Annotated in this window: 197 protein-coding genes, 5 tRNA genes, 3 pseudogenes and 1 riboswitch (1 of these 206 running past the window's edge); of the genes and pseudogenes, 181 read left to right on the top strand and 24 right to left on the bottom strand. The window is 40.7% G+C overall.

What is annotated here, in order from left to right; genetic code table 11:
* The 6 genes from rpsD to DWV68_RS05830 all read left to right on the top strand — a co-directional run.
* Positions 1-378, top strand: the 3' portion of a protein-coding gene (gene rpsD, locus DWV68_RS05855) for a 30S ribosomal protein S4 (protein ID WP_022242764.1). 216 nt of this gene lie to the left of the window's left edge; 378 of the gene's 594 nt are visible here — the last part of the coding sequence; the start codon falls outside the window, past its left edge; it ends in the stop codon at positions 376-378.
* A 59-nt stretch (positions 379-437) separates the two neighbouring features.
* Positions 438-1400, top strand: coding sequence for a DNA-directed RNA polymerase subunit alpha (locus tag DWV68_RS05850; protein WP_022242763.1), 963 nt, complete (start codon positions 438-440; stop codon positions 1398-1400).
* Between the two features lie 131 nt (positions 1401-1531).
* Positions 1532-2068, top strand: coding sequence for a bL17 family ribosomal protein (locus tag DWV68_RS05845; RefSeq protein ID WP_022242762.1), 537 nt, complete (start codon positions 1532-1534; stop codon positions 2066-2068).
* A gap of 168 nt (positions 2069-2236) precedes the next feature.
* Positions 2237-3670, top strand: a complete 1434-nt coding sequence (locus DWV68_RS05840) for a helix-turn-helix transcriptional regulator (RefSeq protein ID WP_158567209.1) — start codon at positions 2237-2239, stop codon at positions 3668-3670.
* Between the two features lie 226 nt (positions 3671-3896).
* Positions 3897-5732, top strand: coding sequence for a hypothetical protein (locus tag DWV68_RS05835; RefSeq protein ID WP_118665275.1), 1836 nt, complete (start codon positions 3897-3899; stop codon positions 5730-5732).
* A gap of 86 nt (positions 5733-5818) precedes the next feature.
* Positions 5819-6496, top strand: coding sequence for a TIGR00266 family protein (locus DWV68_RS05830; protein ID WP_118665273.1), 678 nt, complete (start codon positions 5819-5821; stop codon positions 6494-6496).
* 214 nt (positions 6497-6710) lie between these two features.
* Here the strand turns inward: DWV68_RS05830 and DWV68_RS05825 are convergent, their stop codons facing one another.
* Genes DWV68_RS05825 through DWV68_RS05815 form a run of 3 tightly spaced genes read right to left on the bottom strand, consistent with a single transcriptional unit; the run spans position 6711 to position 11250 of the window.
* The gene (locus tag DWV68_RS05825; RefSeq protein ID WP_118665271.1) at positions 6711-8132 is read right to left on the bottom strand and encodes a HAMP domain-containing sensor histidine kinase; all 1422 of its coding nucleotides are present in this window, start codon (positions 8130-8132) and stop codon (positions 6711-6713) included.
* Positions 8129-8830 (bottom strand): response regulator transcription factor, encoded by a 702-nt coding sequence (locus DWV68_RS05820; protein ID WP_117698358.1) that lies wholly within the window; start codon positions 8828-8830, stop codon positions 8129-8131. Before DWV68_RS05820 ends, DWV68_RS05825 begins: the two co-directional genes overlap by 4 nt.
* 41 nt (positions 8831-8871) lie before the next feature.
* Positions 8872-11250 (bottom strand): endonuclease MutS2, encoded by a 2379-nt coding sequence (locus tag DWV68_RS05815; protein WP_118056983.1) that lies wholly within the window; start codon positions 11248-11250, stop codon positions 8872-8874.
* Between the two features lie 214 nt (positions 11251-11464).
* On the opposite strand from DWV68_RS05815, the gene DWV68_RS05810 reads away from it, so the two are divergent.
* The 35 genes and pseudogenes from DWV68_RS05810 to DWV68_RS14680 all read left to right on the top strand — a co-directional run bounded on the left by DWV68_RS05810 (position 11465) and on the right by DWV68_RS14680 (position 43173).
* The gene (locus DWV68_RS05810; protein ID WP_118665269.1) at positions 11465-12739 is read left to right on the top strand and encodes a S1C family serine protease; all 1275 of its coding nucleotides are present in this window, start codon (positions 11465-11467) and stop codon (positions 12737-12739) included.
* A gap of 13 nt (positions 12740-12752) precedes the next feature.
* Positions 12753-13700, top strand: a complete 948-nt coding sequence (locus tag DWV68_RS05805) for a 3'-5' exoribonuclease YhaM family protein (protein WP_022242746.1) — start codon at positions 12753-12755, stop codon at positions 13698-13700.
* Between the two features lie 5 nt (positions 13701-13705).
* Positions 13706-15343: a 23S rRNA (uracil(1939)-C(5))-methyltransferase RlmD gene (rlmD, locus tag DWV68_RS05800; RefSeq protein WP_118665267.1), complete on the top strand. Its 1638-nt coding sequence runs from the start codon at positions 13706-13708 to the stop codon at positions 15341-15343.
* A gap of 34 nt (positions 15344-15377) precedes the next feature.
* Positions 15378-16631, top strand: coding sequence for a hypothetical protein (locus DWV68_RS05795; protein ID WP_118665265.1), 1254 nt, complete (start codon positions 15378-15380; stop codon positions 16629-16631).
* 6 nt (positions 16632-16637) lie between these two features.
* A complete protein-coding gene (locus DWV68_RS05790) occupies positions 16638-17234 on the top strand; it encodes a phosphoribosyltransferase family protein (RefSeq protein WP_015534236.1) in 597 nt (198 codons plus the stop codon).
* Between the two features lie 161 nt (positions 17235-17395).
* A pseudogene (locus tag DWV68_RS05785) lies at positions 17396-17575 on the top strand (DUF6017 domain-containing protein); the annotation flags it as partial.
* Positions 17556-17891, top strand: a complete 336-nt coding sequence (locus DWV68_RS05780; RefSeq protein WP_118665261.1) for a DUF6050 family protein — start codon at positions 17556-17558, stop codon at positions 17889-17891. The pseudogene DWV68_RS05785 and the gene DWV68_RS05780, both read left to right, overlap by 20 nt.
* An 82-nt stretch (positions 17892-17973) precedes the next feature.
* Entirely contained in the window at positions 17974-18129 is a 156-nt protein-coding gene (locus DWV68_RS14975; protein WP_330419934.1) for a hypothetical protein, read from the top strand.
* Positions 18130-18180: 51 nt separating this feature from the next.
* Positions 18181-18621: a hypothetical protein gene (locus DWV68_RS05775; protein WP_330419933.1), complete on the top strand. Its 441-nt coding sequence runs from the start codon at positions 18181-18183 to the stop codon at positions 18619-18621.
* A 61-nt stretch (positions 18622-18682) separates the two neighbouring features.
* On the top strand, positions 18683-20383 hold the full coding sequence (locus DWV68_RS05770; RefSeq protein ID WP_147404530.1) for an AAA family ATPase: 1701 nt from the start codon (positions 18683-18685) through the stop codon (positions 20381-20383).
* A gap of 80 nt (positions 20384-20463) precedes the next feature.
* Entirely contained in the window at positions 20464-20670 is a 207-nt protein-coding gene (locus DWV68_RS05765) for a hypothetical protein (RefSeq protein ID WP_118665257.1), read from the top strand.
* On the top strand, positions 20667-21569 hold the full coding sequence (locus DWV68_RS05760; protein WP_118665255.1) for a hypothetical protein: 903 nt from the start codon (positions 20667-20669) through the stop codon (positions 21567-21569). Before DWV68_RS05765 ends, DWV68_RS05760 begins: the two co-directional genes overlap by 4 nt.
* 287 nt (positions 21570-21856) lie before the next feature.
* Positions 21857-22144, top strand: a complete 288-nt coding sequence (locus DWV68_RS05750) for a recombinase family protein (RefSeq protein ID WP_118665313.1) — start codon at positions 21857-21859, stop codon at positions 22142-22144.
* A pseudogene (locus DWV68_RS14970) lies at positions 22129-22353 on the top strand (DNA topoisomerase); the annotation flags it as partial. The gene DWV68_RS05750 and the pseudogene DWV68_RS14970, both read left to right, overlap by 16 nt.
* 317 nt (positions 22354-22670) lie before the next feature.
* Complete coding sequence (locus DWV68_RS05740) at positions 22671-22919, top strand: plasmid mobilization protein (RefSeq protein ID WP_330419932.1); 249 nt, start codon at positions 22671-22673, stop codon at positions 22917-22919.
* 98 nt (positions 22920-23017) lie between these two features.
* Positions 23018-23512 carry a relaxase/mobilization nuclease domain-containing protein gene (locus tag DWV68_RS15150; protein ID WP_330419931.1) on the top strand — a complete coding sequence of 165 codons (495 nt, stop codon included), beginning with the start codon at positions 23018-23020 and terminating at the stop codon, positions 23510-23512.
* Positions 23499-24050, top strand: a complete 552-nt coding sequence (locus DWV68_RS15145; protein ID WP_330419930.1) for a relaxase/mobilization nuclease domain-containing protein — start codon at positions 23499-23501, stop codon at positions 24048-24050. Before DWV68_RS15150 ends, DWV68_RS15145 begins: the two co-directional genes overlap by 14 nt.
* Positions 24051-24921: 871 nt before the next feature.
* The gene (locus DWV68_RS05730; protein ID WP_013281303.1) at positions 24922-25113 is read left to right on the top strand and encodes a helix-turn-helix domain-containing protein; all 192 of its coding nucleotides are present in this window, start codon (positions 24922-24924) and stop codon (positions 25111-25113) included.
* A gap of 7 nt (positions 25114-25120) precedes the next feature.
* Positions 25121-26860 (top strand): DNA cytosine methyltransferase, encoded by a 1740-nt coding sequence (locus DWV68_RS05725; protein WP_118665251.1) that lies wholly within the window; start codon positions 25121-25123, stop codon positions 26858-26860.
* A 26-nt stretch (positions 26861-26886) separates the two neighbouring features.
* Positions 26887-29064, top strand: coding sequence for an McrB family protein (locus DWV68_RS05720; RefSeq protein ID WP_243089460.1), 2178 nt, complete (start codon positions 26887-26889; stop codon positions 29062-29064).
* A 12-nt stretch (positions 29065-29076) separates the two neighbouring features.
* Positions 29077-31527, top strand: a complete 2451-nt coding sequence (locus tag DWV68_RS05715; protein ID WP_118665247.1) for a DUF2357 domain-containing protein — start codon at positions 29077-29079, stop codon at positions 31525-31527.
* Between the two features lie 16 nt (positions 31528-31543).
* Positions 31544-31981 carry a very short patch repair endonuclease gene (locus DWV68_RS05710; RefSeq protein ID WP_118665245.1) on the top strand — a complete coding sequence of 146 codons (438 nt, stop codon included), beginning with the start codon at positions 31544-31546 and terminating at the stop codon, positions 31979-31981.
* Positions 31982-33523, top strand: coding sequence for an ABC-three component system protein (locus DWV68_RS05705; RefSeq protein WP_118665243.1), 1542 nt, complete (start codon positions 31982-31984; stop codon positions 33521-33523). It begins immediately after the preceding gene.
* Complete coding sequence (locus DWV68_RS05700) at positions 33523-34314, top strand: ABC-three component system middle component 1 (protein ID WP_118665241.1); 792 nt, start codon at positions 33523-33525, stop codon at positions 34312-34314. Before DWV68_RS05705 ends, DWV68_RS05700 begins: the two co-directional genes overlap by 1 nt.
* Before the next feature lies 1 nt (position 34315).
* Positions 34316-36721: an AAA family ATPase gene (locus DWV68_RS05695; RefSeq protein ID WP_118665239.1), complete on the top strand. Its 2406-nt coding sequence runs from the start codon at positions 34316-34318 to the stop codon at positions 36719-36721.
* 137 nt (positions 36722-36858) lie between these two features.
* Complete coding sequence (locus DWV68_RS05690; protein ID WP_147404529.1) at positions 36859-37275, top strand: hypothetical protein; 417 nt, start codon at positions 36859-36861, stop codon at positions 37273-37275.
* A 150-nt stretch (positions 37276-37425) separates the two neighbouring features.
* Entirely contained in the window at positions 37426-37623 is a 198-nt protein-coding gene (locus DWV68_RS05685; protein ID WP_118665235.1) for a hypothetical protein, read from the top strand.
* Positions 37607-37822, top strand: coding sequence for a hypothetical protein (locus tag DWV68_RS05680; RefSeq protein WP_118665233.1), 216 nt, complete (start codon positions 37607-37609; stop codon positions 37820-37822). The genes DWV68_RS05685 and DWV68_RS05680 overlap by 17 nt, the downstream gene beginning before the upstream one ends.
* Before the next feature lie 271 nt (positions 37823-38093).
* Positions 38094-38252 carry a hypothetical protein gene (locus tag DWV68_RS14365; protein ID WP_156454670.1) on the top strand — a complete coding sequence of 53 codons (159 nt, stop codon included), beginning with the start codon at positions 38094-38096 and terminating at the stop codon, positions 38250-38252.
* Positions 38253-38286: 34 nt separating this feature from the next.
* Positions 38287-39321: a hypothetical protein gene (locus DWV68_RS05675; protein WP_118665231.1), complete on the top strand. Its 1035-nt coding sequence runs from the start codon at positions 38287-38289 to the stop codon at positions 39319-39321.
* A gap of 256 nt (positions 39322-39577) precedes the next feature.
* Positions 39578-40027 carry a LexA family protein gene (locus DWV68_RS05670; RefSeq protein WP_243089458.1) on the top strand — a complete coding sequence of 150 codons (450 nt, stop codon included), beginning with the start codon at positions 39578-39580 and terminating at the stop codon, positions 40025-40027.
* A complete protein-coding gene (locus DWV68_RS05665) occupies positions 40014-40391 on the top strand; it encodes a helix-turn-helix domain-containing protein (protein WP_197420819.1) in 378 nt (125 codons plus the stop codon). The genes DWV68_RS05670 and DWV68_RS05665 overlap by 14 nt, the downstream gene beginning before the upstream one ends.
* Positions 40392-40530: 139 nt before the next feature.
* Positions 40531-41109 (top strand): hypothetical protein, encoded by a 579-nt coding sequence (locus tag DWV68_RS05660; RefSeq protein ID WP_118665228.1) that lies wholly within the window; start codon positions 40531-40533, stop codon positions 41107-41109.
* Positions 41110-41315: 206 nt separating this feature from the next.
* Positions 41316-42320 (top strand): recombinase family protein, encoded by a 1005-nt coding sequence (locus DWV68_RS14685; protein ID WP_243089456.1) that lies wholly within the window; start codon positions 41316-41318, stop codon positions 42318-42320.
* A 148-nt stretch (positions 42321-42468) separates the two neighbouring features.
* On the top strand, positions 42469-43173 hold the full coding sequence (locus DWV68_RS14680; RefSeq protein ID WP_243089454.1) for a hypothetical protein: 705 nt from the start codon (positions 42469-42471) through the stop codon (positions 43171-43173).
* A 310-nt stretch (positions 43174-43483) separates the two neighbouring features.
* On the opposite strand, the gene DWV68_RS05645 is transcribed toward DWV68_RS14680, so the two are convergent.
* On the bottom strand, positions 43484-44326 hold the full coding sequence (locus DWV68_RS05645) for an AraC family transcriptional regulator (RefSeq protein WP_118665226.1): 843 nt from the start codon (positions 44324-44326) through the stop codon (positions 43484-43486).
* 169 nt (positions 44327-44495) lie between these two features.
* On the opposite strand from DWV68_RS05645, the gene DWV68_RS05640 reads away from it, so the two are divergent.
* Genes DWV68_RS05640 through gtfA form a run of 5 tightly spaced genes read left to right on the top strand, consistent with a single transcriptional unit; the run spans position 44496 to position 51805 of the window.
* On the top strand, positions 44496-45797 hold the full coding sequence (locus DWV68_RS05640) for an ABC transporter substrate-binding protein (RefSeq protein WP_118665224.1): 1302 nt from the start codon (positions 44496-44498) through the stop codon (positions 45795-45797).
* Positions 45794-46669, top strand: coding sequence for a carbohydrate ABC transporter permease (locus DWV68_RS05635; protein WP_118057002.1), 876 nt, complete (start codon positions 45794-45796; stop codon positions 46667-46669). The genes DWV68_RS05640 and DWV68_RS05635 overlap by 4 nt, the downstream gene beginning before the upstream one ends.
* Entirely contained in the window at positions 46666-47508 is an 843-nt protein-coding gene (locus tag DWV68_RS05630) for a carbohydrate ABC transporter permease (protein WP_330419929.1), read from the top strand. Before DWV68_RS05635 ends, DWV68_RS05630 begins: the two co-directional genes overlap by 4 nt.
* A gap of 21 nt (positions 47509-47529) precedes the next feature.
* Positions 47530-50337 carry an alpha-galactosidase gene (locus tag DWV68_RS05625; protein ID WP_118665222.1) on the top strand — a complete coding sequence of 936 codons (2808 nt, stop codon included), beginning with the start codon at positions 47530-47532 and terminating at the stop codon, positions 50335-50337.
* Positions 50327-51805 (top strand): sucrose phosphorylase, encoded by a 1479-nt coding sequence (gtfA, locus tag DWV68_RS05620; protein ID WP_118665220.1) that lies wholly within the window; start codon positions 50327-50329, stop codon positions 51803-51805. The genes DWV68_RS05625 and gtfA overlap by 11 nt, the downstream gene beginning before the upstream one ends.
* A gap of 174 nt (positions 51806-51979) precedes the next feature.
* Here the strand turns inward: gtfA and DWV68_RS14310 are convergent, their stop codons facing one another.
* Complete coding sequence (locus DWV68_RS14310) at positions 51980-52150, bottom strand: helix-turn-helix domain-containing protein (RefSeq protein ID WP_147404528.1); 171 nt, start codon at positions 52148-52150, stop codon at positions 51980-51982.
* A gap of 197 nt (positions 52151-52347) precedes the next feature.
* Here DWV68_RS14310 and DWV68_RS05615 point away from each other — a divergent pair, with 197 nt between their 5' ends.
* The 23 genes from DWV68_RS05615 (at position 52348) to atpC (ending at position 80767) form a co-directional block, all read left to right on the top strand.
* Positions 52348-52815: a hypothetical protein gene (locus tag DWV68_RS05615; RefSeq protein ID WP_117947204.1), complete on the top strand. Its 468-nt coding sequence runs from the start codon at positions 52348-52350 to the stop codon at positions 52813-52815.
* A 168-nt stretch (positions 52816-52983) separates the two neighbouring features.
* On the top strand, positions 52984-54261 hold the full coding sequence (locus DWV68_RS05610; RefSeq protein WP_118639471.1) for a substrate-binding domain-containing protein: 1278 nt from the start codon (positions 52984-52986) through the stop codon (positions 54259-54261).
* An 88-nt stretch (positions 54262-54349) separates the two neighbouring features.
* Positions 54350-55858, top strand: coding sequence for a sugar ABC transporter ATP-binding protein (locus tag DWV68_RS05605; RefSeq protein ID WP_117698237.1), 1509 nt, complete (start codon positions 54350-54352; stop codon positions 55856-55858).
* A 19-nt stretch (positions 55859-55877) separates the two neighbouring features.
* Entirely contained in the window at positions 55878-57530 is a 1653-nt protein-coding gene (locus DWV68_RS05600; protein ID WP_118173430.1) for a galactose/methyl galactoside ABC transporter permease MglC, read from the top strand.
* 167 nt (positions 57531-57697) lie between these two features.
* Entirely contained in the window at positions 57698-59296 is a 1599-nt protein-coding gene (locus DWV68_RS05595) for a response regulator (protein ID WP_117698265.1), read from the top strand.
* Positions 59297-59310: 14 nt separating this feature from the next.
* The gene (locus DWV68_RS05590) at positions 59311-61191 is read left to right on the top strand and encodes a cache domain-containing sensor histidine kinase (protein WP_330408306.1); all 1881 of its coding nucleotides are present in this window, start codon (positions 59311-59313) and stop codon (positions 61189-61191) included.
* Complete coding sequence (locus tag DWV68_RS05585) at positions 61178-62143, top strand: substrate-binding domain-containing protein (RefSeq protein ID WP_117698236.1); 966 nt, start codon at positions 61178-61180, stop codon at positions 62141-62143. The genes DWV68_RS05590 and DWV68_RS05585 overlap by 14 nt, the downstream gene beginning before the upstream one ends.
* A 16-nt stretch (positions 62144-62159) precedes the next feature.
* Positions 62160-63173, top strand: coding sequence for a galactose ABC transporter substrate-binding protein (locus DWV68_RS05580; protein WP_304466322.1), 1014 nt, complete (start codon positions 62160-62162; stop codon positions 63171-63173).
* Positions 63174-63191: 18 nt separating this feature from the next.
* Positions 63192-63767: a DUF6553 family protein gene (locus DWV68_RS05575; protein WP_117698234.1), complete on the top strand. Its 576-nt coding sequence runs from the start codon at positions 63192-63194 to the stop codon at positions 63765-63767.
* A gap of 216 nt (positions 63768-63983) precedes the next feature.
* On the top strand, positions 63984-65915 hold the full coding sequence (locus tag DWV68_RS05570; RefSeq protein ID WP_117698233.1) for a [Fe-Fe] hydrogenase large subunit C-terminal domain-containing protein: 1932 nt from the start codon (positions 63984-63986) through the stop codon (positions 65913-65915).
* Positions 65916-66042: 127 nt separating this feature from the next.
* The gene (locus DWV68_RS05565) at positions 66043-66585 is read left to right on the top strand and encodes an ECF transporter S component (RefSeq protein WP_118665218.1); all 543 of its coding nucleotides are present in this window, start codon (positions 66043-66045) and stop codon (positions 66583-66585) included.
* Between the two features lie 309 nt (positions 66586-66894).
* Positions 66895-68796 (top strand): hypothetical protein, encoded by a 1902-nt coding sequence (locus tag DWV68_RS05560; protein WP_118665216.1) that lies wholly within the window; start codon positions 66895-66897, stop codon positions 68794-68796.
* Between the two features lie 174 nt (positions 68797-68970).
* Positions 68971-71091 carry a SulP family inorganic anion transporter gene (locus DWV68_RS05555; RefSeq protein WP_118665214.1) on the top strand — a complete coding sequence of 707 codons (2121 nt, stop codon included), beginning with the start codon at positions 68971-68973 and terminating at the stop codon, positions 71089-71091.
* Between the two features lie 84 nt (positions 71092-71175).
* On the top strand, positions 71176-73842 hold the full coding sequence (locus DWV68_RS05550; protein ID WP_118665212.1) for a hybrid sensor histidine kinase/response regulator: 2667 nt from the start codon (positions 71176-71178) through the stop codon (positions 73840-73842).
* 23 nt (positions 73843-73865) lie between these two features.
* Positions 73866-74186 (top strand): rhodanese-like domain-containing protein, encoded by a 321-nt coding sequence (locus DWV68_RS05545; protein ID WP_022243517.1) that lies wholly within the window; start codon positions 73866-73868, stop codon positions 74184-74186.
* A 309-nt stretch (positions 74187-74495) separates the two neighbouring features.
* Entirely contained in the window at positions 74496-75182 is a 687-nt protein-coding gene (locus tag DWV68_RS05540; RefSeq protein ID WP_118087879.1) for a F0F1 ATP synthase subunit A, read from the top strand.
* 55 nt (positions 75183-75237) lie between these two features.
* On the top strand, positions 75238-75468 hold the full coding sequence (atpE, locus tag DWV68_RS05535; RefSeq protein ID WP_012743658.1) for an ATP synthase F0 subunit C: 231 nt from the start codon (positions 75238-75240) through the stop codon (positions 75466-75468).
* A 33-nt stretch (positions 75469-75501) separates the two neighbouring features.
* Entirely contained in the window at positions 75502-75954 is a 453-nt protein-coding gene (gene atpF, locus DWV68_RS05530; RefSeq protein ID WP_117841553.1) for a F0F1 ATP synthase subunit B, read from the top strand.
* A complete protein-coding gene (gene atpH / locus DWV68_RS05525; protein ID WP_117699300.1) occupies positions 75932-76450 on the top strand; it encodes an ATP synthase F1 subunit delta in 519 nt (172 codons plus the stop codon). Before atpF ends, atpH begins: the two co-directional genes overlap by 23 nt.
* Before the next feature lie 5 nt (positions 76451-76455).
* Positions 76456-77967 (top strand): F0F1 ATP synthase subunit alpha, encoded by a 1512-nt coding sequence (gene atpA, locus DWV68_RS05520; RefSeq protein ID WP_118665210.1) that lies wholly within the window; start codon positions 76456-76458, stop codon positions 77965-77967.
* Between the two features lie 18 nt (positions 77968-77985).
* The gene (gene atpG, locus DWV68_RS05515; RefSeq protein WP_118665208.1) at positions 77986-78879 is read left to right on the top strand and encodes an ATP synthase F1 subunit gamma; all 894 of its coding nucleotides are present in this window, start codon (positions 77986-77988) and stop codon (positions 78877-78879) included.
* 15 nt (positions 78880-78894) lie between these two features.
* A complete protein-coding gene (gene atpD, locus DWV68_RS05510; RefSeq protein ID WP_022243511.1) occupies positions 78895-80295 on the top strand; it encodes a F0F1 ATP synthase subunit beta in 1401 nt (466 codons plus the stop codon).
* A gap of 55 nt (positions 80296-80350) precedes the next feature.
* Positions 80351-80767 (top strand): ATP synthase F1 subunit epsilon, encoded by a 417-nt coding sequence (gene atpC, locus DWV68_RS05505; RefSeq protein ID WP_117699298.1) that lies wholly within the window; start codon positions 80351-80353, stop codon positions 80765-80767.
* Between the two features lie 107 nt (positions 80768-80874).
* On the opposite strand, the gene DWV68_RS05500 is transcribed toward atpC, so the two are convergent.
* Both DWV68_RS05500 and DWV68_RS05495 read right to left on the bottom strand, forming a co-directional pair.
* Positions 80875-81804, bottom strand: a complete 930-nt coding sequence (locus DWV68_RS05500; RefSeq protein ID WP_118665206.1) for a hypothetical protein — start codon at positions 81802-81804, stop codon at positions 80875-80877.
* Between the two features lie 281 nt (positions 81805-82085).
* Positions 82086-82685 (bottom strand): HD domain-containing protein, encoded by a 600-nt coding sequence (locus DWV68_RS05495; RefSeq protein ID WP_118173394.1) that lies wholly within the window; start codon positions 82683-82685, stop codon positions 82086-82088.
* 94 nt (positions 82686-82779) lie between these two features.
* Here DWV68_RS05495 and DWV68_RS05490 point away from each other — a divergent pair, with 94 nt between their 5' ends.
* The 8 genes and pseudogenes from DWV68_RS05490 to DWV68_RS05465 all read left to right on the top strand — a co-directional run bounded on the left by DWV68_RS05490 (position 82780) and on the right by DWV68_RS05465 (position 87737).
* Complete coding sequence (locus DWV68_RS05490) at positions 82780-83397, top strand: glycoside hydrolase family 3 protein (RefSeq protein ID WP_197420818.1); 618 nt, start codon at positions 82780-82782, stop codon at positions 83395-83397.
* Positions 83394-83537, top strand: a complete 144-nt coding sequence (locus DWV68_RS14305; protein WP_197420817.1) for a hypothetical protein — start codon at positions 83394-83396, stop codon at positions 83535-83537. The genes DWV68_RS05490 and DWV68_RS14305 overlap by 4 nt, the downstream gene beginning before the upstream one ends.
* A 61-nt stretch (positions 83538-83598) precedes the next feature.
* Positions 83599-83682: pseudogene (locus DWV68_RS14540) on the top strand (beta-glucosidase); the annotation flags it as partial.
* 139 nt (positions 83683-83821) lie between these two features.
* Positions 83822-84424 carry an AAA family ATPase gene (locus tag DWV68_RS05485; protein ID WP_117697827.1) on the top strand — a complete coding sequence of 201 codons (603 nt, stop codon included), beginning with the start codon at positions 83822-83824 and terminating at the stop codon, positions 84422-84424.
* A gap of 225 nt (positions 84425-84649) precedes the next feature.
* Positions 84650-85366 (top strand): 4'-phosphopantetheinyl transferase family protein, encoded by a 717-nt coding sequence (locus tag DWV68_RS05480; protein WP_118665202.1) that lies wholly within the window; start codon positions 84650-84652, stop codon positions 85364-85366.
* 76 nt (positions 85367-85442) lie between these two features.
* Positions 85443-86105 (top strand): HAD family hydrolase, encoded by a 663-nt coding sequence (locus DWV68_RS05475; RefSeq protein WP_118665200.1) that lies wholly within the window; start codon positions 85443-85445, stop codon positions 86103-86105.
* Positions 86106-86120: 15 nt separating this feature from the next.
* The gene (locus DWV68_RS05470) at positions 86121-87005 is read left to right on the top strand and encodes a MurR/RpiR family transcriptional regulator (protein WP_022243503.1); all 885 of its coding nucleotides are present in this window, start codon (positions 86121-86123) and stop codon (positions 87003-87005) included.
* Positions 87006-87410: 405 nt separating this feature from the next.
* Positions 87411-87737, top strand: a complete 327-nt coding sequence (locus DWV68_RS05465; protein ID WP_117697819.1) for a putative quinol monooxygenase — start codon at positions 87411-87413, stop codon at positions 87735-87737.
* 126 nt (positions 87738-87863) lie between these two features.
* Here DWV68_RS05465 and DWV68_RS05460 read toward each other — a convergent pair whose 3' ends face one another.
* Together DWV68_RS05460 and DWV68_RS05455 are read right to left on the bottom strand one after the other, a co-directional pair.
* The gene (locus DWV68_RS05460) at positions 87864-89738 is read right to left on the bottom strand and encodes an ABC transporter ATP-binding protein (RefSeq protein WP_117841562.1); all 1875 of its coding nucleotides are present in this window, start codon (positions 89736-89738) and stop codon (positions 87864-87866) included.
* A complete protein-coding gene (locus DWV68_RS05455) occupies positions 89738-91489 on the bottom strand; it encodes an ABC transporter ATP-binding protein (protein ID WP_118665198.1) in 1752 nt (583 codons plus the stop codon). Before DWV68_RS05455 ends, DWV68_RS05460 begins: the two co-directional genes overlap by 1 nt.
* A gap of 128 nt (positions 91490-91617) precedes the next feature.
* Here DWV68_RS05455 and DWV68_RS05450 point away from each other — a divergent pair, with 128 nt between their 5' ends.
* From DWV68_RS05450 to DWV68_RS05430, 5 genes are all read left to right on the top strand, one after another.
* Positions 91618-92058 (top strand): MarR family winged helix-turn-helix transcriptional regulator, encoded by a 441-nt coding sequence (locus tag DWV68_RS05450; RefSeq protein ID WP_118665196.1) that lies wholly within the window; start codon positions 91618-91620, stop codon positions 92056-92058.
* Positions 92059-92157: 99 nt separating this feature from the next.
* Positions 92158-92583: an NfeD family protein gene (locus DWV68_RS05445; protein WP_118665194.1), complete on the top strand. Its 426-nt coding sequence runs from the start codon at positions 92158-92160 to the stop codon at positions 92581-92583.
* A 30-nt stretch (positions 92584-92613) separates the two neighbouring features.
* Positions 92614-93465 carry a patatin-like phospholipase family protein gene (locus tag DWV68_RS05440; RefSeq protein WP_117947180.1) on the top strand — a complete coding sequence of 284 codons (852 nt, stop codon included), beginning with the start codon at positions 92614-92616 and terminating at the stop codon, positions 93463-93465.
* A gap of 12 nt (positions 93466-93477) precedes the next feature.
* Positions 93478-94935, top strand: a complete 1458-nt coding sequence (locus tag DWV68_RS05435; RefSeq protein WP_117697808.1) for an MFS transporter — start codon at positions 93478-93480, stop codon at positions 94933-94935.
* Positions 94932-95882, top strand: a complete 951-nt coding sequence (locus DWV68_RS05430; protein WP_118665192.1) for a D-2-hydroxyacid dehydrogenase — start codon at positions 94932-94934, stop codon at positions 95880-95882. Before DWV68_RS05435 ends, DWV68_RS05430 begins: the two co-directional genes overlap by 4 nt.
* Here DWV68_RS05430 and DWV68_RS05425 read toward each other — a convergent pair.
* A complete protein-coding gene (locus DWV68_RS05425; protein WP_117841568.1) occupies positions 95846-96811 on the bottom strand; it encodes a zinc dependent phospholipase C family protein in 966 nt (321 codons plus the stop codon). The genes DWV68_RS05430 and DWV68_RS05425 overlap by 37 nt on opposite strands.
* A 706-nt stretch (positions 96812-97517) precedes the next feature.
* Between DWV68_RS05425 and DWV68_RS05415 the strand changes: the two genes are divergently transcribed.
* The 8 genes from DWV68_RS05415 to DWV68_RS05380 all read left to right on the top strand — a co-directional run bounded on the left by DWV68_RS05415 (position 97518) and on the right by DWV68_RS05380 (position 106948).
* Positions 97518-98540, top strand: coding sequence for a lysylphosphatidylglycerol synthase transmembrane domain-containing protein (locus DWV68_RS05415; protein WP_330408254.1), 1023 nt, complete (start codon positions 97518-97520; stop codon positions 98538-98540).
* 20 nt (positions 98541-98560) lie between these two features.
* Positions 98561-99325, top strand: coding sequence for a TraX family protein (locus DWV68_RS05410; protein ID WP_117841569.1), 765 nt, complete (start codon positions 98561-98563; stop codon positions 99323-99325).
* A gap of 106 nt (positions 99326-99431) precedes the next feature.
* Entirely contained in the window at positions 99432-101435 is a 2004-nt protein-coding gene (locus DWV68_RS05405; protein WP_118665188.1) for an LTA synthase family protein, read from the top strand.
* 58 nt (positions 101436-101493) lie between these two features.
* A complete protein-coding gene (locus DWV68_RS05400; RefSeq protein WP_118639782.1) occupies positions 101494-102165 on the top strand; it encodes a response regulator transcription factor in 672 nt (223 codons plus the stop codon).
* On the top strand, positions 102162-103145 hold the full coding sequence (locus DWV68_RS05395) for a sensor histidine kinase (protein WP_118665186.1): 984 nt from the start codon (positions 102162-102164) through the stop codon (positions 103143-103145). The genes DWV68_RS05400 and DWV68_RS05395 overlap by 4 nt, the downstream gene beginning before the upstream one ends.
* 159 nt (positions 103146-103304) lie before the next feature.
* On the top strand, positions 103305-103910 hold the full coding sequence (locus tag DWV68_RS05390) for a helix-turn-helix domain-containing protein (protein ID WP_118540814.1): 606 nt from the start codon (positions 103305-103307) through the stop codon (positions 103908-103910).
* Between the two features lie 256 nt (positions 103911-104166).
* Positions 104167-104934, top strand: a complete 768-nt coding sequence (locus DWV68_RS05385; protein ID WP_118057036.1) for an ABC transporter ATP-binding protein — start codon at positions 104167-104169, stop codon at positions 104932-104934.
* Complete coding sequence (locus DWV68_RS05380; RefSeq protein WP_118540816.1) at positions 104927-106948, top strand: FtsX-like permease family protein; 2022 nt, start codon at positions 104927-104929, stop codon at positions 106946-106948. Before DWV68_RS05385 ends, DWV68_RS05380 begins: the two co-directional genes overlap by 8 nt.
* A gap of 96 nt (positions 106949-107044) precedes the next feature.
* Here DWV68_RS05380 and DWV68_RS05375 read toward each other — a convergent pair whose 3' ends face one another.
* Positions 107045-109237, bottom strand: a complete 2193-nt coding sequence (locus DWV68_RS05375) for an ATP-binding protein (protein ID WP_118540818.1) — start codon at positions 109235-109237, stop codon at positions 107045-107047.
* A complete protein-coding gene (locus DWV68_RS05370; protein ID WP_118544470.1) occupies positions 109224-110054 on the bottom strand; it encodes a substrate-binding periplasmic protein in 831 nt (276 codons plus the stop codon). Before DWV68_RS05370 ends, DWV68_RS05375 begins: the two co-directional genes overlap by 14 nt.
* Before the next feature lie 216 nt (positions 110055-110270).
* On the opposite strand from DWV68_RS05370, the gene DWV68_RS05365 reads away from it, so the two are divergent.
* Positions 110271-110567: a hypothetical protein gene (locus DWV68_RS05365; RefSeq protein ID WP_117697786.1), complete on the top strand. Its 297-nt coding sequence runs from the start codon at positions 110271-110273 to the stop codon at positions 110565-110567.
* Between the two features lie 118 nt (positions 110568-110685).
* Here DWV68_RS05365 and DWV68_RS05360 read toward each other — a convergent pair whose 3' ends face one another.
* The 3 genes from DWV68_RS05360 to DWV68_RS05350 all read right to left on the bottom strand — a co-directional run bounded on the left by DWV68_RS05360 (position 110686) and on the right by DWV68_RS05350 (position 114169).
* Positions 110686-111546, bottom strand: a complete 861-nt coding sequence (locus DWV68_RS05360) for a class I SAM-dependent methyltransferase (RefSeq protein WP_118665184.1) — start codon at positions 111544-111546, stop codon at positions 110686-110688.
* Positions 111547-111634: 88 nt separating this feature from the next.
* Positions 111635-112798, bottom strand: a complete 1164-nt coding sequence (locus DWV68_RS05355; protein WP_118665182.1) for an SLC13 family permease — start codon at positions 112796-112798, stop codon at positions 111635-111637.
* 537 nt (positions 112799-113335) lie between these two features.
* Positions 113336-114169 carry an AraC family transcriptional regulator gene (locus DWV68_RS05350; protein ID WP_118665180.1) on the bottom strand — a complete coding sequence of 278 codons (834 nt, stop codon included), beginning with the start codon at positions 114167-114169 and terminating at the stop codon, positions 113336-113338.
* Between the two features lie 207 nt (positions 114170-114376).
* Between DWV68_RS05350 and DWV68_RS05345 the strand changes: the two genes are divergently transcribed.
* The 5 genes from DWV68_RS05345 to nrdD all read left to right on the top strand — a co-directional run bounded on the left by DWV68_RS05345 (position 114377) and on the right by nrdD (position 122395).
* The gene (locus tag DWV68_RS05345) at positions 114377-115561 is read left to right on the top strand and encodes a trans-sulfuration enzyme family protein (protein ID WP_118665178.1); all 1185 of its coding nucleotides are present in this window, start codon (positions 114377-114379) and stop codon (positions 115559-115561) included.
* Between the two features lie 36 nt (positions 115562-115597).
* Positions 115598-116458, top strand: coding sequence for a diaminopimelate epimerase (gene dapF, locus DWV68_RS05340; RefSeq protein WP_117841586.1), 861 nt, complete (start codon positions 115598-115600; stop codon positions 116456-116458).
* 17 nt (positions 116459-116475) lie between these two features.
* On the top strand, positions 116476-117945 hold the full coding sequence (locus DWV68_RS05335; RefSeq protein ID WP_118665176.1) for a UDP-N-acetylmuramoyl-L-alanyl-D-glutamate--2,6-diaminopimelate ligase: 1470 nt from the start codon (positions 116476-116478) through the stop codon (positions 117943-117945).
* 88 nt (positions 117946-118033) lie between these two features.
* Positions 118034-118109, top strand: a riboswitch (cyclic di-GMP riboswitch).
* Between the two features lie 106 nt (positions 118110-118215).
* Positions 118216-120138: a type I pullulanase gene (pulA, locus tag DWV68_RS05330; RefSeq protein ID WP_118665174.1), complete on the top strand. Its 1923-nt coding sequence runs from the start codon at positions 118216-118218 to the stop codon at positions 120136-120138.
* Positions 120139-120232: 94 nt separating this feature from the next.
* Positions 120233-122395 carry an anaerobic ribonucleoside-triphosphate reductase gene (nrdD, locus tag DWV68_RS05325; protein ID WP_117841589.1) on the top strand — a complete coding sequence of 721 codons (2163 nt, stop codon included), beginning with the start codon at positions 120233-120235 and terminating at the stop codon, positions 122393-122395.
* Positions 122396-122500: 105 nt separating this feature from the next.
* On the opposite strand, the gene DWV68_RS05320 is transcribed toward nrdD, so the two are convergent.
* Positions 122501-123859 (bottom strand): MATE family efflux transporter, encoded by a 1359-nt coding sequence (locus DWV68_RS05320; protein WP_242988745.1) that lies wholly within the window; start codon positions 123857-123859, stop codon positions 122501-122503.
* A 711-nt stretch (positions 123860-124570) separates the two neighbouring features.
* On the opposite strand from DWV68_RS05320, the gene DWV68_RS05310 reads away from it, so the two are divergent.
* From DWV68_RS05310 to DWV68_RS05295, 4 genes are read left to right on the top strand one after another with little or no spacing between them, the layout of a single operon-like run.
* Positions 124571-125074, top strand: coding sequence for an RNA polymerase sigma factor (locus DWV68_RS05310; RefSeq protein ID WP_117697773.1), 504 nt, complete (start codon positions 124571-124573; stop codon positions 125072-125074).
* A gap of 1 nt (position 125075) precedes the next feature.
* The gene (locus DWV68_RS05305) at positions 125076-125534 is read left to right on the top strand and encodes a hypothetical protein (RefSeq protein WP_117697771.1); all 459 of its coding nucleotides are present in this window, start codon (positions 125076-125078) and stop codon (positions 125532-125534) included.
* A 1-nt stretch (position 125535) separates the two neighbouring features.
* Positions 125536-126072 (top strand): hypothetical protein, encoded by a 537-nt coding sequence (locus tag DWV68_RS05300; protein WP_117841592.1) that lies wholly within the window; start codon positions 125536-125538, stop codon positions 126070-126072.
* 5 nt (positions 126073-126077) lie between these two features.
* Positions 126078-126395 (top strand): LiaF transmembrane domain-containing protein, encoded by a 318-nt coding sequence (locus DWV68_RS05295; protein WP_117697767.1) that lies wholly within the window; start codon positions 126078-126080, stop codon positions 126393-126395.
* A 24-nt stretch (positions 126396-126419) separates the two neighbouring features.
* Here the strand turns inward: DWV68_RS05295 and DWV68_RS05290 are convergent, their stop codons facing one another.
* Positions 126420-127316, bottom strand: a complete 897-nt coding sequence (locus tag DWV68_RS05290) for an AraC family transcriptional regulator (RefSeq protein ID WP_118087847.1) — start codon at positions 127314-127316, stop codon at positions 126420-126422.
* 153 nt (positions 127317-127469) lie between these two features.
* Here DWV68_RS05290 and DWV68_RS05285 point away from each other — a divergent pair, with 153 nt between their 5' ends.
* The 13 genes from DWV68_RS05285 to DWV68_RS05225 all read left to right on the top strand — a co-directional run bounded on the left by DWV68_RS05285 (position 127470) and on the right by DWV68_RS05225 (position 143496).
* Positions 127470-128405: a glycoside hydrolase family 113 gene (locus DWV68_RS05285; protein ID WP_117841594.1), complete on the top strand. Its 936-nt coding sequence runs from the start codon at positions 127470-127472 to the stop codon at positions 128403-128405.
* A 196-nt stretch (positions 128406-128601) separates the two neighbouring features.
* The gene (locus DWV68_RS05280) at positions 128602-128847 is read left to right on the top strand and encodes a hypothetical protein (protein WP_118665172.1); all 246 of its coding nucleotides are present in this window, start codon (positions 128602-128604) and stop codon (positions 128845-128847) included.
* Positions 128848-128914: 67 nt separating this feature from the next.
* Positions 128915-130510 carry a GH1 family beta-glucosidase gene (locus tag DWV68_RS05275; protein ID WP_118057050.1) on the top strand — a complete coding sequence of 532 codons (1596 nt, stop codon included), beginning with the start codon at positions 128915-128917 and terminating at the stop codon, positions 130508-130510.
* 300 nt (positions 130511-130810) lie between these two features.
* A complete protein-coding gene (locus DWV68_RS05270) occupies positions 130811-131470 on the top strand; it encodes a response regulator transcription factor (RefSeq protein ID WP_022243011.1) in 660 nt (219 codons plus the stop codon).
* Entirely contained in the window at positions 131467-132894 is a 1428-nt protein-coding gene (locus DWV68_RS05265) for a sensor histidine kinase (RefSeq protein WP_118639280.1), read from the top strand. The genes DWV68_RS05270 and DWV68_RS05265 overlap by 4 nt, the downstream gene beginning before the upstream one ends.
* Complete coding sequence (locus DWV68_RS05260; RefSeq protein WP_117841598.1) at positions 132870-133682, top strand: hypothetical protein; 813 nt, start codon at positions 132870-132872, stop codon at positions 133680-133682. Before DWV68_RS05265 ends, DWV68_RS05260 begins: the two co-directional genes overlap by 25 nt.
* Before the next feature lie 78 nt (positions 133683-133760).
* Positions 133761-134198 carry an EAL domain-containing protein gene (locus DWV68_RS05255; protein WP_158561824.1) on the top strand — a complete coding sequence of 146 codons (438 nt, stop codon included), beginning with the start codon at positions 133761-133763 and terminating at the stop codon, positions 134196-134198.
* 200 nt (positions 134199-134398) lie between these two features.
* Entirely contained in the window at positions 134399-135853 is a 1455-nt protein-coding gene (locus DWV68_RS05250; RefSeq protein ID WP_118639281.1) for a DUF6034 family protein, read from the top strand.
* A 9-nt stretch (positions 135854-135862) separates the two neighbouring features.
* Positions 135863-136849, top strand: a complete 987-nt coding sequence (locus DWV68_RS05245) for an efflux RND transporter periplasmic adaptor subunit (protein WP_118639282.1) — start codon at positions 135863-135865, stop codon at positions 136847-136849.
* Positions 136846-139068, top strand: a complete 2223-nt coding sequence (locus DWV68_RS05240; protein WP_118665170.1) for a biotin/lipoyl-binding protein — start codon at positions 136846-136848, stop codon at positions 139066-139068. The genes DWV68_RS05245 and DWV68_RS05240 overlap by 4 nt, the downstream gene beginning before the upstream one ends.
* A gap of 11 nt (positions 139069-139079) precedes the next feature.
* The gene (locus DWV68_RS05235) at positions 139080-141911 is read left to right on the top strand and encodes an ABC transporter permease (RefSeq protein WP_118665168.1); all 2832 of its coding nucleotides are present in this window, start codon (positions 139080-139082) and stop codon (positions 141909-141911) included.
* Positions 141911-142630, top strand: a complete 720-nt coding sequence (locus DWV68_RS05230; RefSeq protein WP_118665166.1) for an ABC transporter ATP-binding protein — start codon at positions 141911-141913, stop codon at positions 142628-142630. Before DWV68_RS05235 ends, DWV68_RS05230 begins: the two co-directional genes overlap by 1 nt.
* A complete protein-coding gene (locus DWV68_RS05225) occupies positions 142627-143496 on the top strand; it encodes an ABC transporter ATP-binding protein (protein ID WP_117697743.1) in 870 nt (289 codons plus the stop codon). The genes DWV68_RS05230 and DWV68_RS05225 overlap by 4 nt, the downstream gene beginning before the upstream one ends.
* A gap of 25 nt (positions 143497-143521) precedes the next feature.
* On the opposite strand, the gene DWV68_RS05220 is transcribed toward DWV68_RS05225, so the two are convergent.
* Together DWV68_RS05220 and DWV68_RS05215 are read right to left on the bottom strand one after the other, a co-directional pair.
* Positions 143522-144100 (bottom strand): alpha/beta hydrolase, encoded by a 579-nt coding sequence (locus DWV68_RS05220; RefSeq protein ID WP_118087984.1) that lies wholly within the window; start codon positions 144098-144100, stop codon positions 143522-143524.
* Between the two features lie 194 nt (positions 144101-144294).
* The gene (locus tag DWV68_RS05215; RefSeq protein WP_117697741.1) at positions 144295-145005 is read right to left on the bottom strand and encodes a GntR family transcriptional regulator; all 711 of its coding nucleotides are present in this window, start codon (positions 145003-145005) and stop codon (positions 144295-144297) included.
* A gap of 164 nt (positions 145006-145169) precedes the next feature.
* Here DWV68_RS05215 and DWV68_RS05210 point away from each other — a divergent pair, with 164 nt between their 5' ends.
* From DWV68_RS05210 to DWV68_RS05075, 27 genes are all read left to right on the top strand, one after another.
* Entirely contained in the window at positions 145170-146180 is a 1011-nt protein-coding gene (locus tag DWV68_RS05210) for an SIS domain-containing protein (protein ID WP_117697739.1), read from the top strand.
* The gene (locus DWV68_RS05205) at positions 146180-146809 is read left to right on the top strand and encodes an HAD family hydrolase (protein ID WP_118057058.1); all 630 of its coding nucleotides are present in this window, start codon (positions 146180-146182) and stop codon (positions 146807-146809) included. Before DWV68_RS05210 ends, DWV68_RS05205 begins: the two co-directional genes overlap by 1 nt.
* A 296-nt stretch (positions 146810-147105) precedes the next feature.
* The gene (locus DWV68_RS05200) at positions 147106-148419 is read left to right on the top strand and encodes an anaerobic C4-dicarboxylate transporter family protein (RefSeq protein WP_117697735.1); all 1314 of its coding nucleotides are present in this window, start codon (positions 147106-147108) and stop codon (positions 148417-148419) included.
* Between the two features lie 234 nt (positions 148420-148653).
* Positions 148654-149559, top strand: coding sequence for a fructoselysine 6-kinase (locus tag DWV68_RS05195; RefSeq protein WP_118665164.1), 906 nt, complete (start codon positions 148654-148656; stop codon positions 149557-149559).
* Positions 149560-149581: 22 nt separating this feature from the next.
* Positions 149582-150001 carry a hypothetical protein gene (locus DWV68_RS05190; protein ID WP_022242350.1) on the top strand — a complete coding sequence of 140 codons (420 nt, stop codon included), beginning with the start codon at positions 149582-149584 and terminating at the stop codon, positions 149999-150001.
* Positions 150002-150043: 42 nt separating this feature from the next.
* Positions 150044-151027, top strand: coding sequence for an SIS domain-containing protein (locus DWV68_RS05185; RefSeq protein WP_117697731.1), 984 nt, complete (start codon positions 150044-150046; stop codon positions 151025-151027).
* Between the two features lie 142 nt (positions 151028-151169).
* A complete protein-coding gene (locus tag DWV68_RS05180) occupies positions 151170-151871 on the top strand; it encodes an aspartate/glutamate racemase family protein (RefSeq protein ID WP_117947143.1) in 702 nt (233 codons plus the stop codon).
* A 234-nt stretch (positions 151872-152105) separates the two neighbouring features.
* The gene (locus DWV68_RS05175) at positions 152106-155435 is read left to right on the top strand and encodes a tetratricopeptide repeat-containing diguanylate cyclase (RefSeq protein WP_118665162.1); all 3330 of its coding nucleotides are present in this window, start codon (positions 152106-152108) and stop codon (positions 155433-155435) included.
* A gap of 22 nt (positions 155436-155457) precedes the next feature.
* Positions 155458-156792: a CCA tRNA nucleotidyltransferase gene (locus DWV68_RS05170; protein WP_118544480.1), complete on the top strand. Its 1335-nt coding sequence runs from the start codon at positions 155458-155460 to the stop codon at positions 156790-156792.
* 50 nt (positions 156793-156842) lie between these two features.
* The gene (locus DWV68_RS05165) at positions 156843-157850 is read left to right on the top strand and encodes a phosphotransferase (RefSeq protein ID WP_197420815.1); all 1008 of its coding nucleotides are present in this window, start codon (positions 156843-156845) and stop codon (positions 157848-157850) included.
* Positions 157851-157916: 66 nt separating this feature from the next.
* The gene (locus tag DWV68_RS05155; protein ID WP_147326024.1) at positions 157917-159179 is read left to right on the top strand and encodes a hypothetical protein; all 1263 of its coding nucleotides are present in this window, start codon (positions 157917-157919) and stop codon (positions 159177-159179) included.
* Positions 159180-159273: 94 nt separating this feature from the next.
* Positions 159274-161010, top strand: coding sequence for a phospho-sugar mutase (locus DWV68_RS05150; RefSeq protein WP_117697716.1), 1737 nt, complete (start codon positions 159274-159276; stop codon positions 161008-161010).
* A 134-nt stretch (positions 161011-161144) separates the two neighbouring features.
* Complete coding sequence (locus DWV68_RS05145) at positions 161145-161420, top strand: HU family DNA-binding protein (protein WP_022242343.1); 276 nt, start codon at positions 161145-161147, stop codon at positions 161418-161420.
* Between the two features lie 608 nt (positions 161421-162028).
* Complete coding sequence (locus DWV68_RS05140; protein ID WP_022242342.1) at positions 162029-162268, top strand: RNA-binding S4 domain-containing protein; 240 nt, start codon at positions 162029-162031, stop codon at positions 162266-162268.
* Positions 162269-162350: 82 nt separating this feature from the next.
* Positions 162351-162638: a sporulation protein YabP gene (gene yabP / locus DWV68_RS05135; RefSeq protein ID WP_022242341.1), complete on the top strand. Its 288-nt coding sequence runs from the start codon at positions 162351-162353 to the stop codon at positions 162636-162638.
* Positions 162635-163111 (top strand): spore cortex biosynthesis protein YabQ, encoded by a 477-nt coding sequence (gene yabQ / locus DWV68_RS05130; RefSeq protein WP_117697715.1) that lies wholly within the window; start codon positions 162635-162637, stop codon positions 163109-163111. Before yabP ends, yabQ begins: the two co-directional genes overlap by 4 nt.
* A gap of 14 nt (positions 163112-163125) precedes the next feature.
* Positions 163126-163428, top strand: coding sequence for a septum formation initiator family protein (locus DWV68_RS05125; protein ID WP_022242339.1), 303 nt, complete (start codon positions 163126-163128; stop codon positions 163426-163428).
* Positions 163429-163598: 170 nt separating this feature from the next.
* Complete coding sequence (locus DWV68_RS05120; RefSeq protein WP_242997796.1) at positions 163599-165434, top strand: SpoIIE family protein phosphatase; 1836 nt, start codon at positions 163599-163601, stop codon at positions 165432-165434.
* 1 nt (position 165435) lies between these two features.
* Positions 165436-166896, top strand: a complete 1461-nt coding sequence (tilS, locus tag DWV68_RS05115) for a tRNA lysidine(34) synthetase TilS (RefSeq protein ID WP_118665158.1) — start codon at positions 165436-165438, stop codon at positions 166894-166896.
* On the top strand, positions 166889-167413 hold the full coding sequence (gene hpt, locus DWV68_RS05110; RefSeq protein WP_022242336.1) for a hypoxanthine phosphoribosyltransferase: 525 nt from the start codon (positions 166889-166891) through the stop codon (positions 167411-167413). The genes tilS and hpt overlap by 8 nt, the downstream gene beginning before the upstream one ends.
* Before the next feature lie 12 nt (positions 167414-167425).
* Positions 167426-169276, top strand: coding sequence for an ATP-dependent zinc metalloprotease FtsH (gene ftsH / locus DWV68_RS05105; RefSeq protein ID WP_022242335.1), 1851 nt, complete (start codon positions 167426-167428; stop codon positions 169274-169276).
* Between the two features lie 883 nt (positions 169277-170159).
* Positions 170160-170894, top strand: a complete 735-nt coding sequence (locus tag DWV68_RS05100) for a LytR/AlgR family response regulator transcription factor (protein WP_118665156.1) — start codon at positions 170160-170162, stop codon at positions 170892-170894.
* Positions 170891-172201, top strand: a complete 1311-nt coding sequence (locus tag DWV68_RS05095) for a sensor histidine kinase (protein WP_243089451.1) — start codon at positions 170891-170893, stop codon at positions 172199-172201. Before DWV68_RS05100 ends, DWV68_RS05095 begins: the two co-directional genes overlap by 4 nt.
* Before the next feature lie 85 nt (positions 172202-172286).
* Positions 172287-172616 (top strand): LptM family lipoprotein, encoded by a 330-nt coding sequence (locus tag DWV68_RS05090; protein WP_117697705.1) that lies wholly within the window; start codon positions 172287-172289, stop codon positions 172614-172616.
* Positions 172617-172757: 141 nt separating this feature from the next.
* Positions 172758-174869, top strand: coding sequence for an alpha-glycosidase (locus tag DWV68_RS05085; RefSeq protein WP_117947238.1), 2112 nt, complete (start codon positions 172758-172760; stop codon positions 174867-174869).
* A 106-nt stretch (positions 174870-174975) separates the two neighbouring features.
* Positions 174976-175057, top strand: a tRNA-Tyr gene (locus tag DWV68_RS05080).
* A 55-nt stretch (positions 175058-175112) separates the two neighbouring features.
* Positions 175113-175196: transfer RNA gene (locus tag DWV68_RS05075), tRNA-Leu, on the top strand.
* An 89-nt stretch (positions 175197-175285) separates the two neighbouring features.
* Here DWV68_RS05075 and DWV68_RS05070 read toward each other — a convergent pair.
* Positions 175286-176305 carry a LacI family DNA-binding transcriptional regulator gene (locus DWV68_RS05070; protein ID WP_117841617.1) on the bottom strand — a complete coding sequence of 340 codons (1020 nt, stop codon included), beginning with the start codon at positions 176303-176305 and terminating at the stop codon, positions 175286-175288.
* Between the two features lie 336 nt (positions 176306-176641).
* On the opposite strand from DWV68_RS05070, the gene malQ reads away from it, so the two are divergent.
* From malQ to DWV68_RS05025, 9 genes are all read left to right on the top strand, one after another.
* On the top strand, positions 176642-178093 hold the full coding sequence (malQ, locus tag DWV68_RS05065; RefSeq protein ID WP_197420814.1) for a 4-alpha-glucanotransferase: 1452 nt from the start codon (positions 176642-176644) through the stop codon (positions 178091-178093).
* Between the two features lie 75 nt (positions 178094-178168).
* A complete protein-coding gene (locus DWV68_RS05060) occupies positions 178169-179452 on the top strand; it encodes an extracellular solute-binding protein (RefSeq protein ID WP_117697701.1) in 1284 nt (427 codons plus the stop codon).
* A gap of 130 nt (positions 179453-179582) precedes the next feature.
* A complete protein-coding gene (locus DWV68_RS05055) occupies positions 179583-180965 on the top strand; it encodes a carbohydrate ABC transporter permease (RefSeq protein WP_118665154.1) in 1383 nt (460 codons plus the stop codon).
* Complete coding sequence (locus DWV68_RS05050) at positions 180965-181843, top strand: sugar ABC transporter permease (RefSeq protein WP_117697699.1); 879 nt, start codon at positions 180965-180967, stop codon at positions 181841-181843. Before DWV68_RS05055 ends, DWV68_RS05050 begins: the two co-directional genes overlap by 1 nt.
* 609 nt (positions 181844-182452) lie before the next feature.
* Positions 182453-184165, top strand: coding sequence for an alpha-amylase family glycosyl hydrolase (locus DWV68_RS05045; protein ID WP_118665152.1), 1713 nt, complete (start codon positions 182453-182455; stop codon positions 184163-184165).
* Between the two features lie 140 nt (positions 184166-184305).
* A tRNA-Phe gene (locus DWV68_RS05040) sits at positions 184306-184378 on the top strand.
* Positions 184379-184398: 20 nt separating this feature from the next.
* Positions 184399-184469, top strand: a tRNA-Gly gene (locus DWV68_RS05035).
* 21 nt (positions 184470-184490) lie between these two features.
* Positions 184491-184563 (top strand) — tRNA-Gly (locus DWV68_RS05030).
* A 228-nt stretch (positions 184564-184791) separates the two neighbouring features.
* On the top strand, positions 184792-186024 hold the full coding sequence (locus DWV68_RS05025) for a DUF4317 domain-containing protein (protein ID WP_022242942.1): 1233 nt from the start codon (positions 184792-184794) through the stop codon (positions 186022-186024).
* A gap of 95 nt (positions 186025-186119) precedes the next feature.
* Here the strand turns inward: DWV68_RS05025 and DWV68_RS05020 are convergent, their stop codons facing one another.
* Positions 186120-186653, bottom strand: coding sequence for a restriction endonuclease (locus tag DWV68_RS05020; RefSeq protein WP_118057067.1), 534 nt, complete (start codon positions 186651-186653; stop codon positions 186120-186122).
* An 80-nt stretch (positions 186654-186733) separates the two neighbouring features.
* Between DWV68_RS05020 and DWV68_RS05015 the strand changes: the two genes are divergently transcribed.
* Positions 186734-188521 carry an aminopeptidase P family protein gene (locus DWV68_RS05015; protein ID WP_334294525.1) on the top strand — a complete coding sequence of 596 codons (1788 nt, stop codon included), beginning with the start codon at positions 186734-186736 and terminating at the stop codon, positions 188519-188521.
* Positions 188494-188691 carry a hypothetical protein gene (locus DWV68_RS05010; protein ID WP_118665150.1) on the top strand — a complete coding sequence of 66 codons (198 nt, stop codon included), beginning with the start codon at positions 188494-188496 and terminating at the stop codon, positions 188689-188691. The genes DWV68_RS05015 and DWV68_RS05010 overlap by 28 nt, the downstream gene beginning before the upstream one ends.
* 43 nt (positions 188692-188734) lie before the next feature.
* Here the strand turns inward: DWV68_RS05010 and DWV68_RS05005 are convergent, their stop codons facing one another.
* Entirely contained in the window at positions 188735-190735 is a 2001-nt protein-coding gene (locus DWV68_RS05005) for an amylo-alpha-1,6-glucosidase (RefSeq protein ID WP_243089450.1), read from the bottom strand.
* Positions 190736-191448: 713 nt separating this feature from the next.
* Here DWV68_RS05005 and DWV68_RS05000 point away from each other — a divergent pair.
* Both DWV68_RS05000 and DWV68_RS04995 read left to right on the top strand, forming a co-directional pair.
* Entirely contained in the window at positions 191449-191952 is a 504-nt protein-coding gene (locus DWV68_RS05000) for a hypothetical protein (RefSeq protein ID WP_117841622.1), read from the top strand.
* Between the two features lie 13 nt (positions 191953-191965).
* Positions 191966-192148, top strand: coding sequence for a DUF6472 family protein (locus tag DWV68_RS04995; protein WP_117697689.1), 183 nt, complete (start codon positions 191966-191968; stop codon positions 192146-192148).
* Positions 192149-192151: 3 nt separating this feature from the next.
* Here DWV68_RS04995 and DWV68_RS04990 read toward each other — a convergent pair whose 3' ends face one another.
* Together DWV68_RS04990 and DWV68_RS04985 are read right to left on the bottom strand one after the other, a co-directional pair.
* The gene (locus DWV68_RS04990; protein WP_022242954.1) at positions 192152-192436 is read right to left on the bottom strand and encodes a hypothetical protein; all 285 of its coding nucleotides are present in this window, start codon (positions 192434-192436) and stop codon (positions 192152-192154) included.
* 67 nt (positions 192437-192503) lie between these two features.
* On the bottom strand, positions 192504-193553 hold the full coding sequence (locus DWV68_RS04985; protein ID WP_118057068.1) for an AraC family transcriptional regulator: 1050 nt from the start codon (positions 193551-193553) through the stop codon (positions 192504-192506).
* Between the two features lie 193 nt (positions 193554-193746).
* Here DWV68_RS04985 and DWV68_RS04980 point away from each other — a divergent pair, with 193 nt between their 5' ends.
* From DWV68_RS04980 to DWV68_RS04845, 28 genes are all read left to right on the top strand, one after another.
* The gene (locus DWV68_RS04980; RefSeq protein WP_118665148.1) at positions 193747-195264 is read left to right on the top strand and encodes a sugar ABC transporter ATP-binding protein; all 1518 of its coding nucleotides are present in this window, start codon (positions 193747-193749) and stop codon (positions 195262-195264) included.
* A gap of 12 nt (positions 195265-195276) precedes the next feature.
* A complete protein-coding gene (locus DWV68_RS04975) occupies positions 195277-196236 on the top strand; it encodes an ABC transporter permease (RefSeq protein ID WP_242988749.1) in 960 nt (319 codons plus the stop codon).
* 66 nt (positions 196237-196302) lie between these two features.
* On the top strand, positions 196303-197556 hold the full coding sequence (locus tag DWV68_RS04970; protein WP_022242958.1) for a sugar ABC transporter substrate-binding protein: 1254 nt from the start codon (positions 196303-196305) through the stop codon (positions 197554-197556).
* A 78-nt stretch (positions 197557-197634) separates the two neighbouring features.
* Positions 197635-198642, top strand: a complete 1008-nt coding sequence (locus DWV68_RS04965) for an ABC transporter permease (protein ID WP_118057071.1) — start codon at positions 197635-197637, stop codon at positions 198640-198642.
* Complete coding sequence (pgmB, locus tag DWV68_RS04960; protein WP_117697681.1) at positions 198643-199278, top strand: beta-phosphoglucomutase; 636 nt, start codon at positions 198643-198645, stop codon at positions 199276-199278.
* A gap of 54 nt (positions 199279-199332) precedes the next feature.
* A complete protein-coding gene (locus tag DWV68_RS04955) occupies positions 199333-201015 on the top strand; it encodes a glycoside hydrolase family 3 protein (protein ID WP_022242961.1) in 1683 nt (560 codons plus the stop codon).
* A gap of 33 nt (positions 201016-201048) precedes the next feature.
* Positions 201049-203589, top strand: a complete 2541-nt coding sequence (locus DWV68_RS04950) for an alpha-L-rhamnosidase (protein ID WP_118087825.1) — start codon at positions 201049-201051, stop codon at positions 203587-203589.
* A gap of 13 nt (positions 203590-203602) precedes the next feature.
* Positions 203603-205342 carry a methyl-accepting chemotaxis protein gene (locus tag DWV68_RS04945; protein WP_022242963.1) on the top strand — a complete coding sequence of 580 codons (1740 nt, stop codon included), beginning with the start codon at positions 203603-203605 and terminating at the stop codon, positions 205340-205342.
* A gap of 35 nt (positions 205343-205377) precedes the next feature.
* Positions 205378-208197, top strand: a complete 2820-nt coding sequence (locus DWV68_RS04940) for a prealbumin-like fold domain-containing protein (protein ID WP_118665146.1) — start codon at positions 205378-205380, stop codon at positions 208195-208197.
* A gap of 149 nt (positions 208198-208346) precedes the next feature.
* Complete coding sequence (locus DWV68_RS04935) at positions 208347-210005, top strand: isopeptide-forming domain-containing fimbrial protein (RefSeq protein WP_118057074.1); 1659 nt, start codon at positions 208347-208349, stop codon at positions 210003-210005.
* A gap of 20 nt (positions 210006-210025) precedes the next feature.
* Positions 210026-211729: a class C sortase gene (locus tag DWV68_RS04930; RefSeq protein WP_118665144.1), complete on the top strand. Its 1704-nt coding sequence runs from the start codon at positions 210026-210028 to the stop codon at positions 211727-211729.
* Positions 211671-212654: an AraC family transcriptional regulator gene (locus DWV68_RS04925; protein WP_117841630.1), complete on the top strand. Its 984-nt coding sequence runs from the start codon at positions 211671-211673 to the stop codon at positions 212652-212654. Before DWV68_RS04930 ends, DWV68_RS04925 begins: the two co-directional genes overlap by 59 nt.
* 102 nt (positions 212655-212756) lie before the next feature.
* A complete protein-coding gene (gene rhaB / locus DWV68_RS04920; RefSeq protein WP_117841631.1) occupies positions 212757-214160 on the top strand; it encodes a rhamnulokinase in 1404 nt (467 codons plus the stop codon).
* Positions 214161-214178: 18 nt separating this feature from the next.
* A complete protein-coding gene (locus DWV68_RS04915; RefSeq protein ID WP_117841632.1) occupies positions 214179-215429 on the top strand; it encodes an L-rhamnose isomerase in 1251 nt (416 codons plus the stop codon).
* Between the two features lie 68 nt (positions 215430-215497).
* Complete coding sequence (gene rhaD / locus DWV68_RS04910; RefSeq protein WP_117841633.1) at positions 215498-216319, top strand: rhamnulose-1-phosphate aldolase; 822 nt, start codon at positions 215498-215500, stop codon at positions 216317-216319.
* A 136-nt stretch (positions 216320-216455) separates the two neighbouring features.
* A complete protein-coding gene (locus DWV68_RS04905; protein WP_022242971.1) occupies positions 216456-216680 on the top strand; it encodes a hypothetical protein in 225 nt (74 codons plus the stop codon).
* Positions 216681-216767: 87 nt separating this feature from the next.
* Positions 216768-217544, top strand: a complete 777-nt coding sequence (gene murI / locus DWV68_RS04900) for a glutamate racemase (RefSeq protein ID WP_118665142.1) — start codon at positions 216768-216770, stop codon at positions 217542-217544.
* A 419-nt stretch (positions 217545-217963) separates the two neighbouring features.
* The gene (locus tag DWV68_RS04895; protein ID WP_117841635.1) at positions 217964-219160 is read left to right on the top strand and encodes a cation:proton antiporter; all 1197 of its coding nucleotides are present in this window, start codon (positions 217964-217966) and stop codon (positions 219158-219160) included.
* Positions 219161-219599: 439 nt separating this feature from the next.
* The gene (locus DWV68_RS04890; RefSeq protein WP_118665140.1) at positions 219600-220925 is read left to right on the top strand and encodes an MATE family efflux transporter; all 1326 of its coding nucleotides are present in this window, start codon (positions 219600-219602) and stop codon (positions 220923-220925) included.
* Between the two features lie 39 nt (positions 220926-220964).
* Positions 220965-222125: an ATP-binding protein gene (locus DWV68_RS04885; protein ID WP_117696573.1), complete on the top strand. Its 1161-nt coding sequence runs from the start codon at positions 220965-220967 to the stop codon at positions 222123-222125.
* Between the two features lie 33 nt (positions 222126-222158).
* Positions 222159-222638 carry a Cys-tRNA(Pro) deacylase gene (ybaK, locus tag DWV68_RS04880; protein ID WP_117841638.1) on the top strand — a complete coding sequence of 160 codons (480 nt, stop codon included), beginning with the start codon at positions 222159-222161 and terminating at the stop codon, positions 222636-222638.
* 46 nt (positions 222639-222684) lie between these two features.
* Positions 222685-223281, top strand: a complete 597-nt coding sequence (locus tag DWV68_RS04875) for an HdeD family acid-resistance protein (protein WP_118665138.1) — start codon at positions 222685-222687, stop codon at positions 223279-223281.
* Between the two features lie 31 nt (positions 223282-223312).
* Positions 223313-223543, top strand: a complete 231-nt coding sequence (locus tag DWV68_RS04870; protein WP_118665136.1) for a hypothetical protein — start codon at positions 223313-223315, stop codon at positions 223541-223543.
* A 74-nt stretch (positions 223544-223617) separates the two neighbouring features.
* Complete coding sequence (locus tag DWV68_RS04865; protein ID WP_118665134.1) at positions 223618-224670, top strand: HD-GYP domain-containing protein; 1053 nt, start codon at positions 223618-223620, stop codon at positions 224668-224670.
* 32 nt (positions 224671-224702) lie between these two features.
* Positions 224703-225269, top strand: coding sequence for a TetR/AcrR family transcriptional regulator C-terminal domain-containing protein (locus DWV68_RS04860; RefSeq protein ID WP_118057084.1), 567 nt, complete (start codon positions 224703-224705; stop codon positions 225267-225269).
* Positions 225270-225424: 155 nt separating this feature from the next.
* Positions 225425-227509, top strand: coding sequence for an efflux RND transporter permease subunit (locus DWV68_RS04855; protein WP_118057122.1), 2085 nt, complete (start codon positions 225425-225427; stop codon positions 227507-227509).
* A 21-nt stretch (positions 227510-227530) separates the two neighbouring features.
* Positions 227531-229741, top strand: coding sequence for a hypothetical protein (locus DWV68_RS04850; RefSeq protein ID WP_118057085.1), 2211 nt, complete (start codon positions 227531-227533; stop codon positions 229739-229741).
* A 33-nt stretch (positions 229742-229774) separates the two neighbouring features.
* On the top strand, positions 229775-230350 hold the full coding sequence (locus DWV68_RS04845) for a manganese efflux pump (RefSeq protein ID WP_022242983.1): 576 nt from the start codon (positions 229775-229777) through the stop codon (positions 230348-230350).
* Positions 230351-230686 lie beyond the last annotated feature (336 nt).

The raw sequence follows: 230686 nt of genomic DNA, 5'->3' as shown, positions 1-230686 counted from the left end.
ATGAAAGGTATGACAGGTACAAACCTGATGACTATCTTAGAGAGCCGTCTTGATAATGTTATCTTCCGTCTTGGATTTGCAAGAACCAGAAGAGAAGCAAGACAGATCGTTGACCACAAATTCGTTACAGTTAACGGAAAGTTAGTTAACATTCCTTCTTACCTGGTAAAAGCTGGCGATGTAATCGAAATCAAAGAGAGCCGTAAAAATTCCCAGAGAATGAAAGATGTCGTAGAAGTAGCTGGCGGCAGATTAGTTCCGGAATGGCTTGATGTTGATGCAGAGAAAATGCAGGGAACCGTAAAAGAGTTACCTTCCAGAGAAATGATTGATGTACCAGTAGACGAGATGCTTATCGTCGAGTTGTATTCTAAATAATCATAAACTAGCGGGCTGAAAGAAGAAACAAATTACCCGAAAGAAGGAGGGGCTTTGTAGTGTTCGATTTTCAAAAACCAACAATTGAAATTGCTGAAATTTCTGAAGACAAAAGATATGGAAGATTCGTATGCGAACCTTTGGAAAGAGGATATGGTACAACACTTGGTAATTCTTTAAGAAGAATCATGTTGTCATCCCTGCCAGGTGCAGCAGTAAGTCAGGTTAAAATCGATGGTGTACTTCATGAGTTCAGTTCTATTCCTGGCGTAAAGGAAGATGTTACTGAAATCATTATGAACATCAAAGAGCTTGCAATCCGTAATAACAGCGCTGATGATGAGCCTAAGGTAGCTTACATTGAGTTCAGTGGTGAAGGCGTTGTTACAGCAGCAGATATTCAGGTAGATCAGGATATTCAGATTATGAATCCGGATTTAGTAATTGCACACTTAAACGGCGGTGCTGATTCCAAATTATACATGGAATTAACCATTACCAAAGGTAGAGGTTATGTCAGCGCAGATAAGAACAAAGATGCAGATTTACCAATTGGTGTAATCGCAGTAGATTCTATCTATACACCGGTAGAGCGTGTGAACTTATCCATTCAGAATACCCGTGTGGGTCAGATTACCGATTACGATAAACTGACACTTGACGTATATACCAATGGAACACTTGCTCCAGATGAAGCAGTCAGCTTAGCTGCAAAGGTATTAAGCGAGCACTTAAGTCTTTTCATTGACCTTTCCGAGAATGCTAAGACAGCAGAAGTCATGATTGAGAAAGAAGACAATGCGAAGGAAAAAGTTCTTGAGATGAACATTGACGAACTGGAGTTATCCGTACGTTCTTACAACTGCTTGAAGAGAGCAGGTATCAATACTGTTGAAGAACTTACAAACCGTACACCGGAAGATATGATGAAAGTTCGTAACCTTGGACGTAAGTCTTTGGAAGAAGTATTAGCAAAATTAAAAGAATTAGGCCTTCAGCTCAATCAGGGCGACGAGGTTTAAGATAACTCAGTGCAGCAGCACCAGTAAGTCCGACGAGCGTGGTGATGTTGGTTCATGAGTGGCACAAAACAAGCATTCGGTAAGTAAGTCCGATGAGCATGGCCGGATGTACCACAAATGGAGGAATAAAAATGGCAAAGTATAGAAAATTAGGAAGAACATCTTCCCAGAGAAAAGCATTACTGAGAAATCAGGTAACAGCATTATTAAACAATGGTAAAATTGTTACCACAGAAGCAAAAGCAAAAGAAATCCGTAAAATTGCAGAAGGCCTTATTGCAATGGCAGTTCGTGAGAAAGATAACTTCGAAGAAGTTACTGTAAAAGCTAAAGTTGCAAGAAAAGACAAAGACGGCAAGAGAGTAAAAGAAGTTGTAGATGGTAAGAAAGTTACTGTATATGACGAAGTTGAAAAAACAATCAAGAAGGATAATCCTTCCCGTCTTCATGCAAGAAGAGAGATGTTAAAAGTTCTTTATCCTGTAACTGAAGTTCCTACAGAAGCAGCAGGAAAGAAGAAAAATACAAAGAAAGTTGATTTAGTTGCAAAATTATTCGACGAAATCGCACCTAAGTATGCAGACCGTAACGGTGGTTACACAAGAATCGTAAAGATTGGTCAGCGTAAAGGTGACGGAGCTTTAGAAGTTCTTATCGAGTTAGTATAATTAACATCGTTTTATATGAATCAAAAAAGAGTCAGGACATTCGTGTCCTGGCTTTTTTTTGCTTGTTTCCAGGAAATGAGACATTTGTCAACTTGATGGAAAGAGACAATTGTATATAATGAAATTAAGACAAAAGAATGGAGCAGGGAACAGACAATGAGACAATTTATGAAACCAGAAAGAATTCGAATCATAGCAGTGCTGGCTATTTTCAATTATATATTTTTAGGCTCGGAGTATCTGTTTGACAATATGATACGCTATGCAACAGATTCCGCAGGAGTAGTAAGGGCACAGAACTATGTGCTGGGAATCAGCGTAATAGGATTCCTGTTATTCCCATGCATTAACCGTTATTTTAACCAGAAGATGCGGGAGATAGGTTTATATTTATTGCCGATAGCAGGAATCATCTGCATTTTCGTAATTCAGGAGCATTTGTCCTATCGAAGTATGCTTTTATCCGGATTCCTGCTTTATATTTTATATGGCATGATTGGAAGTGCTGTACATTATTATGCTGTGGTAAGCCTTTCGACAGAAAAAGGACTTGCACAAACCGTTGGATTTGGATATGCATTTGGATTACTGCTTCAGTTTATCAGCAATAATCTGATACATAACAGCACTGTAGAGTCTGTTGCACTTTCCGTTTTTCTGGCGGCAATGGTATTGCTGGTTCGCAGACTGAGTCTGGAATGCAGCCGGGGGGTAGTAGGAGCAGAGGATTCAGGGTCAGATTCAGATACTGATATCCGGAAGAATAACAGGCGAAGCCTCCGGCATCCGATGCTTGCGGCATTGCTTTTGATTTCGATAGTGGTTCTGATGACATGCATTTTTTCCAGTCTGGACAATGCAGTAACTTTAGTACATGCAGGTGGAAGTGTAGATATTGGTCAGTGGCCGAGATTATTGCTTGCGGTAAGCGGACTGTTGGCAGGAGTACTTTTTGATATAAAAGAGCATAGATTTATGCAGATTATGATGTACTGTGTGACACTGCTTTCAACAATGTGTGTAGTGATAATAGTCTGGGGCGGACCATTTATGGCAGGTCTTATTGTGTTCTATTTGTCCGCAGGCTTCTTTGTGGTATATTTTACCACCAGTTTTATGGACCTTTCCTATTATATGAAAGTACCGGAGTTATGGGCTGGACTTGGAAGGGCAACAAATAATATCTGTGTCGGGATTACAGGAACTATTTCCCTGATGCTGATAGAGACCGGGGATGGAATGCGCATCAGCATCATAGCATTGATTTTATTTGCAGTTATCAGTATGCTGGTATATTTGTATATGGTACAGTTTCGTATGGATATACAGGAAGAAAATATGGCGAAAATGTTGGAAAAAGAACGTGAAAAATTTTTGGAGGATAAATTTCAGGCGTTTGTGAAGAATTATGCACTTACAAACAGGGAGCAGGATGTGTTAAGGTTATTGCTTTCTTCTGATGAAAGTGCGCAGGTAATAGCAGAGCAGCTATATATTTCAAGAGCAGCATTGTACCGTTATATGGCCTCTTTAAATGAAAAGACAGAGACGAAGTCGAGAATTGGGCTTCTTCAGTTTTATTATAGCTGGAAACAGCCATAAATTGTGGAAAATCCCTAACATGAGACAAATGTAAACTTATCAAAACAGGTGGGAAAAGCGTATATTCATATAGTAAAAGGACAGAAAAGGAAGGAGGAAAAACGTGAGAAAAAAATCCATTAGAGGATTGCTTTGTCTGCTTATGCTGGTGGTACTGGGAGGCAGCGGAGCCTGCAATGTGTGCGGTGGAAGTGGCAGTTTATAGAAGAAAGTAAAGGAGAAAAAAATGAAGATGCGAAAGAAAATTTCCTGGTTGTTAAGCTTTTTTATGGTATTTTCATTATTTATGGGAAGTGCCGGCATGATTGTAAAAGCTGATGGACAGAAAGCAGTGGTCAGAATTGCAAGACAGGACAGCACAGCGACCGGAACCGTGTATTATAAATGGGATACGGCGGCTGAATGGACAGAAGTAAACCAGACTGCATATAATGATACACCAATAGAAATAAACAGACCGGATGACAGTCTTGATCATACGGTACATTTTAAAGTAGTATGTGGAACGGATACAATAATCAATCACTGTCAGGTGAATAAAAATGGTGCACAGGATGCAAGCCTTGACAAGAATATACTTACATCAGAGGGAGGACAGGCATTTTCTGTAAGTGCCTCAGAGCAGGTGGAACTGATTCTGGAATTTCGTACTGCAGCATCCGGAGGCGGTGGTTCCACAACGGGTCCGGCATCCGGAGAAACAATTGCAGTTACAGCAACTGCAGTGGGAGGAGCAATTGGAGACTTACAGATAGATGGCATGAGGATTGGTTCCGGAATGGGAACGAATATATCGGGCAGCTTTGCTGGAGATAAGACGCAGCAGCACAGAGTGGCAATTGCAGCAGATTTTGGTTATGCATTTGCATCCATTATGGTAAATGGAACAGCAATTCCATTAGGTGGAACGACAGACAATCTGGAATTTGAAGTGGCTCCGGCAGATTCCTATCAGATTGAAGTAGCACTGACTACGAACAGCAGCCGTAGTTATAATATTATATGGGCACCATCCCTTACAGTAGCAGAACAGCATGGATTTGGAAATGACTGCGTTATTGAACATGGAAGCGTGGAAATAATCAGTGCACAGTTAGGGGATGGAACTGTGGTAAATGCAGCAGAACTGGCAGGTGGAAATATAGCAGATGCATCCACAAGACTGGATGGAGACTTTGGCTATGCCGAATTTAAAGCAGGCACCAAAGTAACCATTAAGTTTACACCGGATTATGGTTATCAGTTATTAAGCGCATCTTTAAATGGTGGAAAGCTGACAGCAGTAGATTCACAGGTAGGTACCTTTGTATTGGATATGCCTGCAACAGATTTACATCTGAGTGCATTATTTACAAAGTCAGAGGATAAAGTAAATACGGCAAGTACAAAAGTAGACGGTGCAACCCTTGGAAATGCAGAAAACATTATTGGTTCCGGAAATCTTCAGTTAAATATTGCAGATATCAGTGGAACAGAACTGAATCAGATACAGGGTGGCATGCAGGCACAGGCAGGAAATGGAGAGATTCAAAGCTATCTTTCCATGGATTTATTCCAGGTCGTAAACAAAGGAAATTCCAACGATGCATGGGAAACGCAGTTGACCGATTTAAATGCGAAATTAAATGTAACCCTTCAGGTAAAAGATGAGATGAAGAACCAGCAGGGAACTTATTATGTGATTCGAGAGCATGATGGTGCCTATGAAAAACTTCCTGCAACGTATGATGCAGCAAGTGGAACCATAACCTTTGCAACTGATAAATTTTCGGCATATGCACTGGTATTTGAAGCCGGAACTTCATCAGGTACAACAACGCCGGGAAGCGGAACAACAGGAAATGGTGCGGCAGGAAGCAGCACAGCAGGAAACGGCAACGGCACAACAGGAAGCGGTACTGCAGGAAATAGTACAACAGGAAATACCACCGCAGGAAACACATCACAGACCGCAACCGTGAAAACAGGAGACATGACTCCGGTTGGCATCTGGTTTTTACTGGCACTGTGCAGTGGCATAGGAGCTATTTATTTTGGATGCAGAAAACGGATAAAAAATTAATAGAATATATTGGCAGACCACTCCGATATTGTTATAATGAAGAAGGTTCATGAAAATGTTATGCAAATCAGCAGGAGGGTTTAGAAATGAGATTTAATATTGAAGGCGAACCGATGCCGGTTGTAGTCTGTGAATTAGAGTCAGGCGAAATGATGATTACCGAAAAGGGAGCAATGTCCTGGATGTCTCCGAATATGCAGATGAATACTGTTGGCGGCGGAATTGGAAAAATGTTTGGAAGAATGGTTAGTGGAGAGAGTATGTTTGTAAATACATACACTGCAATGAATGGTCAGGGAACCATTGCATTTGCATCCAGTTTCCCAGGATGTATCCGGGCATTTGAGATTCAGCCAGGGGCAGATATTGTATGTCAGAAGACAGCGTTTTTGGCATCTACTTCAGGAGTAGAATTGTCCGTATTTTTTCAGAAGAGAGCAGGAGCAGGTTTCTTTGGCGGAGAAGGATTTATTATGCAGAGACTTTCAGGACAGGGAATGGCATTTGTTGAATTTGATGGCTATATCAAAGAGTATATGCTTCAGCCTGGCCAGTCAATTATCGTAGACACAGGATATCTTGCAGCAATGGATTCTTCCTGTTCTATCGACATACAGACCGTACCTGGCCTTAAGAATATCATGTTTGGTGGAGAGGGAGTATTCAATACCGTAGTAACCGGACCGGGCCGTGTATTCTTACAGTCCATGCCAATCTCACAGATGGCAGGATGTCTGCGCCCATATCTTCCGAGCGGAAAATAAATCTCCGAGGGAAAAATGAAGCACCAACTGGAAAGTAAATCATAGAAGTATGCAGAGAAAAACAGCAGCCTATGAACAGGATAAAGTTCATGAGCTGCTGTTTTCAATTTGCATGAGTAGCGTGAAACTCACAAAGGGTGTTTTTCGTAGTTGCCAAGCGATTATTATTTGTAAGAAGCTGCCGGTGGCGGGCTCTGTAGGTTATAAACTGGCGTTATAACTCTTCCCGCTGGGCTGCCGGCAGGGTGAAGATAAATTCGGTGCCGACTCCTTCGGTACTGATGACGTTGATATTTTCATCATGTGCCTGAATAATTTCTTTTACGATAGAGAGTCCAAGACCGGAACCCTTCTTGTCCTTTCCACGGGACAGGTCGGTTTTGTAGAAACGCTCAAAAATTTTGTTCTGGCTGTCTTTTGGAATTCCGATGCCGGTATCCTTGACAGAAACAAATACTTTTTCGCTTTTCTTGGTGGTCTCAATGGTGATTTCAGAATCATGGTGGCTGAACTTGATGGCATTGTCAATCAGATTATAAACCACCTGCTGAATCTTGCTCATATCCGCTTTTACATAAAGTGTTTTACCGGCAAGAATCAGGTGGAAGGAAATCCGTTTGGCTTTGCAGGTTCCCTCAAAGGTAAGACAGGTCATTTTAATTAACTGGTTAATGTCAAATTCGCTGACGTCTAACATTGTGCCGTGGCTGCCGTATTTATTTAACTCTAAGAGGCTCTGGGTGAGCTTGGACAAACGGTCTGTCTCGAAAACAATGATATTTAAATATTTTTCCTGCATCTCCGGTGGGATCGTTCCGTCTAACATGGCTTCCACATAACCTTTGATGGAAGTAAGCGGAGAACGGAAATCATGGGAGACATTGGAAATAAATTTACGCTGGTCATCCTCCAGGGTATTCAGCTCGTTTGCCATATAATTTAGAGAAGCGGCAAGATAGCCGATTTCATCATTTTTATGTACCGGAATTTTATAACTGAAATTGCCCTCGGCAAAAGCATCAGCACCCTTAATCATTTTGCGGATTGGGATGTAGATCTCGAAGCCAATGATAATCAGTAACAGGGTTGCACAGATAAAAATCAGAAGCAGAGTCAGGTACATAATATTCAGTAAATGTGCATGATGGTGCGTGATTACGGAAAGCGGCTGGTGAATCAGCACATATCCCCGCACCTTGTAATTAATTGTAATCGGCGAAAATACCGTAAGATGCGTATCGTCATAATAATTATAAAAAGAACCGGTGGTGTAATATTTGCTGCCAAAATCTGCCACATTAAATCCGTCAATGTGTATCAGGTGGTCCATGTCCACAGATGCATTGGAGTTAATCAGAATATCACCATCTGTATTCATGACCCATATTTCTGAAGAAAGATAAGTGCTAAGGGTGGCAAGACTGTCATGCAAGTCATCTACCGTAATATCTTCATTGAAATAGTTTGAAGCATAGGTAGATGCAATCATATTGGCTTCCTTGTAAAGCCGGTCAACTTCGGTATCTTCAATATATTCATAAGTATAGTGGGAGCTGAAGGTGGATACGAGAATAAAGCCGAGAATGCCAAAAATCACATATCCAATCAGCAGCTTCAGATAAAGTCGTTTCTTCATTCTTTAACCTCGAATTTGTATCCGATGCCCCAGACCGTAGAAATGCTCCAGGCGGTATGATCGTTAATTTTCTCACGAAGTCTTTTTACATGAACGTCAACGGTTCTGGTATCGCCTACGTATTCATAGCCCCAGATATGGTCTAAAAGCTGTTCTCTGGTAAATACCTGATTCGGTGAGGATGCAAGAAAATAAAGAAGCTCTAACTCCTTTGGCGGCATATCAATTGTTTTGCCGTAATATTCTACGGAATAGTTGGAAAGATTGACCACCAGATCCGGATAAGTAACACATTTTAAATCCGGCTGTACAGGCTCCTGCTTCACCGGCTGGTAACGGCGGAGCACTGCCTTGACTCTGGCAACCAGTTCTTTGGAATCGAAGGGCTTCATGATATAGTCGTCTGCACCCAGCTCCAGTCCGAGAACCTTGTCAAAGATTTCACCTTTGGCAGATAACATGATAATCGGAACATTTGCTTTTGCCCGGATTTCACGGCATACCTGATAACCATCAATGCCCGGAAGCATCAAATCAAGAAGAATCAGATTTGGTGCATAGGTTTCAAATTCTTTCAAAGCAGATTCCCCATCATGAACCATCTTTGTATCAAAGCATTCCTTCGTGAGATACAGGGAAATCAGTTCTGCGATATTAACATCATCATCTACAATTAAAATTTTCTGTTTTGCAGCCATAGGAAACTTCCTTTCTGTTTTACGTAGTTCATATACTTGATTTATTTAAATTCTGCAATGGTAACACCGGCATCACCTTCACCAAATTCTCCTAAGTGGAAGGATTTGATATAGGACTGCCGCTTCAGATGACTCTGTACGGCACTGCGCAGGGCACCGGTTCCTTTTCCGTGGACAATGCGCACGGAAGGAAGATGGGCAAGATAGGCATCATCCAAGTATTTGTCCAAAAGAGCAATAGCTTCATCCACTGTTTTTCCAATCAGATTGATTTCCGTGGAAACAGAGGCAGATTTACTCATCTTAAGTTTTCCGGCACCGGTCTTGGCATATTTCTTGCTGCCCGGAGCAGCATCTTCAATCAGTACTAAATCCTTGATGTTTACCTGCGAGCGGAGAATTCCCATCTGTACAAAGAGGTCACCCTTTGCATTCGGCAGGGAGTGTACCGTTCCGGTTAAATTCATGCTTAAAACTTTTACACTGTCACCGATACGAAGCTTCTTTGGAACCTTTGGATTGTAGATGGCAGTGTCTTTTTTCTTTGAACTCTTTTTCTCATTGGCAGCCATTTTCTCGCGGATATTGGTACGCTGTTTTTCCATTTCCTGAATGGAAGGTCTGGTGGTTCCATATTTATTGAAATTACGGATTGCCTCATCTGCAGTATCTTTGGCTTCCTGCAGAATCTGGTTTGCTTCTTCTTTTGCTTTACGAAGAATGGCATCCCGGCTTTCATCTAATTTTTCCTGCTTGTTCTTTAACTGCTGTTTTAATGTAGCAATTTCTGATTTGTAACGGTTGATTTCTGCCTGTTCTTTCTCTATGGTGATGCGGCTTGCTTCCAGGTCAGAAAGTAAATCTTCAAAATTCTGTTCATTACTGCTGATACGGGTTCTGGCATCCTCAATTAAAGTATCGGAAAGACCGAGTTTTTTGGAAATTGCAAAGGCATTACTTTTTCCCGGAATACCGATGAGAAGACGGTAAGTCGGACTTAAGGTCTCTACATCAAATTCGCAGCAGGCATTTTCAATGCCACTGGTAGTTAAGGCATAAATCTTAATCTCACTGTAGTGGGTGGTCGCCATGGTACGGATGCCTCGACTGTGAAAATAAGATAAGATAGAAACCGCCAGGGCAGCGCCCTCCGTAGGGTCAGTTCCGGCACATAACTCATCAAAGAGAACCAGGGAATGTTCATTGGCTTCTTTTAAAATGTGGATAATGTTGGTCATATGGGAAGAAAATGTGCTTAAGTTCTGCTCAATACTCTGTTCATCTCCAATATCTGCAAAAATATCGTCAAAAACAGCAAGCTCACTGCGGTCTCCGGAAGGAATCGGAAGTCCCGCCTGTCCCATCAGAGTGAGAAGTCCCACAGTTTTTAAGGAAACGGTTTTACCACCGGTATTCGGTCCGGTAATGACAAGCTGGTCAAAATCGCTGCCTAAGGAAATGTCGATAGGAACTACTTTTTTTGCGTCCAGCAGAGGGTGTCTGCCCTTTAAAATACGAATTTTCCGTTCCGTATTAAAATGCGGTGTAATTCCATTGTATTCCAAGGCATAAGCGGCTTTTGCAAATATAAAATCAAGCTCTGTTAAAATCTGATAATCGGTTTCAATGGCAGGAATATATTCCCCTGCTTTTGCCGATAAAGTGGCAAGAATAACGGCAATTTCGTCCTGCTCTTTGATGGATAATTCTTTTAATTCGTTGTTCAGATTTACCACAGCCATTGGCTCAATGAAAAGAGTAGAACCGCTGGAGGACTGGTCATGCACCATACCGGTAATCTGGGATTTGGCTTCAGCTTTTACCGGAAGACAGTAGCGGCCGTTACGCATGGTAATGACAAAATCCTGCAGGCAGCTTCTGACATTCTGGTTATTTAACATCTGGTTTAACTGCGCATGGACGCGGTCACCGGTTGAGCGGATGGAACGGCGGATGGATTTTAAATTACTGCTGGCATCATCACTGATTTCATCCGCAGAAATGATGCAGCGGCAGATTTCATCACAAAGCGGACTAAGAGGCTCCAAACCATCAAAGAGTTCATTCAGGGAATCAGATGGAATATCTTCCCGTTCCTTTCTGCCATAGGCTTTGACCCGGCGGGCAGTCTCTAATAATTTACAGAGGCCGAGAAGCTCTTCGATATTCATGGTTCCGCCGATTTCCACACGCCGGATGGCGGAAGAAAGCGGTTTGATACCGGAGCAGTCAAGCCGTCCCTTTTTCAGGCTGCGGTTCATGGCATCCTTAGTCTGCTGCTGTGCATTGGTAATCTCTGAGAGGCTGGTGGAAGGAAGCAGGGAAAGACAGCGTTCCTTGGTATCCGCACCGAAAGCATACTCTGCGAGCCGCTCTACAATTTTATTATATTCTAATGTTCTTAAAACCTTTTGATTCATAAATATTCTCCGTAAAATGTACTAAAAATCACTGCTTCTATTATACCCCAAACCGATTGTGGTGAAAAGGGCGGTTGAAAATAAGTTTCCGGATAAATGACGAAATTGGCACGTTTTTTACATTCCGGCATCTTTTTTAAAAAATGTTGCAACATAGGCAGATAGAAAGTATAATTAAAATTGGTTGTATTTACAGTAGAAAAGAGGATTCCCTATGTCAGAAAATGAAAAAGAGGAATTTGCATTTATCAAAGAGAAAATCAAGAACAAGCCGTTAAATAAGAGACGTATTATTTTAAAAACGGCATTTACGGTTGTGCTTGCGGTTGTCTTTGGACTTGTATCCTGTTTTGTATTTACATGGATGCGCCCGGTGATGGAAGAGTGGCTGAATAAGCCGGAGGATACCAGGGTGAGCATCCCGAAAGATGAAGAGGTACAGCCGGATACGGAAGAAGAGACAAATTCCACGGAGACAGGTGTAGACGAGCCGGATGCAGAAGAAGGCTTAAAAGAGCTTACACCGGAGGAATATCAGAAATTACAGAGTAAGCTTTATGCGATTGGAAGCGAAGCAAATAAGTCCATTGTTACGGTGACAGGTGTGACCAGTAATGTGGACTGGTTTAACACGCCTTATGAGAGACAGGGACAGGCAAGTGGGGTCATTATTGCGGATACCGGTCAGGAGCTTCTGATTATGACAGAGCGCAAGGTCATAAGCGGAGCAAAATCCATTCATGTGACCTTCCTTGATAACAGCACCGTAGAAGCGGAGCTTAAAAACTATGACGGAAATACCGGAATTGCGATTTTAAATGTAAAACGTTCCGACATCGAAGAAAGCACTCTGGGCAGAATTAAAGTGGCAGTACTTGGAAATTCACTTCAGACCACACAGGGCAGCGTTGTGCTGGCACTGGGCAGTCCGCTGGGAACGAATTTCTCCATATTGACAGGAAATATTACATCGACTTCTAACAGCATTTCCACCTTTGATGCAAACTACAATGTACTGACAACAGATATTGTGGGCAGTAGTCAGGGAAGTGGTGTACTGGTCAATCTCTCTGGTGAAGTGGTTGGAATTGTTATGCAGGATTACAGCAGCGGCGATGAGAATACGCTGACCGCAATTTCCGTTTCCCAGTTGAAAGACATTATCGAGAAGCTTTCCAATGGACAGGATATTCCGTATCTTGGACTGAAACTGACTTCTGTAACATCTGACATTGAAAAGGAATATGACATACCAAAGGGCGTATATATTAAATCAGTGGGAATTGATTCCCCGGCGATGGCGGCAGGCTTGCAAAGCGGTGATGTCATCGTAAAGATTGCCGGAGAAAATGTAGAGACAGCGCAGGCATATAAGAATGTGTTATCCGGGCAGACTCCGGGAGATGTTGTAAAGATTACCATAAAACGCCAGGGGGCAGCAGGCTATGTAGAAATCGAATGTTCTGCAACCGTTGGTGTACTAAAATAGAAAGAGGAAAATTATGCATTATATTGAAACATTACGCGAAGGCGAAAGAGTAAATGAAATCTATCTTTGTAAAAATAAGCAGTCAGCGCTGACGAAGGCAGGTAAGCCTTATGAAGCATTGATTTTACAGGATAAAACAGGCACACTGGATGCAAAAATCTGGGAGCCGGGCTCTGTGGGAATTGATGATTTTGACCGCTTTGATTACATCAATGTAGTGGGAGATATCACAAGTTTTCAGGGTGCATTACAGTTAAATGTAAAGAGGGTCCGGAAAGCAACCGAGGGAGAGTATGAACCAAAGGAATATCTTCCGGTCAGTGAATATAATGTAGATGAAATGTATGAGCAGTTACTTGGATATATTAAGCAGATGGAGAATCCATATCTTAAGAAACTGGCAGGCAGTTTCTTTATCGAGGATGCAGATTTTGCAAAACGTTTTAAATTCCATTCTGCAGCAAAAAGCGTACATCACGGTTTTGTGGGCGGACTTTTAGAGCATACTTTAAGCGTAACGAAGCTTTCTGCTTATTTTGCTGACAACTATAAGATTCTCAATAAAGATTTACTGGTTTGTGCCGCCATGTTTCACGATATCGGAAAGTTAGAAGAGCTTTCTACTTTCCCGGAAAATGATTACACCGATGAGGGACAGCTTTTAGGACATATCATGATTGGAGCCATGGAAATTGCAGAGCGCATCAAGACCATCGATGGTTTCCCGGTGAAACTGGCACATGAGATGGAACACTGTATTCTGGCACATCATGGAGAGTTAGAGTATGGTTCTCCGAAGAAGCCGGCATTACCGGAAGCTGTAGCATTAAGCTATGCAGATAATATTGATGCAAAAATGGAGACCATGCGTGAGCTTTTGGCAAACGTACCGGAAGGAGATACTCAGTGGCAGGGATTCAACCGTCTGTTTGAATCGAACATCCGCAGATCGAGTATATAAGAAATATGAAAAAAGATGACATTGTTACACTGACCATTGACGATATCGGAACTAACGGCGAAGGTATCGGAAGAACGGAAGGCATCACACTTTTTATCAAGGATGCTCTGCCGGGAGACATGGTTCGTGCCAAAATCATGAAGATGAAAAAAACTTATGGCTATGCCCGCCTGATGGAAATTCTTAAGGAATCCACCATGCGGACAACCCCGCCATGCCCGGAGCATAAGCGGTGTGGTGGCTGCCAGATCCAGGCACTTTCTTATGGGAGCCAGCTTAAGTTTAAGGAAAATAAAGTACGCAACAACTTAAAGCATATCGGAGGATTTGAAAATCCAAAGGTCTTACCAACACTTGGCATGCAGGAGCCTTATCGCTACCGGAACAAAGCACAGTTTCCGGTGGGTTATGATAAAGAAGGCAATCTGGTGGCAGGCTTTTTTGCGTCCAGAACCCATAACATTATTCCGGTGCAGGACTGCCTTTTGGGAAAAGAAGGCAACGGAAGAATCCTGTCCCTTATTTTAGACACAATGAAATCCTATGGCGTCAGTGCCTATGATGAGAAAACCGGAAAAGGCTGCGTCCGCCACATCTTAATCCGTTACGGCGAGAAAACCGGAGAGTGGATGGTCTGCTTTGTCATCAACGGAAAGAAACTGCCGCATGCAGAAAGTTTTATTGAAGTATTAAAAGATTTACCGGGAATGACAAGTATTACTGTAAATATCAATGAATCCCGGGGCAACGTGATTTTAGGAGAAGAAACATATACCCTCTATGGAAAGGGTTACATTACAGATTATATCGGAACGATTTCTTTTCAGATTTCTCCGCAGTCTTTCTATCAGGTAAATCCGGCGCAGACAGAGGTGCTTTATAACAAAGCTTTGGAATATGCCAATCTCACCGGCGAAGAGACGGTCTGGGATTTATATTGCGGTATCGGAACCATTTCCTTATTTCTCGCACAGAAAGCGAAGAAGGTTTACGGTGTGGAAATTGTACCGCAGGCAATCGCAGATGCCAAAGAGAATGCCCTTCGAAATCACATTTCCAATGCAGAATTTTTCGTTGGGAAAGCAGAGGAAGTCTATCCGGCATACTGTGCCGCCCATGGCGAGGAAGCCCGTGCAGAAGTTATCGTAGTGGACCCGCCACGCAAAGGCTGCGAGGAATCCCTCCTTGCCATGATGTGTGAGATGGCACCACAGCGTATCGTCTATGTAAGCTGTGATTCCGCAACCCTGGCACGGGATTTGAAATATCTTTGCAGCCATGGATATGACCTTGTGGAGGTGCAGCCGGTAGACCAGTTCGGCCATACGGTGCATGTTGAGACGGTTGTCAAATTATCCCTCAAAAAAGATACACCTAAGATTGAGGTTACAATGGAGCCTGAGGAAGAGAGTAATTATACCCCACAAGAAAAAGCTACATATCCGAAGATTAAGGAATATGTGAAAAACAAGTATGGTGTGAATGTGCATACTTCTTATATTACACAGGTAAAGCGGATGTGTGGTTTGGACATGGGTGAGAATTATAATAAGTCTAAGAAGGAGAAGCCAGAAGTGAAGCAGTGTCCGCAGGAGAAGGTGGAGTATATTAAGGATGCATTGAGGCATTTTGGAGTAATATAGACTTAGTAAACAATGTTTATGTAAAGGAAAAACAATGAATAATATAAATTATGGAAAATCTATTTTGCTAAAAAATGAATTTTATACCAAGTACCAAAAAACTATTGAAGATTTTGAAAAATATAGAAAAACAGTATTGCCATTATGTGCAGCTGAGAATGTTATTTCAGAATTTTCTAAAATGCCATTGTCATATGGCTTGCAGGAAAGATATATATTAGGTGGTTTTTTGGATTACGATGAAGATAATAACATGGTTGGCAGTAAGAAATTATTGCCATTTTACGAAATAGTAAGTGAACAATGTAGCAAATTATTTGGTGCATATTATACAGATTGCCGTTCATTATCAGGCATGAATGCATTACAGAACATTTTATTATCATTGGTAAAGCAGAATGATAATATCCTGATTTTGTCACCAGAAAGTGGAGGTCATGCAGCATTGCCTAATATATTAGACAGGTTAAATATAAATTATATTGAGGCACCATTTGACTACGATATCAGTGATTATGATTATGATGGTGTTAATAGCATTTTAGAAGAACACGATATTAATTTTGTACTATTTGCTCCTACAGATATAATATTTCTTCCAATTTTTAATAAATTACACTTGCCATCAAACACTGTTTTAATATTCGATGCATCACAGGTATTGGCATATTATATTAATAATATAAGAGAAAACCCTTTGTATATGAATAATAAAGTTATATTAATGGGTGGAACTCATAAAACTATACCAGGTGTGGCGAAAGCACTCATAATGACAAATGATGAAGAATTAGCATATAAAATTGATGAGACAATTAATCCATTATATTTGAGAAATACTCATATGCAAAATGTTGCCAGTCTTATTTTGACATTGATTGAGATGGAGTATTTTTCGGAAAAATATTGCACTAACATGACAAAAAATAGTAATTACCTTGGAAAAAAATTAGATGAATTGGGATTGCAAGTTATCAATCGACAAGGAATATATTCACAAACACATCAATTATTTCTTCATATGTCAAGGTCAGAAAGAGATTCATTTTTTTGTAGAGCAAACCAGTTAGGGGTTTCATTGAATAAAAAAGATAAAAGATTGTTTAAAGGAAGTGGAATTAGGCTTGGACTACAAGAAGTAACAAGATATGGTTGGGGAGTTGAAGAAATGGATATTATTGCAGAAATACTATTTCTGTTATACAAAAACCAAATGAAAGACGTAACGACTTTGTTAGAAAAATTGAATATAAACAGAGAAATTCAATATACTTTTAAGGAGATTTAGAGACTAATGAATGTAAGTGTAATTATGAATGCGATAGGATGGATAGTTACTGTTTTAGGGGGACCAAGTGCAGTATATTTTATATATACTAAGATAAAATATAGAAAGAATATTTCTTGGAAGAAAATTATGAAGGAAGGGATAGAGGATTTAGCTCAAAAAGTAGAAAAAATAAACCCTGACTATATTATTACTTTCTCTGGTAGAGGCTCAATAGTATGTAGCTTAGTAGTTACAGAGTTGGATAATAAATATCCTGTATATATGTGCCTATTAAAAAGAAGATATAATAAGAATTTTCTTAATCCGCAAAATTGGACGAGTTTTGATACATCAAAATGGACAATTTTTGTGCCTGACGAAGTATTAAATTTTAAAGATAAAAAGATTTTAATTATTGATGATTTAACTAATTCAGGAGAGACGATAGAAAAATTGACACAACATTTGATAAAACATGGTATTAATAATCAGAATTTGTTTAGCATGGCATTAATTGCGAATGTAGATATTTTATCAAGATTACATATACCACAAGAATACTGGAAAAAGGTAGAAATATCAGAATACAATGTTCCTTGGGGAAAAACTGAAATAAAGTAAAAGGTATAACCAAAACTTTTAAGTATTTACACTGTTTCGCTTATGACGATAAATCAAAGGCTGAAATATGCATTCTTTTTTGTATTCATTTTTTAAGGAGGGGGTGCCGAAAAGTGTACATTTAGGAACTGAATAATAAGGGCATAGAATCAGTGCCAAAAAGTAGAGACTTGAATTATGTTATTGACTGCATGAAGAACACCACAACCAAGATTGCAAATATTAAGGCGTATATGGTAACAACGCTTTACAATGCACCAAACACAATCAATCATTACTATCAACAGGAGGTACAGCACGATATGTACGGGGGAGGATGGCATGAAAAGGGTATTGTTTAAAGTAATTGTTACAACGATGTTTATTGCAGTATGGATGTGGACTTGTTATCTGATATGCAATAAAACAGAAGGTTTTGACTGGTTTTTATATTGGATTTTGGCAGGATGTCCGTTTGGCATCCGCAGAATGTGTCTTAGGCTCATACCAAAGAATTTCGGTATCAGTGGAAGCATTGGTGTTTTGGCTTTGAACTGTATTGCAGGTGGTTTGATTGGCGGTATTGTGTTGATTTTCAAAATAATCAGTATCGTAGTAGAGGTTATCCGTATTGTATCAGGAAACTTTTGGACAAAAAGTCCAAAAGAAGAAATATAGAACTTCTGGACATTTTGTCCAAAGATGGGGCAGTCAGGGCATGACTGCTCTTTTATTGTCAGAAAAGAAGGAGCAAAAAGAAATGGAGTCAATGAGAGATGTGAATAGAGTAATGGAACGTGAAATAAAAAAGGGAAGCACACCATTACAGTTTGAACAGTTAAATTTTGGAGATTACAGTTACAATGAAATTTCTTCACAGGAGAAGTTGGTGCAGGTGCTTTCCTACTTGTTATGAATTGGGGAATATAAATCATTTGCCGGAAAAACCATTGGTAACAATGTTTATATGGATATAAAATGGAAAAAGGTAGTTTTCAAGAGAACCAGACTTGCTTATGAGAGAAATGATATTTTTGCAACGATTAAGCGATTGGCAAAGAAATACAAACTTGATTTTGCTGGAAAAGTGTATCTGGAGACGGTAAGGTGTTATTTTACAATATCTGAAGAAGAGCTAAAGAAATGCCGATACAATTATAAAGGGAAAGACACCTATGCGTTTGTGCTGTCAGATAAGTATATCATGGCTTTATATACACACTGTCTGTTGGCAAGAAAAGCGGTAGCCTTTGAAAATATAGAATTAAATGGTCTTTCAGAAGTAGAGCTTTCTATGGTAAAATTAGAGAATGTCAGAGAAGTGTTATTTCAGGCATTGTTACTGGATGACGTTAAATTTGATGACGGAAAGATGTATGCGGAGCTTTGTACAGTTCTCTTGATATAGCATAAACTGACAAATGAAAGCTAATTAGAAAATTAAAGATTATAGAAAGGTGTTGAATAGTTTGGAATTAGTATTCTTTTATATAAATCAAGCATCTTCAAAATTTATTGAGAAGACGGGGTTTAATTTTTCTGCAAATTATAATTTTTATGTAGAATATATTGATGGAAAATATGTATTAAAGCAGAATGTATGTAAGAATTTGTTACCAACAGATTTTTTTGATAGACAAAAATGTGTTACAAATATTACGGCTATAGTTGGAGAAAATGGCGCAGGAAAAACTACATTATTAAATATGCTGTCGGACTATTATGGGAGTGTAAAGGATAAAGAACATGATTCCGTTTATGATAATTATTTCATGGAGAAATATGAGAAAGATAAGAAACTTGCTATATATAGAGAGGATGCAGAATTGGTATGCTATCATAACTTAGATAATTTTGTAAATGAAACAGAAGTAAAAGAAGTTTGTTTACAGCAAGGTTCTCCAGAGTTAGCAGAAATTATTAGAGATAATAAGGCATTCGAAAATATAAGCAAGATATGTATTTCAAATAGTATGTATTCGTTGGAAGATGGGGTTTCTACACACGAAAGTATTAGTAAAATTTCGCTTAATGTTAATTCTTTGAAAACGTTAAAAAGTATTTTTTACAAGAAGAAATGTAGAAAAGAGACCTTTTGCGTAGGCGGATATTATGAAATACAGGATATTGTATGCTATGTGAAAAAAGCAAATGAGTTTCAGCAAATCTTGGATATGTTGTATCTTCAGTATGTTAATGAAAACAATATCGAAAGTATGTTTGCGAAAAATATTGTTGGAACATTGGAAATTAAATTTCAGACGGTTATAAAATTATTAGAAGACAGGTATAAAGGTTTTACAGAGGAAAAAAGAAATGATCTACCACTTATAAAATATTTTAATGAAATGGTTAATAAAAGATTAGCAGGGTTTGATTTTGAGCTGATGAAAACAGATATATTTGTTGTTATTTATATTAATCTGCTATATGAATTGTTAGTATATCGCAGAATAACAGAATGTGATGGCGAGCAATCAATTAACAACAAAGAAGAACTTGTAAAGTATATAACAAATGCAATAAATGAGCTATTAAGGCAAAATGATAGATATGCTGGTATTTTTCAGGAGAATTTACAAGAAATTCAAGAATATGAAAGAGTGATAGCAAATTGTAGAATGTATCATTGTTCGCTTCCGTTATCGGATTTGGCATATGTATCATATAAGGAGGTTGAGCATGGAAGTGAAGCGTATAATCAATTCCTTGAATTGATAAAGAAATCTGTATATGAGAGGAAATATTCATATGTACTTAAGTATATTGACATAGGTGGGTTGCGGCTTGCATCAGGAGAGAGGGCGTTGTTGAATTTTTTTTCTTGGATACACATGGTTCCATACTTTAATTACATAAGTAATGATGTTGTGGAAAGTTTGCGTGAAAATGTACTATTGCTTATAGATGAAATAGATCTATATTGTCATCCGCTGTGGCAGCAAAAATTATTAAATTATCTAATTGAGGAAATAAAGGCAGAATACTCAGATAAGAAGGTGCAAATAATTTTTACAACACATAGTCCAATTGTTTTGTCAGATATGCCTCGAAGTAATGTTATATTTTTGAAGAGAGAAAAGGATAAGTGTCATATTGATAATGAAGATAATCACGAAGAAACATTTGGAGCTAATATATATAAACTTTTTAATGATGCATTTTTTTAGGTAAAAAGGGACAGATTGGAGAATTCGCAAGGGAAAAAATACAAGCCATTATTGATAAAATTAAGCCTGATACGAGAAACATGGAGGAAGTAATTTATCCCTCTTTGACAGAAGAGGAAATACGTTCATTAGAACAGCAAATTGCTTTGATTGGAGAGAAAATTATAAAGGATAAGTTATATGAGATGTTATATAAGTGTAAATATAATTCCTTGGACTTACGGCAAAAGAAGATAAAAATATATGAAGAAAAAATTAAACGACTTCAAAATGAGGAAGATATATGATACCAATATATTTTAAAAATGGAGCAGTAAATAGGTTATATCATTTACTGCTTAATGTGAAACCAAGACAAAGAAGTAAAGTAGAATATCTTAAAAATATTCGAGCAATTAATAAGTGGTGCCTTAAAAATATATCTGTAAGAGGAAAGAAATATTCGTTTCCGGATGTTATCAAAGCAGACTATGATGAAATTGTTGAAATTGCGAATGTGTATAATTCAAGACGAACAAAGATACCTAAAAAATATAAGAAGTTTATAATAGAGACATTGTATAAACAAAGGTTCCCAAGGCAAGAATTTGTTGAAGAATTGCAAATTACAGTGTGCCCATATTGCAATAGAAATTTTGTTAATTCAACCTATAAAAGAACTATGTGTGATTTAGATCATTTTTATGATAAAGAGACATATCCTATACTTGCAGTTTCTTTTCATAATTTAGTTCCTGTTTGTCATGCATGTAATCATGCTAAGGCAAGTAAATCAATATCATATTCACCGCATAATATGAAGTTTAATACGGATGATTTACTGTCGTTTGATTTTTTTATCGATGGAATGGATTTCTTATCTGATAACCAGCAAATAGGCATAGAAATAGATTGTGGCAGGGAGTTTGCGACAAATGTAAGAGAATTGAAATTGAGAGAAGTATATCAAATACATTCAGATATTGTGCAGGAATGTATTAAGAAAGCAATCATGTTTAATCCAAAATATATGACGGATTTATTTAATACATATAATGGATTATTTGAGTCTGAAGAAGAACTTTATAGAATAGTATTTGGAAATTATATGGAAGAGTCTTTTTATGGAAAAAGACCATTATCCAAATTGACAAAAGATGTATTGAGTAAATTATTAATAGAAATTTATGGCTTTAATATGGAATAAAATGTACAGCGCAAGGGCAGCTATAGACCGTAAAGGTTTGTAGCTGCCCTTTTTGTATTTATGGACTTTTGGACAAAATGACCAAAAGTGGAAAGGAACAAAAAATGAGTAGAAAAAATGGAAAGAAGTTATTGATTGCGATTGCAGTAGGGGCAGTTGTCGTAAAGGCAGTGAGGGATGTCATAAAGGCAAAAAGGCAGTAGGAAGCACTTAAGGCGGCTTTCGATGATTTTTATGAGGAAGAACTGAACTGGTGGGACAGGGAACATGAGGAAGGAGCTAATATCATGAAGAGATATGGTTATCACAGAACAAGTACAAGAGAACAGCATTTAGACAGAGGCATTAAGGTGATTACAGCCTATTGTGAGCAGAATAATCTGGGGCTGGAAAAGATATTTACTGACCAGCAGACAGGAAAGAATTTTAATCGTCCAAGATATCAGGTATTGAAAGAGGATGTATTAAGAGCGGGTGACGAGTTAATTATTACTGAGGTAGACAGACTTGGTAGAAATAAGCAGGAGACATTAAAGGAGTTGCAGTATTACAGGGATAAATGCCGGACGAAGTAGAGCGTAAAGGACTTGGTACTCCTGCAACAAGAGCTGGCGTAATTGAAAAGCTGGTTCGTATTGGCTTTGTAGAACGACAGGGTAATAAGAAGACCAAATATTTGGTTCCTACCGATAAGGTAACTTCTCTTATTACCGTTATGCCGGAACAGATTCAGTCAGCATCTATGACAGCTGAGTGGGAGCAGAAGCTTTTGGAAGTGGAGAAACAGATTCCGAAGTCTATTGATCCAATCGAAGATGTGGGAGCTGGCCCATCTATTAGCAGAAATCATATGCGCGGTATCGAGGACATGGTAGAGCAGAATGATAACTCCTTTGATGGGATTATCAATAATGTGCCTGCAGCTCCTGTACCGGATTTTGCTGAAATCAATGAGAAGGCAGATCAGGAAGATATTGCAGCTGATACGAAAGCTTCTGTGATGGAAAAGATAAAAGAACAGCAGGAGAAGGTAAAAACAGCTCCGGTTCATGTTCCAGAGAGAAAGGCTCCTGAGATTTGTCCTTGCAGGGAGATGTAGCCATGGATAACAGAACGGTGCAGTTTCATTTCTTTGCTACACTGGGGGAAGCTAAGCTGATTCGTGACAGGGAAAAGGAAATCGGCATCCTGAATGAGAGTGCATATCTTAGAAAAATGGCGATTGATGGTTATCTCATACAGATGGATTTGAGCGATGTCAAAGAGGCTGTAAGGCTTCTTGGCATCACTTCTGCCAATATGAATCAGTATACGAAAAAGGCGAATGAAACCGGAAGCATCTACAAGTAAGATATTGATGATATAAAGGCTCACCAGGATGAATTGTGGCAGGTAATGAAAAGTATTCTGCAAAGGTTATCTACGATTTGAGAAAGGGGTGAATGCGCATGGCAGCTACTAGACTTATTACGATGCATCAGAATAAAGGAAAAAGCGTAGCGAAGTCTCTTAGTGACAGAACAGATTATGTCAAGAATGGTGAAAAGACTGAAAACGGTCAATTCATTAGTTCTTACGCTTGTCAGGCTGAGAGCGTTGATGAAGAGTTCATGTTATCAAAACGAGAATATGAGCGCCTTACTGGAAGACATCCTAATGGCAATATCATAGCTTATCAGATCAGGCAATCCTTTAAACCAGGTGAGATTACACCGGAAGAAGCAAATCAGGTAGGCTATGAAACTGCCATGCGATTTACCAAAGGGAATCATGCTTTTATCGTAGCGACACGTACAGATAAGGCTCATATTCATAATCACATTATTTTTAATTCTACGAGTCTTGACTGTACCCGTAAGTTCAGAGATTTCTTTTTTTGTAGGTTTGGCTCTGCAGAGATTATCAGATATCATCTGTCTGGAGCATGGCTTGTCTGTCATTGAAAAGAAGAAGCCAAGTGAGCGTGTTAAACGAACAACTTATCCTGAGAAGAAATCCTTCCGTGATGATATTAGATATGTGATTGATCAGGTTCTTAAGGAAGGTAGCGCAAAAGATTTTGATGAGCTGCTTTATAAACTGGAAGATGCCGGATACGAGATTAAGCGTGGAAAGCATATTTCTCTAAAGGGAAAAGATCAGAAACGCTTCATCCGGCTTTGTTCTCTGGGTGATGGCTATTCAGAAGATGATCTTAAGAAGATTCTTGCTGGTGAGATGGAGCATGCTTTCTTCGATAATGAAAAAGTTGAAAAGCAGCCTAAGGCTTACCAGAGGAAAAAGGAAGATCATGAGTTTGACCTTCTTATCGATATTCAAAAGAAGCTGGCTCAGGGCAAAGGAAAATATTATGTCCGCTTTGCCAAGAACTTTAATACCAAGCTGGTAGCCAAGGCAGTTTTATATCTGAAGCAGCATGACATTCGAAGCTACAATGATCTGGAGAAAAATGTGAAAACAGCAATAACGCGATTTACGTAAATTTCAGCTTCCATTAAGAATAATGAGAAGCGACTTGCTGAGATTTAGGTTCTTAAGAAACATATCTTTGATTACTTTAAGGCCAAAGACGCATATGCGGATTATCGTAAATGCGAATACAGCAAGAAATTCCTGGAAGAGCATAGACAGGAAATACTGCTTCATAAGGCTGCCAAGAATGCCTTTGATGAGCTTCATCTGAAGAAGCTTCCTAAGGTAAAAGACTTAAGTGCCGAATATGCCTAGATCCTTGCAGAAAAGAAAAAGCTGTACGGTGAATATCGTCAGGTTAAGAAAGATATGCAGGAGATTCAAAGAGCAAAATACGATATCGATCAGTTCCTTAAAAGCGATGAAGAGCAGAAGAAGGAACGTGTCAGAAAACACAATATCACTCGATAATTCTAATAGGGAATCTGTAGGTTTAAGACTTATAGGTTCCCTTCTTTTTTCATTTCTGAAGAAAATTCCAACAGCAAAATAAAGCGATTCGTAAGAATTGCGTAGCCAAGCGATTAGCTTGTTCAAGGGGATTGGGAATGTGCCATCAACGAGCGGATAGTAGCTTTTTGTACAAAAAAGCACTGCTCGCCACTTTGTGAAGACGCGCCCTAACACCATCGAAGATGGTGCCGCGCGAAGCGTGGAATCAGTTAAAAAAGCACGAATAAATGACTTGGGAGTCCATGTAATGGGACAGTAGTTTTGTTAAGATTTATATATTGATTCATTGATGATTGGTTTCGTTAATATCAATAAATATCAATAAATATAAGATAATACATTGATTTAGTAGCAAAAAGCTAGTAAAATATCATTAAAGTGATATTCAAGATAACTATACAATGTAATCTGGAACCGGAGGAAACATATGGATCAATTACAGGATAAATGGATAGGGCTCGATGAAGCCGCAGAGTATTTGGGGATTAAGCCAGTAACTTTACGAAAGTGGATTAAAGAAGGCAAGGATGTTCCAGCACATAAGATAGGACGTCTTTGGAAATTTAAATGCTCCGAACTAGACGAGTGGGTAAAGAGCGGAAAAAGTATAATAGAGTGAGGTAATTATGATTAGACTTGCAACAGCATTTAGTGGAATCGGAGCAATTGAGCATGCATTAAATCGAATGGGACTCGAAAATGAAATTGTTTTTGCATGTGACAATGGTGATGTAAACATTCTTACGAAGGATGTTGATACAGATATTGATGAAATAGAAACAGAATTAGAATCGCTTTCTGAACTGATTGAGGAAATAAGCATTAATGACAATGTGGAAGATCTTTATAAAAACCAGTTGGAAGGTATGCTTAGAGCATCAATGACTGAATTTCATGAAGTGGATGAACAGTTAAATAATGTCGAAGAAAAAGACAATGAATTGCTTAAAAATACTACAACCGAATTATTAGATTCTAATGTATTAAAGGCCAACAGAAAGAAAGAATATAGTAAGAGACTTGCGGAACTAGGAAAGGGATCTTTCGCAAATAAGAGACTTGAAGAGTTTCTGCTTTTATTAGCATTTTCAAATGATTTTAGAGACAACAATGACTTACTTGAAAAAGCAGGACTTACGCAGAGTGTTACAGAGTTGCTCGAAAGATTTGAAAATGATAACGGAAGAAAACTGATTCGAAGAGTTATAGATCTGGCTCAAAGAACCAGTATGCTTCACGAAAAAATTAATTATCTTCGTGTGCAAAGGAAATTAGATTCACTTGGAGAAGATTGGAAGGCTCGCAAGAAGTATGTCGATTCATTGTACGAGGACCTTGAAAAGAGAAACAAAGTTAAAGCAAGTTACACTGCTAACTACGACATCAAAGAAGATGATTTCCATTGGAATATAGCATTCCTTGATGGAAAACAATACGCAGGAAAGGTTGATCTATTTGTTGGTGGTAGTCCATGTCAGTCATTTAGCTTTGTTGGAAAACAGAGAGGATTAGATGATACTCGTGGAACATTGTTTTATGAATATGCACGTTTGATTGATGAAATAAGACCAAAAGTTTTCATATATGAAAATGTGCGAGCTGTTACTTCTCATGATGGAGGAAAAACTTGGAAGAAGATGCAGCAGGTTTTTAGTGAGTTGGATTATAGCTTTAGTTGGAAGGTTCTCAATGCTAGAGATTATGGTGTTCCTCAAAATAGAGAAAGATTATTTGTTGTAGGTTTTAGAAATGATCTTGATCTTGATGTTGAGTTTAGCTTTCCACAAGCAATTGAGCTTGAAAAGAAAATGCAAGATTTCTTGTTGGACAATGCACCAGGTGGTTATTTCTTACCAGAAAAGGGTGTGGACTTTGTGACCAGTGAGAAAAATCTTTCAAAGAGATTTACACAGATAGATGGAGAGGTTCAGCTTTGTCAAAAGAAAAATCAGCAATTTAATTGGCATGGAGATTTTGTATTCCAAAGTGAAGAGGATGCAGAAAAGAATCATATTCCGGATTTAGAAAAGTACTATCTGTCTGAAAAAGTGAGAAAGTATGTATTGTCTACTGGAACAAAGAATTTTTACAGCAAGCCGGAAACAGATCTTGAGGTTGCGCGACCATTACTAACTACTATGCATAAGATGCATAGAGCAGGAGTTGACAACTATGTGACGACTGATGGCAGATTGAGAAAGCTTACACCAAGAGAATGTCTAAGATTGATGGGATTTTCTGACAGCTTTAAAATTGTTGTTTCAGATACCTCAATGTATCAACAGGCAGGAAACAGTATTGTTGTTGATGTCTTGATTCATATTATGGAGCAAATATTATTAAGCTATCCTAAGCTTAATGATTAAATAGAAGGAATGGGAGGTTGTATAATATGTCATTTACACCATTTGCAAGATATAGAAACTTTACATTAGCTAATCTCAAATCATTACTTGAAGTTTATCCTGATATGGCAGGCTCTATTTCATGGGATTTTGCTAAAGACTTAGCTGAGGAGCGATTGAAAGGATATAAAAGAACTGCTTATCAGCAAGCATGCCAACTTGGTTTAGAAGATAGATCAACAAATAGCTTTAAGGTACATAATTATTTATATACTTTTGATGACAATAATCTGACACGATATCTTGTTTTTTGGTTTAAGACGTATTATGCACCGAACCCTTATGTAAAATCAGATGATGAGGCGTTTCTTTTATATTGCCGATTATGCGAGGATATTCTACAGTCAGAGAATCATTCCGTAAGCTTTGAGAAATTTGTTGAAAAGAATATCGGTGGAAAAAGTGATGATATTTTGCTTAACGTCATAAAGGCATTTGCTGCACCAGTTAAATATAAAAAAGTTGGAAATGATGATATTTTGTATGTTTCTGACGAGGACGTTACTGCGGTTGAGAGCGAAATGGCGTTTATCAAAACAAACTTTCCGATAGGTGAAACAAAATCTGAACGAGACTTCTTTGAAAGATTTTCATATCAGAACTTTTGTAAGTTTTATAATGAACCAGAAGATCCTTTAGTTAAGGATGGAGAGGAACTGGAAAATGTTTATGACACAAGAATTGAGTTGCCTTTCAAGCAATGCAAAAAATGCGCACAGCAGTTAGTTGATTGTATCTATGGCATAGATAAGTTTAAAAGGATATCATCGCTTTTGAAAATAAACGATAAGAATATCAAGATAGTCACTGATGATTTGGGAGGTAATTACCTTAGATATATTTTCCCGAGAACTTCATCTGATTCATATAATGATGAGTCTAGAGTGTTTTTGGAAAAAGAATACGAGATACCAGTTGATGATAGTTTAGAAACCTGCAGATTATCTAATCAATGGGTTAGCACGGAATTGAATGAAGCAACATCAAGCGGTCTTTCGCTTATAGCTTTAATTAGTATTATTAATGCCAATTACTCAGATGTTATAAAGATTTATGAAGAAGACGGTAAGTGGTATTTAGACATACTCATGAGGGAATTTAAGCTAGAGGAATTACCAAATTGTTTTGATAGTGATTTCGCACAGCGTTATATCAGTTCATTAATTGCAAAACCATTTGTAATTCTTACTGGTAATAGTGGTACTGGCAAAACGAGAATTGCAAAGCAGATATCGCAGTATCTTGAGAAAGATGTTGATGGAAAAAGAAATTGGTTAATCGTTCCAGTTGGGGCGGATTGGACGGATAATACTAAAATGCTTGGTTTCTATAACCCATTGGAAGAGAGATATGTTTCTACACCGACACTGGATTTTATACTCCAGGCGAGTGAGAATGTGAGCATTCCACATTTCTTAATTCTTGATGAAATGAATCTGTCTCATGTAGAAAGATATTTTTCGGATTTCTTAAGTGCGATGGAATCAGATGAGGAAATACCTCTTTATAAGAAGCCGGTTCAAAAGGGGGATACAGAAGATTCCAAAGACGTGATTCCTGAAAAGATTCGTCTTCCTAAGAACTTATTTGTAACAGGAACAGTGAATATAGATGAGACAACATATATGTTTAGTCCTAAAGTGTTGGATCGTTCGAATGTTGTTGAATTTAAGCCGAAAAAGGATGATGTTCTTAAGCTAATGACAGGAGCCACTGATGTCAACAAAGTTGAAACGGCTGATTTTGGAGTGGCTGAAGGATTTGCGGTTCTTGCATCGGAAATCAGAAATGGCGTTTGCAATGTTGATGCGGATGTACTTGATCAGATTAAATTATTCCTCGATGGTATTTATGATGAGTTACAGGAAAGCGGGTTTGAATTTGCTTATCGTACTGTCAAGGAAATCCGTCAGTATTTTGCAGCAGCATGTGAGTTGCAGAAGGAAGGGTTTAGTCTTACAAGGACTATGGATGAGCAGATAGTTCAGAAGATTCTTCCAAAGATTTATGGTGATAGAAAGCAGATAGGAGAGCTGTTAAATACTCTCGAAACTAAATGCAAAAACGGAGTTGGAGAGTCTTCAGAAGAGATGACTTTATCATTGAAGAAGATAGAGCAGATGAAGAAAAGACTTGATAAATATCAGTATGCAAGCTTTATGTAAGAAGGTGTTTTAATGGGCATAGCAGCAGTTTCATTTAAAGATAAAAATGGAATAGAGATAGTGATTTATCCGCAGGGCGAGTGGGATACTATTGATTTTAACGTAGCTAATGAAGAAGAAGGCACAGATATGATTGCCTATGAAGAAAAAGAAGCTGCGTCTAAAGCTGCGCTCTCAAAGCTTGATATTGCAACTTCAGTGGATGGACAGAAAATATTAAGACTACGTGAAACAGCTACTTATACATGTAGATTAAAGGGTGATATTCAAGCTGGTTCGGAACAGATTTGTAAGAATCTCAGTTTCCCAAATGAGAATAACAATAAATTTCTCAAAGTAACCAGAGATAGAGATGCATTATCCTTTAGATTTATTAACTATCTGGGAAGAACACATTTAAAAAATTCTTTAGATGAAACTGTAGTCGATTTTGAAATAGTACCTCAGAAGATGAATTATGAAGAGGACTATATTGAGTTGACTAAAAAGATCGCCGAAGAGTGTGCAGAAATCTTACTGGAGTATTCAGGTGTTACATCAAACAGATTTGATACATCTGATACCAATAGTGCCAAAACACTTTTGGAGCAGTTTATTTTTTTGAGGAAATTCTGTTACTCACATAACTTACAGGCTCTTTTCGGACATATAAAGCGTAATCCGGATAGAATGCTTATGAAGGATGAAGTCCTTAAGCCAATTGGACAGGGCTCTCCAAGTGCAAGCTTTTATTCCAGCCCTTTTTCTCATAGTAGAGGCTGGCAGATGGTAAATGGAAAGCCTATGCCTCAGGAAGTTGCTGTGACGAGAAAGTATGACAGTCTTGATACAGTTGCAAACCGTTTTGTGAAGTTTGCTTTGAAAAAATTTAACTTGATATGTAGAGAACTCTGTTCAAGTCTTGACGCCGCAAAAAGAAAAAATGCAGGACAGAATATGTATACGGAGTGCTATCGGGAGGCTTTAGAGATTCAAAGAATTACTGATGACATTTTGAGAGATCATTTCTTTGATGATGTAAGAGAACTTACGATTATGCCACAGAATAATCAGGTACTTGAAAAGAGAGAAGGATATAGACAAATCTTCTATGCAGCAGCTATGGTTGATCTTGCTCTTCAATTGAATTGGGAGGGTGAGCAGGTGGCTTATAGCGGCGAATCTAAAAATACGGCATTGCTGTATGAGTATTGGCTGTTTTTTGAGCTTAGAAAAATTATAAGTTCAATCGAGAATTGCCAATGCATACAGGCTTCTGAAAAGCCGTTCATCAATACTGACAATGGTCTAACTATTTCATTAAGCGAAGGTCAGACTTCTTGTCAGGCATTTCTTCTCCCTGATTTGGGTACAAGAGTGAATCTGTATTATAACAGGACCTTTTCAAGGGAAGAGTTTTCCAATACAAAATATGCAGGATCATATTCAAGACCATTTAGACCGGATTACACGCTGGAAGTGTATCCTTCGGATTATCTTAAACCTGAAGATGCCATCAGAGAAGGTGCGGTAAGCTACATTCATTTTGATGCAAAGTACAGGATAACGGATCTAAGATCTTTTATCGGACCTGATGAAAATGAAATGACTGAGGAGCAGATAAAGGAAGAAGTTGAAAATGATAAACAGGATAGCGTAACGAATACATACAAGCGAGGAGATCTTCTGAAAATGCATACATACAATGATGCAATTAGAAGAACTGTAGGAAGTTACGTCCTGTATCCTGGAGATTTTGATTCAAAGACAAAGAATTACAGACTCTTTGAGGAGGTTCTTCCAGGAGTAGGTGCTTTTGCAATCAAACCAAGTATTCAGACGGACAGTGAAAATGTATTGAAGGATTTTATATATGAAATCATTGAAGCACGTAGCAGAAAATACAGCAGACTTAACCGTATGTTGTCTTATAGCAACCTTGTACTTGGTGAACCTGTGATTAGTACGTTAGATAAAAGAACTACAGGTAAGGAAAAGGACAATAAGAATATCCATAATGATTTGTGTGTTATCGGTTATTTGAGACATGATTATTATGAGTTACTGAGCAGAGAAGACCTTTTATCTGAAGGCAGGACGTTTGTCTTTTATTACTATGCTATTAAGGGTGAATCAGTGTATTCACATCATGAAGATATAGGAAAAGCAAAGTATATTCGCTTTTATCAGAATGATATTAATGCTACGGGTAGATATGAAATAGAGCCGCTTAAAGGAATCATAAAATCAAGAGAATTGGTTTCAAAAAAGCAGCTTGATGATTTACTGACAGAGAGTGGTTCTAACGATGGTAAAGAAAGATCCGCAGATTTTTATTATGTTCTTAAGGTGGAGATAGTAAGCTGCACTGAGCCAAAGATTAGCTGTAATAATAGTGATTTGAATGGCGTGAATGGAAATGATACATTCAGTCCGCATTCACCTAAGGTTGTAACTGAAGATTGGTTATTAGTGAAATCTTGAAAGATGGTGAAGTAATATGAGCGATAAGCTTACACCGGAAAAAAGAAGCTGGAATATGAGCCGGATTAAGGGCAAGGATACAAAAATTGAGGTGGAAGTCAGAAAATATCTGTTTTCAAAAGGATATCGCTTCAGAAAGAATGATAAAAGATATCCTGGTAAGCCGGATATTGTCCTACCAAAGTATCATGTGGCTATATTTGTTCATGGCTGCTTTTGGCATCGGCATGAAGGATGTAAAGATGCGACAACACCAAAAACGAGAACGGAATTTTGGCTTGAGAAGTTTGATAAAAATGTCAAAAACGACCAGATAAAACAGGAAAAGCTTAGGAAGCTTGGGTGGAAGGTAATTGTTATCTGGGAGTGTGAGATAAAGAAGGATTTGATTAAGACTATGGAATGGTTGGAGCAAGAAATAGAATATCATGATATTGAAGGGAGATTGAGATAGATGGGCTTGATAGCACCGATTAGCGCAATATATTCATGGGAGGGTTATAAATATCAGGGCAATATAGCGCTGTATGTCACACTTTCTTATATAAAGGATATTTTGTCAAAACAAGAGACACTAGATGACTATGAAGTTCAAATTGAAGGAGAGGAAGATTTTGCTTTACTGAAGAATGGCCAATACAAGTCTTTGCATCAGGTGAAGCTGGGGGCAGTTAATCTTGATGATAAAGATAAATTTGCTTTTATCGCTGAAATTATTCAAAATGACGCAGAAATGGGTTATTTTCATGTCAATTCAAATAAGCATATTCCAAGTGACTTTTTAGAAAAGGCGTATTCGGTTATTTCGAATTTGAATATTGAATTTCAAAAAGATGTTGTTTCAAAAGGTGATTTAAATGCGTCAGATAATCCTGATGATTATATTGTATTGGAATCTGTTACAGCTAATACTGTGAAGGCTTCGAAATATAGCATTATTAAATATAATACAAGAGGAAAAAAAGATAGGAATTCTGTTGAGAATGCTATTGAAAGTATACGGAACGAGCTTCAGCAACATGTGAATGAGATAGAAAATAGAAAACACATTTATTTATCCGCTAATCCGGATGGTGTTGAAGACCGGTGTTTTGTTGAAGAATGGCCAATAAAATTTGATGATATAAAAGAGGTAAAAAAACAAGGTGTTCAGCTAATTAAAGATATACTTGCTATGGTGCATCCCGAGTGGACATATGCGGATGATAAATATTGTGGTTTCTTGTATGAACAGGGGTTAGGCCTTATAGAACAGTATGTGACAGATTTTTTTATTCAAAAGAACAAGAATGATAGATGCATTATCTCATTTAGTGAATTTTATGGATTAATAGTTAAAGAATACTATAGCAATTATGACGATAACAAAGAGTTTAAGTATTTTCTAGTGCTGAACAAAATAGATGAGGTATTTATAAAGTTTAGAGAAAATAATTGTAATCAAAATAATTGTGAACAGTGTGCAAATGCAGAAACCTGTAATCTGTTGAAACAACTTACAGAATTGTCAGATAGGGAGATTGAAGAACAGCATAGCTTAGTTTTTAATCTTCTTTTGCAAGAACCAACAGAGAGTATTAATAATCTTCCAAGTGATGAAACAATCGAAACACAATTGGTTGAACTGTTAAAGGATTTGTCTGTCTTAACATTGAATGAGAAAAATATAATTACGGCTTCATTGAATAAAGAGTTTTATTGGTTATCACTTGATGATAGTCGTAAAAAAGAAAAACTTAGAGAAAAAATACAAAAAGGAATAAGAGAAAATCCAGATAAATCGTTCCTTTATGAGTGCGATACTTTAATTACTGGTCGTCTAAATGATGAGACATTTAAGATAGACGGTTCCAATGTGAATATACTGGAAAGAAATCAGCTGGAAGAAATAAGGCATATTGTTTCTAGCAATATAGAAGATGAAAAGGCTGATTGTAATAAACCTAAAATAATACGCTTGGTTGATGCTGAGCAGGCAAAAGAGGAATTACTGTAATGAGAGAGTTAATACAACAGATTTTTAAAGCATATGGATTTGGTGAAAAGTGGCAAGATGACAGTATTGAATTTTATGCTGCTGAATCAGAAGATAAGACAAGCTTTTTTCTGATTGATTATATCGAAGCAACTGGCGAAGGCATAACAGATGTAGAAATGCTAACAATGTTAAAGCAGCTTGAAAAAGATTATATTGATGAGAATACAAATGGAAAGGGTGTAAAAAGAAAAATTCAGGAGTTGTTTGTGAATGATAATGCAAGTATAGCTGCACAAATCGACAAAAACACATCTGCAATTTATCCGATCAAATTGGAATCATTAAATAATTTGGATAAGTATAGGAATCTAATATATTCGGTTGAAGAGTCACCTCACTATTTTAGAAGATTTGTTTTACCCTATACTGACAAGCAGGTGGACGAACTAAAAATAATTATTTCTGACTATCCAGAGAAAAACATAGTGAATATATTGAGTGAAATTGCTAATCAGGAAGAAGCGTATTATGAACTTGCAGGACATCGGAACTTGGATAATGCTTACGAATTAGTTATAAGATTATTTTCTAAAATACCTTTTTTGCAATATAATTTTGTCGCGCAGCAAAAGCCGATGGCAGTTGAGAAGCGTATTGAGTCAGAAATGGACGCTGAATTTCTTAAATATCATACTTTGATTAGCAAGAACTGTGTGGATATAGACGAATATATAAAAGTTTTAAACTTGCCTGAAGATGATGCTGCTATTGAGGCTGAGATGAAAAAGAGACTGGAAAAGAGGGGATAAGATGCAGTATAAAGTAAAGTCTGTCAGACTTAAGAATTTTAAGTGCTTTGATGGTTCAAAGTATTACGAATTTGTTTTAGATGATACAAAGAATCCTATTATTCTCACAGGTCCGAATGGATTTGGAAAAACAACATTTTTTGACGCAATTGAATTGGTCTTTTCTAATAAAATAACTAGGTTCAATGAGGCTATTGAAAAAGGAAATACTGATCTGCAAAAAAATGTGTTACTGAATGAAGCAGATTCTGATGGCTATATAGTTTGCACTTTAATAAATGAAAAACGTGAGTGCTTGTCTTTGATTGCAAGAATAGATCATGGAATGCACAAGGTCAATTATTCGGATTCTATAACGTATGGAATGATAAATGAGAGTATCTCCACTGAAAATTTGGATGTATGTATTAGAGAATATTCAGATTGGAGAAAAAGTATATCTGAGTTTGATGTACTAAAGTATTCTAAAGAGAATTTTGCTGTTTATTATTATGTATCTCAAGCTGAATCTGTACATTTTTTGAAGCAGTCTATAACTCAACGAAAGGATGCAATGAATGCGTTACTTGACCTGGGAGATGTGGATAATTGGGTAAAATTTCTTCAGGATAAATTAATTGGAAAAACTGCATCTTCCTCTAATGTTGTAATAAATGAAGAAATTAAATCATTAGATGTCAAGATAAATGAAGATATCGATCAGCTTAGGGTGGTTGGTGCTATTGATGAATCTGGTTGCGAATTTGAATTTTTTAACATTATAAATCTTGGAGATATGGATAGTGCTCCACTTTGGGATTCCGAAAAACTTGAAGAGGTCGATATATCAGAACTTGAACGTGGAGTAAGGGACATTGATAGAATTTCACATTTGGTCAAAGACTATGAAGACTATAAGAATCATTTGTGGAACAAGAAGCTTGAAGCTGCAATGGTTAACGGGGTAGAAGATTGTTTATTAAGCCGTGATTATGTGAAGGATAAAAAAATAGATATTGGTGGTATTAAGCATATTATAGAGTCGAAGAATCGAGTAATAACGATTTTTAATAATAGCGCTTTCTTAAGAAGTAAAGAGATTGTTCCAAGTGATTATAGTGCGGATGGAATGAGGAAACTAAAGCAGTTATTTCCAGAAAGCGTTCGCTTCGATATTGAAGATGTACAAAGTATGTGCACAAATCTGATTGAAATGAGTAAAACTCTTTCTTCTAAACAGGCAGTAATAAAGAAGATGGAAAGTGCCAGAATTGCATTGTACGAAGCAAATGAGGAATTCGATGAAAATACAGACAAATGTCCGTACTGTGGTCAGCAGTATGGGGAATCAATAAAATTGAAGGAGGCATATGAAGCAGCTCATGCTCTTTTAGAAAAAGAAAATGGAGAGGAATTAAAGAAATATAATGAACTGGTAAAACAGTTGGAGGAAGCTGTTAAGGAATCCCAAAATGCTTTGAATAAAGAAATTGGGGCTCTTAATGATTCTGATGTAAGTGTTATTTTAGATGAAGTAAGGCGATTATCTTCCTTTGTTTCTGACAAGAAGAGGGTAGAAAATGTTGAAATGCTTATTCCATTGATCAGAGGGGATAAAGCTTTTGATGACATGGGAAAACAGGAACAAAAAAATGAATTACAAAGGATGTTTATAGAAGCTAAGAGAGTTTTCTCGAATGAAGATTTCACAAATAATCTTTCTTTGTACGCCTATGATTCTTTATTAGAAGAATATCCTGATATAGAGTGGACGGAGCAAAATCTATTGCAGGATGAAAAAATGGTTGATAACAAGAAAGGCTATATTAAAGCTGCAATAAATTCAAAGAAGAATGAAAAAGCCAATGAAATTAAAGCTCGCATTAAGAAAAACATTAGAAGATGGAAAGCTTTAAAGGCGATAAGAGAAGATTTGAAGAATATACAGAAGTTATATTCTGATGCAATCGAATCTTATAAGAATCAGATTTTGAAGAGACTGAGAGTGCCATTATTAATCTATACTGGAAAGATTTTGCAGGATTATCAGAATGGTTTAGGCGTATTTATCAGTAAAGATGAGATGCGATTTGTGACAAATGGGGATGTGAAGCACGATATCCTTAATACGTTCAGTTCGGGACAATTATCGGGATTTGTTTTGGCGTTCCTTTTTTCTATGAATAAGCAATATGTAAAAGAATCAGAAGATGATCTTGGATTTATTCTTATAGATGATCCGGTTCAAACAATGGATGATATTAATATTTCGTCAATGATAGAAGTACTTCGTAATGATTTTAAGGATAGACAGATTATCTTATCAACTCATGAAACAGATAAGGAAAATTACATTTTGTATAAGTTCTTTAAATACAATAGAATTGGACAATCTTTTAATGTTAAAGATCAATTGTATGGTGTATAAGCCTTATAGGCATTGCGAGTTGGTTGATTTATGCATTGATATAGCAAGAAAATAAAGCGACTTATTTATAATGTGTAAAGTGAAGGTGATGATTTGGAGGGAAAAAGAATTTACAAAACAATTTCAGAATTATGTTTTTGGGATTGCAGAACGCAATTAAAGAATATTTAGAACATGTCTGCTATACTGGAAAAATAGATGAAGTAGAAGCTTATTTGGTTGCATCTATTCATGCGTTAATGGATTATGCAGATAGATTCTTAGAGAATGATGAGAGTATTTTAGCGTGCCGCTATGTAAACAATACAATCAAACATGCAGGAGGATTTGTAACTCATAAGGAAATAACTGGAGGTTTGACTTTTCCTATGTTCTTTCCTTCAGAATTCAAGGAAATAAAATTTATATGGAAAAATAATGCAGGTTTAGAATGCCGTTATATCAATCAGAAAGAGGCTTACATACATTATTTTTCTGGTAAAGAATTACTTGAGACGTTGAATCCCTTAGCGGATATGATTGAGAACGGGATTGAAAATAAATTGTGTAAGTGATTTTTTATGGTGATTGTATTATGACGGTGTATATGAGGACTTTATTATGAGAACCAGTTGGAAAGAAAAGAGGTAAGAAGTGATTATTTCTAATGAGCTTTTAAAAGCATTGAAAGCTTTATTTAGGGAAATTTCATAGATGAAGAGACTGTGGGACGGGTTTTGGCTGCTCCGCAGTTTTCTGCCGTATCAAAATCTTCTAGACGCATGGAAAACAAGCTTTTAATGGTTCCGGACTTCTTAAGAAAAGAAGCGGTTGATAATGAACAAGCCGATTATATGCTTTCGCCAGATTCCGCAGCATTTATGGAACCAGAGAAGATAGGTCCACTTGAAAAATCTGATTGATAATCTGGATGAGCCTTTTTCTGAGATTTTACTGAAGCTTATTGATACCAAGGATATGACGGATGTTGCTGTCTATAAAAGAGCCGGAATCGACAGAAGGCTTTTTGCCAAGATCAGAAAAGGTCAGGGATATATCCCAAGAAAGAAGACAGTAATTGTGAATAGTCTGGGCGGTATTACACCATCTGTCCGGTCATAGGATACCGCAATTCCGGAACTGGGAAACCGCTATTTGATTTTTTCCATATACAGGCGGTCCGGTAAAGCCTGCATTCGCACCGCAGGAGCGGCTGGGGCTTGACAGGACAGCCCTGTATATGTTTGTTAAGCAATCAAGCGGTTTTAAGGTAGCTTATACCGCTCGGTGAATCGGTATCCATTTAGCCGGATTCTTGGTATTGAGGCGCCGGAATATTCAAATTGCCTTGTCAATTGGCCTGCAACTTTCATTTGAGGAAGCAGAGAGTCTGATGAAGAGTGCCGGATATGCTTTTTCTCACAGCAGAAAAGCAGATGTGACTGTAGAATATTTTTTTAGAAATGAGATTTACGATATAGATACGATTAATGAAGTACTGTACTGGTATGATCAGCCGTTATTGGGCTCGATTGAGGAGAAGTTAGAATGAAAAGTCAATAACATCTAATAGGAGAGATAGAAGCGTGATAGATTATGAACGATTTATGAGACAACAACTAAAAAAGCTTAATCCTGTTCAACAAGTGGCGTATTCTTTGATTAAAGGAGATGCCAGATTTATATTTACGTTGATAGACATATCTAAGGAGCCATCGAAGGCAGATAATAACTATATGATGATGAGTCAGCCATATATCGGATTGTTTGCGAATGGCGCAGAACAGTGGGGGCGAAAGGTTGGATTACGTTTTGTACCAAACTTTAGCACAGAAGAGAACACATATTATTCATTGCTTAGACAAGGGCATAAATTATTAGATAAAACGTATAAAGAGTACAGACTTCAGCTTATGGATACTTTGAAGCAATCTGATGATTACTTCTATTCTATAAGGACTCCTTTGTCTATAGCGACGAACGTGTACTATAATGTTGGAACCGATATATGTCATGGTGAATATTGTGGAAACACAATATTGTGCGGTATTTATATGCCATTCAAAGGGTTTGATAATAGTATGGGTCCCAAAATAAGAGATATGAGTGTTGTTACAGGAAAGTTGGCCAGTTTTTTTTGCTTAGGGAAACCATATGTATATGAATATGATCACCTTTGCGAATTATCATCTCCTGACTATCATTTTTTCAATAATTGTCCGTTGAAATTAAATAATGAAGTTGGGTTCGTTTTATTTTCTATTTTGTGTAGCATAAACTATTGTATAGTATTTGTGGAAAAATATATCACGGAGGAAATTCCACAAAAATTTAAGTTCTGTTATTTGATGTACTATTACCTTTGTGATTTTATTTTAGATTTAAACAAGGAAACCGGCTTGAATCTGTTTTTGAATTCTGATTTAAAGAACAGAGAATTGCGTAATTGTTTGGCTCATTATGGGTTGGGTCAATATATTAAGAATTCTGATATAGTTCAATCTGATGTATTAAAGGGACTTACTATTAAAGCCTTTAAGAAAGATTATTTTGAGGCGAAGGAAGAATTATATAAGTTTATGAATGAACTTGTAGATCAAATAAAGAGGATTATCTTTTAGCTGTGATGGAATTAGTTCAACTGTGCTCAACTGTTGTTGATTGGTTTTCAATTGCTTTCAATTGGCTGACTGTCCTTATTAAGGGACAGTCTTTTTGCTACAATTAGAATCATAAAAGGGGGAGTGCACGATTTTCGCGGCTTGTCGACCATTGCAAACTTTTTGTAGATTGTTATTGCAAACACATGTTCGAAGTATTATACTTTTAATCAGGAAGTAACGAAAGCAGATTGCTTCCCTTAGAAAGGAGCGGCGTATGAGACACAAATCTACAGAGCTTATGGGTACTATTAAGACATTTGTAGAAGAATACTACAAGAATTATCGCCACTCACCGTCTACAACAGAGATTGCAGATGCGATCGGTATTGCCAGAGGAACTGCATATAAGTACCTAGTAGCCATGAATGAGAATGGCATGATCAGATATGATGGCCAGCAGATATCTACTGAACAGACCGAGAAGGTTCAGACAGAGTTTACAAGTGTGGCACTACTTGGTGCTGTTTCCTGCGGCGTTCCTACGCTGGAGGAAGAGTATATAGAGGAATATGTGTCATTGCCTGCCTCGATGTTTTTCCGAATGAGAGATATCAACCTTGATAGTCAAAGGAGGCGTGATGTTGGTGAGTTTTGCGGAGGAAAAAACTGGGGAATGTGTGTTATGTTGCCACAGATGTGGGGCATTTCTTATGGAGTCAGCTAGTACAACTTCGTATATGGTTTGCCCAGAATGCGGTGCCCGCCTTGTTGTGTGCGTGAAGAAAAGCAAGGTATCCGTATTTGATGATACTAGATCTGAGGAGGAGCTTGCTGCAAGACTTCATCTTGAGGGAAAGTCTGCAATTTCCAATTATGAGAACAACAGCAGAGGTGTTTCAGCTGAGATGCTTACCCAGCTGAGCCGCCTGTTTCATGTATCTGCTGATTATATATTAAACGGTGACTCGCCGGATAATCTTGATCCTATTGTTAATGAAGCAATAGAGATTCTAAACAATCTGAAGACTGAAAAGTCGGAGCAGTCTGCTCTTGCAATGCTCAGACAGATTCAGATTCTTGAGAGTTAAGGTTCACAGTTTGTGTACCATTTGTACACGACCGCGTTAACGATTCCAAAGGCTAATCCAATTAGAATTGTATATGTAAAGAAGTTACGAAGCAGCGCGCAGCTTTAGTGACATCAATCGGACTTTTAAGGAGGATCAGATGGAAACTAAGGCAACTATTATTAGAAAATATGCAGAGGCAACACTTGAAACCAAGGTGGATATAATCTGCAAGTATTATCCTCAGATAGATGGAATCATTAATGCACGTATAGCAGCTATGAAATACATCATCTGGGAAGAGAAAGAAAAGAATAGAAGAGTCGATTATGGTGAGTTGGGTGTTAGAGTTCAATCCAGAAATGGTTACAGTGATCCAACCGGCAACGAAGCATCTTTTCGTGCAAATTTGGAAAGTGCAATCAGAAAGTGCGATTTTTCGGGAGATATTCTAGAGGGAATTGATAACTCTGAGAAGATCATTGAAGAAGCTTATATTCTTAAGGATATGATGGAAATACAGCATCTATATGAACTACAGGTTGATTGCCGTGTAAGTGAGGAACGCAATTTATTTCAAAAGTATTTGAACCAAGAAATGAATCTCACAGATATAGCTTCAAGTTGTGGGATTGAGTATCACTCAGCAGTAAAGAAGATTACTAAGATTCGCAAATCTGTTAAGCAGGAAATAACTGAGATTTTAGAAGTGGCTTCGTGTCATGTCGGCACAAAGTAAGGAGGGGTGGTTGTGGATAAAAAAGATAAACTCCTCCGTTACTCCATACAAGTTAGTTATTTAGGAATATTACTTCGCGAGTGACTTTTAACAGATGAAGAGTATGAAAAATGTATGAGTTCTCTCAAAGGCGACTACGGAATAGTATCTGACATACTTGTGGATTAGTGGGCTATTGGTAGAATTCAATATAGGAGGTTCAGAACATGGAAAATGAAGTAAGTATTATACGTGCGAAGACTTCTCTGGAAGATCGCAGAATGCGAGGTAAAGAAATTGTTCGTAAAAGGGTAGCAGCTTATTGTCGTGTAAGTACTGATGGGGAAGAACAGCTTAATAGTTTTAGTTCTCAGGTAAAGTATTACACAGAGCTGATTGAAAAAGAATCGGATTGGATGATGGCTGGAGTATATGCAGATGAAGCTATTACAGGAACTCAGGTTTCTAAGCGTGAAGGTTTTCAAAAAATGATAAATGCATGTCTGGACGGGGAGGTTGATATGGTTATTACCAAATCAATCTCCCGATTTGCTAGAAATACCTTAGATACCTTGAAGTATGTGAGAACTCTGAAAGAGAAAAATATTGCAGCCTTTTTTGAGGATGAAAAGATTAATACATTATCTATGGATGGTGAGTTGCTGCTTGTGGTTTTAAGCTCAGTGGCTCAGCAGGAAGTAGAGAATATTTCAAATAATGTAAAAAAAGGCCTGGCAATGAAGATGTCTAGAGGAGAAATCGTTGGATTTGTTGGTGCTCTTGGTTATGACTACGATCCTGCAACCAAAACCATGACAGTTAATCAGGAAGAGGCAAAGATTGTTCAATACATTTTTAATAGATATGTCTCTGGGGCAGGCTCATCTACTATTGCTCGTGAACTTGAAGAAATGGGAGTTCCCAATCCTTCCGGTTCTAAAAAATGGCATCAGACAACTGTTGCAGGTATTATTCGTAATGAAAAATATGTTGGGGATTTGCTACAAGGTAAGACATTTACAGTAGATTCTATATTACACAGAAGACTGGATAACTTAGGAGAGTCTGATAAGTATCTGCTGAAAGATCATCATGAAGCCATTGTTAGTAGGGAGGTATTTGATAAGGCACAGGAGATTCTTGCTAAAAGAGGTAAATGCCGCTCGAATGCCAGATTGAGAAAAGATGAGTATAGGACTCTTTATACCAATAAGTATGCATTCAGACTGTAAGTGTAGATGCGGTTATTGTGGCGCAACTTTGACAAGAAGAACTTGGCATGGAGGGAAATATCGAAAAACGATATAGCTTTGTATCACAGCTTCAAAGACAGGTAAAAAGAATTGTCCTAATTGTAAAGCAATTCCTGAAGAGGCTCTGATGAGCGCTTTTGTTGAATCATATAATATTATGACTCGTGATCATAAAGATGTATTGGATGAGTTTTTATCAAGGGTTGAGTCGACGCTTAGTGATAGTGATGTTAGTAAGCGCATCGAGAAGGAAAAAGATAAACTCAAAGATATCAGTTACAAGCTCAATAATCTGCTAGATATGCATCTTGAAGGAAAAATCGATTTTGAAACCTTTGAGAAGAAGAGAGATACCCTGCAGAATCAGCTCAGTGAAAAGAAGATTGAGATTGCAGCTTTAGAAGACATAGGAAATTCTAAACTTGATTTAGAGGATCGTATTTCATTCATGCGTGAAAAATTGGAGACAGAGACTACCATAAAAGAATTTGATCGTCAAGTATTTGAAAGCATAGTGGATTATGTCATTGTGGGAGGTTATAATGAAGAAGGAAATGCTGATCCGTCGATGATAACGTTTGTTTATCGGACCGGATTCAAGGATCGTAAAGATGCTAATCACTTTAAGCTCGAAAGACTTAATGCAGCCAAGAAGAAAACCGGTTCTGACAGTCATACCAAAGAGGTTTGCCAGAGTGATGATACATCTTCTAATAGTTCTTTAAGTCATTCTGGTTTGCAGTCACTTATACCAGACGACTCCAACATTTTGCAGTCAAATACATCACCCGATGCATGCGGAGACGGTTGTCTTACTTTCCAAGGACGCTAAAGGTCCGGTGAACCTTTGCTCAGCGCGGACCGAAGTGGAACGGAGAATGGTCGACAGCAGAAAAGTGAAGGTGGACTTCTCTCTGGAGGATATGGATTTATCTGAATTCAAAGGAAAAGCGACATATGAGTAGATAAAGGCATATGTACTTGAACAGACAGGACTTAAGGTTTCATCACTGTATATCGCACAGATTAAGAAGAAGTGTGGACTGGATGTCCTTTTTACTGATATGGAAGTGTTCAATGGACAAGGTAATGATACTGAGAGATATTAAGACTGATAGGAATGATATCTATCTTATCTATTGTTACTTGTTCTGATTTCTCCATTCCCGTGGGGAGACACCATAAATATTTTTAAATGCACGGGAAAAATGAAGCTGATTTTCGTATCCGACAGCAGAGCCGACATCTGCAATGGATAAGGAAGTCAGCTTTAATAATTCCGTAGCCTTTACCATGCGGTAGTTTATAAGAAATTCCTGCGGGGAGCGGCCGATCGAGTTGCGGAAGATTTTTCCGAAATAACTCCGGTTGATGCCACATACCGCAGCGATATCTTCAATCGAAATATTATTCTGAAAATTCTGTTCCATATAATTGATCGCTTCTTTTATATAATAATCACTCATGCGTCCGCTGGAGACCAGCTTTGTCGATTGTGCCGACTGTAGCAGATAATCCAAAAACAGATACAGATGCCCAATCAGATGGAAGGAGGATTCCTGCGGATGATTGACGATATAAAGCATTTCATCGGCAAGCTTTTCCCGTAATTCTTTGGAGTGTGAATGATAAATGGGCGCGTCTTTGCACAAATCTGTGACACTTAAAGCCTCTTTTACACGTAAGCCGTCAAATTCGATCCACATATATTCCCATGGAAGCTGTTCATCGGCAATGTAAGTATTGATCTGCCCCGGGAAAATCATAAATCCCTGTCCGCTTTTTACGGAATAGGTCTGTGTATCCCCGTTTGCATTGTCTGCCATGAGAGTTCCGGTTCCGGAAAGAATGTAGTGAAACAGGTAGTGGTTGCGTGTTGCAGGCCCGAATGAATGGCCGGGATCACACTGTTCATATCCAAACTGATACATGCACAGATCGATAAAATTTTCATTTGGAAAAATATTAAAAAATGTATTACTCATAAAACACTCCGTATATACCAAAATGTGATATTTGTATCTATTATAGCACAAAATATTGCATTTGGGTATAAAATTAAAAAAAAACTGGTATTTAAGGATGCATAAAGGTATGTTATAATCAGATTATCAAAAAGGTAAGCGGATATATTTAAGAAAAGGAGAGAAGAATATGGCAAAAAGAAGTATTTTCCGTAGTGTTGCGGCTGTGCTCGCATTTGGCATGTGCATGACGGGGCTAGCCGGATGCGGAAGTGAAAAAAGGGCAGACGGGAAAACCGAAATCGAAGTGGTTTCCTACAAACCGGAAGCAGTTAAGGCATTTGAAAAGATTGAAAAGCGGTTCAATGAAACACATGATGACATCCATCTGACGATTTCATCTCCAAACGAAGCAATGACCATTTTAAAGACACGTTTTATCCGGGAGGATTATCCGGATATCATCGCAATCGGAGGAGACATCAACTATTCCAACTTTTTAGATGCAGATCTGTTTGATGATATTTCCGATCTGGATGAAGTCCAGACCGTAAAACAGGCATATCTGGATATGGATAAGGAACTGGAGTTTATTCCAAAGGATGGCACGTATGCACTTCCATATGTGGCAAACGCGGCAGGAATTTTATATAACAAAGATATGTTTGAGGAAAATGGCTGGAAAGTTCCAACCACCTGGCAGGAATTTACCACACTGTGTGATGAAATAGAACAGAGCGGAACACTTCCGCTGTATCTGGGCTTTAAAGATACCTGGACCTGTCTGGCTCCGTGGAATGCGCTGGCAGTCGGACTTACCGATTCGGATACCTGCAATCAGGTAAATATGGGAAATACCACATTTTCCGATACGTATGGACCGGTAGCAGAAAAGATGCGTGCGCTTTTGGATTACGCAGAAAAAAATCCGTATGCATATGGTTATAACGATGCATGTACAGCATTTGCCCGCGGGGAAGCTGCCATGTATCCGATTGGAAGCTATGCGATCCCGCAGATCAAATCGGTCAATCCGGATATGAATATCGGCTCTTTTACATTTCCTGCAAATGATGAGGAATCAGACAATGTATTAAATTCAGGAATTGATCTGCAGTTTTCCGTAATGAAATCATGCAAAAATAAAGAGGCTGCATATGAAGTTTTAAAATATCTGTATGACGATGAGACCATTCAGATTTATCTGGATGATCAGGGCGGAATTGCCTGCAAAGACGGGGATTTTGCAATTCCGGAAACACTCGAGGATATGCGTCCTTACATTGAAAACAACCGCATGGCAGATTATCAGGATCACCATTATCCGAGTGAGATGAGTGTGGATGCCATGATCCAGACGTTCCTGCTGGATACAAGCGACAATGCACAGGAAAAGTTTTTGACAAAATTTGATTCCGACTGGAAGCGCTATAACCGGGATCTGATTCGGAAAGTGCAGGATTATCAGAAAGAACAGGAGGATGCACAATGAAAAAGAAAATGTCAAACAGGGACAAAACATTCTGGGCGGTTATCATACCGGTTGTGATCTTATTTTTTGCATTCAATACACTTCCAATGATCAAAGGTGTGATTTACAGCTTTACCAATTATAAAGGATACGGAACTTACGATTATGTCGGGTTCCGGAACTATGCAGATCTGTTTACGGATTCCCGCGTGGGAAAAAGCTATTTGTTTACGTTTAAATATGCACTGGCAGGAACGATACTGGTAAATGTGCTAAGTCTGATCATGGCAGTTGGATTAAACAGTGCAATCCGTTTTAAAAGTGCACTGCGCGGTATTTATTTTGTACCGAATATTTTAGGAGGACTTGTCATCGGCTATATTTTCAGTTTTATTTTTACTTACATTCTTCCAACTGTGGGAAATGTGTTCCATATTGGATTTTTACAGAACAGTATTCTTGCAAGTGAAAAATACGCATGGATTGGTGTGCTGATTGTTGGTGTATGGCAGGCAGTTGCCATGAATACCATCATCTATATTTCCGGTCTGCAGACTGTACCGGAGGAAATCTACGAGGCGAGCATGCTTGACGGAGCCAGTAAATGGAAGCAGTTCTGGAAAGTAACATTTCCACTGGTGATGCCGTTTGTGACGATCAATCTGGTACTGAGCACAAAGAATTTCCTCATGGTATTCGACCAGATCATGTCATTGACCAAGGGAGGTCCGGCACAGAGCACCGAATCCATCTCTTACCTGATTTATAAAAATGGTATGGATGGCGGACAGTTTGGATTCCAGAGTGCAAATGCAGTCATTTTCTTTATTGTGATCGTGGCGATTTCACTTTTCCAGATGACAGTCATGAATAAGAAGGAGGAGCAGCTATGATGAAAGTAAAACAGAAAACAAACTGGGTACTTACGATTGTTCTGATTTTGGGGACGGTTACGGTATTTTTCCCGCTGTATATGGCAGTGATCATTGCGTTTAAGAAACCGAGTGAGATGACAAACGATGTGGCGGGTGCACTTTCTTTCCCGAAACAGTGGAGTTTTGAAAATTTCCGTCAGGCAATGGAAGTGACCGATTTCTGGCACTCTCTTGGAAACAGTTTACTGATCACACTGGTAACAATCGTACTGGCAATCCTGATCCACTCAATTGCAGGCTATGTGATCGGACGCGGCATGGCAAGAAGAAAAAGTTTCCGATTTATCTATCTGTATATTGTCAGCGGAATGTTTGTTCCGTTTTCCATCTTAATGATGCCTCTGGTAAAGCAGACGGCGCATATGGGACTTGGAAACCGCGCGGGTGTCATTCTGTTGTATCTGGTATTTTATATGCCAATGAACGTCCTTCTTTACAGTGGGTACTTAAAAAATATTCCGATAGCGCTGGAAGAGGCGGCAGATATTGACGGAGCAAGCACATGGACTACTTACTGGAAAGTGGTCTTTCCAATGATGATGCCAATGCATGCAACAGTTGCAATCCTGACAGCTCTTGGAACGTGGAATGATGTTATGACACCGCTTGTGATCATGTCTGGAACCGGACAGAATACGCTGCCGCTTGCACAGCTTAATTTCCAGACACAGTTTGGAACCAATTACAATCTGGCATTTGCTTCCTATATTATGGCACTGATTCCAATCCTTATTTTCTATGTGATTTGTCAGAAACAGATTTTAAACGGTGTGGCAAACGGTGCAGTCAAAGGATAAAAATAAAACGAGGTGACTTCTATGGCAATTATATACAATCCAAATAAAAAAATATTTAACCTGCATACGTTGCATACAACTTATCAGATGCAGGTCGATTCACTGGGATATCTGCTGCATCTGTACTATGGAGCTAAAACAAACAGCTCCATGGATTATGTTTTAACCTATGCAGACCGTGGATTTTCCGGAAATCCTTATGCAGCGGGCATGGACCGCACCTATTCGCTGGATGCGCTGCCACAGGAGTATCCTTCCATTGGAACTGGGGATTACCGCAATATTGCGCTGAATATCAAAAATGAAAAAGGAGTGGAAAGTGCAGATCTGCTTTTTAAAAGTTATGAGATCCGAAGCGGCAAATACCAGTTACAGGGACTTCCGGCTGTCTGGGCAGACAAAGAGGAAGCACAGACACTGGAAATTGTCCTTGCAGACGAAAACGCACAGGTTGAAGTTCATCTGCTGTATGGTGTTTTGGAAGAAAACGATGTCATTACAAGGAGCGTCCAGATTAAAAATACGGGAACTGGGCAGATTACGATCGAAAAGGCAGCGGCAGCCTGTCTGGATTTTGTACAGGGAGATTTTGATGTCCTGCGGTTTTATGGAAAGCATGCCATGGAGCGCAATCTGGAGCGTACGCCGCTGGGGCATGGAACCATTGCGTTTGGCAGCCGCAGGGGAACGTCCAGTCATCAGTATAATCCGGCAGTGATTTTGGCAGAAAAAGGAACAACAGAGACCGCAGGCAGCTGCTATGGAATGCTGTTTGTATACAGCGGAAATTTCTCCTGTGAGGCAGAAAAAGATCAGTTCAACCAGACGCGCCTGCTTCTCGGATTAAATGAAGAACTGTTTTCCTATCCGCTTGCGGAAGGAGAAACCTTCACGGTACCGGAAGTCATTTTGTCTTATTCGGCAGACGGATTGTCTGCACTGTCGCAGCAATATCATAACTGCATCCGCAACCATGTGTGCCGCAGCAAATATGTCCATATGCAGCGCCCGGTGCTGATTAACAGCTGGGAGGCAGCATATTTCGATTTTACGGGAGATACGATCGTGGATCTGGCAAAAGAAGCTGCTTCCCTTGGAATTGATATGGTAGTGATGGATGACGGCTGGTTTGGGAAAAGAAACGATGATAATTCTTCCCTTGGGGACTGGCAGGTCAATGAAAAGAAACTGGGGGGAAGCCTGGCAGAGCTTATTACCCGTGTGCATAATCAGGGGGTGAAATTTGGCATTTGGATTGAGCCGGAGATGGTCAATGAAGACAGCGACCTTTACCGGGCACATCCAGACTGGGCAATTCAGATTCCGGGAAAAAAGCCGGTGCGCTCGAGAAACCAGTTACTGCTTGATTTTTCCAGAAAAGAAGTGCGCGACTGTGTATTTGATCAGATTTGTGCCGTGCTGGATCAGGGAAAAATTGATTATGTCAAGTGGGATATGAACCGCAGTATGGCAGATGTCTATGCCGGAAATCTTTCCTATGATTACGTGCTTGGTGTCTATGATTTTATGGAGCGCCTGTGCAGCCGGTATCCGGATCTTCTGCTTGAGGGATGCAGCGGTGGCGGCGGCAGATTTGACGCAGGAATGCTTTATTATTCCCCACAGATCTGGTGTAGTGACAATACCGATGCAATCAACCGCACAAGGATCCAGTACGGAACGTCGTTTTTCTATCCGGTTTCCGTAATGGGGGCGCACGTTTCAGCGGTGCCGAACCACCAGACCGGACGGGTAACAAGTTTCCACACCCGGGGGGTGACGGCGATGGCTGGAACCTTCGGTTACGAATTAAACCCGGCGCTTTTATCCGATGAGGAAAAACAGCAGATCCGGGAGCAGATTAAAACATACAAGAAGTATGAAACGCTCATTAACGAGGGAACCTACTGGCGGCTGTCCGATCCGTTTATGGATGAAATTGCGGCATGGATGACGGTGTCAGAGGAACAGGATCATGCATTAGTCAGCGCAGTGCGTCTTAGGGCAGAGGCAAATCAGGCAGCCGTTTATGTCCGCCTGCGTGGGTTAAAACCGGATGCCGTGTATCTGGAAGAACAGAGCGGCAGACAGTATTCCGGTGCAGCACTGATGCATGCGGGAATTCCGCTTCCGCCGTTTACCAGAGAATATGAGGCGTATCAGTTTGTTTTTACAGAGCTGAAAGAGGCTGGAGCATTATACGAAAAAGTACAGAAATGGTGTGAGAGGAATACCAAAAATCGCATGGTCATCAGTATTTATGGTGGCTCCGGTTCCGGAAAAACAACACTTGCCACGGCATTGCAGCAGTATTTTTTAAATGACGGCAGGGGCTGTTACCTGCTCTCGGGCGATGATTATCCACACCGGATTCCAAAACGCAACGATGAAGAGCGGCTGCGTGTGTATAAAGAAGCCGGGGAAGACGGACTGCGTGGATATCTCGGGACAAAGAAAGAGATTGACTTCGACCGGATCAATGAAGTGCTTGCGGCATTTCATGAGGGAAAAGATTCAATCACATTGCGGCATATGGGACGGGAAGATGGCGAGATTTCATCGGAAGAAACCGATTTTTCCGGAATATCCGTATTACTTCTGGAGTGGACACACGGAGGCAGTGACGATTTACATGGTGTGGATCTACCCGTCTTTCTGGAAAGTTCCCCGGAGGAGACCAGGGAGCGGCGCATCCGCAGAAACCGCGATGAGAATGCCGCAAGCCCGTTTATCTGTCGCGTGGTAGAACTGGAACAGGAAAAAATTGAAGTGCAGCGCAAAAATGCAGGATTAATCGTGGGAAAGGACGGAAGAGTTTATGAACCATAAACCGATGCTCAATGCATATCCCGACAGCCTTGGAGGAAATCTGGGAGATATCGTAACATTGCTGAAAACTGAGGCTTTGCAGGATGTATTTTCTTCTTTTTACATTCTGCCGAGCCTGTACCATTCCGATCTCGACCGGGGATTTTCCGTGATTGACTATGACCTGAATGAGCAGCTTGCCAACCGGAAAGACCTTGAACAGTTAAAGGATATGGGAATTGATTTGAAACTCGATTTTATTTTAAACCATGCTTCCGCACAGTCCCCGCAGTTTCGGGATCTTGTGGAAAAAGGGGAGGCTTCTGCGTACCGCGATTTTTTCATCGATTGGAACCATTTCTGGGAAGGGCATGGAACCATGACGAAGGAAGGCTATATCCAGCCGGATGAAAGCTGCCTGAAGCAGATGTTTTTCCGCAAACCCGGGCTGCCGATCCTGATGGTGGAATTTCCGGATGGAAAAAAAGTGCCATACTGGAATACCTTTTATCAGGAAGTGCATGGCAGACAGTATCTCGGACAGATGGATGTAAACATCCAGTCACCAAAAGTGTGGAAGTTTTATCGTGAAACACTGGAAAAAATAGCCTCTTACGGCGCGGCGATTGTGCGGCTGGATGCCTTTGCCTATGCGCCGAAGACACCGGGAAAGAAAAACTTTCTCAATGATCCGGAAACGTGGGAACTTTTACAAAAGATCCATGCACTGGCAGAACCTTTGGGACTTACGCTTTTGCCGGAGATCCACGCGGCATATGACGAAAAAATATATGAGACACTTGCAGAAAAAGGCTATGCAACCTATGACTTTTTCCTGCCGGGACTGGTCATTGATGCGATTGAGAACCGGCGGGGAACGTACCTTGCGGCATGGGCGAAGGAGATTGTGGAAAAGAAGATCTCCACGGTCAACATGCTCGGCTGTCACGACGGTATCCCGCTTCTGGACTTAAAGGGGCTGCTTCCGGAAGAGGAGATCCAGTCGCTAATTGACCGGATTGTATCCCGCGGAGGCATGGTCAAAAATTTACATGGACAAAAGAATCTGTATTATCAGGTAAATGCCACGTACTATAGTGCATTGGGAGAGTCAGATGAAAAAATGCTTCTGGCGCGGGCAATCCAGATGTTTATGCCGGGCAAACCGCAAATCTGGTATCTGGATCTGTTTGCCGGAAAAAATGACCATGAAGCGGTGCAGCGCGCGGGAGAATCCGGACATAAGGAAATCAACCGGACAAATCTTTCCACTGATCAGATCACGGAAGGGTTGAAAAAAGATGTGGTTCAAAAACAGCTTGCGTTAATCCGCATGCGAAATACCCATAAGGCATTTTCAGAAGGCGCAGAGGTAGCAATCTCCGGAGGGGAGAGGTCTCTGGAAATCCGCTGGGAATATAATAGTGCATTTGCAACATTATATGTAAATTTTGAATCAGGAACATATACAATAGTAGAAAGCAGATAGTTAAGTTGGGCTGTCGATTGTACATGAAACCTAAACTTTATAATGGAAGCTTTCATGAGAGAGTAATTCTGATAATAACCGTGGATTATATTTTTCATCAGTCAGTATTTGAACTGCATCATCATTGAGATGCAGATCGGATACTGACTTATTTGTATGTTCACGTAGTTCGGTTCAGCAAAGAAGATAATCGGTGCTTACTTGATAAAAGTCTGCAAGCGTCAGTAGATTGCCAAGTGACATATCTACATTTTCATCTTTCTCATAGTTGCCGGGTGTGGAACTTGGGATGCCGGTAGCATCAGACAATTCCTGCAATGACCTTCTTTTTTCTGCGACTCTCAAATCTTTCAGCGTTCCGGTATGGTAAGCCTTGTGTGCATAGTACAAAGGAAGTGTGGGAAACAGGTAATCGGAAGAAAGCAATAAGGACTTGTCAAAAAAATTTTTAAAAAAATAAAACCTGCCATAATATTATTCCGTCATATAAGTGAAAACAATAATAAAAACCGGTGGAACATCGGAGAAAAGAGGAAAATATTATGGCAAAAGAAAAAAGAAATCTTTATGAAGAAGTAGAATTTGGTAACGATTATGGTTATGCAATGCAGGTAAAACGGGAAGCGGAGACACAGTTATATGAGGTTCAGAAAATCTGGGGACTGGCAATTGCCGGAACGGTCTGTGGAGGTATCGGAATGGTGCTGGCATTCCATCCGATTTTTATTATGATAGGATTTGTTATGGGCTGTGTTTGTTACAGCAAAGTGGGTGGTTTTGGAATAGCGGCAAAATGGGCATGGAACATTGCAAAATTTGGCTGGTTTGTAGTCCCGTATTTTCCGATTGATTTATTAGTCGGTGCCATCGCATTGTGTTTAGGTTTCCTTTCCTTATTTTTCCTGCCTTTTTTCGTGGTTAATCATATCAGAAAACAGGCACAGCAGAACCAGCAGCTGGCAGAGGCATTCCTGCATACATGCCAACAGAATGATGGTGCAGCTGCATAGTTGTTCGTCAAAATACATATAAAAATTACAGATTATCAAAATATTTTGATATTTCATCCAAAAAAATTCTATTCTTTCCAGATCGGTTTGTGATTATAATGAATTTAGTCGATGAGACAGGTTCGGAGAAACCAAAATCAACAAATTGCAAACCAGGAGGAAAAAAGAATGAGAAGGAAAAAATTATTAACTGTATTGGTGGCAGCAACACTTGCATTATCCATGGTTGGATGTAGCTCTTCCGGAGGAAGCGGCTCTGGTGACTCAGGAAGCACCAGCAGCGTAGCAAACAAGGATAAACCACTTTGCTGGTTTAACCGTCAGCCATCCAACAGCTCCACAGGAGAACTTGACATGGATGCATTAAATTACAACAAAGATACCTATTATGTAGGATTCGATGCAAATCAGGGTGCTGAACTGCAGGGACAGATGGTTCTTGACTATATCAAAGAAAATGCAGCGACCATTGACCGTAACGGAGACGGAGTAATTGGTTATGTACTTGCAATCGGAGACATCGGACATAACGATTCTATTGCACGTACCCGTGGTGTCCGTTCTGCACTTGGAACCGGAGTAGATGCAAATGGAGCAATTGATTCAACACCGGCTGGTACAAACGTAGACGGTTCTGCAAAAGTTGTTCAGGATGCAACACTGGATGTAGATGGAAAGACTTATACAATTCGTGAACTTGCTTCACAGGAGATGAAGAACTCTGCTGGTGCAACATGGGATGCAGCTACAGCAGGAAATGCAATCGGAACATGGACCGCATCTTTTGGTGACCAGATTGATGTAGTTGTTTCTAATAATGATGGTATGGGAATGTCAATGTTTAATGCATGGGCAAAAGATAACAAAGTACCAACCTTTGGATACGATGCAAACAGTGATGCTGTTGCAGCTATCGCAGAGGGATATGGCGGAACAATTTCACAGCATGCAGATGTTCAGGCTTACCTGACATTAAGAGTGCTTCGTAATGCATTAGATGGAGTAGACATTGATACCGGTATCGGTACTCCGGATGATGCAGGAAACTGCTTAACAGAAGGAGAAGATTACAGATATAGTGAAGAAGAAAGATCCTACTATGCATTAAATATAGCTGTTACAGCTGATAATTATCAGGATTTCACAGACTCAACCAAGGTTTATGACAAAGTATCCAATCAGCTGGATGAAAGCAAGAGCCCAAGCAAGAAGGTATGGCTTGATATTTACAATGCTTCCGATAACTTCCTTAGCTCAACCTATCAGCCACTTCTTCAGAACTATGACAAACTTTTGAATCTTGAAGTAGATTATATCGGTGGTGATGGACAGACAGAGTCTAACATTACAAACCGTCTTGGCAACCCGGGTGAGTATGATGCATTTGCAATCAACATGGTTAAAACAGACAATGCATCATCTTATACATCACTTCTTTCAAAATAAGGTTATTGCCTGGAAGAAAACAGCATAGATACAGAAGGGCATCAGATAAAAATGGTGTCCTTCTTTTCAAAGAAAAGGAAGTAGAATTATGGCAGAGGATAAGAATAAATATGTCTTATCGATTAACGGCATGAGCAAATCGTTCGGAAGAAATAAGGTTCTGAATCATATCAATCTGAATGTCAGACCTGGAACAATCATGGGACTTATGGGTGAAAATGGTGCCGGTAAATCGACAATGATGAAATGTCTCTTCGGAACTTATCAAAAGGACGAAGGAACAATAATATTAGATGGAAAAGAAGTTAATTTTTCTGGCCCAAAGGATGCACTTGAAAATGGTGTCGCAATGGTTCATCAGGAATTAAACCAGTGTCTGGAGCGCAGTGTCATTGACAATATGTTCTTAGGACGCTATCCGAAGAATTCATTGGGAATGATTGACGAAGGAAGAATGAGAAAGGAAACTTCCGATTTATTCCGTAAACTTGGTATTACTGTTAATCTGACACAGCCAATGAAAAAAATGTCTGTATCACAGCGCCAGATGTGTGAAATTGCAAAAGCAATTTCTTATCATTCCAAAGTAATCGTATTAGACGAGCCGACTTCATCACTGACAGCACCGGAGGTTGCAAAACTTTTCAAGATGATGCGGCAGTTAAAAGAACAGGGAATTTCATTGATTTATATTTCACATAAAATGGATGAAATTTTTGAAATTTGTGATGAAATATCAGTTCTTCGGGATGGCAGCCTTGTTATGACAAAGGCAAGTAAAGATACCAATATGAATGAACTGATTTCTGCAATGGTTGGCCGTTCTTTGGATAACCGTTTTCCACCGGTAGATAACCAGCCTGGTGAAACGGTTCTTTCTATACAGAATCTTTCAACTAAGTATGCACCAAAATTACAGAATATTTCTTTTGATATTAAAGAAGGAGAAATTTTTGGACTGTATGGTCTGGTTGGAGCCGGTCGTACGGAACTATTGGAAACTATTTTTGGTATGCGTACCAGAGCGGCAGGAAATGTAATTTATAATGGAAAAGTAATGAATTTTACATCCCCGAAAGATGCAATGGATCATGGATTTGCTTTAATTACAGAAGAACGAAAAGCAAATGGACTTTTCCTGAAAGCAGATATTACATTTAATACTACAATCGCCAATATGAATCATTATAAAAATGGATTCGCACTTTCCAATGATGATATGGTTCGTGCGACGGCAGAAGAAATTAAAGTCATGCATACAAAATGTATGGGACCAGATGATATGATTTCCAGTTTGTCCGGAGGAAATCAGCAGAAGGCAATATTTGGTAAATGGCTGGAGCGCTCACCAAATATATTTATGATGGACGATCCTACAAGAGGAATTGATGTAGGTGCCAAATACGAAATATATGAATTAATTATCAATATGGCAAAACAGGGAAAAACAATCATTGTTGTATCCTCTGAGATGCCGGAAATCCTTGGAATCACAAACCGGATTGGTGTTATGTCAAATGGACATCTTGCCGGAATTGTTAATACTAAGGAAACAAGTCAGGAAGAGTTATTAAGACTCAGTGCGAAATATTTATAATCAGGAAGGAGCATTGGATATGGCAGACAGTAGTATTATTCTTTCATCCGCTGCAGAGGCAGAGCTTTTGAAGCCGATTGATGAATATGTAGGAAAAATACAGGCACAGATTGATGAACTTCGTAAGGATGGTTCAGATAAGGTGCGCAGCTTAAAAAATCACATTGCAATCGTAAAGGAAAATAAGAATTTAACAAAAGAAGAAAAGAGCAGAATGATTGCAAAGGACAAGGAAGCCTTAGAACAGGCAAAAGCGGTAGAGTCTTCGAATAAAGACAAAGTATCAAAACTTATCGCAGATGCAGAAGGTTATCTTGCAAAACATTATAAAAATGATTACTATCAGAAAGTTGCTGATAGCTGCAAAGCTGAGAAAGAAGCTGAAAATGCAGAATACAAAAAGATATGTGCTTCCATCAAAGCAGAGCATGAGCAGAATATGAGCAGACTCAGCGATGCAGATGAGAAAAAAGACGAGAAGTATGTTTATAAGAATAAATTATTTGATGCCCAGATGGCACATGAGTCCAGACTTCAGGAGATTAAGGACAGAAAGCATGATGCATATGCACATAAGTATCATCTGATTGACTTACTCCGTATGTCAAGATATACATTTGCACAGAAGAGAGCACAGAAATTTGAAAATTACAAATATACCTTTAATACCACACAGTTCCTTTATAAAAATGGATTGTATATTGTCATTATTTTAATCTTCATTGCTTTATGTATTATTACACCGGTTGTAAAGAATACACAGTTGCTGACAACGACAAACATCTTAAATATTCTGCAGCAGGCTTCACCAAGAATGTTCTTGGCATTAGGTGTTGCAGGACTGATTCTTTTAACAGGTACTGACCTTTCTGTTGGACGTATGGTTGGTATGGGTATGGTAACAGCAACCATCATCATGCATAACGGAATTAATACAGGTGGTGTATTTGGCCATATCTTTGACTTTACCGGTATCCCGGTTGCTGCAAGAGCAATTCTTGCATTGGCAGTCTGTATTGTACTTACAACAGCATTTTCTATGCTGGCAGGCTTCTTTATGGCGAAGTTCAAGATGCATCCGTTTATTTCAACCATGGCAAACATGCTGATTATTTTCGGACTTGTAACATATGCAACAAAAGGTGTTTCCTTCGGAGCTATTGATTCTGCAATCCCGGCTATGTTTATTCCGCAGATTGGAAAATTCCCGACAATTATCCTTTGGGCTGTTGTTGCAGTTATCGTAGTATGGTTCATCTGGAATAAAACAACATTTGGTAAGAATCTGTATGCGGTTGGTGGAAATCCTGAAGCAGCAGCAGTTTCCGGTATATCAGTATTTAAAGTAACATTAGGAGCATTTATTCTGGCAGGTATCCTGTATGGATTTGGTTCCTGGCTGGAATGTAACAGAATGGTTGGTTCCGGTAGTGCAGCATATGGACAAGGATGGGATATGGATGCTATTGCAGCCTGCGTAGTTGGTGGTGTATCCTTTACCGGTGGTATTGGTAAGATTTCCGGAGTTGTAACTGGTGTACTTATCTTTACATCCCTTACATATTCCCTTACCATTCTGGGTATTGATACAAATCTTCAGTTTATTTTCGAAGGAATCATCATTTTGGCAGCAGTAACACTTGACTGTCTGAAATATGTACAGAAAAAATAAGTAATTCGTAATCAGAATCATTCATATATAATCACCATAGGCCGCCCGCTCATCGCCAGAGATGAATGGACGGCCTAAACAATATCAGGTATTCAGAAAAAGACATTTGTCTGATATAATAAGAGCAGGAGAAGAAAGAGCTGAACATGCTGAAAGAGGAACGTCATATGGAAAAGTATAAAGTGATTTTAGTTGATGATGAAATAGAAGCAATCCAGGCAATGGAGCATAAGATGGACTGGGATGGACTGGGCTTTGAGGTGTCAGGCAGTGCAACCAATGGAGTGAAAGCCCTGGAACTGGTAGAAAATATACAGCCGGATGTTGTGATAACCGATATAAAAATGCCTTATATGAATGGCCTGGAACTGGCGCAGAAGTTAAATAATGATTATCCAAATATACATATTATTATTTTTACAGGATTTGATGAATTTGAATATGCCAAAGAGGCAGTACATCTGGAAATTGAAGAATATATGTTAAAGCCGGTAAATGCAGTTGAATTATCTGACTGCATGGAAAGATTGAAAGAGACTTTAAACCGGGAAAGAGAAGAAAAATTAAATGTTAAAAAACTGCAAAATTATTTCCAGGATGCACTTCCGGTGCTAAGGACGAATTTTTTTGTTTCGTTAATTGAAGGCAGGGTAAATGAGACAGAATATGAGAAATTTTTATCTGCCTATCAGATTCCACTGGAGGGACCCTATTATTGCAGCGTGGTATTTCATACTTCAGAGCACCATGTGCCGGAAGGAATGAATCCATTGTTGTTATCCATGTCTGTCGAGCATGAAATAAAGGAAAGGATTGCATCAGAACTCAACTGTCAGGAATTTATGTATCTTGGGAATACAGTTTTGATAGTATCGCTTGATTCAGAAGATAAGGCAACAGAACTGACAGATTTTTGCGATAGATTCTGCAGATGGGCGAACCGTGTGATTGGTGCAGTTGTAACGGCCGGTGTTGGAAGATATTGCGATAGTCTTTTGAATATCAGTAATTCTTATGAAGGTGCAAGAAAAGCAGTATCCTACCGGGTTCTTTATGGAACTGCAAGGGCTATAAATATTGCGGAAGTAGTTCCACGGGAGCAGACGGTAGCCGTACAGTCAGAAGATACGAAAATGCATGAGTTGTTTAAAACGATTTATCTTGGAAATGTAAAAGACATTGAGTCAGCAGTAGAGAGGGAAGTGGAAAAACTTCATAAAAGTGCTGCCACAGTAAATCAGTATCATTTATCAGTTATGGAGATGGTAGGTGCTTTTTACCGGTTCTGCGCCAATAATTTTATGGACTTTAATGATTTCTTTGAAGAAAAAGAAAATCTCTATGAAAAGGTGCCGGAACTGGATAAAGCAACTCTGATGAAGTGGATGAAAAAAGCAGCAGTGGCAATTAGTGAAAAACTGAAAAGTGCAAGAAATAATACTTCAAGGCGGCTGATTACAGATGCAAAGAATGTTGTGGCAGAGCGTTATATGGAACCTGATTTTTCCCTGGATACGGTATGCTCAGTGCTTGGTGTATCCAATTCGTATTTTTCAACGATATTTAAAAAAGAAACTGGGAAATCCTTTATTACATATCTGACGGATTACCGGATGGATGTCGCAGTCAGGCTTATTGTAGAAACCAATAATAAAAGTTATGAAATTGGAGAAAAAGTAGGGTATCTGGACGCAAATTACTTCAGTTATGTGTTTAAAAAGAAATTTGGAGTATCTCCGTCAAAATACAGAAAATCACCAGAATAGGAATATGGAGAGGTATGGATCAGAAAAAAAACAGAAAGAAAAAGCACGAAAAAAGGAATACAATTCAAAATATGATGCAGAATATTTCAGCCTGGATGGATATACAGTCACTGCTTATGACAGTTCTTTCTGCCATGACCATTGTTACAACAATAGTTATGGGATTACTGATTTATAGCCGTTTTAAAATGTCAGTAAAAGAAACCGCAATTTCCAATGCAGAAAGCCGGATAGAGAGTACAGTGGATCAGGTAAATAATGAATTGCGGAATATGAGACAGATTTGTAATGCTGTTAATTATAATATCGTACAGGAATATGATATTTCTGACCAGGAATTCAGCAGGCAGTTCAGTCTGTTGTATGAAGTAAATAATGATAAGCTGCAGAGTATGGCCCTTTATGACAGTGATGGGAAAATTATTGCAGCAGAACCAGTAGCTACCAGAGAAAAGAATCAGAAAGTAACAGAGCAGGACTGGTATAAAAGCGCTATAGATGAGATAGAAAATATACATATATCAACACCCCATATACAGGATTTGTTTGAGAATGAGACATATCAATATAACTGGGTGGTGTCTTTAAGCAGTCTTGTGGATATGAATCATGGTGACACTCCGGACAGTGGAGTATTGCTGGTTGATATGAAGTATTCCATGATAGAAGAGGTTTTAGATAACCTGAATGAAGCAGCGGGAGAGACGTATTATTATTTATGTACAGATGATGGGGAAATTCTTTATCACCCAAGAAAAGCAGAAATAGACAGGGGATTTTTTACAGAAGATAGCAGTACGGCTGCCGGTTATGCAGATGGTACATATGAGATTTCTGTGAATGGGGTAAAAAGTAATATAGTTGTGAACAGTCTATCTTATACCGGATGGAAACTGGTAGGAGTTGTACCGGAGGGGGTACAGACGGCAAGCATTAATAAGTTCCGGTATTATATAATTGCCACGGCAATTATTCTTCTGATGATGCTTTTTGTTGTGAATAAAATTATGGCAAGAAAGATTTCGAAACCGATTTTGAAATTGGATGAATCCGTAAAGTCTTATGAAACAGGAGAAAAGACTGAAATATATATAGGGGGTGCTTCAGAGATAAGGCATCTGGCATATTCTGTCCAAAATTCATATAAGCAGATAGAACAATTGATGGAAGAAATTATCCGGCAGCAGAATAAGCGGAGAAAAAGTGAAATGGATGCACTGCAAAGCCAGATTAATCCACATTTTCTTTATAATACACTGGAATCCATCACCTGGATGGTAGAGGCAAATAAGAATGAAGAAGCTGTTTTTATGATTTCGGAACTGGCAAAACTGCTTCGCATCAGTCTTTCAAAAGGAAAGACAGTGATAAGGATTTCGGAAGAATTACAACATAGCAAAAGTTATATGAACATACAGCAGATTCGTTATAAAGACCGTTTTCAGGTGGAATTTCTGATTGATAAAAACGTAGAGGAATGCTGTACTGTAAAACTGGTAGTACAGCCATTGCTTGAAAATGCAATTTATTATGGAGTAGGAAATATGGATGAAGATGAGGGTGGCAAAATTATTGTCCGCGGTGAGCAGAAAGGGAATGATATTTTCCTGTCAGTAGAGGACAATGGAATGGGCATGAGCCAGGAAGTGGTTGATAATCTTCTGACAAATAGTGAAAAAGTTCCAAAGCATGGTTCGGGAGTTGGGCTTATCAATGTGCATACCAGAATACAACTGATGTTTGGCAAAGAATATGGATTAAAAATTTACAGTGAGCCGGATGAAGGAACAAAGGCTGTAATACATATCCCGGCAATTCCTTATTCAGAGGAAAAACGTGGAGAACTTGAAAATCAGAACAGAAAAAGAGAGAGGGTAGAAGATGAAAAAAAATAAGATTACCTTTATCCTCACAGAACTGATGCTTATTGTACTGGCTGCATTTTTTATAATCAGGATTTTTTCAGATAATGAGTCTATGAAAAGAGTTGCGGTTATTGTGGAAGATTCCGGAGATAAGAGATGGGATGCATTGCTGAATGGGTTAAAACAGTCTGCGGAAAATAATAATCTGCATCTGATCATTTGTAATACAGATTTAATTGAAAGCATGGAGGATGAAGAAGAACTGATTAATGAACAACTGCAGAATAATGTAGATGCATTTGTAATCTGTCCGGCTCCGGGAAAAGAAACAAAGACTATGCTAAACCGGCTGCAGGGGGAGAAACCGTTTATACTGATTAATGAGGATACCTACGCAGAAGAGCCATCTGGTTATGCAACGGTAAAACCGGATAATTATAAGATTGGTCAGATGCTTGCGGAGCGGTTAATACAGGATGATGAAGAACAACTGGAGAATAAAAAAATCGGTGTCATTCTTGGAAAGGCAGAGACAGAGGAAAATGTGAACAGAATTGCAGGGTTAAAAGATGGACTGGAGGGAAGTGGTTGTGAAATTTCCTGGGAGTACAATTATGCCAGGGGAAACCAGAACACCAGTGAGATTATTGCATCTAAGAAACAGGTAGATTATCTGGTAATACTGGACAATTGGGCATTAGAAGAAGTGGGTGAGGCTGCAGAAGAAAATAAGTATCACGGTGCAAAGATTTATGGAGTTGGAAGCAGTGAAAAAGCAATTGTGTTATTAGATAATCAGAATATAGAATGTCTTGTCGTACCAGATGATTATGAGACGGGGTATAAGAGTATGAATGAGATTGCAAAAAAGCTAAGGCATTCCTTTTACAAAATGAACAGTTGTGAAACAGAAGTCAGAATAATCAATAAAGAAGATTTGTATTCAAAAGATCTGGAAAGGTTTTTGTATTCATATGAGTAGAACAAGAAGAAGGACAATGGCGGTTACGGTAACACTGATAATACTGATACTGGTGCTGCCCGGATGCAATCAGAAGACAAAGCGGATAGAAAATACACTGAGGGTGAGTGTAGTTACCTATACGCATGATGACCCGTTTATCAACGCCACGGTGGATGAACTGAAGGAAGAGTTAAAGAAGCGGGAAACAGAAGAACGGAAGATTATAACATCTGTCAGAAGTGCAGATAATGATCAGAAAGCCCAGAATGAAATTGTCGAAGAAATGATAGATGCCGGGTGTGATATTTTATGTGTAAATCTGGTTGACCGGACGGATCCGACAACCGTTATCAGACTGGCAAGACAGAATGATATCCCTGTCATTTTCTTTAACAGAGAACCGGTTCCGGAGGATTTGTCGCAGTGGAATCAACTATACTATGTAGGATGTGAGGCAAAACAGTCCGGCGAGATGCAGGGAGAAATTGCAGCAGATTACATAAAGAATCATCCTGAGGTTGACAGGAATCAGGATGGGAGAATTCAGTATATTTTACTGGAGGGAGAGGCTGGACATCAGGATGCCATCAGCCGTACAGACAGTTCGGTAAAGACACTGATAGAACAGGGAATCAATCTGGAAAAACTGAGCTACCTGTTTGCAGACTGGAACAGGGGACAGGCGGAAAATAGAATGAATCAGATTATCAGTCAGTATGGGACCGAAGTGGAGATGGTTATTTCCAACAATGATGAAATGGCATTAGGGGCAATTGAAGCTTATAAAGATGCCGGTTATAACCGGCAGGAGTGGCCGATTATATTTGGTATTGACGGATTGGAAGATGCATTAGAGGCAATACAGAATGGAACCATGCAGGGAACCGTATATAATGACAAGGAAGACCAGGCTGGAGAAATGGCAAGGCTTGCAGTGGACATTTATGATGGAAAGAATCAGGAAGTACAAAGCCTGCAGGAAGAAAAATACTATGTATCCCAGTATCGTAAAGTTGACATCAGTAATGTTGAAGATTTTATAAAATAGTGACGAAGAGGAAATATTATGCAGGAAGATTCAAAGTGGCTGAATGATTTTTATCAGGAAGTTAATGCTGGAAAAAGAATGGAACTATGGCAGAAGCACGGGTGTACGGAACAAGCAGAAGGAGATACTTTCCGGGAGCAGCTTTTATATGCTCGATATGGAAAGAAGAAAAAGAAAGAGGATACCTTTATTGGTTATCTGATGCAGATGAAATATCTTTCGGAAAGTACCGGAGTAGATTTTTCGGGACAGCGGAAGAAACAGGCAGTTGAAATCATAAATGGGTTATATCTTCTGGATGCAGAGAACCGAAGCCGGGTGGAACAGGAGATACTTCAGGCAGAATTAAAGAATACGTTTCTTACATTTATGGATGTGAGTAAAAAGGGAAGAGGTTTCACCTCTTTCGTATTTGGAATGGGACAGCTGTCAGAGGAAGGAATTGCTAAAAAAATAGCAGAGCAGATAAGTGCAATTGCATTTACAATGCCACATAAATTTCATATGGACAGGGAATTTGCAGTTTTGCAGAAAGCTGCGTTGGAAGCATTCCGGCAGCAATACCCTGAGCGGGAGCATTTTCTGATGAAATAGCAACAGACTTCTGTTGGACAATAGAGGCAAGGGCTATTTCTTGTTCAAAAAGTGTCGAAAATTGCGGGAAATCGTAAGAATATATCATATAAAAACATGAAAATTTGACAATTTTATTAAGAAATAATATTATTAACGAATAGACAAATATGAGATATTATTTGTTGAAATTGAAAAAAGGTAGCTTATGAATATAAGTAAAGGGTGGTGCTTGAAATGAGTCTGGTTTTTACCAATGACAACTGTATTGGGTGTAACAAATGTATTCGCGTGTGTCCTTGTCCGGGGGCATGTGTGGCAGTAACAGAAGAAGATGGAACAGAGCGGATTCAGGTAGATCCGGCAAGGTGTATTGGCTGTGGTGCATGTATGGATGCCTGCAAGCATGGTGCAAGAGAGTTTGAAGATGATACGGAGCAATTCTTTGCAGACCTTGCAAAAGGTGAGAAAATATCCATACTATTAGCTCCGGCGTTCAAGGCAAACTATCCTGAAGATTATGAGAGGGTATTGGGAGGATTAAAGAATCTTGGAGTGAACCGTATAATCAGTGTATCTTTCGGTGCAGACATTACAACCTGGGGATATCTTAATTATGTAAAGAAATACAACTTTACCGGTGGAATTTCCCAGCCATGTCCGGCAATTGTGGGATATATTGAACACTACTTACCGGAGCTTCTTCCAAAGTTATTCCCGGTACACAGTCCGATGATGTGCAGCGCAATTTATGCAAAGCAGGAGATGGGAATTACAGATAAACTGGCATTTATCAGTCCGTGTGTTGCAAAATGGTCAGAGATTCATAACCCGGATACAGAAGGCTATGTATCGTATAATGTGACATTTGACCATTTGATGAAATATGTAAGAGAACATAATATATCAGGCACATTTGCCAGTGATGAAATTGAATATGGACTTGGTTCCATCTATCCGATGCCGGGTGGCTTGAAGGAAAATGTATACTGGTTCTTAGGGGACGATGTATATATACGCCAGATAGAAGGAGAGAAACACACATATCGTTATTTAGAGGAGCATAAGGAAGAAATTGCAAAGGGCATGAATAAAGAATTATTCATTGACGCATTAAACTGTGGAATGGGTTGTATTTACGGAACCGGTGTTGAAGAGGAAATTGCAGGAACAGATAAAGCTTTATATAATATCCATCAGATACAGGAGAACTGTAAGAAGAATACGAAGAACAGTGCATGGTCAAGGAAACTGACTCCGGCACAGCGGCTTGCAAAATTAAATAAGCAGTTCTCAAAATTAAAACTGGAGAATTATCTTAGAAAATATACAGACTGCTCCGAAGAGTGTAATTATAAACTTCCGTCTACAGAGGAACTGAATCAGATTTATGATGAGATGGGCAAGAAGACTAAGGAAGCAAGATGCATTGACTGTGAATGCTGTGGCTATGAAAGCTGTGAAAAGATGGCATTGGCTATTTATAATGGCTTCAATAAGAAGGAAAATTGTATTCATTTTGTAAAGGATACCGTAGAGGAAGAGAAGAAGAGAGCATTAGAACTTGCTGATGAAATCAAGGCAGAAAAAGATGCAGTGGAGAAACAGCAGGAGAATATTAAAACAACGGTGGAGACAGTCAATGACTTGTTTGTATCACTCTATGATTCTGTGGATGATATGGTGAATGGAAACGAAAGTAATGCGACGGAATGCAGTGCAGTATCAGAGGAAATTGGTAATGTGTCTGAATTCTGTGAGAAGCTGACTGGCAGAATGCAGGAGATTGATATGCTGTTGGAATCTATGGCAGAGAATAATCAGGAAGTAGTCTCCATTGCTGCACAGACTAACCTTCTGGCATTGAATGCCAATATCGAAGCAGCCCGTGCAGGAGAGGCGGGAAGAGGTTTTGCAGTAGTTGCAGATGAGATAAATAAACTGGCCATGAATTCCAAGGATACGGCATCCCGGAGTACAGAGAGCCAGGCAAAGGTAAAAGAATCCATTGTGGAGATTATCAAAGATGCAGATGAGCTGGCAAATGTTGTAAATGATACCGGTAACCGGATTCAGAATCTTGCCGCAGCAACGGAGGAGATTGCAGCATCGTCCAATGTGATTTTAAGTGCCGCAAATAGTGTAAAGAGCACACTGGAACAATTATAAAAATGGTTTACAGAATCGCAGATGAGAAATCATCCGGTTGCATTCTAGCTTTCATTGGAGTATGATTGCGTTGGTATGGAACAGGTCAGTTCCTACGAATATAGATGCACAGGAGGAGAAAGACATCATGAAAATGAAAACCAGACAAATTACAGTTAGTGCAATTATGCTTGCAATCTGTATTGCAAGTCAGTTCTTTAAAAATTTAAGTGTATACATAACAGGACCAGTTATCAATGCAGCATTAATCTTAACTGTATTGTATGCGGGACTGGCATGCGGAATTATTTTAAGTATTATTACACCGGTTACCGCATTCTTTATTACCGGAAGCCCGGTAATGGCAGCCATTCCGGCAATGTTTCCATGCATTATGGCAGGAAATGCCATTCTGGTGCTTTGTGTAGCGTTGCTTAAGGGTAAGCTTGGTAGTAAAGCAGGATTCCCGGTTTCTATTGTAATCGGTTCTATCTTAAAAGGATTATTTATGGGAGTTGTAATTTCTCTTATTATCTTACCGAACATGCTACCGGAGAAAATGGCACCAATGTTAAAGGTATTGCAGTTTCAGTTCTCACTGACTCAGGTAGTTACAGCACTGATTGGTGGAGTGTATGCATTTATTATTGCGGCAGCATTAAGAAAGACTTCATTAGGCAAGCAGGATTAGTAGAATACGAACAGAATAAAAATAAAAATGGAATCCCCCGGAGCAGGCGGTTAATAATAACCCAAATCTGTTTCGGGGGATTTTTGGTTACGCGATAATTAGAAAAACTTGCAAAGCGTGTTTCTCGTAGTTGCCAGGTACCCGTAAAAAGCTGCCGGCAGCTATTGGTGCGGGTTTTGTAGATTGAAATTCTGCCCCAAAAAGCCGGGTGAGATAAATTTCTCATATTTTGAAACGGATGTAGACTGCACAGAATCTATCGTTTTCCTTATAGTGTTTTTATAATACGAAGAAAGGAAGGATAGATTTATGAAAATGAAACGTGCTTTAAAATGTATTGGTGCAGTGGCACTGGCAGCATCCCTGATGATGGTTCCGTCCATGATTCCGGTGCAGGCATCAAATGGACCATGCATGGAAGGAGAGTTTGCATTTGCCAATATTCAATTGAATGATACGGTTGTATTTTCCACCAATGAGAAAAATACAGTGGACGGAGCGTCTTATGACCAGGCAAGCAATACGCTGACCTTAACCAATTATGACCATCCGGATGTTGCACTTTATACCAACATGATGGGAGACGATTTTAAATTGAATCTGGTAGGCAGTAATAAGCTGCAGAATCTTGGAATCTGGCATGGCGGCTGGGGCGGCTCCCTGACAATCTGCGGTTCCGGAAGCCTTACTGTCAATGAAAACAGAAAGAATCCGGATGGTATTGAATTATTTGCAGAAGGCGGCAAGTCGCTGCTGACGGTTTCCGGGGACAGTACAGTAACGGTATATCGTGGAACTGACGGATGTCCGTTTGGTTCATCCTGGAATTATACGTCATCACCGATTGTGGCAAAGGGACAGGTTAATGACATGAAGATTCAGGCAGAGCATCCTTTTGAAATGATTCAGGTATATGGTGGTTATTTTGGAACTGATATCAGTCCGGTCCAGAGTGATGTGTATACAAAAACCGGAGAAGAAGGCCGGTTTGTTATAACAGAAGTAACCGATATGTCCGGAAATAAGACCTACCGGATTGAAAAATTGCAGGAATGCACTACGCTGGGTGCAGAGGTAGCAATAACTGTAGAAGATAAGCTTACGGATATTTCGGCATATACAGCAAATGGAGAGATAGCAGCTTATTATTCCACTACGATGGCAAGTGGAGGAAGTGATGCCTGTCTGGTAAAGAAACAGGATACGGGAGACACCTTTATTTATAGAGGAACCTATTATGAGGCTGGTAATTCTTACCGGATTCTTTGTCCGATTCTTATGAGTTATACGGATTATAATACACAGGAAACCAGATATCTTATGGACGCAGCACATCCGGTTATGAAAGAGCTTGTAGAAAACATGGCGCTTGCGGAAGATACCTTACCGGCTGGTTATGAATTTGAAGGAAAAGAAGTAGAGAATGTTTACAATGTATATTCCGGGGCGGATGTGATTTCCTTTACACCGAAGCAGGTTGTAGTGAATGGCGTAGTGGATGTAACAGATGGAGATACCGCTATTTCCGACAATGGATTCCGGCAGATATTGGCAGAGAATCAGACAAAGGACATTGTTATCAAATCCAATGATGAGCTTTCCTTTACCTTTGGAAAAGGAACCATGTCAACCGTTGATAATGTTTCCAGCTATGATTTTGGAGTAAAGATTGTAAAAGATTACAGTGAGCTGGGCACACTTCCAAGTGCAGTAAATAAGAATATTTTCATTGAACAGATTAAGTATAATTATTCCGGTCAGCTTCCGGCAGAAGCACAGATTCGTATTTTTGTGGGAACCCGGTATGCCGGAAAGACATTATATTACAGCCGGTTATTTGACAATGGAACGATTTTAAATATTGATGCGGGAGTAGTAGATTCAGAAGGATATCTGACCGTAAAACAGAATCATTGCTCTACTTATCTTATTACCACAGAAAAGCTGGCAGATACGGCTGCCACAGGAAATGGTGGTACAACATCCGGAAATGGCGGTACAACTTCCGGAAGTGACAGTACAGCTTCCGGTGGTGCGGCTGGAACAGCAGCAAATGCATCAACAACAGCAAATAGCCAGCCAACCGTAAAGACATCTGGTAAACCAAAGACAGGTGATAATTCTGCAATTGCAGTTTGTATGACATTGATTGCAGCAGGTTGTGGAGGAATGTTTGTTTTCGGAAGAAAGAAAGCAACTGAAAATGAATAATCAGAAATAAAAAAGAATAATCAGAATGGAATAAACAGAACAGAATAATTAGAACAACCAGAACAGAAAGGACAGGCACGGATAAAGAGCCTGTCCTTTCTGCTGCCAAAAGAATTGTACAATCATCTTATTTGCCGTATAATAAAAAATAATATAGTAGAAAGAAGCGATAATATGCGCATACAACTTGCAGCTACCATTCGTAAATATGATAAGAAAAATTTTCCAAAGGATATTCTGACCGGTATTATTATTATGGCAGTTTCCATTCCGATAGCTATGGGCTATGCACAGATTGCAGGACTTCCGGCAGTCTATGGTCTGTATGGTTCCATTTTCCCAATTCTGATATTTGCACTGTGTTCGACTTCACCACAGTTTATTTTTGGCGTAGATGCGGCACCGGCAGCCTTAATCGGTTCGGCACTGGTGGGACTTGGTATTGAGAGTGGAAGCAGTGAAGCAATTGCAGCAGTGCCGGTACTTACTTTCTTTGTGGCAGTCTGGTTATTGGCGTTCTATTTTATGAAAGCAGGAAAACTGGTGAACTATATTTCGGCACCGGTTATGGGTGGATTTATTACCGGAATCTGCACCACGATTATTCTGATGCAGGTACCAAAGTTAATGGGCGGTACCGCCGGCGTTGGAGAACTCATTGAGCTGGTGGAGCATATCGGGCAGACGAAGGTGAATCTGCCATCACTGATTTTAGGCGGCATTTCCCTTCTGATACTTCTTGTATCAAAGAAAATAATGCCGAAATTTCCAATGGCAGTGCTTTTAATGGCAGCAGGAGCAGTAATGACAAAATTTTTTCCGGTGAGGGAATGGGGAATCCAGACGCTGTCTGCAGTAGAACCGGGACTTCCACAGTTTGTGATTCCGGATATCCGCATGCTTCCGATGAAAGAGGTAGTAACTATCAGCCTTTCGGTGGCAGTGGTCATTATGGCAGAAACGCTTCTGGCAGAAAATAATTTCGCACAGAAGAATGGATATCGAATGAATGATAATCAGGAAATTTTTGCATTCTCCATGGGAAATTTCCTGGCAGCATTTACAGGCTGCTGTCCTATTAATGGCTCTGTTTCAAGAACTGCAATGGGAGAACAGTATCAGAGTAAGACACAGCTGACCGGAATCATAGCCGGTTTATCCATGCTGGTATTGCTGCTTTGCGGAACCGGATTTATCGGCTATCTTCCGATTCCGATGCTGACGGCAATTGTAATTTCTGCATTACTTGGGGCAACGGAATTTGAGCTTGCTGCAAGATTGTTGAAGGTCAGCCGTACAGAATTCTTCATTTTCTTAGGAGCATTCTTTGGCGTGCTGATGCTTGGAACCATCAATGGCGTTTTGATTGGCATTATACTTTCCTTTACTGAGATGATTATCCGTACTGCCAAGCCATCAAGATGTTTTCTTGGAATCCAGCCGGGACATCGCCATTTCCGGGATTTAAAAGAAAGTCATCAGATACATGCGATAGAAGGCGTTCTGATATACCGGTTCAGCAGTAATCTCTTTTTTGCTAATGTGCAGATGTTAAAGCGGGACATTGAAGACAATATAAAAGAGGATACGAAGGCAGTCATTTTAGATGCCAGTGCTATCGGCTCCATGGACATTACAGCGGCGGATCAGTTGGAAATGCTGTATCAGGGTCTTAAGAAACGTGGTATCTGTTTTTATATTACAGAACATATTGCAGATTTGAATGAACAGATGCGAAAGCTTGGTCTGGGACACATCATAGAAGAGGGCAGCGCAAGAAGAACAATACATATTGCTTTAAAGGATATGGGTTATGAACGTCCTTATCCGCTGGAGGGCGGTGTAGACAATAAACAGCGCAGTGCCTCAAGAAAGCGGGCGGATAACCGGGTGCAGGAATTTGTCTGGGCATTTGGTTCGGAAACTGAAGATGCTATAGAGCGGCAGATTGTGGCACAGATAGAACAGCTGAAAAAGACAGGAGATGTGGAAAAGCTGTTACATGGAAGCTGGTCCCATATGGAAGAACTGGACGAAGATGAGTGGCTGGAGCATTTAGAGGAGCATTTGAAAGAGATTGTTAATATTTCCGGTAAAGATGAAAGAACGCTGGCTATGCGGTTAGAGGAACATCGACGGGAAGTACATGAGCGTATTGCAAAGGAACATCCGGAACTGGCAGAGCGCTTTAAAGAACGCCGGCATGCGTTAGACGAACATCTGAAGGAACGGAGACCGGAGGTTTATGCACTGGTAGAGGACTTAAGGGAAAAACGGACTTCAGGAAAGATTTAATTAGGCAGAGACATCTTGCTTTTTCGACAAAATTTGCAGGAACCAGTCTGATAATCTGAAACAGATTGGAAGGTATTATGCGGGATGAAAAAGGAAAAGCAGGAAAAAAGGTTTTTTACGGTATTGATTGTATGTATTGTGGTTATGGCTTTGATATTTGGCTGGATGTCAAAAGACCTTGGGGGTTCAAATCAATACATTGATAAGAACAGCAAACAGAGTTTATCTGAACTGATGGAACAGATGGAGCGTGCTTACCGGAACCGTCTGGAGATTACTTATGAACAGATAGATTCTATTGAAAAATATATGTTCGGGGATGGGGAAAGGGGAGCAGAACTGAAAGATTACCAGAACTATTTTGACTCTATGGAAAGTAATATGGTGCGGGATATTGTCTTTGTCAATGATGAAGGTGAATATCTGTGCATGCGTGGACTGAATGGCAGAATACAGATGCAGGATGGATTGTCAGAATTATTTGGTGAGAATAAAGGAATTGCCCAGTACTGTACCTGGAAGGATGGAGAGGAAATCTTTATAATTGCAAAATCAGTAGATTCTTTTTTGGTCAATGGGGAAGAATATGAAGCAATTGCATTTCTATTCCGGCCACAGATTATTAACGATCTTTTTGTAACGTCTGCTTATAACGGACAGGCTAATATCTATGTCATGGATGAAAACGGAGAAGTGGCATATGCAAGCATTAATAATGAGCCGGGTGAAGTAACCATAAATTATAATCTGTTTGATAGTTACCATGAACAAAAGATTATGAATAAGAAAGATTATGAAAAAGTGAAGTCGGACTATGCAGAACGCAGCTCCGGGTGTATAACCCTGGAACGTGAAAATGAGTCCGACTATTTTTCGTATCGTGCATTAAAAGGAACACAGTATATGATAGCCTGTGAAGTGGACAGTACGATTGTGCAGAATGTACTGGCAGATTATCAGATTATGATGCTGCATATCTGGCTGACAGTGACCTGCATTATCATTGCAATGTTAGCAGCACTGGGTATTAGTATTCTATGGATTTATAATGAAAAGAATAAGGTAGCTTACGCGAGACGAAATGCAATGCAGCAGGCAGAAGCAGCAGAGAAGCTGGAAGAAGTCAATACTGCATTGGAAGAGACGGTGCTGTTTGCAAATACGGCAAAAGCAGAGGCAGAGCGTGCCAATGAAGCGAAAAGTGTATTTTTATCCAATATGAGCCATGATATGCGGACTCCTTTAAATGCGGTTATGGGACTGGCTACACTGATTTCAAGAGATGCTGAAAATTCGGATTGTGTCCGGGAATATGCAAGAAAACTGACTTATTCAGGGGAACATCTGCTTGGACTCATTAATGATGTCCTTGATATGTCGAAGATTGAGGCCGGTAAAACGGTCCTTAATATTATGAACACGAATATTGCTGAACTGGTGGAAGAACTGGATATGATTATCCGTTCACAGACCAGAGAGAAGGGGCAGGAATTCATGATTCATGTACATCGGATAGAAACAGAAGAAGTGGAAGCAGATAAATTACGTCTGAAGCAGATACTGCTGAACATTTTATCCAATGCAGTAAAATATACCCCAAAGGGCGGTAAGATAGTATTTGATATTACAGAAGTACCAAAGAAAAAGGGAAACTTTGCACAGTATCAGTTCCGGATCAGTGATAATGGACAGGGGATGGGTGAAGAGTATCTTAAGAATCTTTTTGACCCATTCAGCCGGGAAGTGCAAAGCACTGTTAATCCGGTTTCCGGAACGGGTCTTGGAATGCCAATTGCCAAGAGCCTGGTGGAGTTAATGGGTGGAAGCATTCATGTGAAGAGTAAGCTTGGAAAAGGAACTACTTTTGAGGTGATTTTGAATTTCCGGAAAATAAAGTACCAGGAGAAGGTTAACTGGTGGAAACTGCAGAAGATAAGCCAGGTACTGGTGGTTGATGATGAGAGTGAATCAAGAAGATATATTATGGATACGCTGCATCCGTTTGGGATTGATGTGCAGACAGCAGATTCCGGCAAAATGGCGGTTCATATAGCAGAACAGGCTGTGGAAGCCGGAAAAACAAAGACCTGGGATGTTGTAATTATAGACTGGAAGATGCCGGGAATGGATGGCGTTGCAACGGCAGAAAAATTGCATCAGATTCTGGGAGAGAAAACAGTATTACTGCTTTTTGCCTATGATTGTAAGGAGATAGAAGAAGCAGCGGGTTATGCTGGAATTCAAAGTATTTTAAGCAAGCCGTTTTTTGTGACAAATTTTAAACGGTGCATCGAACAGGCAAGAAAAGAGCAGCAATTGCAGGGAAAAGGACAAGCAACAGAAAAAGAGAAAATGACATTAAAAGGAATGCGTTTTCTGATAGCAGATGATAATGATTTAAATGCAGAAATATTGGAAGAACTGTTAAAAATGGAAGGTGCAGACTGTGACCGGGCAGTAAATGGCAAGGAAGCAGTAGAAATGTTTGCAAGAGCGGAGGAAGGACGATATAATATTATTTTAATGGACATTAAGATGCCTGTTATGAACGGCTATGATGCAACGAAAGAAATCCGGAGACTTAAGAAGAAGGAAGCAGCGAAAATACCGATTTTTGCCATGACTGCCAATGCCTTTGCGGAAGATATCCGGACCTGTATGGAAGCAGGGATGGATGCACACATTGCCAAACCGGTGGATCTGGATTTATTGGAAGAAAACATCCGGATTTATATGCAGGCAAAAGCATAACAAAAGAAGAAGGGAACAGAAGAATGGGTATTTTTAAGAAACGTCTGACTGTAAATGAAGCAATCAATGCAGCGCATACTTCGGAAAATGCAATTATAATTGACTGCCGGGCAAAGGAAGATTACCAGAAAGGACATGTGGCAGGAACAAAGAATATTCCGCTGGACAAGATAACGGAAGACCGTATTTTGCGGAGATTCCCGGATAAGGAAAAATCTTTTTATATTATAGGAAGTTACAGCTACCGGTCCGAAAAGGCGGTAAAAGCATTTAAGAAATTAGGCTATAAGAATGCCATTTTCGGCGGTTATATGGAGGAACACCACGGAATTCTGGTGAAGTAAGCTTAATGATTAAAATTGTATAAAGTCTATAAAGAATAAGAAAAATGCAGAAAATGTTTGTGAAAAAACAGGAAATTTCTGCATTTTTTTAATACCAAAATATACAAATTGACGCAAGTGTACAAATTGCATAAAAAAACAACCAAAAAACTGGCAAAAATTGCAGAAGAATATGGAATATTTACACGAAAAAACAGCAAATGGTCAGACCTATTTTTGCAGGAAGAAAACGGTTGCGTTTGCATTTTTTTCTTGTTAGAATTTTAACGATTTAAAAATGCCTTAGAGCAGCAGAAGGAAGTGAGACAGATGGATGCTCTGGTAAATAGCCTGATGGAAGAATTGAACTGTGAAACGGTATTTACAATTCCAATTTTTGGAGGCATTCCCATTTATGAATCCGTAGTAGTAACCTGGATTATCATGGCAGTAGTTATTGTGCTGTGCATACTCCTGACCAGGAACTTAAGTGTGGAACATCCGGGACGCAGACAGATTATTCTGGAAACGGCTGTAAACGGGTTGAATAACTTCTTCCGGGATACCATAGGCGAAAAAGGAAAGCAGTATATTCCTTATCTTATGACGGTGGCAATCTATATTGGAATTGCCAACTTAATCGGTCTGCTGGGATTTAAACCACCGACCAAGGATATGAATGTTACTGCAGCATTGTCCCTGATGAGTATCATATTGATTGAGATGGCGGGTATCCGCAGGAAAGGAACGAAGGGCTGGCTTAAGAGTTTTGCAGAGCCGATGCCGGTAGTACTTCCAATCAATATTCTGGAGGTCTTTATCAAACCATTGTCGCTGTGTATGCGACTTTTTGGAAATGTATTAGGTTCATTTGTCATTATGGAATTGCTGAAAATGGTAGTACCGGCAATTCTGCCAGCAGTATTTAGCTGTTATTTTGACATTTTTGACGGATTGATTCAGGCATATGTATTCGTATTTCTGACCGCATTGTTCGTCAAAGAAGCAACCGAATAGGGAAGAAAAAACAAAAAGAGAAACAAAAAAGTAGAAAAGAAAAGGAGTGCATATTATGTCATCAACATTATTAGTAGCAATCGGAGCAGGTATCGCAGTATTAACAGGTATTGGAGCAGGACTTGGAATTGGAAAAGCAACATCATCCGCAGTAGATGCAATTGCAAGACAGCCGGAAGCAGAGAGCAAAATCAGCAAATCACTTCTTCTTGGATGTGCATTGGCAGAGGCAACTGCTATTTACGGATTCGTTATCGCATTGTTAATCATCCTCTTCTTAAAATAATAAAGAAAGATTATAGAAAGGCAGGTACGGGAAATGCTTAGCATTAATTTTTGGAATATCTTATGGACCGTTGTAAATCTGCTGGTATTATATGTAGTCTTTCGTAAATTTCTTTATCAGAGAGTCATGAATGTGATTGAGGCAAGAGAAGAAATGGTAAAGAAGCAGTTCGACGATGCAAAGAAAAGCGAAGAAGATGCCAGAAAATTAAAGGCAGATTATGAAGAACGCTTATCGGATGCAAGAACGGAGGCAGACCAGATTATTATTGATGCCAGAGCAAGAGCAGAAGAAGAGCATGCACGCTCGGTAGAGAAGACCCGGGAAGAGACTGAGCATATGTTAGAAAAAGCCAAGGAAGATATTGCAAACGAGCAGGAAAAGGCACAGCAGGCAGCTCAGGCTGAGATTGCCAAACTGGCAGTCATCGCTGCACGGAAAATTATGAAAACAGGTGATGCTCATGACACAGGAAGCAGTAAATAACGCAAAGGTATTGTATCGGCTGGGTGCCACAAGACAGGAAGCAGATACCCTTCGTAAGCTGTATGAGCTTACACCGGAACTGCTTAAGGTTCTTACAAGCCCGGTAATTTCCATACATAAGAAAGATGCCATAATAGAGAAAGTATATCAGAATGCAGGATTATCCAAAGTGCTTGTAAATTATACCAAAGTGATGTGCAGACTGGGTTATATCGAAGAAATCAGCGATATACTGGAAGCATTTTATCTCTATTGGGACAGACAGAATCATATCCTGCGTGCAGAACTGACCTGTGCAGGTACACCAAAGCCACAGGAAGAAGCAGAGGCAAGAAAGATTCTTACGGAAAAATATCCGGACTGTGAGATTGTTCTGACAGAAAAAGAAGATGAGAGTCTTCTGGGCGGATATGTCATCAAGGTTCATCATAAAGAATATGACAGAAGCTATGAAGGCCGCTTACGTCAGTTGGAAAGAAAATTAACAGGGAGGTGAAGCCTGTGGGCGCAATTAGTGCTGCAGACATAATCTCGATTATCCAAAGCGAGATAGAAGAATTTGACTGGGATGAATCCAGTCGTGAAACCGGTTCCGTAATCTGGGTCGGTGACGGAATTGCAACCATTTACGGAATCGACCATGCAATGTATGGCGAAATCGTAGTATTTGATAATGGTGTAAAAGGAATGGTACAGGATATCAGACAGAATGAAATTGGTGTTATTTTATTCGGCCGCGATACCGGAATCAAAGAAGGAACCAAAGTAGTTCGTACAAAGAAGAAGGCTGGAATCCCGGTAGGGGAAGGCTTTGTTGGAAGAATCATTAATGCATTAGGTGAGCCGATTGATGGAAAGGGCGAGATTAAGGAAGATGATTATCGTCCAATCGAAGAGGAAGCACCGGGCATTGTAGAACGTAAATCAGTAAATACACCAATGGAAACAGGAATCTTGTCCATTGACTCCATGTTCCCAATTGGTAGAGGACAGCGAGAGTTAATTATCGGAGACCGTCAGACCGGAAAGACCTCCATTGCGACAGATACCATCATTAACCAGAAAGGCAAAGGAGTAATCTGTATCTATGTTGCCATCGGCCAGAAGGCGTCCAGTGTAGCAAAAATCGTATCTACACTGACCAAGCATGATGCAATGGATTATTCCATTGTGGTTTCCTCAACTGCAAGTGATCCAGCATCCATGCAGTACATCGCACCATATGCAGGAACTGCAATGGCAGAGTACTTTATGCATCAGGGAAAAGATGTGTTAATCGTATATGATGATTTATCCAAACATGCGGTAGCATATCGTGCAATTTCTCTGTTGTTAGAGCGTTCTCCGGGACGTGAAGCTTATCCTGGTGACGTATTCTACTTACATTCCAGATTGTTAGAGCGTTCCAGCCGTCTGAGCGATGAATTAGGTGGTGGTTCCATTACCGCGCTTCCAATCATTGAGACACAGGCAGGAGATGTATCTGCATACATTCCGACAAACGTAATTTCAATTACAGACGGACAGATTTTCTTAGAGAGTAACCTTTTCTTCTCAGGTATGCGTCCGGCAGTCAACGTTGGTTTGTCCGTATCCCGTGTCGGTGGTGCTGCACAGACCAAGGCAATGAAGAAGGCATCCGGAAGTATCCGTATCGACCTGGCACAGTATCGTGAGATGGAAGTATTTACCCAGTTTGCATCGGACCTTGATGATATGACCAAGGCACAGTTACAGCATGGAAAAGCACTGATGGAGCTTTTAAAACAGCCGCTTTGCAATCCGCTTTCCCTGCATGAGCAGGTAGAGACACTGTGTATGGCAAACCATGGTGTATTTGATAAAGTAGAAACAAAGAATGTAAAACAGTATCAGAATGAAATGCTTGAATACATGGATTTGAAGCATCCGGAAATCGGCAGGGAAATCGAAGAGACCAAAGTGCTTTCCGATGAACTGACCGATAAGATTATTGCGGCTGCAAAAGAATTCGAAGACAGTAGAAATCAATAGGAATGAGCAGGTGTTGTTATGGCAAATGCAAAGGAAATTCAGGATCGGATGAAGAGTATCAATGATACATTGAAGATTACCAATGCAATGTATATGATTTCTTCTTCGAAGCTGAAGAAATCAAAGAAAATGCTTTCGGACACAGAACCTTATTTCTTTACCCTGCAGTCAGAAATGAGCAGAATCTTAAGACATCTTCCGGATATTGAAGATATTTATTTTAAGACAAATGAAGATAAGAAACCGGAAGAGCGCATGGTTGGTTATATTGTTATTACAGCAGATAAGGGACTGGCAGGTTCCTATAATCATAATGTATTAAAGCTTGCAGAGGAGCATTTGAAAGCACATAAAAATAACAAACTGTTTGTATTAGGTGAGTTAGGCCGTCACTATTTTGAACAGCGTGGAATTGAGATTGATAAGCAGTTCCACTATACCGTACAGAATCCGACACTGAACCGTGCAAGAAATATTGCAGAGGAACTTCTGGAGCTGTACCGGAAAGAAGAGTTAGATGAAGTCTATATCATCTATACCAGCATGGTCAATGCAATTCAGGAGGAGACACAGATCAGACAGCTGCTCCCACTGAAGAAAGCAAGTTTTAACGTGAAACTGCCTGCAGATATTCCGATGGAGGAACTGGCGTTGAAACCATCTCCGGAGGCAGTGATGGATCGAATTGTACCGGATTATGTAGTTGGTTTCATCTATGGAGCGTTAGTTGAGTCTTATTCCTGCGAGCAGAACGCAAGAATGATGGCAATGGAGGCAGCAACCAAAAGTGCCAAAGATATGCTCCATGAACTGGATATCTTATATAATCGTGCAAGACAGGCAGCAATTACCCAGGAAATAACCGAGGTCATTGCAGGAGCAAAAGCTCAGAAACGGAAAAAGAGGCAGTGATAAGGAGGCTTTTTCATGAAGACAGGAAAAATTATACAGGTGTTAGGTCCGGTAGTGGATGTCTCATTTGAAGACGAAGAATTGCCGGCAATCAAAGACGCCCTTGAAGTGAAAAACGGCGATAAGAAGTGTATCATGGAAGTGGCACAGCATATCGGAAATCATACGGTACGTTGTATTATGTTAGCTTCCAGCGAAGGACTTTGCCGTGATATGGAAGTAACCGCTACAGGAAGCGGAATTAAAACTCCTGTCGGAGAGCAGACATTGGGAAGACTGTTCAACGTATTAGGAGAAGCAATTGATGGTGGCGAACCATTGAAGGATGCACCGGAATGGGTCATCCATCGTGAACCGCCGGCATTTGAAGACCAGAACCCGGCAGAGGAAATCTTAGAGACCGGTATTAAAGTTATCGACCTTTTAGCACCATATGCAAAAGGTGGTAAGATTGGATTGTTCGGTGGAGCCGGAGTAGGTAAAACCGTATTGATTCAGGAGTTAATCAGTAACATCGCAACAGAGCATGGCGGATATTCCATTTTCACCGGTGTTGGAGAGCGTTCCCGTGAGGGTAATGACCTCTGGACAGAAATGAAAGAATCCGGTGTATTAGAGAAGACAGCCTTAGTGTTCGGTCAGATGAACGAGCCGCCTGGAGCACGTATGCGTGTGGCTGAGACCGGACTTACCATGGCAGAATATTTCCGTGATGAGAAACACCAGAATGTGCTTCTTTTCATTGACAATATTTTCCGTTTTACACAGGCAGGTTCTGAGGTATCTGCATTGTTAGGACGTATGCCTTCCGCAGTAGGATATCAGCCGACACTGGCAACTGAAATGGGTGAATTGCAGGAGCGTATTGCATCTACAAAGAATGGTTCGGTTACATCCGTTCAGGCAGTCTATGTACCGGCAGACGATTTAACTGACCCGGCACCGGCTACTACTTTCGCGCATCTGGATGCGACCACCGTACTTTCCAGAAAGATTGTAGAGCAGGGTATTTATCCGGCAGTAGACCCGCTGGAATCTACATCCCGTATCTTAGAGGCAGACATCGTTGGAGAAGAACATTATCAGGTAGCCCGGAAAGTACAGGAGATTCTGCAGAAATACAAAGAGTTACAGGATATCATCGCAATTCTTGGTATGGAAGAGCTGGCAGATGAGGACAAGTTACTGGTATATCGTGCAAGAAAGATTCAGAAGTTCTTATCACAGCCGTTCCATGTGGCAGAGAACTTTACCGGCGTAAAGGGCGTTTATGTTCCGTTATCTGAAACCATTCGAGGATTCAAGGCAATCATCGATGGTGATATGGATCAGTATCCGGAAAATGCATTCTTCAACGTAGGAACAGTAGAAGACGTTATCCGTAAAGCAGAAGAGATGGAACACCAGAATGCATAGCATATGTTGTGCAGGAATACGCCTGGTGACATCTTTCGAATAAAGAGGTGCAAATATGGCAGGAAATACATTTTATTTAAAAATAATTGCAGCGAACCGGGTATTCTATGCCGGCAGATGCCGTTCACTGATTGTTCCGGAATATGATGGACAGAAAGAGATTCTGGCACATCATGAGGATATGGTTATTGCCATAGATGAAGGTGAAATGCGTTTTCAGCCGGAAGGAACTGCAAATTGGGAATATGCAGTAGTTGGTATGGGCTTTGTGGAAATCGTCAACAACCGTGTGACGCTTCTGGTAGAAACGGCAGAGCGTCCGGAAGAAATTGATGTTGCCAGAGCCAGGGAAGCAAAAGAACGTGCCGAGGAGCAGATGCGGCAGAAGCAGAGCATCCAGGAATACTATCATTCCAGAGCATCCTTATCCCGTGCCCTGACCCGGCTGAAGGCAACCAGCAAGTACCAGTAAGCAATAGGAAACCCGCAGATTATCTGTTTGAAAACAGGTGGTCTGCGGGTTTCTTGAGCTGCCGGTGGCAGGTTCTATGGGTATCAAATATTTATGTAATATAAAAGTTATTTCATGAGTGCAGTAACGTCCTCTAAAGGAAGATTACAAAGTTCTGCTATTTCCTTCGCATCAAACTTTCCTGTTTTTAATAGACGAAGGGCGGTATCGGTAGAAGCCTGCTTTAATCCTTGCTCAATTCCCTGGGCAACACCCTGCTTTAATCCCTGTTCAACACCGGCGTCAAATTCGGCTTTTCTCAGTTTTTTCTCTTCTTCAACTTTATCATATTCAAAAATACTCATAGCAATTACCTCCGCCTGATTCTTCCTAAGAAAATCTGCCAGAATATTTTCCTGAATGCATTCGGTGACAGCCTTTTGTACGGCATCATCCAAAGGCATCTGTTCTGCAAAGGAACGAACCTTTGCAACATAAATGGAATATTCCTTTAATATCTGGCAATGGGACATTAACTCGTTGTTGTGTCCTGCGTTTACATTGAATGTAGTAACAATAAGTTCTAACGATGGATTGTCAGTTACATGATAAAAAGCATCTGACAAACGGCTGGTATAGCAATCATCTATCGGTGTGCTTCCATTATAAAATACAATAAAATGGGGATTTGGAATTTTTTGTAGTGCAGAAGAATACAGGGATTTCTTATCCACAAGCTTCTGGTATTCCGCTGCGATGTAGAATAAATCCCGAAGCGGAATATTTGGATTCATTGTGGACTGATGCTCGTATAGATAGAGATTCATGTCCAGAATAAAAGCCAGATCGTTCTTCATTCCCATGTAAATGGCATTTTCCAGGGTTACAATTTCGAGGGCACCGGAATCCGTGTAATGACTGTTATTAATTGCATTGTAAAGGGATAATAGTGCTTCCTTATCCGAAAACAGCATCCGGAAAACAGTGTCCTTAAATTTGCGGTTCGCCACCGGTGTGCGTTTCGTTGTTTCATTTGCTTCATGTGCTTTTCCTGTCATAGGCAAGTCCTCCTTGTGTGTGGCAGGAGGATAAGCAGCAATAGAAAATAAATATCATATCCAGTGGCAAAAGATTATCTGCTATCGAATAATGGCAGTTATTTCCATACTGTATCGCTCCTGCTTTTTAGTTAAATAGTGAATCAAAAGCATAGATAGATACAGAAATGCGGGGTTCTATGCAGAACCGGATTTGAACTATAGAAAGTGCCATATAGATTGTATAATATATGCTTTTTCACATTTTAACATAGGAAGAGGGCAGGAGCAAGACAGAAAAATTATTCCGCTTCTATTTCCGCCTTGATTTCATCTTCGGTTGCCGCCATTGCCTGCAGTGTCATGGTAAGAAGTTTTTCTAAGTCCCAGCCAAGCTGTGCGGCACCACGTTCAATTACTTCACGGGAGCATCCGGCAGCAAAGCCTTTGCTCTTATATTTCTTCTTTAAGGATTTTAATTCCATATCTTTCGTGCTCTTGGATGGACGCATCAGTGCGGCGGCCCAGATAAGACCGGTTAATTCGTCTGCGGCAAATAAAACCTTTTCCATTTCGTGAAGCGGTTCCACATCAATGGTTGTGCCACATTCTACGGTAATGCCGTAGCCGTGGGAGCAGACCGCATGAATAATGTCATCCGAAACGCCGCCATCCTTTAACAATTCCGGAGCCTTAAGACAATGCTCGGCAGGATATAATTCGAAGTCGATATCGTGAAGCAGTCCCACGATACCCCAGTATTCAGCATCCTCGCCATAGCCTAATTCATTGGCATACCATTTCATAACAGCTTCAACCGTAAGCGCATGCTGAATATGAAAAGGGTCTTTGTTATATTTTTTCAGTAATGCAAAAGCATCATTTCTTGCAATGTGTTCCATTTTTTCGACCTTCTTTCTTTTGTCAGTTCAGTAAAAATATACACCGGATAAAATAAATGTGCAAATCAAATTTGTGTGGAAAGAGGGCATTTTTTTGCATATAGCATCATTATCGAAAGAACTGCTACAGGGATTGTTAAGAGGAAAGCTTGGTTTCAACGGAATGATTACTACAGATGCCACCAATATGGTAGGCTTTGGCTGTGCCGGAAGACGTAAAGAGCTGCTTCCGAAATCCATCAATGCAGGCTGTGACATGCTTTTATTTACGAAGAATCTGAAAGAGGATTACGAGACTGTTTTAGAGGCAGTTAAGAGTGGCATAATTTCAGAAGAACGTCTGAATGAGGCGGTTACTTATATTTTGGCAACAAAAGCATCTTTGAAGCTGCATGAGAAACAGAAATCGCATACTCTGATTCCGGATGAGTCTGCCCTTGATATTTTGCGTTGTAAGAAGCATATTGACATGGCATATCAGGTATCCGATAAAGCAATTACACTGGTAAAGGATGAGCAGAATCTTCTGCCACTTTCTAAGGATAAATATAAGAAGGTACTGACCATCGTATTAGGAGATGCCATCAGTGCCAGCGGAAAACCGGCAGTGGGAGACCACCAATCGGATATGATGCACCATGGTTTGCCCATGAGATTCCGACCATGTTTATCTCCATTGCAAATCCGTATCATATGCAGGATGTGCCGATGATAGAGACCTTTATCAATGCATATACAGCCAATGAATTTAACGTTGAAATGCTGGTAAAGAAATTAAATGGCGAGTCATCCTTTAAGGGAAAGAGTCCGGTAGACCCGTTCTGCTATCAGCGACAGACAAGAACCATATAAAAGTACAGGGATAAGAGGAAAAAGATGAAAGCCTTGAAATTATACTGGATCGATATGAAGGAAAGGCACCTTGAAGAGAACGAAAAAGAAATCCTTCTACTGGTACAAGAAAGTAATCGAAAGCAACGGAGAAATTCTAAGATAAACGGCTGTTATTATCTTAAAAAATATTGCATATTTACGAAAAAATAGGAAAAAAAGTAAAAAAAACCCCTTGTTCTATCGGAAAACCTGTTTTATAATAGTGGGAAAAATGAACAGGAAATACGGAGGAAGAAGTAGAAATGAGCAAGAAACTGATTATCGTAACATCACCGCCAGCTTGCGGGAAAACATATATTTCAAAAGAACTGGCAAAGAGATTAAACCATATTGTATATCTGGATAAGGATACTTTAATTACATTATCCAAACAGATTTTTGTAGTGGCTGGACAGCCATATAATAGAAGCAGTGATTTCTTTGAGAAGAACATTCGTGATTATGAATATGAATGTGTCGTAAATCTGGCACTGGAGGCATTGGAGTATGAAGATCTGGTTCTTATCAATGCACCATTTACAAGAGAAATCCGTGATATGGAATATATCAAAGGCCTGAAAGCCCAGCTGGCAAAGAAAGATGCTACATTAGTAACAATCTGGGTACAGACAGATCCGGAAATCGTTCATGAGAGAATGATTACCAGAGCATCTGACCGTGATGATTGGAAGTTAGAGCACTGGGATGAATATATTGCATCCTGTAACTTTGAGATTCCGGAAGACCTGCATGATCCGAATGTAAAAGATGATTTACTGATTTTCAATAACAACAATGATGAAGAGTTTGAAAAGTCCATGAAAGAGATTACTGGAATCTTAAATGAGACTATCAATCAGGACTAATTACATAGTTTAAAAGTGGAATCCCGGGCAAAATGCTTCTTATGGGAAGAGAAGTATTTTGCCCGGGGATTTTTTACTTTACAGGAAATTGTTTTCCTGTAAAGTAAAAAATGCTCCGCGAGGATGTGCACTGCGGCGTATAAGGTAGATGTCGCAAGCGACCGCCGCAGGCGCGATAATGTGCCAAGGCACATTCTTTTTTTATAACAGAATGTGGAGAACTTTTTGTATTTGTGCTATGATGTGGATATGTGGAGCATATATGGAATGGATATCCGGCTGTTAAAAGAGCATCCGGAATATAAAGAACAAATAAAATTGCTTCCCACACGTTGGGAGAAGGTAAATAAAATAAAAAAAGAAGACGACAGACTGCGGAGTCTTGCTGCAGGCATCCTGCTTTCCTATGGGTTACGGGAAAATGGCATAGATTTAGATGCCTGTCAGCTTATAATGGGAACCCATGGCAAGCCGCAGGTGGCAGGCTGTGAGGGACTGCATTTTAATCTGTCTCACACAGGAAACTATGCAGTGGCGGTATTTTCTGATGCACCGGTTGGAATTGACATCGAACACCGGAGAGCATTAAAGCAGACGCTTTTGGACAAGTGCTGCACAAAGGACGAGCAGGCATGGATACAGAGCCAGCCGGATAAAGAAATGGCATTTGTACGTCTCTGGACAGCCAAGGAAAGCTATGTAAAATGGAGTGGCGAAGGAATTACCTTTCCATTAAAGAACATTGCAGTTCACCGGAGGGAGAATGGCATCGCATCTTATCCGAAGAAAGATGGCATAGCACTTTACCGGGAAGGCATCCTGCAGCCGGTAAACTTCGCAGAGCATGATGAGATACCGGATTACCACATCTGCGTGTGCACGGAGTCTGAGAAAGAAAATGCGGCAGAAATTATATGGCTACAAGAGGACAGCTTCTCATGAGCAATGTCAGCGCATGATTCACATTTGCTGTCTGCTAATTATGGGGCGGGGGAAGTGACAGAAAGGCAGAAGAAGGATGAAAAAATATAACACTGTTATCTTTGACTTGGATGGAACCTTATTAAACACATTAAAGGATTTGACTGATGCAACCAATTATGCATTGGAAAAATATGGACAGCCACAGCACAGTATAGAGGATGTCCGGAAATTTGTCGGAAATGGCATCCGCAAGCTGATTGAGCGTGCGTTAGAGGGCGGAGAGGAAAATCCGGAATTTGAGCATGTATTTGCAGCTTTTAAAGAATATTATGGTGAGCATTGTAATGACACCACCTGTCTTTATCCGGGCGTGGAAGAAATAATTACTTCCTTAAAGGGACAGGGCTATCGCCTTGCAATTGTTTCAAATAAAGCAGATTTTGCAGTAAAGGAATTACAGCAGATTTATTTTAAAGGAAAGATTGAAGTTGCCATTGGAGAAAAAGATGGCATTCGTAAGAAACCCGCACCTGACACTGTTATGCAGGCGTTAAAGGAGCTTGGAAGCAGCAGGGAAGAAGCGGTCTATGTAGGCGATTCTGATGTGGACATTGCAACAGCAGCAAATTCCGGTATGCCATGTATCAGTGTGACCTGGGGATTCCGGAATGTTCCATTTTTAAAGGAGCATGGAGCAACACATCTGGCAGCTAGTGCTGAAGAATTGTATGCAATTTTAGATGAATTCAATGCGTAAAAAGGAGAATGGCAAATGGAAATTATCCGACAGATGCAGGAGCGGAAGGACTTGACGGAACGGGAAAGAAATATTCGTGATTATCTGATGGAACATCCGGAGGCTGTCATTTCCATGACAGCAAAGCAGTTAGGGGAAGTTTCTTATAGCAGTACTGCAGCTGTAAGCCGCTTTTGCCGGAAAATCGGCTGTCAGGATTATGGAGAATTCCGGCTGCGTTTCCTAAGTGAATTGCAGAGTACGGAGGGTGGACAGGAGACGACCACAGAGCATTTTGTAATACAGCAGCAGGAAAATGCCATGACCATTATGAATAAGATTGCGGACATTGACACCCTTGCCGTTGAAAAGACAAAGCGTCTTCTTACGATTGATCAGCTGGCGCGGGTGGGAAAAATGGTGCATGAGGCCAAGTACATTGATTTCTATGCCTTTGATATGAATATACATCTGGCACGCTACGGCTGCAGTCAGTTCTTCCATTGCGATAAGGTGGCAAATACTTATGCGGAAGATAATATACAAAGGATGATGGCATTGCAGAATAATGAAAATCATCTGTCCATCATGATTAGTCATACCGGAAATAATAAGAAGCTGGTGGAACTGGTAAGGGATTTACATCGGGCAAAAGCAAAAACCATTCTGATTACATCCCAGGGCAAAAGCAGGATGAAAGCATATGTTGATGAGGTTCTGCTGACACCAAGAACACTGACAGAGTGTGGAAGTATCCGGATGGAAGGACTGTGGACAGTGGCATTTTCCGCAGCAACAAAATACCTTCTGGATGTTATGTTTGCAATGGAATTTTCTGCCGGTTATGATGAAAATATAAAACTGAGCAAGCAATATTATGAGATTGGTGCAAAGAACCTGTGTGATACAGAAAAATCATAGCAATAAAATGAAACAAAATTTCAAGATTTCATTCATAAGAGCCGATTCTTTTGAAACGATCATTCAAAATCCGTCACACTTGTTGCAGAGAACAGAAAACATGTTATCCTTGGGCTGTAAGGAAGACATCGCCATATGTCCCTTGCATTTATAGCATGTTGGAGTCCGGAAAATAAATTTCGGGCTCCGTTAAAAAAGGAGTGACGCATATGAAATTAAAGAAGAAAATGAAACGAATGTTAGAAGCAAATCTGATGAATGTAATACTTGCAACAGAGCAGCAGGGATTAAAGAAGCTGATGATTCATTTCTTAGAGACTTTGTAACTGCAATTTTATGACTGGAAATAATGTAACTGTAATATTACATTTATAAAATGGGGATATTATCAGGAGGGAGACGCATATGAGCATAACAGTAAATCTTTATTATACTGGTGAAAATGGAAATGCATTAAAATTTGCTCAGGAGATGGAAAACAGCGGAACAGCAGATGCAATCCGCCGGGAAGAGGGCAATTTAAGATATGAATATTTTCAGCCGCTGCAGGATAAGGAAACAGTACTTCTGATAGACAGCTGGGAGAGCCAGCAGGCACTGGATGTGCACCATGCTTCTCCGATGATGCAGACCATTGCGGCATTGAGGGATAAATACGACCTTCACATGAGAGTAGAACGTTACGTATCGGACGATGAAACCACGCAGGATGATAAATTCATTCGAAAATAAGCAGCGGATATAGAAGACACGAGGTATGTTCAGACAAACAACAGTTGGTTGAAACATACTTCGTGTCTTTTACGTTACTAAGAAGCTATAAAGCACTGTCTATGACAGAACCTGCATGTAGAAAGTTTATCCGTGCAGTCCGGTATACAACTGATAATATTTACCCTTCTGGGAAATCAGTTCGTCATGGCTGCCCCGTTCAATAATGCGGCCCTGCTCTAATACCATGATGCAGTCACTGTTCTTAACAGTGGAGAGTCGGTGGGCAATTACAAAGGTAGTTCTGCCTGCCATCAGTTTATCCATGCCATCCTGAACGATACGCTCGGTTCTGGTATCAATGGAGCTGGTTGCTTCGTCAAGAATCAGTACCGGAGGATTGGCAACAGCTGCACGGGCGATGGCAAGTAACTGCCGCTGTCCCTGGCTTAAGTTGGCACCATCACCGGTCAGCATGGTATTGTAACCATCCGGAAGATGACGGATAAAGGAATCTGCATTGGCAAGCTTTGCAGCAGCGATAACTTCTTCATCGGTAGCATCCAGTTTACCGTAGCGGATATTTTCCATTACGCTGGCGGTAAAGAGGTGGGTATCCTGCAATACGATACCAAGGGAATGTCTTAAGTCAGCTTTCTTAATCTTGTTGACATTGATACCGTCGTAACGGATTTTACCATCCTGAATATCATAGAAACGGTTAATCAGGTTCGTAATGGTGGTCTTACCGGCACCGGTAGAGCCGACAAAAGCAATTTTCTGACCAGGAGTAGCAAATAATTTCACATTGTGTAAAACAATCTTATCATCATTATATCCAAAGTCTACATCATCAAAGACCACATCACCCTTTAACTCGACATAGTCAATGGAGCCGTCTGCCTGATGCTGGTGTTTCCAGGCCCAGCGTCCGCTTCGGGTATCGGAAGTCTCTACAAGTTTTTCACCGTCTTTTTCTACATTGACAAGAGTAACATAACCTTCATCGGTTTCTGGTGTCTCATCCAAAAGAGTGAAGATTCGCTCGGAACCTGCCATAGCCATAACAATACTGTTTAACTGCTGGCTGACCTGGTTGATTGGCATATTAAAACTCTTGTTAAAGGTTAAGAAACTTGCCAGTCCGCCCAGTGTAAATCCACCGATGCCATTTAAGGCGAGGACACCACCAACCATGGCACAGAGTACATAACTGATGTTACCAATCTGGGCATTTGCCGGCATTAGGATATTGGCAAATTTGTTGGCATTGTCAGCACTGCGGAAAAGCTGGTCATTTAATTTGTTAAAAGCTTCGATACTTTCTTCTTCGTGGCAGAAGACTTTAATTACCTTCTGACCATCCATCATTTCTTCGATAAAACCATTGGTTGCACCAAGGTCACGCTGCTGAGCGATAAAGTATTTACCACTTTTCCCGGCAAGATTTTTCGTGACAAGGAGCATGACACCAACCATTACAAGAGTAAGAACAGTCAGTGGGATATTCAGGATAATCATGTAAATCAGTACACTGACAATGGTAATGACACTGTTGATTAACTGCGGAATACTCTGGCTGATCATCTGACGAAGGGTATCAATGTCATTGGTGTATACAGACATGATATCGCCGTGGGCATGCGTGTCAAAGTATTTAATTGGCAGTGTTTCCATATGGGTAAACAAATCGATTCGCAAATCATTTAAAGTACCCTGCGTAACATAAATCATAATCTTGGAATAAGCAAAGGTACTTAAAACTCCCACACCGTAAAAGCATGCAACACGAAGGATGGCAGCAGCCAGCGGTGCAAAGTCCTTATCCGGTGAATTCAGAATCGGGATAATATAGCTGTCAATCAGGGTTTTCATAAACATGGTTCCCTGGGTGTTGGCAAGAACACTTAGTACAATAAAGACAAGTACCAGGAAGCAGGCAATTCCGTATTTCCGGAAAATGTAAGCCATCAGACGGCAGAATAATTTGCCCGGATTCTTTACTTTCCTTTTTTCAGCCATTACTGAGCACCTCCATTCTCATCAAAGTCACCACCGCCGCCGGTCTGGGATTCATAGACATCACGGTAGATGGCATTATTTGCTAATAATTCTTCGTGGGTTCCAAAGCCGTTAATCTTACCTTCATCTAAGACAATAATGCGGTCAGCACTCTGGACACTGGAGATTCGCTGGGCAATAATCAGCTTGGTTGTACCCGGAATCTCTTCGGCAAAGGCTTTGCGGATTTTTGCATCGGTTGCGGTATCTACGGCACTGGTGCTGTCATCCAGAATCAGAATTTTCGGTTTCTTTAAGAGGGCACGGGCAATACAAAGACGCTGCTTCTGACCACCGGATACGTTGGTTCCCCCCTGTTCGATGTATGTATTGTATTTATCCGGAAAAGTGTTGATAAAATCATCGGCACATGCTAATTTGCAGGCACGGATACATTCTTCTTCCGTAGCATTTTTATCGCCCCAGCGCAGGTTATCAAGAATTGTACCGGAGAAAAGCACGTTTTTCTGCAGTACAACGGCAACCTGGTTACGCAGGGTATCAAGGTCATACTTTCTTACATCAATGCCGCCAACGGAGACAGAGCCTTCATTTACATCATACAGACGACTGATTAAGTTCACCAGACTGGACTTGGAACTTCCGGTTCCGCCTAAGATACCGATGGTTTCACCGGAATGAATAGACAGATTGATATCGGAAAGAACCGGCTCAGCCGCATCTTCTTTGTAGCTGAAGGTAACATGGTCGAAGGTAATGCTTCCGTCTTTTACTTCCATAACCGGATGCTTTGGGTTATTTAAGTTACTCTTTTCGTTTAATACTTCAGAAACACGACGGGCGCTGGCAACACTCATGGTAATCATGACAAATACCATGGAGAGCATCATCAGGCTCATCAGAATATTCATACAGTAGGTTAAGAGACTCATCAGCTCACCGGTAGTGAGGCTGCTGTTTACAATCATCTTTGCACCAAGCCAGCTGATTAAAAGGATACAGGTATATACCGTAAACTGCATGGCAGGAGCGTTGAAAACAACAACATTTTCAGCCTTTACCAGGAGCTTGTAAATATTTCCGCTGGCTTTCTTAAAAGTAGAAGCTTCATGGTCTTCACGGACATAAGCTTTTACGACACGGATAGCGGAAACATTTTCCTGGACTCTTGCGTTTAAGTCATCATATTTTGGAAAAGCTTCATTAAAATATCTGGTAGCAAACCGGATGATGATAGCAAGCACACCACCTAAGAGGATAACGGCAATCAGATAAACGCTGGCAAGCTTCGGACTGATAAAGAAGGACATTGCCATGGCACAAATCAGACTGGCCGGTGCTCTCGTACACATGCGGAGGATCATCTGGTAAGCATTCTGCAGGTTGGTGACGTCAGTAGTCATACGGGTAACAAGACCTGCAGTGCTGTATTTATCAATGTTAGCAAAGGAAAAGGTCTGAATATTTTCAAACATGGATTTCCTTAAGTTACGGGCAAATCCGGTGGATGCCCGGGCACCATATTTTCCACCCATAATTCCGGCAAACAGGGAGAAGCATGCAGCAACGACCATCCAGGCACCGACTACATAGATGTGATGGATGTCACCCTTGTTGACACCATTATCAATGATGGAAGCCATCAGAAAAGGAATTAAAGTTTCCATCAGAACCTCAAGAATCATAAAGACAGGAGTTAAGATGGAATCACGTTTAAATTCTTTAATCTGGGCAGCTAAAGTCTTTAACATAAATTTCACTTCCTTTTTTCTAAATTGTATGCTATAACATAAATGTTAGCATACTAACAGATATTGTTATATAACAATATTTTTTATATGTCAATGAATTTTTTGGGAAAGAAAAGAAGGATTATGAAATGTGCAAAGAGAGAAAACTTGGAAACGATATCCGGGTCATACACAATATGATAGGGATGTACTGTGACCGGTATGGTGCGGATCAGAGAGATGGTGTGGCACCGATGCAGGGGCGGACACTGGGCTTTTTATATTGTAATAAAGATAAGGTCATCTGCCAGAAGGACATTGAGCAGGAATTCTTAATTTCCAGGGCAACGGCAAGCAAAATGCTGCAGTCCATGGAGAAAAAGGAACTGATTACCAGAAAAGAACTAAAAGAAGATGCACGATTAAAGCAGATTCTTCTGACGAAAAAGGGGGAACAGCAGCATTTGAAAATGATGAACTTCTTTTCTGAAATGGAGAAGCTCCTGGTGGATGGAATGACAAAAGAAGAAGCAGATGAACTATATTCTCTTTTGAAACGTGTACGCTATAATCTTGAGAAGAATCTGTAAAGATTAGGAAAAGACATAAGGAAAAGAGAAGGTTCTACTTCCTATATATATGACTTTTTGCTATAATAGATGCAAACGAAGAAAAGGGAGGAACAGGAGATGATTATTTTCTGGTTAGCACTTTTTGTAATATTACTGATTATAGAGATTATTACGGTAGGACTGGCAACCATCTGGTTTGCAGGCGGAAGTATGGCAGCCCTGATTGTGGCAGCAGTAGGAGGCCCGGTCTGGCTGCAGGTAATTTTATTCTTTGTGGTATCTTTTGTATTGTTATTCTTTACAAGACCATGGGCAGTAAAATATTTAAACCCGCATAAGACCCGGACGAATTACGAGGATGCCATCGGAAAGACCGTACGTGTAACCATGAAGATTGACAATATCGAGGAGACAGGAACAGCTGTATTAAACGGACAGGAATGGACGGCAAGAAGCAGTGACGATGCAGTTACCATAGAAGCAGATACTACTGCAGAAGTTGTGGCAATAAGTGGTGTCAAACTGATTGTAAAACCACAGTAGAGTAAGAAAAGATAAGGCAGGCGGTTGCATATGAAACTTGGAATGGTATTTGAAGGCGGAGCCAGCAGGACAATTTTTTCCTGTGGAGTGGCAGACGCATTTCTTGAAGAAAATATAATGCCTGATTATTTTATCGGCGTATCGGCAGGAATAGCCTTTGGCTTATCCTATTTGTCAAAGCAGCACGGCAGAAACTTAGAGCTTGCAAGAAAATATATGTCAGATGGCAATTATCAGGGATTTAAGTTCTTATTTGATAAGAACCGCAAGACCTTTTATAATCTGGATTACGTCTTTGATGAAGTGCCAAATAAATTACTGCCCTTTGATTATGATGCATTTGCAGCATTTCCGGGACAGGTGGAAGCAGCAGTGACCAACATTCATTCCGGTAAAGCAGAGTATCTTGAAGTGCCAAGAGACAGCTCCAGCATGTCAGTTATCGAAGCAAGCTGTGCACTTCCGGTATTTTTCAAGCCGGTGCAGGTAGGCAGACGCTATTATCTGGATGGCGGCGTGGCAGATTCCGTTCCATTTGAGAGGGCATTAGAGCAGGGCTGCGATAAGGTAATTGTCGTACTGACAAGAGAGCGTGGCTATGAGAAGCATACGGATGGAGGAACGAAGATTTCTTCTGCATTATATCGGCGTTATCCAAATATCGTAAAGGATTTGAAGGAGCGTCCGGCAAAATATAATGAGTCCATGCAAAAATTATTCCGGTTGGAAAAAGAAGGACGCGTTTTTGTAATTGCACCGGATACGACCCATGGGGTAGGCAGAACCGAAAGTGACCCGAAGCGGTTAGAAGAATTATACGAAGAAGGTTATCTTGAGGGAAAAGAACAGATGGTAGCATTAAAGAATTATTTGAAGAAGTAAGAAGCAGGAATGATGAGTGAACAGATAGAGCAGGAAAAGACAATTCATTATAATGATGCAAAAATCTGGCAGATTGCATTTTTTTCCATGAATAATACAGCAGCAAATCTGTATCTGGCTTTGATGGGCTATATCTCATACTATGCCAATTCCATGGCTGGCTTTTCTGTTGTGTTGATTTCTTCACTGGTAACAGCAATGAATATTTTTGATGGTGTAACTGACCCTGTGGTTGGTTTTCTGTTGGATAAGAGTAAAGGACGGTTTGGAAAATTCCGTCCTTTTATGGTGGCTGGAAATATACTGATGGCAGTCAGTGCTGTTCTCCTGTTTGCGACAACACATCTGATTTCAAAGTGGGTACGGATTCCGTATTTTATTATTATCTATGCAATTTTTATTATCGGATATACCTTTCAGACTGTGGTTGCCAAATCGGGGCAGACGATTATTACCAATAATCCGAAGAAACGCCCGCTGTCCACTTATTTCGATTCCATTTTCATCATGGCGGCATACGGCGGCAGTGCCTTGTTTGTAGCCAATTATCTGGTGCCGAAATACGGTGGATTTACCAACGAAGAGCTGTATGTGGAGTATGTATTCTGGGTTGTGGTATTGTCGGCACTGGCAACACTTTTGGCGGTAATCGGAATCTGGAAGAAAGACCAGCCGGGACGCTATGAACATCAGCAGACACAGAAGATTAAGGTGTGGGATTTTTTCTTGATTTTAAAACAGAACAAGCCAATCCGTATGCTGATTATGGCAGCCTGCACCAACCGGTTTGCGGCAACGGTATACAGCCATACAACAGTAGGCGTTATGCTTTATGGCATCATGATGGAAAATTATGGAATCGCCGGATGGATTGGTGTGGTGGCAGCATTGCCAACGCTTTTGGTAGTGACCGTTGGCATCCGGGCAGCACAACGGATGGGACAGAAGAAGGCACTGGTATTATTTACGGGACTTGGCATTTTCTTCCAGTTACTATTGATTGTGGTGTTGATGCAGGATAATATCAATACGGTTACTTTTAATCTCAAACATTTTAATGCCATTTCCTTCTGGTTTATGTTATTCTTTGTATTATTAAATGGCTGTAAGTCCATTACAAATAATATGGTGGTGCCGATGATTGCAGACTGCTCCGATTATGAGCAGTACCGCAGCGGTAAATTTGTACCGGGACTGATGGGAGCACTGTTTTCCTTTGTAGATAAAATTTTTGCGGCACTGGGAACGGCATTTGTAGGACTGGTAATGTTACTGATTGGATATAATAAAACATTTCCGCAGATTGGTGATGCCTTGACACCGGTATTGCGTTATACAACCATATTCCTATTTTGCGGAACACCGATTATCGGCTGGGTAAGTTCTTTGATTGCGTTGAAATTTTACCGGCTGGACAAGAAGAAAATGAATGAAATTGCGGCAGCATTGCAGGAGGAAGAGATAGAATGAAAATCGTTTTTTTAGATGCAAAATCAATTGGAGAGGATATTGATTTATCCGCATATGATGCATTGGGAGAAGTTATAAAATATGATTTCTCGACAGCAGAGGAAGCGGCAGTACGAAGCGTGGATGCAGATGTACTGGTACTAAATAAAGTAGAAGTTAACGAAAAGACCATTGGAAATGCAAGCCACTTAAAGCTTGTGTGTGTGACGGCAACCGGAACCAATAATCTCGATAAGGCATACCTTGAAAAACGTGGTATTGCATGGCGCAACGTAGCGGGATATTCCACAGAATCGGTGGCACAGCATACCTTTGCCATGCTGTTTTATTTACTGGAAAAACTGCCTTATTATGACCGTTATGTAAAAGATGAAAAATATATCGGAGATAAAATGTTTACCCACTTTGATAAATATTTCGGAGAGCTGGCAAAAATGACCTGGGGCATTATCGGACTTGGAAATATCGGAAGAAGAGTTGCAGATATTGCAAAAGTCTTTGGCTGTCGTGTCATTTACTATTCCACTTCCGGACGGAACAGCCAGCCGGGCTATGAGCGTGTCAGCTTCGAAGAACTGTTAAAGGAATCGGATATTGTATCCGTTCATGCACCGTTGGATGAAAACACGTTGGATTTGATGAATAAAGAAGCTTTTCATCAGATGAAGAAAACGGCTATTTTCTTAAACCTTGGAAGAGGACCGATTGTGGTAGAAGAGGATTTGGCAGAAGCCTTGGAACAGGGTGAGATTGCGGCAGCAGGACTGGATGTCCTCCGGGTAGAACCGATGAGTCCGGAAAATCCGCTGCGCAGAATCAAAGACAGTGAGAAATTACTGATTACGCCGCATATTGCATGGGCGAGTGTGGAAGCCCGCACCCGCCTCATGGAGATTATCTGTGGTCAGATTCAGGAATTTTTCTCTAATGGAAGTCCGGAATCATAAGAGTTGTTTCCTAGCTCTAAGGAAAGTGCATCTAACTGTTCCCGGTAAACCGGCGTTCCAATTGGAAGCGTAAACAGTCTTGCAGTTTTATTTAAGATGGACTGATACCGGGTTCCCGCAGTATCCAGAAGGTCAAAGAAGGACTCATGGGAGACATCTTCTTTGTTCCATGGATTTCGCCAACGGAAATGACGAAGATTCAGCGGGTCTACCGTAAAAGTAAAGTAGTCACTTGGAATCAACGGAGAAATACATGCATAACCTAAAGTCTTTGCCTCGATTTTACGGGCAAGGACTTTTTTCTTGCCCTGCGGGTCACGAATCCATGCGGTATTAAGCTGCACAGCTTCTAAGGCAGCCTGCATGGAGCGGTAAGTAAAGCGGTACTCTTTATATGTGGAGCTGTAAGCCTTTAATAATAAAGAAGCAATGATGTGCCGTTCCTTCCGGCTGATGTGCAGGGTGGCACTCTGGTTGAATTCAGATGGCGCACAGTTTTTATAATAAGTAAGAAGCTCTGCATCAATATCTGTTTCCAGATATACATGATGACCAAAATAACCCTTATCATAAGTGCCATAGTGTGACTTGGCAAAGATATATGGATGACAGGTAGTATCTAAGACATAATGTCCAAGAAAGCCGCAGATATAGGAAATGGCAATCTGCTGTTCCGTCTCTTCCAAGAACATGTCCTTACTTTTTAAAAGCTGGGTAAGAAAAATACCGGTATTTTTGTGGTGTGCCAACTGCCCGATATTTCCGGAAGAGCGAAGGTAGGACGGCAGGTAATAAAAGAAAATATCCGGTCCCTGTAAGCCCATACAGAATGCATGCGGAAATTTACGGATGCAGGAAACAAGATCCGGTTCCTCTAATTCACGAAAAGAATTCAGTCCAAATAAATAGTGGGTGGTAAATCCTGGCATAACAACAATCCTTTCAACTAATTATATTTTAAGTGATTGCAAAAAGGAGACATAAGTCTGCAGGTGAATTTTGATTATCCGAAGGGAATTCTTTTTCTTTGATATGAAATGCCAGCAGTTCTTAGTGCATGTTTTTCTTGATTGTAAACTGTCTTTCCGCCTGCTTTGACGGAAGTACTGCACTGTCCGCCGGATGCGGATGCAACATAAAGCCTGCAAGGGGCACTGGGAATTTCGATTTACATTTCGTTCGTTCTGGCAACCGGCGCAAATTCACATCTATGTTCAGATGCGCCTCGCTGGCACGTCCTGTGCCAGCGTTGCCGGATGCCAGACGAAATTCCAAGTGCCCCTAACAGCCCTTATCATGCATCCGCATTTCGGCGAACCGTTCAGTACTTTTGTCAAACATTGGAAAGACGGTTTTCATCACAGAAAGAAAAACATGCACTTTAGAACTGCGGTATTTTATAGCGAAAAAAGAGGCCCTTTGGATAATCAAAATTCAATCTGTTAGAAATTATTCTTTTTGCAATCGCTTATATATAGATAATTAAAGTATAGCACTTTTTGCCAGGAAATATAATACAGAAGTTTGACAAAAAATGGATATTTGATATAATCCTGTGTGTGACGAATAATCCATGGAGATACGTGGTAAAATAGACAGGCAGCAGAGGAAAAAGAGAACTGGGAGTGAGGTTTTATTAATAAGCGGACAAAGCAAATACTGAAACTGGTTTTTGTAATTGCCATCGTAGCAATTATCATTTATACGTTCCGGGATTCAGCCGGACCAATTTTAAAGGAGCTTTCTACAACTGCACCTTGGGTGGTCATTACCATCTGCGGTGCCGGTGTTATGTATAATGTGGTAGAAGGATGGATTAATTATTCCTTCGCAAAGCAGTATAATCCACAGTTTACATACCGGATGGGTGTAGAGAGCGCCTTTTATTGCTCATTTTACCGTGTGGCAACCTTAGGCAGTGGTGCCGGTGTGGCAGCGGTATATTATTTCAATGAAAAAGGAATTCCGGTTTTTCAGGGAACCGGAATGTATATGGTAGAGTATGCGATTCATAAAGTAACGATTGCAATCTTTTCCATTATTTTCTTCCTGTTAAATTTCGGATTTATGAAGGAACATTATTCCGAATATTTTAATCTTCTGATTGCAGGATATGTGTTGACGGCAGTGATAGCAACTGCATTACTTTTATTCTGCTGTTCAAAGAAGTTCCATGGAATTTTACTTTTCCTGGTGGACAAGTTGAACCGCAAAGGAAAATTCGATGCGCAGGCAGCCATGTTACGGGAACAGTGTGGCATCTTAGAGGATGCAGCAGGCATGCTTCTGACCAAGGGAAAACTAATCGCATCCATTGTAGCTAAGAATCTGTTGAAATTTGCATTCTGCTATGGCATACCATTCGTGATTTTATATCGGGAATATGGATTGACACTGTTACAGTCCTGGGCAGTTACTTCCCTTGCTTTTATGCTGGCAGCAGTCATTCCGTCTCCGGCAGGAATCGGTTCCTCAGAGTTTGTATTTACCGCATTGTTTACAGTATTGGTAGGAACCGGAGAAGCCGGTTCTGCGGCACTGTTATACCGTTTTGCAACATTCGTACTTCCATTTGTTATCGGTGGTGTGGTGGTATTACTGCATAAGCGTATTGACCGACGGATTGCAAAACGCAAGGCAGATAAGGCACAGCAGTAAGGGAAAGAGAAGGAATTAAGATGAAAGAAAGAAAAGGAATCAGTGGCAGCACACTGAAAATCATTGCGATTATAACGATGTTAATTGACCATATCGGAGCCGGAGTTCTTGGCAGATTGCTGGTAGTCCGTGGTATGAATGAGGCGGCAGATCTGAATGCATGGATTGATGCCAACAGTACCCTGGTGATTACATATCAGATGATGCGTTTTGTCGGAAGACTGGCATTTCCGATTTTCTGTTTTCTTTTAATCGAAGGTTTTGAACATACACATGATGTGAAGAAATATGCACTTCGTCTGCTTTCCTTCTGCCTGGTATCTGAAATTCCATTTGACTTATTATTCAATGGAAAAATATTGGAATCCGGTTATCAGAATGTATTTTTTACACTGTTTATCGGACTGATGGTTATGTGGGGATTTCAGGCAGTGGAGAATCAGGAACGGTTTGCGAAGTTTAAGAAAGTTATTTTTGATGCGGGAATTCTTGCAGCAGGAATCCTTGCGGCAGAATTTTTAAATACCGACTATGCCGGAATTGGCGTTGCCTGCATCGTATTACTCTATGTATTCCGTAAGAAAAAATCCTACCAGCTGCTTGCAGGATGTATCGGATTTTCCTGGGAGCTTACTGCACCGCTGGCATTCATTCCGATTGCGTTTTATAATGGAAAACGTGGACTTTCTTTGAAATACTTTTTCTACATTTTCTATCCGGCGCACCTTCTGATTTTGTATATCATCTGCTGGGCAATGGGAATGGGACCGATTGCAGTCGCATAGATTTCTTTAAGATTTTGTGAAGAGGCTTGCAAACAAAAAAGACCTGCGTTATAGTAGCGGATGGACAGAAGTTCTGTCACAGAAGAAGACGGCAGGATTGTAAGAAATGAATGAGAATAAAGCAGAAAGAAATGAAATAGAACAGAATAAAAAACATTTAGCTAGACTTATCGAACTGGATTATAAGAAAACAAATATAAGAGCCGGACTCATTGCTTTTGCAGTGATGTTGGGCTTTTGTCTCTATGGTGGGGTAAATGTGCCAGTGGCAGCTGCCGCAGGGCTGATTTATTTTGGAATCAAAAATCTTAAGATTACATTGCCGGAGAAAGCCAATCCACTCTGGGCTGCTCTTGAAATTTTCTTAAGTGCCATCATGACAGAGCATATGGTGCAGTATCTTTTGCTGGATGCAGAGCTGCGGGAGAAAATCAGTGTGAATCACACCCGATGGAATGTGCTCTGCTGCATGGTCTTTTATCTTGCCCTGTTAGTGATTACAGCAAAGCCGAAGATTGCCTGCATGATAGGACATATTTTCCTCTTAAGCCTTGCAGGAATCAATTACTTTGTCTATCAGTTTCGTGGAAATGAATTTTCTTTCGGAGATTTGAAAGCGGCATCCACCGGACTTTCCGTGGCAGCAAATTATAAATTTGTATTGGAAGACCGGGCGGTCTATGTCATACTTCTTAGCATGATATATGTTGCCTTTATAAGGAAGCTGAATTTTGAATTTAAAAAGAAGTGGATGCTCCGAATCAGTGCCTTTGCGGCAGCGCTGGTAATGGGAATTTATGTGGGAATTGCCACAGAAGATACGGTAATGGAATCCTGGGAACAGAAAGGAACTTACCGCAACGGCTATATCTTAAATTTTGTACTCAGCATCCGGGATTCCTTTGTGGCGGAGCCGGATGGATACTCAAAAGATGTGGTGGAAGAGATTTCCAAAGAATATCCGGAACCGGAGAATAAAGGCTCGGAAGATGACCCGACCATTATTGTTATTATGAATGAGTCCTTTGCGGATTTGAGTGTGATTTCCCATTATGGATTTGAGACAACGGAAGAGGTAACACCATTTTTCGATTCCATGGACACCAATGTCATTAAGGGATATGCACTGTCTTCTGTCTTTGGTGCAAAGACACCGGATTCCGAGTGGGAATTTCTGACGGGAAATTCCATGGCATTCCTGCCAAGCGGCTCCGTGCCTTATCAGCAGTATATGTCAAAGAAACCGTATTCCCTGGTAAGTACCTTAAAGGAGCGGGGATATTCCTGCATTTCCATGCATCCTTACTATGCGTCCGGCTGGAGCAGAAGCAAGGTTTATCCGTTGCTGGGCTTTGATGATAGTCTCTTTATCGATGATTTCGACCAGACCAATATCATGCGGGAATATATTACGGATCAGGAATTATATAATAAAATTATTGACCAGTATGAGGCAAAGACTTCTGATGAAAAATTATTTATCTTAGGTGTTACCATGCAGAATCACGGTGGCTATACCGATTATTATGATAATTTCCAGAATACGATAAATCTTAAGAATCATTATTTCAGTGATGTAAACCAGTATTTAAGCCTGATTCATGAGAGCGATAAGGCACTGGAAAATCTGATTACTTATTTTGAAAATGTGGATGACAAGGTCGAAATCGTATTTTTCGGAGACCATCAGCCGAGCCTGAATAATAATTTCTATCAGTCCATGAATGGCAAAGGATTATCCGGTCTTACCTTGGATGAACTGCAGGAATTATTTACAGTACCATTTTTTGTATGGACGAATTATGACAGCGAAAGCAAAGATGTGGAACTGACCAGCCTGAATTATCTCTCTACGATGACTCTGCAGCAGGCAGGCATTGAACTGCCGGCATATAACCAGTTCTTAGCGGATTTACAGGAAGAAATACCGGCAATGAATTCCAGAGCATTTTATTCGAAGAGTCAGGGTGAATTCCTGCATTATTCCGAGGCACAGGGAGAAGATGCAGACCTTCTGAACCAGTATAATATCCTGCAATATAACAACATGTTTGCCAAGGAAAAAGACAAGGATAAAAATCTTTTCCCGTATTATGAAACATCGGATTAAAGAGTGAAAAACATAGAGAAAGTGAAATGTATGGGAAAAACGGAAAGGCAGGGGGAAGATGTACCGGATTTATCTTGTGGAAGATGATGTAATTATAGCCAGAAGTATTAAAAAACATTTAGAAAACTGGGAATATGAAGTGCAGTGCACAAAAGATTTTTCAGCAGTTACAAAAGAATTTGCGGAGTTTGCACCGCAACTGGTATTGATGGACATCGGTCTGCCTTTCTACAATGGCTATTACTGGTGCAGTGAAATCCGCAAAATTTCCAAGGTGCCGATTATTTTTCTCTCATCGGCTGCGGACAATATGAATATTGTCATGGCAGTGAATATGGGAGCGGATGATTTTATTGCAAAGCCTTTTGACCTAAGTGTTCTTACGGTAAAAGTACAGGCAATGCTGCGACGCACCTATGATTTTACGGAGACCGGAGAAATGCTGACCTATCACGGAGTGATGCTTCAGGTGGCGGAAGCAGCCCTTACCTATCAGGATAAGAAAGTGGAACTTACCAGAAATGAACTGCGGATTCTAAGGACACTGATGGAAAATAAGGAAAAGGTAGTCTCAAGGGATACGCTGATGACAAAGCTCTGGGAGAGCGACTGTTTTGTGGATGAGAATACACTTTCCGTAAATGTAAACCGCCTTAGAAGGAAACTTGCGGATGCAGGTCTGGAGGATTTTATTCTTACGAAGAAGGGAATCGGGTACCGGCTGAAATGAAATTTATCAAAAATTATCTGAAGGAAAATCTGAAATGGCTGTTGTTAGTGCTTGCCTGCTTTGGAATCCTGTGCTTTGTAATCGGATTCGAGCAGGTGCCGCTGGCACAATGGGGATATGCAGCATTTTTGTGCTTCTTTCTGTATTTACTGGTAGTAATCATAGACTTTACAAGGCGTTATCTGCATCATAAGAAACTGGAAAAGCAGACTTCTGAAATTGCAGTGACAATGGATAAGCTGTCATTGCCACGGGGACAGATGGAAACGGATTATCAGGAATTGCTTCGCTCTTTATATATCACCCTGCAGCAGCAGATTAATGAACTGGAAAACGGGCAGGTGGAGCAGGCAGAATATTTTACCATGTGGGTGCATCAGATCAAGACACCGATTGCAGCACTGCGCCTGCTGCTGGCAGAGGAAGAGGATGAGCGGAGCCAGGAAATGTGGGAAGAGCTTTTCTCTATTGAGCAGTATGTGGAAATGGCATTGCAGTTTTCCAGACTGTCCGCGAAAAGTACGGATTTTGTAATTGGTGAAGTTTCGTTGGATAAAGTAGTGCGGGAGGCAATCCACAAGTATGCCAGACTGTTTGTGCGAAAGAAAATTAAAATGGAATTAAGTTCCATTGACACGCAGGTACTGACCGACGAAAAATGGCTGGAATTTGTGATAGAACAGATTTTATCCAATGCCATCAAATATACTGCCGGTGGAACCATTTCTGTTTATTTAGAGGAAGAATCGGAGCAAGAGACAAAAGAGCTGGTTATCGAAGATACCGGAATCGGTATCGCACCGGAGGATTTGCCAAGGATTTTTGAAAAAGGCTATACCGGTTATAACGGTCATGCAGATAAGCGCTCCACAGGAATCGGACTGTATCTCTGCCGGAAAATTATGCGCAAGCTGTCCCATGAAATTACGATTGAGTCGGAGATTGGAGTGGGAACGAAGGTACATCTTGAAATACGGTAGGAGGGGAAGCTTCCATTTTTTTTTCAAAAGTAAGTTAAAGTTTTCTTAAAACAGTATCTACGGAGCGTGGAATCCGCATAAATTCACCATTTTCTACGTCCCGTGGGTGTACTTAAAAATGAAATTACCAGATAATCAAAGCAGAAAGGAGGAAAGCAGATGGATCAGATAATAATTGGAAAATTTATTGCAGAAGAAAGAAAAAGAAAGGGTTATACCCAGAAGCAGTTATCTGAGAAATTAGGAATTAGTGATAAAACGATTTCTAAGTGGGAATGTGGAAATGGTTTTCCGGAGGTGTCGTTGCTATTACCTTTGTGTGGGGAACTGGATATTACTGTAAATGAGCTTTTATCCGGAGAAAGAGTTTCTGAAGAAGATTATCGTAGAAAGGCGGAAGAAAATATGGTGAATTTAGTAAAAGAAGCACAGGAAAGTAAGAAAAAAATAATTTTATCAGCAATGGTGGCAATGTTAGTAATTGTTGCAGCAACACCATTATTTGTGGTGTCAGGAGCTCTTGTAATGGAAAACTGGTTGAGGATTCTTTTAATTGTGTTAGGTACGGCAGTAATTATAATGGGTATTGCGATTGCCTGCGTTCTTGACCGTGATGCAGGAGCGTATGAATGTCCGGAATGTCATGGCAGATTTGTGCCAGAGATGAAGGATTATATTATGGGACCACATACTATCCGAAAAAGAAAACTAACCTGTCCACGATGTGGTGCACGTAAGTATTGCAGAAAAGTGTTGACAAAATAAGATGGATGCACAGCATGTGAAGTAGAGATAAGTGATATACAAAATTATGTCCTGAAAAATGTAAATATTAGCAAATTTATCACCTGAAAAATGTGGAATATAATTATGGTACAATAAAAAAGCTAGAAAATATAATTTCAATCTTACAAAAATGTAAGAGATAAAGGGAAAATGTAAGCAGAATCCATGGCTGACATTTTCCTTTTTTGCTATGATAATGGAAAAGATGACAGAGCAATAAAGTGAGGAGAAAACAATGGCAATTTTAGAAGTAAATAATCTGAAAAAAGTTTATACAACCCGTCTGGGTGGAAATCAGGTAGAGGCATTAAAAAGTCTTAACTTTTCTGTGGAAGAAGGGGAATATGTAGCAATCATGGGAGAATCCGGTTCCGGAAAGACCACGCTTTTAAACATTCTGGCAGCACTGGATAAGCCGACCGGTGGACAGGTCATATTAAATGGCAAGAACATTGTGGATATCCGGGAAAAAGAGATTTCCGCATTCCGGAGAGAAAATCTTGGATTTGTATTTCAGGACTTTAATCTTTTGGATAATTTTTCATTAAAAGATAATATCGTTCTTCCACTGGTGTTATCCGGTGTGGATTATAAAGAGATGGAGCGGCGCATAACACCGATTGCAGCGCAGCTTGGAATTCTTGATATTCTTGGAAAATATCCTTATGAAGTATCCGGCGGACAGAAACAGCGTGCGGCGGTAGCAAGAGCCTTGATAATCAAGCCGGAGCTGGTACTGGCAGATGAGCCTACCGGAGCACTGGACTCTAAAGCAACGGAAGATTTATTGACATTATTTAATAAGATTAATGAGCGGGGGCAGACAATTCTTATGGTAACACATAGCACTAAGGCTGCAAGCCATGCAAGAAGAGTATTGTTTATTAAAGATGGGGAAGTATTCCACCAAATTTACCGTGGTAATTTAACCAGTGAGGAATTGTATGCAAAGATTTCAGATACACTGACAATGCTTACGACAGGTGGTGAGAAACATGAATAGGGGGTTATATGGAAAACTGGCAGTAAATAATATAAAGCACAACAGACAGTTTTACCTGCCGTATCTGTTGACCGGGATGCTGACGGTGGCATTCTTTTATACCATGTTGTATCTGAATTACAATCCGGGACTGGACGAACTGCCATTTGGTGCCGTGGATGTAAAGTTTGTGCTGGGACTGGGTGCAGTTATCATTGGATTTTTCTCTGTGATATTTCTGTTTTACACCAACAGCTTTATTATGAAGCGGAGAAAAAAGGAGCTTGGTATTTATAACATTCTTGGAATGGAGAAAAGGCATCTGGCAAAAGTAATTTTTCTGGAGACGTTTTTTTCGGCAGTGGTTGCTATCGGTGGCGGACTTGTTGCAGGAATTGCTTTTAGTAAACTGATGTGTATGTTATTGTACGCCATGATTGGATACCATGCAGAAATTGTTTTTTATGTATCAGAAAGTGGCGTTGTAAGTACCATCCTTTTGTTTGCCGGTATTTTTATGCTGACCTTTATATATAATCTGTTTCAGATACAGCTTGCCAAACCGGTGGAACTGCTGCATGGAAGCAGCCAGGGCGAGCGGGAGCCGAAGACGAAAAAGCTGATGGCAATAGTTGGAATTGTAACACTTGCAGCAGGCTACTATATGGCAATTACAGTAGATAATCCGGTAACTGCAGTGCTTCTGTTCTTTGTAGCGGTAATACTTGTAATTATCGGAACCTATTTTATATTTATGGCAGGCAGCATTGCAGTGCTTAAGTTCTTAAGAAAGAGAAAAAGTTATTATTATAAAAAGAAACATTTTGTGGCAGTCTCTGGTCTTATTTACCGGATGAAACAGAATGCAGCAGGACTGGCAAGCATCTGTATTTTATCCACGATGGTACTGGTGGTAATTTCTTCAACGGTAAGTATGTATGCCGGACTGGATGATGAACTGGCAACCCGTTATCAGGGAGATATCGGAGTATCCATTATCAGTGAAAATCCGATTACAGAAGGTGATACGTTGCGGGAGTTAGTGAACCGCACCATCCAGCAGGAGAACCGCAGTATAAAAGAAGAACAGGGCATGATGACGCTGACATTTTCCTGCATATCAGAAGATGGAAATCTTGTAATTCGAAAACATGATGATGAGGGCGATTATAGTTCTGATATTATTATGCTCCGCATGATTACAAGGGAAGATTATGAGGAAGCTTATAATGTAAGGGTTCCGGAGCTTTCGGATCACGAAGTGGTGTTGGTAACCAGTGATGGCTATGATAAAGATACGATTACGGTTGGAGATTATACTTATCCTATTTTACAGAAACAGCATTTTTCTTCTGAAAATGGACATTGGATGGATAATCAGGTCTATTATATGGTAGTAAACAGCGTAGAAGATATGGCACCGTTGTATGAAGCACAGAAAGAAATTTATGGGAAAAATGCCAGCAGCTATTATTATTCTCTGTATATCGACATCGATGGAAACAAGGAAGAAAAAATTGCCTGTGGAAATGCAGTATCTGCGGCAATTGGTGCATCCGGAATGGAGGAAGGGCATGACGGTAAATATTATATTATGATAGAAAACAGGGCAGAAAATGAAGATTCCTTCCGGCAGATGTATGGTGGCTTTCTGTTCCTTGGCATTTTCCTTGGAATCCTGTTTTTGATGATTACCGTACTTATTATTTTTTATAAGCAGATTTCGGAAGGATATGAGGATAAAGAGCGCTTTGCCATTATGGAAAAAGTAGGAATGAGCAATGAAGAGGTAAAGAAAACAATCAGTGCACAGATCCGGATGGTATTTTTACTACCGATTGTTACCGCTGCGCTACATGTGCTGGCAGCGTTTCCAATGATCCGGATGATACTGGCAGTGATGAATCTGAATAATGGAAGACTGTTTGCGTACTGTCTCCTTGGTACGATTGCTGTATTTACAGTTATTTATCTGCTGGTATACAAGATGACCTCAAGAACCTATTATCGAATTGTTGGGCATCAGATTGGGTAGAGACTCTAATAATATCAAATAACCGTAAGAACCTGCTGCCGGCAGTTCCTTACGGTTGTCTGGCAAAGAAGAGAAAGTTCCCGCTGCACTATGGCGTCATAGGAGCTTCTTCCGAGGTGTGTATTTAGCAATTGTTTTTAAAAGAAGTTCTGTATCCAGCGGTTTGGTGAGATGTTCATTCATTCCGGCAGAAAAAGTCTTCTGCCGGTCTTCTGCAAAAGCATTGGCAGTCATGGCAAGAATCGGAATGGTTGCGGCATCTGCACGGTCCAGGGAACGGATGGCTTTCGTAGCCTGGTAGCCATCCATAACTGGCATCATGACATCCATCAGAATCAGATCGTATTCCTGCGGAGAGGAGGCTTCAAATAAGGTCAGGGCTTCCTTTCCATTGTGGGCTTCAGTAACCGTTGCACCAGCATCCGTCAGAATAAATTCCGCAATCTCAAGATTAAGAGAATTATCTTCTGCCAGAAGAATATGATAGCCGGAAAGAGAGATTTCTTCATCGGAAGTTTCCGCTTCAGAAGTGGAAGCGGCATTATGGTCGATACAAAAAGGAATCGTAATCCGGTAAGTGGTGCCAATATCCTTTTCGCTGGAAAAATCAATGGTTCCGCCCATTTTATCCAAAAGATTCTTTACAATTGCCATGCCAAGTCCGGTACCGTTGTAAGTAGAACGGGCATTATGGTTTTCCTGAGTAAAAGGTTCAAATAAATGCTCCTGAAATTCTTTGCTCATGCCGATTCCGGTATCAGAGCAGGTAAATTCAATCCAGGCAGTATCTTCCGTGAAACGTACTTCATGACAACTTAGAATGACTTTTCCATTTTCCTTATTATATTTTACTGCATTGCTTACAATATTCATAAGAAGCCGCTTGATATGAATAGGACTTCCGATGAGACAGGGATGCTGGACAGAAGGAACTCCGGAAATAATTTCGATGCCACGTTCCGCAGCCTGCTTTTCTATGATGGTGGTGATATCATTGACCAGGTGTAGAACATGGAATGGGCGGGATTCTAAGACAATTTCGCCGGATTCCAGTTTCCCCATATCAAGAACTTCATTTACAAGTTCTAAGAGCAGACCAGAAGCCTCTCGGATTTTCCCGAGACATTCCTGCTGCTTGACAGGGTTATCTTTATAATGTCCGGCAATTTCCACCATACCACGGATTCCGTTAATCGGCGTCCGGATATCGTGACTCATCCGCTGCAAAAATTCAGTCTTGGCAAGGTTGGCACTTTCTGCTTTTTTGGCAGCCTCCTTTAGTGATTCCTGATAGAGTTTATCCTTCTTCAACTGGGCTTTCTGGTAGCTCTGGTCAGTCCTCCAGCGCAGCATCTGGAAAATCAGAAGAAGGCAGATATAACCAAACATATAATAAAATACTTTTCGCGGAGTCGTTTCAAAAACTGCATGCTCAGGCAGATAGACGTAGATATAATAATTCTGTCCCTGATCTAACATACCAAAGACATGCTTTGGTGAGGAGACTGTATTATGAACATGAACCATCTGTCCACTTACCGCTTTTTTGTTTATATTCTGTAGTACTTCAATATCATTAATATCTGTTCCTTCGAGTTTTTCTTCATTTGAGGCAATCACTTTATCACCACTGGTAATGACAATGGTGCTGTTACGGCTGATACTGTAGCCGGACAGCAAATTCTGAAAAGAGATACTGTAACTTTCAATATAATCAAGTGGTGTATGGTAATAAGTTACAATAATACCAGAGGTATCGGTACGTCCTACCGCTGCCAGGTCGATATAAGAGCCATCTTCACAGTTGATTCTGGAAGAGTATGTTTTTTCCGGATGTATGGCAACATCCAGAAGAACTTCTTTTTCCAGCGTATCGGTTAGGCCGGCACTGCCAATGGAATCAGTACAATATTCAGAGGTTACAGTTCCGGTTTCATCCAGAAAAATAATGCCGGTAATATAAAACTCTTTTGTAAATTCTTCCATGGAAGCTTTTTCCATGGATGTTGTGCCATGCAGACAGTTATCCGTAGAAATATTGTGGGCAGCCTGCTGACAGCATTCAATAATACGCATCAGGCTCTTGGTTTCGGAGGCTAAATTTAAATTGCTGTAGGTGGAGCATTGTTTCTTCAAATAATTAACCGTATCTGCAAGGTGTTCTTCTGTGGATTCGATATCATCGTTTGCGGAAGTAAAAAATACCAGAAGGAAGAACAGGATGCCAAGAAATATTGAAAAAGGCCAGAAAAAACGCAGTCTAAAGGGTTTGTTCTTATTTGACTTCATAATTTTCTACCTCCAGATAAGTACTTGGATGTGCTAAGTATTTTCCGATGATTTTCTCAGAGGTTCCATCTTTTTGCATTTCCTCTAAAGTATCAGACAGTTTTTCGTTAAGCCCGCTGGTATCATCAAGAGAGAAAGCCACACCCAGTCCGACAGTAAGAAGCGGTTTATCCAGAATGCGGTATTCCACATGATAATCAGACATATATTGTAAAATAGAAGTTTCATGGGCAGCAACCGCATCCACATAACCTTTGCTTAACATTGGGTAAATCAGCTCACGATTCTGCATGGCGAAAAGCCCGTTAATTTTTGGAATGTCGGGGTCGGTCTGGTTGAGAAAAATATCTTCCGGTTTCGTGGTAGCCTGAACGGCGATGTTTTTACCGGCAAGATCCTGCAGGGTGTAAATATTGCTGTCCGGACTGACTGCAACCACCTGCTGGCTGATCATATAAGGTCCCGCCCATTTGTATTCATCCATTCGTCCGTCCATGCTAAAGCAGCCCCATGCACAGTCGATACTGCCATCCTGCAGAAGAGCTTTTTTATTTTCCCAGTCGATGGTGACAAATTCAGCCTGATAGCCCATTCTGTGGAAGGCTTCCGTGGCAAGTTCCACATCAATGCCGGTTGGTCTGCCGTCTGTTCCGCTATAATTAAAAGGCGGATAATTGTCGCTGCCGATTACAATAGTTGGCAGCGAATTTTCCTGTTTTGTGGAAAGAGTATTTTCCGCTTTTCTGCAGCTACATAATAAAAATGTAAAAATACAGAGAACAGCCAATAGCTGTTGTAGTTTTTTCGAACCATTCATATAATAGAGTCACCCCTGAAAAAAATTCTTTTTACTGTGTTACTATTATAAAGTAAGAAAGGCGCAGATACAACAGATTACAACAGATTGCAATAGAAAATCACTTGAACTTTCGACAAAAAAATTGTATATTTGATATAGAAATGCAAATTTTTATCTGAAAAGTTTAAACAAGTAGAAATGCTAAGGGATATGTTAGAGAAGAGGGAAATTAGGATGAAAGAAGTTACAAAACAGGCAGAGGAAACACAGATTAGCCATAAAACACTGAGACTGATGATCGGAACACTCTGTTCTGTCATCGGAACGCTGCTAGCCCTTTATGTGGGAGGCTGGCTTATGTTATGTAAACCAATACAGGGGGTGGTTTCTGCATACTTTGCAGGAAATCTTACAATTGGAATCATCGCACTGGCGGTATTCAAGTGTCTGCTGTCCGTAACAGTGGCGGGAGCCATCTGGTGTGGTGGATATATTGCTAAGTGCAAGTTTATTGGACATGAAGATTATTAATGAGCAGATTCGAAAAGGATAGGAATGAAAAGGCATGACGGATTAACGTCATGCCTTTTTGACGTTTAATTGAAATGCAAATTTGTATCTGATTTATATATAAAGAATTGCATTAAATTTAAATCCCCTCGAACCGTCCGGAAGCCCCACAAGGAAGTGTAAGTCCGTTGGAACTGACCGGAAGACCGATTTCGTCGGCTGTGACTTTGCCAGGGAAACGTTTTAGTTCTGTTCCGATAAGGTAAGAGAGGACAGCTGGCTGTAAGCCGGTAGTATAGGAATTAATCAGGAAGAACAAAGGTCTGTTCACCAGAAGCTGTGCACAGAGTTTGACCAGCGGATGGATAGATTCTTCGATTTTCCAGATTTCTCCTTTCGGACCTCTGCCATAGGATGGAGGGTCCATAATGATGGCATCGTAGTGGTTGCCACGGCGGATTTCACGTTCCACGAATTTGACACAGTCATCTACAATCCAGCGGATTGGTGCATCTGCAAGACCGGAAGAAGCAGCATTTTCCTTGGCCCAGGTAACCATACCTTTGGAAGCGTCTACATGGGTAACGGATGCACCTGCTGCTGCGGCAGCAATCGTAGCACCACCGGTATAGGCAAAAAGATTTAAGACTTTAACTGGTCTTCCTGCTTTTTTAATAAGTTCAGAGAACCAGTCCCAGTTAGCAGCCTGCTCCGGGAAAAGACCTGTGTGCTTGAAACTGAAAGGCTTTAACTGGAAAGTAAGGTTACGGTAGTGGATACTCCACTGCTGTGGCAGGTCAAAGAATTCCCATTCGCCGCCGCCCTTTTTACTGCGGTGATAGTGGGCGTTCATTTTATGCCAGCCTTTTTCTTTGCGTGGTGTATCCCAGATAACCTGTGGGTCTGGACGTACCAGGATATAGTCACCCCAACGCTCTAATTTCTCACCTTTTGAACAGTCTATTACTTCATAATCTTTCCAGTTATTTGCAAGCCACATAGCATTTCCTCCAATATTCTTACGGTATGATTCATGATGATTTCCTTAAAACATCTGAATCCTATTATATAAGGGCAAAAATGTTCCGTCAACCAAAGAATCGGTAAAGTCCGAAGAGAATCACAAGAAAAATGGCATTATAAAGGGTAAAGATACCAAGATAACGTTTCTTGTTACTGCCATCGGTATTGGCATAGAACTTAAAGGAAATAAGGCTTGCCAGTGAAGCAATAAGTGTGCCAAGACCACCTAAGTTGACACCGATAAGCAGTGCGGAATAATTATTGGTAAAACCGGAAAGCAGGATGGCAGCAGGCACATTGCTGATAATCTGGCTGCTGATAATTCCTATGGACACTTCATGCTGAACTAAAAGCACGGCAATAAGGTCGTGAACAAAAGGAATCTGTTTGATATTCCCGATAAAGAGAAAGAAACAGAAAAAAGTAAGCAGCAGAAAATAATCCACATCTTTTAACACATGGTAATCAAGAATAAGAAAACTAAAGAAAACGATAAGCAGCATTATCTGAAATGGCAGAATGTGCAGTACCGTCAGAAGGCATATCAGAAAAAGAATGCAATAAGCGGCAAACAGAATCCGGGGATTCCTGTGACTGCGGGAAGAGGCTGGCTTATCAGTGGAACAGGCGGAAGATTCCGTTTGGACTGTAGAAAAATTGCCTGCCTGGAAAGAGACTTTTGGAAGAATCAGAAGAAAAAGGATAAGCAGTAATCCAGACACAGCAGAATAAGGCAGCATAATCCGGATAAAATCCCATAGAGACAGACCGGAAATTGTATACAGATAGAGATTCTGCGGATTGCCAAGGGGAGTCAGCATACTGCCGAGATTGGCAGCAATCGTTTCTAAGACAATAACCGGAATCAATGCCTGTCGCTGGTCAGCCATCGACAGCACCAGAATTGTAAAAGGCACAAAAGTGATCAGGGCAACATCGTTGGTGATCAGCATACTGAAAAAGAAGCAGAGAAAGATAAAAAGGGCTGCCAGTGTCCGCAGGGAATGTACCTTATGAAGGAGCAGGGTTCCAAGTCTGGTAAAGACGCCAATCGAAGAAAAACCCCTTACCACAGCCATCAGGGAGAATAAAAGAGCCAGTACCCGGAAATCAATATAAGAAAAGTAATTTACGGATGGTGGAATAAAAAACATGGATACAACTGCCAGCAGGAAAGCAATGCAGCAGACGGTTTCTTTTTTGAAAAAATCTTTTACTTTTGTAAACATACAGGTCTCCTTCTATGAAATCATATCTTAGGCAGTTGCGAAAGATAATAACATTTTGCTAATAATTTCTTCGCTATGTAAAGTATCTTTGTTTTGCATCGAAATACCGTAGTTCTAAAATATTAGTTTTGCTTTTGGCGATAAAACCAGTCTTTCCAATGTTTAACAAAGATAGCGCCACTGTTCGTCAAAGTGCGGATGCCTGATAAAGGCTGTTAGGGGCACTTGGAATTTCGCCTGGCATCCGGCAACGCTGGCACAGGACGTGCCAGCGAGGCGCATCTGAACATGGATGTGAATATGCGCCGGTTGCCAGACGGACTTCTTAATTATCCGAAATTCCTAGTGCCCCTTGCAGGCGTTATGTGGCATCCGTATTCGACGGACAGTGGCACTATCTTATGTCAAAGCAACGGAAAGACTGCTTGCAGACAAGCAAAACATAATATTAAGAACTACTGGTATTTTGACGCACATAAACACACCTACTTCAAATAGCAAAGAAATTTCTGTTAAAATGTTATTCTTTCGCAGCACCTAAATCATTTCCCGCGGGGATTTTCCAAACTGCTTCTTATAGGCACGAAGAAAAGTAGAATAATTGTGAAAGCCGCAGGCAAAGCAGGCATCGGTTACCGCAGTGCCGGAGCTGATTAAATCCCTGGCAAAGAGAAGCCGTTTCGTGGAAAGATAATTTCCGATGGTATATCCGGTCTGCTCTTTAAAAGAGTGCATCAGATAATAGCGGCTGGTAAAAAAGTGCTCGGCTAAAGAATCCACCGTAATATCTTCCGTCAGATGTTCATTCATATAGGTAAGAACCGACAGAATCTTTTCATTTGCCTGAAAGGAATCTTCATATTGCAGAGTGCCGGACAGGGCAGCCCGGTTTAAGTGAATCATAAATTCTAAGAAAAGTGTATTCTGGTAAAGCTCATTGGCAAAGCCGTCCCCGGAAAATGAGTGGACAAGCTCGGTCATGGTATCTAAGAGCCGCCGGTCCTTCATGCCGGATAAGTGCAGGACATTGGACGGCATGGCAGCGTCCGGAAGAAAGCACTGGTTTAAGAAAATAGTCTTATCGGATGATGTAACTGCAAAATCCGGAGAGACATAAATAATCATCCGCTCGTAGGGGGTGGTATCATGAATGACCGGGCGGTGGACTTCACCGGCACGGACAAGAACCAGATCCCCCGGGGTAAGCTGGTAGGATTTTCCTTCAATACAATAGGTGACATTGCCGCTTAGGAAAAAGAGCAGTTTGTGAAAATCATGATAATGAAAGTCGTAGGCAGACATTTCGTGGTCAGTCAGGTGAAATATCTTAAAATCATGATGAAGATATCCGGTTTTCTCATATTTTTTCATAAAAATCACATCCTATATACAAAGTCAATCTAGGAACAGTATAAAGCACGATTTGCAATAAGGAAAGCATTATTTTACTATCAATTTCAATAAAATGTTGGTATAATGATTAATATATGAAAAAGGACAAGTGCGTCAATAGACGGTTGTCCTGTTAGAAACGAAAATATCTGGTGGGTAATTAAGACGAAGAAAGGCGGTAACAATATGAAAAACTTCAGCAACTATACCGATTACAGTACAAAAGAGGATTTACATTTTGAATCCAAGGCAGTACATGGAGCATTAGGAACGGAACCATTAACCGGCGCAGTCAGCATGCCAATCTTTCAGGCAGCAACCTTCCGCCATCCGGAATTAGGACAGACAACAGGATTTGCCTATAGCCGTCTTGAGAATCCGACCAGACAGGAATTAGAGCGTACCATGGCAATTTTAGAGGGCGGTATCCAGGGATTTGCATTTTCTTCCGGACAGGCTGCGAATATGGCAGTATTTTCCTTATTAAATCCGGGCGAGCATGTAATTCTTTCCGATGATATTTATGGTGGAACCTTCCGTATCATTGGAGATGTATTTGGAAAATATGGAATCGAGCATACTTATGTAGATATGTCTGAATTAGACGAAGTAAAGGCAGCTATCCGCCCGAATACAAAAATGTTCTTCGTTGAGACACCGACCAATCCGATGATGAAGGTGGCAGACATTCATGCCATTTCTAAAATCGCAAAATCCATCGGAGCATTAACAGTGGTAGATAATACATTTTTAACACCATATTTCCAGAAACCGCTGCAGTTGGGAGCTGACATTGTAACTCACAGTTCAACAAAATATCTTGGGGGACACAATGACACCATTTCCGGAATCGTAGTGGTAAAGGATAACAAAGAAATTGCGGATAAGATTCACATCCATATCAAATCCCACGGAAGCCAGCTGGCACCGTTAGACAGCTGGCTGGTATTAAGGGGAATCAAGACACTTGCAGTCCGTATGGACCGTCACAATGAGAATGCCAGGAAGGTAGCAGGGTGGCTTCGTACACAGCCGAAGGTAAAGAAAGTATATTATGTTGGCTTTGAAGACCATAAGGATTACGAAGTAACCTGCCGTCAGACCACCGGATTTGGCGGAATGATTTCCTTTACCGTAGACAGCTATGAGACCGTTAAGAAGATTCTTAAAAATGTAGATATGATTATGTTTGCAGAGAGTCTTGGCGGAACAGAGACCTTAATCACATATCCGACCACACAGACTCATGAGGATACACCACTTGATGTGAAAGAGAAGCTGGGTATTACAGACTGCTTCCTTCGTATGTCAGTAGGAATTGAAAATGTGGATGATATCATTGCAGATTTAGACCGGGCAATGAATGCTTAAGAAAAATAAAGGAAAGAGAAAGCAAGGAGAAAATAAATGAAATTTACAAAGATGCAGGCATTTGGAAACGATTATGTATATATCGATGCCATTCATCAGCATCTTGACAATCTGCCGGAGCTTGCGAGATTCGTAAGTGACCGGCATTTTGCCATTGGTTCTGACGGAATGGTATTGATTTGCCCGTCCGGGAAAGGGGATTTCCGGATGCGGATGTTTAACCCGGATGGAACAGAAGGCGAGATGTGTGGAAATGCATTGCGCAGCGTTGGAAAATATGTATATGACCACAGACTGACGGATAAGACAGACCTTGTAATTGAAACCTTAGGAGGCATGCAGCATCTGAACTTGACTGTGACGGACGGCCTGGTAAGTAATATCAGAGCAGATATCGGAGCACCGAGAATGTCTGCAAAAGTGATTCCGGTCAACACAAAGCTGGATGAATTTGTAGAGCAGCCGGTACAGGTACTGGATAAGACCTTCCATATTACGGCAGTATCATGGGGCAACCCGCATTGTGCCATGTATGTAGACAGCGTGGCAGACCTTGATGTAGAAAAATACGGAAAAACCATTGAACATATGACAGAGCTTTTTACCAATAAGACCAATGTAACTTTTGTGGAATTTGTGCGCAGGGATTATGTGAAAATCCGGGAATGGGAAAGAGGAACCGGAGAGACTATCGGATGCGGAACCGGATGCTGTACTGCAGTGGTAGCCGGCGTATTAACCGGACGCTTAGACCGGAAAGTAACGGTAGAGCAGATTGGCGGACCGCTCTATATTGAGTGGGAGGAAGAAAGCGGACATATGTTTATGACCGGACCTTCCCATACGGTATTTGAATCGGAAATTGATGCAAGCCACATTATCGGAACAGCGGAATAATACATTAGGAGAGAAGTATGAAATTAGCAGAAATATGTGAAGAATTGACCTATACCTGTCTGCAGGGAGAGATGGAGAAAGAAATCAGCGATATTATCTATGATTCGAGAAAAGTAGAAAAAGACACCGTATTTGTCTGCATGGTGGGTGCAGTTGTAGATGGACATGATTTTATAGAAGATGCAGCAAAAAAAGGAGCAAAAGCCTTTGTAGTAGAGCATGAAGTGAAAGCTGATATTCCGGCAGACTGTACTGTACTTCAGGTAGAGGATGCCCGCTATGCCCTGGCAATTATGTCGGCTGCTTTCTTTGGACACCCGGACAGAGAGCTTACCACCATTGGACTGACCGGAACCAAAGGAAAGACCACTACTACTTATATGATAAAGAGCGTTTTAGAGGAAGCCGGCAGGAAAGTCGGACTGATTGGAACCATCGGTGCCCTGATTGGCGAGGAGAAGCTTCCGGCAAAGAATACCACACCGGAATCTTATGAATTACATAAGATGTTCCGTGCCATGGTAGATGCCGGCTGTGAATATGTAGTAATGGAAGTATCCTCCCAGGGACTTAAGATGCACCGCGTGGCAGGAATTGTATTTGATTATGGAATCTTTACCAACTTATCACCGGATCATATCGGACCAAATGAGCATGCCAGCTTTGAAGAATATCAGGAATGCAAGAGTCTCTTATTCCGTCAGTGCAAAGAGGGAATTGTAAATGCAGATGATGAGCACGTAGCTGGAATAATCAAAAATCATACCTGTAAGCTTCATACCTTCTCCTGTAAGAAAGACGCAGACCTGATGGCGGGAGCTGTTGGATATCTGGATGAAGAGGGACAGATTGGAATGCATTTTACCACTACCGGCTGTATGAATGTTTATGCAGTAGTTCATATTCCGGGAAGCTTTTCAGTATACAATTCACTGGTAACCATGCTGACCTGTCATCTGGCAGGAATTTCCGATGAGGCAATTTTACGGGGATTGGATAACGTAAAAGTGAGAGGCCGTGTGGAATTAGTTCCGGTTTCCAAAGATTTTACGGTAATTATTGATTATGCCCACAATGAAGTCAGCACAAGAAGCGTGCTTACCACATTAAAAGAGTATCATCCGAAACGTTTAATCTGTGTCTATGGTGGAGGTGGAAACCGTTCCAAGCTGCGCCGCTATGACATGGGAGAAGTGACAGGAGAACTGGCAGATTTAAGTGTGTTGACCTGTGATAACCCAAGAGATGAAGAAATCCGCGACATTAACAACGATATTAAGATTGGCCTTGCAAAGAGCAACGGAAAATATATCGAAATCGATGACCGCAAGGCAGCCATCAAATATTGTATCGAAAATGCCAAAAAGGGTGATATGATAGTGCTCCTTGGAAAAGGTCATGAAGATTATCAGGAAATCAAAGGTGTAAAATATCATTTTGATGAAAGAGAAGCAATTGCCGAAATAAAAAAAGAGTTAAATTTATAATTCACATATGTGAATTGTACTGAAATATAAGAATAGCAATAAGTAACCGGAGTCATTGACTTATAATTGTGCCACCATTATAATAAAGATTATGTATCAGCAAAACAGGTGAAAGCCTGTGACGCAAAGCTATAGGGTCTTTGAAATGACAGCCAGTTGCAAGAAGGAAGCATCCGTGCATTGGCGGAAGCTTCCTTTTTTCGGTTATGCGGGAATGCGCAAAGCGTGTTTCCTGTAGCCGTACGCAGGTAACAAGGGAAAGGAAAAAATATGCAGAAGTTTGATTATGAAGTATACACAGGAAATGATTTAGGAGCGGTATACTCACCGAAAATGACAAGATTTAAGGTCTGGGCACCGGAGGCAGAATCTGTGAAGCTGAACCTTTATAAACAGGGCGAAGGAGATAATCTCATAGAACAGCATGTTATGAAGAAGTCAGTAAACGGTACTTACGTTTTTGAAAAACAGGGCGATTGCAATGGAATCTACTATACCTATACAGTAGTAAATCACGGAGAAGAGCAGGAAGCAGTTGATCCATATACACGATCAGCGGGTGTAAACGGGCAGCGTGGAATGGTAATTGATCTTGCAAAGACCAATCCGCAGGGATTTGAACTGGATGAATACCGGAATCCGGAGCAGATTGTAGATGCAGTGATTTATGAAGGCAGTGTAAGAGATTTTACGATGGATGAATCCAGCGGCGTATTTCATAATGGAAAGTTCTTAGGCCTGACGGAAGCCAATACTACAAATCATTTTGGAGAAGCAACCGCACTTGATTATATCAGTGGCCTTGGTGTGACACATGTACAGATTCTTCCGGCATTTGATTTTGAGACCGTAGATGAGAAAAATCAGAAAGCACAGTATAACTGGGGATATGATCCGGATAATTATAATGTTCCGGAAGGTTCTTATGCAGTCAGCCCATATGATGGAACAGTGCGGATTCAGGAAATGAAACAGATGGTGCTGGCATTGCACAGCAGAGGAATCGGAGTGATTATGGATGTGGTCTTTAATCATACCTATCGAAGGGATGATTCCAACCTTCAGAAGATTGTGCCGGGCTATTATTATAGAAGTGATGAGACCGGATATACTGACGGATCCGGCTGTGGCAATGAAGTGGCCAGTGACCGTCCGATGGTGCAGAAATTAATCGTAGATTCCCTGATTTACTGGGCAAAGGAATATCATATCGATGGATTCCGCTTTGATTTGATGGGAGTTCTGGATATTGATACAATGAATGTTATTGCAGAGCGTTTAAAAGAAATCCGTCCGGATATTTATCTTTATGGGGAAGGCTGGAACGGTGGCCCATCTTCTCTGGCAGAGGAGAAACGTGCATTTAAAGCCAGTGCGAAAAAGATGCCGGGAATCGGCATGTTCAATGATGACATCCGTGATACCATAAAAGGAAGCGTATTCTATGATGATCATCTGGGCTTCGTTAATGGCGGCACCCATCTGGAAAATGCATTGCGCTATGGCATTACAGGAGCAGTCGCACATCCACAGGTAGATTATGATGCCTATGGCAGTAAGCCGTGGGCGAAAGAGCCGGGACAGAGTATTAATTATGTCTCCTGTCATGATAACTATACCCTGTGGGATAAATTATCCGTCTCCTGCCCGGAGGCATCGGAAGAAAAGAAGAAAGCCATGAACCGGTTGTGCGCAGCCATTGTATTTACTTCCCAGGGTGTGCCTTTTATCCAGGCAGGTGAAGAATTCCTCCGCAGCAAACCGCTGCCGGAGAAAAAAGGTTTTGCAGAAAACAGCTATAATATGCCGGATGCGGTAAACAGCATCAAGTGGGATAATATACATGAATATCCGGATATGATAGCATACTATAAGGGCTTGATGGCACTGCGGAAAGCCCATCCGGTATTCCGTATGCAGAGTGAAGCGGAAATGACACAGAATCTCTGCTTCTTATCAGATACACCGGAAAATGTTGTGGCATATCTTTTAAAGGGAAAAGGTGCAGATGATACACCAGAAAACATTTTGGTAATATTCAACGGAAATGATGAAGAGATTTTGTATAATTTGCCGGAAGGAAAATGGAAAATTCTGGTGGATGACAAAACGGCAGGTGCAGACGGCAAAAAAATTATTTCCGAAAAGGCCGATGTAGAGCCGCTTTCCGCTCTTGTATTAGAAAAAGAATAAACAATTTGGCACAATACCTTGAAAAGATAATTTAATCTGATACAATATATAGTATACGCGTTGAAAATGAATTATTTTGAATAGGGGTGCGAATATGAAAATCATTAAGAGAAGCGGGACGGAAGTTATATTTGATAAAGAGAAGATTTTAGCGGCTGTGTGTAAAGCCAATGAAAGTGTGGTAGACAGCGAGCGTATGACAGAGGCACAGATTAATGCCATTGGTGAAAATGTGGAGAAGGCATGTAATACCATGAACCGTGCATTAACCGTAGAAGAGATTCAGGATCTGGTGGAGAACCTGATTATGAATCAGCGTGCGTATACGGTAGCCAGAAATTATATCACTTACCGCTATAAACGTGCTCTGGTAAGGAAGACCAATTCTACCGACGACCAGATTCTGACGCTGCTTGCCTGCAAGAATGAGGAAGTAAAGCAGGAAAACAGCAACAAAAATCCAACTGTAAGCAGTGTGCAGCGTGATTATATGGCAGGAGAAGTCAGCAAGGATATTACCAAGCGCTTCCTGCTGCCACAGGATATTGTAGAAGCCCATGAGCAGGGAATTATACATTTCCACGATTCCGATTATTTTGCACAGCATATGCATAACTGCTGTCTGGTTAATTTGGAGGATATGCTGCAGAATGGTACGGTAATCAGTGAGACCATGATTGATAAGCCAAAGAGCTTTGAGACTGCCTGCAATATTGCAACCCAGAGCATTGCCCAGATTGCAAGTTCCCAGTATGGGGGACAGAGTATTTCGCTGGCACATTTAGCACCATTTGTCAATGTGAGCCGTCAGAAATTCCGTCGTCAGGTAGCAGCGGAATTTGAAGCGGCAGGACTGGAATTAATAGAAGAACAGATTAATAAAGTAGCTGAGATTCGTGTCAAAGATGAAATCAAACGTGGTGTCCAGATGATTCAGTATCAGGTGATCACATTGATGACAACCAATGGACAGGCACCGTTTGTAACCGTATTTATGTATATTGATGAAGTACCGGAAGGACAGGTAAGGGATGACCTGGCAGCTATCATTGAAGAAGTCTTGAAGCAGAGAATTCTTGGTGTGAAAAATGAGCAGGGCATCTACATTACACCGGCATTTCCAAAACTGATTTACGTGTTGGAAGAAGACAATGTTGAGCCGGATTCCAAGTATTATTATCTGACAGAGCTGGCTGCAAAATGTACCGCAAAGCGTCTGGTACCGGATTATATTTCAGAAAAAATCATGAAACAGCTGAAAGAGGGCAACTGCTATCCATGTATGGGCTGCCGTTCTTTCTTAAGTGTATACAAAGATGAAGAAGGAAAGCCGAAATATTACGGACGGTTCAATCAGGGTGTCGTAACACTGAATCTGGTGGATATTGCATGTTCCTCCGGCGGAGATATGACCCGTTTCTGGGAAATTTTTGATGAGCGTCTGGAATTATGCTATCGTGCGTTGATGGCAAGACATAACCGTCTGAAGGGAACGCCTTCTGATGTGGCACCGATTCTCTGGCAGTATGGTGCACTGGCCCGTCTTAAGAAGGGCGAGACCATAGACAAGCTTTTATATGGCGGCTATTCCACTATTTCTTTAGGCTATGCAGGATTGTGTGAATGTACCCGTTATATGACTGGTAAATCCCATACTAATCCGGAAGCAACACCATTTGCACTGGCAGTGATGCAGCATTTAAATGATGCCTGCGATAAGTGGAAGACAGAGACAAATATTGCTTTCAGTGTATATGGGACACCGCTTGAGTCTACGACCTATAAATTTGCAAAATGTTTACAGAAGCGTTTCGGAATTATTCCGGGCGTTACGGATAAGAGTTATATTACTAACAGCTATCATGTCCATGTAACAGAGCACATTGACGCATTCAAGAAGCTTGGTTTTGAAGCAAAGTTCCAGGAGCTTTCCCCGGGCGGCGCAATCAGCTATGTGGAAGTGCCGGATATGCAGGATAATATTGAGGCAGTACTGTCTGTCATTCGTTATATATATGACCATATTATGTATGCAGAACTGAATACCAAGAGTGATTATTGTATGGAATGTGGTTACAATGGCGAGATTAAAATTGTAACAGACAAATACGGCAAGCTGGTGTGGGAATGCCCAAGCTGTGGTAACCGTGACCAGGATAAGATGAACGTGGCAAGACGTACCTGTGGTTATATCGGAACCCAGTTCTGGAATCAGGGAAGAACTCAGGAAATCAAAGACCGTGTATTACATTTATAAAGAAAATTTAGAAAAAGGAGTACTTTAAAGCTGGCTCCATAAAAATACCCCGGAAACAGAAAGATTCATTCTTTGGAAGAAGGAACCATCTGCTTCCGGGATTTTCTATAGTGCGCTTTTTCGGAACAGCTTCCTGCGCAGCAGGTAATAGGCAAGGAGCATCATGCTTCCGGTCAGCACCCAGGAAATCGGATAGATAATCATAACTACCCAGAACTCATGGAAATACCGGCAGACGGTAGATACCCAGATGAGCCGCAGGACGCAGGAACCGAAAACGGTAATCAGTGCAGGCGACAGGGAATGTCCCAGCCCACGCATGGCACCTCCACTGATTTCATAGGTAGAAGTCAAAAGCTCCAAAGTTGTTGCTATTAACAGACGCTGGACGGCAAAGGTAAGTACCTTCGGGTCATTGCTGTAAAGGTGCAGGAAGAAGCCCCGTCCTAAGATGAAGACGCTGGAAAGGAGTCCACAGAAGATAAGGGAAAATATCATATTTAAGCGGAATACCTTTTTGCAGCGGTCATATTCACCGGCACCGTAATTCTGGCTGGTGAAAGTAACAGTAGTCTGGGCAAAAGCATTTACCACAAAATAGGAAAAATATTCAAAGTTTAACGCTGCGGCAGAACCGGCGACAGCATCAGAGCCGAAGCTGTTAATGGTACTCTGGATGCAGACATTGGCAATGGAAAAGACCATACCCTGCAATCCGGCAGGAACACCGATGACAAGAATCTTCTTTAATTCATGCCAGGAAATAGCAAGTGCCTTTGGCTCTAAACGAATCGGATCATCCTCATGCAGCAGGATGTAAATCAGGATTCCGGAGCTTACAATATTCGAAACCACGGTAGCGATAGCAACACCGGATACGCCAAGGTGGAAGGCAATGACCAGAATAAGATTCAGCCCGGTATTGATAACACCGGCTGCAATCAGTGCATAAAGCGGCCGTCTGCTGTCTCCGGTACTCCGGAGAATCGAGGAGCAGAAGTCATATAACAGAATAAATGGCATACCAAGGAAGTAAATCCGAAGGTATAAGACCGCAAGGTCAATGACATCATCCGGCGTTCCCATCAGTACCAGAACCGGTCTTGCAATAAACTGTCCCAAAACCAGCAGGAAAATGCCGCCAGCCAGAGCCACAACAATGGCAGTGTGAATGGCTGCTTTGATATTCTTATGGACACCCTGACCGATATATCGGGAAATAATAACATTCGAACCCAGTGAAATACCGATAAAAAGGTTAATCATCAAAGCAATCAGGGAACTGTTGCTTCCCACGGCAGCTAAAGCCTGGCTGCTGGCAAAGTTGCCGACGACAGCGGTATCGACAGAGTTAAAAAGCTGCTGTAAGATACTGCTGGCAGCCAGCGGCAGAGCAAAAATCAAAATTTTATTCCATAAAGATCCATGAGTCATATCAATGGAGTTTTTCTTCTTTTCCATCATTTAAATCCCTCGTATATTAGATGTATTGGCAATCGCGAAAGAAAAAGATTCTAAAATATTTTGAGAAATAAATCTTTTGTTTCTTTTTCTTAATAGGAAATATTATGTAATTCCTGCTTCGCATTTTTCCTGATTGCCGGCTGTCTTTCCGTTTGCTTTGATAAAAGACGCTTGTGCTGTCCGTCGATTACGGATGCCGCCTGAAATCTGCAAGGGGCACTAAGAATTTCGATGGGATTCTACTTTCGTCTGGCAACCGGTGTATATTCACATCCATGTTCAGATACACCTCACTGGCACATCCATGTGCCAGTGTTGCCGGTTGCAGACGAAATTCCAAGTGCCCCTAGGCAGATTTCAAAAGGCGTCCGTATTTCGGCGAACAGCCCAAGTGTCTTATCAAACATTGGAAAGACAGGCGGAATAGCAAAAAGAAAAATGCGGGGGATGGAATTACAATATTTCCTATTTAAAAAGAAACAGAAGATTTATCGGCTAAAATATGTTATATATGTTTTCTTTCGCAATTGCTCTATCATTCATGATAACCACAGTGATTATAGTTTCACGGAAAAGAAAAGTCAATAGAATGGATTCCGGATAGAATAAATTAAAAAAAATATTGATTTTTTGAAAAAATTGAAGACAATAGAAAAAGATAATCGTTATATAGTATGAGAACGTTCTTAAAAGACAAGGAGGTGGATAAAAATGTGTCAGGAACCATTTACGCAGATGGTTCATAAATATCAGAATCTGGTATTTTCTATTTGCGTTAAGATGACCGGAGATTACTTTGCAGCAGAAGATTTGACGCAGGAAACATTTTTATCTGCCTACCAGCACAAGGAAGAGTTCGACGGTAAGAATGAGAAAGCCTGGCTTTGCAGGATTGCTTCGAATAAATGTATTGATTACAGCAGACAGGCGGCAAGGAGGATGGTTCCCACCGAAGACGAAGTCTTAGGAAGCCATCCTGCGAGAGCGGGAGGACCGGAAGAGCAATGCATCGAAGAGGTGGTCCGAGAAGAACTGCAGGAAAAATGCGGACAGTTGAAACCGCCTTATGATGAAATCGCAAAGCTATACTTCTGTGAAGAACATCCTGCCGGCGAGATAGCAGAGTTAAAGCAGAAGAATTTGAAAACCGTGCAGACACAGATATACCGGGCGCGGGCAATGCTTAGAAAACTATATGGAAAGGAGCGGAGCTGATATGAGAAAAGAAGATACACAGGAGTATTTAAGTGACGAAGCGTTAGAAGCACTGATTCGGGAAACAGAAGAAGGACCGATGATAAAAGCACCGGAATATTTAGAAGAAAATATTCTACATAAAATTGAGCAGCAGCAGAAGGTTATTGTATACAAAGAAAAAGTGTCAGCGAAGCGGAAGCTCCTGACTTATAGCATGAAAGTAATGGCAGCGGCGGCAGCGGCAATCGCATTTCTGATTGTAGTTCCTACGGTGGAGCAGCAGAGCAGACCAAACATGGAAACTTATGTAGCAGAAGCAAAAGAGCAGGTCAATAAGGACTTACAGGAACAGAAAGAGAAAGCGAAAAAGCGTAGTGAAGAGCAGAATTTCTTACAAAGTGTAAATGATGCGTCCAGTGCATTTTGCAATTTTATTACTGAGACGACAAATGGATGGTTTTTAAAGGAGGAAAGATAACATGACGAAAAAGAGAAATGGATTTTTAAGATTTTGCTGTTCCCTTTTACCGGGAGCAGGGGAAATGTATATGGGATTTATGAAAATGGGCTTAAGCCTGATGTCGATGTTCTTTGGCATTATTGTAGCAGCATCTATTTTTGAACTTGGACCGCTGGCAGTGCTTGCAGTAATTGCATGGTTTTACAGCTTCTTTCATGTACACAATTTAGCAGGCTTATCAGATGAAGAATTCTATGCCGTGGAGGATGAGTATTTATTCCATTTAAGTGGAGAAGGCGGGAAAGATAAATCCTTTGTAAAGCGTTATCATACCATTATTGCAGTCGTGCTGATTCTGCTTGGTATTATGTTAATCTGGAACAGTTTCTATTGGATGATTGCAAATTTAATTCCGGATGAAACGGTCTGGGTACTTCAGGAAATCAGTTACCGGCTTCCAAGACTGCTGGCAGGAATTGCAATTATAGCAGCAGGAATTTATCTGGTTCATGGTAAGAAAAAATCCCTTGAGGAAGAAGAGAAAAAGGAGGCATAAGGAAAATGGATGAGAATGTGAAAGAAGTACGCACCCACAGAGTGGGCAGCATTACCTTAGGCAGTGCACTGGTTTTATTTGGAATCCTGTTTCTGGTGCATCTGTTTGTGCCGGTATTGACCTATGAAATCATTTTCCATATTTGGCCATGTATCTTTATCCTGCTTGGAATAGAAATTCTTCTTGCCAACCGGAAGAAGAATGTGGAATTTGTCTATGATGGTAAGGCGGTATTCCTTACCATCACATTAACCTTCTTTGCCATGCTGATGGCAGGAGCAGATGTGGCAATTCAGCAGGCAGATATCTACATGCACCTTTAAGAATGCAGCATTAAGAATGTACCTTTAAGAGGAATGCTCCTTCCGGTATTGCTTTGGCGTCATTTTGTGCTTGTTTCGGAAAGCCTTAATAAAATGGCTGCAATCGGAAAATCCGGTTTCCTGACTGATATAATTCAAGTCAAGATTGGTAAAGAGCAGCAAATCCTCAGCCTTGCAAAGGCGGATAAATTCAATATATTTTTTACAGGACTGGCCATAGAGTTCCCGGAAGCTTTTGGCAAAATAGGAATAACTCATATTACACATTCTGGCAAGGTCTTCCACCTTTAATGGCTCCTGGGCATGAGCGTCGATATATTCCGTAATGGAGTGTATGGACGCTTCTTCTGTATTTTGCGGAATAGCCAGAGCTTTATCCGTATTAAAACCCTGTGCCCGCCAGATACGCAGGATAAAGGTTAAAAGGGAATTAATCTGGGACTGTACCAGAATCCGGTAACCGTATTCCTGCTGCTGCATTTCGTGTTCACAGGAGGAAAAGATTCCGGCAATGGGATAGCCTGTTAACATCGCTTTGGAAAAATATTTCGGAGCATGGGAATCACCCTTCGCCAGATTAAAAAGTGATACAAAATTAATCCCGGAAAAAGTGGTACTTAATGCATTGCCGGATGGTGCAAGCTGGTTTAAGTCAAATTTCATGACATAATAAACCAATGGCTGCTCTGTGGCAGTATAGATAGAATGGATTGCCTGCGGAAGAAATAACGTCATATCACCTTCTTCTAGTACATAAGTATCATCATCACAGTTGATGATGGCGGTGCCCTCTAACATATACAGAATTTCAACAAAATAATGCCAGTGGGACCGGATGGGAAAAGAATGGATTCTTGTGTCAAATAAGAAGCATTCAAAAGGAGCATTCAGCCGGTCGCTGTATTCAAAAAGTGAATTCATAAAGTCGTCCCCCAATATATTTAAAATAAATGAATTCCTGCCATAAGAGATTTTTACTATTTTTATAATAAATCATTATAGCAAGATTCCAGGGCGAATGCTATAGTTCCCATCATAAAAAGTCATTGAAAGAGGAGAAAGGAAATACTTACCATGGAATATATCTGCGGCATGACATATGCACCATTTGCAAGAAAAGGGAGCTATCAGGAGAAGAGTGCTTTTGACAGCTTAAAGAAAATGAAAGAAAATACCAACAGCAATTTTGTTATTTTAGCACCCAACGGATTGCAGGACACGGCACAGTCGGAAGAGATTTGTTATACTTCTGAAGCAACGGTGTCAGATGATGAATTAAAGGGCATGATTGATTATGCGAAAGAGCTTGGTATGCGTGTGGCATTAAAGCCTACGGTAAACTGCAAAAATGGAACCTGGCGTGCCCATGTCAATTTCTTTGATGAAGACGTAGTCTGTGAACCAAAGTGGTGTAACTGGTTTGAATCCTATACCGAATTTCAGCTTCATTATGCAAGGCTGGCAAAAGAAATGGGTGTGGAAATGCATATTGCAGGCTGCGAAATGGTTATGGCAGAGCGCAGGGAAGCAGAGTGGCGGAAGCTGATCGCTGATATCCGGAGTGAATTTGACGGACTTGTTTCCTATAATACCGATAAATATCAGGAGCATAATGTGAAATGGTGGGATGCAGTAGATGTGATTTCTTCCAGTGGCTATTATCCGTTGGAGGACTGGGAGAACCAGCTTGACCGGATTGAAGCGGTGGTAAAGAAATTTCAAAAACCATTTTTCTTTGCAGAGGCAGGATGTATGTCTATCGTGGATTCTAATAAAGTGCCAAATGACTGGACGGTGCAGGGAGAAGCAGATGCTAAGGGACAGGCAGACTGGTATGAGGCAATGTTTGAAGCCTGCTTAAAAAGAGAATGGGTGAGGGGCATGGCATTCTGGTCCTGGAACAGTCATCTCTACACGAAGAATGCTGCCCTAAAGAGAAAAGATTATGAAATATATGCAAAACCAGCGGAGAAAATCGTGAAAAAATACTACGATTCTATTCAAAAGTAACAAAAAGTTAAAAAACCTAAAATAAACTGTTATGGCATATGGAATCCGTACATTCTGATTTTTCTTAATAAAATAGATTTCTACCATTTTTAAGGTAAAACACTCTATCCCGAAACGGGCGTTTCGTGGTAGAGTGTTTTTATAACGAAAACGATTGAGAGAATGCTTCTGCAATTGTGAAAAATGATATGTTTTTATGATAGGAATATATCTGGGTGGTTCGTCGAAGTACGGATGCATTATAAGTACTGCTAGGGGCACTTGGAATTTTGTCCGGCATCTGGCAACGCTGGCACAGGGAAGTGCCAGCGAGGCACATATGAACATGGAAGTGAATTTGTGCCGGTTGCCGGAAGAAAGAACAGGTCTCGCAAAATTCTTAGTGCCCCTTGCAGTTCTTATGCGGCATCCGTGCTCGGTAAACTGCGCAGATATTGCATAAAAAAATAAATGTCATTTTTTACAATAGCAGAAGAATAACACAAGAAATAGAATCAGGAGGAAAACAAATGTTTCGAAAAGATTTTGTATGGGGCGTTGCCAGCAGTGCCTATCAGGTAGAAGGAAGAGACAAAAACGATGGCGCAGGAACCTGCATCTGGGACACCTTTACCGAAGAGGGAAGAACTTTCGAACATCATAATGCCTATGTCAGTGCCGATGACATGCACCGTTATAAAGAGGACTATGCGCTGATGAGAGAACTTGGTGTGAAGGCATACCGTTTTTCCGTAAGCTGGGCGAGACTGATGCCGGAGGGAACCGGAAGAGTCAATGAAAAAGCGGTGGCACTCTATCGTGATATGATTCTTGAAATGAAGAAAAACGGCATTGAGCCATATATGACACTTTATCACTGGGAACTTCCGCAGGCATTGGAGGATAAAGGCGGCTGGCTCAATGAAGAAATCATAGATTGGTTTGCAGAATATGCAAAAGTAGTAGCAGAGAATTTTACTGATATCTGCGACAAGATTTTTACTTTGAATGAGCCACAGTGCTTTATCGGACTGGGATATTACCGTGGTATTCATGCACCGGGAAAGAAAGTCACACCAGAGGAAAGCTTCCGGATTGCGCATAATGCATTGCGGGCACATGGAAAAGCAGTTATTACTCTCCGGAAATATGCAAAGCAGCCGATACAGATTGGCTATGCACCAACCAGTGGGGTGGCATATCCGGCAAGTAATTCCCCGGAAGATATTGAAGCTGCAAAGAAGGTATATTTTGGCTTTTATAATGATGTCGACAACTGGACCTGGAATGTATCCTGGTATTCCGACCCGGTTATTTTAGGACATTATCCCAAGGAAGGTCTTGAGAAATACAAGGAGTATCTGCCGGAAATCACGAAAGAAGATATGGAACTGATTCACCAGCCCATTGATTTTTACGGTCAGAATATTTATAACGGATATCCGGTTCGTGCAGGAGCAGATGGAGAGCCGGAATTTGCAGACCGTCCGGCAGGATTCCCAAAGACTGCCGCAGAATGGCCGGTGACACCGGAATGCCTATACTGGGCAGGAAAATTCCTCTACGAACGTTATCAGCTTCCGATTTATATTACGGAAAATGGAATGTCCTGTCATGACAATGTGGAAGCAGATGGCAGTGTACATGATGCCAACCGTATCCAGTTCTTAGATGAGTACCTTGGCAATCTGCAGAAGGCGGCGGATGAAGGAGCAGAGATTGCCGGTTATTTCTTATGGACTTTTTTGGACAATTTCGAATGGCATGAGGGCTATTCCGAACGGTTCGGAATTATTTATGTGGACTTTGCAACCCAGCAGCGTTATGTAAAGGATTCAGCATTCTGGTATAAGAAAGTCATGGAAAGCAATGGAGCAGCGTTATCCTGCAACCAGCCGGATAGAAAAATCCGGATAGAGCGTGGTGCTGCAGAAGTAACAGGTGCAGGATTTAAGGTAGAGAGGGAAATGGATCTGCTGCTTTCTGACAGCACAGATGTCATTTATGTGGCATCCGGCAGCGGTTTAATTGGCAGCATCTGGGTAGATACCGGAGACAGACTTACGATACCGGAGGGCATCCGGAAGATGCATTGCAGTGGAAAAATGACACTGGTGCAGGCGTAGCATGAAAAAATAATTGTTTCTTCTAGACCAGAGAAAATGAGAATAAAAAAAGTTTCTTTTATTCCGATGAGCAATCAGAAGGAATAGAAGAAACTTTTTTTGCTTTACAGGAAATTGCTTTCCTGTAAAGCAAAAAACGCTCCGCGAGGATGCGCACTGCGGCGTATAAGGTAGATGTCGCAAGCGACCGCCGCAGGCGCGGGAATGTGCAAGGCACATTCTTTTTTAATGTTCAGATACATTTTAGATACAAATATATGTTAAAATAAACATCAAAGAGTAGTAAAAGGAGCGGGCAGCATGATACGGATATTGGTTGTAGAGGATGAAAAGGCAATATCGGATTTAATCCGGCTGAATCTGATGAAGGCAGGCTATCAGTGTGTCTGTGTATACAATGGAATGAAAGCTGCAGACCTGTTGGAAACAGAAAATTTTGATTTGATTATATTGGATGTTATGCTGCCGGAATTAAATGGATTTGAATTGATGGAATACATCCGTCCAATGGGAATTCCGGTGATTTTTCTGACTGCAAAGGATTCCCTAAAAGACCGGATGCAGGGGCTGACCTCCGGGGCAGAGGATTATATGGTAAAGCCTTTTGAAGTGGTAGAACTTTTGGCACGGGTCAATATTGTGCTGCGCCGCTATCATAAGATGGAGCAGAAGATTACTTTTATGGATATTGAATTAGACAGTGAAAATCAGGTGGTGACAAAGGCAGGAAAAGAAGTGGAGCTTACGCCAAAGGAATTTGAACTCTTAGAAATTCTGATGCGCAACCGGAATATTACACTGTTCCGGGAAAGAATCTATGAAGAAATCTGGGGAACGGAATATTCCGTAGAGTCAAGAACCTTAGACCTTCATATCCAGAGATTACGGAAAAAACTGAATCTTGGAGCGGAGCTTAAAACAGTATTTAAGGCAGGATACCGGTTAGAGGATAAAGCATGAAATTTCGATATAAAGTATTAATTACAAATTTAATCCTGCTTTCCGTCAGTCTGGGACTGGTGGGCTATCTGATGATACATAAGAATTTTGAACTGGCGAAGGAAACACAGATTTCTAATGCAGTCATTCAGAATAATCTGGTGCAGTCCTCGGTGGAATATGAAGTACTTCAGGCGTTGAACCGGGAAGAGTCGGTAAAGGGCGCACTTCCAGACATTGGAGCACAGGTCAGCAGCGGTATGCGGGCAGAAAATGTGACATTTTTTATTTATTATGGGGATAAGCTGGTTTATAACGAAACAGAAGAAAATGCCAATTTAAAGAAAGTCTGGGAAGCACAGCAGGAGGATGGAAATAAGAATTATGCCATCTTTGAAGAGGACGGTCATTATTATATTTATGTGACGGCAGCCAGTAAGGTAGGGGATGAGAACCTCTGCATGATCAGCAGAAGTGATGTGTCCGATGCCTACGCATTAAGAGACCGGGAAATCCGTTATTTCCGGCTGATTCTTTTCATTTGCCTTATGATAGAATCTCTGTTTATTTATGTTATCAGCCGGTATCTGACCAGGCCATTGGAGCAGTTGAACCGGGTGGCAGAGGAGATTACCGATGGCTCTTATGAGACGAGGATTACAGTAAAGAGTCAGGATGAAGTAGGACTTCTGGCAGAAAACTTTAACCGGATGGCAGAAGCAGTATCAGAAAAGATAGGAGAGCTTCAGGGAATGGTACGGAAAAGGGATCAGTTTGTAGCAGACTTTACCCATGAGATTAAGACACCGATGACTTCCATTATCGGTTATGCAGATACCATGCGTTCCATGGAGCTTCCAAGAGAAGAACAGCTTCTGGCATTAAGTTATATCTTTTCCGAAGGCAGACGGTTAGAGCGGATGTCGGGAAAGCTCTTTGATTTGATTTATTTAAGGGAACATGAAATGGAAAAGGAAGCAGTTCAGGTTGAAAATGTAAGCAGTGAAGTACTTAAGGTGGTGACACCGTCCTTTGCGGCAAAAGGGCTTGTGTTAAAGGAAAATATCGAGCCGGCAGTACTGTACGGAAATAAAGAACTTCTGGTGACTGTACTGGTGAATTTACTGGATAATGCAAGAAAAGCATCCAAAGAGCATGGTGTCATTGAATTTAGCGGAAAGAGAATACAGGAAGAAGAAAATCCATTTTATTATGAACTTTCCGTAAAAGATTATGGAATCGGCATGACCAAGGAAGAGACAGAGCGGATTTGCGATGAATTCTATATGGCAGATAAATCCCGGGCAAGACAGGAAGGCGGAGCCGGAATCGGAATGTCATTAGTGGCATTGATTTTAGAACATCATCAGGCGGAACTTATCGTAGAAAGTGAGCCAAAGAAGGGGACGAAGATGCGGATATGTTTCAGAAAAGAACAAAATTAAAGATAAAAGGAAGTGTCTGTGGAATGATAGCAGGAACACTTCTGGTGGTGCTGACAGGAATTTTTCTGCCGGGAATTCTGATTGAAGGGCAGGAACGTAAAGCAGTGGGAGAAGTGCAGGCGGTTCCGGCACAGTATATTGCTTCCGATTCCCTGCTGGCAAAGGAGGCATCGGAAAGCCTTAAGCTTAATGACCGCATCCAGCTGATTACCGGGCAGTGGGAGAGTGAGACACAGGAAGCCTATTCCTATGAGATGACTTTAAAGGATTACGAGGCAGCGGCATTGGCAAGAGACAGTATGGAAGCCATTTATCAGAAAGGGCAGTATCCTTCTGATTTAGCTTCTTCTTATGCCAACTGGTATACCTGGGAAGCATTTCCGGAGAAAGCGGTGGATACAACATTTCATACCTACAGTGCCTACTACTGGAAACTTATTTTTACAAAATATGATGGCACAGAGAAGCATGCGGTATTTCTGTTAGAGGATGGCACCGTTTTGCTGGCGGAGGCAGAAGGAAAAGATATTTTATCGGATGTTACAGCTACAGAGGAAGCTTCCTCATCCGTTAAAGACAATGAAGAAGAAAAAACAGTGGATAAAGAGCTGGCAGAACAGCTTTCCTACACGGGGTTGGACGTAGCCGGACTGAGGATAAAATCCGATAACATACAGGAAGAAAAGGATGCCACATACCGGTACTTTGAACTCTTTGATAAAACAAGATTTATCTATGGAATCAGCACAATATCAGATAGCCAAACGAAGCGTAACATGGTAAAATAAAAAAGAAAAAAGAAGGCAAGGTATTTTCAGGGGCATAAATGGTCACCTGCAGTTATTGCGAAAATGATCCTTCCATGTATGATTTGGGAAATTTTGTTCTGGAACAGGCTTTGTGGGACAGTAAAAGCTTTTTACAGCAGAAGCCTTCCGGTATCGGTAATCAATGAGCGGATGGCAGTATTAAGAGGCTATGGAATCAAATTTGCCATGGATGATTTTGGAACAGGAAGTTCATCTTCTGCCATGGCACTGGAGATGCTGATTGATGAGATTAAGATTGATATGAGCTTTATCCGGAAGATTCTTGTAAATAAAAAGAATAAGGCGATTGTCCAGAGCATGGTGGATTTTGCCAATGCAGCCAATATCAAGAGTTGTCTGGAGGGCGTGGAAAATAAGGCATTAGAAGATTATCTCCGGACTGTGGGAGCCACATGGTTTCAGGGATACTATTATTCCAGACCGGTTGGAGCAGATGAACTGGAGATACTTCTTTCGAACAGCTGGAAAAAATAAGAAAAGACAAAAAATAAAAGTAAAAATAGAATTATCAAGACCGGCAGTTTTGTGGCGATAAGAAATACAGCCATAGAATTGCCGGTTTTATTGTAATGATAAGATACAAAAAGTTTACATCTTCATGTTAAAGTAACACCAGAAACGAGGAAAATGGAAAGGTAAACAGAAAATAAAAGATGGAAAACGGAGGGGACAGCATGAAACATCCAATCTTACGAAAAATGATTCTGGCAGGTATGGTGATGGTACTTCTTACCGGATGTGGTGAGAAAAAAGTAGATTATGAGATGGAAACAGAACAGGAAACCAAAGGGGTGGTTGGTACACTGGATGAATTCCGGGAAGCGGATAACTGGGATGACAGCTTTACGGTAACAACCTCTGACGGAGATGTGAAGGTAAGAATCAATGCATCTATTGATGTGCCGGAAGCAGATGCCATGTCTGTGGTAGCGGCAGAAGAATTAAAGATAGATGTCGATTATAAGAAAAAGTTCCTGAAAGCATATTTTAAAGATTCTGAAATTTATTACCACGATTTTGAGCATCTGACAAAAGAAGAATTACAGACTGCCGTTGACAGCATGGATGGAACGATTGTTGCTGTCCAGTCTCAAATCGATGATTTGGAGAATAATGCACATCATCAGGATGTAGAAAGACATAAGGAAATGCTGAATGACTGGAAGGAAGAAACCGAAGAACAGAAAAAACAATACGAAAAAGCATTAGAGACTGCAAAAGATACCTATACTGCAGCAGAGGATTATGACAGCTGCAATGAATATGCAGGGTATTGCGGAGACCTTTTATGTAATGTGCGATTTGAAGTAAAAGAAACAAACGAAAATGCAATTGCCTACATTGTGGCATCGCCATTAGTGAAAAACAAGACGGACATTTATGTGAATCAGTATTATGGCCCACAGTCTCTAAAGGATTATGATGCTGTATATGGGAATGATACAGTAACTGCATATATCGACAATTCGGAAAAGGAAAATGGATGCAGTATTTCCCAAGAAGATGCAAAGCAGTTAGTGGAGCAGTTCTTAAAAGAAACAGGACGTGATAATCAGGTGCTTTATGGGCAGCAGGATTATTCCTGGGATGGCGCAAATGAGATAGAAGTGGATGGAGAACAGTATACCGATTATGCGGAGGTCATCGACTGGGGCTACCTCTTTGGTTATGGAACCGGTGTCAATGGACTGGCATTTAGTGATTCTTTGGATTATAACGACTTTGATATTTCCTGGGTTACGCCGGAAAACAGTGATGTAAATTTTGAATTAGAGGATGAGATACGATTTGCGGTTACGGATAATGGAATTACAGAAGTATTTATGCAGTATCCGGTAAGCGTTACAAAGATTTCAAAAGAAGTGGAACTGCTGCCGTTATCAACGATTCAAAATATAATCAAAGATGAGATTATAAAAAATGGAGACGATTACCAACTGGATGTGTGCAAGAATTTTAATAAGTTAAAGCTTGGTTATGCGCGTATCAAAGATGACCAGAAGGAAGGCTGTTACAGTTATGTGCCGGCGTGGTGTCTTTATATGGCATCCGGAAATGATATGAACCGGCATCCGGTATTTGTCAATGCCATGGATGGTACACTGATTCATCCTTTGGATGAAAGGTAAGGTGTGCCTATGGCAGATAGAAAGAAAAGAACGGGAAAATGGAAACTGTTTTTGTACCTGGCAGCAGGCAGTTTTCTGACGGGATGCGGAAAAGCAGAGCCAGAGCTTGTGTCAACTGCCCGGACACCATATGAGAAGCTGGCTTATGATACCACGGAAGTGAAAAAAGGAAATCTGACGCCGGAAATTACCTTGAAATTAAAAGCAGAGGGTTTGGAAAAGATTACTTATGATGCAACAAATACGGAATTGAAATTAGACAAAGTATATGTGGCAGTAGGCGATAAAGTGGAAAAGGGAGAGTTGCTGGTATCCTTCCGTTCAGACAGTCTGGAAGCAAAAATGACACAGTGTCAGGATGAGATTGCGGATAAACAGCTTCTGGTGGAACATTATGTAAACCTCATGAGCTGTGATGCATCCTTGGATTATAATGAAGATATTGCAAATTTAAAGCGGGATATTGAAGTAGCAGAGCTTTATGTGGAAGAGGCAGAAGAAAAGCTGTCCCGCTATCAGATTACAGCAAAAGAATCCGGTACCATTACAGCCATGGATAATTATCTGCAAAAAGGAGGCTTTGTGCCGGGAAATAATCTGATTACTGAAGTGTGTGGAACCGGTAACTATGAAGCAGACCTGCCGGAAGGCTATGAATTTAACATGGGAGATACTTATACAGCTACACTGGATGCACTGTCCTATGAATTAAAGGTTGCCGGTGTGGAAGAAAATAAAATCATATTTTCACCGGTATCGGATATGACATCACTTTCAGAGGCAGACGTGCTGAGTCTTGTGATTACGAAGCCCACGCTGGAAAATGTCATTTATGTGAAAGCCTCTGCCGTAAAGGAAGGTGAAGAGGGACACTTTGTCTATCTTCTGGATGATAGTGGATATCGTGAGGCGGTGCCGGTAACGGTTGGAGAAAAAGTAGGGAATCATTGGGTTGTTACATCCGGACTTTCCGGTGGAGAGAAGGTGACTCTGTGAGAAAGAAAAAAAGTTACGCAGGAAACGCACAAAGCGTGATTCCAGTAGTCCTGACAGGCCTGTTTTTTGTAATGTTAATTGGTGGCTGTGGCAGTAAGAAAACAGAAACAATACCAGACCTGGAAGAGCCGGCGGCAAGTAATGCTTCTTATCAGCAGGTGACCTATGGAGATATCGGAACCACCAACGTGCTGCTTGGAACAGCCGTACCAAAGGAATACGGACAGGCATATGAAGCGAATGTCATGGTAACAAAGATTCTGGTAGAACCGGGGGATATGGTGGAGAAGGGTGATGTACTGGCATATGCAGATGTAGACGAGGCAAGTGCGTCCCGGGAAGCAAAGCAGCAGGAGCTGTCGCATGAAAATACCGTATATGAATTAAATCAGAAAATCAACCAGCTGCAGCAGAATAAATTAGCAAATCAACAGGAAGCTGCAGTAGTGGATGATACGCAGGAAGCAATAACAGAAGAAAGCCCACAGGAGACAGGGACTGAAAATATCACCTCCCAGATAGCCGTCCTGCAGGAAAACAGCCGCTACGATACGAAGCTTCATGAGTACCGGGTGCAGAAACTGAACGAGGAAATTGCGGCATTGGATGACCTGATTGCAGATGGAACATTGAAAGCAAACCACAGTGGTGAAGTGGTTTATACCAAGAGCCTGACGGTAAGCCGGAATGCCGGTACAGGAGAAAATGTCGTTGTTGTGGCAGATACAGAAGACCTTGAAATAAAGCTTAAGGATGTAACGGTACAGAATTATAAATATAAAGATGTTCTTGAAAAATATATGCTGCAATCTGGCGAAAGAGTGCCGGTTACCGAGCGGGAATACAGCACTGACGAGCTGGTGCTTGCAAAGATAAATAATAATTATCCCAATGTTTTGATAGAAAAGCCGGAGGGCGTAGAGCTTAAGGCGGGAGAGTTATATCCCATATATTTTGAAGAGAAAAGAGCGGAGCATGTTCTGCTGGTGGGAAACAATTCTCTTTATCAGGAAGATGGAGAAAATTATGTCTATGTAGGAACCGGAGATGATACAAGGGAAAAACGTAAAGTAACAACAGGTGTATCAGACGACCATAATACCCAGATCGTAGAGGGATTAGAGGAAGGGGAAGCGGTCTATTATGAAACAATGGAGCGGATGCCTTCGGATTATACGGAGTATATGGTGGAACGGTCAGATTTTCAGGTGGAAAATCACGGATTAAAATATGGCAGGGCAGATAAGAATGCCAGGGTCTATCTTGCTGCAAAAGAAGGGGAGATTGTAAAAATAGCGGTAGAAAAGGATGCGGAAGTGAAAAAAGGTGACCTTCTTTATATCATCAATACCGGAGAAGGAAAGGCAGCCATTACAGAAGCCGCCAATGCCATTGAGACAGAGAATACTACTTATCAGAAACAGCAGACAGACTATGATGCACAGCTTATAGAATTGCAGAATGCCACAGATTCTGTCAGTGACTATGACCGGCAGATGATAACCCTTCAAAAAGAGGTTGCAGAAGCAGACCATAGCTATACGCTGCAACAACTGCAGGCAGCTTACGATACGTTAAGCCGCGGAAATGACGGAACCGGAAAATTATCCGTTTATGCAGATGAAGATGGACAGGTTTCGAAAATAACTGTCTGGGAAGGAGACACGGTGGAAGCCGGAGATGAAATTCTTAAGATGAAAGGAGAAGCATCAGACTTACTTCTGGTGCAGATGGTGAGCAGTAAGTCCGTAACGGTGTATACGGATGATATTGCAGAGGCGGGAGAACCGGTAAGTATTACATCCGGGGATACGACTTACACCGGAACCTGTGTGGGATTTGCAGCAGGCAGCAATAATCTGGATGAGGGCTGTCTTTATATCGATGAAAATGGTGCTCATTATACCTTTCAGACAACCTCCGGGTATGATACACCGGCATTTTATGTACGGATGAATGATGAAATCGTAGATGATATGGGAAATGGAGAAAGCGTGGACTTCCCTTATATTTCCATGGAGGATGTTATAGTGCTTCCGGCAGGAATGATTTATGAAGAGAAGGATGCAATGCATCCGGATAAAGTGTCATATTTTGTGTGGAAGATAGAAGGGGACCATCTGGTGAAACAGTATGTTTTACTGGATGATACACTTACCGGAAATGGGAAAGTGGTTCTCTTTGGAATAGAGTCTGGCGATGTACTGGCAAGAGAGTAGGAGGATTTGGAATGTTACGTTTTGTCTTTTGTAAAATAAAGAATAAAAAAGGACTGAATTTGTGCCTGCTTCTTGGAATTACATTATTTATCGCATTATTTGTCTGTCATCCGATGTTTGAACGTGGTGCCGGAAACCAGGTATTAAGAACAGGATTTGAAACATATGCAAAGGAACAGGAAACATTTCCTGCAGTGATGAATCGTAGTGGCAGCTATTCTTCGAAGGATTATAGTTCTGCAAAGGAAGTGTTAGAGAAACTTGTGGCATATGAGAAAAAATGGACCGAATATGTGGCGGTGGATACAGTGGCATCCGAGCAGTATTTAAGCCTTTCCGGTGGAAAAGCAGATACCAGCCTGGGCGGAACCAATGAATATTTTACCGTTGGATATCTGCCGGAATTATCGAAGAACGCAGATATTACATACGGAGAGGGTTTAGACAGCGGAAATCAGGTGAAAATAAACGGCTGTTATCCATGCCTTGTCAGTGAAGAGACGATGGATGCCTACGGACTGGTGACAGGAGAAGTGCTTCATATGAAAATCCAGGGTGAAGCAGAAGTTTATGAAGTGGATTTTAAGGTGACAGGCATCATAAAAGAAAAGAATATCAATGATAGTTACTGGTATCACACGCTCAGTGATTTTGGAAATACACTGTTTGTATCAGAGAATACTTTTGATGCCATGATAGATTCCTTTGGACAGGATGAAATCAGTTACGAAGAAAATCTGATGTTAGATTACCGGCAGATAGATGCAAAGCATGCGGCAGAATATGCAGATTATATGCAGCAGTTCCGGACATCAGATACAAAGTATCGGGATAATATGGCAGATACCCTGGCGTCCTTTTTCACAAAGCAGCGAACCATACAGCAGATGTTGTGGGCATTGGAACTGCCATGCATTGTACTGCTGCTGTTATTTATCTATATGGTATCCTCCCAGATACTTTCTCTGGAAGAAGGAGAAATTGCGGTACTCCGGAGCCGAGGCGCAACCAAATTGCAGGTGGGAATGATTTATCTTCTGCAGGCATCCTTTCTGGCATTGATAGGCGCAGTGCTTGGACTTTTGCTGGGATATGGAATGTGCAAAGGAGCAGCTTCCACCGACGGGTTTTTAAAATTTACCGGAAAAGATGTAAGCATGTATACCTTAAATGGCGGAATGATTCTCTACGCTCTGGTGGCGGCGGCTATTGTAATTCTGTTTCTGACCATACCGGCGCTGCGGCGGACAAAATACACCATTGTAAATGAAAGTATGGCAAAAAACGGTGTTGTGAAAAATCCATTCTGGAAAAAATGTTATCTGGATATTCTGCTATTACTTTTATCCGGGTATCTGCTTTATAACTACAACCGGCAGAAGGAGAGTCTTGCAATGGAAATGATTGCCGGAAAGGGAATGGACCCGGTAATCCTTTTGAATACATCGGTGTTTATACTGGCAGCAGGATTATTGTTTATACGTCTCTTTTATAATCTGATTCTTGCAGTGGACAGAGTTTTTAAGAACAGATTCCACCCGGCAGGATATGCGGCATTTTTACAGTTGAAAAGAACCTGGTATCAATCGGGATTTTTAGCAGTGTTTCTGGTTATGACCATAGCCAGTGGAATTTTTGATGCGAATATGGCACGGACCATGAATCAGAATATGGAAGAGCAGATTGCATATGTCACCGGAGCAGATGCAGTGGTGGAAGAAAACTTCCGGCTGCAGGTTTCGAAAATGGAAGAAAAGGAAACCAGCTGGAAATATCTGGAGCCTGATTTTGGAAGATATGAAACATTAATCAAAGAAAATGTCTGTGAAAATGCCACAAGGGTACTGATCGATGAAAAGACGGATATTACTGCGAAAAACGGAACAGTTTTTGATGGAAAACTTATGGCAATCCACACAAAAGGATTCGGGGAGACTGCACGGCTTAAAGCTGGTGTCAACAAAGAACACTGGTTTTATGCACTGAATGCACTGGCAGAGGAGCCGGATGGGGTAATAATTTCTTCCAATCTGGCAGACAAATTAAAGTTAAAGGTGGGAGATACTTTAAGTTATACAAGGTATCTGCCGGCAGAGATTGGTGAAGATGCCATGGGCAGCAGGCAGGCAAAGGTCTGTGCAATCATAGACTGCTTCCCTGGTTATGAAAGATATGCTTATGTAAAGGATGAAGAAGGCAATTTAAATGAACAGGAACAGTATCTTCTGGTAGCAAATTATGCCACCGTTATCAGTGCTTTTGGTCAGACCCCTTACCAGGTGTGGATGAAGCTTTCAGATGGTGTGAAAGAGACTATGTTTACGAAAAGTCTTGCGGCAGCAGGTGTTCAGCCGCAACATATTACCTTATTGCAGGAACAGCTTGCCGACAACCGGAATTCAGCCATGGTACAGGTGACAAATGGAATGTTTACATTAAGCTTTATTTTATCTTTGGTGGTATGTTCGGTAGGATTTTTACTCTATTGGATTATGACACTGAAAAAACGGGAACTGCTGCTGGGAGTCTACCGGGCAATGGGAATGCGCATGGGAGAGATTCGAAAGCTGCTTTTGACGGAACAGCTATTTACTTCCGCCGGGCCACTGCTTGCCGGTGGCGGAATCGGAGCAGTGACAACGCTTTTGTTTGTACGTCTGCTTATGGTGGTCTATCTGCCGCAAAAGCATAATCTTGCCATAGAAATATACATTTATCCTACAGACCTTTTGAAGCTTTTAGCGGTACTTCTGGCAGTGATGTTATTCTGTTATCTGATTATCCGGAAAATACTGCGGAGCATGAAAATTGCAAAGGCACTTCGGTTAGGGGAGGACAGCTGATGGAACAGACGATAGCAATACGCACAGAAAATATAAAAAGATATTTTTCGTCGGGAGATGGCAGCATCGTCCGGGCTTTGGACGGCGTTTCCATGGAGATACCAAGCAACAGTCTTACTATTTTAAAGGGACGTTCCGGCTCCGGCAAGACAACCCTTCTTAATCTTTTAAGTGCTCTTGATGTACCGACGGAAGGAAAAGTGGAATTTTTCGGAAAAGATTTGGAACATTTAAAAGACAGGGAGCGGGAGGACTTGCGGCGTTACCGGATGGGATTTGTTTTTCAGTCTGTGGCATTGATTCCTGTGATGAATGCCTATGAAAATGTGGAATTTGCCCTGCGGTTATCCGGTGATAAAGAGAAACGGAAGAAGGATAAGGAAGAGCAGAAAAATAGGGGAGAACAGAAGAAGCGTGTAATAGAAATCTTAGAACGGGTCGGACTGAAAGAACGGATTTATCATATGCCTTATCAACTATCTGGCGGTGAACAGCAGCGGGTGGCTATTGCCCGGGCAGTTGCCCACAGACCACAGGTGATTTTTGCAGACGAACCAACCGGTGCACTGGATACGGCATCGGGGCTTGCAGTCATGAAACTTTTCCGTGAACTGGTAGAGCAGGAGCATATCACTGTAGTCATGACCACCCATGACCCGAATCTGATGGAACTTGGTGATTTCGTCTATGAATTAAAGGATGGGAGGCTGGTAAAATGATTCAGTGTGACAGCCTGGTAAAGATATATGAGATGGAACAGCATAAAGTCATGGCACTGGAAGGACTGGATCTTACGATAGAAGATGGGGAAATGATGGCAATTATCGGCAAATCCGGCAGTGGAAAGTCGACGCTGCTTAATATCATCGGAGGACTGGAATCACCCACAGCAGGAATCCTTATGGTGGATGGAAAGGACTTATCGTCCTATACAGAAAAAGAACTGGTTTTATACCGCCGTGACAAAGTGGGATTCGTCTGGCAGAAGAGTGCAAGAAATCTTTTCTCTTATCTTACGGCGCTGGAAAATATTGAAGCACCCATGCAGGTTCATCCGGGAACATCCGCCCGGGAGAAGCGGAAGCGTGCCAGAGATTTATTAAAGGCAGTCGGTATGGAAGCACATGCGGATAAGTTCCCTTCCCAGCTATCCGGTGGCGAGCAGCAGCGGATTGCCATTGCCGTTGCACTTTCCAATCAGCCGTCGATTCTTCTGGCAGATGAACCTACCGGCGCAGTAGATACAAAGACTGCAAATCAGATATTTGAGCTGTTCCACAAACTGAATGAAGAATTTAAAATTACAATAATCATAGTGACCCATGATATGGCATTGGCGGATAAAGTGGAGCGGACAGTGCTGATTTCCGATGGCAAAATCAGTACCGAAAAGATTCGGAAAGTATCTTTAGAAGAACTGCAGCGTCTTGCAAGTGCAGCAGAATTTACCCATGAAGAATATTCCGTTTTAGACAAAGCCCACCGGCTGCAGCTGACAGAAGAAATGTTAGAAGAAGCCGGTATCGATTCCAATAAAGTGCGGATTGAGGTTCAGGATGGCAAAATCCTGATTCAAAAAGAATAAACCGGTACTTGCTGCAACAAAGTATTTATGAAGTAAGAAACCGCTTCGTTTCCTCCATGACATTGCGAAGCGTTTTGATATTATCAAGTGTATCCTTTGTTTCTAAAGAGTGATTGGCATCCGGATAGAGGAAAAGAGGAATCTTTTGCCCTCTGCTGATGCCAGTCACTTTTTCAATATCGCTCCAGGGATCGGAAGTGCCGAGAAAAGCAATGGCATTCTGCGGGTGGAAATCATAGGTTTCCCGTAAAGGGGTATAGAGAATCTGGCGGCAGGAAATATTTTCCTTCCTTGCATAGGCAGAGGCAATAACCGTTCCGATGCTCTTTGAGATAAATATAATTTCATCATAATCCTGCCAGTTTACGGAAGAAAGCTGTTTTACAGCCTGTTCATAAAGATAAGAAAAAGCCTGCTGCATTTTCTCCCTATTACCCCGGATATTTCCAGTGATATCGCTGCCGGCAAGGGAATAGTCCAGTGTAAGAGCGGTTTCATAACCTGCTTCGGCAACAAGCTTTCGGCTGTAATAGAGCAGTGGTTTGTCACAGTGATAACCGATGCCCGGAAAAAAGACCGCCAGTTTATTTTTCGATAAATGCATAAGAAATTGTCCTTTCTGTTCCGGCATTTTCAGGTGGCAGAAACCGGAGCTTTTTAACCTTAGAAAATATAGTAGCACAATGGGAAATAATGACTTCTCTAAGGATATAACAAATGCGATAAAGTTAATTGTAATAAGGGACTTTATCGCATTTGTTATTAGATGAGCCGCATTGGAAACAGCACAAATTGTAACTAAAAAATAAACTGGAACTTATCACCGATACATAGCTGTTTGCAAAGATTCGTGATAGTGTTGTCAACGTCGTGGATGGTACTTGATATCCGGAGCAGAGGATACCCCTTACTGATGTTTAAAGTCTTAGCCTCTTGGGCATTAGCGAAAACAATATCAAGTGTTTTACGTGAATGATCCAGAATGATATTGTGTTTTCTTAGTATTTCATACAAAGATGAGTCGTTTAAATCTTCTCCAAATAAAAAAGAAAAGGATTCAGGAAATTTATTGAACTCTAAGATGACAGGGACATTATCCATATAACGGATTCTTTCCACTACGAGTATTTTATCCCCTTCGTGTAGTGACATTTCAGTTAAATCCCGTTCAGAAGGATCTTCCAATGCAATTTTTATGGTCTTAGCTCCAGGTGTTGCGTTTTTCATCCGGCACATATCAGAAAAACTTATGACTTCTGTAATATTACGCTGCAATTTTTTTTCCGCTACAAAAGTTCCTTTTCCTGATTTCCTTTCTAAATATCCGGATTCAGATAAAACGGCTAATGCTTTTCGGACAGTAACTCTGCTCACATGGTATGATTCACTTAATTCATTTTCTGTAGGCAGACGACTGCCGGCCGCCCGTTCTCCGGCGTCAATTTCTTTTCGTATTTTTTCCTCCAATTGTTTGTACAGTGGTGTGGCAATGGTGTTGTTCAGTTCCATATAAATACCTCTCTCCTAATATAACTTTCACAAATATTATAAAACAAAGTTGCAAAAATGTATATATTTTCCTATATTGTATGATATATATTGACAGAATGTATTATATTGTATTATAGTAAACACATAGAACAAATAAATACATTATAAAAAGGAGAGAAAAAATGGGATACGTAAGTAAAGACATTAAAAACATTGTGAAAGAAATTTTAGAAGAAAAAAAAGACATCGGTGGAATTAAAAATATTTATTTTGTGGGATGCGGAGGATCACTTGGCGCACTTTATCCGGCAAAAACATTTATGGAGAGAGAATCACAGGTTTTGAGATCAGCCTGGATAAACAGTAATGAGTTTGTGCATAGCACACCAAAGGACTTTGGAGAAAATTCTATTATATGTCTTGCCTGCCACAAGGGAAATACACCGGAAACGATTAAGGCTGCCAAATTAGGAAAAGAAAAAGGAGCGGCGGTTATTATTCTGACATGGCTGGAGGAATCAGAAATTATAGAATTTGGAGATTATATTATACATTATACATTTGATGCAAGTCCTGATCATCTTGCAGGGGATATTGATTATGCAGGAGAAAAGACGCAGTGTGCATTGCTTGTGGCAGTGGAATTAGTTGCACAGACGGAGGGATATGCTAATTATGATAAATTCTATGAAGCTTTAGGCATGATTAGCAATATCATCAGAAATGCACGTACACATGTGGCTGCCAGGGCAGAGGCATTTGCAGAAGAGTATCAGAATGATTCAGTGATTTATACAATGGGAAGTGGTGCAGCATATGGAGCTGCCTATATGGAGAGTATCTGTATATTTATGGAGATGCAGTGGCTTGATTCAAGCAGTATTCATACCGGTGAATTTTTCCATGGTCCATTTGAAGTTACAGATGCAAACCGTCCGTTTATGATTCAGATATCAGAAGGCTCAACCCGCGAACTGGATGAGAGAGCACTTACATTCCTGAAAACATATGCAAAACGTATTGAGGTTCTTGATGCGAAAGAGCTTGGCTTATCCACAATTGATGCAACAGTAGTAGATTACTTTAACCATGCACTGTTTAATAATGTATATCCGATTTACAACCACGCACTGGCAGTAAAGCGTGAACATCCGTTAACAACCCGCCGCTATATGTGGAAGGTAGAATATTAATGAAAAAATTCTGTGAAAAAAAATATGTATTGTTTGACTTTGATGGAGTTATAGCAGATACAGAAGAGAGTAATGGTAATTATCTGGGTCTGGCATTAAAAGAGTTTGGAGTGGAACTGACACAAAAAGACAGGGATAGACTAATTGGCTCACATGATTCCCATATTCTGCTGGAACTGCTGGAACGCTCGCCGGAGAAAATAACAATGGAACAGCTTTTGCAAAAAAGAAAAGAAATAGGAAATACATATGAAAATGGCTGCATTAAGCCAATGGATGGGGTGCTGGAGTTTATTGCCGGTTTGAAAAAACAGGGGAAAAAGCTGGCAGTGGTTTCTTCAACCTCTACACGGCTGATTGTAGTAGCATTGAACCGGATGAAAATGCTGGGTTTGTTCGATGTGCTGGTATGCGGAGACATGTGCCGGAATAGAAAACCGGATCCGGAATGCTATAGAAAAGCAATGCAATATTTAGAAGCAAAGCCGGAAGAATGTATTGCAATAGAAGACTCGTTTATTGGTATACAGGCAGCAAAGGCTGCAAATATAGAGGTAGTTGCGTATACAGGAGCTGGTGAGAATCAGGATGTAAGTCAGGCGGATTATGTTATTTCTTCATACGTTTAACTGCCTGAGTGAAAGAAAGAGAAAACAGAAGAATAAAAAGTATTTAATTGTATGCCCGCCAGTGCTCCTGGCGGGTTTTGCTATGCACAATTAAATTGATATTGATGTACAAAAAGTGAAACAAAAAATTGTGCATAATGTCGAAAATGTATTTCTTTATTGACACAAATGTATGGAATCTATATAATACAAATAGATACAAAATAAAACAATACAAATAAAAACAAATTAATACATTTTGGTTTTAAAGTAGTGCACATGCTTTGGAATAAATAAAAAAGAGGAGGTAGATGTCCATGTTTTGGATTGAATTTATTGTTTTAATGCTGATTATTGTGTGGGGAACCAGAAAAGGTGGAAGTTTCCTGGCAATGGCTGGCGGCATCGGAATGTTGATTTTCGTATATATCTTTAGAGTGACTCCATCAGATCCACCGATTACTGTTATACTGATTATGTTGGCGGTAATTACCGCAGCCTGTACGATGCAGGCAACTGGCGGATTGGATTTTATGGTACAGCTTGCAGAAAAAATATTACGGAAAAATCCGAAAAACATTACTTTGGTAGCACCTTTTGTAGCGTATTTATTTACATTCTGTTGTGGAACCGGACATATTGTATATTCGTTACTTCCGGTTATTAATGAAATAGCATTGGAAAATGGAATTCGGCCTGAGCGCCCGATTTCTGTTAGTATTATTTCATCCCAGCAGGCAAATACCGGATCACCAATAACAGCTGCAACAGTAGCTATTGTGGGCTATATGACTATTTTTGAAAAAGTAAATCTGGCAACAATTATGCTGGTAGCAATTCCGGCAGCACTGATAGGAGTATTGGTTGCAGCATTGTCTGTATACAAGAAAGGTCTGGAATTAGAGGATGATCCTGAATATCAGCAGAGGGTTGCAGATGGACTGGTAAAAGATTTTAAAAAGAAAGTAGAAGGAGAAAAACAGGTAACCAAAAAAGCAAAGATTTCTGTTGCTATCTTCCTGGTTTCTATGGTAGTAATTGCAATATGCGGTATTTTCCCGGCGCTCCGTCCAACATTTAGCGATGGTACACAGTTAGCAATGACATCTTTAATCCAGATTATTATGTATGTAGCTGCCGCAATTATTGTTATTGTAAGTAAAATTGATAGTAACGACATTTTAGAAGTACCGTTGTTAAAGACTGGATTCTTTGCTGTTATTCTTGCAGCGGGACTTTGCTGGCTGGTAAATACTTTTGTTGGTGCACAGACAAACTTCATTACAGAAAATTTGTCGGCTTTAACAAATGAACATCCATGGATTTATATTATTGCAGTATTTCTGGTAGGTGCACTGACAAGTTCACAAGCGTCTACGACAATGATTATGATTCCAATTGCAATTGCATTGAATCTGCCGGCTTATATTATTGTAGGTGGATGGATGGCATGCTCATCCAACTATTTTATCCCGGATTCCAGCCAGTGTATAGCAGGTCTTGCTTTTGACACGGCAGGTACTACGAAGATTGGAAAATTTATATTTAATCACAGCTATATGCGGCCGGGACTTGTATGTACAATTGTATCAGTATTAGTAGCAACAGGAATAGGATATTTTGTTTTCTGATAAAAACCGGTGGTGGCAAAATAAAGAAAACAGTAACAGCACACAGCCTGTGTTATTCTGACAGGCTGTGGGAACTGCCACCTCATGATGGATTGCCAGATATACATAAATATTAATAATGGCTATCTGAAAAAATGAAAGAGCGAATCTGGAAAAATAATTGCTTGTTGCAAAAAGAAGAGGTGAGGGAGTCTGGGTGAAAGAAAAATTGAAAGAAAGGAGAAAGAAATAAAAATGAGACAGCCTAGAATAATTGCAATTGGAGATGCAGTTTGTGACAAATATCTTTCCAGGGGGAAAATGTATCCAGGAGGTCAGTGTGTTAACACATGTGCATATGCACATATGAATAATGCAGAAAGTGCATTTTTAGGTAAATTTGGAAATGATGAAGTAGCAGAATGCATTCAGGCAGCACTGAAAAATATGAATGTAGACTTTTCACATAGCAGGAATTATGAAGGTGAAAATGGATTTGCATGTGTGACACTGAATCAGGGAGATCGCGTATTTGTCGGGTCCAATCATGGAGGTGTGGCAAAAGAGTATCCTTATGATTTTACGCAGGAAGATTTTTCATATATAAGAAAGTTTGATCTGATTTATACAAATCTGAATGCCTATATAGATGATGACATAGAAGAAATTGCTTCTTTGGGTCTTCCAGTTGCATTTGATTTTTCAAATCGATGGACAGACGAATATCTGAAAAAAATTTGTCCGCATATTAAAGTGGCAATGCTTTCCTGTGCACATTTAAGTGATAAAGAACGCGAAAGGGAAATGAGTAAAGTAAAAGAGCTTGGAGTTCCGCTTGTTCTGGGAACAATAGGAGAAGCTGGCTCATACATTTTATACCATGGTGAAATGATGTATGAAAAAGCTGTAAAGGCAGAAAGCATTATGGATACTATGGGTGCAGGAGACTCTTATTTCGCGACATTTTTGACATATATTTTACGACATAAAGAACCGGAATTCTTTAAAGAAGAAAGTAAAGATGATGGGAATGTTAAAGAACTTTTAAAGAAAGCCATGCAGGCTGGAGCAGAATTCGCTTCAAAGATTTGCGGTGTCGAAGGAGCGTTTGGGTATGGAACGCCAATTGCAGGAAGAATAATTGATAATAGAAATAATTAAAAGGTTTAAGGAGGAACGCTATATGGATATAAAGCCGACAAGTTACAGGTATGATGGAGAAGGAATAGAATGTGCATATCGGAATGAAAAATGGGTTGTTTGTATCAAAAATTGGAAACCGAATAATGACATTGATGGGTTAGAACATTTAGAGATACATCATACGACAGATGAACAATTCATTTTGATTTCTGGAAAATGTATTATTATTACAGCGGACAGAATAGATGGAAAGTTTAATATTGAATTAACTCCGGTGGAGAAAGGAACTTTATACAATGTACCGAAAGAGCGTTGGTTTTTTACTATTGTAGAAAAGGATACCAAAATGATGTATGTGCAGGATGCCGGATGTAGTATGGATAATAGTGAGTATTGTAAACTGAGCCAGGAAGAAATTTCATATATTCAGAAATTAGCAAGACCAATGCTTGCAGAATAATATAACAACAATGTATTAAAAATATTTATGGGAGGATTATCAATGAAACCAACAGAAATCAAGAATGTAATTACAGAAATTTTAGAAAGCAGAAAAGAAGAAGGCGGTATTAAAGCATTATATTTTGTGGGATGCGGTGGTTCTAATGGAGCACTTTATCCAGCGAAAACATTTATGGAAAGAGAATGTGCAAATATTAAGTCAGCACTAATTAATAGTAATGAATTTGTATATAGTACTCCGAAGGATTTGGGAAAAAATGTAATCGTATGTTTATCATGCCATAAGGGAAATACACCGGAAACAATTAATGCAGCGAAGCTGGCAAAGGAAAAAGGTGCAGCTGTAATTATTCTGACATGGAAAGAGGAATCAGAGATTACCCCATTTGGTGATTATATTATCAATTATACTTTTGGGGATAACAAGGATATTGCTGGTGAAAAAATTATCTGTGCACTTCTGGTGGCAGTGGAACTGTTGAATCAGACAGAAGGGTATGAGCATTATGAAGAATTTATGGATGGTGTTGGACGTATTGATGGTATTGTGAAACATGCATGTAAGCATGTGGAAAAACGGGCTGAACTGTTTGCCAAGGAATATAAAGATGATAAAATTATTTATACTATGGCAAGCGGAGCGGGTTATGGTGCAGCATATATGCAAAGTATATGTATTTTTATGGAAATGCAGTGGATTCATTCTTCCAGTATTCACAGTGGGGAATTTTTCCATGGACCTTTCGAAATTACAGATAAAGAAGTACCATTTGTGCTTCAGGTTTCTGAGGGAACCAATCGACCGTTGGATGAACGTGCATTGAAGTTTTTGAAGACTTATGCAAAACGGATTGAAGTAATTGATGCAAAGGATTTAGGGCTGTCTACAATTGATGCATCAGTCGTAGACTATTTTAACCATTCCTTATTCACAAATGTATATCCGGTTTATAATAAGGCTTTGGCTGAGGAGAGACAGCATCCACTGACAACACGACGCTATATGTGGAAGGTAGAGTATTAAAAAACTTAAAAAATGATGTAAACATACAGCATGTCAGATTTTGATGGAAAATTTGAAGTACATTACAAGGAAAGCCTGGAAATGATAATGATTTCCGGGCTTTCTGAGCTTTGACACATGACCTGAGGAAGAAGGAACGGAATTGAAAAAAACAATAGGTATTATTGGTGGCATGGGACCGATGGCTACCTGCGATTTAATGAAAAAGATTTTTGAAGTGTCAGATGCAGACTGCGATCAGAACTATGTGCATGTTTGTGTTGATTGTAACACGAATATTCCGGATAGAACGAAAGCTATTCTTGAAAAGGGAGAGGATCCTATACCAGAGATGGTAAAAAGTGCAGTAAGTCTGCAAAATATGGGAGCAGATTTATTGATGATACCTTGTAACACAGCACATTTTTTTTATGATCGGTTAAAAATATTTACTGATATCCCGATATTGCATATGCCCCGCGAGACAGTAAAAGCTTTAAAAGAGCAGAATATATCATGTGCAGCCGTATTGGCTACGGATGGCGTGATAAAGAGTGGGGTTTATGAGAAAGAGCTTCGGGCACAGGGAATCAAAACGATTTATCCGGATGCAGAGCAGCAACAGAAAATTATGGCAGTAATCTATCAATGTATTAAAGCTGGAAAAAAGGATGTAGAAAAGTACGGACTTGACGATATTTTAAAATCCTTGATTAAACAGGGTGCGCAAAGTGTGATTCTGGGATGTACTGAATTACCAATTGCTTTTTCCTTGGCAGGAATCAGAGAAAATATAGTTGACCCAACGGAGATTGCAGCAAGAGCTGCATTAAAATTTCTGCAATTACCAATACATGCATTATAAAGCAGCTGTATTTTTATGAAAATAAATGGTATCGGAAAAGTGTGAAAACTCCCTTCAAAAAGCCCCCAAAAAGTCGCAACAAACATTGACAATCCGTGGGTTTGAGGACTATACTAATATATAAATTATAAATACCAGACAGGTTATTACAGAAAGAGAAAGGGAGGTATATGATAACAGGGAATTATCATATATTTTCAGAGCCTTTTTGAATATTTCTGAAGGGGGAAACAGATGATTCAAAAATATTATAACAGTATTCTGGAACAGGTTTTTGCACAGATTGGAAAGAAAGAACACAACATTGTTCTGGCAAAATACAGCAATGATTTTTCATTAAAGCAGTTGGAAATATCAGAGCAGATAACGAATAATAAAGAGGTTCGTTTTGTAGCCCACGAATTCCGGGCAGAGAAATTATCGGGAGCATATGAGCCGTTTCTGGATTTGATTTTGGAACTTTTCGACCAGCAGAAGGAGATGACATTTGATGAATTCCTGGACAAGTGTAATGTCTATTCCCTGCAGCGTCCGATTATTGCAGCATACCGGGAGAGTGGAAAATGTATCCGGAAAGAGAGTTTATTGTATACAGAAGTTGACTATGAGCGGGAGCGGATGCATGATGCTATTGTGGCAATGCTTGTTGAAGTTTCTAAGATACAGCCGTTTATGCTTTGGATTAACCGCATGCAGTTTGCCGGAAAGGGAACCATAGAAATAGTCTATGAACTGTTAAAAGCAGAGCATACAGAGAATATCGGAATCGTTCTCGGCATGAATGAGCAGCAGCGTCTGCCGGAATATATGCTGCCGGGCTGGGAAAACGTAACGGAGGAATTGGATAATAATGTTGCAATATTCCGCATTGGAAATGCCGGAGAATCCCGGGAACAAAGAGATGAGGTTATTACAGCAGAAAGTATTGAAGATGATATCAGAACATTGCAGAATCTTGTCTTTTTCATGGATTTTGAACAGGCGTTGTTTTATCTGGATAAAGTAGACCGCAGAATCAGATTTGACAATTTTACAGTATCGGATGAAGTGAAATACGAACTCTGGCAGTTCTATGCATATGTATCGGTATATATGAGGGATTTGCCAAAAGCACTGGAAATAAGTGAGGGTATCTTACAGCTTGCAGAGAAGAAAAAGAACCGCAGGATGCGCTTTTATGCATATTATCTCCGCTCTGTAATTTATATGTATCAGTCAAAACTGCAGGAAGCCACTGAATGTGCAGGTGTTGCAAAAAGTATTGCAATAGAAGGCGGCATGGAGCGCGGTCAGTTTGAAGCAGAGCTGGTAGAAATACAAGCGAAAATGGCAGGCTGGAATAATATTTTCTTCTGTGCACAGAACGTGGAAGTCAGCGATGCCATGATTGAAAAATTAATGAAATATGACTACCGGAATCATCTGGCGTACATTTATGTATATGCCTATGACAATAAGCCGGAGATTGTAGCAAAGGCATATTATTCCGAATCCCAGCTTATTTATTTCAGTAAGGGAATCAGACTGGCAACAGAAATTGGCAATACACAGCTTATTTACAATGCATACCAGAAGAATATTATGCTGGCGTCTACCAACGGTATGTATCCGATTTCATTGCTGTATTCGGTAAGAACTTTCGAAGCACTGGACAACAAACGTTCTGTGGAAAGTGGACGTATTTTCTCGGGAATCGGTTATACCTTAACGGCATTAAGACAGAATGATCTTGCAAAGCGTTATTTTCAGAAAGCAGTAGAAATTTTATATAATCTGGAATTGCCGGAGGATATTGCGGAAGTATATTACAATATGGCAATTAACTGTATTGCAGCAGAAGAATTCAAGGAAGCCAACGAATATCTGATGCGCTGTATGAAGACCATTGAACGTCTGCATTTGAATAGTCTGAGGGTCTGCAATTTAAGCAAATTGTATGGACTCTTAGCATTGTGCAATCAGAAGATTGGCAACCGTTTCAACTGTGAACAGTACCTCAATAACTGCAAACAGTTCTTGAATTACATAATTGAAAAAGAAAAGCTTCAGAATGATGTGGGAATCATCCACGATTATGCACGTTGTGATGACGATATGTTCCTTTATCATTTCACACGGGCATTACTTGGAATGGATTCCGGTAATGATTCGTCAGCATTTGAAGATTTTAATTGTGCAGAGACACATCTGGTGCGGACTGAGGGAAACCAGTTCTTCTGTTATCAGCTGTTCCGTAAGGACAGGATCCGCTTTTATGGGCAGACAGGAAGAATGGAACTTAAGAGCAATGAAGAGGCAATCTTAAAACAATATCTTGGGGATAATACCCATTCTCTCACAGATGAAGAAATTAAGGTATTAGAGCCATTAGAACAGTATTTATCAGAAGAACCTCTTCATGTGATATCTTCTCAGGAGATGGAAATGCAGCTGAAGCAGGAAAGCATAAACCGTGCTTACAAGCAGGAACGCCGTCAGATGGATTTTCTGTCGACATGGCAGAAGACAATTGATGTGACGGATGTTTCGGAAGAAGTAATGGTAGAGAATGTGATGCGGACATTCCTGTATCATTTTAATTTGGACCGGGCATTATATATACAGTATCATGGAAGAAAACCAAAGGTACTTTATGATAATACAGAAGCCAGTCTTTCTATGAAGGAGCAGAAGTATTTAAAGGAAGTGTTCGAAAAGACACAGAGAGGGTTTGTTGTATCGAAAATCAGCAGTAACTATTCGGAACATCTGAATGTGGTCAAACTGTTTGGTGAAGATAATGTATGCTCCCTTGTTGCTATTCCATTCTTTGACAATGGAAAAGTAACAAGCATTATGATAGCATATATTCTGATGAAGGATAACTGGCATTCTTCCGTCAGCCGCTATATGTTAGATGAGAGTGATATGCGGATTTATGAGCTTTTGTTCCGGGAAGTGCAGTATGCACTGAATCGTCTCTATGCATATGAGAAGCTCTACGAAATGAATACTGCATTGTATAAATCTGCAGTAACCGACCAGCTGACAGGAATTTTCAACAGGAAGGGATTCTATCAGAACATCGAGGAAATTATCCGGAAGATTAAAAAGGGCCGCATGAAGCATGATTTTGGTATTATGTTTATCGATCTGGATAATTTCAAAGGATATAATGATACCTTTGGACATGATGTAGGAGATTTGCTGCTTAAGTCCATGGCAAATATCTTCAGCAGGGTCTGCAGGGACAAGGGCTTTGTGACACGTTTCGGTGGTGATGAATTTATTATTTTTCTCTACACCGGAGAGCACAAGGTTTTAGAGGATACCGCAAAGGCTATCTATAAAGAGATTAAGAAACAGGATGGGTTCAGGGAACTGATTGCAAAAGAAATCGGACAGCCGGTTGAGATTGATGATAAGAAATTACTTTCCTGCTCTATTGGTATTATTTCTTCCAATCAGGTAAAGAAGGCAGAAGACATTGACGAAATGATTAAAGAGGCGGATGATCTTCTGTATGCAGTAAAAGCAGAATCCAAAGGAACGTATAAGTTCTTTGAAGAGCAGGAACAGAAGTAAAGCAAAGGAAACGGGAAAACGTATGGTAATGAAGCTTCCAGAGCATGTAAAGTTTATAATTGATAAGCTGCAGGAAGCAGGCTTTGAAGGATATGCAGTAGGAGGGTGTGTCAGAGACACCCTCCTTCAGCGTGTGCCTCAGGACTGGGATATTACCACTTCTGCCTATCCGGAAGAAGTAAAAGAAATTTTTGGGCGCACCATCGATACCGGAATTGAGCATGGAACGGTAACTGTAATGCTGGATAAAGAGGGGTATGAGGTGACAACTTACCGGATTGATGGCGAATATGAGGATGCCAGACATCCGAAGGAAGTAACCTATACAGATAATCTTTTAGAGGATTTAAAACGCCGGGATTTTACCATTAATGCCATGGCATATAATGAACAGCGGGGACTGGTGGATGCCTTTGACGGAGCAGGAGATTTAAAACGTGGCATCATCCGCTGTGTAGGAGAACCAAAGGAGAGGTTTGGGGAAGATGCTTTAAGGATGCTTCGGGCAGTGCGTTTTGCGGCACAGCTGGGCTTTGATATAGAAGAAGAGACAGCAGAAGCGATTCAGGAGCTTGCACCGATGTTAAAAAAGGTCAGTGCAGAGCGTATTCAGGTAGAACTGGTTAAGCTTCTTACCTCAGTCCATCCGGAGGAGATGCGTACCGTATATGCCACAGGAATTGCGGATGTGGTACTGCCGGAATTTTCGGTGATGATGCGTACACCACAGAATAATCCCCATCACTGTTATACAGTAGGAGAGCATACCATTGAAGTGTTAAAAGGTGTGGAAGCAGACAAGGTGCTACGGCTTGCAGCATTATTTCATGATGTGGCAAAGCCCGACTGCCGCAGTACAGATGAAGATGGAATTGACCATTTCTACGGGCATCCGCAGGTGGGAGCAAAGAAGACGAAGACAATTTTACGCAGATTAAAATTCGACAATGCAACCATTGATATGGTCTGCCGGCTGGTGGCAATTCACGATATTAACCCGGCACTGACACCGGAGTCCGTACGAAAGGCAATACAGAAGGCGGGATTAGAGTGCTATCCGGTTATATTTGAATTGAAGAAAGCAGATATTTTAGCCCAGAGTGATTATCAGAGGAAAGAAAAGCTGGAAGCATTGGACGGATATCATAAGATTTATGATAAAATAATCAAAGATGCAGACTGTCTGACACTAAAAGACCTTGCACTTAACGGACGGGACTTAATAGAACTTGGTGTGAAGCCCGGTCCGCAGATAGGAAACATTTTGGCAAAGCTTTTGGATGTGGTAATCGAAGAACCGGAAAAGAATACAAAAGAATATCTGACAGGTTATACTTTAAAGAACCTCTTCATATGATAGAAAGACGCATAAAGATTTGTGCGAATTCGTCGTATGGAGGGGTTTTTGTGTATAATTTATCGAGCCAGTTGTTAGAACAGTATCCGTTTGAGGTAACCGCCATCCAGAAAGGAAGGGGAACCTATATCTGCACGACATCAGAGGGCGGAAAAATAATAATAGGATCTTTTCGCGGGTCAAAAGGCAGAGCGGAAGCTATAGAACATGTTTTGCTCCGTCTGAAAGAAAATGGAATAGAAGCAGATGAAATCATACATACCAGGGAAGGAGAAATTTTAGTCCAGGAGGTGGATGAAACATGGTACTATGCCAGAAAATATATAGAGGGCAGGGAGTGTGAGACCAGGAGCCGTGATGATGTACTTGCTGCGGTAGAAGAACTGGCAAAGCTGCATCTTGTCCTGCAGAAGGTGGAGGATGAAAATTTAAAAATTGGCGGACAGGATTATGCCATGGAGGTATTCCGGCACAACCGGGAGCTTAAAAAGGTGCGCAATTATATTCATGGAAAGCATAAAAAGAATGAGTTTGAAATGATATTTATGCGCAATTATGAGATTTTCTTAAAACAGGCACTGGACGTGGAACATCGGCTGATGAAACCAAATCCGGGTGAAACGCAGGGGCAGAGCGGAAAGCAGAGCCAGGAAGCAGCAATGTATGGAATCTGCCATGGAGACTTTAACCAGCATAATGTATTATTTACCCATGGTAAAATTATAATTACAAATTTTGAACAGGCACATTATGATGTGCTGGTAGGGGATCTGGCGCATTTCTTACGGAAACTGATGGAAAAACATAATTTTAATATCGGGCTGGCAACGGATATGCTGGCAGCTTACGAAAAAAGACGAAAATTATTACCAGAGGAATGGGAGCAGCTTTATGTAAGGATGGCATACCCACAGAAGTTCTGGAAAGTGGCAAATCACTACTTTAATGCCAATAAGGCGTGGGTGTCCGGCAGAGACATTGAGAAGTTGAACCGGGTTATCGAACAGGAAGAAATCCGCCAGCAGTTTTTAAGAATGTTATTTTATTTTGTGGAATAATCATGTATAATCATGTACAGGCAATTGCCGGAGGAAAAGAGCATACAGGAGAAAAAGAGGTGCGAAATGAAGCAATCAGGGAAGCACTGGCTGTTGGCCTTGGTTATTTTCACAGTATTTGTGGCCTTGAGCGGCTGTGGAAGGAAAGACGATGGGCCTGTCAGCATGAAAGGCTATGTATCAGGTGTTGAGGCAGCAACGGAGGAAGTGACACAGGCAGAGGAAAGCAGCTTGTATACGGTAAGTGGTGCTGATACAACACTTTCAACAATGACATTTCTGAATATTGACACGGGACGTTATGAACAGTATTCTTATACAGATGGGACAATTTTTAAAGACAGACATGGCAGTCTGATTTCGGCTGCATCCATGGTACCGGGAAAAGTGGTTACTTTAACACTCCGGGATAAAGACCTGATATTAGAAAAGGTGGAGCAGTCGGCAGATGCATGGGAGATGGACGATATCGGAAAATTTTCCTATAATGAAGAAGATAAGATATTTACCATAGGAGACACAAAGTATTCTTATGATGAAGAATTACAAGTGTTTTCCGGAGATGCAGCCATAGAATTGTCCGCAGTTACCGGACAGGACACCTTAAGAATACAGGGAATTGACCGGAAAGTGCTGTCAGTGTCCGTTACAACAGGACATGGAGTCATCCAGCTTGTAAATACACAGGCATTAGAGGGCGGCTGGTTAAGCCTGAATCATAAGAATTATTATAAGATCACGGAGAATATGCAGTTAGAGGTGCCGGAAGGAACCTATGAATTAACCGTTGCCGGCAATGGCTACGGCGGTTCCACAGAGGTAGCTGTAACAAGAAATGAGCAGATTTCCGTGGATGTAGATTCCATAAAGGGTGAGGATCCGAAATATTGTACTTTAACCTTTGCGGTTGATGTTGCAGGCGCTTTGATGTATATTGATGGTAGTCAGGTTGATTATACACAGCCATTACAGCTGCAGTATGGCATCCATTCCATACAGATTACTGCAGATGGATATGACACCTGGTCGAAGCGGCTATATGTAAATTCGCCGGAAGCGCAGATAGAGATTGCGTTGTCAGGTGATGATACGGGCAGTACAGAGACAGAATCGACGGAAACTGCCGGAAATGAAGAGAACACAACCGTGGAGCATAAGCATTCCGACAGTACATCGAATTCCAGTGGAACGAACAGCTCCAGTGGAAGTTCATCCAGTGACTCTGATGCATATAGGAAGGCATTGAGTGAAATTATTGATACATTAACCAGTAACAATAATTCTTCGACAAGTACATTAAATCAGGTAGTTAACAGTCTTACGAATTAGTGGGAGAAATGAAAGGGCGAGACATCCGAAGGAGGCTGCCACTGGCAGGCTCTTTTGGTAAACAACATAAATGAAAAGTAGGAGGAAATCAGGAATGGGTTACAAGGAAACTTACGAAGCATGGCTTGAGGGAGCGTATTTTGATGAGGCAACCAAGGCTGAACTTCAGGCAATCAAAGACAATGACAAGGAAATTGAGGATCGTTTCTATAAAGATCTTGAGTTTGGTACAGCAGGATTACGTGGGGTAATCGGTGCCGGTACCAACCGTATGAACATCTATACTGTCCGCAAAGCAACACAGGGTCTTGCAAATTATATTTTAAAAGTAAATGCACAGGATAAGGGTGTGGCAATTGCTTTCGATTCCAGACATATGTCACCGGAATTTGCAGATGAATCCGCACTTTGCCTTGCAGCAAACGGAATCAAAGCATATGTATTTGAGTCATTAAGACCAACACCGGAATTATCTTATGCAGTCCGTAAATTAGGATGCACTGCCGGAATTAATATTACAGCAAGCCACAACCCGCCAGAATACAATGGGTACAAGGTATACTGGGAGGACGGTGCACAGATTACACCACCTCATGATACCGGAATTATGGATGAAGTAAAGAAAGTAACTGATTACAGCACCGTTAAGACCATGTCCTTAGAGGATGCCAGGGCAGCAGGCCTTTATGAGACTATCGGTGCGGCAATCGATGATGCTTATATTGCAGAGCTTAAGAAGCTTGTGGTACATCAGGATGCCATTGATGCAGTAGGCAAAGACCTTAAGATTGTATACACACCATTACATGGAACAGGAAATATCCCGGTCCGCCGTGTGTTAAAAGAGCTTGGCTTTGAAAATGTATATGTTGTTCCGGAACAGGAACTTCCGGATGGAGATTTCCCAACCGTAAGTTATCCGAACCCGGAGGCAGAGGAAGCATTTGCATTGGGACTTGCACTGGGCAGGAAAGTAGATGCAGACTTAATCCTTGCAACTGACCCGGATGCAGACCGCCTCGGTGTATATGTAAAGGATTCTAAGACGGGAGAATATCATTCCTTAACCGGAAATATGTCCGGCTGCCTGATTGGTGATTATATCATCGGACAAAAGAAAGCAATCAACGGCTCCCTGCCGGCAGATGGTGCATTTATCAAATCCATCGTATCTACCAATATGGCAGATGCCATTGCAGAATACTATGGCATTCAGTTAATCGAAGTATTAACCGGATTCAAGTTTATCGGCGGCAAAATCTTAGAGTTCGAAAAGACCGGAAAAGGAACCTACCTCTTTGGTATGGAAGAAAGCTACGGCTGCCTGACCGGAACCTATGCAAGAGATAAGGATGCAGTGGTAGCATCTATGGCGTTATGTGAGGCTGCTGCATATTACAAGACCAAGAATATGACTCTTTGGGATGCAATGCTTGCCATGTATGAAAAATATGGATACTATAAAGACCATGTTGAGTCTATTACATTAAAGGGAATCGAGGGTCTGGCTAAGATTCAGGAAATCATGGATACACTGCGCAGCGAAACTTTAACTGAAATCGGTGGCTATAAAGTTGAAAAAGTACGTGATTACAAGAAGGATACCATTACAGACCTTGCAACCGGAGCAGTAACAGCAACAGGACTTCCAAGCTCTAATGTACTTTACTATGAATTAAACGATGCTGCGTGGTTCTGTGTAAGACCATCCGGTACCGAGCCGAAAGTAAAATTCTACATTGGTGTGAAGGGTTCATCTATGGAAGAAGCAGAGCAGAAATATGAAGTCCTTGGAAAAGCAGTTTTGGACAAAATCAACAAAATGTTATAGACCAAATTGTATGCCTTAATTTACCGTATTTTCCTTGACAAATAAAGGAAAAACAAGTATAAATATATTCGTAGGTAATCTTGGAGAGTGTAGACCTCAAGAAGAATTATAAAATCCAGAGGAGGAATTTTAACATGAACAAAGCAGAATTAGTATCAGCTATGGCTGAAAAAACAGCTTTATCTAAAAAAGATGCAGAGGCAGCTTTAAAAGCTTTCACTGATATCGTAGCTGAAGAATTAAAAAAAGGTGAGAAAATCCAGTTAGTTGGATTCGGTACTTTCGAAGTATCTGAAAGAGCTGAAAGAACAGGAAGAAACCCACAGAGCGGTAAAGAGATGGTTATTCCAGCTTCTAAAGCACCTAAGTTCAAAGCAGGAAAAGCTTTAAAAGATTTAATCAATAAATAAGTTGATAAAATGATTCTGATTAGAGGTGTAACGAAAGTAGAAAACTGCTTTTGCTACACCTTTTTTTATTGAAATTCGAAGGAGAAAGAGATTTATTTTTTATTTTTTTAAAGTAAAGCATGTACAGGAAAGAATGCTGCGTGAAATCAGAATGCGTGGTAATTTCAGGGCTGTGTTTTTTCTGGCAGAACCTGTCTTTCCGGTTGCTTTGACGGAATGCGGCGGTTGTCCGTCTGCTGCGGATACGACACTCGCCAGTAAGGGCGGCTAGGCATTCTTTTAAAAGAAAATGGCTGTTCCGGCAACCGGCGCAAAGTCGCATCCATGCTCCAATTGCACCTCGCTGACACATCCCTGTGTCAGCGTTGCCGGTTGCTCCAAAGAATGCAAGCCGCCCTAACCGTCTCGTTCATGTATCCGCATGCAGACGAACAATCCACCGCATTTTGTCAAACATTGGAAAGACTGGTTTTATCAGAAAAGAAAAAACGCAGCCTTGCAATTACAACATTCTGATTTGGCAGGATTGTTTCCTGTACATGCTGTGCTTGAAAGAAGGAAAAGATATCTGATTTCCTTCGAATTTCAAAAAGAAAGAAGGTAAGCAAATGAGATTAGACAAATATTTAAAGGTAACCCGCCTGATTAAACGCAGAACCGTTGCCAACGAAGCCTGTGATGCCGGACGTGTCACCGTAAATGGCAAACCGGCGAAAGCATCCGTCAATGTAAAAGCAGGTGACATCATCGAAATCATGTTTGGCCAGAAGACGGTGAAAGTAGAAGTGGTTGCAATCGCAGATACCACCAAGAAAGAAGAGGCAGGAGAATTATTCCGCTATCTGTAAAAGAGTAAAAACGCATAAAAAGAGAAACAGTCTCATATATTTTGGAAAGGACTAACTTTCGGGTAAAGGAGTATGAGACTGAATGGAAGAATTGAAAACAGCAAAAGCACATAAAGTATTGCTGGCAAACCGGAAAAGTGCAAACTTCAGCGGAGTGCTGGATGTGCTTTCTTTTGATGTAAATGAAATTTTACTGGAAACAGAACAGGGAATGCTTCTGATAAAGGGAAATGACCTTCATGTAAACCGCCTGTCCTTAGAACAGGGGGAAGTGGATGTCACAGGGAAAATTGATGGCTTAACCTATTCGGATGTGGAAACCTATCACAAAGGTGGCGGAGAATCCTTCTTAGGCAGGTTGTTTAAATGATAGAAATCAGCCCGGAAATTTCCGGTGAAGCCTTAAGGTTCCTCCGGTTCATGCTGGTGGGATTTCTGTTAATCTTAGCCTTTGACCTGCTTCGGATTCTGCGCAGGCTGATACCCCATAGAACCGGGATGGTTGCAGTGGAGGATATGCTGTACTGCATCGGCAGTGCCATATTTATATTTATTATGCTCTGCCGGGAAAATGACGGAGCAATACGGGGCTTTTGCATGCTGGGCATGAGCGTTGGGATGCTGTTATGCAATTATGCCATCAGTCCATGGCTGGTGAAGGGAATCGTAAAAGTATTTAAGAAACTGTTTCAAGTAGTGGGGAAACCATTGCGGGCAGTATTTCGCATGGTGGCAGTACCCTTACGTTTCCTGAAAGGGAAAATCAGAAGATTATTACGAAAATTACAAAAAACGTTGAAAAAAATCCGTAAAACTATTAGAATGGTGTTATGTAAACTATAGATGAGGAAATGAGTATGACAAATAGTCGAAGAAAAAGAAAACAGAAACGAAACGGAAGAATCTGTATCTCTTTGATTGCGATAATGTTCTTAGTGATTATGTCAGTTCAGATTGTTAAGCTCTACCAGAAGGAGCAGGAGTATACTGCCAGAGAGAAGGCACTGACGGAATCTTTAGAAGATGAAACAGAACGTCAGAATCAGCTGGATAATTACGAAGAATATACCAAGAGTCAGGAATATATTGAAGACCAGGCAAAGAGCAAGCTGGGACTGACCCATGAAAATGAGATTATCTTCAAGGAAGACAAGAAGTAGAACAGCTTCGAAAACATAAAGACCATAGAAAAACTTAAAATAGACAAACCATTCCGCTTTTTGCCGAAAACTTTTTTGAAATGAGACAACGGTTTGACAAAGATTTCGGACAAACATTTCTATAATAGCTTCTGCTGTCACAAATGACAGGAGAAGGAGGAACAATGGAAATGAAGAAATTGAGAACGAAACAGGCGGTAATATGCTTTATAGGGGTAGCAGTGTGTAAATTAGGATTTGCAGGCTGCTACCCTTTTATCCCGGCATATTTTGCGGCAGCTTACCTGGAACGGGGTGGACGACTGCTGCTGGGAATTGGAATGTTTCTTGGAATGGCATTTATGCTGCCGCTGACACTGATGACAAAATATGTAATGACACTGCTGGTAACCATAGTAATCATCAAGCTGGCAGAATGGGTAAATAAAGGCTGCTATACCTGGATAGCTGCCTTTGGCGCAGGCTGTTCGGCAACCTTATTATCCGTATTTGGAGAAATGTTAAACGTAAGAGACGGAATGCGGACGGAAATGGCGGTCTTAGAAGGAGTCTTTATATTTGCAGCCACCATGGTGTTAAGCCGTATCATACATAGCTTTCTGGAATTCACATTTGTGAATCAGCCAATACCGGAGATAAAGAGTAATGAAGAAGAAAAACTACTGACCTATGCAAAGTCCTTTCAAAGCCTTTCAGATATATTCGGGCGGATGAATGTGGAACATACCAGTTTCTCGGCAGAGGAAATGGGCAGGATGCAAAATGAGATAACCGGGAAAATGTGTGTTTCCTGCGACCAGTGCGCTCTTTGCTGGGAAAAGGATGACAGCCCCATGTACGGCTATTTGTCGTCACTGCTGCAATCTATCCGGGAGGCGGGAAAGACAAACCGCGATATTGAAAAGAAAATGGAAGAATATTGCCCCTATATGCAGGAAATGACGGCGGAGGCTCTTCGGATATTTGAAAAAGCTTCTTTAAATATGGCGTGGTACAACCGGCTGGTAGAAAACCGTGAGGTCATAGCCGAGCAGCTGGATGCCATGGCATATATCATGGAGGATTGTGCAAAGAAGCAGAAAAATATTACAGAAGAGTGCCGGTCAAATCTGCAGGACATAGCTTACCGGGCAAGAGAGCGGGGCATAAAAGTGATTGATGAACAGCTCTGGGAAAAGGAAAACGGCCGCTGGCAGCTTGTGATGAAAGTCATGGTAAAAGATGGCTGTGTCACTACGAGAGAACTGACAAAGGCAGTAGCCGGAGCACTGAACCGGCGCATGATTCCGGAGAAGGATACCAAGACGCTGATTGGAAAAGGCGTCAACCTCTATACCTATGAAGAAGAGCCGCGGTTTCAGGCAATTTATGGCGTAGCCCGGATGGTAAAGGATGGAGCAGCAGTTTCCGGGGATAACTTTTCCTTTTTGGAGCCGGAAAGTGGAAAAATGGTCATGTGCTTATCGGATGGCATGGGTTCTGGAAGTCTTGCCTGCAAGGAAAGTGAAATGGTTATTGAACTGGTGGAAAAATTCCTGGAGGCGGGATTTGATGTGGAAACGGCAGTCCGCATGATGAATTCTGCCATGGTGATGAAAGGGCAGGAGGATTTATTTTCCACGGTGGATATCAGTGAACTGGATTTATATGACGGAACCTGCCACTTTTATAAAATCGGAGCGGCGGCAACCTTTATCCGGCGAAATGGCATAGTGGAATGTCTTATTTCCACCAGTCTTCCGGTGGGCGTATCTTATAAACTGGATATGGAAAAAAGCGAAAAGGACTTATATAACGGAGATTTCCTTGTCATGGTATCAGATGGTGTGCTAGAATATTTACATGTGCCGAATCCGGAAGAAACCATGCAGGAAATTATAGAAAGCATTGAGACCAATAATGCAACAATTCTTGCAAAACGCATTTTGGAGCGGGTGTTACTTTTTACCGGAGGAAAGGCAGCAGACGATATGACGGTGCTTGCTACCGCAATTTGGGAGAAATAATATGATTCCTGGTGTAGAATCTTTTCTGGAACAATATCATATGATTGAGCAGTCGGATGTAGTGGTTGCCGGAGTATCCGGTGGTGCAGATTCCGTATGCCTGCTGCTGCATCTGCTTGAATTGAAAGAAAAACTTTCCTTTACGCTGGCAGCAGTCCATGTGCAGCATGGCATCCGGGGCGAAGAAAGCCTTCAGGATGCAGCGTTTGTAGAGGAACTTTGCAGGCGGTATCAGGTGCAGCTATTCCGCTATGATTATGATGTGCCGGAATATGCAAAGCAGCATGGATATTCGGAAGAAGAGGCGGGAAGAAATTTACGATACGAAAGTTTTCATAAAGCGTTAGAAGAATTGGGTGCGCCGGAAGGGAAAATTGCAGTTGCCCATAACCGTAATGATCTGGCAGAGACCATGCTCTGGAATATGATCCGGGGCAGCGGCATGCGTGGCATGGCTGGAATTCCGCCGGTGAGAGATGGCATCATCCGTCCGCTTCTTCATACGGCAAGGGTGGAAATCGAAAATTATTTAAAAGAAAAAGGTGAAAGCTACTGTACGGATGCTACCAATGCATCTTTGGATTATACCAGAAACCGGATCCGTAATCAGGTGCTTCCGGTGTTGGAGGAACTGAATGCCGGAGTTTATGCCCATATGGAACGGCTCGGGGATGACATCCGGAAGACGCAGGAATATCTGTCTGCTGTAATAGAAGAAAAAAAAGCACAATATGTAGAAAAAGATTTCCGGCAGCCGCAGGCTTTCCTGATATCGGAGGAGCTTTTAAAAGAACCGGAAATCCTGTATACAGGCATTATAAAGGAGTGTATCTGTGAGACGGCCGCAAGCAGTAAAGATATTACAAGAACCCATGTAGAACTGGTACAGAAACTTTTTGCCATGCAGACGGGAAGAAACGTGAACCTGCCTTATCAGGTGGTGGCAGAGCGGACTTATGGCGGTGTGCGTCTGCAAAAGTGTGAAAAACAACCGGAGCATAAAATTACAGAACCGGTAGAAATGCTATCCAGTCAGTCTTCCAGTCAGCCGGTCGGACGACAAAGCGGTCAACCAGCCGGTTGTTGTGGGATTTCAATAGAAGAACATCCGGATTTTACCTGCCGGATTTATAAACGGGAAGAGTTACCGGAAGGAATTTCTAAAAAAAAGTATACGAAATGGCTGGATTATGATAGAATAAAAAATAGTCTTTTGATTCGGAACAGACAGCCGGGCGATTATTTTGTGCTGGATGATACGGGCAGAACACAGAAGCTGAAACAGTATTTTGTAAATGAGAAAATTTTAAAAGAGCAGCGGGACACGATTCCGTTGGTGGCAGACGGTGCTCATATCCTGTGGATTGTGGGATACCGAATCAGTGCATATTACAAAGTAAGCAGTACAACGAAGACAATTTTGGAAATACAATATCATGGAGGAAGAGAAGACAATGAGTGAGCAGATTCGTGTATTACTCTCAGAGGAAGAACTTGATCGTAAAATTGCTGAATTAGGAGAAAGAATTAGCAAGGATTATGAAGGTGAAAGCGTTCATTTAATCTGCATACTGAAGGGAAGTATATTCTTTACCTGTGAACTGGCAAAGCGTATTACCGTGCCGGTAACAATTGATTTTATGTGCGTTTCCAGTTATGGCGCGTCAACCGTGTCCAGTGGAAAAATCACCATAAAGAAAGATTTGGAAGAATCTATTGAAGGTAGAAATGTAATTGTCATTGAAGACATTATTGATACAGGAAGAACACTGCGTTATCTGCTGGATGATTTATCCGCCAGAGGACCGAAGAGCTTAAAATTGTGTGCAATGTTAGATAAACCGGATCGCAGGATAACAGACGTTGCGGTAGATTATACCGGTTTTGAAATTCCGGATGAATTTGTAGTAGGATATGGTCTTGATTATGACCAGCGCTATCGCAATCTGCCATACATTGGCATTCTTGATTTGGGATAGGAAGGAGTTTGCGTGAAGAAATCATATAGAGGATGGGGCTTTTATATCAGTCTGATTGTAGTTGTGGTTTTGGTCTGGTTTTTACTGGACGGACAGCATCTGAATCAGGATGACTATAATTATGCCCAGTTTAAACAGGAACTGGCTGATGATGAGATTAAATCTGTAGAAGTGCAGCCAAACAGAGTTTATCCAACCGGAAGACTGGATATTGTCAAAACGGATAAGTCAGAAGAGACCTTATATGTGCTGGATGTCAGTGAGGCTCAATCGCTGATGGATAAGGAAAAATTTACTTCTTATGTGGTGAATGATATTCCGGCAGAAAACTGGCTGATGAATTTATTGCCGCTCTTACTTGTGTTTGGAGCAATGTTTATACTGTTTATGATTGTTATGAACAATCAGGCAGCAGGCGGTGGCGGCGGCAGCAAGATGATGAACTTTGGAAAGAGCCGTGCCAAGATGACCACCGATGAGAACCGCAATGTAACCTTTGAAAATGTGGCAGGACTGCGGGAAGAAAAAGAAGAATTAGAAGAAATCGTAGATTTCTTAAAAGAGCCGAGAAAGTATACCAGACTGGGAGCGAGAATCCCGAAAGGAGTTCTTCTGGTGGGACCTCCTGGAACCGGTAAGACTCTGCTTGCCAAGGCAGTTGCCGGAGAAGCAGGCGTTCCGTTCTTTAGTATTTCCGGTTCTGATTTCGTAGAAATGTTTGTTGGTGTCGGCGCATCCCGTGTACGTGATCTTTTTGAAGATGCCAAGAAAAATGCACCATGTATCGTATTTATCGACGAGATTGATGCAGTGGCAAGAAGAAGAGGAACCGGTATGGGCGGCGGACATGATGAACGGGAGCAGACCTTGAACCAGCTTCTGGTAGAGATGGACGGATTTGGTGTCAACGAGGGTATTATTGTGATGGCAGCCACCAACCGTGTGGATATCTTAGATCCTGCTATCATGCGTCCGGGCAGATTTGACCGTAAAGTACATGTGGGACGTCCGGATATTGGTGGAAGAGAAGAAATCTTAAAGGTACATGCAAAGAATAAACCCCTGGCAGAGGATGTGGATTTGAAACAGATTGCACAGACTACAGCTGGTTTTACCGGAGCAGACCTTGAGAATCTTTTAAATGAGGCGGCAATTGTTGCAGCCAAAGAAAATAGAAGTTATATTATCCAGAAAGATATTAAGGAATCCTTCTTAAAAGTAGGTGTCGGTCCGGAGAAGAAGAGCCGGATTATTACCGAGAAAGAAAAGAAGATTACCGCATATCACGAATCGGGTCATGCGATTTTATTCCATGTACTTCCAGATGTGGGACCGGTATATACCGTATCCATTATTCCAACCGGTGGTGGAGCAGCAGGCTATACGATGCCATTGCCGGAGCGTGATGAAATGTTTGATACCAAGGGAAGAATGCTGCAGCAGATAATTGTTTCCTTAGGTGGACGTGTGGCAGAAGAGTTAATTTTTGATGATATCACAACCGGAGCTTCACAGGATATCAAGCAGGCAACCGAGCTTGCCAAAGCAATGGTAACGAAATACGGATTTTCCGAAAATGTCGGACTGATTAATTATAACAATGATGATGACGAAGTGTTTATCGGAAGAGACCTTGCACATACCAGAGGCTATGGCGAGGGTGTGGCATCCAAAATTGATGAAGAAGTAAAACGTATCATTGACGAATGCTATGCCAAAGCAAGGGCAATCATTCAGGAAAATAGTGATGTACTCCATAAATCAGCAGACCTTCTTTTGGAAAAAGAAAAGATTGGAAGAGATGAATTTGAAGCATTATTCCAGAGCGGAGCTGATGTTGTAACTGAGACAACGGAGGAATAGAACACAAATAGAAATTTTTTTCGAAAATGGGAAAAAGGTACTATATAAAGTATACAAAAAGTAGGCACAACTTTTGTGAAGTTTGTGCACACTTTAAACGGGAGAGGTGATACTATAATTAACGTAAAAACCCCCCAATACATTATATATATAGTTTTTACTACACCCCATAGTAAAAATACCTTCTCCTTAAAAGGGCAGCCGATCGGTGGCTGTCTTTTTTTTACGCGAGTAATGAGGAAAAGTGCCGGGTGAGGAAAAGAAACCAAGCTTGCTTGAGATTTTTTTTCTCGTCTATCCTGACTAAGCAGGGGCAAAATGGTCAGACCAAAATAGAAGCCTAAAAAAGCCATTCTTTTGTGCAAAAAATAAGTGGTATTTTCGCCATGAAATTTATGAACTATACAGATTGAATAAAAGGGATGTGAATTTTTTTGGAAGTTTGTGCACACTTTTGAATGGGAAAATGGTACTATAATTAACGTAAAAACCCCCCAATACATTATATAATTTTTGCTACACCCCATAGTAAAAATACCTTCTCCTAAAAGGACGACCGTGCGAAAGGTCGTCTTTTTTTTACGCGAGTAATGAGGAAAAGTGACAGGCGAGGAAAAGAAACCAAGCTTGCTTGAGTTTCTTTTTTACAGCTTGGAACTTTGACGAATACCGCGATAGCGAGGGAACTTGTTCCCGAGCCTATCGCGGAAGTGAGGGAGCTTGTTCCCGAGCCTATCGCGGAAGTGAGGGAGTTTTTCCCTCACTTATCTCGCATAGAAATCTCCAATCCCTCAAACAGTGGACATCGGCTCCCAAACTGCCTATAATGAATCTTAAGAAAAGAATATTTCGATAAAGCTGATACATAGATGGGAGATACAACATGATAAAGGCAGCATTTTGCGATGATGACGATACGGTTTTAAAAGAACTGCAGAGCTTACTGGAGGAGTATCGCAGGGAGCGTGATTACAGAATAGATGCAAAAGTCTATCACAGTCCGCTGGATTTACTGAATGAAATGGAAAAAGGAACCCGCTTTGACATTTTGTTTTTGGATATTTTAATGCCGGGGGTAGATGGAATCCAAACGGCATCCGAGATTCGGAAGTTTGATAATAATATAAAGATTATTTTTCTTACTTCTTCGGTGGAGTTTGCGGTGCAGTCTTATGAGGTGAAAGCATATTATTACCAGTTGAAGCCGATTGAAAAGGGCAGCTTCTATCATCTGCTGGATTCTATGTTAGAACAGATGGAAAAAGAGCATGGCAGTAGTATTGTACTGCGCTGTAAGACGGGAATTGCCCGGATTGAGTTAAAACAGCTGGAATACTGTGAAGTAATTCACAGGACCTTATTGATACATCTTGTCGATGGGACGGTATATGAATGCAGCGGCAGCCTGGATGAACTGTGCAGGCAGCTTATGCCTTATGGAACTTTTATACGTCCACATCGTTCATATCTTGTGAATCTGGAATATATAAAGAATCTTTCTTATCGTACCATTACGATGTCAAGCCTTGTGGAAATTCCTGTTCCAAGAGGGAAATACAATGAAATAAAGAGTGCATTTCTGAAAAATGCATTTGAAGATGGGCAGGTGACGTTATGAGCCTTTGGATGTCCCTTCTTAACAATGTGGCAGTCAGTGTTTTTGGAAGTGTGCTGGCGGCGTCCTTCTGTGATGCACTGGACCGGCGGAAAAACCGGATCATATTCTGGATATGCATCGCACTGATTCCAATTGCACAGGGGATTATTTACTATGTATGGGATGATGGCTTTTTGAGGCAGATTTATCCGCTGCTGGTACATGTTCCGCTGATTTTACTGTTATGTGGACTGACCGGTAAATTGCTATGGCCATTTTTCTCTGTGATGGCAGCCTACCTGTGCTGCCAGTTACGACGCTGGCTGGCACTTCTTACAGTGGAAATTTTGGGCGGAGGAGCATTGATGCTGGATGCGGTGGAATTATTGATTACCCTGCCACTACTGTTTGGACTGCTGCACTTTATGACGCCGGCAGTCCGTTATATTTCCTGCTATTCCAGAAAAATGCAGTGTCAGTTTGGTGTGATACCGGTGCTGTATTATGTATTTGATTATCTGACAAGAGTGTATACAGATCTTTTGTCCAGTGGGGCTCCGGTTGTCGTGGAATTTATGCCATTTATCTGTTGTGGAGCGTATCTTGTGTTTCTGTTGTATAACTTTACAAAAGGACAGGAAGAAAACCGGATGAGGGAGATTCAAAAAAGCCTTGATATGCAGGTGGCACAGTCCATGCGTGAAATAACGGCGTTACGGGAGTCACAGAATCTGGCCAGCCGTTACCGCCATGACCTGCGTCATCATTTACAATATCTATATGCCTGTTTGGAGAACCATCAGATACAGAAGGCAGAGGATTATATATCTGATATCTGTAATGAGCTGGAACAGCAGAAGGTGATACAGTATTGTGAAAACGAAGCTGCGAATCTGATTTTGTCATCCTTTGCAGGAAGGGCAGAAGCGGAAGGAATTGTGATGAAAGTGGAAGGCGGCATGAAAGCGAAGACGGTGATAAGTGATACTGACTTGTGTGTGCTATTGTCTAATGCCCTGGAAAATGCCATCCATGCCTGCAGGGAAGTACAAAAAGAGGGAAAAGAAGCCAGAATAGAAGTACAGATTTATGAAAAACAGCAGCAGGTATTTTTACAGATAAAAAATTCCTGTGCCGGAGCACCAATCTTTGAAAACGGAGTCCCGGTTTCAAAGGAAAAAGGACATGGCATTGGGACGCGGAGCATCTGTGCCATTGTGGAACGCTATGGAGGAGTATATACATTTTCGGTGGAAAAAGAGTATTTTATACTCCGCCTGAATCTGTCGGAAAAGAATGTCGATTCAGTACATTTTACTGCCGTTTGAGACGTGAATCTCCTGTTGGATAAGAAAGAATGGTAAAATATGTCTAAGTCAAGGATGACAAACAAAAGACAGGAGGAAGATGAAAATGAAGAAAATAATTTCATGTTTAGTGGTATTGACTATGTGCATTTCACTGGCTGCCTGCGGGGGAACGGATAAACAGGCTGCAATTGATGCATTCAATAAAGCAAGCACATCATTCAATGAAGTAGCGAATGCCATCAATGCGGATCCGGATGCATACGACCAGGATGTGATTGATACCATGGTTGAAATGGCAGATGTCTTACAGCAGCACAAAGAGCTGTTAGAGGGAGACACTGAAATTGAAGAAGACAAATTAAATGAAATGATTGAATGGTATGGTACCGTAGAAGAATGGGTATCAGACGTAAAGGCGGAGTTAGGTATATAATAGATTTCATAGAGTTACTTCTTTAAAGAGGGGACGGATACGGAAAATGTATCCGTCCTTTTCTGGTTGTAATCTTTGGAACTTTCGTATATTATAGTAATAAAAATAATTATTTAGAAACGAGAGGCTTGTTGTAAGATGATGAAGAAACAGCAATCGATTTATGAATTGAACAGAATTCAGCAGTATATTATGCAGATGCGCCCGATTCTTAGAAAACGCGCACTCTTTTCTGATGGAACAGAAGATTATCGTAGTCCGGCAGAACCCAAAGCCGGAGAGCTGGTGACCATTCGTTTTCGTACAGCAAGAGATAATGTAGATGCAGTCTGGCTTTGTACAGAACAGAAAAAATATTTTATGGAAAAGACCGAGTCAGAGGGGCTCTTTGATTATTATTCCGTAGAAATCCGTATGACAGAGGAGCATTTCTACTATTACTTTGAAATTGAGACGGGAATGCTTCACTGTATCTTTGACCGCTATGGCGTGAATCAGACACCAAGACCGCAGTATAATTTTGAAATTGTACCGGGTTTTTCCACGCCGGACTGGGCAAAAGGGGCGGTTATGTATCAGATTTTAACAGACCGTTTTTACAATGGAGACACTTCCAACGACCCGTTGACGGATGAATATTTCTATATCCGTGCTACCAGTCAGAAGGTAGATAACTGGGAGAAATGCCCGGAGAATTTTTCGGTAGCAGAATTTTATGGCGGAGATTTAGAGGGCGTGAGAAAGAAAATGGATTATCTCACAGAACTTGGAATAGAGGTGATATACTTCAATCCACTGTTCGTTTCTCCGTCCAATCATAAGTATGATATTCAGGATTACGATTATATTGACCCGCATTACGGCAAAATAGTGGTGGATGAGGGAGAACTTTTACAACCGGGTGACCGCAATAACCAGCATGCCAGCCGCTATATCACCCGCGTGACGGATAAACGGAATTTGGAGGCAAGCAATGAACTTTTTGCAACGCTGGTAAAGGAAGCGCACCAGAGGGGCATCCGCGTTATCCTGGATGGAGTGTTTAATCATTGCGGTTCCTTTAATAAATGGCTGGATCGTGAAAAAATCTACCGTAGTGAAGCAGGCTATGAACCGGGAGCCTATATCAGCAAGGACAGTCCGTACAATGACTTTTTCCAGTTCCATGATCAGAATGCATGGCCGGATAACGGAAGTTACGATGGCTGGTGGGGACATGATACATTGCCGAAGCTTAATTACGAAGATTCAGATACATTACACGATTATATTCTTCATGTGGCTGCAAAATGGGTTTCTCCACCTTATAATGCCGATGGCTGGAGACTGGATGTCGCGGCAGATCTGGGACACAGTCCGGAATATAACCATCAGTTCTGGAGAGAATTCCGTGATGCCGTAAAGAAAGCCAACCCGCAGGCGGTGATTTTGGCAGAACATTACGGCGATCCGAGAGACTGGCTGGGTGGAGACCAGTGGGATACGGTTATGAACTATGATGCCTTTATGGAACCGGTGACATGGTTTCTTACCGGAATGGAGAAACACAGTGATGATTTTAAACCGGAAAATATAGGAAAGTTTGAGAACTTTAAAGGCGCTATGAAGCATTATATGGCAAGCTTTTTGACACCATCGCTGCAGTGCTCCATGAATGAACTTTCCAACCATGACCATTCCAGATTTTTAACCAGAACCAATCATAAAGTAGGTAGAGCGGAACACCTTGGAACAAAAGCGGCAGAAGAGGGCGTAAATACAGCGGTTCTACGGGAGGCGGTTGTTATTCAGATGACCTGGCCGGGAGCACCTACCGTTTATTACGGTGATGAAGCCGGACTATGTGGATTTACAGATCCGGATAACCGCAGAACTTATCCGTGGGGCCGGGAAGATAAAGAACTGATTCGTTTCCATCGTGATATCATCAGAATTCATAAAGAAAACCCGGCACTTCGTACCGGAAGTGTGAAATTTTTAAATGGTGAGGATAATCTTCTCTGCTATGGAAGATTTAACCGGGAACAGCAGTTTGTCATTATTGTAAATAATGATGAAAATATCCGGCACATTGATTTGTCTGTATGGGCAGTGGGGCTTCCGAAGTATGGAACTTTAGAACAGATACTTTTTACCAGTGAAAATGGATACTCCATTTCTTCTGTCAGCTATGACATCGTCAATGGAAGACTGGATATTACATTGCCAAAGCATGCAGCTGTCATTCTGAAAGGAAAGAATCCGGAAGAATAAAAAAATGGCAAAATAAAAAATGCAAAAAATGCATAAAAACGCCTTGCACACAGCAGGGCGTTATGCTATAATCTATATTCGTCAGGACAATTAAGGACTGATAAATGGGCAGATTCCCGAGTGGCCAAAGGGGACAGACTGTAAATCTGCTGCAAATTGCTTCGGTGGTTCGAATCCACCTCTGCCCATTCTCGTTGTGGTTATGCAATGAGAATTTTTTTATGTAACTATAAAAAGATACTTGCCCGCGTGGCGGAACTGGCAGACGCGCAGGACTTAAAATCCTGTTGTGGTGACACAGTACCGGTTCGATTCCGGTCGCGGGCATTAAAAAAGGAAACGGTCGTTTCCTTTTTTTATGCCGGAAATCCGCAAAGCACATTTCCGTTGTTGTGATGTTCCCTTTGTGAATAGCCCTATTCTTCTTCTGCCTCTTCTTCTCTCTCTGCACATGGAGCAGTAGAAGCTCTTGTAATAAGCTGCGGACGCAGTAAAGTCATGCTGACGGAGACATGATTAATAAGGTTACTCAGAGCAGCATATCCACATTTGCCGAGCTCGGTTCTTTCCTGACGGACTGTAGTCAGTGGCGGCTCTAAGAAAGAAGAAATCGGCAGGTCGTCAAAACCAACCACACTGATATCATCCGGAACAGAAAAACCTCGAAGCCGGCATTCTGTAATGACTCCGGAAGCAATCAGGTCATTACCACAGAGAATTGCTGTTGCTCCGGCAGCAAGAAAATTCGGTACATGATATTTTGCACTGTCTGCAACATAGTAGCCATGTGCAACCATATCTTCTTCTACTGGAAGATTGTGGGATTTCATGGCATCTAAATATGCCTGATAGCGTTTCTCACTGACCATGGAATAGAGAGAACCGTTGAGAAAAGCAATCTTTTTGTGACCAAGTTGATAGAGATGGTCGACTGCAGATTCAATTCCTTCAGAGTTATCTGTTCCCACATAGCACACATGTGGATTCTTCTTAATATAATTATCGAAAAGAACGGTTGGAATGGAAGTGAAGGCAAGCTGCCGCATCCAGTCATCATGGAGAGCAAAGCCTACCAGGAACCCGCCGGAATAACCGTTCTTTAACATATAGGTATCATATTTTTCAGTCATCTGGAAAGCCGGAGTAACCGGAATTACACTGACGGACCAGCCATCCCGGAAAGCAGCCTGACGGAAACCCAGGATGATTTCGTATCCGAACTGGTTGGCTGTTTCATAGTCCATATTTTCTATAAAAAGGCAAAGCTTCTTGTTTTCGTCCTTTTTCATCTTCTTGGACTGATATCCCATTTCTACAGCGGTATCAAGAACCATCTGCCGTAAATCTTCACTGATATCACTGGCACCGTTTAATCCTTTGGAAACAGTGCTGACGGAAATACCGAGCCGGTTGGCAATATCTTTAATTGTGACCATAACAAGCCTCCATAAATCTGGTATATTTTAAGTAAAATCATATCAAAAACCTCTTATATTCTGTATTATATAGAATTTGCATGACAGGTGCAAGTACTGCAAAATATTATTTTTCGAAAAAAACAGGGTTTTAAATAGCAATATAACCAAAAAAACAATGCGAATTCCGTTAAAAACGGCAAAAATGATGCTAAAAGGACTGTTTTGTTTGACAAAGTTGTTAAAAAGACGTAAAATAACCTCAGATACGAAAATTAACGAAAAGCAAAAAACAAAAACCGATGTGGGGGAAAAACATTGGAGGCAAAGAGACTAACCAGAGGAGCAGGAATCCTGATGGCAATAACAAGTCTTCCATCTGATTATGGAATCGGAACTCTGGGTGATGCAGCTTTCAATTTCGTAGACTTACTTGTAGACCTGAAACAAAGATACTGGCAGATACTTCCGATTGGACCAACCAGTTTTGGAGACAGCCCGTATCAGTCAATATCAGCATTTGCAGGAAATCCGTATTTGATAGATTTAGATGACCTGGTTCGCGACGGTCTGCTTATGGAAAGCGAGATTCGAAGCTATAACTGGGGTGCAGATGAGAAAGATGTTGATTATGCCAATCTTTTTGAAAACCGTTTTCAGATATTAAAGAAAGCATTTGAACGGTTTGATACCGCAAAGCCTTCTTTCCGGAAGTTTGAAGAAGACAATGATTGCTGGCTGGCTGATTATGCATTGTTCATGGCAGTCAAAGGAAAAGAAAATAACCGGGAATGGATGGCATGGGAACCGGGAATCAGAAATCGTACACCGGAGGCATTACAGGAATACACAGAATTATTAAAAGAAGAGATCCTGTTTTGGAAATTCTGCCAGTATAAATTTTATGAACAGTGGAAATTCTTAAAACAGTACGCAAATACAAGAGGAATACAGATTATTGGGGACATACCGCTGTATATGGCAATGGACAGTGCTGATGTGTGGGCAGACCGGAAACTCTTCTTATTAGAAGAAGACGGAAGCCAGCAGTATGTAGCAGGCAGCCCGCCGGATAATTTTTCAGAAGAAGGTCAGAAATGGGGCAATCCCGTATATGATTACTCTTATATGGAAGAGTACCGGTTTGACTGGTGGAGACACCGGATTGAGAAAAACGCAGCATTATATGATGTAATCCGGATTGACCACTTCCTTGGAGTTGTAAGGTACTATACGATTCCGTTTCGGGAAAAGGATTGCTGCAATGGGAAATGGAACAAGGGTCCTGGAAAGAAATTGACAGATGTGATGGAAGAAAGTGCCGGTGACTGCAGAATCATAGCAGACAATGCCGGAAGTGCCATCGCCGGGAGCAGAAAGCTTCTTGCAAGAATTGGATGGCCTGGAAGTAAAATCCTGATGTTTGCATTTGATGGAAATACAGGAAATGAAAATCTTCCACATAACTTTGAAGAAAATAACATAGTGGTATATACCGGAACACATGATAATGATACTGTTGTTGGTTATTTCCGGGATAAGACAGAATATGAACTGGCTTACCTCTATGAATATTTGAATATCGGCTCGAAGGAAGAAATTCCGGACGCCTTAATCCGTCTAGCTTATTCAAGCATAGCGGATGTGGTAATTATTCCAATGCAGGATATTTTACAGCTTGGCAATGAGGCCAGAATGAATCAGCCATCCACAGTCGGACAGAACTGGAAATGGCGGGTGGGAAAAGATACTCTGAGTGAAGAACGAAGAGCGTGGATCCGCACCATTGCGGCAGTATACCGCAGATAATTTCTATATGATATAGAACGGATTACCGTTTTATATAAATGCTTAATCGAAATCACATTTTTAAGGAGGAAGAAAATGAAAAAGAAAGCATTATCATTATTTCTTGTAACAGCTATGGCAGTATCCATGGTAGGATGCGGTAGCAAAGACGCAGACAAGAACACAGAAAAGAAAAGTACTGAAGCAGCAGTAGAAACAGAAAAACCAGCTGCAGCAGAAGATGAAGCTTGGGAGGGTGACTTAACAGTATGGAGCCCACAGGAAGATCAGGATACAAACTGGCTTCAGGATCAGTGTGAAGCATTCGCAGCTGAGCATCCAAACTGGAAAATCAACTTCAATTATGGTGTATGTGCAGAGGGTGAAGCAAAAGACAACGTAACAAAAGACGTTGAAGCAGCAGCAGACGTTTACATGCTTGCTAACGATAACATCCCGGATCTGGTATCTGCAGGCGCATTATCAGAGCTTGGTGGAGATTATCTTGGATATGTAACATCTACAAACTCTGATTCTATTCTTGCATCTGTTACATACAACGATTCAGTAGTAGCATTCCCATTTACCTCTAATACATGGTTCATGTACTATGATAAGAGCGTATTCTCAGAGGATGACGTAAAGAACTTTGATACAATGTTAGAGAAAGCTGGAGAAGCTGGAAAGAAAGTTTCTTTCAAATTAACTGATTCCTGGTATATTCAGGCATTCTATGTAGCTAACGGATGTACATTATTCGGTGATGGAACTGATACAGATGCTGGTATCGACTTCGGTGGAGACAAAGCAGCAGCAGTTACAGAGTACTTAGTAGACTTAGCAGCTAACCCTAACTTCTTAGTAGATGCTGACGGATCTGGTCTTGCTGGATTAGGCGACAGTGTAGCAGCAGTATTCTCCGGAACATGGGATGCTGATGCAGTTAAAGAAAAACTTGGTGACAACATGGGTGTTGCAGCTCTTCCTACCGTTACAATCGACGGAAAAGAAGGCCAGATGAAATCCTTCATCGGATCTAAAGCAATCGGTGTTAACCCTAATGCTGAGAACCAGCAGGTAGCTATGTCTCTTGCAGCTTACTTAGCAGGTGAGAAGGCTCAGACAGCTCATTATGAAATGAGAAACATCCTTCCTTCAAACATCAACATCTCTTTAGCAGACGATCCAATCGCAACAGCAGTTACAAATGTTATGACAGATACATCTATCATGCAGCCATTATGTAAAGAAATGGGTAACTACTGGTCACCAGCAGAGAATATGGGTAAAAATATCCAGTCTGGCGAAGTAACAAAAGACAACGCTGCTGAGAAGACAGAAGAAATGAACACAACTATGAATACAGACGTTGCTGAATAAGCAGAAGATGTAATTGGAAGTTCATTATAAGAATTCCTAAAAAAGCGGTTTGGAAAAGAACCGGGGACTCCAGGATACCGGAAACGGTACCCTGGATGTCTTACTATAGAGAGTATAGGAGGCCCATAGCGTGAAGAAGGCTGCTACAAAAAAGAAAAAAGCAAAAGAGTTCCAGACACCATATACTGTTACCGGTGCGTTAGTTAAGGGAAATGCAATTACTAAGCTCTCCATGTTGATCATGGGCTTGGGCAATATTGCGCATAAACAGATTGTAAAAGGTCTTATGTTTTTGGCAATCGAGGTTGCGTATCTTTATTACATGATTTCTTATGGATTCTATGCAGTTTCCATGCTGCCATCACTTGGATGGAGAGAGCAGGAAAAGGTATGGAATGATGCAAAGAGTATTTATGAATATCAGGCTGGTGATAATTCACAGCTTATCTTACTTTATGGAGTTGCAACATTATATCTTACCTTCATGTTTATCATTGTATGGAGGGAAGCAGTAAAAAGTTCATATAAATCAGAACTGCTGGCAAAAGCAGGTAAGCATTTAAACACATTTAAAGAAGACTTCAAGAGTTTGTTTGATCAAAATTTACATAAATTGCTGTTAGCACTCCCACTGATGGGAATTTTGCTCTTTACTGTTCTTCCATTGATTTACAATATTACAATGGCATTTACCAATTACAGTACGTCCGGAGAACACTTAGTGTTATTCGACTGGGTTGGATTTGCTACCTTTAAGAAAATATTGAATATTGGAGACAGTATTGGAAAACAGTTCTATTCCGTATTAGGATGGACCCTGATCTGGGCTGTGTTTGCAACAGTATTAAACTATATTTCTGGTATGATTCTTGCAATCATTATCAACCGGAAAGAAACAAGAGCAAAGGGATTCTGGAGATTCTGCTTTGTATTATCCATTGCAGTACCACAGTTTGTATCCCTTCTGATTATGAGAAGTATGTTACAGCCAACCGGTATTGTTAACACATTGCTTATGAAATATGGTATTATCGACACTGCATTGCCATTCTTTACCAAGGCAATCTGGGCGAGAGTTACCGTTATTGTAATCAACCTGTGGGTAGGTATTCCATATACGATTCTTCAGGTAACCGGTATTTTACAGAACATTCCGGCTGAGTTATACGAAGCAGCAAAGATTGACGGTGCTAACGCTGTCCAGACTTTCTTCAAAATTACTCTGCCATATATGTTATTCGTAATGACACCGTACTTAATTACGCAGTTTACAGGAAACATCAACAACTTCAATGTTATTTACCTTCTGTCCGGAGGAAATCCTACGCCGGTGGATGCAACCGCAGGAAAGACAGACCTTCTGGTTACCTGGTTGTATAAGTTGACTGTTGATAAGAAATATTATAACCTGGGTGCCGTTATTGGTATTATGACATTCGTGGTATTGGCTATTGTTGCCCTGGTTACTTATCGAAATACCACATCCTACAAAGATGAGGAGGGATTCATGTAATGAGTAAGCAGAAAACAGCCACATCTGGCGCAAAAGTACGTAAAACATTTGTAAATGTTTTAATTCATATATTTCTTGCAGTATTAGCATTTATCTGGGTACTTCCGGTATTCTGGGTAGTACTTACAAGCTTTCGTGCGGAGAAAGGTTCTTATGTTGAGACCTTCTTCCCGAAGAGTTATACTTTTGACAATTATATTAAAATATTTACAGATACAAGTATCCTGAACTTCCCTAAGATGTTCATGAATACATTGATTATTGCAATCTTCACCTGTATCATTTCAACCATCTTTGTACTTTCAGTTTCATACTGTATGTCAAGAATGCGTTTTAAAATGAGAAAACCGTTTATGAATATTGCAATGATTTTAGGTCTGTTCCCATCCTTCATGTCCATGATTGCGGTATACTTTATCTTAAAGGCACTGGGATTATCTGAAGGATCCATGATCCGTATTGCGTTGATTATTGTATTCTCCGCAGGTAGTGGTGTTGGATTCTATGTGGCGAAGGGATTCTTTGATACCATTCCAAAGTCCTTGGACGAGGCAGCAATCATTGATGGAGCGAGCAGATGGCAGGTATTCACTAAGATTACCATTCCACTTAGTAAACCAATTATTGTATACACCATCCTGACTTCCTTCATGGGACCATGGATTGACTTCGTATTTGCAAAGGTTATCTGTGGTGCAAATGCAGACCAGTTTACCGTATCTATCGGTTTATGGAAGATGTTAGAGAAAGAGTATATCAACAGCTGGTATACATGTTTTGCAGCAGGTGCTGTAGTAGTATCAATTCCGATTGCTATCCTCTTTATGTTTACACAGAAATTCTATGTAGAAGGAATGAGTGGAGCAGTAAAAGGCTAAATTTCACAGCCGTTTAAAATGTTTAAAAGAGAGGCAGTTTTTTGCCTCTCTTTGTTATATCAGTTGATAATGAAGGGTGTGGAAGATTGCGAAGGATATTTGTTCTGTGTTTGAAATAACAGGTGTTTTCATTCAGACAGAATGCGTCTCAATTCTTGGCAGTACATTTTTCTGATTTTCAGATGTCTTGCCACTGCTTTGACTGGATGCAGTGGGTGTCCGGCTGATACGGATACCTCATGCAACCGGTAAGGGGCGCTAAGAATTTCAATCTACATTACATCTATTCCGGCAACCGGCGCAAAGTCACATCCGTGTTCCAGTTGCGCCTCGTTGGCACGTCCTGTGCCAACGTTGCCGGTTGCCAGATGAAATTCCAAGCGCCCCTAACCAGTCACAAAATGGTATCCGCATTCAGCCGGACACCCACTTGCATTCTGTCAAACATTGGAAAGACAGATGATAATAAGAAAAGAAAAATGTGCTGGTTAGAATTGGAGCATTCTGTCTGGAAAATAACGTTATTTCAAATGCAGAACAAAAGCATCGCATTTATTACATCCCCCCTTCATTTCAACGAAATAAGAAAGAGAAGAAAAGGAGAATCATATGAAAAAAAGACTACAGGTGTTACTTCTTGCACTGTGCCTTACCCTTGGAACTATAGGTGCCGGCTGTGGCGGCAGACAGGATAACAATGCTGCGGGAACAGAGACTGCTACGGCGACAGAAACTGAAAAGACCGCAAGTGTGGAAGACTCTGCTATGGCAAAGGCAAATGCAGGAGAACTGAATATCATTGATGATAAATACCGCACCTATTATGAAGTGTTTTTATATAGCTTTTATGACAGTGATGGAGATGGAATCGGAGATATCCAGGGATTAATTGATAAACTGGATTATATCAATGATGGAGATGACAGTACAGATACAGACCTTGGCTGTAATGGAATCTGGCTGATGCCGATCATGCCATCACCGACCTATCATAAATATGACATTTCTGATTATGAAAATATTGATGAGCAGTATGGAACTATAGATGATTTCAAACAGTTAATCGAAGCATGCCACAAGCGCGGAATCCGTGTGATTATTGATTTCCCGATTAACCATACATCGTCCAAGCACCCATGGTTTACACAGGCGGTGGAATATCTGGAGGGATTAAGTGACGGACAGCAGCCGGATAGCAGCGTTTGTCCGTATGTAGATTATTATAACTTTACAACAGATCAGTTAAGCAGTGTGTATTATAAAGCTGGCAGCAGCAATTGGTATTATGAAGGAAAATTCTGGAGTGAAATGCCGGATTTGAACCTTGACTGTGAAGCGGTGAGAGCTGAATTTGATGAGATTACATCCTTCTGGATGGATCTTGGGATAGATGGTTTCCGTATGGATGGTGCCAAAGAATATTTTTCAGATAATACCACAGAAAATGTGGAAGTCTTAAAATGGTTTAATGATATGGTAAAGGCAAAAGATGAGAATTCCTATATCGTGGCAGAGGTCTGGACGGATCGTGAGACATATGCAAAATATCTGGAAAGTGGAATTGATAGTGTATTCAATTTTGATTTTGGAGATGGCGATGGGATTATTGCCAATGCAGTAAAAGGAAGCTCAGAGTCCGGAGCAAAAGGATATGCCAATGTCTGCGGCAAAATGGATGAGCTTTTAAGCCAGTATAATGAAAATTATATTGATGCACCGTTTTATACAAATCATGATATGGCAAGAGGTGCCGGATACTATAGCGGCGAGTATAAGGCTGCACAGATTAAGACTGCCGGAGCCATGAATCTTATGATGAGCGGCAATGTATTTCTTTATTATGGGGAAGAAATTGGTATGAAAGGCTCTGGAAAAGATGAAAACAAGCGTGCACCAATGCAGTGGTCCTCAGATACATCTGCAGAGGGTATGTGTAAAGGGCCGGATGGAATGGAAAGCATTAAGATGACAAATGGAAGCTTGGAAGACCAGCAGGATGACCCGGATTCCATTTATAATTATTTCAAACAGGCAATCCGCCTGAGAAACCGTTATCCGGAAATCGCCCGTGGTATCGCTGCAAATGTAGAGACTCTTTCTGATAAGAATATAGCAGCAATTACCAAGACATATGATGGTAAAACCACATTACTGGTATTTAACCTTTCCCAGGAAACTCAGAAGGTTGACATTTCAGGTGTAGATTTAGGCGGAGAAGGTACTATCGGTGGAATGCTTCTTACCGGAGAAGATACAATTACGCTGGATAATAATGAACTGACACTGCCATCTTATTCCATGGCACTTATTACCGTAGAATAAAGCCGAAATGCATAAAAACGGAACAGAGTTATCGTGCCACCGGAATAAAAATGAAAAAATGAAAAAAGCAGGAAAATTGTCTTGACAACCCCTGCTTTTTCCGATAAAATAATCAGTGCTGTGAGTGCTTTACAGCACAAGCCCAGTTAGCTCAGTTGGTAGAGCAGAGGACTGAAAATCCTCGTGTCTCTGGTTCGATTCCGGAACTGGGCATTGCCGAAAGGCAATGAACTGCGGGTGTAGTTCAATGGTAGAACACCAGCCTTCCAAGCTGGATACGTGGGTTCGATTCCCATCACCCGCTTTGCAGAATACAATTGCATATGCGATAGTGGCGTAGTTGGTAACGCGCGACCTTGCCAAGGTCGAGACCGCGGGTTCGAGCCCCGTCTATCGCTCTTTTAAAAAGCAAGAAATTTATCTTGCTTTTTTTGACTTTACAGGAAATTGCTTTCCTGTAAAGTCAAAAACGCTCCGCGAGGATGCGCACTGCGGCGTATAAGGTAGATGTCGCAAGCGACCGCCGCAGGCGCGGGAATGTGCCAAGGCACATTCGATGTTCTATAAAAGTCTGATTTGGGAACATAAGAAATAAAAGAAAGGTAGTAAAGGAGTAGATTCATAGTATGGATAAAAAAGGTGTGGCAGAGTTAAAGAGACGTTTTACAAAAGAAAATTGTACCTTTACCAGATTGTGTGGCTGTTATGTAGATGCCGGTAAGAATAAGGTCGTTGATTTAAGTGAGACATTTTTAAATCTGGAAGATGAAGAATTTTATAAATATTTAGAGATTGCCAAGAAAACCTTATCAGGAACTATTGGAAATAATCTTTTGGAATTGAATTTTCCACTGGATGAAGAAGCAGCAGGAGGAAGACAACAGTTTCTTTTAGGTTTAAGGGAAAGTAAATTAAAAAATCCTGAGTTACTGGAACGTTTTTATGATATGGTCATTGAAAGCTATGACTATGCAGGCAACTATCTGATTTTGCTGTTCCATGATGCTTATGATGTCATGACCAAGACCACGGATAATAATGCGCTGGATGAATCAGAAGAAGTGTTTGAATACCTTCTATGTGCAATCTGTCCGGTACAGTTATCCAAACCGGGACTGGGTTACAGAGAAGATGAAAACCGTATCGGACCAAGAATCCGTGACTGGGTGGTAAGCGTACCGGACAGCGGTTTCTTATTCCCGGCATTTACCGACCGCAGTACAGATATTCATTCCCTGATGTTCTATACTAAGGATACCAAGGCACCGCATGCGGAATTTATGGAGTTGGGATTAGGCTGTGGCGCAAGACGCACTGCAACGGAGCAGAAGATGACCTTCCATTCTATCGTCAAACAGGCATATGGCGATGATGTGGAAAAGAGCGGTGAAGTGCTGATGGAGATTCAGCAGAACTTAAATGATCTGGTAGAAGAGAAAGCAGAACTGGAAGAAGACCCGGTAATTCTGACACCGGAGCTTTTGACCAATGTTATGGAAGAAAGCGGCGTTGCACCGGAAAAGGCAGAAAAGATTGGAAAGACCTGCGCAGAGGAATTTGCAGAAGAAGCACCGCTGGCAGAAAATGTAGTAGACAGCAAAGCACTGGCTGCCAATGAGCAGATTCAGAAGGAAAAGGAGCTGGTAGCCCAGGTTGAAGTGCTGCAGCAGCAGTTAAAAGAGAAACAGATAGAGGAAGAAGCAGACGAAGTAGTTAAGACCTATGATGTTGTGCTTCGTGTAAAACCGGAAAAAGTTTCACAGATTAAGTCCGAGGTTATCAACGGACAAAAATGTCTGGTAATTCCAATGGCAGAAGACGAACATGCCAATGTAAACGGAGTAAATACAACTGTATAATAAATAAGAATACCATCTTTACCGGCTGGTAGATTGAGCCGGTAAGGATGGTATTTGTATATAAAATCATTATGATGAAATACTTCTTTTGAATGTCAGATTAGTGCAGATTCCGGAGATAGGATGCAAAAAATCAGCAATCCACACAGCAGAAGAAATAGGAGAAGCTGGAAGAATCTGCCCCAGCGGAAGCTGCGATGGTTTAACTGGGTGCCGTCAATGAGAATGACATCATTGGCTTCGGCGAGGGCAATGGCACCGGGATAGAAAACGCTGTTGGTAATGACGATTGCTTCATCGCAATCGTAATAGGATTTGCCAGCAACGGCTTCCTGTACGGCACTGTTTCCTACTTTGCCCTGATATAATTTACACTGGACTGCATATGTGGTCCGGTGTTTTTTTGCAATTAAATCCACACCAAAATCTCTGGAAGCTTTGGTGACAGTAACCTTTGAATATCCGTTGCGTTTTAAATATCCGGCAGCATATTCTTCAAATTCGTAGCCATTCATTTTGTCAAAATTGACACCAAAAAAGAAATGCCGCAGTCCATGGAATACGGCGAACGGAAGATGTATAATAAATCTTATGAAAAAGAAAAGTATTTTTCCAATCAGGCGAAACATAAAAGAATTCCTTTCCGTTCATAATAACGGATGCTATACTGTAATTGACCCGCTTGCATTCATTATAGCATAACATAGAGGTGATAGATTTGAAAGAAGAATTGATGGAATTAAGACAGAAGATGAAAGAATACGGCATGGCGGCATATCTCATTGTTTCCGATGATTTCCATGCATCAGAATATGTAGGAGAATATTTTAAATGCCGTGAATATATTTCCGGATTTAACGGTTCGGCAGGAACGCTGGTAATTACTGAAGATATGGCAGGACTCTGGACAGACGGAAGATATTTTATCCAGGCAGAAGAACAGCTTGCCGGCACCGGCATTACATTATTCCGGAGTGGACAGCCGGGGGTAGTGGATATTGCCACTTTTCTGGAAGAAAAAATGGAAGATGGCACCGTATTGGGGTTTGATGGAAGAACCGTAAGTACCGGCATGGCAAAGAGTTTAAAAGAAAAATTGCGGGAGAAAAAGATTACATTTGCTCCAGACCGTGATGTCGTAGGCGAAATCTGGGCGAATCGTCCGGCATTATCCTGTGATCCAATCTGGGAGCTTGGCGTGGAATATGCAGGTGAGAGCCGGAAAGATAAGGTGGCGGGGGTACGAAAAGCAATGGTGGATTGCAAGGCGGATTACTTTTTAATTCCGTCTTTGGATGAAATCGCATGGCTTTTTAATATCCGTGGAAATGATATTGCATATAATCCGGTGGCATTATCTTATGTACTGATTGCACCGGATGAAATCCGCTGGTATGTAAATGAAAAGAGTGTGCCGGCTGACTTAAAGGAAAGACTTTCCGCTGAAAAAACCTTTATTTACAGATATGAACAGATTTATGCGGATATAAAGGAAATTCCGGCAGACAAAAGCATTCTTATAGACGAGAGTATGACAAATTATGCACTGTATGATGCCATTCCAAAAGAGGCACATAAGGTAAAGAAGAACAGCCCGATTGAGCTTATGAAGGCAGTGAAAAATGCCACCGAAATGGAGCATGAGCGGCTGGCGCATAAGAAGGATGGCATTGCTTTAACAAAACTTATCTACTGGTTAAAGCATGTGGAAGATAAGCGGCAGATAACGGAGCTTACGGTATGTGATAAATTAGAAGAATTCCGGAGGCAGGGAGAAGGTTATCTGGGACAGAGCTTTGCACCGATTGCTGCATACGGTGCCCATGGAGCTATTGTGCATTATGAACCGGATGGGAAGAGCAATATTCCACTGGATAACAAAAGCTTTCTGCTGCTGGATACTGGCGGACAGTATCTGGATGGCACAACGGATGTGACAAGAACCATTGCCCTTGGAGCATTAAGCTCAGAGGAGAAGAAGCATTATACTGCCGTATTACGAGGAAATCTGAATCTTTCGGATGCAAAATTTAAATATGGCTGTACGGGAGTCAACCTTGACTATCTGGCAAGAGAAGCGTTGTGGCATATGGGACTTGACTATAACCACGGAACAGGCCATGGCGTTGGCTATTTGTTAAATGTACATGAAGGACCGAATGCATTTCGTTACCGGGAACGGTGCGGTACCGGAACCATCATGGAAGAAGGTATGATTACTTCAGATGAACCGGGACTGTATCTGGAAGGAAAATACGGCATCCGCCTTGAGAATCTGTTGCTTTGTAAGAAAGTGGAGAAAACGGAATATGGACAGTTCATGGAATTTGAAACATTGACAGTTGCACCATTTGATTTGGAAGCCATCGACTGGGAAGAATTAGACAGCCGGGAAAAGGCACTGCTTCGGAAGTATCAGCAGTATGTCTATGATACCATTGCAGACTTCCTTTCCGAAGAAGAAAAAACATGGCTGAAGGAGCAGATTCCGGCGTAGAGATATGGGTATTTATTGCACAGGGAGAACAAAGAATGTGCCTTGGCACATTCTCGCGCCTGCGGCGGTCGCTTGCGAAATCTACCTTATACGCCGCAGTGCGCATCCTCGTGGAGCGTTTTTTCCTTTACAGGAAAGCAATTTCCTGTAAAGTGAAAAAAGAGGCTTGATAAATCAAGCCCCTCTTCATTCCCGTAGTTTATTTCCCATAGTTTATTTATATGGAAGAATATCCTCGGTATAAGCCCGGAGAATTTCTCCGACACTCCATGCCTGGGCATAGCAGCCGCGGGAGGTGTGCGGTTCATCACCGTCAAAGATTTCTGCAATAGAACCGATACAGCCGTGGTAGAACTGCTCTCTGGTGGCGTCTAACATGGCATCGGCCTGTTTGATGACTTCTTTGGAAGTTCCATAGACATGCACATAAGCAGTCAGGAAACCGCCTAAGAGGAAACCCCAGGAAGTACCCTGATGATAAGCGTGGTCACGTTTATCAAGACAGCCTTCATAGGTCGGATGGTATTCCTTATCATCCGGGCTTAAGGAACGAAGACCGGTTTTGGCATATAGTTTCTCGTAAACCTTATCTACAATCTTCTTTTCCTTGTCAGCATCTAACATCCGGTGCGGCAGGGAAACAGCATAAATCTGATTTGGACGAAGGGTTGCATCACCTTCCAGCCCGTCTACCACATCATAGAGACATCCATCTTTTTCGTTCCAGAATTCTTTTGCGAAAGATTCCTTTGCATGAGCTGCAAGAGCAGCATAGTGGGAACCGTCTTCCCCAAAACGCGTTGCCCATTCTTCCATCAGGCAGAGTGCGTGATACCAGAGCGCATTGATTTCTACCGGCTTGCCGTGCCGTGGTGTAGCAACCCAGTCGCCCACACGGACATCCATCCAGGTTACCTGGTCGAGACCGCTTCCGGCATGGATAAGTCCATCTTCTTCCATATAGATGGAGAAATCTGTTCCGTGCTCATAAGCTGCAATAATTTCTTTTAATTTCGGATAAATGGTTTCCTGCACAAAAGCATAATCTTCCGGAGTGCCGGTATAATCGAGATATTTTCCAACTGCATAGAAATACCACATGGAAGCATCCGCAGTGTTATACAATGGGGCGCTTCCTTCATCCGGGAACATATTTGGTACCATGCCATGGTGGACATAGCGGGCAAATGTGGTCAGGATGTCTCTGGCATCCTGATAGCGCCCGGTAGACAGAGTTAAGCCGGTGAGGGCAATCATGGTATCCCGGCCCCAGTCGGTAAACCAAGGAAGTCCGGCAAGAACAGTCATCAGTCCGGTAGACTGCCGGTATGCAAGAAAATGGTCAGCGGCAATGGTCAGAGTCTCTGCCAGTTCATCATGGTAGCCAGCTTTTTTCTCTAACGCATTAAAACGTGCCATTTCTGCGGCAGCAGTGGCAAAAGCATCCTTTTCATAAGCATCTTCAATGGTGCAGACGATAGATATTTTCTTGCGGCATCCGGCGTCCAGCGGAAATTCAATCTGGTATGGCGTGTAGTTATCATCTAAAGCATCGGATTCTACATCCAGTTCTTTTTGTAACTGCATTCCGGTGGTATATTTTTCTTCACATGGAACAACGGTTCCGTCATCGGTAAAAAGACGGATGGTGACATCTTTATTCTGCTGCGGAACCAGTCTGATTTCCGGCTGCTCATAAGTAGTATCGAATTTTAAAGTGTCTACGGTAGAAGCATCATGGTGTACCCGGTAATTAAAGAGCGGAGTCAGCACCAGTGTAGCAGCATCTCCATCATTCTGGATATCATAGGAAACTGCAATAGTATTCTTGCCGTGTTCAAAGGCGAGAGTCTTTGTCATGGTAAATTCCGGAGCTTTGGTGGTAAAATGTACCAGCCCGTCATAAGTAAAGGAATTAAGGTATTCAATACCTTCACGGTAAGCAGTGCTGCCATCACCGGCAAGATATTGTTCTACGGTAAAATCTATTTTCTCGGAAGAACGAATCAGACACTCGTTGATTTTGGAGAGAATGACGAAACGTTCTACTGGTGGGTGCAGGCTGGCAATCAGATAGCCATGGTGCTTTCTTGCATGGGCACCGGTTACAGAACTGCCGGCATAGCCGCCGATTCCGTTGGTCAGAACCCATTCCTTCTGTACACCCACCGACATTGGGGTGAGGGCATCTTTATTTAAATGATATGCTTTCATAGAAATCTCCTTTATCGTGTAATCTGTCCGGGTGGAGGAAAGAAAAAAACAGGAAAACAATTGTAAATGTCATTTCAGGCTTCTGCTATTTTTGATACAGAATGCTGCAGAACTAAGCTGCTTTGTTTTCTTTTGCTATTCAGCCGGTCTTTCCAATGTTTCACAGCATAGCGGCACGGTTCGCTGCAATGCGGATGCATGAGAAAGGCTGATAGGGGCACTTGGAATTTCATCTAGCAACCGGCAATGCTGGCACAGGACGTGCCAGCAAGGTGCAATCTGAACATGGATGTGAATTTGCACCGGTTGCCAGATGAACGATTAGCCTTTTTGAAATTCTTGGTGCCCTTTGCAGGCTTTCTGTCGCATCCGCATGCAACGGACAGTACCGCTATCCGGTGAAAGCAACGGAAAGACAGCCTGCAATCAGAAAACAAAGGCAGCTAAGAACTGCTGCGCATTCTGTCTCCATAAAAAGGAGCCGAAGCTTGAAATAACATTGAAATATGTTTTCGGCTTATAGTTCTTTCCTCCACCCGGACTGTTTGCCTCTATTGTAACGAAATAATTCGAAAAAATCTACTGAAAAACACGGAAAAAACATAATTATTAAATAAATATAATCTACTGGATTAATCGCAGAAAAAGAGATATAATGAAAAAGAATCTGCATGAGAAGCAGCTGCAAAAAGAAAAATTGAGAGGTTTGAAGTATGAGTATTTTTGAAAACACAGTTTTAGTAGATAAGAAGGTGTCTGTTGTAAATGTAATCTTAAGGTATCTTTGTATCGCATTGGCGATTTTCTGTGTACTGGTTTCCATTATTGTGTATCCAGGAATTTTACTGGTTCCTGCAATTATCTTTGCAGTTTTCTGGTATCTTCTTAAAATTGCATCACAGATTGAATGGGAATATACCTATATTGAAGGAAGACTTAGCTTTGCACGCATCAAGGCAAAGAGAAAGAGAAAAAATGTTGCAAAGATTGAGATGGAAGAGGTTGTGCTGATTGCACCGTCAACTGCACATGAATTGTATAATTATCATAATAACAATCAGGTGAGCGTAAAGGATTGTTCTTCCAAGCAGTCGGGAGCGAAGACCTATGAAGTGATTTATAAGAACGGTAGCGGACTTGGAGATATTATCTTTGAGCCGGATGAAAATATGCTGGATATGATCTGCAACCGGAATGCAAAGAAAGTCATCAGATAGGAGAGGTGATTTTATGGCAGAGCAGGGAAATTGTGATACCTGTGTAAATTTTGTTTATGATGAAGATTACGAATATTATGTCTGTGATATGGATCTGGATGAAGATGATATGGTAAGATTTCTTACCGGCAACACCAATTCCTGCCCGTATTATCAGTTATATGATGAGTACAAGATTGTGCGTCATCAGATGTAAATTTTAAATAGGAACGGTTTTAAAGAGGTCTGCATTTTCTGTATAGACCTGATTGAGCCAGTCGCAAGCCTGACCAATGCCTTCGTCGGAATATTCGAAGGTGTTGGTCTTTTTTTGCTCATCCGGCGTGGCGGTAAAGCAATAAGGACCCGGCCACCAGGTGGCAAGCAGAGTGGTGGAGTCATCTTCTACATGCTTCTCTATGCGGTAGCGCATGCCAAGATTGCTGCCGGTATACTGTGTTTTGTTATAAAAAGGGATGGAAAATAAATCTTTACGTTGTATCATAATTGCACCTGCTTTCGATTCTTTATTAAAAATAGCATGAAAAAAGTTGTATGGCAAGGAAAAGGGATTAGATGATAATCCCTTTTTTTCTATATTCGGTTGGTGTGATTTTCAGATTTTTCTTAAATAATCTTATAAAATGTTCCGTTGTATCATAACCCACCTGGGAAGCAATATCTGCAACCGTAAGATTAGTATCAGAAAGAAGTACCTGGGCTTTTTCAATCCGGACTTGCTGTAACAGCTGGGTAAAGGTTTTCCCGGTAGTGCTTTTAAAAAGTCTTGAAACATGTTCAGGTGTATAGTGAAATTTTTCGGCAACCTGCTCTAATGTAACCGTTGCATAATTTTCCTGGATGAATTGAAGCAGGGCAAAACGCTGCACATCAGATTTACGGTTGAAAGTAGGAAGCTCGGAACTTTTTTCATAATTCCGGATTAAAAGACCAAAAGTTATCATCAGTGTGTAGGAAATCATCTGATCCCAGTAAAGGGAGCGGTTCAGAGATTCCCAGTACATCCAGAGAAAGCCAGAACGTATTTCATTATCATTGCCGGTGTGAAATACAATATAATCGTTGCCGTTTTCGGAATAGATATTATTTAAAAAGAAAGCGGACAGGATGTTTGGTGAATTTAAAAAATTGAAAAAGATATTATGTAAAGTGCTTTTTCGAATCAAAATATTTAAGATAACGCTGTTGTCATCGAAGACACTGACGGAATGTTTGATGCCGGGTGGAATAATACAAAGGTCTCCGGTGCGCAGTGTGAGCTGACTGTCACTGATTTTCTGGGAACAGCTTCCGTCATAGACATATAAGAGTTCAAAGAAAGTGTGGTCGTGAGTAAGTGCCGGAGAGTAACGGTTATGTCTGGTTACAGTAATAGAAACGTGGTTTCCTGCATCAAAAAAGAAATTATCTTCAAAGCGTGGAGGAATGGTTTCTTTGATTTCCGGAACCAGCAGATGCCGGCGCAGTACATCATCTATATTGATAGTACTTAAGAATTCCTGCAGGGAATACTCCTGCTGTTTGGCATAATAATATTTTTTGTAAAACTGCTCATCTTCATTCAATTTATATATTACTGTTCTTAACGCTTCATGATCCATAATGGAATCCTCCAATTCAAATATCAAAAATAGTCAATAACAACATAAAGAAAATGATATATCTATCAAAAAAAGTAAATAGAATTGGTTGTTACAAACAATTGGAAAACCACTTGAATAGATTATAATAGATTTAACAACAAAAGAAAAGTGATTTTCACAAAAACAATGATTACAGAGAAGGGGCATATGGATGAAGCAGGAAATCTTAGTAAAAGTAGAACATATGAATAAAAGATTTGGCTCTACCGTTGCATTAAAGGATGTTTCAATAGAGGTTTGTTCAGGCAGAGTTCTCGGACTTATTGGAGAGAATGGTTCTGGTAAATCAACAGTTACATCTATTATTGCAGGAATGCAGAACGCAGACAGCGGTACGATGACATATCATGACAAAGAATGGAAGCCGGGATCAATGCTGTATTCGTTGGAACATGGAATTGGAATGATTGTCCAGGAAACTGGAACAGTGCCGGGAATTACAGTAGCAGAGAATATATTCCTTGGCGAGACAAAGTTCTTTAAGAGTTTTGGCGAAAAGCATAAATGGGGACCGGTTAAAAGGAAGCTGTTAAATCAGAAAGCACAGGAAGCCTTAGATGCAATCGGTGCCAGCCATATTCGAGCAGAACAGATGACAGCAAACCTTGATTTGCAGGAACGTAAGCTGATTGAGATAGCAAGAATTATGAATAAGCATCCGGAAGTGCTGGTAGTAGATGAGACTACAACTGCATTGTCACAGAAGGGAAGAGAGATTATCTACAATATTATGGAACAGATGAAAAAAGAAAACAAAGCGGTGGTTTTCATCTCCCATGATTTGGAAGAGATTATGGAAAAATGCGATGCATTGACGGTTCTTCGTGATGGAAATATTATAGTTACTTTTGATAAGAGCGAATTTGATGAAGACAAAATAAAATCAAGTATGATTGGAAGGCAGCTGGAAGGCGACTATTATCGAAGTGATTATGATGGAAGCTGCGAAGATGAAGTTGTCTTAGAAATGAAAGATGTAAATCTGACTGGCAAACTGATTGATTTTAATCTGCAATTGCATAAAGGAGAGATTCTTGGAATCGGCGGACTTTCGCACTGTGGAATGCATACACTTGGCAAAGTCATGTTTGGAAATAAAAAACCGGAGTCTGGTGAAATAAGAATCAAAGGAAAGAAATTGAAAAACGAAGCCGATGCAATGAAGCATATGGTTGGATATGTGGCAAAAGACAGAGACACTGAGTCGCTATGCCTGAATGCCAGCATCAAAGATAATATTGCTGTTGGCGGACTGGATCAGTTTACAACTGGTGGATTCCTGATTTTCCCGTGGAATGAAAAGAAATATGTTCAGAAACAGGTGGAAACATTAAGCATTAAATGTGCAGGAATAAATCAGTATGTTTCGGCATTATCCGGTGGAAATAAACAGAAGGTTGTATTTGGAAAATGGATTGGACGAGGCAGTGATGTATTGATTCTGGACTGCCCGACGCGAGGCGTTGATATTGGTGTGAAGCAGGCGATGTATCAATTGATGTACCAGATGAAAAAAGAAGGAAAATCAATTGTTATCATTTCAGAGGAATTAACAGAACTGATCGGTATGTCAGACCGTCTGATGATTATGAAGGATGGAAAGATTATGCATGAATTTCCAAGAAGTGAATCGCTTTCAGAAGCAGATGCGATTCAGTACATGATATAGGAGGCGGATGAAATGAAAACAAAGAATTTAAGAAAAAATGTTATGCTCCTTGCCCCTTTATTTGGTCTTGTGGCATTGCTGGTTGCTTTCTTTATCATTGGAACATCTAAAAATATAAATGTTGCATATGGAATGAAAAGTATTATCAACCAGTCAGTTGTGGTTGCAGTAGTAGCAACAGGTGCAATCTTTATTTATACCCTTGGTTCCTTTGATATCAGTCTTGGAGCATCTGTAGCAGTAAGCGCACTGGTAGGAGGGATTGTTTATAACAAAACAGAGAGCCTGGTAATAATGTTTGCAGCTTGCCTTGGAGTGGCGGTCTTTATAGGACTATTTAACTCAGTACTGGCATCTATTTTTAACCTCCCTGTTTTCGTAACAACGATTGCAATGCTAAGTGTATTGAATGCACTGGTACTGGTTCTGATTAAGATGAATGGAACAGGTTCTGAAATAAGAGTGCCAATGATGGCGGTCAGTAAGCTGAATACAACACAGTTTAAAATATTCGTATTAGCTGCATTTTTCTTAGTATGTTTACTGGTATTCTCTTTTACTAAAGTAGGAAGAATGCAGAAATTCCAGGGCGGAAATCCAATTTGTGCAAAATTAAGCGGTATTTCTGTAAAGAAAATGTCGATTATAGCATTTATCATGTCTGGAATAGGAGTTGGACTTGGCGCATGTCTTTCCATTGTCTATGCTCCGACTTTAACGAGAAATACTGCATCCAGTGTAGGAATGGATGTCATCATAGCGATTGTATTTGGTGGTATGCCGGTATCAGGTGGCGCAAGAAGTAAAATTTATGCAGCAGTAATCGGAGCTTTTTCCATGACATTGCTCAGTCAGATTATGGTGATGTTTAATCTGAATTCCGGAATTGGACAGATGGTAAAAGCAGCAATATTTATATTGGTAGTATTCCTGGCAACCAGTGACCAGAGAGGAAAGATGTTACCAAGATAATATCCATATGGTATTAAGTGATAGTCACTTTATACATAAACATGTAATGTACAGGAGGAAAGAAACATGAAAAAAATTCTAGCAATGTTGCTGGCAACGGTCATGGTAGTAGGATGCTTTACCGGATGCGGAAGCGACAAGAAGAATGACAGTTCTGAAGTAGTAAGTACAGAACAGTCAGGCAGCAAAGAAGAGACACCAGAACTTGATATGAGTGAAACCGTTAAAATGGGTATTCTTGTATCAGATGCAACAAGTGCAGAGGCGTTGGCATTCCGGACATACTATACAGAGTATATTCAGAAACAGTACAATGTTGAGCTTATTTATTCTGATGAATTAAAGGATGCAGCAGGGGAAACATCAGCAATTGATACTTTTATTACAAATAATTGTAAAGCAATTATTTCATTCTCATCCTTTGACCGTGCAGCACAGATTGAGCAGTGTGAAGCGGCAGGTGTGTATTATGCAGTTGCAACAGGAACTTTAACCGATGAAGAATATGAGACTTATAAGGGATATGAGCATTATGTAGGTGCAATCGGGCCATCTCTTGAAGTAGAATATCAGACTGGTTATGATATGGCAAATTACTATCTGGAGCAGGGCAAGAAAAACTTTGCTATCTTCGGTGGAGCAATTCCATATTATACAGATATGCATATTTATCGTGCAGCAGGTATGATTGCAGCTATGGTAGATGCAGGTGGAGCAGATGCTAATTACAAAGGTGCTACAGATGAAGCTGGAATTATTGGACAGATTTATGCAGATGGACAGATTGAAACCGGAGCAATTGGTGATGTAAATATCGTTGGTTATGTAGGTGGATATGACATGGATGATGCATGGTTTGGAAAATGTGCTCAGATGGCACAGACTCCTGACTTAGAGGTTATCTTAGCTGTTGGAAATGGTTCTGACTTCTTTGGGACAGCAATTGAAGGCACAGATGTTAAGATTGCCAGCGTAGATGCTTATGCAGAAAGCTATGGTACTGCAATGGATGGTGGAATGCTTGATTACCTTGCAGGTAAGTTCTCAGCAAGTATCGGACCTATCTTTATTGCAACTTATCGTGCAGTACTTGGAAGCCCGATCCGTACAGAAGATGGAAATGCTTTAGCTCTCAGCCAGGGTTACTGGGTTGCAACTTCACCAGAAGAGTTCTCTGAGTACTATGCAGTAGACAGCTCTGTAGACAGCCCTGCATATACAAAAGGTATGTTAGATGGACTTCTTACAGCAGATTATGCATCATTTGAAAAATTTGTAAGTGCTTATGGATTTAAAGATATCCAGGAAGAAGCAAAATAAGTAACATATTAATAAAATTTTTGTTCTGCTCCGGAATTCTCCGGAGCAGAATTTAGAAAAGACATGAGGGAAAATAACATGAAAAGTAAAGGAAGAAATAGCATTTTAAAAAAGATAATTGGAACTTTGTGTATTCCGGTAGTGACACTGCTCGTAATGATACTCTTATGTCAGAGGAATGGTGTTGTATTTTTTGAATCAGAAGGAAACTGGATTTTGTTTTCCCGGGCAACAGCAACAGTAATGTTAACGACATTTGCTCTTTCATTGAATCTGAATTCCGGAAGATTTGATTTCTCAATCGGAGCAATTTCGTTATTGTCATCAGTAATCAGTGCATCAATTTGTTCATCCCATGGACTTTCAACACCATATATGCTCGTGATTTCTATTGTATCTGGAGCATTGCTTGGACTGATATCCGGAGCAATTTATGTAATTGTAAAATTACCACCGATTATTGTGTCACTGGGAGTAACACTGTTTTACGAAGGAATGGCATTCGCACTTACCGATGGTTATGGCGTGTCATTTGTAGCAAATAAAGAATTAACAAGTTTTCCAGGTGTTTTGAATTATGTACTTGTAATTGTAATTGGACTCGTTTTATTTATTGCGATTTTTGATTATACACAATTTGGTTATGAATATAAGTCACTATTATCCGGACAGAAGGTTTCTGTTAATACAGGAATTCATGAAGTATCCAATGCAGTAATCTGTTATACCATTGCAGGCGGCTTCATGGGTGTAGTTGGATTTATTAGTGCTTCAAATACAGGAAATATTCAGATGTCTTTAAACTTTGGCTCAATTGGAGTAATGTTTACAGCTTTCTTACCGATGTTTATCGGTGGATTTATCGGACGGTTCTGCAATGAAAAAATTGGTTATCTGTTAGGAGCAGTAACAACAGCATTCATATCATTGATGTATGCAAGATTAAATGTAGATGCATCCATTCAGCAGATTGTTACCGCAGTTATCCTGGTATTGTTCCTGATTTATCTGAATAACGAGAATAAGGTAATTGAGCTTGTAATGCTGAAGAAACAGTTGAAGAAAAAAAGACAAGAGGATAATTAGATGAAATATAAAGGAATCATTTTTGATTTGGACGGAGTAATCTGCTTTACCGATAAGTATCATTATCTGGCATGGAAGAGACTGGCAGATAAACTGGGAATATATTTTGATGAAACCATAAACAACCGGTTAAGAGGCGTAAGCCGGATGGAAAGCCTTGAGATTATTTTAGAGAAAAGTACAAAGAAATATTCCAAAGAAGAGAAAGAAGATTTCGCAGAGCAGAAAAATAAGATGTATGTGGAATTGCTGGAAGACATGACACCGGCTGATTTGCCAAAAGAAGTAAAAACAACCTTAGATGATTTAAGGAAACAGGGAGTTTTACTGGCAATTGGTTCATCCAGTAAAAATGCAAAGAGAATATTAAAACATTTAGGATTAGAAAATTATTTCGATGCCATCAGTGATGGAACGAATATTACAAAATCAAAACCTGATCCGGAGGTATTTTTGAAAGCAGCAGAATACCTGCAGTTAGAACCACAGGAGTGTCTTGTTGTAGAAGATGCGGTGGCAGGAATAAAAGCAGCTACAGCTGGAGGCTTTGATAGTGCAGGATTGGGTGAAGCGTCCGAATGTGAAATGACAACATATCCATTGAGCGGTTTTGCTGAACTGAGAAATATTAATTAAGAAAAGGAGCAGCCGTGGCTGCTCTTTTTGTGCCTTAAATGAAAGGAAAAAGAGATGAATTATAAAGAAAAACCATTTTATTTAGATGATGTAGACATTGCCTGGGTAGAAAATACGCTGGAAAATATGAGCCTGGAAGAAATGATAGGACAGTTGTTCTGCCCGATTGGATATTCAACGGATCCGGAGTATCTGAATATGTTATTACATTTCCATATCGGCGGATTATTTTTCCGGGATGGTGTGGCAGAAGAGATGCAAAGTACATTTACCTATGCGCAGGAGCACACAAAGATTCCGCTTCTGATTCCATCAAATTTAGAAGCGGGAGGAGATGGAGCGGCTACCAATGGAACTGCATATGGAAAACAGATGGCATGTGCAGCTGCAAATGATCCGGTATATGCATATCGTCTGGGAAAGATTGCCTGCTCAGAAGGAAGTGCATTAGGAATTAACTGGGCTTTTGCACCGGTAGTTGACATAGATAGAAATTATCATAATCCAATTACCAATGTCAGAACATATGGCGATGATCCGGAGAAGGTTTATGCCTATGCAAGGGAGTATCTTCGTGCAGCAGATGAATGCAATATGGCAGTCTCAATTAAGCATTTCCCGGGAGATGGTGTGGATGAAAGAGACCAGCATCTTTTGACATCGGTAAATAGTCTTAGCATGGAAGAATGGGATAAATCCTATGGAAGTATTTATCAGCGGCTGATTGACGATGGTGCCAAAACTGTTATGGCAGGGCATATTGCAATGCCAGCGTATCAGGAACATTTTAATCCACAGTTAAAGGGCAAGATTGTTCCGGCTTCTCTTTCCAGAGAGCTTTTGGTGAATTTGCTTCGGGACAAATTAGGATTTAACGGACTTGTCATTACAGATGCAACACCGATGGTCGGATTTACGGCAGCCGGTAAACGAAGTGAAACGGTACCAATGGCAATAGAAAATGGCTGTGACATGATTTTATTCAATAAAGATTTAAAAGAAGATTATCAGTTTATGCTAGATGGTTATAAGAATGGTCTGTTATCCCGTGAAAGATTACTGGATGCAAACAGACGCATACTGGCATTAAAGGCTTCTTTAAGATTACATGAAAAGAAGATAAAAAGACAGCTGGTTCCTGGAAAGGAAGCATTAAAAAACTTACGCACCACGGAGCATATACAGTGGGCAAAAGAGCTGGCAGACCAGTCTGTTACACTGGTGAAAGATATTGCAGAGAATCTTCCAATCAGTGCGAAGAAGACACCGCGTATTTTGCTGGAAATTTTAGGACATTTTCCGTCCAATGAAAGAGTAGTCGGAAAAGTAAAAGAAGAACTGGAAAAGAGAAATTTCCAGGTATTCCTCTATGAGAAGGAAGATTTCGAAAAGGGTGTCGATAATGTAACAGCTTTTAAAGATAAGTATGACATGGTAATTTACATCGGAAATGTGGAAAATGCCAGCAATCAGACCACCAACCGGTTAAACTGGTATACTTTCTGGGGACAGGGAAATAATGTTCCGTGGTTTGCAGAAGAAGTACCGGTAATTTTTATCAGTGTAGCCAATCCATATCATTTACTGGATGTGCCAATGATAAAAACGTATATTAACTGTTACTCCAATAATGATTATGTATTAGAGGCAGTAATAGCAAAGATTGCCGGAGAAAGCAGATTTAAAGGAGTAAGTCCGGTAGATCCATTCTGTGGACGAATCGAACTTTCCTACTAAAAGAATAACGAGACATAAGGGAGAACCGGTTATATGTATATCAGCAGATTAAGAGTAAATCATAAAAAAAATCCATTAGGTTTTAATTTGGCAAAAATCCATTTGTCCTGGGAAGTAAAGGATGTCTGTGGAAAATGGGCCGTGGAAACAAGAATTATAGTATCAGAGAGCAGCAATATGGAAAAGCTGGTATATGATTCCGGAGTACAGGAGAATTATCATGAGAACCAGATGCTGGTTTCCTTCGACTTAAAACCAAGAACCAGATATTACTGGCAGGTAGAAGTTAAAGATGACAAGGGAGACTGCGCAAAAAGTAATCCGGCATGGTTTGAAACGGGAAAACTGCAGGAAAGCTGGACCGCAAAATGGATTGGAACAGAAGAAAATGAAAAGAGAATGCCTCTTTTATATAAAGAGTTTGAATTAAAAGAGAAACCGGAGTCTGTCAGATGGCATGTATGTGGTCTGGGATTATATGAAGCATATGTCAATGAAAAGAAGGCGGGCAGAGAATTTCTTATGCCGGGTTATCATTGCTATGACAGCTTTTTAGAATATCAGACACTGGATGTTACAGAACTGTTATCTCAGGGAAAGAATAAAATTGCGGTTCTGTTAGGCGAAGGCTGGTATAAAGGAAGATTTGGATTTGATGGTGATTACAGAAATCTATATGGTAATCAGAAGAAGTGCATTGGAGAATTACATATACGATATGCCAATGGACAGGAAGAATGTATTGTAACAGACAGCAGCTGGAAGGCAGAAGAAAGCAGCATATGTGAAAATGGAATCTATGATGGAGAACATATTGATGAGACATTAGAACACAAAATGCTTTCCGTGGAGGAAATAGAAGAAACAAGACCACTTGTGGAACGATTTAATCCAAGAATTCATAAAGTAGAAGAATTTCAACCGGTATCAGTAAAACAGGAAGATGAAGCACTTTTGCTGGATTTTGGGGAAACAGTCACCGGTTGGGTAGAAATAACTGGTGCATTTGAAACAGGTCAGAAAGTTATGATGCAGTATGGAGAAGTTCTGCAAAAGGGCAGATTTTACAGGGATAATCTCCGTACTGCCAAAGCAGAATTTACATATGTATCGAAGGGAAAAGGAGAAACCATACGTCCTCATTTTACCTATTATGGATTTCGCTATGTGAAGATAAAAGGTCTGAATCCGGAAAAAGAATATAAATTTATTGCTTATCGTATTATGTCTGATATTGAGAGAACCGGCTGGGTGGCAACAGATCATGATAAGGTAAATCATTTATTAGAAAATACACTGCGTTCCCAGAAATGTAATTTTCTGGATATTCCAACGGATTGTCCGCAGCGTGATGAACGAATGGGCTGGACAGGTGATGCGGGAATTTTTGCATCCACAGCATGTTTTCATATGGATAGCGGAAGTTTCTTTCATCACTATATGAAAAATATGCAGGCTGAGCAGGAAAAATGTAATGGAGCTATTCCGTTCTTTGTTCCAAGACCAAAGGTAAAAAAAGAAGAACATACGAATCCTTTCTATCTGGATTCCGGAGCGGCAGTATGGGGAGATGCAGCAACGCTGATTCCATGGAGACTCTATCAGTTTTATGGAGATAAGGCAATGTTAGAGGAACAGTATCCTGTTATGAAAGCCTGGGTGGATTACGAATATGAGAGAACAAAAGAGAATGAGATTCCGTATCTGTGGCAGAATGACAGGCAGCTGGGAGACTGGCTGGCATTAGACAATGGAAATATCAATAATCCGATTGGAAAGACAGACAGTGGCTTTATCGCATCCGTTTACCATTATTGGTCAACCAAAATGGTGAAAGAAGCGGCAGAAAGTCTAGGATTAGAGGAAAGTAAAGTATATGCAGAGAGAGAAAAAGAGATTCGGAATGCAATTTTAAATTATTACTTTCCAGATAAAAAGTTTTGCTTGGAATACACACAAACCGCTTGTGCACTTTTGCTTTATTTAAAACTTTATCCAGAGGGAGAAAGAGAAGTTATAACGGCAAAACTGGCAGAGTTACTTAAGAAAAATAATGGACATTTAAATACAGGTTTTGTTGGAACACCAATTCTGTGCATGGCTTTGTCAGAGAATGGACAAAATCAGCTTGCTTATGACCTGCTTTTAAACGAGGACTATCCAGGATGGCTGCATGAGGTGAACCTTGGTGCAACAACGGTATGGGAACGATGGAATTCATTGGAAGAGGATGGAAGTATCAGCGGAACCGGTATGAACAGCTTAAACCATTATGCATATGGAAGCATTGCAGAATGGATATACAGATACATGTGTGGTCTGAATCCGTCTATAGGAGAGGCGGTAAAGATGACCATATATCCGATGCCAGATCAAAGATTAAAAAAAGCAGAGGGAAGCTGGAGAAGTGTATTTGGTAAATATGTCTGTGCATGGAACTGGAAGAGTGAGCAGGAAGTAGTCTGTAACATAGAAGTTCCATTTAATGCAAATGCGAGATTTATTTTGCCGGATGGAACGGAAGAGATATTAGACTGCGGAAAATATGAAAAAATTTTAAACATGCGTCCTTAGAGAAGGTGTAAATATGAAGAAAACAATAAAAAAAGAATTTCTATTTATGGCAATTGGTTTATTTCTGGTAATGGTAATTGGAATTACGGTAATTATCGGAGAGGTAACAAAAATTGAACAGGCAGAGCAGCTTGTTACGGATGGCTATATTTCCATGGAGAAATATTATGGAAGAGTGGAAAAGAAAATTGAAACCTGTCAGAAATATGCCAATATTTTAACCGCACTCAGTGATGAAGACATGCTGATTGCCGGGGATATCAGTGGAAATATGGAAACAGAGGAAGAAGCCATTGCCCAGTATCTCACGGAAATGGAAAAGCTGACCAAAGATATTTCAGAGCAGAGTTTAACCGACAGTTTTATGACTTACAGCAGTGTAAATAAAGAACTGATGGAGCAATTGAAAGAATGCAGACAGGCAAGAGATGATGGAGATATTGCAAAAGCAAAATCCATCATTGGAGGCAGTGCATTAGAAAAAATACAGGCGCGGGAGTCGGCATGCAATGATTTTCAGGAAAAGTTAGATGAGAATGTAAAACGCAGTTCACAGAATATGAAAGCCCGGACCCAAAAAACTTATCTTATCAGTGTAACAATCGGCATATGTTTTCTGATTATCTGCTTAGTTACATACATACTGGTGAATAAGGCGATTATTCAGCCACTCAAAAAAGCAAGTTTACAGTTAAACCAGATGGTAGAGGATATCCAGAATGGAAATGGAGATTTAAGCATCCGGATTCCGGTAAAAAGGATGGATGAGATAGGACAACTGGTTACAGGAGTAAATCTTTTTGTAGAAAAATTACAAAATATCATGAAGCAGTTAAAAGATGGTTCATCCGATATGGACGAAGTTGCAGATAAAATGAACAGGCAGGCTGGAAATATCGGAGAAGAGACCATGAATATGTCAGCTGTAATTGAAGAGTTATCTGCAGGAATCATGGAAATTAATGACCGTTCCGGACAGGTTAGTGAACGGGTTGGAAAAATAGTAGAAAATGTCAGAGATATATCAGAGGAAACCGGAAATGGAGTTCAATTCGTAGATGAAATGCGTGAACGGGCAGATTATATCGAGAAAAAAACAGCAGAAAGCAAAAAGGAAACCAATGATATGATTGGCAGTTTAGGACATAGCATTGCGGACAGCTTAAAAGGAAGCAAAAAAATCTATGAAATAGGAAATCTGACAGAACAGATTCTTGGAATTGCAGAACAGACTAATCTTTTGGCTTTGAATGCTGCAATAGAGGCTGCAAGAGTAGGAGAAGCGGGAAAAGGATTTGCAGTAGTAGCATCTGAAATCAGGGAACTGGCAGATAATAGCCGGGAGACGATGGGTGAGATACAGACAATTAATATGTCTGTGACCACAGCAGTCAGCACACTGATTGAACAGGTGGAAAAAATGATGGAGTTCTTAAATCAGAACATATTGCAGGATTATAACGGTTTTGAAATGATGGCTTCCCGCTACCGCCAGGATGCAGACTATATGGGAGATTTTTGCGGAACAATCAATCATAATGTGCAGGATATGTATCAGGCAATGGATGAAATGAAAGAAAACATGGATACCATAGCAACGTCTATCGATGAAAGCTCGGAAGGGTTACAGGTCTTCGCAGGAAGTGTCGAGGATTTGGCAAAAGCAGTAGAAGATATCAAAGAGCAGTCATATGTAAATCAGACCGTATCAAATGGACTTAAAGGAGAGACAGAAAGGTTTATTAATATATAGTGTTTATTAAAGAAGATATTTAATGGAGAGGGAAAATGCTTTTTTGTGGGAGAAAAAGGAAACATAAATTTCATATAGTACAGGCATTATTAGCGGTAACACTATTACTTCTGCTGTCTTTTGCACAGAATGCGAATGCAAAAGAGCAGGAAAATGGTGAAGAAATTTATGAAACAGAGATAGGTGAGTTAGAGCAGAGTACAGAAGAAACAGAGGACACAGAAGATGTAGATAATACAGAAGAAAACAAGATAGCCTTTTTTTCACAGACTTATGGAAGTGGCACGATTTCACTGGGCAGTTATAACGGTGGAGGAACAATTTCTTTGACAGAGGATGTGACAGCTTCAGGCATTTGTCAGTTAAATGGTGTTTTGAATATTGATTTGAATGGCCATAAGATGACGATGCAGAATAACGCAAGTTTTATGTTATGCAGCGATAATGCAGTACTCAATATCCGGGATTCTGCCGGTGGAGGTGTCATTTACGCATCCTGTCAGTTAATCTGGATCTATAGTGGCGGCACAGTAAATTTATATGGTGGAACATTGGAAGGGGAGAATATGACAAAGCTTCCACAGAGTGGTGGCTGCGTGAATTTATCCAGAAGTAATATGGGAACACCGGTATTCCACATGTATGGTGGAGTTATACGTAATTTCCAGGCATCACAGTATGGCGGTGCAGTATATGTGGCAAGCACTTTCTCCGGGAAGAAACCGTCTTTTTATATGTATGGAGGTACAATTGAAAATTGTAATGCATCAGAAGGAGCTGCTGTTTATGTAGATGATTCCGGAGATGGACCAGGCTATTTCTATATGAAAGGTGGAACGAAGAAAGAAGAGGGCGGTGAAAGCAAGGCTGTGATACATTGCGCAGCTTATAATGGAAATAAGACTAAAAATGCCATATATAATTATGGATATTTTGGAATAGAGGGTGTTATAGATATAGAAGGAATTGTATATCTGCACCAGAATAACTGGGCAAGCACGACGAAGCATTTTATTAAGGTTACAGACAGGCTTGTTGTAGTGGGAGATGGATATATAGATATTGATTCAGCATATCCCAACAGTAATGCAGTCTGTACCGGACATACAGTTATTGAAAATGCGACACAGACCGAAGGAACTTCGCAAAATCCAATCTCACAGGAAGAATTTTATACTTATTCCAGTTATTTTATTAATTCTACAAAAGGATTGATGATTTCGGCGGGATTTGACCCGACGAAGAATGAAATGGCTGGAAAGGAATATCCGTCCAACTGGCCGTCTTATCAGGCAGATTTGTACAGTAGGAAGTATACCTATAAAGATGTAAAGGGACAGACCATGCTGATTCAGGCTTCTGATTCACCAGGAGACAAAAGACAGATGCAGAATTATAATTATCTGATTTATACAGAACGGGATAAATTAGAGGAAGATTATGCTGTGTACTATAGTATCAAAATATCAAAACGGGATATTGGAACGGATGACAGATTAAATGGGGCTGTATTTTCACTTAAGAAAAAGAATATAGCGGAAGACGGAACAGTGCGTTATGAAGATATCGGAATAAGTGGAACAACCGGTATGGAAGAAGATGGCGTGGCGGCCGGTGAAACTTATATTTATCTGGATGCTGAGAAAATGGGAAAGTTAATGGTAGATGATGGAACTTATGTTTTGACAGAGGATACTGCGCCGGATGGGTATGTGGCAAGAGGTGAATTAGCTGTTATTGAAATTAAACATAAGCTGGATGAAAGTACCGGAAAGACAGTATCAGTTGTAGAAGTGGTTGCCAATAACAAAGTGCTTGGAACGTCAGAACAGGTAGTGAATTCTACATATGGCGACAAAGGAATGCTGGTGAATAAAGAAATTGTGTTTACTTTGAAGAATTCTACGGAACTGTTAGAAGAAAATATAGATTATACCATTCAGGTGGATAAGTACCGTGACACAGAATACCAGCAGAGACTCTCAGGAGCGCATTTTGAATTATATACAGCAGAAGAACCGGTTACACTGGTGGCAAACGGAACAACAGATACAAATGGTACGGTAAAACTGCTGGATTTAAATGGCTCAGAATTTACCTGTTCAAAAGGAGCCCATTATAAATTAAAAGAAGCAGAAGCACCGGAAAACTTTTATCTGATGTCAGATGAGATAGATATCAGGATAAAAGAAGAAAATCAGGTATTTATCAATGACGTTTTATTGGAAGATGGAAATACACTTTCCGGGGCAGATGCAGGTGGCACAACAGAATATGGGGACTGGCGTGTGACAAGGCAGGAAGATGCCATAGTATTTTCTGTTTATGATGAGGAAAAACCACCGACATGGACTTTACAGGCAAGAAAATATGGAACAAAAGTAATTGATGCATTGGCTCTGTCTGGTGCAGAATTTACGTTATATCAGGTGGAATCATCCGGCGAAACGGAAATTATATCGCTTACAAGTTCGGATGGAACAGATGGACATGAAATCGGAGAATTAGAATTTACAGATACAAATGGAGAACCACTGCAGCTTGCATGTAATACAACCTATATTCTGCGGGAAACACATGCACCTGTGGGATATGAAATAATGGAAGATATTATCTTAAGTATAAATGAGGATGCTTCACAAATAGAAGTAACGCAGGGTGGGGCAGGTTATGGAGAGGCATCATATGATGCGGTAAATAAGGTATTAACACTTTCAATTATAGATAAAGCAGTATATCGTATGCCAGAAACAAAAAGTGGAGGGCTCTATCCGCTTGCGGTTATCGGTACACTTTTCATGAGTTTTTTTGCCGTACTAATGCTGGTGATTTCCCAACGCCAGCAAAAAGTATAGGTTCTTCACCAATCAGTAGTATAACTTAGTTTTTTTTAAATTCCCTAAAAATGTAAGAATGATTGACAGTGTTGATATAAACTGGACGATTGCAAGGCGGCCTGGAGCACCGCTTTGATAATTGTCTGAACAAGTAAAGGAGAGAGAATATGAAACAGAGAGTAAGAAGATGGAAGGCAATGATGATGGCAGTAATGCTGGTACTTAGTATAATTCTGCCGGCGAAAACGGTTAGGGCGGCAGATCTTGCCACTACGATTCAGGTAACCGGAATCGAGGAAGGATGTAATGTTTATGCATATGCAGTTGCAATTGATGCAGTAGATGCAAATGGAAATCATTACTGGAAATACAATCCGGAGGGAAATGTTGAGTCGAGAGTAAAAGATGGCAAAGTGGATACAGATGATCTGGTTTATTTTTATATGAATCTGAATTCAACAATGGGAGCTGATGACTGGGATTTACATGATGGAGAAGGAGATGCTGTTGTAGATAAGACTGTATTACACATGCAGTATAATGCTGCAGATGCTTCCTATAGTGTATCAAATGTAAAACCTGGTTTATATGTAATCGCTGCAAATAAACAGGTCAAAGAATATTCTTATAGTGGTAATGTGGTTGCGGTAAATTATCAGTACAGTGGTACTGGAATAGCATCTATTGCAGATGAAAACGGAGTGATTCATGTAGCAGCGAAGAAATCCAGCGATCCAACCATGAAGAAGGAAGTAATTGAAAATGGAAATGCATATAAATATGGGGATGCGAATATTGGAGACACAGTAGAATTTAAGATTACGATGACAATTCCGGATTATCAGGGATCCTGGTTATCTGATAAGTTACATTATAATATTAAGGATTCACTCACAGATGGACTGACTCTGGATGTAAGTTCTATTAAATTAGAAGGAACATCCATCAATGATTTATTTGTAACAAACAAGAAATGTACTTCAACCAATATTACAACCTCCACAAGTGGTTTTACATTAGATTTATATGGTGAGGATGTTTATCAGTATGCAGGAAATACGATTGCAATTACTTATCAGGCAAAAGTAAATGAGAAAGCAAAAGTAAACTTTGATTCAGATGAGAATAAAGCAACTTTAAAGTATTCTACGGTAGCATCCGGTACTGATATGAGTGATCCGATGCAGGATATCACACATCATTATACATTTGGATTTGATACTCTGGTAAATGGAACTGGTTCTGAGAAAACTACAGAGATTACCAAATATGGTGTAAAGACAACGACAGAACTTGATAATAAAGTAGCACTGGACGGTGCACAGTTCCAGTTATTTGATGCAAATGGAAAGCAGTTATATTTTACCAGTGATGGTGAATATACTACCGAGACAAGTGGAACATATGATTATATTGTATCAAAAAACAATGGTCAGCTGACAGCAACCGGTCTGGATGCAGGTACATATACTTTAAAAGAGTCCAAGGCACCATTGGGATATGCATTGGATAAGACTACTTATACGATTGTAATCACACCGACTTATAATGAACTGACAGGAGAATTAAAGAATTATACGGTAAGAGTAAATGGCGCAACTGGAAATTCTATTACTTTTACACATGAAAAGCTGGATAATGGAACAATAAATACAACAGACAATGCTGCAAATGCAGATACGTTTGGAATTAATAATACACCACTTATTACCTTACCGGAGACAGGTGGAGCAGGAATGATTGCACTGACTGTTGCAGCAGTTGTCTTAATGGCAGGATTTGGAACAATGTTTGTTTCATTGAGAAAAAGAAAACAGGTAAAATAATTAAGGAAGGGCAAAGTAGAATGAAAGAATCTGTACGTAAAACATTAATGTTTCTCATGGCAGTTGGCTTTTTGACAGGCTTTGCCCTGCTGCTTTATCCAATGTTTTCTAATATGTGGAACGAGTATAATAGCAAATTAAAGTTTGAAGAATATCAGCATGAAAATGCAGAAAAAGCGGAGGATACCAGTTTAGAAGAGGAGTGGGAGAAAGCAGCGGCATATAACGAGCGGTTGCAGCCAATTGTAATTCCTGATAGTTTCATTCAGGCAGAACAGGAGGAAGTAACACAGCAGGATAGTGAATATATGTCCTGCCTGAATCAGAATGGGGATGGTATGATGGGTTATCTGTCTATTCCGAAGATTGGCGAAATTATACCTGTATATCATACTTCCAGAGAAGAGGTATTACAAAAAGGAGCAGGACATATCCAGGGTTCATCGCTGCCAATCGGTGGAACTTCAACACATGCATCCATAGCAGCGCATCGGGGAATTCCAGGAATGTCCCTGTTTACAGACCTTGATTTACTGGAAGAAGGAGACCAGTTCTACTTATATATATTAGATGATATTCTGGCATACGAAGTAGATCAGATAGAAACTGTGATGCCGGAAGATACAGAGATTTTAAATGTAGAAGAAGGGAAGGATTATGTAACGCTGGTTACCTGTACGCCATATGGTGTAAATACGCAGCGTTTATTGGTGCGCGGACACAGAGTGCCTTATGTAGAGGAACAGGAGAAGGAGCAGGAAAGACAGGCAAAGAAAAGCATTCATACGAATTATCTGGCATGGATTTTTATTGGAATAATAGCTGCTATAGGCTCCATTGTAATATGCAGAAGTATCATCTGGATGATAAAGAAAAAAAGCAGCCATGGAACAAAAGGGAGAAAGCACAGGAATAAAATAGTTTGTAAAATACTATTCATAATGATATGTTTTGCTGGTCTGCAGCCAGAGAGTGTACGGGCAGAGGAGGATATTCCGGTATCGGAACCATGTTCTATTACTTTTGAAATTCCCAATGCATACCGTGCAACTTTAAAAGAGCAGAAGCTGGAGCTTAGGCTATATCGCATTGCAGATATTACAGAGACAGGGGAATACCGTGATTTAGAAAAATATTCCGGGTTAAATATACAGGAGTTATCCGTGGAATCATCCGCCCGTGAATATAAGAAAAAAGCAGAAGATGTGGCGGCATCTCTTGGGGTTACCGAATGGGATGAGAGTGCAAAGACAGAACCGGATGCAGAGATTGAACTGACAGATAATACAGGAAGCAAGGATGGAATGGAAGCCGGAGTATATTTAGTTTGCATGAAACCGCTTTATTTATCCGATGAAGTCTATCAGGCAGATCCGTATCTGATTACACTGCCTGGTTTTATGGAGAATATCGAAAAAACAGGTGATGGAAAGTATGTCTGGATGAAGGATGCGGTAGTGGATTTAAAGCTGGCAAGGAAGGCAGTTTCAAGACCTCAGGAACCGCAGGAAGAAAGGGAGGAACCTGTGACTCCACTGGAAACAGAGGAGATTAAGACAGGCGATGAGACGGAATGGCAGCAGACTTTCGTATTACTGGCAGCTTCTGGAAGCATATTGGCTGTATTGTTGTTTTTAGGAAAAGTTTCATTGAGGAGAAAACGGGATGAGAAAAGAACTTCTGGACGAATTGATGATAATATCGGAGGAAGAAAAGAAGTATAAATCAGGACAAAGTACGGTGGAACAAAGTCTGTATGCGAAAGATAACCTGACAGAGATTGACAGAAAAAGATTACTGCAGCGAGGAAAGCTGATTACGGTACGTCCACACAGCCGGTTTGTGGATTTCCCGGAGCATAGGCACAATTATGTGGAAATGATGTATGTGGTACAGGGCAGTATTACACATTATATAGAAGGAAAAGAACTGGTATTGCGTAAAGGAGATGTGCTGATGCTGAATCAGCATGTGTCACATGCAATAAAAAGGGCTGAGTATGAAGATATTGGAATTAATTTTATTGCATTACCGGAATTTTTTGAAGTTCCACTTACGATGCTGCATGAGAAAAATGTACTGGCTGATTTTGTAATTGGTGCAATGCGGCAGAAGAATCCAGTTTCCCATTATCTGCTATTTCGTTTAAAAGAAGATTTACAGGTGGAGAATCTGATGGAAAATATGATAGAATCCATGCTGCATACACATTGTAATGAAGATATTGCCAATCAGTATACCATGGGGCTTGTATTTTTATATCTGTTGAATCATCTGGAAAATTTGAGCCATAACTCATCCCTTGATTATAAGGAAACTGTTGTACAGGCGGTGATGGAATATATTAACAGTGATTGCCAGAATGCAAATCTGACTAAGATTGCGGAAGATACCCATCAGTCGATGACAGTATTGAGTAAATTGATGAAGCAGAAAACAGGATATACATTTCAGGAACTATTGCAGAGAAAACGGTTTCAAAAGGCAGTATATCTGTTAGTAGAGACTGAACTTACGGTGGAGGACATTGCACTGGAAGTTGGTTATGAAAACCAGAGCTATTTCTATCGGCAGTTTCAGAAACGCTATGGAATGACACCAAAAAAATATCGTGATTTACATAAGAAAGACGTGCATATAAGAATTTAAAACAAGGAAAATAAGGACAGTTTTTTGGTCTAATGAGAGGCTAACAAACTGTCCTTATTTTTGTTAGATTTAGATTAACGAACAGGAAGAAGGAGTGTGAAAATGAATACAAAATATTATCTTGCAGTGGACATTGGTGCATCCAGTGGCAGACACATGCTGGCACACTTAGAGGATGGAAAAATAGTTTTAGAAGAAATCTACCGCTTTTCTAATGAAATGATTGATCGGAAAGGTTATAAAGTGTGGAATGTCAGAAGACTGTTTCAGGAAATTCTTTCAGGAATGAAAAAGTGTGCGGAACTTGGAAAAATTCCATATAGCATGGGAATTGATACCTGGGCAGTGGATTATGTGCTTTTAGATGAAAATGACAGAAGAATTGGTGAAACAGTTGCTTACCGGGATAAGCGGACCTATGGAATGGATGAAGAGGTATACAGATTAATAACGGAAGAACAGTTATATTTGAGAACAGGAATCCAAAAACAGATTTTTAATACAATTTACCAGCTGATGGCATTAAAAAAGACAGAACCAGGCCAGTTAGAACGTGCAGAAACTTTTTTGATGGTTCCGGATTATTTTAATTTCCTGTTAACAGGCAGGAAAGTGCAGGAGTATACGAATGCAACTACAACACAGCTGGTAAATCCGGCAACAAAAGACTGGGATGATGAACTGATTGAAAAGCTTGGAATAAAGCGGAATATCTTTCAAGAGATAAAAATGGCAGGCTGTGAAGTCGGAGCACTTGAACAGGAGATTCAAAAACAGGTGGGATTTAACTGCAAGGTGATTCTGCCACCGACACATGATACAGCATCAGCAGTTGTAGCAGTGCCGTCCCGGAAAGAAGAGACCTTATATATCAGTTCTGGTACATGGTCTTTGATGGGAACAGAACGGCTGCAGGCAGTTTGCAGCAAAGAAAGTATGCTTCACAATTTTACCAACGAAGGCGGTTATGGATATCGTTATCGTTTCTTAAAAAATATCATGGGATTGTGGATGATACAGTCGGTTCGAAAAGAACTTGTTCCGGATATGAGTTTTGCGGAAATCTGTGAACTGGCAGAGAAAGAAAAAATAACCTCGCTGGTAGATGTAAATGATGAAAGATTTTTAGCACCGGAAAGTATGGTAGAGGAAGTAAGAAGTGCTTGCTGGGAGACGCTGCAGCAGGTTCCAAAGACAATCGGAGAAATAGCGGCTGTTATTTATAACAGTCTGGCAAACTGTTATGCCATGGCAGCAAAAGAGATAGAAATAATTACCGGACAGAAATATCAGGAACTCCATATTGTTGGAGGTGGTGCAAATGCAGATTTTCTGAACAAACTGACAGCAAAATATACCGGAAAAACAGTTCTGGCTGGACCGACAGAGGCAACGGCATTGGGAAATATTTCCGTACAGATGATTACAGCAGGAGAATTCGCTGATTTGAAAGAAGCGAGGGAGTGTATTTATCATTCCTTTGAAATTAAATTATATAAAGCATAGAGAAGGAGATTAGAAAGTATGACAAGTTACGAAATGGCAAAAGAAAAATATGCCGCATGGGGAGTAGATACGGAAAAGGCAATGGAGCAGTTAAAAAAGGTTCCGGTTTCCCTCCATTGCTGGCAGCTCGATGATGTAATGGGATTTGATAATGATGGTGCATTGACCGGTGGAATCCAGACAACAGGAAATTATCCGGGAAGAGCGAAGACACCAGAACAGCTTATGGCAGATATGGAAGAAGCAATGAAACTTATGCCGGGTACAGCAAAATTAAATATTCATGCGTCTTATGCTATTTTTGAAGAAGGCGAATTTGCAGACAGAGATGCTTTAGAGCCGAAGCATTTTGCAAAATGGGTTGCTTTTGCAAAAAAACATCATATGGGAATTGACTTTAATCCTACATTTTTCTCACATGAAAAAGTAAAGAATGGATTGACACTTTCCAGTCCCGATGAGGAAATCAGAAAATTCTGGATTGAACATGGAAAGGCATGTATCCGCATTTCGGAGTATTTCGCAAGAGAAACGGGAATGCCTTGCGTTATGAATATATGGACCGGAGATGGTTTTAAGGATGTGCCGGCAGACCGAATGGGACCACGCATGAGATATAAGGATTCCATAGAGCAGATATTATCAGAACCATATGACAAAAATCTCGTAAAACCATGCGTGGAATCGAAAGTCTTTGGCATCGGAGTAGAATCTTATACGGTAGGTTCTGCAGAATTTACGTTAAGCTTTGCTGCAATGCATGAGGGCTGTATGCCGCTTATGGATAATGGACATTATCATCCACAGGAATATGTTTCAGATAAAATACCTGCAATGTTGTGCTTTTATCCAGAATTTGCATTACATATTACAAGAGGAGTGCGCTGGGATTCCGACCATGTTCTTTTGCTGGATGATGAAACAAAGGAAATGGCAAAAGAGATTGTAAGAAATCAGGCACTGGACAGGGTGTATATGGCATTGGATTATTTTGATGCAAGCATTAATCGTGTTTCTGCACTTGCAACAGGATTCCGAAGCTGGCAGAAGGCTCTGCTTATGGCTTTATGTACTCCGAATGAACAGTTGAAGGAATTACAGGATACCAATCAGCTGGGCAGATTAATGGTAATGCAGGAGGCAGTAAAGATGCTTCCAATTGGAGAAGTCTGGGAAGAATATTGCAGACGGGAAGGTGTTACAGATGATGCACATTTCTATGATGCAATCGAAAAATATGAAAAAGAAGTATTGGTAAACCGTAACTAGAGAACATACAAACAATAATAGTTGAGAAAGAAAAATATCAGAAAGATATAATAAGAGGAAAAGAGAGAATGAAGTTTTTAGATGCAGAATTTGTACAGGGATTCATCCGTATGGCAAATGATGGCTGGGAACAGGGATGGCATGAAAGAAATGGCGGTAATTTATCGTATCGTGTAAAACCGGAAGAAGTAGAAATGGTAAAAGAAAATTTTAATAGTAAAGAATGGCAGCCAATCGGAACATCTGTGCCATATCTTGCAGGAGAATATTTTCTGGTAACTGGAAGCGGCAAGTATTTTCGCAATGTGATTTTGAAACCGGAAGATTCCATCTGCATGATAGAACTGGATGAAAAAGGAGAAAATTACCGTATTGTCTGGGGACTGGTAAATGGTGGAAGACCAACTTCTGAATTACCGAGTCATTTGATGAATCTGGAAGTAAAAAAGAAGAAAAATCCAAATTACCGGGTTGTATATCATGCACATACCACCAATATTATTGCCCTGACCTTTGTTCTGCCGCTGGAAGATAAAGTATTTACAAGAGAACTTTGGGAAATGGCAACAGAATGTCCGGTTGTATTCCCAGATGGAATTGGTGTTGTTCCGTGGATGGTGCCGGGTGGCAGAGAAATAGCTGTTGCTACCAGCAAATTGATGGAAAAATATGACTTGGCAATCTGGGCGCATCATGGTACATTTGCGGCAGGAGAAGATTTTGATCTGACATTTGGACTTATGCATACGGCTGAAAAATCAGCAGAGATACTGGTGAAGATGTTATCTATGCAGAGTCAGAAACGTCAGACCATCCAGCCAGATGAATTCCGGCATCTGGCAAAAGATTTTAAAGTAACACTGCCGGAAAAATTTTTATATGAAAAATAGAAAGTAATCGTTTTTGCTGGAAAAGTATTCAAAACACAGGTCTGTTATGGCTTGCACATTCCATCCCAAGATGATAGAATAAAGATGACATTAGAAATTATAATGTTGGGGTGATAAGGAGTAGATAGGGGAAAGAATGGAAAATAAATTCTGTTACCTGAAAGGGCTTGTGGACTGCAGTTCGGGACAGATTCAGGACTGCAATGTAAAGCATGTGTCCAGGTGTCCGCGGGAAGAAGACACGGCTAAGAAGGAGAGCCGTCAGGCGTTCTGCTTCTTAAAAGGACTGGTAGACTGTGCTCCGTGTGATGTGCAGGACTGCAATATTAAGAGAGTGCGTAGATGCCCGAGGGAAAATTAAGAATTGCTGCTGAAAACGGAAAAACTGTTTTCAGCAGTTTTTTACGAAAGAAGAGAACCTATTTGTATGCGAAAACAGGGGGCTATCATGAAACAGACCGAAAGACCAATTGCAGTATTTGATTCAGGTGTAGGTGGAATAAGTGTATTACGTGAACTGGTACGCCTGATGCCAGATGAAAATTATATATTTTTTGGAGATTCTAAAAATGCACCTTATGGTGGAAAAAGCTTAGAAGAGGTGCGGGAACTTACGGAATGCCATGTAAGACATCTTCTGTCGGAAGGAGCAAAAGCAGTAGTGATTGCCTGTAATACAGCAACCAGTGCAGATGTCTCGATTTTGAGAAAAGAATATCCTGATGTACCGGTGGTTGGAATTGAACCTGCATTAAAGCCTGCAGTACAGTTTATGGAGCATCCGCGGGTACTTGTTATGGCAACGTCAATGACAATCCGGGAAGAAAAATTTCAACGGCTTATGGCGCGTTATGAAAAGGAAGCGGAGATTTATCCGCTGGCATGTCCCGGAATTGTGGAATTTGTTGAGCGTGGAGAATTAAACAGTGCAGACTTGAAGGCGTTTTTATACAGACTGTTGAAACCATATTGTGAGGGAACAGTGGATGCAATCGTTTTGGGATGTACCCATTATCCTTTTGTAAAGGATGCAATAGCAGAAGTGATGGGGAATACAGTGGAATTTTTTGATGGAGGAGCCGGTGTGGCACGGGAGACCAGACGGCGGCTTATGGAAAAGGAATTATTGTATACTGGAGACAGAGAAGGCAGGGTAATATTTGAAAACAGCGCGGCAACACTGGAAAAGCTGCGATTGTGCGAAACATTACTTAATTCTAAATAAAATATAAATTAAATGGGAATATTTTTTTAGATTTTTTTAGAATCCTTTTCGAAAACTGACACACTTTAGACACATTTCATGGCTATAATGAATCTATCAAATGAAGGAACGCAAAAATAAAAAAACAGATTTCCTTTCGTTTGAGAAAAAAGTGGCAATAATTTCCTTTTAATAGATGAAACATTTTCATAACTAAACTCCTCGAAAAAACAGTCCGGAAGGGCTGTTTTTTCATGCCAAAAAGAAGGACTGATTTCTAATTGTGAAAAAGTAACAAAAAAATCTGGAAAATATATAAATATTAAGTAACAAAAAAAGAAAAAATATATTGCTATTACCAACAAAAAGAGTTAACATAGTTCCGGGTTTAGGAGAATGTAAAAAGAAAAAACAAGAGAAGAAAGGAAAGAGGTCATATTATGGAATCTTATGAATTTCTGCTTTTTTTAGCAATTATTTTAATTTCAACAAAAGTATTAGGACTTTTCTCACGAAAAGTGCATATGCCGGCAGTAGTAGGAGCACTGGCAGCCGGTATTATTTTAGGACCATCTGTATTAAAACTTATCACACTGGATGGAACCAACGGAGTATACCTTGAAATTACAGCTGAAATCGGAGTTATTTTTCTGATGTTCTCCGCAGGACTGGAGACTGATCTGAAAGAAATCAAGGCAAATGCATTGGCATCCTTTATCGTTGCTTTAATCGGAGTTATTGTTCCTCTGATTGGTGGATTTTTAGGGTATGCATTGTATTTCCATACAGATTTTGCAGATTATCAGGAGGTATTGAAATCTGTCTTTATCGGAGTTGTGCTGACAGCAACATCTGTGAGTATTACAGTAGAAACATTGCGTGAACTGGGACGTTTAAAGGGAAGAGTCGGAACAACCATTCTTGGCGCAGCCGTTATTGACGATATTCTTGGAATTATTGTACTTACCATTGTAACAAGCTTAAAGGATACCAGCGTAAATCCGGTTACTGTTATGGTTAAGATAGTCCTTTACTTTATTGTAATCGGAATCTTATTCTTCCTGGTATCAAAATGCAAACCATTAATTGAAAGCGAAGGTCAGAAAAGACGTGTTACTGTATTTGCACTGGCATTCTGCTTCCTGTTATCCTATGTATCGGAAAAATTCTTCGGCATTGCAGATATTACAGGGGCATATTTTGCAGGACTGATGCTTTGCAGCATGAAGAATGGTGAATATGTAAAAGACAGAATCAACTTCCCGTCTTACTTATTCTTCTCACCGGTATTCTTCGCAAGTATCGGTATTAAGACATCCTTAGACGGAATGACAGGTTCTATGGTAGGATTTACCATTATCCTTTTAGTTATTGCTTTACTGACCAAGGTGGTTGGATGCGGACTGGGCGCAAAGTTCTGCCGCTATACAAATAAAGAAGCATTACAGATTGGTGTCGGAATGATTTCCCGTGGTGAGGTTGCGTTAATTGTTGCCCAGAAGGGATATCAGTGCGGCATGTTAGACGATAGATTCTTCGCACCAATCGTACTGGTAGTAATCGTGACAACATTGATTACCCCGATTCTGCTGAAGCTGGTAATGCATGATAAACAGTCTGAACAGCCGGCAGCATAAAAGTCAGATAGCGCAGTAAAATAAAATCCTGCAGACCAAAAATAAATGTAAGTTTGTTACATTTGCGTCCGCAGGATTTTCTTGTAATTGCGCATAGCTATTGATTTTATTATTATTTGCAGCTTGCTATTTAGTATTTGCTATTTAGATAAACGTTTGTGTAGTCTGCCAAAGCAGGGATGCTTATCGGGGCTGTTAGTAGTATCTGGAATTTGTTCTTTATCTGGCAACGCTGGTACAGGGATGTACCAGCGAGGTGCATAGGAACAGGGATGTGACTTTGCACCGGTTGCCGGAACAGAGACAACGAAAAAACAAATTCCAGATACTACTTACACCCTGATACCGCATCCCGTCTTGGCAGACTACACAGACGCCATTCAAAAAGATAAATTATAAAATGTAAAGAACTATCGAAAGAAAAGAAAGAGGACAAAACGTGGAACAAAAGAAAACTCTTGGACAATTGTTTGTACCAATCTGCCTGGAAACATTATGTTATATGCTTTCCGGCATGGTGGATACACTGATGCTTTCATCTGTGGGAGATGCAGCAGTCGGTGCTGTTGGAACAGCCAATACCTATATAGGTATTTTTATCATTATGTTTTCTGTTATTTCAGCCGGAATGATTGCGGTTATGACGCAGTATATCGGTGCCGGAAAAGAGGGGATTGCATATCAGGCAAGACAGCTTGGCATGTTATTTAACGCTATTGTAGGAGCAATTCTTGCGGTATTTTTGTTCTTCCAGTCAGGAATGATATTATCAGCGGTTGGTGTGGCAGATTCTCTGATGGAGTATGCAAAAACATATCTTAGGATTGTGGGAGGCGGATGTATTTTAAACGCACTGATTCCGATTTTCTCCAGCTACTTAAGAGCGTTTGGATATACCAGACAGCCTCTTGTGGCAACGGTATCTGCCAACATTTTAAATCTTATCTTAAATGCAGTATTCCTTTTTGGGTTCCACTATGGAGTAGCAGGAGTTGCTGCAGCAACAGTAATTTCAAGGGTATTGAATCTTGGCCTGGTAATCTGCTTCGGACATTATTATATTCATGCGAAGGAGAAGAAGGAGAGGCTTAAGAACCGTGTGGTATTCGGACAGATTGTCAAGATCGGACTGCCTTCTGCCTTGGAAACAGCACTATATAATGTGGCAATGACTTTGATTATCCGTTTCTTAAATCAGATGGATGCCAATGGAATGAACGTAACAGCCCGTTCCTATGCCATGCAGATTACAAATTTTTCTTACTGCGTAGGTGCAGCGTTAGCCCAGGCAAATGCAATTATGGTCGGCTGGCGGATAGGTGCACAGGATTATGAAGCCTGTGATAAAGGAACCAGAAAAGCAGCAGTTGTAGGCGTAATTGTTGCGACGATACTGGAGAGCATCTTTGCATTATCGTCCCACTGGCTGATACGGATGTTTACGGATGACCCACAGATGGTATCTCTGGTTGGAAAGCTGCTGGCAATCGATATTGTCCTTGAAATTGGACGGGTGACTAATCTGGTATACGGAAATGCTTTAAAGACCAGCGGCGATGCAGCATTTACTACAGTAATTGCTGCGATATTCATGTACCTGTGTGCGGTGGGGGGAACTTATTTCTTCGGAATTCATCTTGGATTGCTGGTTTGTGGAGCATATATCGGTATGGCAATGGATGAATGTGTCCGGGCAGTGGGAATGATTTTACGGTGGCGGAGCGGAAAATGGAAACAGAAGGTATTGATAAAAGAAAACGCCTAGTATAAAATAAGAGAAAAATTGAAAGTAAGGAGCGGAAGCATGGCAGATACTGAGATTAATCTGGCACAATTAAAAGAATATAAGACTGGGGAATACCAGTTAATCGATATCAGAAATGAGGATGCCTTCCGCTATGGAAGTATCAGGGGAGCAGTCAATCTGCCGGAGCAGGAGATTCTTTTGAGAAAAGAGGAACTATCGGCAGACAAGCGTCTGATACTATTTTGTGCCAAAGGAATCAACAGTATCGGAGCAGCGGAAAGACTAAGGGAAGAAGGTTTTGATGCAGTCAGCTTAGAGGGCGGCTATGGCGCATATCTGCTGGACAGTTTCCAGAAGAAAACATCAGAGAAAGAGGAACGCTGTCAGGAAATTGAGAAGAGCATCCGCAAGAAATTTCATAAAGCAATCTTTAGTAAATTCGCAAAAGCAATCAATGAATACGAACTGTTGCAGCCGGGAGACAAAGTGGCAGTATGTATTTCCGGTGGTAAAGACTCCATGCTGATGGCAAAGCTCTTTCAGGAATTGCAGCGGCATAATAAATTCCAATTTGAACTGGTATTCTTAGTGATGGATCCGGGATACAGTGAGATGAACCGTAAAGTGATTGAACGGAATGCAGAGCTGATGCAGATTCCGATTACGGTATTTGAAACACAGATTTTTGATGCGGTATATGAGATTGAAAATTCTCCGTGCTATCTGTGTGCGAGAATGCGCCGCGGTTATTTATATAGTAAGGCAAAGGAATTAGGCTGTAATAAGATTGCACTGGGACATCATTATGATGATGTCATTGAGACTATTTTAATGGGAATGCTCTATGGTGCACAGGTACAGACCATGATGCCGAAGCTTCACAGCACGAATTTTGAAGGAATGGAACTGATTCGTCCGATGTATTTAATCCGGGAGGATGATATCAAGCACTGGAGAGATTATAATGATTTGCATTTTATCCAGTGTGCCTGCCATTTTACCGATACCTGTACCACCTGTGACCCGGATGGACGTACCGTATCAAAACGGATGGAAATCAAACAGCTGATTGCCAGATTAAAAGAAGTGAATCCATATGTGGAAAATAATATCTTCCGCAGTGTGGAAAATGTAAATTTAAGTACCATTATCGCTTATAAGAAAGATGGGGTAAAACATTCTTTTTTAGAAACCTATGTGAATGGAGCGGATGAGTAACATGCAAAAAGAACCCAAAAGGAGCATAAAACCATGGGAAAAGAAGTAAAGACTAATGCCATGCGGATTTTAGACCGGCATAAAGTGGCATATGAAATCTTAAATTATGAATGTGATGAATTTATTGACGGACTGCATACGGCAGAGCTTACCGGAGCACCGGTGGAGCAGACGTATAAGACACTGGTCATGCAGGGAAAAAGCAAGGCATATTATGTCTTTGTGGTACAGATTGCAGAAGAGGTGGATTTAAAGGCGGCAGCAAGAGCGGCCGGCGAGAAATCCGTAGAAATGATTCATGTAAAAGATATTACAAAGATTACCGGTTATGTAAGAGGCGGCTGCAGCCCCCTTGGAATGAAGAAACAGTTCCCGACCATTTTGGATAAAAGCATGGAACAGTTTGATAAAATCTATATCAGTGGCGGAAGAATCGGCACATCCATGGCATTATCTCCGGCAGACTTAGTGGCAGTAACCGGAGCAGCCTATGCAGATATTACTGCAAAATAAATGAAAGAAATGAAATAAAAAAATAAGTGGAAGGAGCGTATTTATTATGAGGGAAACATTAAAGAGAATCAAAGCAGATGTTATATTATCCGCCATTCTTTGTGTGGCACTGGGAGTTATTCTTATGATATGGCCTGCACAGGTAACAAAGGTACTTTGCTATATTTTAGCAGCTATTTTATGCGTGATGGGAATCGGACATATTATTTCTTATATGAGAAATAAACTCGAAAGCAGGCTGGGACTGGCAACCGGAATTGCACTGGTTATTTTGGGGGTATGGATTCTGGTACAGCCATTGAACTTTGCAAAGATATTCCCAGTAGTAATCGGAGTCGTATTGCTGATGCATGGTCTGGAAGACTTACGGATGACCATCGAAGCAAAGCAGAATGGTGACACAGCATGGGGAATCCTGCTTTTGATTACAATTCTTAATTTTGCATTCGGAATATTATTAATCTGGAAAGCCATCGAGATGGTACAGATTGCTATGGTAATTGTAGGAATTGCACTGATTTATGACGGGCTGAGTGATTTGTTTGTAGTATATCGTGTGGCAGGTGCTGTCAAAGCGGCAAAACAGGCGGAAGAGGCCATTGATGTGGAAGCGGTAGAAGAAGATTCGGAAGAAAATGAATAATTTAGAAGCATAATCAGGAGGCGTATTATCAATGCGGCAGATGGAGTTTAAAATGGAGAGAACCGGGTTACTGGAAGTAGGAGATGTGTTACCGGTGACAGAGAGTAAGCTGCCGACTTCCTATTACTATACACTTGGAAATGCATTTGCAATGTCAGCAAATTATACCTTCCGGGAACGCCTGAAGTCTACCGAAGGGACGGTAGTGGCCGTAAAGGAAACACCGAAGGGCTTTTTTGTGACGGTAGAATTTGATGAGTAAAAAAGTTGTAATCGCAGATAAAATGTTATAGAATAGGCGTGTGGGGTAACAAAAGACAAAGAGGAGCAATTTAGATGCGTTATCTACCAATAAAAAAGGTGGAGGCCGGAATGGTACTGGCTCAGGACATATTAGACGGTCAGGGAGTCATGCTTTTAGGCAGACATCAGATTTTAAATCAGGAGCAGATAGAGAATCTGGATAAGATGGGTTATCCGGGTCTTTATATTGATGATAAGTTTTCCGAAGAAATAGAGATTGCCGAAGTAATTAAGCCGTCTATTCACTCAAAGAGCCTGGAAATAGTACATCGTCTGTTTATTGACCGTATGGAAGAGGAAGATGTCAGCGAACAGGAATGGCAGATTCGGGAAGCTGTCATGCAGGTGGTGGACAGTCTTCTGGAAAATGAAGAAGTAATGTATAACATGATGAGTCTTAAGAATTATGATGATTATACTTATTTTCATTCTGTAAATGTGGGAATTTTATCCGCAGTAATCGGAGCACATTATGGAATGAATGAGTATGAGCTCCGCATTCTTACTACGGCTGCATTACTTCACGATATCGGAAAGAAATTCTTAGAGATAGATATATTAAATGCACGTCGTGCACTGACCGAGGATGAAAGAAGAATCGTATTACAGCATCCGAAGTTAGGATATGAGTTCCTGAGGGATAATTTTGATTTCGCACCGGAAGTATATCTTGGTGTATTAGAACATCATGAATGCTATAATGGCGAAGGTTATCCGATGCGCAAATCCGGTGATGAAATCAGTATTTATGGAAGAATTATCAAGCTGGCAGATGTGTATGATGCCATGATTTCAAAACGGCCATACCGTGATCCGATGCCGCCGGCAGATGTCATTGAATATATAATGGCAATGAACGGTTCGGAGTTTGATCCGAAGCTGGTGGAAGTATTTTTACGCTGGGTGGCTGTCTATCCGGCAGGCTGTGAAGTGGAACTTTCTGATGGCAGAATGGCAGTAGTAAAGCATAATTATCAGGGATTTGTGCTTCGCCCCATTGTAAAAGTCTGTGATACAGGAGAAATCATAGACCTTAAGAATGATAAGGAAGCAAGAAGTATCACCATAGTGCGACTGGTCGTTTAGACGGCTGTTTGATAGGAAGATGAGAGGAAGTTATGACGAATCAGGGAAGGAACGCAATCGATACACTGCTTGCGGAGAGCCTAAAAGAGCTGACAATCAAGCAACCTATAGAAAAGATTACAATCAAGGAGATAACTGATAAAGCGGGAGTTATCCGTCCGACCTTTTATAATCATTTTCAGGATAAGTATGAACTGTTAGAGTGGATTATCCGGACTGAATTATTAGAGCCGGTAAAGCCGTTGATTCAGAATGGAATGATTGATCAGGCGTTAATTATTATATTTGCTGGTATTGAAAAAGAAAAAGATTTCTATACCAAAGCAAGCCGCCTAGAGGGACAGAATTCTTTTGAAGATATTGTAAAGGAATGTATTACGGGAACATTGATAGAAGTATTGGAAGAGAAGAATCTGGATAAGAAGATTCCATCGCCATGGCTTACAAAAGAGCGGATTGCCCGGTATCATGCCCAGTCCTTATGTTTTCTGGTAATTACCTGGATAAAAAGTGGAATGTCTATGCCGGCAAAAGAGATGTCGGATATTTATAATTATATGATTCGCAATTCTATCGCAGATATTACAGGCGATAATTAATATACAAATTGGCAGATATGTATAGCAACTGTTACAGATTCAACAATTTGTATATTGGATTGATACAGCCAAAAAAGATTGCATATGTTCGGATGCAGTCTTTTTTTTTATACTCTTACCTAGAAAAACATGAAAAAGAAAGAGATGGTAAAGAGATGATTAAATTTGGAAAGGGCGTCGTAAAGCACAGAGTCCTGATACTTATTATCAGTTTTGCTTTACTGATTCCAGCAGCATTTGGTTACTTTAACACAAGGGTTAACTATGATATCCTTTCCTATCTGCCAGATGAATTAGAGTCCATGAAAGGACAGGATATTCTGGTAGATGAGTTCGGTACAGGAGCATTTTCCCTATGTGTCATTGAAGGTATGGAAGATAAAGATATCTCCACCCTTCGGGAACAGATTGCAGATGTAGACCATGTTAAATCTGTTATATGGTATGATTCACTGGCAGACTTATCCGTACCAATGGACGTATTGCCGGATGAAATTTATGACATATTCAACAATGATGAATCGGACAGCACGCTGATGGCGGTTTTGTTTGATACTTCCATGTCAGCAGATGAGACAATGGATGCCATTGAAGAGATTCGTGGAATCACAACAAAACAGTGTTACTTAAGTGGTATGTCAGCAGTTGTAACAGACATTAAGGATCTGACCAACAAAGAGGTTCCGTTTTATGTATTGATTGCAGTATTGTTATCTGTTCTGGTACTTTCCCTGACAATGGATTCCGCAATCATTCCGTTGTTCTTCTTATTAAGTATCGGAATGGCAATCGTATATAATCTGGGAAGTAACGTAATAAAAGGGGAAATTTCCTATGTAACGCAGGCGTTGGCGGCAGTCTTACAGCTTGGTGTTACCATGGACTACTCCATTTTTCTGTGGCACAGTTATCAGGAGAATCAGGAACGGTTTCCGGGAGATAAGAATCGTGCCATGGCACATGCAATTTCAAATACCATTACTTCTGTAGTCGGAAGTTCCATTACTACAGTAGCCGGATTTATTGCATTATGCTTCATGAGCTTTACCTTGGGACTTGACCTTGGTGTGGTAATGGCTAAGGGTGTTATCTTCGGTGTAATCGCCTGCGTAACCATTCTTCCATCCCTGATTCTGGTGTTTGACAAGGCAATTGAGAAAACGAAGCATCGTGTTATCTTACCGGACCTTGGAAATATTGCAAACTGGATTACCAGCCATCATTACATATTCATTATTTTATTCCTGGTAATCTTAGGGCCTGCAATCTGGGGTTATAACAATACGAACGTATATTATGATCTGGCTGGTACATTGCCGGATTCACTGGAAAGTATTGCAGCAAATAACAAGCTGGAAGAAAATTTTGATATGGGTGCTACCCACATTGTTTTAGTAGACAGCAGCTTAGAGCCAAAGACCATATCGAAGATGATTGATGAAATCGATGATGTGGATGGTGTAAAGGCAACACTTGGTCTGGATGCAATCGTCGGACCGGCAATTCCAAGAGATGTCATCCCGGATTCTATCCGTGGCGAGCTGGAAAATGAAAATTATGAACTGCTGCTGATTACTTCCGAGTATAAAGTAGCATCAGATGAAGTAAATGCACAGTGTGATGCCATCAGCGGCATTATTAAGAACTATGATGAAAATGGCATGTTAATTGGTGAAGCACCATGTACGCAGGATCTGATTACCACGACAGACCATGACTTCAAAGTCGTAAGTGCAGTATCTATCGGAGCAATTTTCGTAATCATCGCAGTTGTATTTAAATCTATATCACTGCCGATTATCCTGGTAGCTGCAATTTACTTTGCAATCTTTATCAACATGGGTATTCCGGCATACACCGGTACACAGCTTCCGTTTATCGCATCCATCGTAATCGGAACCATTCAGCTGGGTGCAACGGTTGACTATGCAATCCTGATGACCAATAAATATAAAAAAGCAAGATATAAGGGAGCCGAGAAGAAGGAAGCAATTACAAGTGCCTTGCAGAGCTCCATCCAGTCCATTATCGTATCCGCATTAAGTTTCTTCGCAGCAACCTTTGGTGTAGGACTTTATTCTGATATCGATATGATTAGTTCCTTATGTACATTGATGGCAAGAGGTGCACTGATTAGTATGTTGGTTGTAATCTTTGTACTACCTTCATTGTTTATGATATTTGATAAAGTAATCTGCGTAACCAGTGCTGGTTTCCGCAACAAGAACAAAACGGTATAGATTAAGAAGGAGGACATAACAATGAAATTTTCAGAATTAAAGAATAAATTCAAAAATAAATATGCGATTCGTGTAATCGCAGGTGTGCTGATGGTGGCAATGCTTGGAACCAGTTATGGCGTATGGCAGGTAAATGCAGCAAAGCCATCTACCGAAAGCGTATCAGAGGAGACTACTGAGAAAGAAGCTTCTACGGAGGATACAGATGCAGAAAATGCAGACGCAGAAGAAACCAAATCGGAATTAAAAGACCAGCTGGGAAATCTTCTGAATTCCGATAAGGAAACAGAAGAAACCGGAAAAGATGAAACAGTATATATGATTGCAGATGCAGATGGTACCGTAAATAAAACCATCGTAAGTGACTGGTTAAAGAATAAAGAGAATGCAGATACTTTGGAGGACGCATCTGATTTAAAGGATATCAAGAATGTAAAAGGCGATGAGACCTTCAAACAGGATGGAGATAAAGTAACCTGGGATGCACAGGGAAATGATATCTTCTATCAGGGTACTACGGATAAAGAAGCTCCGATTACCCAGAAAATTACTTACTATCTGGATGGAAAAGAAATTGCTCCAAAGGATTTAGCCGGAAAGAGCGGAAAAGTTACCATGCGTTTTGAATTTACCAATAATGAGAAGACAACAAAGACTATCGATGGCAAATCCACAGATGTCTATGTTCCGTTCTCTGTTGTAACCGGAATGGTATTAAATGATAACTTCACGAATGTAGAAGTTACCAATGGAAAAGTAATTTCTGATGGAAAAAACAATATTGTGGTAGGAATCACAATGCCAGGTTTAAAAGAAAGCCTTGGTATTGATGATGCTGACCTTGGTGATGATGTCCAGTTCCCGGATTATGTAGAAGTAACTGCAGATGTAGAAGATTTCTCACTGGACATGACAGTATCCATGGCATCCAGCAACCTTCTTTCTGAAATGAATGTAAATGGAGATATTGACTTATCTGTATTATCCGATACAATAGATGAGATGACTGATGCATCTGACCAGTTGGTAGATGGCAGCAGCGAGTTATCCGACGGACTGAAAACATTACAGAGCAGTCTTGGAGAATTTAAAGCTGGTGTTGGAACAGCACAGTCTGGTGTGAAAGATTATACTTCTGGTGCATCTGCAGTAGCAGATGGTGCAAATACCTTAAACTCCGGCATTGCAAAGCTTGCAGAAAGTGCTCCGGCACTGACAAGTGGTGTATCTGCATTAAAGACTGGTGTGCAGCAGGCAGGAGCCGGTGCAACACAGATTAATGGTGGAGTTGCCCAGCTGGTAGATGGAATCGGAACCTTGAAATCTACTGTAAATGGCAGTCTTGCAGGAATGGATGCTTATGCATCTTCAGCAGATGCACAGGCAGCATTTACTTCCGCATTGACTGATTATACCAGTGCAGCAGTAAATTATCTTGCAGTATTACAGCAGTTACAGACCCCGGGAAGTACATTAAACGGTGCCTATTCACAGGTAGTAGCAGCAACCGGTGGCGGATTACAGGCGGTTAATGCAGATGCTAATATTTATATGCTGGATGATACAACCAATGCAACACTTTTAGCAGTAACTACCCAGGCAGGCAGTGCGGTTGATTTCAATAGCTTAAGCACAGCTTATGCAGCCCAGTTACAGAATATTTCAGCAGTTGCAACCAAGCTTGGAACTACAGGTGGTGCACAGGCACTGGCTCAGGTACAGGCAGGACTTGCACAGTTTGATGATACACAGCTTGCAACCTTAAAGACTGGAGCAGCATCCTTAGATGCAGGCCTGAATGGTGACGATGGAATTGTAGCAGGTGTTAATACATTAGACAGCTCTGTAAATGGCGCACTTTCACAGGGAATTACAGATTTGACCAATGGTGCAAAACAGCTGGCAGACGGAGCAAATACCTTAGTTGCAAATAATGACAAACTGAATGCAGGAATGACTTCTTTGAAGAGTGCAACAGACCTTCTGATAAATGGTGTAGACCAGTTAGAGGATGGCTCTGAGACACTGGCAGATGGAATGGCACAGTTTGATGAGCAGGCAATTGAGAAACTTGCGGATGCTTACAACGGAGATTTGAAAGAGCTCTTGGATAAAGTAGATGCAGTGCTGGATGCCGGAAATGAATATAACACATTTACCAGAACAGCAGATGGTGTCAAAGGAAATGTAAAATTTATTTGGGAAACTGCTTCCATTAAGGCAGAGGATTAAGTATAATAATTTTAAGAGAAAGGAGGACGGAAGATGAACTGGATAGAAACATTAATAATTGTATGCGGACTTTCCATGGATGTATTTGCTTCAGTAGAATGTCAGGGAGCAATGTTAGCTAAGATTCGTACCAAACAGCTTGTGCTGGTGACATTACTGGTATCCGTATGGCAGGTAATTGTTTTATATCTTGGAAATCTTGGAGCCGACCTCCTGTGTAAATATGATATTAAAGAATCACAGGTTATATTAGGTGAAGTGATTTCAGTGGCAGTATTCCTGTGTCTGGGAATCCGGCTTTTGATTAAAGCCTGGAAGAATGACCGGATTGATGAACGCCGGGAAGAGAATCTTGGCGTACATAAATTCGTACGGATTTGTGCTGTAACATCATTTTATACATTCCTGACCGGTGCAGCATTTGGCTTTCTGGGAACAAGCCTACTGTCATTAATACTGGTTGGAATCATACTAACTGTTGTCTGTGTAGTCGGTGGTGCTTATGTTGGATATCATTTCGGCTATGAACAGAAGACAAAGGTATATCTGATTGGAGGAATTCTTCTTCTGATTGGCGGAGTAGATGTAATAATAAGGTTTATATTATAAATATAAGGGCGTGAAAATACCGCCGGCAACTGCGTTTGGGAGCGCAGCTGCCGGCGGTATTTGTAGTTTAAAGACGTTTTCGTTCCGAAGTTAAATCATGAGAATAGATGGATTCCCGACGAATAAGGGGACCGGTGTGAATAGCGTGGTTGGGATAGCCAAGATTAGTTAAATGTCTGTCAAAATTTGTAATATTTTCGGAAAGGGAAATGGATTGGTTGTGTAATACCATAGAAACAAGATAATAGGGAGCATGTGAATCATAGGGACCGAAGTCTCCGGATTCATCAATAAAAACGCTTAGAATTTTATTTGTCATAGATTTGTCCTTTGAAT

The sequence above is a fragment of the Roseburia sp. AF12-17LB genome, from assembly GCF_003479605.1.
Taxonomy (GTDB): Bacteria; Bacillota; Clostridia; order Lachnospirales; family Lachnospiraceae; genus Roseburia_C; species Roseburia_C amylophila.
The sequence above is the reverse complement of the archived record's forward strand: the minus strand, read 5'-3'. Positions and strand labels throughout refer to the sequence as shown.

Bases quoted from the DNA above. Each gene is read 5' to 3' on its own strand.
- DWV68_RS05845 (WP_022242762.1), top strand. From the start codon at position 1,532: ATGGCAAAGTATAGAAAATTAGGAAGAACATCTTCCCAGAGAAAAGCA.
- DWV68_RS05840 (WP_158567209.1), top strand. From the start codon at position 2,237: ATGAAACCAGAAAGAATTCGAATCATAGCAGTGCTGGCTATTTTCAAT.
- DWV68_RS05835 (WP_118665275.1), top strand. From the start codon at position 3,897: ATGAAGATGCGAAAGAAAATTTCCTGGTTGTTAAGCTTTTTTATGGTA.
- DWV68_RS05830 (WP_118665273.1), top strand. From the start codon at position 5,819: ATGAGATTTAATATTGAAGGCGAACCGATGCCGGTTGTAGTCTGTGAA.
- DWV68_RS05825 (WP_118665271.1), bottom strand. From the start codon at position 8,132: ATGAAGAAACGACTTTATCTGAAGCTGCTGATTGGATATGTGATTTTT.
- DWV68_RS05820 (WP_117698358.1), bottom strand. From the start codon at position 8,830: ATGGCTGCAAAACAGAAAATTTTAATTGTAGATGATGATGTTAATATC.
- DWV68_RS05815 (WP_118056983.1), bottom strand. From the start codon at position 11,250: ATGAATCAAAAGGTTTTAAGAACATTAGAATATAATAAAATTGTAGAG.
- DWV68_RS05810 (WP_118665269.1), top strand. From the start codon at position 11,465: ATGTCAGAAAATGAAAAAGAGGAATTTGCATTTATCAAAGAGAAAATC.
- DWV68_RS05805 (WP_022242746.1), top strand. From the start codon at position 12,753: ATGCATTATATTGAAACATTACGCGAAGGCGAAAGAGTAAATGAAATC.
- rlmD (WP_118665267.1), top strand. From the start codon at position 13,706: ATGAAAAAAGATGACATTGTTACACTGACCATTGACGATATCGGAACT.
- DWV68_RS05795 (WP_118665265.1), top strand. From the start codon at position 15,378: ATGAATAATATAAATTATGGAAAATCTATTTTGCTAAAAAATGAATTT.
- DWV68_RS05790 (WP_015534236.1), top strand. From the start codon at position 16,638: ATGAATGTAAGTGTAATTATGAATGCGATAGGATGGATAGTTACTGTT.
- DWV68_RS05780 (WP_118665261.1), top strand. From the start codon at position 17,556: ATGAAAAGGGTATTGTTTAAAGTAATTGTTACAACGATGTTTATTGCA.
- DWV68_RS14975 (WP_330419934.1), top strand. From the start codon at position 17,974: ATGGAGTCAATGAGAGATGTGAATAGAGTAATGGAACGTGAAATAAAA.
- DWV68_RS05775 (WP_330419933.1), top strand. From the start codon at position 18,181: ATGGATATAAAATGGAAAAAGGTAGTTTTCAAGAGAACCAGACTTGCT.
- DWV68_RS05765 (WP_118665257.1), top strand. From the start codon at position 20,464: ATGGAGGAAGTAATTTATCCCTCTTTGACAGAAGAGGAAATACGTTCA.
- DWV68_RS05760 (WP_118665255.1), top strand. From the start codon at position 20,667: ATGATACCAATATATTTTAAAAATGGAGCAGTAAATAGGTTATATCAT.
- DWV68_RS05750 (WP_118665313.1), top strand. From the start codon at position 21,857: ATGAAGAGATATGGTTATCACAGAACAAGTACAAGAGAACAGCATTTA.
- DWV68_RS05740 (WP_330419932.1), top strand. From the start codon at position 22,671: ATGGATAACAGAACGGTGCAGTTTCATTTCTTTGCTACACTGGGGGAA.
- DWV68_RS15150 (WP_330419931.1), top strand. From the start codon at position 23,018: ATGGCAGCTACTAGACTTATTACGATGCATCAGAATAAAGGAAAAAGC.
- DWV68_RS05730 (WP_013281303.1), top strand. From the start codon at position 24,922: ATGGATCAATTACAGGATAAATGGATAGGGCTCGATGAAGCCGCAGAG.
- DWV68_RS05725 (WP_118665251.1), top strand. From the start codon at position 25,121: ATGATTAGACTTGCAACAGCATTTAGTGGAATCGGAGCAATTGAGCAT.
- DWV68_RS05720 (WP_243089460.1), top strand. From the start codon at position 26,887: ATGTCATTTACACCATTTGCAAGATATAGAAACTTTACATTAGCTAAT.
- DWV68_RS05715 (WP_118665247.1), top strand. From the start codon at position 29,077: ATGGGCATAGCAGCAGTTTCATTTAAAGATAAAAATGGAATAGAGATA.
- DWV68_RS05710 (WP_118665245.1), top strand. From the start codon at position 31,544: ATGAGCGATAAGCTTACACCGGAAAAAAGAAGCTGGAATATGAGCCGG.
- DWV68_RS05705 (WP_118665243.1), top strand. From the start codon at position 31,982: ATGGGCTTGATAGCACCGATTAGCGCAATATATTCATGGGAGGGTTAT.
- DWV68_RS05700 (WP_118665241.1), top strand. From the start codon at position 33,523: ATGAGAGAGTTAATACAACAGATTTTTAAAGCATATGGATTTGGTGAA.
- DWV68_RS05695 (WP_118665239.1), top strand. From the start codon at position 34,316: ATGCAGTATAAAGTAAAGTCTGTCAGACTTAAGAATTTTAAGTGCTTT.
- DWV68_RS14365 (WP_156454670.1), top strand. From the start codon at position 38,094: ATGAAGAGTGCCGGATATGCTTTTTCTCACAGCAGAAAAGCAGATGTG.
- DWV68_RS05670 (WP_243089458.1), top strand. From the start codon at position 39,578: ATGAGACACAAATCTACAGAGCTTATGGGTACTATTAAGACATTTGTA.
- DWV68_RS05665 (WP_197420819.1), top strand. From the start codon at position 40,014: ATGGAGTCAGCTAGTACAACTTCGTATATGGTTTGCCCAGAATGCGGT.
- DWV68_RS05660 (WP_118665228.1), top strand. From the start codon at position 40,531: ATGGAAACTAAGGCAACTATTATTAGAAAATATGCAGAGGCAACACTT.
- DWV68_RS14685 (WP_243089456.1), top strand. From the start codon at position 41,316: ATGGAAAATGAAGTAAGTATTATACGTGCGAAGACTTCTCTGGAAGAT.
- DWV68_RS14680 (WP_243089454.1), top strand. From the start codon at position 42,469: ATGAGCGCTTTTGTTGAATCATATAATATTATGACTCGTGATCATAAA.
- DWV68_RS05645 (WP_118665226.1), bottom strand. From the start codon at position 44,326: ATGAGTAATACATTTTTTAATATTTTTCCAAATGAAAATTTTATCGAT.
- DWV68_RS05640 (WP_118665224.1), top strand. From the start codon at position 44,496: ATGGCAAAAAGAAGTATTTTCCGTAGTGTTGCGGCTGTGCTCGCATTT.
- DWV68_RS05635 (WP_118057002.1), top strand. From the start codon at position 45,794: ATGAAAAAGAAAATGTCAAACAGGGACAAAACATTCTGGGCGGTTATC.
- DWV68_RS05630 (WP_330419929.1), top strand. From the start codon at position 46,666: ATGATGAAAGTAAAACAGAAAACAAACTGGGTACTTACGATTGTTCTG.
- DWV68_RS05625 (WP_118665222.1), top strand. From the start codon at position 47,530: ATGGCAATTATATACAATCCAAATAAAAAAATATTTAACCTGCATACG.
- gtfA (WP_118665220.1), top strand. From the start codon at position 50,327: ATGAACCATAAACCGATGCTCAATGCATATCCCGACAGCCTTGGAGGA.
- DWV68_RS05615 (WP_117947204.1), top strand. From the start codon at position 52,348: ATGGCAAAAGAAAAAAGAAATCTTTATGAAGAAGTAGAATTTGGTAAC.
- DWV68_RS05610 (WP_118639471.1), top strand. From the start codon at position 52,984: ATGAGAAGGAAAAAATTATTAACTGTATTGGTGGCAGCAACACTTGCA.
- DWV68_RS05605 (WP_117698237.1), top strand. From the start codon at position 54,350: ATGGCAGAGGATAAGAATAAATATGTCTTATCGATTAACGGCATGAGC.
- DWV68_RS05600 (WP_118173430.1), top strand. From the start codon at position 55,878: ATGGCAGACAGTAGTATTATTCTTTCATCCGCTGCAGAGGCAGAGCTT.
- DWV68_RS05595 (WP_117698265.1), top strand. From the start codon at position 57,698: ATGGAAAAGTATAAAGTGATTTTAGTTGATGATGAAATAGAAGCAATC.
- DWV68_RS05590 (WP_330408306.1), top strand. From the start codon at position 59,311: ATGGATCAGAAAAAAAACAGAAAGAAAAAGCACGAAAAAAGGAATACA.
- DWV68_RS05585 (WP_117698236.1), top strand. From the start codon at position 61,178: ATGAAAAAAAATAAGATTACCTTTATCCTCACAGAACTGATGCTTATT.
- DWV68_RS05580 (WP_304466322.1), top strand. From the start codon at position 62,160: ATGGCGGTTACGGTAACACTGATAATACTGATACTGGTGCTGCCCGGA.
- DWV68_RS05575 (WP_117698234.1), top strand. From the start codon at position 63,192: ATGCAGGAAGATTCAAAGTGGCTGAATGATTTTTATCAGGAAGTTAAT.
- DWV68_RS05570 (WP_117698233.1), top strand. From the start codon at position 63,984: ATGAGTCTGGTTTTTACCAATGACAACTGTATTGGGTGTAACAAATGT.
- DWV68_RS05565 (WP_118665218.1), top strand. From the start codon at position 66,043: ATGAAAATGAAAACCAGACAAATTACAGTTAGTGCAATTATGCTTGCA.
- DWV68_RS05560 (WP_118665216.1), top strand. From the start codon at position 66,895: ATGAAAATGAAACGTGCTTTAAAATGTATTGGTGCAGTGGCACTGGCA.
- DWV68_RS05555 (WP_118665214.1), top strand. From the start codon at position 68,971: ATGCGCATACAACTTGCAGCTACCATTCGTAAATATGATAAGAAAAAT.
- DWV68_RS05550 (WP_118665212.1), top strand. From the start codon at position 71,176: ATGAAAAAGGAAAAGCAGGAAAAAAGGTTTTTTACGGTATTGATTGTA.
- DWV68_RS05545 (WP_022243517.1), top strand. From the start codon at position 73,866: ATGGGTATTTTTAAGAAACGTCTGACTGTAAATGAAGCAATCAATGCA.
- DWV68_RS05540 (WP_118087879.1), top strand. From the start codon at position 74,496: ATGGATGCTCTGGTAAATAGCCTGATGGAAGAATTGAACTGTGAAACG.
- atpE (WP_012743658.1), top strand. From the start codon at position 75,238: ATGTCATCAACATTATTAGTAGCAATCGGAGCAGGTATCGCAGTATTA.
- atpF (WP_117841553.1), top strand. From the start codon at position 75,502: ATGCTTAGCATTAATTTTTGGAATATCTTATGGACCGTTGTAAATCTG.
- atpH (WP_117699300.1), top strand. From the start codon at position 75,932: ATGACACAGGAAGCAGTAAATAACGCAAAGGTATTGTATCGGCTGGGT.
- atpG (WP_118665208.1), top strand. From the start codon at position 77,986: ATGGCAAATGCAAAGGAAATTCAGGATCGGATGAAGAGTATCAATGAT.
- atpD (WP_022243511.1), top strand. From the start codon at position 78,895: ATGAAGACAGGAAAAATTATACAGGTGTTAGGTCCGGTAGTGGATGTC.
- atpC (WP_117699298.1), top strand. From the start codon at position 80,351: ATGGCAGGAAATACATTTTATTTAAAAATAATTGCAGCGAACCGGGTA.
- DWV68_RS05500 (WP_118665206.1), bottom strand. From the start codon at position 81,804: ATGACAGGAAAAGCACATGAAGCAAATGAAACAACGAAACGCACACCG.
- DWV68_RS05495 (WP_118173394.1), bottom strand. From the start codon at position 82,685: ATGGAACACATTGCAAGAAATGATGCTTTTGCATTACTGAAAAAATAT.
- DWV68_RS14305 (WP_197420817.1), top strand. From the start codon at position 83,394: ATGATAGAGACCTTTATCAATGCATATACAGCCAATGAATTTAACGTT.
- DWV68_RS05485 (WP_117697827.1), top strand. From the start codon at position 83,822: ATGAGCAAGAAACTGATTATCGTAACATCACCGCCAGCTTGCGGGAAA.
- DWV68_RS05475 (WP_118665200.1), top strand. From the start codon at position 85,443: ATGAAAAAATATAACACTGTTATCTTTGACTTGGATGGAACCTTATTA.
- DWV68_RS05470 (WP_022243503.1), top strand. From the start codon at position 86,121: ATGGAAATTATCCGACAGATGCAGGAGCGGAAGGACTTGACGGAACGG.
- DWV68_RS05465 (WP_117697819.1), top strand. From the start codon at position 87,411: ATGAGCATAACAGTAAATCTTTATTATACTGGTGAAAATGGAAATGCA.
- DWV68_RS05460 (WP_117841562.1), bottom strand. From the start codon at position 89,738: ATGGCTGAAAAAAGGAAAGTAAAGAATCCGGGCAAATTATTCTGCCGT.
- DWV68_RS05455 (WP_118665198.1), bottom strand. From the start codon at position 91,489: ATGTTAAAGACTTTAGCTGCCCAGATTAAAGAATTTAAACGTGATTCC.
- DWV68_RS05450 (WP_118665196.1), top strand. From the start codon at position 91,618: ATGTGCAAAGAGAGAAAACTTGGAAACGATATCCGGGTCATACACAAT.
- DWV68_RS05445 (WP_118665194.1), top strand. From the start codon at position 92,158: ATGATTATTTTCTGGTTAGCACTTTTTGTAATATTACTGATTATAGAG.
- DWV68_RS05440 (WP_117947180.1), top strand. From the start codon at position 92,614: ATGAAACTTGGAATGGTATTTGAAGGCGGAGCCAGCAGGACAATTTTT.
- DWV68_RS05435 (WP_117697808.1), top strand. From the start codon at position 93,478: ATGAGTGAACAGATAGAGCAGGAAAAGACAATTCATTATAATGATGCA.
- DWV68_RS05430 (WP_118665192.1), top strand. From the start codon at position 94,932: ATGAAAATCGTTTTTTTAGATGCAAAATCAATTGGAGAGGATATTGAT.
- DWV68_RS05425 (WP_117841568.1), bottom strand. From the start codon at position 96,811: ATGCCAGGATTTACCACCCACTATTTATTTGGACTGAATTCTTTTCGT.
- DWV68_RS05410 (WP_117841569.1), top strand. From the start codon at position 98,561: ATGAAAGAAAGAAAAGGAATCAGTGGCAGCACACTGAAAATCATTGCG.
- DWV68_RS05405 (WP_118665188.1), top strand. From the start codon at position 99,432: ATGAATGAGAATAAAGCAGAAAGAAATGAAATAGAACAGAATAAAAAA.
- DWV68_RS05400 (WP_118639782.1), top strand. From the start codon at position 101,494: ATGTACCGGATTTATCTTGTGGAAGATGATGTAATTATAGCCAGAAGT.
- DWV68_RS05395 (WP_118665186.1), top strand. From the start codon at position 102,162: ATGAAATTTATCAAAAATTATCTGAAGGAAAATCTGAAATGGCTGTTG.
- DWV68_RS05390 (WP_118540814.1), top strand. From the start codon at position 103,305: ATGGATCAGATAATAATTGGAAAATTTATTGCAGAAGAAAGAAAAAGA.
- DWV68_RS05385 (WP_118057036.1), top strand. From the start codon at position 104,167: ATGGCAATTTTAGAAGTAAATAATCTGAAAAAAGTTTATACAACCCGT.
- DWV68_RS05380 (WP_118540816.1), top strand. From the start codon at position 104,927: ATGAATAGGGGGTTATATGGAAAACTGGCAGTAAATAATATAAAGCAC.
- DWV68_RS05375 (WP_118540818.1), bottom strand. From the start codon at position 109,237: ATGAAGTCAAATAAGAACAAACCCTTTAGACTGCGTTTTTTCTGGCCT.
- DWV68_RS05370 (WP_118544470.1), bottom strand. From the start codon at position 110,054: ATGAATGGTTCGAAAAAACTACAACAGCTATTGGCTGTTCTCTGTATT.
- DWV68_RS05365 (WP_117697786.1), top strand. From the start codon at position 110,271: ATGAAAGAAGTTACAAAACAGGCAGAGGAAACACAGATTAGCCATAAA.
- DWV68_RS05360 (WP_118665184.1), bottom strand. From the start codon at position 111,546: ATGTGGCTTGCAAATAACTGGAAAGATTATGAAGTAATAGACTGTTCA.
- DWV68_RS05355 (WP_118665182.1), bottom strand. From the start codon at position 112,798: ATGTTTACAAAAGTAAAAGATTTTTTCAAAAAAGAAACCGTCTGCTGC.
- DWV68_RS05350 (WP_118665180.1), bottom strand. From the start codon at position 114,169: ATGAAAAAATATGAGAAAACCGGATATCTTCATCATGATTTTAAGATA.
- DWV68_RS05345 (WP_118665178.1), top strand. From the start codon at position 114,377: ATGAAAAACTTCAGCAACTATACCGATTACAGTACAAAAGAGGATTTA.
- dapF (WP_117841586.1), top strand. From the start codon at position 115,598: ATGAAATTTACAAAGATGCAGGCATTTGGAAACGATTATGTATATATC.
- DWV68_RS05335 (WP_118665176.1), top strand. From the start codon at position 116,476: ATGAAATTAGCAGAAATATGTGAAGAATTGACCTATACCTGTCTGCAG.
- pulA (WP_118665174.1), top strand. From the start codon at position 118,216: ATGCAGAAGTTTGATTATGAAGTATACACAGGAAATGATTTAGGAGCG.
- nrdD (WP_117841589.1), top strand. From the start codon at position 120,233: ATGAAAATCATTAAGAGAAGCGGGACGGAAGTTATATTTGATAAAGAG.
- DWV68_RS05320 (WP_242988745.1), bottom strand. From the start codon at position 123,859: ATGATGGAAAAGAAGAAAAACTCCATTGATATGACTCATGGATCTTTA.
- DWV68_RS05310 (WP_117697773.1), top strand. From the start codon at position 124,571: ATGTGTCAGGAACCATTTACGCAGATGGTTCATAAATATCAGAATCTG.
- DWV68_RS05305 (WP_117697771.1), top strand. From the start codon at position 125,076: ATGAGAAAAGAAGATACACAGGAGTATTTAAGTGACGAAGCGTTAGAA.
- DWV68_RS05300 (WP_117841592.1), top strand. From the start codon at position 125,536: ATGACGAAAAAGAGAAATGGATTTTTAAGATTTTGCTGTTCCCTTTTA.
- DWV68_RS05295 (WP_117697767.1), top strand. From the start codon at position 126,078: ATGGATGAGAATGTGAAAGAAGTACGCACCCACAGAGTGGGCAGCATT.
- DWV68_RS05290 (WP_118087847.1), bottom strand. From the start codon at position 127,316: ATGAATTCACTTTTTGAATACAGCGACCGGCTGAATGCTCCTTTTGAA.
- DWV68_RS05285 (WP_117841594.1), top strand. From the start codon at position 127,470: ATGGAATATATCTGCGGCATGACATATGCACCATTTGCAAGAAAAGGG.
- DWV68_RS05280 (WP_118665172.1), top strand. From the start codon at position 128,602: ATGATAGGAATATATCTGGGTGGTTCGTCGAAGTACGGATGCATTATA.
- DWV68_RS05275 (WP_118057050.1), top strand. From the start codon at position 128,915: ATGTTTCGAAAAGATTTTGTATGGGGCGTTGCCAGCAGTGCCTATCAG.
- DWV68_RS05270 (WP_022243011.1), top strand. From the start codon at position 130,811: ATGATACGGATATTGGTTGTAGAGGATGAAAAGGCAATATCGGATTTA.
- DWV68_RS05265 (WP_118639280.1), top strand. From the start codon at position 131,467: ATGAAATTTCGATATAAAGTATTAATTACAAATTTAATCCTGCTTTCC.
- DWV68_RS05260 (WP_117841598.1), top strand. From the start codon at position 132,870: ATGTTTCAGAAAAGAACAAAATTAAAGATAAAAGGAAGTGTCTGTGGA.
- DWV68_RS05255 (WP_158561824.1), top strand. From the start codon at position 133,761: ATGATTTGGGAAATTTTGTTCTGGAACAGGCTTTGTGGGACAGTAAAA.
- DWV68_RS05250 (WP_118639281.1), top strand. From the start codon at position 134,399: ATGAAACATCCAATCTTACGAAAAATGATTCTGGCAGGTATGGTGATG.
- DWV68_RS05245 (WP_118639282.1), top strand. From the start codon at position 135,863: ATGGCAGATAGAAAGAAAAGAACGGGAAAATGGAAACTGTTTTTGTAC.
- DWV68_RS05235 (WP_118665168.1), top strand. From the start codon at position 139,080: ATGTTACGTTTTGTCTTTTGTAAAATAAAGAATAAAAAAGGACTGAAT.
- DWV68_RS05230 (WP_118665166.1), top strand. From the start codon at position 141,911: ATGGAACAGACGATAGCAATACGCACAGAAAATATAAAAAGATATTTT.
- DWV68_RS05225 (WP_117697743.1), top strand. From the start codon at position 142,627: ATGATTCAGTGTGACAGCCTGGTAAAGATATATGAGATGGAACAGCAT.
- DWV68_RS05220 (WP_118087984.1), bottom strand. From the start codon at position 144,100: ATGCATTTATCGAAAAATAAACTGGCGGTCTTTTTTCCGGGCATCGGT.
- DWV68_RS05215 (WP_117697741.1), bottom strand. From the start codon at position 145,005: ATGGAACTGAACAACACCATTGCCACACCACTGTACAAACAATTGGAG.
- DWV68_RS05210 (WP_117697739.1), top strand. From the start codon at position 145,170: ATGGGATACGTAAGTAAAGACATTAAAAACATTGTGAAAGAAATTTTA.
- DWV68_RS05205 (WP_118057058.1), top strand. From the start codon at position 146,180: ATGAAAAAATTCTGTGAAAAAAAATATGTATTGTTTGACTTTGATGGA.
- DWV68_RS05200 (WP_117697735.1), top strand. From the start codon at position 147,106: ATGTTTTGGATTGAATTTATTGTTTTAATGCTGATTATTGTGTGGGGA.
- DWV68_RS05195 (WP_118665164.1), top strand. From the start codon at position 148,654: ATGAGACAGCCTAGAATAATTGCAATTGGAGATGCAGTTTGTGACAAA.
- DWV68_RS05190 (WP_022242350.1), top strand. From the start codon at position 149,582: ATGGATATAAAGCCGACAAGTTACAGGTATGATGGAGAAGGAATAGAA.
- DWV68_RS05185 (WP_117697731.1), top strand. From the start codon at position 150,044: ATGAAACCAACAGAAATCAAGAATGTAATTACAGAAATTTTAGAAAGC.
- DWV68_RS05175 (WP_118665162.1), top strand. From the start codon at position 152,106: ATGATTCAAAAATATTATAACAGTATTCTGGAACAGGTTTTTGCACAG.
- DWV68_RS05170 (WP_118544480.1), top strand. From the start codon at position 155,458: ATGGTAATGAAGCTTCCAGAGCATGTAAAGTTTATAATTGATAAGCTG.
- DWV68_RS05155 (WP_147326024.1), top strand. From the start codon at position 157,917: ATGAAGCAATCAGGGAAGCACTGGCTGTTGGCCTTGGTTATTTTCACA.
- DWV68_RS05150 (WP_117697716.1), top strand. From the start codon at position 159,274: ATGGGTTACAAGGAAACTTACGAAGCATGGCTTGAGGGAGCGTATTTT.
- DWV68_RS05145 (WP_022242343.1), top strand. From the start codon at position 161,145: ATGAACAAAGCAGAATTAGTATCAGCTATGGCTGAAAAAACAGCTTTA.
- DWV68_RS05140 (WP_022242342.1), top strand. From the start codon at position 162,029: ATGAGATTAGACAAATATTTAAAGGTAACCCGCCTGATTAAACGCAGA.
- yabP (WP_022242341.1), top strand. From the start codon at position 162,351: ATGGAAGAATTGAAAACAGCAAAAGCACATAAAGTATTGCTGGCAAAC.
- yabQ (WP_117697715.1), top strand. From the start codon at position 162,635: ATGATAGAAATCAGCCCGGAAATTTCCGGTGAAGCCTTAAGGTTCCTC.
- DWV68_RS05125 (WP_022242339.1), top strand. From the start codon at position 163,126: ATGACAAATAGTCGAAGAAAAAGAAAACAGAAACGAAACGGAAGAATC.
- DWV68_RS05120 (WP_242997796.1), top strand. From the start codon at position 163,599: ATGAAGAAATTGAGAACGAAACAGGCGGTAATATGCTTTATAGGGGTA.
- tilS (WP_118665158.1), top strand. From the start codon at position 165,436: ATGATTCCTGGTGTAGAATCTTTTCTGGAACAATATCATATGATTGAG.
- hpt (WP_022242336.1), top strand. From the start codon at position 166,889: ATGAGTGAGCAGATTCGTGTATTACTCTCAGAGGAAGAACTTGATCGT.
- DWV68_RS05100 (WP_118665156.1), top strand. From the start codon at position 170,160: ATGATAAAGGCAGCATTTTGCGATGATGACGATACGGTTTTAAAAGAA.
- DWV68_RS05095 (WP_243089451.1), top strand. From the start codon at position 170,891: ATGAGCCTTTGGATGTCCCTTCTTAACAATGTGGCAGTCAGTGTTTTT.
- DWV68_RS05090 (WP_117697705.1), top strand. From the start codon at position 172,287: ATGAAGAAAATAATTTCATGTTTAGTGGTATTGACTATGTGCATTTCA.
- DWV68_RS05085 (WP_117947238.1), top strand. From the start codon at position 172,758: ATGAAGAAACAGCAATCGATTTATGAATTGAACAGAATTCAGCAGTAT.
- DWV68_RS05070 (WP_117841617.1), bottom strand. From the start codon at position 176,305: ATGGTCACAATTAAAGATATTGCCAACCGGCTCGGTATTTCCGTCAGC.
- malQ (WP_197420814.1), top strand. From the start codon at position 176,642: ATGGCAATAACAAGTCTTCCATCTGATTATGGAATCGGAACTCTGGGT.
- DWV68_RS05060 (WP_117697701.1), top strand. From the start codon at position 178,169: ATGAAAAAGAAAGCATTATCATTATTTCTTGTAACAGCTATGGCAGTA.
- DWV68_RS05050 (WP_117697699.1), top strand. From the start codon at position 180,965: ATGAGTAAGCAGAAAACAGCCACATCTGGCGCAAAAGTACGTAAAACA.
- DWV68_RS05045 (WP_118665152.1), top strand. From the start codon at position 182,453: ATGAAAAAAAGACTACAGGTGTTACTTCTTGCACTGTGCCTTACCCTT.
- DWV68_RS05025 (WP_022242942.1), top strand. From the start codon at position 184,792: ATGGATAAAAAAGGTGTGGCAGAGTTAAAGAGACGTTTTACAAAAGAA.
- DWV68_RS05020 (WP_118057067.1), bottom strand. From the start codon at position 186,653: ATGTTTCGCCTGATTGGAAAAATACTTTTCTTTTTCATAAGATTTATT.
- DWV68_RS05010 (WP_118665150.1), top strand. From the start codon at position 188,494: ATGGCTGAAGGAGCAGATTCCGGCGTAGAGATATGGGTATTTATTGCA.
- DWV68_RS05005 (WP_243089450.1), bottom strand. From the start codon at position 190,735: ATGAAAGCATATCATTTAAATAAAGATGCCCTCACCCCAATGTCGGTG.
- DWV68_RS05000 (WP_117841622.1), top strand. From the start codon at position 191,449: ATGAGTATTTTTGAAAACACAGTTTTAGTAGATAAGAAGGTGTCTGTT.
- DWV68_RS04995 (WP_117697689.1), top strand. From the start codon at position 191,966: ATGGCAGAGCAGGGAAATTGTGATACCTGTGTAAATTTTGTTTATGAT.
- DWV68_RS04990 (WP_022242954.1), bottom strand. From the start codon at position 192,436: ATGATACAACGTAAAGATTTATTTTCCATCCCTTTTTATAACAAAACA.
- DWV68_RS04985 (WP_118057068.1), bottom strand. From the start codon at position 193,553: ATGGATCATGAAGCGTTAAGAACAGTAATATATAAATTGAATGAAGAT.
- DWV68_RS04980 (WP_118665148.1), top strand. From the start codon at position 193,747: ATGAAGCAGGAAATCTTAGTAAAAGTAGAACATATGAATAAAAGATTT.
- DWV68_RS04975 (WP_242988749.1), top strand. From the start codon at position 195,277: ATGAAAACAAAGAATTTAAGAAAAAATGTTATGCTCCTTGCCCCTTTA.
- DWV68_RS04970 (WP_022242958.1), top strand. From the start codon at position 196,303: ATGAAAAAAATTCTAGCAATGTTGCTGGCAACGGTCATGGTAGTAGGA.
- DWV68_RS04965 (WP_118057071.1), top strand. From the start codon at position 197,635: ATGAAAAGTAAAGGAAGAAATAGCATTTTAAAAAAGATAATTGGAACT.
- pgmB (WP_117697681.1), top strand. From the start codon at position 198,643: ATGAAATATAAAGGAATCATTTTTGATTTGGACGGAGTAATCTGCTTT.
- DWV68_RS04955 (WP_022242961.1), top strand. From the start codon at position 199,333: ATGAATTATAAAGAAAAACCATTTTATTTAGATGATGTAGACATTGCC.
- DWV68_RS04950 (WP_118087825.1), top strand. From the start codon at position 201,049: ATGTATATCAGCAGATTAAGAGTAAATCATAAAAAAAATCCATTAGGT.
- DWV68_RS04945 (WP_022242963.1), top strand. From the start codon at position 203,603: ATGAAGAAAACAATAAAAAAAGAATTTCTATTTATGGCAATTGGTTTA.
- DWV68_RS04940 (WP_118665146.1), top strand. From the start codon at position 205,378: ATGCTTTTTTGTGGGAGAAAAAGGAAACATAAATTTCATATAGTACAG.
- DWV68_RS04935 (WP_118057074.1), top strand. From the start codon at position 208,347: ATGAAACAGAGAGTAAGAAGATGGAAGGCAATGATGATGGCAGTAATG.
- DWV68_RS04930 (WP_118665144.1), top strand. From the start codon at position 210,026: ATGAAAGAATCTGTACGTAAAACATTAATGTTTCTCATGGCAGTTGGC.
- DWV68_RS04925 (WP_117841630.1), top strand. From the start codon at position 211,671: ATGAGAAAAGAACTTCTGGACGAATTGATGATAATATCGGAGGAAGAA.
- rhaB (WP_117841631.1), top strand. From the start codon at position 212,757: ATGAATACAAAATATTATCTTGCAGTGGACATTGGTGCATCCAGTGGC.
- DWV68_RS04915 (WP_117841632.1), top strand. From the start codon at position 214,179: ATGACAAGTTACGAAATGGCAAAAGAAAAATATGCCGCATGGGGAGTA.
- rhaD (WP_117841633.1), top strand. From the start codon at position 215,498: ATGAAGTTTTTAGATGCAGAATTTGTACAGGGATTCATCCGTATGGCA.
- DWV68_RS04905 (WP_022242971.1), top strand. From the start codon at position 216,456: ATGGAAAATAAATTCTGTTACCTGAAAGGGCTTGTGGACTGCAGTTCG.
- murI (WP_118665142.1), top strand. From the start codon at position 216,768: ATGAAACAGACCGAAAGACCAATTGCAGTATTTGATTCAGGTGTAGGT.
- DWV68_RS04895 (WP_117841635.1), top strand. From the start codon at position 217,964: ATGGAATCTTATGAATTTCTGCTTTTTTTAGCAATTATTTTAATTTCA.
- DWV68_RS04885 (WP_117696573.1), top strand. From the start codon at position 220,965: ATGGCAGATACTGAGATTAATCTGGCACAATTAAAAGAATATAAGACT.
- ybaK (WP_117841638.1), top strand. From the start codon at position 222,159: ATGGGAAAAGAAGTAAAGACTAATGCCATGCGGATTTTAGACCGGCAT.
- DWV68_RS04875 (WP_118665138.1), top strand. From the start codon at position 222,685: ATGAGGGAAACATTAAAGAGAATCAAAGCAGATGTTATATTATCCGCC.
- DWV68_RS04870 (WP_118665136.1), top strand. From the start codon at position 223,313: ATGCGGCAGATGGAGTTTAAAATGGAGAGAACCGGGTTACTGGAAGTA.
- DWV68_RS04865 (WP_118665134.1), top strand. From the start codon at position 223,618: ATGCGTTATCTACCAATAAAAAAGGTGGAGGCCGGAATGGTACTGGCT.
- DWV68_RS04860 (WP_118057084.1), top strand. From the start codon at position 224,703: ATGACGAATCAGGGAAGGAACGCAATCGATACACTGCTTGCGGAGAGC.
- DWV68_RS04855 (WP_118057122.1), top strand. From the start codon at position 225,425: ATGATTAAATTTGGAAAGGGCGTCGTAAAGCACAGAGTCCTGATACTT.
- DWV68_RS04850 (WP_118057085.1), top strand. From the start codon at position 227,531: ATGAAATTTTCAGAATTAAAGAATAAATTCAAAAATAAATATGCGATT.
- DWV68_RS04845 (WP_022242983.1), top strand. From the start codon at position 229,775: ATGAACTGGATAGAAACATTAATAATTGTATGCGGACTTTCCATGGAT.